Origin of the sequence: Arenibacter sp. S6351L (assembly GCF_023016025.1) — a bacterium.
GTDB classification, from domain to species: domain Bacteria; phylum Bacteroidota; class Bacteroidia; order Flavobacteriales; family Flavobacteriaceae; genus Arenibacter; species Arenibacter algicola_B.
In genome coordinates this window covers 1-230,686 of record NZ_JALKBB010000005.1, presented here as the reverse complement: position 1 = coordinate 230,686, position 230,686 = coordinate 1, and the positions used below count along the sequence as shown (strand labels likewise).

Annotated in this window: 152 protein-coding genes and 1 pseudogene (1 of these 153 cut by a window edge); 44 read left to right on the top strand and 109 right to left on the bottom strand. The window is 40.8% G+C overall.

Features of this window, described 5'->3' with window-relative positions; genetic code table 11:
- The 6 genes from hemW to MWU82_RS06345 all read right to left on the bottom strand — a co-directional run.
- Positions 1 to 652: the 5' portion of a radical SAM family heme chaperone HemW gene (hemW, locus tag MWU82_RS06370; protein ID WP_247095717.1), read on the bottom strand. Its footprint begins 482 nt before the window's first position; the window shows 652 of its 1,134 coding nt (coding positions 1–652); the start codon lies at positions 650 to 652; its stop codon lies off the left edge, out of view.
- Positions 653 to 733: 81 nt separating this feature from the next.
- Positions 734 to 1,099 carry a four helix bundle protein gene (locus tag MWU82_RS06365; protein ID WP_247095715.1) on the bottom strand — a complete coding sequence of 122 codons (366 nt, stop codon included), beginning with the start codon at positions 1,097 to 1,099 and terminating at the stop codon, positions 734 to 736.
- A 184-nt stretch (positions 1,100 to 1,283) separates the two neighbouring features.
- Positions 1,284 to 1,841, bottom strand: a complete 558-nt coding sequence (gene ruvC, locus MWU82_RS06360) for a crossover junction endodeoxyribonuclease RuvC (protein ID WP_247095714.1) — start codon at positions 1,839 to 1,841, stop codon at positions 1,284 to 1,286.
- A 32-nt stretch (positions 1,842 to 1,873) separates the two neighbouring features.
- Entirely contained in the window at positions 1,874 to 2,350 is a 477-nt protein-coding gene (locus MWU82_RS06355; protein WP_215947339.1) for a hypothetical protein, read from the bottom strand.
- Positions 2,351 to 2,508: 158 nt separating this feature from the next.
- Positions 2,509 to 4,506: a TonB family protein gene (locus MWU82_RS06350; protein ID WP_247095712.1), complete on the bottom strand. Its 1,998-nt coding sequence runs from the start codon at positions 4,504 to 4,506 to the stop codon at positions 2,509 to 2,511.
- Complete coding sequence (locus MWU82_RS06345; protein ID WP_031442279.1) at positions 4,503 to 4,865, bottom strand: BlaI/MecI/CopY family transcriptional regulator; 363 nt, start codon at positions 4,863 to 4,865, stop codon at positions 4,503 to 4,505. The genes MWU82_RS06350 and MWU82_RS06345 overlap by 4 nt, the downstream gene beginning before the upstream one ends.
- Before the next feature lie 636 nt (positions 4,866 to 5,501).
- Between MWU82_RS06345 and MWU82_RS06340 the strand changes: the two genes are divergently transcribed.
- Positions 5,502 to 6,017 (top strand): DUF456 domain-containing protein, encoded by a 516-nt coding sequence (locus MWU82_RS06340; protein WP_247095710.1) that lies wholly within the window; start codon positions 5,502 to 5,504, stop codon positions 6,015 to 6,017.
- 9 nt (positions 6,018 to 6,026) lie between these two features.
- Here the strand turns inward: MWU82_RS06340 and MWU82_RS06335 are convergent, their stop codons facing one another.
- Complete coding sequence (locus MWU82_RS06335) at positions 6,027 to 6,578, bottom strand: nitroreductase (protein ID WP_215947334.1); 552 nt, start codon at positions 6,576 to 6,578, stop codon at positions 6,027 to 6,029.
- A gap of 43 nt (positions 6,579 to 6,621) precedes the next feature.
- Positions 6,622 to 7,515 carry a LysR family transcriptional regulator gene (locus MWU82_RS06330; RefSeq protein ID WP_247095708.1) on the bottom strand — a complete coding sequence of 298 codons (894 nt, stop codon included), beginning with the start codon at positions 7,513 to 7,515 and terminating at the stop codon, positions 6,622 to 6,624.
- A gap of 79 nt (positions 7,516 to 7,594) precedes the next feature.
- On the opposite strand from MWU82_RS06330, the gene hutH reads away from it, so the two are divergent.
- The 7 genes from hutH to hutG all read left to right on the top strand — a co-directional run bounded on the left by hutH (position 7,595) and on the right by hutG (position 18,308).
- On the top strand, positions 7,595 to 9,175 hold the full coding sequence (gene hutH, locus MWU82_RS06325; RefSeq protein WP_247095706.1) for a histidine ammonia-lyase: 1,581 nt from the start codon (positions 7,595 to 7,597) through the stop codon (positions 9,173 to 9,175).
- Between the two features lie 52 nt (positions 9,176 to 9,227).
- Positions 9,228 to 10,475: an imidazolonepropionase gene (gene hutI, locus MWU82_RS06320; protein ID WP_247095705.1), complete on the top strand. Its 1,248-nt coding sequence runs from the start codon at positions 9,228 to 9,230 to the stop codon at positions 10,473 to 10,475.
- Between the two features lie 18 nt (positions 10,476 to 10,493).
- Positions 10,494 to 12,503: a urocanate hydratase gene (locus tag MWU82_RS06315; RefSeq protein WP_215947330.1), complete on the top strand. Its 2,010-nt coding sequence runs from the start codon at positions 10,494 to 10,496 to the stop codon at positions 12,501 to 12,503.
- 232 nt (positions 12,504 to 12,735) lie between these two features.
- Positions 12,736 to 13,590 carry a class I SAM-dependent methyltransferase gene (locus MWU82_RS06310; protein ID WP_247095704.1) on the top strand — a complete coding sequence of 285 codons (855 nt, stop codon included), beginning with the start codon at positions 12,736 to 12,738 and terminating at the stop codon, positions 13,588 to 13,590.
- Positions 13,591 to 13,743: 153 nt separating this feature from the next.
- Positions 13,744 to 16,146, top strand: a complete 2,403-nt coding sequence (locus MWU82_RS06305; protein ID WP_247095702.1) for a tetratricopeptide repeat protein — start codon at positions 13,744 to 13,746, stop codon at positions 16,144 to 16,146.
- A gap of 54 nt (positions 16,147 to 16,200) precedes the next feature.
- Positions 16,201 to 17,160, top strand: a complete 960-nt coding sequence (locus MWU82_RS06300; RefSeq protein WP_215947327.1) for a glycosyltransferase family 2 protein — start codon at positions 16,201 to 16,203, stop codon at positions 17,158 to 17,160.
- A 176-nt stretch (positions 17,161 to 17,336) separates the two neighbouring features.
- Positions 17,337 to 18,308 (top strand): formimidoylglutamase, encoded by a 972-nt coding sequence (gene hutG, locus MWU82_RS06295; protein ID WP_247095700.1) that lies wholly within the window; start codon positions 17,337 to 17,339, stop codon positions 18,306 to 18,308.
- 45 nt (positions 18,309 to 18,353) lie between these two features.
- On the opposite strand, the gene MWU82_RS06290 is transcribed toward hutG, so the two are convergent.
- Positions 18,354 to 19,511: a homogentisate 1,2-dioxygenase gene (locus tag MWU82_RS06290; RefSeq protein WP_247095699.1), complete on the bottom strand. Its 1,158-nt coding sequence runs from the start codon at positions 19,509 to 19,511 to the stop codon at positions 18,354 to 18,356.
- A gap of 401 nt (positions 19,512 to 19,912) precedes the next feature.
- Entirely contained in the window at positions 19,913 to 20,617 is a 705-nt protein-coding gene (locus tag MWU82_RS06285; RefSeq protein ID WP_215947324.1) for an NUDIX domain-containing protein, read from the bottom strand.
- 217 nt (positions 20,618 to 20,834) lie between these two features.
- Between MWU82_RS06285 and MWU82_RS06280 the strand changes: the two genes are divergently transcribed.
- Positions 20,835 to 21,062, top strand: a complete 228-nt coding sequence (locus tag MWU82_RS06280) for a hypothetical protein (RefSeq protein ID WP_215947323.1) — start codon at positions 20,835 to 20,837, stop codon at positions 21,060 to 21,062.
- On the opposite strand, the gene MWU82_RS06275 is transcribed toward MWU82_RS06280, so the two are convergent.
- Both MWU82_RS06275 and MWU82_RS06270 read right to left on the bottom strand, forming a co-directional pair.
- Entirely contained in the window at positions 21,055 to 21,957 is a 903-nt protein-coding gene (locus MWU82_RS06275; RefSeq protein ID WP_215947322.1) for a universal stress protein, read from the bottom strand. The two genes, MWU82_RS06280 and MWU82_RS06275, sit on opposite strands and share 8 nt — an antisense overlap.
- A 267-nt stretch (positions 21,958 to 22,224) precedes the next feature.
- Positions 22,225 to 22,860 (bottom strand): Crp/Fnr family transcriptional regulator, encoded by a 636-nt coding sequence (locus tag MWU82_RS06270; protein WP_215947321.1) that lies wholly within the window; start codon positions 22,858 to 22,860, stop codon positions 22,225 to 22,227.
- A gap of 173 nt (positions 22,861 to 23,033) precedes the next feature.
- Here MWU82_RS06270 and MWU82_RS06265 point away from each other — a divergent pair, with 173 nt between their 5' ends.
- Entirely contained in the window at positions 23,034 to 25,430 is a 2,397-nt protein-coding gene (locus tag MWU82_RS06265; RefSeq protein WP_247095698.1) for a heavy metal translocating P-type ATPase metal-binding domain-containing protein, read from the top strand.
- A gap of 111 nt (positions 25,431 to 25,541) precedes the next feature.
- Here the strand turns inward: MWU82_RS06265 and MWU82_RS06260 are convergent, their stop codons facing one another.
- Positions 25,542 to 28,190: a c-type cytochrome gene (locus tag MWU82_RS06260; protein WP_247095696.1), complete on the bottom strand. Its 2,649-nt coding sequence runs from the start codon at positions 28,188 to 28,190 to the stop codon at positions 25,542 to 25,544.
- Between the two features lie 373 nt (positions 28,191 to 28,563).
- Here MWU82_RS06260 and ccoS point away from each other — a divergent pair, with 373 nt between their 5' ends.
- From ccoS to MWU82_RS06220, 8 genes are all read left to right on the top strand, one after another.
- Complete coding sequence (ccoS, locus tag MWU82_RS06255) at positions 28,564 to 28,770, top strand: cbb3-type cytochrome oxidase assembly protein CcoS (protein WP_215947318.1); 207 nt, start codon at positions 28,564 to 28,566, stop codon at positions 28,768 to 28,770.
- A 2-nt stretch (positions 28,771 to 28,772) separates the two neighbouring features.
- On the top strand, positions 28,773 to 30,974 hold the full coding sequence (gene ccoN, locus MWU82_RS06250; protein WP_215947317.1) for a cytochrome-c oxidase, cbb3-type subunit I: 2,202 nt from the start codon (positions 28,773 to 28,775) through the stop codon (positions 30,972 to 30,974).
- Positions 30,975 to 30,977: 3 nt separating this feature from the next.
- Positions 30,978 to 31,175: a cytochrome C oxidase subunit IV gene (locus MWU82_RS06245; RefSeq protein ID WP_072863023.1), complete on the top strand. Its 198-nt coding sequence runs from the start codon at positions 30,978 to 30,980 to the stop codon at positions 31,173 to 31,175.
- A complete protein-coding gene (locus MWU82_RS06240; RefSeq protein WP_215947316.1) occupies positions 31,172 to 32,050 on the top strand; it encodes a cbb3-type cytochrome c oxidase N-terminal domain-containing protein in 879 nt (292 codons plus the stop codon). Before MWU82_RS06245 ends, MWU82_RS06240 begins: the two co-directional genes overlap by 4 nt.
- 66 nt (positions 32,051 to 32,116) lie before the next feature.
- Complete coding sequence (gene ccoG, locus MWU82_RS06235; protein WP_215947315.1) at positions 32,117 to 33,535, top strand: cytochrome c oxidase accessory protein CcoG; 1,419 nt, start codon at positions 32,117 to 32,119, stop codon at positions 33,533 to 33,535.
- A gap of 79 nt (positions 33,536 to 33,614) precedes the next feature.
- Positions 33,615 to 34,073, top strand: coding sequence for a FixH family protein (locus MWU82_RS06230; protein ID WP_247095694.1), 459 nt, complete (start codon positions 33,615 to 33,617; stop codon positions 34,071 to 34,073).
- 36 nt (positions 34,074 to 34,109) lie between these two features.
- A complete protein-coding gene (locus MWU82_RS06225) occupies positions 34,110 to 34,811 on the top strand; it encodes a sulfite exporter TauE/SafE family protein (RefSeq protein WP_215947313.1) in 702 nt (233 codons plus the stop codon).
- Positions 34,812 to 34,951: 140 nt separating this feature from the next.
- Positions 34,952 to 35,821: a PIG-L family deacetylase gene (locus MWU82_RS06220; RefSeq protein WP_247095692.1), complete on the top strand. Its 870-nt coding sequence runs from the start codon at positions 34,952 to 34,954 to the stop codon at positions 35,819 to 35,821.
- Positions 35,822 to 35,849: 28 nt separating this feature from the next.
- Here MWU82_RS06220 and MWU82_RS06215 read toward each other — a convergent pair whose 3' ends face one another.
- From MWU82_RS06215 to hemN, 3 genes are all read right to left on the bottom strand, one after another.
- Positions 35,850 to 36,917 carry an amidohydrolase family protein gene (locus MWU82_RS06215; protein WP_247095691.1) on the bottom strand — a complete coding sequence of 356 codons (1,068 nt, stop codon included), beginning with the start codon at positions 36,915 to 36,917 and terminating at the stop codon, positions 35,850 to 35,852.
- A gap of 153 nt (positions 36,918 to 37,070) precedes the next feature.
- Complete coding sequence (locus tag MWU82_RS06210; protein WP_215947310.1) at positions 37,071 to 37,892, bottom strand: universal stress protein; 822 nt, start codon at positions 37,890 to 37,892, stop codon at positions 37,071 to 37,073.
- A gap of 54 nt (positions 37,893 to 37,946) precedes the next feature.
- Positions 37,947 to 39,308 carry an oxygen-independent coproporphyrinogen III oxidase gene (gene hemN / locus MWU82_RS06205; RefSeq protein WP_247095689.1) on the bottom strand — a complete coding sequence of 454 codons (1,362 nt, stop codon included), beginning with the start codon at positions 39,306 to 39,308 and terminating at the stop codon, positions 37,947 to 37,949.
- 274 nt (positions 39,309 to 39,582) lie between these two features.
- Between hemN and MWU82_RS06200 the strand changes: the two genes are divergently transcribed.
- Both MWU82_RS06200 and MWU82_RS06195 read left to right on the top strand, forming a co-directional pair.
- Positions 39,583 to 40,473 carry a sugar phosphate nucleotidyltransferase gene (locus MWU82_RS06200; protein ID WP_247095687.1) on the top strand — a complete coding sequence of 297 codons (891 nt, stop codon included), beginning with the start codon at positions 39,583 to 39,585 and terminating at the stop codon, positions 40,471 to 40,473.
- 12 nt (positions 40,474 to 40,485) lie between these two features.
- Positions 40,486 to 41,559: an aminoglycoside phosphotransferase family protein gene (locus MWU82_RS06195; RefSeq protein ID WP_247095685.1), complete on the top strand. Its 1,074-nt coding sequence runs from the start codon at positions 40,486 to 40,488 to the stop codon at positions 41,557 to 41,559.
- Between the two features lie 22 nt (positions 41,560 to 41,581).
- Here the strand turns inward: MWU82_RS06195 and MWU82_RS06190 are convergent, their stop codons facing one another.
- The 4 genes from MWU82_RS06190 to MWU82_RS06175 all read right to left on the bottom strand — a co-directional run bounded on the left by MWU82_RS06190 (position 41,582) and on the right by MWU82_RS06175 (position 46,418).
- Positions 41,582 to 42,598: a LacI family DNA-binding transcriptional regulator gene (locus MWU82_RS06190; RefSeq protein WP_215947307.1), complete on the bottom strand. Its 1,017-nt coding sequence runs from the start codon at positions 42,596 to 42,598 to the stop codon at positions 41,582 to 41,584.
- A 124-nt stretch (positions 42,599 to 42,722) separates the two neighbouring features.
- Complete coding sequence (xylA, locus tag MWU82_RS06185; RefSeq protein WP_247095684.1) at positions 42,723 to 44,048, bottom strand: xylose isomerase; 1,326 nt, start codon at positions 44,046 to 44,048, stop codon at positions 42,723 to 42,725.
- A 10-nt stretch (positions 44,049 to 44,058) separates the two neighbouring features.
- Positions 44,059 to 45,537 carry an FGGY family carbohydrate kinase gene (locus MWU82_RS06180; protein ID WP_215947412.1) on the bottom strand — a complete coding sequence of 493 codons (1,479 nt, stop codon included), beginning with the start codon at positions 45,535 to 45,537 and terminating at the stop codon, positions 44,059 to 44,061.
- Positions 45,538 to 45,833: 296 nt separating this feature from the next.
- Entirely contained in the window at positions 45,834 to 46,418 is a 585-nt protein-coding gene (locus tag MWU82_RS06175; RefSeq protein WP_215947305.1) for a bifunctional precorrin-2 dehydrogenase/sirohydrochlorin ferrochelatase, read from the bottom strand.
- A 300-nt stretch (positions 46,419 to 46,718) separates the two neighbouring features.
- On the opposite strand from MWU82_RS06175, the gene MWU82_RS06170 reads away from it, so the two are divergent.
- Positions 46,719 to 49,004, top strand: coding sequence for a GH92 family glycosyl hydrolase (locus tag MWU82_RS06170; RefSeq protein WP_247095682.1), 2,286 nt, complete (start codon positions 46,719 to 46,721; stop codon positions 49,002 to 49,004).
- Positions 49,005 to 49,135: 131 nt separating this feature from the next.
- Here MWU82_RS06170 and MWU82_RS06165 read toward each other — a convergent pair whose 3' ends face one another.
- From MWU82_RS06165 to MWU82_RS06050, 24 genes are all read right to left on the bottom strand, one after another.
- Complete coding sequence (locus tag MWU82_RS06165; RefSeq protein ID WP_247095681.1) at positions 49,136 to 50,338, bottom strand: glutamate-5-semialdehyde dehydrogenase; 1,203 nt, start codon at positions 50,336 to 50,338, stop codon at positions 49,136 to 49,138.
- A gap of 25 nt (positions 50,339 to 50,363) precedes the next feature.
- Positions 50,364 to 51,134: a glutamate 5-kinase gene (gene proB, locus MWU82_RS06160; RefSeq protein ID WP_215947302.1), complete on the bottom strand. Its 771-nt coding sequence runs from the start codon at positions 51,132 to 51,134 to the stop codon at positions 50,364 to 50,366.
- Between the two features lie 3 nt (positions 51,135 to 51,137).
- Complete coding sequence (gene proC, locus MWU82_RS06155; protein WP_215947301.1) at positions 51,138 to 51,944, bottom strand: pyrroline-5-carboxylate reductase; 807 nt, start codon at positions 51,942 to 51,944, stop codon at positions 51,138 to 51,140.
- A 400-nt stretch (positions 51,945 to 52,344) separates the two neighbouring features.
- Positions 52,345 to 52,902 carry a helix-turn-helix domain-containing protein gene (locus MWU82_RS06150; protein WP_111623794.1) on the bottom strand — a complete coding sequence of 186 codons (558 nt, stop codon included), beginning with the start codon at positions 52,900 to 52,902 and terminating at the stop codon, positions 52,345 to 52,347.
- A gap of 263 nt (positions 52,903 to 53,165) precedes the next feature.
- Positions 53,166 to 54,131 (bottom strand): metallophosphoesterase, encoded by a 966-nt coding sequence (locus MWU82_RS06145; protein WP_247095679.1) that lies wholly within the window; start codon positions 54,129 to 54,131, stop codon positions 53,166 to 53,168.
- A 19-nt stretch (positions 54,132 to 54,150) separates the two neighbouring features.
- Positions 54,151 to 55,371 carry an FAD-binding oxidoreductase gene (locus MWU82_RS06140; RefSeq protein WP_247095677.1) on the bottom strand — a complete coding sequence of 407 codons (1,221 nt, stop codon included), beginning with the start codon at positions 55,369 to 55,371 and terminating at the stop codon, positions 54,151 to 54,153.
- Positions 55,372 to 55,483: 112 nt separating this feature from the next.
- Positions 55,484 to 56,746 (bottom strand): MFS transporter, encoded by a 1,263-nt coding sequence (locus MWU82_RS06135; protein ID WP_247095675.1) that lies wholly within the window; start codon positions 56,744 to 56,746, stop codon positions 55,484 to 55,486.
- Positions 56,747 to 56,820: 74 nt separating this feature from the next.
- Positions 56,821 to 57,933, bottom strand: a complete 1,113-nt coding sequence (locus MWU82_RS06130) for a 2-aminoethylphosphonate aminotransferase (protein ID WP_247095674.1) — start codon at positions 57,931 to 57,933, stop codon at positions 56,821 to 56,823.
- 66 nt (positions 57,934 to 57,999) lie between these two features.
- Complete coding sequence (locus MWU82_RS06125) at positions 58,000 to 59,427, bottom strand: aldehyde dehydrogenase family protein (RefSeq protein WP_247095672.1); 1,428 nt, start codon at positions 59,425 to 59,427, stop codon at positions 58,000 to 58,002.
- A 19-nt stretch (positions 59,428 to 59,446) separates the two neighbouring features.
- Positions 59,447 to 60,664 carry a phosphonoacetate hydrolase gene (gene phnA, locus MWU82_RS06120; RefSeq protein WP_247095670.1) on the bottom strand — a complete coding sequence of 406 codons (1,218 nt, stop codon included), beginning with the start codon at positions 60,662 to 60,664 and terminating at the stop codon, positions 59,447 to 59,449.
- An 86-nt stretch (positions 60,665 to 60,750) separates the two neighbouring features.
- Positions 60,751 to 62,397, bottom strand: coding sequence for an alkaline phosphatase family protein (locus tag MWU82_RS06115; protein ID WP_247095668.1), 1,647 nt, complete (start codon positions 62,395 to 62,397; stop codon positions 60,751 to 60,753).
- 124 nt (positions 62,398 to 62,521) lie between these two features.
- A complete protein-coding gene (locus tag MWU82_RS06110) occupies positions 62,522 to 64,249 on the bottom strand; it encodes a LamG domain-containing protein (protein WP_247095666.1) in 1,728 nt (575 codons plus the stop codon).
- A 21-nt stretch (positions 64,250 to 64,270) separates the two neighbouring features.
- A complete protein-coding gene (locus tag MWU82_RS06105; RefSeq protein WP_247095665.1) occupies positions 64,271 to 65,770 on the bottom strand; it encodes a SusD/RagB family nutrient-binding outer membrane lipoprotein in 1,500 nt (499 codons plus the stop codon).
- A gap of 11 nt (positions 65,771 to 65,781) precedes the next feature.
- Complete coding sequence (locus MWU82_RS06100; RefSeq protein WP_247095664.1) at positions 65,782 to 68,991, bottom strand: SusC/RagA family TonB-linked outer membrane protein; 3,210 nt, start codon at positions 68,989 to 68,991, stop codon at positions 65,782 to 65,784.
- 396 nt (positions 68,992 to 69,387) lie between these two features.
- The gene (locus MWU82_RS06095) at positions 69,388 to 70,698 is read right to left on the bottom strand and encodes a TRAP transporter large permease (RefSeq protein WP_215947294.1); all 1,311 of its coding nucleotides are present in this window, start codon (positions 70,696 to 70,698) and stop codon (positions 69,388 to 69,390) included.
- Positions 70,688 to 71,176: a TRAP transporter small permease gene (locus MWU82_RS06090; protein ID WP_215947293.1), complete on the bottom strand. Its 489-nt coding sequence runs from the start codon at positions 71,174 to 71,176 to the stop codon at positions 70,688 to 70,690. Before MWU82_RS06090 ends, MWU82_RS06095 begins: the two co-directional genes overlap by 11 nt.
- On the bottom strand, positions 71,176 to 72,150 hold the full coding sequence (locus tag MWU82_RS06085) for a TRAP transporter substrate-binding protein (RefSeq protein WP_215947292.1): 975 nt from the start codon (positions 72,148 to 72,150) through the stop codon (positions 71,176 to 71,178). Before MWU82_RS06085 ends, MWU82_RS06090 begins: the two co-directional genes overlap by 1 nt.
- 184 nt (positions 72,151 to 72,334) lie before the next feature.
- Positions 72,335 to 73,537, bottom strand: a complete 1,203-nt coding sequence (uxuA, locus tag MWU82_RS06080) for a mannonate dehydratase (protein ID WP_247095662.1) — start codon at positions 73,535 to 73,537, stop codon at positions 72,335 to 72,337.
- A gap of 3 nt (positions 73,538 to 73,540) precedes the next feature.
- Complete coding sequence (locus MWU82_RS06075; protein WP_215947290.1) at positions 73,541 to 74,359, bottom strand: SDR family oxidoreductase; 819 nt, start codon at positions 74,357 to 74,359, stop codon at positions 73,541 to 73,543.
- Between the two features lie 155 nt (positions 74,360 to 74,514).
- Positions 74,515 to 75,891: a putative oxidoreductase C-terminal domain-containing protein gene (locus MWU82_RS06070; protein ID WP_247095660.1), complete on the bottom strand. Its 1,377-nt coding sequence runs from the start codon at positions 75,889 to 75,891 to the stop codon at positions 74,515 to 74,517.
- 102 nt (positions 75,892 to 75,993) lie between these two features.
- Positions 75,994 to 77,370 carry a Gfo/Idh/MocA family oxidoreductase gene (locus tag MWU82_RS06065; protein WP_247095659.1) on the bottom strand — a complete coding sequence of 459 codons (1,377 nt, stop codon included), beginning with the start codon at positions 77,368 to 77,370 and terminating at the stop codon, positions 75,994 to 75,996.
- Positions 77,371 to 77,440: 70 nt separating this feature from the next.
- Positions 77,441 to 78,667 carry a PmoA family protein gene (locus tag MWU82_RS06060; protein ID WP_247095657.1) on the bottom strand — a complete coding sequence of 409 codons (1,227 nt, stop codon included), beginning with the start codon at positions 78,665 to 78,667 and terminating at the stop codon, positions 77,441 to 77,443.
- A 58-nt stretch (positions 78,668 to 78,725) separates the two neighbouring features.
- Entirely contained in the window at positions 78,726 to 80,570 is a 1,845-nt protein-coding gene (locus MWU82_RS06055; RefSeq protein ID WP_215947286.1) for a RagB/SusD family nutrient uptake outer membrane protein, read from the bottom strand.
- 16 nt (positions 80,571 to 80,586) lie between these two features.
- The gene (locus MWU82_RS06050) at positions 80,587 to 83,715 is read right to left on the bottom strand and encodes a SusC/RagA family TonB-linked outer membrane protein (RefSeq protein ID WP_247095656.1); all 3,129 of its coding nucleotides are present in this window, start codon (positions 83,713 to 83,715) and stop codon (positions 80,587 to 80,589) included.
- Positions 83,716 to 83,990: 275 nt separating this feature from the next.
- Between MWU82_RS06050 and MWU82_RS06045 the strand changes: the two genes are divergently transcribed.
- A complete protein-coding gene (locus MWU82_RS06045) occupies positions 83,991 to 85,004 on the top strand; it encodes a LacI family DNA-binding transcriptional regulator (protein ID WP_247095655.1) in 1,014 nt (337 codons plus the stop codon).
- A gap of 12 nt (positions 85,005 to 85,016) precedes the next feature.
- A complete protein-coding gene (locus tag MWU82_RS06040; RefSeq protein ID WP_247095653.1) occupies positions 85,017 to 85,934 on the top strand; it encodes a ThuA domain-containing protein in 918 nt (305 codons plus the stop codon).
- A gap of 113 nt (positions 85,935 to 86,047) precedes the next feature.
- On the opposite strand, the gene uxaC is transcribed toward MWU82_RS06040, so the two are convergent.
- The 5 genes from uxaC to MWU82_RS06015 form a co-directional block, all read right to left on the bottom strand.
- Positions 86,048 to 87,454 carry a glucuronate isomerase gene (uxaC, locus tag MWU82_RS06035; RefSeq protein WP_247095652.1) on the bottom strand — a complete coding sequence of 469 codons (1,407 nt, stop codon included), beginning with the start codon at positions 87,452 to 87,454 and terminating at the stop codon, positions 86,048 to 86,050.
- A gap of 72 nt (positions 87,455 to 87,526) precedes the next feature.
- Positions 87,527 to 89,767, bottom strand: a complete 2,241-nt coding sequence (locus MWU82_RS06030) for a c-type cytochrome (RefSeq protein WP_247095650.1) — start codon at positions 89,765 to 89,767, stop codon at positions 87,527 to 87,529.
- A 244-nt stretch (positions 89,768 to 90,011) separates the two neighbouring features.
- Positions 90,012 to 90,407 (bottom strand): response regulator, encoded by a 396-nt coding sequence (locus MWU82_RS06025; RefSeq protein WP_215947280.1) that lies wholly within the window; start codon positions 90,405 to 90,407, stop codon positions 90,012 to 90,014.
- Between the two features lie 182 nt (positions 90,408 to 90,589).
- On the bottom strand, positions 90,590 to 94,387 hold the full coding sequence (locus MWU82_RS06020; protein ID WP_247095648.1) for a PAS domain S-box protein: 3,798 nt from the start codon (positions 94,385 to 94,387) through the stop codon (positions 90,590 to 90,592).
- 457 nt (positions 94,388 to 94,844) lie between these two features.
- On the bottom strand, positions 94,845 to 97,391 hold the full coding sequence (locus MWU82_RS06015; RefSeq protein WP_215947278.1) for a phosphoenolpyruvate carboxylase: 2,547 nt from the start codon (positions 97,389 to 97,391) through the stop codon (positions 94,845 to 94,847).
- Between the two features lie 522 nt (positions 97,392 to 97,913).
- Here MWU82_RS06015 and MWU82_RS06010 point away from each other — a divergent pair.
- The gene (locus MWU82_RS06010) at positions 97,914 to 100,172 is read left to right on the top strand and encodes a GH92 family glycosyl hydrolase (protein WP_247095646.1); all 2,259 of its coding nucleotides are present in this window, start codon (positions 97,914 to 97,916) and stop codon (positions 100,170 to 100,172) included.
- A gap of 107 nt (positions 100,173 to 100,279) precedes the next feature.
- On the opposite strand, the gene MWU82_RS06005 is transcribed toward MWU82_RS06010, so the two are convergent.
- From MWU82_RS06005 to MWU82_RS05905, 21 genes are all read right to left on the bottom strand, one after another.
- Complete coding sequence (locus MWU82_RS06005) at positions 100,280 to 101,080, bottom strand: type 1 glutamine amidotransferase (protein ID WP_247095644.1); 801 nt, start codon at positions 101,078 to 101,080, stop codon at positions 100,280 to 100,282.
- Positions 101,081 to 101,082: 2 nt separating this feature from the next.
- On the bottom strand, positions 101,083 to 102,255 hold the full coding sequence (locus tag MWU82_RS06000; protein ID WP_215947276.1) for an iron-containing alcohol dehydrogenase: 1,173 nt from the start codon (positions 102,253 to 102,255) through the stop codon (positions 101,083 to 101,085).
- A gap of 40 nt (positions 102,256 to 102,295) precedes the next feature.
- Positions 102,296 to 103,681, bottom strand: a complete 1,386-nt coding sequence (locus MWU82_RS05995) for an aldehyde dehydrogenase family protein (RefSeq protein WP_247095642.1) — start codon at positions 103,679 to 103,681, stop codon at positions 102,296 to 102,298.
- Between the two features lie 4 nt (positions 103,682 to 103,685).
- A complete protein-coding gene (locus MWU82_RS05990; protein WP_247095641.1) occupies positions 103,686 to 105,062 on the bottom strand; it encodes a glutamine synthetase family protein in 1,377 nt (458 codons plus the stop codon).
- 212 nt (positions 105,063 to 105,274) lie between these two features.
- On the bottom strand, positions 105,275 to 106,765 hold the full coding sequence (locus tag MWU82_RS05985; protein ID WP_247095639.1) for an amino acid permease: 1,491 nt from the start codon (positions 106,763 to 106,765) through the stop codon (positions 105,275 to 105,277).
- 177 nt (positions 106,766 to 106,942) lie between these two features.
- Positions 106,943 to 108,523 (bottom strand): SusD/RagB family nutrient-binding outer membrane lipoprotein, encoded by a 1,581-nt coding sequence (locus tag MWU82_RS05980; RefSeq protein WP_247095637.1) that lies wholly within the window; start codon positions 108,521 to 108,523, stop codon positions 106,943 to 106,945.
- 11 nt (positions 108,524 to 108,534) lie between these two features.
- Positions 108,535 to 112,056 (bottom strand): SusC/RagA family TonB-linked outer membrane protein, encoded by a 3,522-nt coding sequence (locus MWU82_RS05975; RefSeq protein WP_247095636.1) that lies wholly within the window; start codon positions 112,054 to 112,056, stop codon positions 108,535 to 108,537.
- 178 nt (positions 112,057 to 112,234) lie between these two features.
- Positions 112,235 to 113,383 (bottom strand): FecR domain-containing protein, encoded by a 1,149-nt coding sequence (locus MWU82_RS05970; RefSeq protein ID WP_247095635.1) that lies wholly within the window; start codon positions 113,381 to 113,383, stop codon positions 112,235 to 112,237.
- Between the two features lie 57 nt (positions 113,384 to 113,440).
- Positions 113,441 to 114,025 carry an RNA polymerase sigma-70 factor gene (locus tag MWU82_RS05965; protein ID WP_247095633.1) on the bottom strand — a complete coding sequence of 195 codons (585 nt, stop codon included), beginning with the start codon at positions 114,023 to 114,025 and terminating at the stop codon, positions 113,441 to 113,443.
- A 286-nt stretch (positions 114,026 to 114,311) separates the two neighbouring features.
- Complete coding sequence (gene iolG / locus MWU82_RS05960; protein WP_215947269.1) at positions 114,312 to 115,322, bottom strand: inositol 2-dehydrogenase; 1,011 nt, start codon at positions 115,320 to 115,322, stop codon at positions 114,312 to 114,314.
- A 43-nt stretch (positions 115,323 to 115,365) separates the two neighbouring features.
- Positions 115,366 to 116,271: a sugar phosphate isomerase/epimerase gene (locus MWU82_RS05955; protein WP_247095632.1), complete on the bottom strand. Its 906-nt coding sequence runs from the start codon at positions 116,269 to 116,271 to the stop codon at positions 115,366 to 115,368.
- Between the two features lie 12 nt (positions 116,272 to 116,283).
- A complete protein-coding gene (locus MWU82_RS05950; protein ID WP_247095631.1) occupies positions 116,284 to 117,759 on the bottom strand; it encodes a CoA-acylating methylmalonate-semialdehyde dehydrogenase in 1,476 nt (491 codons plus the stop codon).
- A 35-nt stretch (positions 117,760 to 117,794) separates the two neighbouring features.
- Positions 117,795 to 119,393, bottom strand: a complete 1,599-nt coding sequence (locus tag MWU82_RS05945) for a solute:sodium symporter family transporter (protein ID WP_247095629.1) — start codon at positions 119,391 to 119,393, stop codon at positions 117,795 to 117,797.
- Positions 119,394 to 119,412: 19 nt separating this feature from the next.
- Positions 119,413 to 121,272, bottom strand: coding sequence for a 3D-(3,5/4)-trihydroxycyclohexane-1,2-dione acylhydrolase (decyclizing) (gene iolD, locus MWU82_RS05940; RefSeq protein WP_247095628.1), 1,860 nt, complete (start codon positions 121,270 to 121,272; stop codon positions 119,413 to 119,415).
- 100 nt (positions 121,273 to 121,372) lie between these two features.
- A complete protein-coding gene (gene iolC, locus MWU82_RS05935) occupies positions 121,373 to 122,386 on the bottom strand; it encodes a 5-dehydro-2-deoxygluconokinase (RefSeq protein ID WP_247095626.1) in 1,014 nt (337 codons plus the stop codon).
- A gap of 6 nt (positions 122,387 to 122,392) precedes the next feature.
- Entirely contained in the window at positions 122,393 to 123,268 is an 876-nt protein-coding gene (gene iolB, locus MWU82_RS05930) for a 5-deoxy-glucuronate isomerase (RefSeq protein ID WP_247095624.1), read from the bottom strand.
- 11 nt (positions 123,269 to 123,279) lie between these two features.
- Positions 123,280 to 124,221: a class II fructose-bisphosphate aldolase gene (locus MWU82_RS05925; protein WP_247095622.1), complete on the bottom strand. Its 942-nt coding sequence runs from the start codon at positions 124,219 to 124,221 to the stop codon at positions 123,280 to 123,282.
- Positions 124,222 to 124,362: 141 nt separating this feature from the next.
- Positions 124,363 to 125,388 (bottom strand): LacI family DNA-binding transcriptional regulator, encoded by a 1,026-nt coding sequence (locus tag MWU82_RS05920; protein ID WP_247095620.1) that lies wholly within the window; start codon positions 125,386 to 125,388, stop codon positions 124,363 to 124,365.
- A 320-nt stretch (positions 125,389 to 125,708) separates the two neighbouring features.
- Entirely contained in the window at positions 125,709 to 127,394 is a 1,686-nt protein-coding gene (locus MWU82_RS05915) for a RagB/SusD family nutrient uptake outer membrane protein (protein WP_111623831.1), read from the bottom strand.
- 18 nt (positions 127,395 to 127,412) lie between these two features.
- Positions 127,413 to 130,361, bottom strand: coding sequence for a TonB-dependent receptor (locus tag MWU82_RS05910; protein ID WP_211322966.1), 2,949 nt, complete (start codon positions 130,359 to 130,361; stop codon positions 127,413 to 127,415).
- A gap of 693 nt (positions 130,362 to 131,054) precedes the next feature.
- Positions 131,055 to 131,555 carry a hypothetical protein gene (locus tag MWU82_RS05905; RefSeq protein WP_247095619.1) on the bottom strand — a complete coding sequence of 167 codons (501 nt, stop codon included), beginning with the start codon at positions 131,553 to 131,555 and terminating at the stop codon, positions 131,055 to 131,057.
- Positions 131,556 to 131,827: 272 nt separating this feature from the next.
- Here MWU82_RS05905 and MWU82_RS05900 point away from each other — a divergent pair, with 272 nt between their 5' ends.
- The 3 genes from MWU82_RS05900 to MWU82_RS05890 are packed head-to-tail and all read left to right on the top strand — an operon-like array spanning position 131,828 to position 134,676.
- Positions 131,828 to 132,952 (top strand): sialidase family protein, encoded by a 1,125-nt coding sequence (locus MWU82_RS05900; RefSeq protein ID WP_247095618.1) that lies wholly within the window; start codon positions 131,828 to 131,830, stop codon positions 132,950 to 132,952.
- A gap of 18 nt (positions 132,953 to 132,970) precedes the next feature.
- Complete coding sequence (locus MWU82_RS05895; protein WP_215947257.1) at positions 132,971 to 133,852, top strand: phytanoyl-CoA dioxygenase family protein; 882 nt, start codon at positions 132,971 to 132,973, stop codon at positions 133,850 to 133,852.
- A 50-nt stretch (positions 133,853 to 133,902) separates the two neighbouring features.
- A complete protein-coding gene (locus MWU82_RS05890; RefSeq protein ID WP_215947256.1) occupies positions 133,903 to 134,676 on the top strand; it encodes a creatininase family protein in 774 nt (257 codons plus the stop codon).
- 65 nt (positions 134,677 to 134,741) lie between these two features.
- On the opposite strand, the gene MWU82_RS05885 is transcribed toward MWU82_RS05890, so the two are convergent.
- Positions 134,742 to 135,650, bottom strand: coding sequence for a lysophospholipid acyltransferase family protein (locus MWU82_RS05885; RefSeq protein ID WP_247095616.1), 909 nt, complete (start codon positions 135,648 to 135,650; stop codon positions 134,742 to 134,744).
- Positions 135,651 to 136,157: 507 nt separating this feature from the next.
- Here MWU82_RS05885 and MWU82_RS05880 point away from each other — a divergent pair.
- The 4 genes from MWU82_RS05880 (at position 136,158) to MWU82_RS05865 (ending at position 145,171) form a co-directional block, all read left to right on the top strand.
- The gene (locus MWU82_RS05880) at positions 136,158 to 136,601 is read left to right on the top strand and encodes a hypothetical protein (protein WP_247095614.1); all 444 of its coding nucleotides are present in this window, start codon (positions 136,158 to 136,160) and stop codon (positions 136,599 to 136,601) included.
- Between the two features lie 482 nt (positions 136,602 to 137,083).
- Positions 137,084 to 138,235: a helix-turn-helix domain-containing protein gene (locus MWU82_RS05875; protein ID WP_247095612.1), complete on the top strand. Its 1,152-nt coding sequence runs from the start codon at positions 137,084 to 137,086 to the stop codon at positions 138,233 to 138,235.
- Positions 138,236 to 138,767: 532 nt separating this feature from the next.
- Positions 138,768 to 144,248 carry a BspA family leucine-rich repeat surface protein gene (locus tag MWU82_RS05870; protein ID WP_247095610.1) on the top strand — a complete coding sequence of 1,827 codons (5,481 nt, stop codon included), beginning with the start codon at positions 138,768 to 138,770 and terminating at the stop codon, positions 144,246 to 144,248.
- 35 nt (positions 144,249 to 144,283) lie between these two features.
- Positions 144,284 to 145,171, top strand: coding sequence for a type IX secretion system membrane protein PorP/SprF (locus tag MWU82_RS05865; RefSeq protein ID WP_247095608.1), 888 nt, complete (start codon positions 144,284 to 144,286; stop codon positions 145,169 to 145,171).
- Positions 145,172 to 145,734: 563 nt separating this feature from the next.
- On the opposite strand, the gene MWU82_RS05860 is transcribed toward MWU82_RS05865, so the two are convergent.
- From MWU82_RS05860 to MWU82_RS05775, 18 genes and pseudogenes are all read right to left on the bottom strand, one after another.
- Complete coding sequence (locus tag MWU82_RS05860; protein WP_247095607.1) at positions 145,735 to 146,904, bottom strand: aldose epimerase family protein; 1,170 nt, start codon at positions 146,902 to 146,904, stop codon at positions 145,735 to 145,737.
- A 103-nt stretch (positions 146,905 to 147,007) separates the two neighbouring features.
- A complete protein-coding gene (locus tag MWU82_RS05855) occupies positions 147,008 to 147,850 on the bottom strand; it encodes a phosphatase PAP2 family protein (protein WP_215947244.1) in 843 nt (280 codons plus the stop codon).
- Positions 147,851 to 147,993: 143 nt separating this feature from the next.
- On the bottom strand, positions 147,994 to 149,463 hold the full coding sequence (locus tag MWU82_RS05850; RefSeq protein ID WP_247095606.1) for a sulfatase: 1,470 nt from the start codon (positions 149,461 to 149,463) through the stop codon (positions 147,994 to 147,996).
- Positions 149,464 to 149,502: 39 nt separating this feature from the next.
- Complete coding sequence (locus tag MWU82_RS05845; RefSeq protein WP_281502403.1) at positions 149,503 to 149,850, bottom strand: PA14 domain-containing protein; 348 nt, start codon at positions 149,848 to 149,850, stop codon at positions 149,503 to 149,505.
- A gap of 159 nt (positions 149,851 to 150,009) precedes the next feature.
- Positions 150,010 to 151,524: pseudogene (locus MWU82_RS05840) on the bottom strand (sulfatase-like hydrolase/transferase); the annotation flags it as partial.
- 123 nt (positions 151,525 to 151,647) lie between these two features.
- Positions 151,648 to 153,564, bottom strand: a complete 1,917-nt coding sequence (locus MWU82_RS05835; RefSeq protein ID WP_247095604.1) for a right-handed parallel beta-helix repeat-containing protein — start codon at positions 153,562 to 153,564, stop codon at positions 151,648 to 151,650.
- 213 nt (positions 153,565 to 153,777) lie between these two features.
- Entirely contained in the window at positions 153,778 to 155,244 is a 1,467-nt protein-coding gene (locus MWU82_RS05830) for a sulfatase (RefSeq protein WP_215947242.1), read from the bottom strand.
- 171 nt (positions 155,245 to 155,415) lie between these two features.
- A complete protein-coding gene (locus MWU82_RS05825; RefSeq protein ID WP_247095602.1) occupies positions 155,416 to 156,942 on the bottom strand; it encodes a sulfatase in 1,527 nt (508 codons plus the stop codon).
- Between the two features lie 48 nt (positions 156,943 to 156,990).
- Positions 156,991 to 158,553, bottom strand: coding sequence for an arylsulfatase (locus tag MWU82_RS05820; RefSeq protein WP_215947240.1), 1,563 nt, complete (start codon positions 158,551 to 158,553; stop codon positions 156,991 to 156,993).
- Between the two features lie 102 nt (positions 158,554 to 158,655).
- On the bottom strand, positions 158,656 to 161,181 hold the full coding sequence (locus MWU82_RS05815) for an alkaline phosphatase D family protein (RefSeq protein ID WP_247095600.1): 2,526 nt from the start codon (positions 161,179 to 161,181) through the stop codon (positions 158,656 to 158,658).
- A gap of 13 nt (positions 161,182 to 161,194) precedes the next feature.
- A complete protein-coding gene (locus tag MWU82_RS05810) occupies positions 161,195 to 162,865 on the bottom strand; it encodes a RagB/SusD family nutrient uptake outer membrane protein (RefSeq protein ID WP_247095598.1) in 1,671 nt (556 codons plus the stop codon).
- Positions 162,866 to 162,869: 4 nt separating this feature from the next.
- On the bottom strand, positions 162,870 to 166,259 hold the full coding sequence (locus MWU82_RS05805) for a TonB-dependent receptor (protein WP_215947237.1): 3,390 nt from the start codon (positions 166,257 to 166,259) through the stop codon (positions 162,870 to 162,872).
- A 143-nt stretch (positions 166,260 to 166,402) separates the two neighbouring features.
- Entirely contained in the window at positions 166,403 to 167,536 is a 1,134-nt protein-coding gene (locus tag MWU82_RS05800) for a FecR domain-containing protein (protein ID WP_247095596.1), read from the bottom strand.
- A gap of 74 nt (positions 167,537 to 167,610) precedes the next feature.
- Positions 167,611 to 168,216, bottom strand: a complete 606-nt coding sequence (locus tag MWU82_RS05795; protein WP_247095595.1) for an RNA polymerase sigma-70 factor — start codon at positions 168,214 to 168,216, stop codon at positions 167,611 to 167,613.
- Between the two features lie 165 nt (positions 168,217 to 168,381).
- The gene (locus tag MWU82_RS05790; protein ID WP_247095594.1) at positions 168,382 to 169,908 is read right to left on the bottom strand and encodes a sulfatase; all 1,527 of its coding nucleotides are present in this window, start codon (positions 169,906 to 169,908) and stop codon (positions 168,382 to 168,384) included.
- Between the two features lie 18 nt (positions 169,909 to 169,926).
- Complete coding sequence (locus tag MWU82_RS05785; protein WP_247095592.1) at positions 169,927 to 171,060, bottom strand: lactonase family protein; 1,134 nt, start codon at positions 171,058 to 171,060, stop codon at positions 169,927 to 169,929.
- 66 nt (positions 171,061 to 171,126) lie between these two features.
- Positions 171,127 to 171,768 carry a bifunctional 4-hydroxy-2-oxoglutarate aldolase/2-dehydro-3-deoxy-phosphogluconate aldolase gene (locus MWU82_RS05780; RefSeq protein WP_247095590.1) on the bottom strand — a complete coding sequence of 214 codons (642 nt, stop codon included), beginning with the start codon at positions 171,766 to 171,768 and terminating at the stop codon, positions 171,127 to 171,129.
- Positions 171,758 to 172,711 (bottom strand): 2-dehydro-3-deoxygalactonokinase, encoded by a 954-nt coding sequence (locus MWU82_RS05775; protein ID WP_247095589.1) that lies wholly within the window; start codon positions 172,709 to 172,711, stop codon positions 171,758 to 171,760. The genes MWU82_RS05780 and MWU82_RS05775 overlap by 11 nt, the downstream gene beginning before the upstream one ends.
- Positions 172,712 to 173,153: 442 nt before the next feature.
- Here MWU82_RS05775 and MWU82_RS05770 point away from each other — a divergent pair, with 442 nt between their 5' ends.
- From MWU82_RS05770 to MWU82_RS05745, 6 genes are read left to right on the top strand one after another with little or no spacing between them, the layout of a single operon-like run.
- Positions 173,154 to 174,476: a TolC family protein gene (locus tag MWU82_RS05770; protein ID WP_247095588.1), complete on the top strand. Its 1,323-nt coding sequence runs from the start codon at positions 173,154 to 173,156 to the stop codon at positions 174,474 to 174,476.
- Positions 174,477 to 174,480: 4 nt separating this feature from the next.
- Positions 174,481 to 175,737 (top strand): efflux RND transporter periplasmic adaptor subunit, encoded by a 1,257-nt coding sequence (locus tag MWU82_RS05765; protein WP_247095586.1) that lies wholly within the window; start codon positions 174,481 to 174,483, stop codon positions 175,735 to 175,737.
- Positions 175,738 to 175,739: 2 nt separating this feature from the next.
- A complete protein-coding gene (locus MWU82_RS05760) occupies positions 175,740 to 176,483 on the top strand; it encodes an ABC transporter ATP-binding protein (RefSeq protein WP_215947228.1) in 744 nt (247 codons plus the stop codon).
- A gap of 2 nt (positions 176,484 to 176,485) precedes the next feature.
- A complete protein-coding gene (locus tag MWU82_RS05755; RefSeq protein ID WP_215947227.1) occupies positions 176,486 to 177,706 on the top strand; it encodes an ABC transporter permease in 1,221 nt (406 codons plus the stop codon).
- A gap of 11 nt (positions 177,707 to 177,717) precedes the next feature.
- Positions 177,718 to 178,755, top strand: coding sequence for a histidine kinase (locus tag MWU82_RS05750; protein WP_247095584.1), 1,038 nt, complete (start codon positions 177,718 to 177,720; stop codon positions 178,753 to 178,755).
- 5 nt (positions 178,756 to 178,760) lie between these two features.
- On the top strand, positions 178,761 to 179,492 hold the full coding sequence (locus MWU82_RS05745) for a LytTR family DNA-binding domain-containing protein (RefSeq protein ID WP_215947225.1): 732 nt from the start codon (positions 178,761 to 178,763) through the stop codon (positions 179,490 to 179,492).
- Between the two features lie 202 nt (positions 179,493 to 179,694).
- Here the strand turns inward: MWU82_RS05745 and MWU82_RS05740 are convergent, their stop codons facing one another.
- Both MWU82_RS05740 and MWU82_RS05735 read right to left on the bottom strand, forming a co-directional pair.
- Positions 179,695 to 180,942, bottom strand: coding sequence for an outer membrane protein transport protein (locus MWU82_RS05740; RefSeq protein WP_247095582.1), 1,248 nt, complete (start codon positions 180,940 to 180,942; stop codon positions 179,695 to 179,697).
- The gene (locus tag MWU82_RS05735) at positions 180,935 to 182,254 is read right to left on the bottom strand and encodes a DUF4270 family protein (RefSeq protein WP_215947223.1); all 1,320 of its coding nucleotides are present in this window, start codon (positions 182,252 to 182,254) and stop codon (positions 180,935 to 180,937) included. Before MWU82_RS05735 ends, MWU82_RS05740 begins: the two co-directional genes overlap by 8 nt.
- 220 nt (positions 182,255 to 182,474) lie before the next feature.
- Between MWU82_RS05735 and MWU82_RS05730 the strand changes: the two genes are divergently transcribed.
- The 4 genes from MWU82_RS05730 (at position 182,475) to MWU82_RS05715 (ending at position 185,687) form a co-directional block, all read left to right on the top strand.
- Positions 182,475 to 183,488, top strand: coding sequence for a kelch repeat-containing protein (locus tag MWU82_RS05730; protein ID WP_247095580.1), 1,014 nt, complete (start codon positions 182,475 to 182,477; stop codon positions 183,486 to 183,488).
- A 78-nt stretch (positions 183,489 to 183,566) separates the two neighbouring features.
- Complete coding sequence (locus MWU82_RS05725; protein WP_111623861.1) at positions 183,567 to 183,911, top strand: DUF4907 domain-containing protein; 345 nt, start codon at positions 183,567 to 183,569, stop codon at positions 183,909 to 183,911.
- A gap of 8 nt (positions 183,912 to 183,919) precedes the next feature.
- Positions 183,920 to 184,981, top strand: a complete 1,062-nt coding sequence (locus tag MWU82_RS05720; protein ID WP_247095579.1) for a sensor histidine kinase — start codon at positions 183,920 to 183,922, stop codon at positions 184,979 to 184,981.
- Positions 184,962 to 185,687, top strand: coding sequence for a response regulator (locus tag MWU82_RS05715; protein ID WP_215947221.1), 726 nt, complete (start codon positions 184,962 to 184,964; stop codon positions 185,685 to 185,687). Before MWU82_RS05720 ends, MWU82_RS05715 begins: the two co-directional genes overlap by 20 nt.
- Positions 185,688 to 185,738: 51 nt before the next feature.
- Here the strand turns inward: MWU82_RS05715 and MWU82_RS05710 are convergent, their stop codons facing one another.
- The 16 genes from MWU82_RS05710 to MWU82_RS05635 form a co-directional block, all read right to left on the bottom strand.
- Positions 185,739 to 188,069 (bottom strand): GH92 family glycosyl hydrolase, encoded by a 2,331-nt coding sequence (locus MWU82_RS05710; RefSeq protein WP_247095577.1) that lies wholly within the window; start codon positions 188,067 to 188,069, stop codon positions 185,739 to 185,741.
- 97 nt (positions 188,070 to 188,166) lie between these two features.
- On the bottom strand, positions 188,167 to 190,023 hold the full coding sequence (locus tag MWU82_RS05705) for a family 20 glycosylhydrolase (RefSeq protein ID WP_247095576.1): 1,857 nt from the start codon (positions 190,021 to 190,023) through the stop codon (positions 188,167 to 188,169).
- Positions 190,024 to 190,027: 4 nt separating this feature from the next.
- Positions 190,028 to 190,810, bottom strand: a complete 783-nt coding sequence (locus MWU82_RS05700; protein ID WP_247095575.1) for an SGNH/GDSL hydrolase family protein — start codon at positions 190,808 to 190,810, stop codon at positions 190,028 to 190,030.
- A gap of 152 nt (positions 190,811 to 190,962) precedes the next feature.
- Positions 190,963 to 192,339 (bottom strand): sulfatase, encoded by a 1,377-nt coding sequence (locus MWU82_RS05695; RefSeq protein ID WP_247095573.1) that lies wholly within the window; start codon positions 192,337 to 192,339, stop codon positions 190,963 to 190,965.
- A gap of 9 nt (positions 192,340 to 192,348) precedes the next feature.
- Entirely contained in the window at positions 192,349 to 194,649 is a 2,301-nt protein-coding gene (locus tag MWU82_RS05690; protein ID WP_247095571.1) for a glycoside hydrolase family 95 protein, read from the bottom strand.
- 55 nt (positions 194,650 to 194,704) lie between these two features.
- Positions 194,705 to 196,288, bottom strand: a complete 1,584-nt coding sequence (locus MWU82_RS05685) for a sulfatase (protein WP_247095569.1) — start codon at positions 196,286 to 196,288, stop codon at positions 194,705 to 194,707.
- Between the two features lie 423 nt (positions 196,289 to 196,711).
- Complete coding sequence (locus MWU82_RS05680; protein ID WP_247095567.1) at positions 196,712 to 197,479, bottom strand: hypothetical protein; 768 nt, start codon at positions 197,477 to 197,479, stop codon at positions 196,712 to 196,714.
- Positions 197,480 to 197,484: 5 nt separating this feature from the next.
- Positions 197,485 to 198,177 carry an SCO family protein gene (locus MWU82_RS05675; RefSeq protein WP_247095565.1) on the bottom strand — a complete coding sequence of 231 codons (693 nt, stop codon included), beginning with the start codon at positions 198,175 to 198,177 and terminating at the stop codon, positions 197,485 to 197,487.
- Complete coding sequence (locus MWU82_RS05670) at positions 198,155 to 198,754, bottom strand: hypothetical protein (protein ID WP_247095563.1); 600 nt, start codon at positions 198,752 to 198,754, stop codon at positions 198,155 to 198,157. The genes MWU82_RS05675 and MWU82_RS05670 overlap by 23 nt, the downstream gene beginning before the upstream one ends.
- Positions 198,755 to 198,765: 11 nt before the next feature.
- Positions 198,766 to 199,530 carry a YHYH protein gene (locus MWU82_RS05665; RefSeq protein ID WP_215947212.1) on the bottom strand — a complete coding sequence of 255 codons (765 nt, stop codon included), beginning with the start codon at positions 199,528 to 199,530 and terminating at the stop codon, positions 198,766 to 198,768.
- A gap of 171 nt (positions 199,531 to 199,701) precedes the next feature.
- On the bottom strand, positions 199,702 to 199,842 hold the full coding sequence (locus MWU82_RS05660; RefSeq protein WP_215947211.1) for a hypothetical protein: 141 nt from the start codon (positions 199,840 to 199,842) through the stop codon (positions 199,702 to 199,704).
- Positions 199,843 to 199,893: 51 nt separating this feature from the next.
- Positions 199,894 to 200,517, bottom strand: coding sequence for a hypothetical protein (locus MWU82_RS05655; protein WP_247095561.1), 624 nt, complete (start codon positions 200,515 to 200,517; stop codon positions 199,894 to 199,896).
- Between the two features lie 5 nt (positions 200,518 to 200,522).
- Entirely contained in the window at positions 200,523 to 201,521 is a 999-nt protein-coding gene (locus MWU82_RS05650; RefSeq protein WP_247095559.1) for a YHYH protein, read from the bottom strand.
- A 58-nt stretch (positions 201,522 to 201,579) separates the two neighbouring features.
- Positions 201,580 to 202,242, bottom strand: a complete 663-nt coding sequence (locus MWU82_RS05645; protein WP_247095557.1) for a DUF6702 family protein — start codon at positions 202,240 to 202,242, stop codon at positions 201,580 to 201,582.
- Positions 202,243 to 202,340: 98 nt separating this feature from the next.
- Positions 202,341 to 203,348: a YHYH protein gene (locus tag MWU82_RS05640; RefSeq protein WP_247095556.1), complete on the bottom strand. Its 1,008-nt coding sequence runs from the start codon at positions 203,346 to 203,348 to the stop codon at positions 202,341 to 202,343.
- Between the two features lie 35 nt (positions 203,349 to 203,383).
- Positions 203,384 to 203,674, bottom strand: a complete 291-nt coding sequence (locus tag MWU82_RS05635) for an EF-hand domain-containing protein (RefSeq protein WP_247095555.1) — start codon at positions 203,672 to 203,674, stop codon at positions 203,384 to 203,386.
- A gap of 191 nt (positions 203,675 to 203,865) precedes the next feature.
- On the opposite strand from MWU82_RS05635, the gene MWU82_RS05630 reads away from it, so the two are divergent.
- Positions 203,866 to 204,897 (top strand): histidine kinase, encoded by a 1,032-nt coding sequence (locus tag MWU82_RS05630; RefSeq protein ID WP_247095553.1) that lies wholly within the window; start codon positions 203,866 to 203,868, stop codon positions 204,895 to 204,897.
- Complete coding sequence (locus tag MWU82_RS05625; protein WP_215947205.1) at positions 204,884 to 205,561, top strand: LytTR family DNA-binding domain-containing protein; 678 nt, start codon at positions 204,884 to 204,886, stop codon at positions 205,559 to 205,561. The genes MWU82_RS05630 and MWU82_RS05625 overlap by 14 nt, the downstream gene beginning before the upstream one ends.
- A gap of 34 nt (positions 205,562 to 205,595) precedes the next feature.
- Here the strand turns inward: MWU82_RS05625 and MWU82_RS05620 are convergent, their stop codons facing one another.
- Entirely contained in the window at positions 205,596 to 207,854 is a 2,259-nt protein-coding gene (locus tag MWU82_RS05620; protein ID WP_247095552.1) for a two-component regulator propeller domain-containing protein, read from the bottom strand.
- Positions 207,855 to 208,083: 229 nt separating this feature from the next.
- On the bottom strand, positions 208,084 to 209,814 hold the full coding sequence (locus MWU82_RS05615; RefSeq protein ID WP_247095550.1) for a PQQ-dependent sugar dehydrogenase: 1,731 nt from the start codon (positions 209,812 to 209,814) through the stop codon (positions 208,084 to 208,086).
- 1,244 nt (positions 209,815 to 211,058) lie between these two features.
- Here MWU82_RS05615 and MWU82_RS05610 point away from each other — a divergent pair.
- The coding region (locus tag MWU82_RS05610; protein WP_247095548.1) for a PKD domain-containing protein at positions 211,059 to 230,686 on the top strand (19,628 nt) is incomplete at its 3' end.

Below are 230,686 nucleotides of genomic sequence, written 5' to 3'. Positions count from 1 at the left end.
GGAAATGTGCTTCTGCCAATTCATCATCCACGGGTGGGATAAGTCCTTTGTCTATAAATGTTTTTAGGGCGGTTTTAGGTTCTACGGTAAGGGCATAGCTGGAAATGTGCGGCACCCCAAAAACCAAGGCCTTTTCTATGTTGGAAATCCATCTTTCATTGGTCATTCCGGGAATGCCATAAATAAGATCGATGGAAATATTATCAAAATACAACTTTGCCATAGCAATACATGCTGCAGCTTCTTGGGCATTATGTGCCCTGTTCATCATTTTCAAATCCTCCTCAAAAAAGGATTGTATACCGATACTCAGCCTATTGATGGGTGATTTGGCCAATTCCTCTATCTTTTCTTTCGACAGATCATCCGGATTGGCCTCCAAGGTTATCTCAGGATCAGCTACTACGGTATAATTACTATAAACTGCCCCGATTATCAGGTCTATTTCGGCCGTATCCAATACCGATGGCGTTCCGCCCCCAAAGTAAATGGTCTGTACCACCTCATCCTTAAATTCTTCCTTTCTAAGAACCAGTTCCTTAATCAGCGCCGATATCATTGCCTCCTTCTTCCCCATATTGGTGGAAAAATGAAAATCGCAATAATGGCACGCCTGCTTGCAAAAAGGAATATGTATGTAAATGCCGCTCATTTTTTCAGTGGTCAGTGGTCAGTGGTCAGTGGTCAGTGGTCAGTGGTCAGTGGTCAGTGGTCAGTGGTCAGTAAAATTAACCTATTTGGAACCAAACTTATCGGGGTTATTGATCATAAAATAAATTAGCATCCCAATTTCCTGACTTTCACTTACCATCTCATCGAATATTTCCTTTTTTATATATTGGCATTCCATGGCATATTCCATCCATACTAGGGTTTCTAAATTCTCAGCATCGCTAGCGGTTAATTTATTGATGAAATATTTAGGATAAAGTCGCTTAGCATAAGATTCGGCAATATTAGCTGAAACACTTCTGGAAGATCTTCTTATTTGATCGGTCAAGGAATACCTTTCTTCTTTTGGAAAGGATTTGGAAATTTCATAAATCCTCATTGCCAAGGCAAAAGATTTTTTATAGGCCAATAAATCTTGAAATCTCATAACTACTGATTATTGTTCAATACATCAAAAATAAGTCTTCGAATTAATTGGCAAATAGGTCTGATCAGAATTTTAACTGTTGGCTCTTACCATACTGTTTACTCATTACTGATTACTGTTCACTATATATCGGCTAAAGGATTACTATCTGTTCCCATACAAAGTATTGGTAATTGGTAATTGATTATTGTTTCTTGATTTTGTCACCGTTCTGTTTCACAAAAGCATCCCAACCACTATAGCTTTTGCCAACTTCTATTCGGCCTTCGTTATAAAAATGGCATACGGCAGCGGCCAGGCCATCCGTACTGTCCAGGTTTTTGGGGAGCGACTTTAAACTCAGTACGCTTTGAAGCATTTTGGCCACCTGTTCCTTACTGGCGTTTCCGTTCCCGGTAATGGCCATTTTAATCTTTTTCGGCAGGTATTCCGTTATGGGGATCTGGCGCGATAAGCCAGCGGCCATGGCAACCCCCTGTGCCCTGCCCAGTTTGAGCATGGATTGAACGTTCTTACCAAAGAAAGGTGCTTCAATAGCTATTTCGTCCGGGTGATAGGTGTCGATGAGTTCTATGGTGCGTTCAAAAATTAGTTTTAGCTTGGTATAGGGGTCATTGTATTTTTGAAGCAGGAGCTCGTTCATTTGAACAAACTCCATTTTCTTATTCACCACCTTAATTAGGCCGAAGCCCATGATTGTAGTTCCAGGATCAATACCCAATATTATCTTTTCGTGTGCCAAGGAAGAAGCTATTTAATTTTTAGTGATTTTATTTATTTAGAATTCACAATAATAGGAATCCTAAATTTGGAGGATACGGGCACACCTCGTTTTAAGGCGGGCGATAAATGGGGCAGTCCTTTTAGACTTTGGGTGATAATACTGCGAAATTCCGGAATCTGATTTTCAATATCCTCATTGCGCTGTACTTCCAAAACGGATATTTCCCCTTTGTAGTCCACCAGAAAATCTACGTAAATATTGGTATTGACATCGGACACGAACTGAAATTCAAAATCCTCCAAAGTCTCCGTATATTGTTCCAAAAGGGTATTCTGAAAACAATCCAATTGTCCCGCTTTATCCATCATTTCATCACAATTGTCAAATAGTGGATAACGATCTACCTCATTAAAATTTATATTGCGCATTTCCTCGTTTACCAATTCTTGGGTTCTTTCTTCCTTGGAAGTAAACCAGTCGCAAGAGGTAAAAAGACAAAAACAAGCCAAAACCGCAACTTTCCTCATGTATGCCAGATTCTGGGCGGAAATTACAATTTTTTGATCAATTTAAGGGGTGTAGCCGTCAATTTCCTGTTGAATAATCTTAACCTATGGGCTACAATTTTCAAGAAATATCCTTACCAACAGCACAGTGGTTACCTTAAAGAAACATATAGTAATGTTTACTTATTGGTAATATGGTATTTCTGTTGATCCGTAAGGACAAGCATAGTAGTGGGCAATCCTTTGTACTGAAAAGTTAAGACCTCTCCTTTTTGGGCTTCAATCTCAATTATCCCATTAAAGTCTGTAACCACAACCTCATTTTTTCCTTGTACGGAAACATTTACCCCTGGCAACCCTTTGGTTCCATCGGTAACCATACATCGAAGATACTCCTTACCACCAACCTTTTTAACATTTGCCATTACGGACATCGTATTCGAAACTGACATTAATTCTGGGGATTGCGACGACTCATTTTCTTCAGGCCCTTGAAGCTTAAAGGTAATCGGAATCGAAAAAGGTACCCGTACTTTTTCACCACGGTGTTCCCCAGGGGTCATTTGCGGCAACAAAGAAATAATTCGGGCCGCCTCATCTTCCAATAATTTGTCCGGACCGCGTAACCTAACATTACCAATGCTTCCATCTTCCTGAATAATGAACAGCACATTTACCCGTCCCTGAATGCCAATTTCCTGGGCTTGTTCGGGATATCTAAAATTCTTTCCAATATGCCTCTGCAACATTTGATTAAAACAGGCTCTCATATCCCCTGCATCCTCGCAACCTGGGTAGACTGGAACTTTGTCTATAATGGCGAAGGCCACATCCACAGTTCCATCATCATTTTCCTTTGTACCAAATTCATCTCGTCGCTGCAGTTTAAATGTGATTGAGGTGGAATACGCTACTCGCACTTTTTTTCCTTTGTGTTCCCCAGGGGCCATTTGTGGTAACAGTGAAATAATTCGCGCTGCCTCTGCTTCCAAAATTTTATCCGGGGAGCGCATGCGAACATTCCCTATACTTCCGTCTTTTTGAATAACGAACATAATATTCACCCTCCCTTGTATACCTTTTTCCTGAGCTTCTTGGGGGTATCTAAAATTCTTAGCAATATGTTTCTGCATTTGTTGTTGAAAACAGGCCCTCATATTTTCCGCGTCTTCACAACCGGGAAAAATTGGAACCTTTTCTACTTGAGAAAAAGGAACATCAACATCGCCTTGATTAGGATTACTAAGTTGAGGCAATTTGATGTTTTTTATTAACTGTGCATCGCCAGTAGCTTGTTCTTCCTCAGAAATTCCATTTTCTTTGGCCTCCATGGAAGTGTACACCAACATTCCCACTACCAACGGCACCAACAATAAATATTTTAGCTGCCAAACTCTTTTTGATTTTGATTTTTGTAACATGACGATTCGTTTTTTGACTAATGATGATTTAAAAAATTGATTGATGAAAGAAATATGTTGGGTCTGAAAGACCTGTGACAACAGCAATTGATACTGCTCCGCCTTATGGGTCTTGGCCACTTTTGCATCGGCGATGAACTCGTGCAATTCGGAAACCCTGTTTTGATAAACGTAGATCAAGGGGTTGAACCAGCCTATTATGCGCATCAGTTCAAAGAACAAAAGGTCCCAACTATGCCTTTGTTCTATATGTACCAGCTCGTGCTGAATAATGCTTTTATGTTCCTTTTCCAACACTTGGTCGCCCAAAAAAATCGACCTAAAAAAGGAAAAGGCAATACTACTGTTTCTTACCACTACCCTAGTAAAATCTCTAAAATAGCGGATTTCACCTTGACGTTTTAGTCGGTTTATCTGGTATAGTTTATAAGCAAAAAGGAAGGCAGCAATTAACATTCCGCCATAAAATATTATTTCGGTTGCAGAAAGATCAAATGAAGGAGAATTTTCAGGAGCAACAATCACCCCTTCGGACATATCCGTTCCCCATAAATACTCGGGATATATAAAATATTCGGAAGACACCTTAGTCTTCAAAGCTTCGACCTTTATCCAGGGCAGTAAAAGGGATAATACAAATGTCCCCATCAGGTATGCCCTGTTCCATTGAAAAAAGGTCTCCCGTTTTAGGAACAGATCGTAAACGATCAAAAACAATAACTGGAAGGCCATACATTCTAGAATATACTGTATCATTCCTTTTCCTTTTTAATGTCCTTGAGTATTGATTCCAATTCTGAAAGGCTCATATCATTCTTTTTCATAAAGAAGGATACCATACTTTTAAACGAGCCCTGGAAATAGCCATCCACCAATTTGTTGATGGACTGGTTGCCGTAATCCGATTTCTTGATCAGCGGAAAATAAAGATAGCCCCTGCCCTCTTGCTCGTGATCTACAAAACCTTTGCTCTCCAAGATGCGTACAATGGTGGAAACTGTATTGTACGCCGGTTTGGGCTCCGGCAATTCATCTATGATTGCGGCCACATTACATTTCTGCAACTGCCATAATACCTGCATTACTTCCTCCTCTGCTTTGGTCAACTGTTTCATCTGTCGATTTTATAATTTTTTCGTGTCCCCAACCACTATTTAACTAACTTTTTAGTTGAAGGCTATAACAAATATAACTAAAAAATTAGTTTAAACTAATTTTTTAGTTAAAAATTGTTGTGAAGCTATTGTATCTTAAAAGCAATTGCGAGCGTCAAGCTCTTACTGGATTTTTTTTAATCTGAATTCTAAGTAGGCACGAGCGTGACGCTCGCGCCAGCGACGAGGTATGGCTACGAAGCATTCTCTTCATTACTCGGAATAGTCTGCGTTTCTCACCCCTTCCGGCTTCTCCTTTGTCGAAGCCACCTTCCCCTGATTAGGGGAAGGAGCATTTTTTAAGCATTTCATTGTGTGACATAAAACCATAAGTATAATCATTGTAAGCTCCTTCCCTTGGACAAAACCTGTCCCGCGTTTTCCGCGGGAGGACAAGGTGGATTCTCGGCTAGCAGCCGAGGAGACGGAAGGGATTGTAAGCCCAAGTCCTTGGAAAAGCACATAATTTCCAATTGACAACTTAGGTTTGGATCGTCACTGAAATTGCCTCATGTCGAAGTGACTAGAACCAGTCCTTTCCCATCCATGTAACAAATCCTTCCTATCTTCGTCAAACTAAGCGTTCAAAAGATTCCTATGGATATTGCATTGTTGATTATCGGGTTCATTTTAATGTTCGTTGGCGTATTGGGAAGTTTTCTACCGGTACTTCCGGGAACGCCTATAAGTTGGGTAGGCCTGCTCCTCCTCTATCTTACCAAAGCCATTCCCGATGACTGGACCTTCCTGGGCATCACATTTACCATCGCCATTGTGGTCTTTGCCCTGGACTACATCATTCCGGTTTGGGGAACCAAAAAATTCGGAGGAAGCAAATGGGGTATGATAGGAACTACCATTGGACTTTTAATAGCCTTAATATTTCCTGTTCTTGGATTTTTTGGAATAATAATCTGGCCTTTTTTGGGGGCTTTGGCCGGGGAACTAATCAACAAAGCCGATCAAAAAACGGCCCTAAAGGCCGCCTTTGGTTCTTTTTTAGGCTTTTTAACCGGTACCTTCCTGAAATTTATGGTCACCATAATCTATTTAGGCCTATTTATATATAAAGCTTGGGAATATAAATCGGACTTATTTCCCTTTTTTAATTAACCGGGATTATTACATCCAGGTAACTTTTTCCTGCCACGGGCCTTTGCTGACCACGGGGATTTCTTCGTCATAATAGCCCATATAGAAAAATCCTAGGCATACCTCTCCTGAGTTCAGCTCAAAAAAGTCGTCCATATATTTAATCAGGCCGGGAGAGCTCCAATAGCTACCTATACCCATCTCGGTACAACAAAGCCACATATTTTGAACTGCCATGGCCGTTGCAGCCACCTCTTCCCATTCGGGCAAACTTTCTAGGGGGTCGCGTTGCATACAAATGGCTATTACAACCGCAGCATTTTTTGGATTTTGTATCAACTTTTCTACCTTGAACTGCTTTGGCTTGGGGTCGGTTTCCATATACTTCAAAGACAGAAACAAACCCAACTTTTCCTTTGTCTCTCCCTGTAGTACTTTAAAACGCCAAGGTTCCGTTTTCTTATGGGTTGGCGCAAAGTTGGCGGCCTCCAACACCTTTTCAATGTTCTCCTTACTTATGGGTTTATCATTATATTGGGCAGGAAAAACAGACCTACGCCTCTTAATTATATCAAAAATCATAATCTCTCAATTTAAATATTACAAGCTAAAGTTTTTAAATCACTTATTCTGATTGCTTCAACAACAAATTAATACAATGTCGCAAGGCAGGGTTCCTGTTATCCTCCTTCCAACACACTGAAAGCACTGCCCTTTGTGGAATATTCTTAAGCTCAATAAATTTCACCTTCATCTGAAACCCGTACTGTAAGGAAGTGGGTATTATGGCTATCCCCAAATTATTCTCCACCAGCTTAAAAATGGTCTGGGCATGTACCGATTTATGGGAAACCTTGGGGGTAAAACCGGCATCCTCACAAATGCTCATAACTGTATCGAAGTACAACGGACTATAATCTTGGGCGAACAAAATAAAATTCTCTGCCGCCAATTGCCCTACATCCGTAAATTCCCTAGTCAATAACGGATATAATTCCGGTAAGACAACAGAAAAAGTGTCGGTATAGACCGGTTGAATATTCAGTCCTTCAGGTACTCTGGCCGTGCGTACAAACCCCATATCCAATTTATCCTTTAAAATGGCATTGACCTGTGCATTATTGGACAATTCCTCCAAATTGGTCTGGATTCCAGGAAATTTATCCTTTAACTTAATTAGGAGATTGGGTATCACTTCTTGCATGGCCGAGCCCAAAAATCCTATCCGAACCTCCCCAAAATTACCATCCCTAATATGCCTCAACTGCTTTTTGGTAACTTCCAAATGGTTCAGGATAAACTCTATTTCACTTTTGAGATATTCCCCCGCAGCCGTAAGGCTTACCTTCTTCTTGGTCCGAACAAAAAGCTTCACCTCCAAAATCTCTTCCATTTGCTTAATCTGTCTACTCAAGCCCGGTTGTGAAATACAAAGCTTTTCCGCCGCTTTTCTATAATGCAATTCTTCGGCCACTGCCAAGAAATAATTGAAATGTCTGAGCTCTAATTGATAACCCATGGTTATTAAGTGTGTATATTAATAGTATTGGTGATTATCAAACATAATCAATAAATTTATATTCATAAAAAATAATCCTATGACTACTTCAAAAAAAATCTTTTTTTTCGGGGAAGATCATTTAACGGCAGGTCTAGCCCTAGGCCTTACTAGGGGAACGATCCAAGGACAAATCTCAGAAAAAGCAAGAAAAAAAATTCGGGCCAGTTATGAAGTCGTGGCACGTATTGTGGAAATGGGCAAACCTGTTTACGGAATCAATACCGGATTTGGCCCCTTGTGTACCACCAAGATTTCCAAATCCGAAACCAAAATATTACAAAACAATATACTTCAAAGCCATAGTGTAGGGGTTGGACAGCCTATCGCAACCGAAATGGCCAAATTAATGCTCGTGCTAAAGGCCCATTCCCTTGCCAAAGGTTTTTCCGGCATTGCAGAAGCCACCCTGGACCGAATAATATGGCACATAGACAATGATGCTATTCCAATAGTACCCTCCCAAGGTTCAGTAGGAGCTTCCGGTGACCTTGCTCCCTTATCCCATTTATTTTTACCGCTAATAGGATTGGGAAGAGTCAGGTATATAAGAAAATTGATCTCCACAGATCAACTTCATAGAATTTATGGCCTTGAACCCTTGGAATTAGGTCCAAAAGAAGGCCTGGCCCTAATTAACGGCACCCAATTTATTGCTGCCCATGCCGTAATGGCCATAGACAAAATGCACGCTTGCCTTACCCATGCCGACATTATTGGGGCCATGATGATTGAAGGATTACAGGGTAGTGTAAAACCATTTTATAATGAGTTGCACAAACTACGGCCCTTTAAAGGCAATGGCCATGTAGCTTCAAGAATCCGTTTCCTATTGGAAGATTCAGAAATTATGCAGGACCACATAGATTGTGAACGGGTACAGGACCCCTATTCCCTAAGATGTATTCCCCAAGTACACGGGGCCTCCAGAAACGCCTGGTTGCATTTGAAGGAATTGTTGGAGATAGAATTGAACTCGGTCACGGACAACCCTATCATTATTAATGAGGAATTAACGATTAGTGGGGGCAATTTTCATGGACAACCATTGGCAATGGCGCTGGACTACGCATGCTTGGCCGCTTCAGAGCTTGGAAACATCTCGGACCGCCGTATTTATTTGGCCCTGGAAGGCAACAGTCCCGGGGTGCCCAAATTGTTGATGAAAGATACCGGAATCAATTCGGGCTATATGATTCTTCAATACACTACTGCGGCTTTGGCCAGTGAAAATAAAGGCTTGTGTTTCCCTGCCAGTGCGGATAGCATCCCTACTTCCCTAGGCCAGGAAGACCATGTAAGCATGGGATCCATCAGCGGCAGAAAGGCCCTTCAGGTATTGGAAAATGTAGAGAAAATATTGGCCATTGAACTCCTCACCGCAGCTCAGGCTTTTGAATTTAGAAAGCCTATGAAATCCGGAGTATTGTTGGATGAAGTCCACAAAACTATTCGCAAAAAAGTGGCCTTTGCGGATAAAGACAGGGTGTTTTCCGATGATATTGAAAAAGGAATCGAAATGATCAAGGACCGCACCATAATACTTTCGGTAGAAAAAACAATGAAACGCCACAATCTAAAAATGGAAAGTCCATTCGAAGAGGAATTTGAAAAATATTAAACTACAGCGAACCCATCAACAACAATCTGCATACTATAGACCTTAGACAAACATGAAAAAATATACCCTTATAGGCCCCTTTAAACAAATCTTGACCATGGCAGGTTTACCGCTAAAAGGAGCCCTATCGGACGAGCAATTGCCAATTTTGGAAAATGGGGGTATTATTATGGTAGATGAAAAAATTCACGCCGTAGGATCTTATCCTGAAATTCAGACGGAAGCAAACCGCCTAAATGCCGAAAACATCCATATTCAAACCAATATGGTGTGCCTACCCGGCTTAATAGATGCCCATACCCATATTTGCTTTGGAGGGAGCAGGGCCAATGACTATGCCCTTCGCAATTCAGGAAAAACCTATCTAGAAATTGCCAAAGCTGGTGGTGGAATATGGGACACCGTAACAGAGACAAGAAAAGCCGCAACTTCCTCCCTAATAGCAGGTGTCAAAACAAGAGCGGACAGACATTTGACCCGTGGAGTGACTACCATAGAAGTGAAAAGCGGCTACGGACTTTCGGTACAGGAGGAACTAAAAATGCTAAGGGCCATTGCATTGGCCAACGAACAATGCCAGTCCGACCTGATTCCTACCTGTTTGGCAGCCCATATGGTTCCAAAAGATTATAATGGCACGGCAGATGACTATCTACTGGAAATAAGCACTTCACTATTTCCGATTTTAAAGAAAGAAAACTTATCCCATAGAATTGATGCCTTTGTGGAAGAAGGGGCCTTTTCCCCAGCTTCAATTGCGGCATATTTTGACATGGCCAAGGCCATGGGGTTCGATATCACCGTGCACGCCGATCAATTTTCTACAGGTGGAAGTGCCGTAGCTGTAAAATATGATGCTATCAGTGCCGATCATCTGGAAGCCAGTACAGAAAAAGAAATTCAGCTTTTGGCTAAAAGCAATGTAGTGGCCACTGCCTTGCCGGGCGCCTCTATGGGATTGGGCTGCAACTATGCCCCTGCCCGCCGATTGTTAGATGCCGGAGCGGCCTTGGCCATCGCCAGTGATTGGAACCCAGGTTCCGCCCCAATGGGTAATTTGTTGGTTCAGGCAGCCGTGCTCGGTTCCTTTGAAAAACTCACCAATACCGAGGTATTGTCCGGGATTACTTTTAGAGCAGCGACGGCTTTGAACCTAAAGGACCGGGGTACATTAAAAACGGGATTATTGGCAGATCTCGTTGCATTTCCAACCAACGATTACAGGGAGATTTTTTACCAGCAAGGAATGATGCCCCCCTCCCTTGTCTGCAAAAAAGGAAAATTGGTAATGGATATATAATCAAAAAAGACGCGAACGATGACGGACGAGAATTTTAAAGACCAAATACTCCAAGGCATACCAAAGGTAATGCCCCAAACAAAAGTCTATCCCAAGAATACCAATAACGCCCCCAAACGTAAGGATATCCTAACCCTTGAGGAGAAGAAATTGGCCATACGCAATGCCTTGCGCTATTTTCCTTCGGATTGGCACGAAATCCTTGGAAAAGAATTTGCCCAAGAATTGAATACCCTGGGCAGAATATATATGTATCGTTTTAAGCCCGATTATCCTCTATTTGCACGGCCAATTGATCAATATCCCGCAAAAACCGTAGAAGCCGCCAGTATTATGCTAATGATCCAAAACAATTTGGATCCCAAGGTAGCACAACATCCCGAAGAACTAATAACCTATGGAGGCAACGGTGCCGTTTTTCAGAATTGGGCCCAATATCTTTTAACCATGCAGTACTTGGCGAATATGACCAACGAACAAACCCTGCACATTTATTCCGGGCATCCCATGGGGCTATTCCCCTCATCCCAAGAAGCCCCTAGAGTGGTTGTAACTAACGGGATGATGATCCCCAACTACTCCAAACAGGATGACTGGGAGAAGTATAATGCCCTTGGAGTTACCCAATACGGACAAATGACGGCCGGATCCTATATGTATATTGGGCCACAAGGAATAGTTCATGGCACTACCATTACCGTCCTGAACGCCTTTAGAAAGGTCTTACAAAAAGGAAAATCGGCCAAAGGAAAAATATTTCTCACCTCCGGTTTAGGGGGAATGAGCGGAGCCCAGCCCAAGGCCGGAAATATTGCCGGCTGCATTACCATATGTGCTGAGGTAAATAAAGATGCTGCACAAAAAAGATACCAGCAAGCTTGGGTAGATGAGCTTTTGGAAGACCTGGATCAATTGGTAAAACGAACCAGACTGGCCATTCAAAAAGAGGAGGTAGTTTCCTTGGCCTACATCGGCAACATTGTTGACGTATGGGAAAGGTTTGACCAGGAAAACATATTCATTCATTTGGGATCCGACCAGACCTCCCTTCACAATCCATGGTCAGGGGGGTATTATCCCGCCGGCCTAACTTTTGAAGAATCCAACCTTCTTATGAGAACCAAACCCGAAGAATTTAAACAAAGGGTTCAAGCTTCATTAAGAAGACAGGTATCGGCCATTAACAAGCATACGGCCAAGGGCACCTATTTTTTTGATTACGGCAATGCTTTTTTATTGGAAGCATCCAGGGCTGGGGCAGATATCATGGCGAGTAATGGTATCAACTTTAGATATCCTTCCTATGTACAGGATATTTTAGGCCCCTTGTGTTTCGATTACGGCTTTGGACCCTTTAGATGGGTGTGTACTTCTGGAGACCCTAAGGATTTACAAAAAACCGATGATCTTGCATTGCAAACTTTGGAAGAAATTAGGACTAATGCACCCTCCGAAATCCAACAGCAAATACAGGACAATATAAAATGGATCCGGGAAGCTTCATCCAATAAATTGGTAGTAGGGTCTCAGGCCCGCATCTTATATGCAGATGCAGAGGGAAGGGCTAAAATTGCCATGGCCTTCAACACTGCTATAAACTCTGGAAAAATCAGTGCACCCATTGTTTTGGGACGGGACCACCATGACGTGGGGGGTACCGATTCGCCCTTTAGGGAAACCAGCAATATTTATGACGGAAGTAGGTTTACCGCAGATATGGCAATCCAAAATGTTATTGGCGATAGTTTTAGGGGCGCTACTTGGGTATCCATCCACAACGGAGGTGGTGTAGGTTGGGGCGAGGTCATCAATGGTGGTTTCGGTTTGGTCCTGGATGGTTCGGACGAGGCCGCGAGGCGCTTAAAAAACATGCTCTTTTATGATGTAAACAATGGGATATCCAGAAGAAGTTGGGCCAGAAACAAGGAAGCGATATTTGCCATAAAACGGGAAATGGCACGTACTCCGGAATTAAAGGTAACCTTGCCCAATTTGGTAGAAGCCGAATTGTTGGAAAGATTGTTTTAATAATCAATTATATTTTGGTCAATTGGCAATGGCACATGTCAATCGTCCATGTCGCACTAGCGTGATATTGGATCTGGTTACAACTATTAAAGTAAAAACCTCACCTAAATTTTATATTTTACTTGGAAACATCTATTTTTATGGACGAAACAGTCCTTATATCGTTTTTCATTAGGGATTGTTTCTCCTTTTGTTGGAGCAAATAATCAGTAAAAAAACCATAATAAAAATAATGATTCCCTGTCCTATTTGTAACAATCCCAAAACCAAATTACAATACCAACTAAAATTTAATGTACATCAATGTTCAAATTGTGGTTTTCAATTTTGTCCTGATGCCACCTTCAATAAAACTTTAGTTTCCGATCTCAACGAAGAAACTAGGGAGAAGGCACTTATCAATTTACGCAAGGAAAATTTTCAGCATATCATCACTTCCATCAAAAAGCATGGTATAACCAAAGTCCATGGCCTGGAAGTAGGTCCCGGATATGGCTGGTTTCTGGAGGTATGTAAAGATTACAATATTAGTTGTGAGGGAATTGAGCCTGAAACCCGATTTAATGCCCGCTACCAAAAGGAAGATCTGCAAGTGAAGAATGGTTTTTTCCCACAAGACCTCTCGGAACAGTTATTGTACGACTTTATTGCCTATAATGATGTTTTGGAGCATTTACCCGATTTAAAGGGAATAATGAAAGCTAATTATAACTTGCTAAATTCCGATGGGCTTTTGATCATTAATTTACCACAGCAAGACGGAATAATTTATTTCATGTCCAAAATAGCCTATAGATTTGGTGTAAAATCCATATTGGACAGAATGTGGCAATTTAATTTTCACAGCCCGCACTTGAGCTATTTTACAAAACGTACCTTGTTGAGGCTGGCCAAGGACAACAATTTTGAACAGGTAGAGTCCTTTCCATTGAAAACCATCAATTTATCAGAAATATCCGATAGAATAGAACAAGATAACCAACAAGGGTATCTAATGAGATTGGTTACTAAAATTGGCGTATTTTTTCTATTCCCATTTTTACAAATATTCCCTGACACCCGATGTTTTGTTTTTAAAAAAGTATAGTAAAGAGGATTATTGGAATTTAATTCTGCCACGGAAATAAAGTAATTATTAATAGGTCCGTGGATAAAATAGGTTGTTATTAAATATGAAAGAGCGGCTTGGAAGTTTGTAATTTTTTGCCGCTAAAACCAAGAAAAAAAATTACCAAACTCGATGATTGCAGTAATACCAAAGTTCACCAAGGCTATATACAGGATTACCGGTTATAACAGCAACAACTACAACTCATTTAAAAATCCGGTTTTTATTTTACTAGGCACCCTATTGTTATTTGTACTGATACTGGCATATTCCAATCATTTCTTAAATGGTTTTCATTTTGACGATAGCCATACCATAGAAGATAACAATGCTATTAAAGAGGTAGATGTAAAAGCATTTTTCAAGGATGCCACCACCTTTAGTTCTCTCCCTAGCAATCAGACCTACCGGCCATACACTACCCTTGAAAACGCCATAGATTTTAAATTGGGAAATGGTTTGGACCCTTTAGCATTCCATATTCATATTTTTATATTCTTCATATTCACCTGTGCCGCGCTCTGTCTTTTTGTAAAAAAACTATTGGACAGGCTGGAATTTTCCAACTACAACCAATTTTGGGGACTACTGGTCGCTGCAGCATTTGGCCTACTATGTGCCAATGCGGAAACGGTAAATTATATTATTCAACGGTCGGAAATTATTGCAGGATTTTATGTCCTATTAGGATTTGTGGCATTTTTAAGTGGTGGAAAATGGCGAAAATGGCATCTTTATCTTATTTTTCCATTTATTGGCTTCTTTTCCAAGGAAATGGCTTTGGTTTTTTCGCCGCTATTATTTCTTTATTTTTTAGTATTTGAGGAAGAAGTAGACCTTTTACACTTCTATAGGGCAACTGAATTTAAAAAATGTATCCGCTCCTTTGTCAAGGTGTTTCCTTCCTTTATACTGACCGTAGCGTTTTTAGTGTTCTATTTTAGCATGTTGCCGGATACCTTTGCCCCAGGCGGACCTGATAGGTACAATTATCTAATTACCCAGCCATTGGTAATGTGCCACTATATTTTGACATATTTTATTCCATATAACCTTTCCGCCGACACTGATTGGAAGGCCTTTGAGTCCATTTTGGATTATAGGCCCATATTAGGGATAGTTGGTATTGCTCTTTTGGCTTATTTGGCATTAAAGGCATCCAATAAAAAGGAAACCAAATTATTTTCCTTTGGCATGTTGTGGTTTTTCATCTCACTACTGCCATCTTCTTCCGTTCTTCCTTTTGCAGAAGTATTAAACGACCACCGAAGTTTTATACCCTATATGGGCCTAACAATAGCCTTTGTTTTTGGCAGCAAATATATCCTTGAAACCTATTTTCCGAAAATATTGAACACACATATTGGTCAATATTCAGTAGCCTTGTTCATCATCTTTTTCTTGACCGCCAATGCCTATGGCATTCACCAGCGAAATAAAGTATGGAAAGACGAGCGTAGTCTTTGGAAAGATGTTACCATAAAAAGTCCTGAAAACGGCCGCGGTCATATGAATTATGGACTTGCCCTTATGGCGGATGCCGATTATGCCAATGCCGAAATATCATTTAATAAAGCCTTGGAATATTCTCCTAATTATTCCAGTATTTATACCAATCTTGGTATTTTAAAAAATGCAATAGGCGATAAGGAAAGTGCAGACAAAAACTTTAAAAAGGCCTTATCACTAAGTGATTCAAACCATAAAACCAAATACTTTTACGGACGGTATTTATTTCAAAATGACCAATTTAAAGAGGCCATAGATTATTTTACTCAGGTAAATAATCTTACTCCCAATTATCTTGAGACCCGGGAATATATCCTAAAATCCTTTCATAAACTTGAGGATTGGGAAAATATGAAAAACTTTAGCAATGAAGTTTTGGCAAAATGGTCAGAAGATAGCACCGCTAAAAAATACTTGGATATTGCCTTGAACAAAAAATCCATTCTTGCCGCCCTTGAAGAAGAGGTAGCCAGTGCTCCAAGCCCAGAAAAATATTTAAATTTAAGTTTGCAATATTTCAATGCAAGCAACTACGAAGATTGTATTAGAGCAGCCGGAAAAGCTTTGGAATTAAAACCTGAATACGCTGATGCCTACAACAATATAGGTATAGGCCATTTTTATTTATTGAATTATGACCAGGCCATAGAGGCCTACCAAAAGGCATTGGAGTTAAAACCCTCCTATCAATTGGCAAAAAACAATTTGGAGAATGCTATGGATAAAAAGAAGAGTACCGCCAATGTTACCGCCAATTTATCAGATAAGGAAGTATCAAATTATTATATAAATCTTAGTCTTGAATATTACAAGAAAAAAAAATATCAGACCTGCATTGCAGCTGCAAGGAAATCCATAGCAATATCACCTAACGCCATTGCCTATAACAACATTTGTTCTGCCTACAACGAACTGAACAAATACCAGAAGGCAATAACCGCATGTAATGAAGCACTAAAATTAGATCCGAACTCTAAGTTGTCAAAGGGAAATTTAAGTTACGCCAAACAACAGGCAGGGAACTAAAAGAATAGAAGGGATAGATATAATAAATAAAGAATCTTAATTAACACGGCAACCATGGAAATGCAGAAATATAGCTCCAAGAGAATCGCAGTTGTAATCCCATATTACAATGCCTCAAATGAAATATTACTCGTTATTTCCAAATTACCGGAATACATACAGTACGTAATAATTGTAGACGACAAAAGTCCAACCCCATTACCCAAGGATGATTTGGAAAAACTTGTACATGCCAAGGCAACCCTATATTTTTTAGAAAACACCATAAACTTAGGGGTCGGTGGTGCTACCAAAAGAGGTTTTGAAGAGGCCATTGCAATTGGTGCAGAAATTATAATCAAGGTCGATGCAGATGACCAGATGGACCTTAGCTACCTTCCCAATTTACTAGACCCTTTAATTGCCAATAAATGCGATGTAGCCAAAGGCAATAGATTTAAGGACCTAAAAGCCTTAAGAGCCATGCCTATTGTTCGTAGAATTGGGAATTTAGGCTTATCGTTCCTTATTAAATCAGCAACAGGTTATTGGCACAACTTTGATCCCACAAACGGATTTTTGGCCATTAAAACCGATGTTTTGAGAAAGTTGGATTTCAGCAAACTTGCCAACCGTTACTATTTTGAAACCTCTCTTTTGTCCCAACTATACTTTGAAAAAGCAGCCATTAAGGATGTCCCTATGCCCGCCATATACGGGGAGGAAAAATCCAACATGAAAATATGGAAAATGCCTTTTGTCTTTGGAGCAAGGCTGACCAGTACTTTCTTAAAACGTATTGTAAAAGAATACTTTTTGTACGATTTTAATATTGGGTCGGTATATCTGCTATTTGGTTTTCCACTTTTTATGTTCGGTCTTATTTTTGGTATTTCGGAATGGATATATTACGCCAACATAAATACATTTGCCCCTACAGGAACCATTATGATCGTTACCCTATCCATTATATTGGGATTCCAACTTATCCTTCAAGCTATCCAATACGACATTATAAATGCGCCAAAAGCGTAGTGAAAAAACGACAGGTATCTTGAAAAATACTTGGCAACACTTGCTCGCATCAAATGGAAAAACACTAATATTGATATAGGAGTTTTCACACTTATCAAATGCTTTATTTTGTTCATTATCGACCTAGAATAAATTCATCGGTTAGTTAGGCCATCAACCTATAAAATTCAATAATAATGCACACCTATTCCAAAACCGACTCATTGCTCTGGACTGGCCGCAAATCTGGTCAAAAATTCTACCTGCATGAAAAAGTAGTTTTCGTAGATCTTAATACTGATAAATTTCCCAGTATCAATACACCGGCTTGGGCCATATTGGGATATGCCTGCGATGAGGGCGTTAAAAGGAACGAAGGGAGAATTGGCGCAGCTTTGGGCCCCGATGCCATCCGTAAGCAGCTCGCTAAACTCCCAAACCATTTAACAGAAAACGTTTTATTGCTGGATACGGGAACCGTAGATTGTAAGGATGGGGATTTAAAAAAAACACAAACCGTTTTGTCGCGTACCGTCGCCCAATTGCTTAAGCAAAACGCTTTCCCCATACTTTTGGGAGGTGGTCATGACATTGCTTATGGCCATTATAACGGAATAAAAAAATATCTTGCCACGGAAGGCAATAATAAATCCATTGGCATTATTAATTTTGACGCCCATTTTGATTTACGAAGTAACCAAACCAATAATAATTCCGGCACCCCCTTTTACCAAATTGCACAAGACTGTAAACTGGATCAGTCAAATTTCCGATACATGTGTTTTGGAATCCGCGAGGATGCCAATAGCAGAATCCTTTATGACATAGCAAAGGACCTAGGCGTCCAATACGTTGAAAAAACAAACTTCAACCTCCTTCATTTCAATGAAATAAAAGATAAAATAACGCAATTTACCAAGGAGGTGGATTATATCTACACCACGATAGATTTGGACGGGTTTTCTTCGGCCTACGCCCCTGGCGTAAGTGCCGCTTCCCCAATGGGTTTCTCCCCGGAAATTGTCCTGGAATGCCTGAAAATTATAATTGCATCAAAAAAATTAATAAGCCTCGATTTAGCTGAAATGAACCCAACATACGATATTGACCATCAAACGGCTAAATTGGCCGCCTCACTTGTTCATTTCGTAATTCACCAAAGCCAATAAAATTGTAAGCCTTTATATCCTATTTTTCATCCCAGCAAGGAAGCCTTATTCCAACCAGGATTGAAAATACTTGCCATCGTCAATATCCAAGGCGGCCTTGGTAAGTTGCAAGGGCCTAAAGGTATCTATCATCACTGCCAACTCCTCGGTTTTGGATTTTCCAATACTGGCTTCATACGTACCCGGATGCGGGCCATGGGGAATCCCTGCTGGATGCAGTGAAATATATCCTTTATCTATATTCTTTCTGCTCATAAAGTCGCCATCCACATAATACAATACTTCGTCTGAATCTATATTGGAATGATTGTAAGGAGCAGGTATGGACTGGGGGTGATAGTCGTACAAGCGCGGAACGAAGGAGCAGACCACGAAGGCCGAAGTCTCAAAAGTCTGATGCACTGGAGGTGGTTGGTGAACACGCCCGGTAATGGGCTCAAAATTATGAATGGAAAAGCCATAGGGATAATTGTAACCATCCCAGCCTACCACGTCAAAAGGGTGGGAAGCATATACCAAATGGTGCAATTGGCCTTGCTTCTTAACTTTGATCACAAAATCGCCCAACTCATCATGGGTCTGTAAATTCTGTGGCAATTTAAAGTCGCGCTCACAAAATGGAGAATGCTCTAAATGCTGTCCAAACCAGTTTCTATATCTTTTTGGGGTGTACATAGGATGATATGATTCGGCTATCAACAACCTATTTTCCTCGCTATCAAAGCTAATCTGGTAGATCATTCCACGGGGAATAATAAGATAATCCCCATACTCGAACTTTATTTCTCCCAACATGGTTTTCAAAACTCCTGTGCCTTTGTGAACAAACAACATTTCATCGGCATCCGCATTTTTATAGAAATAGTCGGTCATTGATTTTTTTGGTGCCGCCAGCGAGACATGAACATCCGAATTAAACAACATAACTGTTCTACTTTCCAAATAATCGTTCATGGGCTTCACTTCGAAACCTTTGAGCAATCTGGACTTTATATTATGGGATACCATGGCTTTAGGAGAAACATCGAAGGACTTTTCTACTTCCTTTACCATTGTAGGTCTATGCAAGTGGTACATGAGCGATGACATACCGTCAAAACCAATGGTTCCAAACAATTGCTCATAATGGAGACTGCCGTCCTTTTTCTTAAAAATAGTATGTCTTTTGGGGGGAATTTTTCCTAATTTATGATACAAGGGCATAGTTATATCCTTATTAATGATTCCTTTTTAAAAATACGATAAAATAAGGAGTATCTGAAATATTAAATTTCAATTAATAATGATGTAATGGTTGGATTTTCGTGGCTATTTAATCCATAAACTGTTCTGCAATAGCCTTGGTAGAAGATTAGAGTGAAAGGATTAAAACTCTTAAAACATTAATTTCAGGGGAATGCAAACAAAAAAAGCCTCCCAAAATGGAAAGCCTTTCATCGGCGCTTGTCAGTCCAAATTTACATCCGGACGGTTCGACAAATACAACCTTGCCTCAATTTGCATTGAGACACAACACAACTTGACAAAGATAGTAAAGGTTTTTAGATTTTCATTATTTGGGCAAGCTTATTTGGACAATCCTTACAGGTCCCATTTTAGATAGGTTAGAGTATAAAATTAAATCCTGATTCCTCCAGCCTTTTGTATTTGTCGTAATCGAACCTATACAAAAAAGCACCTTTTTTTGAGGTAGATTTATCCTTCTCGTTCAACTTAATTAGCAAATCGAAGGATAATAATTTCTTTCTAAAATTACGATCATCCAATTTGGTCTGGTGAATGGCCTCATATAATGATTGAAGCTGTGGAATGGTGAATTTTTCAGGGAGAAGTTCAAATCCAATAGGCCTATGGGCAGTTTTCTGTCTTAATCTATCCAAGGCATCGGCAATCATAACGTTATGATCAAGAACCAATTGGGGAATATCTTCCAAGGCAAACCATTTGGCACCATGCAATTCCACTTGTTCCCTATCATAGTCATTAATTCTGATCAAAGCATATTGGGCAATGGAAATACATCTTGCTCCTGAATCCCTATCCACATCGCTATACACCTTTAGTTCCTCCAAAAAAATATTCTCCAAGCCCGTAAACTCCAAAAGAACACGGCGGGCAGCATCTGGAACACTCTCCTCTGCATCCACAAAACTTCCGATTAATGACCACTCTCCTTTAAAGGGATCAATTCTTCTCCTAAAAACCAAAAGTTTCAATACGCCATCATCAAAACCAAAAACAATACAATCTGTTGCCACGAGTAATTTAGGCTGCGCAATATAAGTTCGATAATTCTCCAATGTCTTCATTTCAACTATAATGCACTAAAATATCAAAAAATAATTTCAAATCCTTAAAAGCCAAAATTTTAAACCCCTAAGCCCAATCATAAAGGCTAAGAATATGTGTTCATGGCCAAATCCATCTTATTAATTTTCATCCAAATACCAAAAATTGTCCCAAACATATTTAGCAGTCATTTAACACTAAACCTCCTTGATTTTGAATAACTTGTAATAAAAAAAGATGAAAAACACTGCTATGTTCTGGGTAGCCGCAACAACCTTGGTCCTAATTTCCCTGACCATAATGACGGCTATGAACTTTCCATTTAATTGGGTTTTTTACATTACTGTATTAGGGCAAATAATGCTCGTATATATGGTCGTTAGAGTGCTTAAAGACAATTATACTACAGACAAGACCTTTAAGGACTTCTATGAAGATTATCCGTTAAGGAGTGAAATTAATTAGAGGCCGATATTTCCTGTCCTCTTTTGCTATTTGGCGGAGTTCCCATACCCAATTCCGGAATTACCAATAAGGGTATTTGGGTATGAAAGGCCAATCGTTTAATTACGGGTTCACGTGTCATTTTTTCCATATAACTATGCTGATAATTTAGCATGGCCAGCAAGTGTATGTCCAATTCGTCTGCAAAAACCTCCAAGGTCTGGGAAACCGAATTCAATTCTGAAACCGTATGCACATAATGCTCTACCTCACCAATATACTTCCTTAACATATTCAGGTTGAATTGCTGGACTTCTGTAAGCGATTTAATCTCGTATTGCACATGTACTATCCTAATAGCTGCCTTAAAGGATTTTGCCATTTCCAATAGGGGCCTCAGTTCAGAAGTCGTGTAGAACCTATTAAAATCTGTTGCAAAAGCTATTTCGGAAGGAGTCTTAAACTTAAAATGTTGGGGAATGGCCAGTACCGGGCAGTTCTTTATAGATTTTATTATTCTAACGGTATTGCTACCCATAAACACTTCCTCCAAACCGGAAGCACCTTTTGTTCCCGTAATCACTAAACCAATTTGATGGGTCTCTATGATATTCTTTATTTCATCTACCAATAGGCTAAAGGAAGAAATGGCAATAAACTTATGCTTGGGATTATGGTACTTTTCCTGGATCTTTTTTAATAGTTGATCCAAGCCTTTTTCGGAATTATTCTTTACCACATCCTCACATGCCTTGCCGCCAGCGCCTGTCGCCATAAATCTGCTGTGGGCAATGGTAGGAGTATATGTATTTAAAATATAAAACTCGCACTCCTCATGCTTATAAAGGGAAATTGCATATTTGGTTGCATTCCAAGCATTGGGAGAAAAATCTGTAGGTAATAATATCTTTTTCAAACTATTTTATATTTTATAAGAACCCTGATAAGGGGTTAAAACCATGGGGTAAAATTATGGGAAGTGAAAAACCTGAACTATGACATTTATCAGCTTTTGAGATTGATATCCTACCGCAAAAAACTTCGACAGTAGCCCATTTAGCAATGGTAATTATAACTGATTATCCACAAAAAAAGGAAGAAACAAAGCGCATAAACATGTGGGATATGGGGAAACGGGCTAGGCCAACTTCAATTTGAAAAAGATGAAACGGAAACACGGGGATCAGCTCCCCTTTGCAACCTCATTGAGGGCCTTTCTGTCCGCTATGGCAACCTTTTTTCCATAAGCTTTTATCAAGCCCAGTTTTTTGAAATCTGAAATAATACGTATGGCAGATTCTGTAGCCGTACCAACTACATTGGCAATATCTTCTCGGGACAATGTCAAGGCCAAATAACCGTTGTTATCCTTTCCAAAATTTTCCTCCAAATATATAAAAGCCTCTGCTATCCTTTGCTTTACGGTTTTTTGCGACATATTTACAATAACATCGTCGGCTTCTTTTAAATCATGTGCTATATGCCTCAATACTTCCACAGCAAAATTGGGATTGCTATTAAGGCTATCCACTATGGCATCCTTGGGAATGAAACAAACCTCCATATCATTTACCGCAATTGCACTCAAGTTGGCCACTTCTTCGGTAATTACCGAACGCTGCCCCAAGACAGCCCCTTTAGTCGCCAGTTTTACTATTTGATCCTTCCCGTTTGGACTTAATTTGGACAACTTGGAAACTCCATCCCTTACACAAAAAACACCATTGAGCTTTTCTCCTTCGCCAAAAATGGTTTCACCTTTTTTTACTAATTTGGTAGTTTTGGTATCTGAAACCCGCTTCAGTTCTTCCTTGCTCATTGCCCGTAAGGAATTGAATTGACGTATTATACAATTTTCACATCTGCCCATAACTAAAAAATTACCTGATACGGCAAATTTAAAGGTTATTAGCAGAGAAAAAACTGACAAATATCATGTTTTCAAATAGCAATCATGAGCATCTTTGCATGCAGGTATTAAGCAAATAATCTATGGATAAGGCAACGTGCTATCATTGTGGTGACGATTGCGGGAACAATCCCATAAATCATAACGACAAAAATTTTTGTTGTGTTGGATGTAAAACCGTTTATGAGATTTTCTCCAACAACGACCTTTCCTACTATTATGACCTACAGTCCGCAGCAGGTGCCTCGCCTAAGGAAGTGGAAGGCAAATATGACTTTCTTGAATCGCAAAACATAGTAGAAAAACTTATAGAGTTCAACGATAACGGCACCCAGATAATAAATCTTTACATTCCCCATATACATTGCAGTTCCTGTATTTGGATATTGGAAAACCTAAACAAACTGAACAAGGGCATAAACAGTTCCCAAGTAGACTTTCCTAAAAAGACAGTGAGGGTCACTTTTAACTCCAAAAAAGTTTCACTTAAAGAACTGGTGGTGCTAATGTCCAGAATTGGTTATGAACCTTATATTTCCTTGGACGATTATGACAAGACCAAAAAGGGAACGGACCGCAGCTTATCCTATAAATTAGGTATTGCCGGCTTTGCCTTCGGAAACGTTATGTTTCTTTCCTTTCCCGAATATTTTGAGGTAGGGGAATTTTGGCTGGAACAATTTAAAGGGATTTTTAGATGGCTAATGTTTGCCTTTTCCTTACCAGTGGTTTTCTATGCAGCCCAAGATTATTTTATTTCGGCATACAAGGGACTAAGATCTAGATTCTTAAATATAGATATCCCAATTGCCCTGGGCATTTTGGTTTTATTCCTTCGGAGCACCGTCGAAATAATTTTCGATTGGGGGTCGGGTTTTTTTGACAGCCTTACGGGATTGGTCTTCTTTTTACTTTTAGGTAAATTCTTTCAACAAAAAACATATTCCTATCTATCTTTTGAACGGGATTACAAATCCTACTTTCCTATTGCCGTTACAAGAATCACAAGTAAAAATACGGAAGAGAACACTCAGGTATATGACATTAAAGCCGGAGATAGGCTCCTTATAAGAAATGAGGAATTAATCCCTGTGGATGCCATCCTGATCAACGGAAATGCCAAGATAGATTACAGTTTTGTGACGGGCGAATCGGAACCAGTGGACAAGAATTCTGGCGACAAAGTGTATGCCGGTGGAAGACAGATAAGTAGTGCCATAGAAATTGAAGCTATAAAATCTGTTTCCCAAAGCTATCTTACACAACTATGGAGCAACGCCGTCTTCCAACAGGACAAATCGGGAAGCTTTCAAACCTTAACGGACAGCATTGGCAAAAGATTTACCATTGCCGTCCTTACCATCGCTTTCGTCTCTGCCATAATTTGGTTAATAATAGACCCCAGTAAAACTATAAATGTCTTTACCGCGGTGCTCATAATTGCCTGTCCTTGTGCCATTGCCCTGGCGGCCCCTTTTACCTTGGGCAATATGTTGCGAATTTTTGGCCGCCACGGATTTTACTTAAGGGACACCCAGACCATAGAACAATTGGCACAGATAGATACCGCTATATTCGACAAAACAGGCACCATTACCACGGCTGAAAAGGGAAATGTCTACTATGAAGGTCTGGAACTGACCAGTGAAGAGGAGTCCTTATTAAAAAACACCCTGCGCTCCTCCAATCACCCATTGAGCAGAAAGCTTTATGATATGTTGGCGGAACAAAACATTGTGCCCCTTGAGGAATACGAGGAATATTTGGGCCAGGGAATCAAAGGCTCGACCGTTACGGACAGTGTTAAAATTGGCTCTGCCGCATTTGTTGGCAACACCAACATAAACAATAAGGACAGCACCTCTGTCCACTTGAGCTCCAACGACGAATACAAGGGCTGTTTTATTTTTCAGAACCAATACCGGGACGGGGTCGAGGAAACCTTTAAAACAATGTCTCGCGACCTGGGATTGGCAATCTTATCAGGGGATAACGCAGGGGAAAGAGCTAACCTTACCAAATTGTTACCTAAGGGAACACCGCTATATTTTAATCAAAAACCGGACCATAAGCTGCAATTTATAAAGTCGCTCCAGGACCAAAACAAAAAGGTAATGATGGTTGGGGACGGACTAAATGATGCCGGAGCTCTGGCACAAAGTAATGTTGGCATAGCCATTTCGGAAAACGTAAATGTTTTTTCTCCTGCCTGTGACGGTATACTGGATGCTAAAAATTTTAAATCCCTTTACAAGTATATTCTGGCCTCAAGAAAAGCTATTAAGATCATAAAACTAAGTTTCGCACTTTCCTTAATGTACAACCTTGTGGGATTGTATTTTGCGGTAACTGGACAATTACAGCCAGTTATTGCGGCCATCCTAATGCCATTAAGTTCCATCAGTATTGTAATATTCACCACCGTTGCAACAAACCTTCTGGGAAGAAAACTAGGCAGGAAACAATCATCCGTAGAATAACTTTTTGAAGTTGATCAAAATATACGATTAAACAAAAGGCAACTGTTTTGCAACAGTTGCCTTTTGTTATTTAAGATCTCAATTAATTTAGATCTAGGAAAGACCCCTCCCCTATTTCTGTTGCTCCAAATACGCTACCAAAGAAGCCATTTCTTCATAACTGAGTGCATTCACCAGACCAGAGGGCATCATAGAGGTCTCCAACTCCTTTCTTTCAGCGATATCGGATTTCTTAAGTTGGGTTGCCGTACCTGCAATATTTCTTATGGTGAGATCGGTGGCCGATTCCTGGGTTACAAACCCTACATAATTATCGCCTCCTTTAGTCTGTATCTGAACCGTTGAAAATCCTTGGGAAATAGAGGCATTCGGCTTCAAGATAGACTCAGCGATCTGCTCCCTGTTCATTATAGAACCTATTTGCCCCATAAAAGGACCCTTCATTACTTCCCCAGAGGATACACTGTGACAGGTAAAACAAGCCTGGGTCTTAAATATCTCCTTTCCTTTTTCCGGATCACCCTTAATCTTTTTCAAAGCGATCATGATATCCTCAATGGAAGCCTCCCCGATCTGTCCTTTCTTATTTTTGATCTTTTCAAGGTCTACCGCTGGCATATCTTCCTTGGGAGCTGTAATTTCCACGGTACCAAAATCATCAATCGCCAATCGGTACTTACTGTTCAATTCTGCGTACAGTTCCTTTTCATCTTCCGAAGACTTTTCCCATTCCCCTTTTAAAAATGAACGTATTACCGGGGTGTAATCCCATTCTACCGTTTTATAGTAAGGGCCATGGGTATCTGGACGGGTGCTCCACCACCAGGAAGTATCATAAGGCGCCTCTTTGTGGTAAATACGCGCCAATGTATTGATTATTTTATTCTTGAAAACGGCATCTTCCGTATTTTCATATGCCTTTATCATTCCATCAACAACCTTAGGGCTATGCATATATCGCATTGCCCAAAGTGCCATTTCCCGCTGATCGGTATTTAAAGCACTGACGCAGGCGTCCACAGCATTTAATTTAACCAATGCCTTAACGGCCAAGTGCGGAACTATAATTTCGGCATTTGGCCTTGCATGAGGTCCTTCGGTGCCCATTTCGGGGGCTTTAAAGGAATTTGGAACCGGAATCTCCAATAAAACATTGGCCACTTCCTTTTTACCCAATCTTCCCAAACCAACAATAGCTGCCGCCTTTACTCTATCTGAGTCGGATTTCAGTGCATTGACAAATGGTTCTGTAGGTACTTTTTCAATGGTACCCAAACGGTCCGATAAGGCCCTCAAGGCAAATTCTTGAACTTGTGGGTCTTCCGATAATGTAACCAGACGGTCAATTCCACCTTCCCTGGCCAATTGGGCAAAAGTGAATATAGCTGCGGCACGTACCTCCAATGACAAAGAACTGTCTTTTGCCAACTTCCATACTTTATCGGCCCCTTTCCCTCTCCTTATCAATTCGTATTGGGCACTTAAGCGAGTCTTGGCATTATCTGCCTTTAATAAATCTACCAAACTACCTGTCCAATAAAAATCCTCTAAATTGGGGAATGGTTCGTAATTATAGTCTTCAGGCAAAACCCTGACCACATATCCTTTATCCGGACTTCCGGAATATCCGGCACCATCCCAAGCCGAAAGGTACATAGCACCTGCTGCATCCACATCCACATCGGTTATTTGCGGCAGTTGGATAAACTCTTCCTCATCCTGTATAAAACTGGCCTTATTTTCAGTAAGCCTATGGAAATAAAGATAGCTTCTACCCCAATCTGCCATCATGGGAACATTATTGTACTTTTCAGGCCAACGGTTGTCGTTCATATAAAGGGACCCTGTTCCGGAGCCACCACCAACATCTACCAAGGCGGGAAGGATCTCTTCCGTAAAATGCTTGAACAGCACAGGGTAACCATATTCCCCTGATTGTATTTGGTGAATAAATCTTATGTTCCAGCCACCACCATCATTGGTATTGCCCCTGGTGTAAATATTCATAAAAGGATCAATGGCCACGTCGTATATATTGCGTAACCCATGGGTATACACTTCCATTTCCGTTCCGTCCGGACGTACGCGCAATACACCACCGCCCAACATGGTCAATTGTGTTCCATCACGATCCGTGGCATTGTGAAAACCGAAGTCGCCCACGGCAATGTATATCCATCCGTCTATACCCATCTGTATACCGTTGGTTGCATGATCTGTTCCTCTATCCGCCAGGTATTTGGAATTGCTCAAATTCTTTATTAAGACCTTTGCTGGGCCATCGGCCACTCCATCCTTGTCCTTATCTTCAAATACCACCAAGTCCATATTAAAGGCCTTCCCTGTCTCGGGCGAAAAAGTAGTATGCAAAACAAATACCTGATCCCCAATGGCCAAGATGCCCCTCGGGTTATCCACCTGCGCAAATTCGGTATAGGAATCCATTATTCCGTCGTGGTTACAATCTACCAAACGTTTTATAAACCCTTTGTTCATCTCTTTCCCAAGGGAACCCATCATATCTACCCCAACAAAAACCTCCCCGGTAGCCGCTACAGCCATACAGGCCGGACTTGGTGTTAGGTCGGGACCTGAAAATCCAGTAATATCCAAATCTTCGGGCCAATTGAGAACCTGGGCCAAAGAATCGGCAGAAGGATAATTTACTACCTCTGTACTTGGTGTGCATGGGGCCTCACTATGCTTACAACTAAAAAATATAAAACTTGAAAATAAAATAAATCCTGCCTTTTTAAACATATTCAATTCCGTTAAAATTTATAATTAACCCCTAGGGAAGAAAAACCAGTTAAGGTTTACCGGATTTTCAACAAAGTAGCGGCAAAACTAAAAATCTTTCCCATAAATCCATGACTAAATTGAATTATTATGGGTAGAAGAACATTATTTTAGATGAATCCCTATTACTAGTGTCCTGCACAATCTTAATTGAAACCTTTATTTTTTTAAAGTTTCGAATGAGTATTTTACATTAATAATTAGGATATTTGAAAGGAGGCTACTTTTAAAACGTTCTTGGGGAGAAGAACTTGTAATATTTTTTCAAAAGCTGATAAATGTCATATTATTCCATTACCCCCATGTTTAGTTTTACGCCCTAATTCAGGTAGGTATGAGTGTTATTTATTTATTGTTGACATTGAGTATTGTTGTAGCCGTCATTTTTTTTGCGGCTTTTATTATTGCTACCAAGAGTGGTCAATATGATGATTCCTATACCCCATCTGTTCGTATGCTCTTTGAAGATGAACTTGTAAAAAGTTCTTCCGAGAAGACCGAAGAAATATCTAACCAAAAAAGTGAAAGTCAAAAATTGTAATTATGGAAGTACAACAGTTTTATTACGATAACAAAATCGTAAAAAAATTCCTTTATGCAACTATGTTTTGGGGAATTGTAGGAATGTCGGTAGGTTTATTACTTGCCTTTATGTTTCTTTTTCCAAATTTAACCGATGGGATATCCTGGTTGAGTTTTGGCCGTTTAAGACCTTTACACACCAACGCGGTTATTTTTGCCTTTGTGGGAAATGCCATTTTTGCCGGCGTTTATTATTCTACCCAGCGTTTGTTAAAGGCGAGAATGTTTAGCGATGCCCTAAGTAATTTTAATTTCTGGGGATGGCAAGCTATCATAGTAGCAGCGGCAATTACCCTACCCTTGGGTTACTCCTCTTCAAAGGAATATGCTGAGCTGGAATGGCCTATAGATTTAGCCATTGCGGTGGTCTGGGTAGCCTTTGGCTGGAACCTTATTGGGACAATGCTAAAGAGAAGACAGCGCCATTTATACGTGGCCATTTGGTTCTACCTGGCCACATTTGTAACAGTTGCAGTACTTCATATCTTTAATAGTCTTGCCCTACCGGTTAGTGCGTTTAAAAGTTACTCGGTATATGCCGGGGTACAGGATGCACTGGTACAGTGGTGGTACGGGCACAACGCAGTTGCATTCTTCCTTACCACACCTTTCTTGGGATTAATGTACTACTTTGTACCCAAAGCAGCCAATAGGCCTGTATATTCCTATCGATTATCGATTGTACACTTTTGGTCCTTGATATTTATCTACATCTGGGCCGGACCTCACCACTTACTATATTCCACTTTACCGGAATGGGCCCAAAATTTAGGGGTAGCCTTTTCTATAATGCTGATCGCACCATCCTGGGGAGGTATGATCAATGGACTTTTGACTTTACGTGGAGCCTGGGACAAGGTAAGGACAGACCCGGTTTTGAAATTTATGGTTGTCGCTATTACCGGTTACGGTATGGCCACTTTTGAAGGTCCAATGCTTTCCCTTAAAAATGTAAATGCCATAGCGCATTTTAGCGATTGGATTATTGCGCACGTACACGTAGGAGCCTTGGCATGGAACGGATTCTTGACTTTCGGGATGATCTACTGGTTGGTTCCTAAAATGTTCAAGACCAGATTGCACTCCCTTCCCATGGCGAATTTCCATTTCTGGATAGGCACATTAGGAATCATACTTTACGCACTTCCCATGTATGTTGCTGGTTTTACCCAGGCTTTAATGTGGAAAGAATTTAACCCAGATGGCACCTTGGCCTATGGTAACTTTTTGGAGACTGTAAATGAAATTATCCCCATGTACTGGATGAGGGCCATTGGTGGCACCATGTACATTATTGGAGCAATTGTCATGATCTACAACGTAGTTGTTACCATTAAGCAGGGTACAAATGTTGAGGATGAACTGGCAGAAGCGGCCGCATTGACCACCGTATCCAAGAAAAGAACCGCTGGAGAAACTTTCCACACTTGGTTGGAGCGCAAGCCCATACAATTGACCATTTTGGCTACCATTGCCATTCTGATCGGGGGAATTATCCAGATTGTACCCACTATTCTGGTAAAATCGAACATACCGACAATTACAAGTGTTAAACCCTATACTCCTCTAGAATTGGAGGGGAGAGATCTTTATATACGGGAGGGCTGTGTTGGCTGTCATTCCCAAATGGTAAGACCTTTCCGAAGTGAGGTAGAGCGCTATGGCGAGTACTCCAAAGCTGGAGAATATGTATATGACCATCCTTTCCTATGGGGAAGTAAGCGTACCGGACCAGATTTATTAAGGGTTGGTGGGAAATATTCGGACAATTGGCACTTGAACCATATGTATGACCCACAAAGTACCTCTTCAGGCTCTATTATGCCCTCCTATTCATGGTTGGTGCGCAATAGGCATGACAGAAGTAACATTAAGACAAAAATGGAGACCATGGTTACCCTAGGAGTTCCTTATTCCGAGGAGGAGATTGCGAACGCCGAACAAGCTATGCTTGAGCAAGCAACCAAAATAGAAAAAAATCTATACTCAGATCCGGATTTCGCCAAAGGGTATGAGGAAGACAAAAAATATGCCGCAGAAAACGGGGAAGAATTCATAGAAATGAAGGATAGGGAAATTGTAGCCATGATAGCCTATCTACAACGTCTGGGAACAGATATAAAAATAAAGGAAACGGACGAAATAATTTCACAAAACAAATAAGTCATGCTAAAATTTGTAAAAGGTTATATGGAAAGCATAGATGGCGTTGCCACCTATCCCATGATATCACTGTTAATCTTCTTTTTGTTTTTTACCATTCTTTTCTGGTGGGTATTTACTGCCTCTAAAGAACATATAAAAGAAGTTAGCCAAATACCATTAGAAACAGAAGAAAACCAACCTAAAGAAGAATCGTTATGAGAAATATGTCACCTTGGTGGATAAGAGTCCCACTAATCTTTTTCCTAATCTTCGGATTGATGGAGTATTTTATTGACTCCGGGGACAAACCCGCATTTATTGAATATCCCATAACCCTCGTGTTTATGTTGGTGGTGTTGTTCATATTGGTGGGAATTGAATTGATTCTTAAATCAGTGGAAAACGTAATGTTCCAAACATTATCACCTGAAGCACAAAAGCGCTATTTAGAAACCAAATCCAAGCAATGGGAGTGGAAATGGGGTAAGGAATTCTGGAAAAAAATGACCGGAAACAAACCTGTTGAGGAAGAAAAGGAAATTATCCTGGACCACAATTATGACGGTATCCGTGAATTGGACAACAATCTTCCACCTTGGTGGGTGTATATGTTCTATGCCACCATAATTTTCGGTGTGGTTTACCTGGCCCGTTTCCACGTATTTAATGATTACACCCAGAACATGGAATATGAACAGGAAGTGGCCGAGGCCCAAATAGCTATTGAAGCCTATAAAAAAACAGCAAAAGGCCTGGTAGATGCCAACACGGTAGAACTATTGACCGAAGCCTCCGATATTAAGGCTGGTGGGGCAATATACAGTGCCAATTGCGTAGCTTGCCACATGCCGGACGGCGGTGGTGGTATTGGACCAAATCTTACCGACGAATATTGGATCTTGGGAGGTGGGGTGAAAAACGTTTTCCATACCATTTCAGAAGGTGGAAGGGATGGAAAGGGAATGATAGCCTGGAAACAAACCCTTAAGCCTGCCGAAATAGCCCAGGTAGCCAGTTTTATTCTCTCGGAAATAAACGGCAAGACACCTGCCAATCCAAAGGCTGCAGAAGGCGAAATCTGGACTGGAGAGTAGACACTTAAAACCTTATTGGGAACATTTTTACGCTTGCCCATAATTACAATAAAGTAGAACAAAGAAATGGCACAGGACCAGGACAATTTTAGAGACTCCATAGGAACAATTAATGAGGAGGGGAAAAGGGCATGGATATTTCCAAAAAAGCCAAGTGGCAAGTTTTATGAATATCGCAAGTATGTAAGTTATGTTCTTTTGGCATTTCTATTTCTTGCTCCCTTCGTAAAAGTGAACGGGAACCAGTTTTTAATGTTCAATGTTCTGGAAAGGCGTTTCAATATTTTTGGGTTTCCTTTTTGGCCACAGGATTTTCATCTTTTTGTAATTTCCATGATCATCGGGGTAATATTCATAGCCCTATTTACCGTTGCCTTTGGGCGCATTTTTTGTGGCTGGATGTGCCCCCAAACGATCTTTATGGAAATGGTATTCAGAAGGATCGAATTTTGGATCGATGGGGACCGAGGTGCCCAAATACGTCTTAGCAAACAGCCTTGGAACGCAGAGAAAATCAGGAAACGTGCCCTAAAACTGATTGTATTTTTCTTCATTTCCTTTTTAATAGCCAATGTATTCCTGGCCTATTTAATAGGTAGTGACCGATTGATAGAATATATCACCGATGGCCCATTACAACATGTAAGTACCCTGGTATCACTTTTAATTTTTACTGCGGTATTCTATTTTGTGTTTGCCTGGTTCAGAGAGCAAGTATGTATCATAGCTTGCCCCTATGGAAGGATGCAAGGCGTACTTCTGGACAATAAGTCTATTGTTGTTGCCTACGACCATAAGCGTGGAGAGGCTGAAAACGGAAGAAAAAAGTTTAGAAAAGGAGAAGACAGGGAAGCTCTTGGACATGGTGACTGTATTGACTGTTTTCAATGCGTAAACGTCTGCCCAACAGGTATAGATATAAGAAACGGAACCCAGTTGGAATGTGTCAACTGTACAGCTTGTATTGATGAATGCGACACCATAATGGAAAAGGTAAACCTTCCCAAGGGACTTATCCGGTATGCCAGCGAAGACAATATTGAGAAAAAGTCCAAGTTCAAGTTTACACCCCGACTAAAAGGTTATACTGCGGTACTTGTAATTCTTACCGGAATCTTGATCGGAATGCTGTTTTTAAGAAATGAGGTGGAAGCAAATATCTTAAGGCTACCAGGTCAACTGTACGAGCATAAGGAAGACAATATCATCAGCAACGTTTATACGTATAAATTGGTAAACAAAACCACCAAGGATATACCCAACGTAAGCTTTAAGCTGATATCGCACAAAGGGACCATCAACCTGGTTAGGCATGAACTTTTTACGGTACCCGCACAAGGATTGGCGGAAGGCACCCTATTTGTAGAAATAAACAATTCGGCTTTGGAAGGTGACAAGAACAAATTGAGTATCGGAGTCTATAGTGGGGATAAATTAATTGAAACGGCTACGGCCAGATTTTTAGGCCCCAGAAGCTATAAGTAAATTAAAGAAGATAGGTGAAACACCTAAAAAACGAATAGATTTTCCAATGTAAAGAAAATCGAAACTAAATAAAAAAGCCATGAAAATTAATTGGGGAACCGGAATTGTACTTGCCTTTATAGGGTTTATAAGTTTTATACTGTTTTTTGTTGTTCGAATGAGCATGGATAATAAAGCCAATCACGATTTGGTAACAGAGAATTACTATGGAGCGGAATTGGGATATCAGGATGAAATTGATGCAGAAAATAATTCGCGTACCAAAGAAGTAGACCTAACATTGGAAACAACCGATAAAGGTATAAAAGTGGTCTTCCCAAACAACTTGAGTATAGAAAATATCAAAGGCACAGTGTCCCTATACAGACCATCTAACAAGCACTTGGATTTTGACTTACCTGTAAGTCTATCCCAAGACTATTTGCTCATACCTGACAATCGTTTGTTGGATGGTCGCTGGGACATTAAAGTATCCTGGGAATACAATGGTGAAGCCTATTTGTTTAAGAAAAAAATAACCTATCGCCAAGATAAATAAAGTGTGTAAACACTACTAAGGTCAATACCTATAACTATGTTGTTATCTGCCGTAATTTTGGGTCTAATGGGAAGCTTCCACTGTGTTGGAATGTGCGGCCCTATTGCCTTTATGTTACCGGTAGATCATAACAAACCGGCCAAAAAATTATTTCAGGTCTTTCTTTACCATATGGGCAGGCTTACCTCCTACAGTCTAATAGGTCTTATTTTTGGATTTTTGGGCAAAGGACTTTATGTCTTTGGCCTACAGCAAAGACTTTCCATTATCATCGGAGTCCTGATGATTGTTGTAATCCTTATTCCTTATAAAACCTTTGGCAAATACAATTTCTCCAAACCCATTTATTCCTTCTTGACCAAAATAAAAAGTCGACTTGGCAAGGAATTACAAAGAAAGAGTCCGGACACCTTTCTCACCATTGGCTTCCTAAACGGATTACTGCCCTGTGGATTGGTTTATATGGCCCTTTTTGGCAGTATTGCCACTGCCAACCCCTGGCTTGGCGCATTGTTCATGACCCTATTTGGACTAGGCACCATACCTTTAATGACCACTGCCGTCTATTTTGGCAGTATGTTAAAAGGCTCGGCAAAAAAATCTGTTCAGCGATTGATCCCGGTTTTTGTAATCCTCGTAGGACTGCTATTTATTTTAAGGGGAATGGGACTTGGTATCCCCTATATTTCTCCCGAACCTGTCATGGAGGTTGTTGACAGCACCTTGGAATGTCATTAATTCTCCTTTCCGCCAGCCTTTTAAACTTGTAGTGTAGCTAAAAATAATGTAAATTTCAGGTACATAGGGTTCTAGCTATAGTAAGCATGCCCAATCAATTTTTGCATAGTGCATATTCACCCAACCACAAACATACTCCAATGAAGAAAATCATACTTCTATGTTATCTCCTTTTAAATTGGACGGTATTATATTCACAGAACGAAAAAATAAACGTCATCGTTTTTGGCGCACATCCCGATGATTGCGATATCGACACCGGGGGTACGGCCATTTTACTGGCCAAGTTGGGCCACAATGTAAAATTTGTTTCCTTGACCAACGGTGATGCCGGTCATTATGCCATGGGCGGAGGGGAACTTGCCAAAATAAGAATTGCAGAGGCCAAGGAAGCTGGTAAAAGGTTTGGGGTGGAATATACGGTATTGGACAACCATGATGGGGAATTGATGCCTACTTTGGAAAATCGACTAAAGGTGATACGTGAAATTAGAAAATGGAATGCCGATGTGGTCATTGCCCCTAGACCCAATGACTATCATCCGGACCATAGGTATACAGGGGTTTTGGTACAGGACGCCGCCTATATGGTAATAGTTCCCAATGTAGCCCCGGAAGTACCACCGCTCCAAAAAAATCCTGTTTTCCTTTACTCGGAAGATAGTTTTCAAAAACCTAGTCCATTCGAACCCGATATCGCCGTAATTATCGATGCTGTTTTTGATCAAAAAGTGTATGCCATGTCGGCACACAAATCACAATTCTTTGAATGGCTTCCCTGGACAGCAGGAAATTTGGACAAAGTGCCCAAGGATGATAAGGGCAGGTTGGAAATGTTGGCCAATTGGCGATCACAACCTCCCAAGGAGGCCCTCCTTAAATGTGCTGAAAAATGGTACGGGACAAAAGCTTCCAGCGCCAAACATATAGAGGGTTTTGAAATATGTGAGTACGGCAAGCAGCCCACTGATGAAGAAATTAGGACTCTTTTCCCCATGCTCCAAAAATAACTGCATTTAAGATAAAAGGCAATATTGCCTAGTCCAGGATTTTCTTGGCATTTTCGCTATATACTTTCTTCAAAACCTCATCGCTAAGACCCAACCCGTTAAACGACCAATGATAGGAAGATATATTCCGGTCATAAAAATGTTCATCCTCGCTTTCCAGAATACGAAAGGTTAATTCGTACATTTCCGGGTCGGTTCCCATATCGGTACCATAGACCAATTTATCCTGATACTTTTCATAAAAACGTTTCGTATAACGTGGAACTGCCGCCGTTTCCGCATATCTGGCAGAAATATCAGCGTACATATTATCATATTTATCCAAAAGTCTCCCCAAAATATCCAGATCATAACTACAATTGGCAAAGTGACAGGCAATAAAAGTGGTTTTTGGATTTTCCCTAACCGCATTTTCCAAGGTAGTAATTAGTTCTGCATGCGTTAATAGCCCTTCCCTTGTTGTATCTATTCTCCATTTGTATGCATTCATCAGCCCATCATTATGGACATCCATTGGTTCGTACATCCACATGGGATCAGCCACATGAATACTCACCGGCATGCCCAATTCACCACATTTTTCCCATAATGGTTTCATCCTCTTATCATCGGCATGCATTCCTTTTGCCGGTGTTGGCTTAGAGTAAAAAAACCCAAAACCCTTATCGCCCAATTCACCAACGCCTTTTGCTCCCATCCTAAAACATCTTTCCAATTCCTTTACCGCGCGCTTGCTCCAGCCTTTTTCTTCATAACCGGTAAAATCGAAGCCGCACCAAAGCTCAAAACGGTCCCCGTATTTGGAATAAAGATTAACGATACTGTCAAAGGACTTCCCTGTCTGATAAGTGAGTATAATAGATTTTGCAATCCCTGCCCGGTCCATTGTCTTCACCCAATCGCTTATTTCCTGTTCCGATTTTGGATAGGGATGCGAATGAAAATCCACCACAGGAAACTTAGCTTTGGAGACCTTGGTATTAGGGGTATTATAAATGGATACTGGCTCGTAATCCTTAAGCAGAATATCTTCTTGTGCTTTTACTGAATTGAAAATAAAAGCAGCACATAGAAAAATGAAGTAGTTAATTTTCATATCGAGTATCATGGGAATTGAACCGTGATGCTAGACCCCATGTATCTCAAATATAACAATTTAAACATTACGTACTACAAGCAGTTTAACCAATCCTCGGCATGGACTATGATGGCCAGGTTGGGTTCCTGGCCTTATTGATTTCCTAGTCCTCTAAATTTTAAAAGTGATAACGGGTATTTTGGAATGATTGGTCACATCTTCCCCTATACTTCCCATTAGGAAATGGGTCAACCCCTTTCTACCATGAGTGGGCAATCCTATTAAATCGGCATTCCTGCTTTCACTAAAAGCCAGTATTCCCCTCTCTACACTATAGTCGTTATAAATCTCGACTTCCAAACTCGCCTTGGCCAAATGCAGGAACCTATTAATTTTCTTAAAAGCATCCTTAGTGCTCAGAAAATTATCTCCTGGAGTATTTATATTTACCAAAATCAATTCAGCAGCCAGCTTATCCGCCAATTTCTTGGCCCTTTGAAAGGCTTCTAGATTTTCTTCCTCAAAATCACAGGCAAATACAAATCTCTTTACCTCAAAACCCTCAATATAGTCTTTGATGACCAAAACGGGAACATTGGAATTTCTGACCATTTTCTCCGCATTGGAACCCACAAAAATTTCTTTGATTCCGTCGGCCCCCTGAGACCCCATAACAATTAGATCTGCCTGATGCTTTTCTGCTACCGCGTTAACTTCGCTATACACTTTATGATGCTTAACTATAGGGGTAATCTTGATTCCCTTTAGATATGGCTTTTCCAAAAATGTTTCAAACCTTTTTTCTGCCAATTTTATTAAGAACACGGCTTGCTCATAGTGCGCCTGCTCATTGGAGGAAACAAGGGCCTCCGACAATTCCAGCATATGCAGGACAAAAATCTCGGATCCGTATTTTGTAGCAATGGAAGCGGCCGTTTTAAGGGCATTTTCAGATTGTTCTGAAAAATCGACAGGTACAATAATTTTTTTCATAGATTTATTTTTACTGATTTTATTATCAAGAGTTTAAAAAATAGTCCAGCACAACTAAATAGTCATCGAAAACAATCTAGTATCCGGTGCCTTGCGATGCAGGAACAAATCGAACGCCATACACACATTGCGTACAAAAGGCCTTCCTTTTTCGGTAACATAAATACCATTGGAAACAATTTCCACCAAACCATCCAAAGCCATTTCCTTTAGTTTGTCCTTGACCTCGTCCAATTCGTCAAACCTTTCATTTTCATTCTCCCAGCTCGTCCTAAATTTACACATTAAATTTAAGATATGCCTGCGAATAACCCTGTCTTCTTCGGTTAAAATATGACCTCTATAAATAGGAATAATGTTACTTTCCACTAGGTGGTGATACTCTTCCAGGCTTTTTACATTTTGCGCAAAGCTATCCCAACTATCACTTATACTGGAAATTCCCAAACCTACCATTACTCTGGTCTTAGAGGCGGTATAGCCCATAAAATTCCTATGTAAGATTCCGTTCTCCATAGCCTTGAAAAGCGAATCTGTCTTTAGTGAAAAATGATCCATTCCTATTTCCGAATAGCCCACTTCAGCCAACAATGTCTTGCCCATCTCATATTGCTCCCGCTTCTCCTCCGCCGTTGGCAAATCCGAATCCTTATACCCTCTTTGTCCATTACCTTTTAACCAAGGAACATGTGCATAACTATAGAAGGCCAATCGATCTGGCATTAATTCCTTGGTCTTTAAAATAGTTTCGGCAACATCTTCCTTCGTTTGGAAGGGCAAACCAAAAATAATATCATGGCCTACGGAAGTATATCCTATTTCCCTGGCCCATTGGGTAACATTTTTTACATTTTCAAAAGGTTGCAGCCTATGAATGGCAAGCTGAACCTTCTTGTTATAATCCTGAACCCCATAACTTACCCGTCTAAACCCTACATCATAAAGAGCCTTTAGATGTTCTTTGGTGGTGTTATTTGGATGTCCTTCAAAACTAAACTCGTAATTCTCTGCACGGGTGGCCGAGGTAAAAATACCGTTGATAAGCCTTGTCAAATTTTCCGGCGAGAAGAAAGTAGGGGTTCCACCCCCCAGATGAAGCTCCTTTATCCTTGGTTTTGTTTCAAATAGATCACAATAAAGTTTCCACTCCTTCAACACATCGCTGATATACGGATTTTCAACTTCATGCCGCTTGGTAATTCTTTTATGACATCCACAAAAAGTACAGAGGCTTTCGCAAAAAGGCAAATGGATATATAGACTTATGCCCTCCTCTTCGTTACTTTCATTAAAATTCTTGATTAAGGTATTTTGCCATTGACGGCCAGAAAAAGATTCCAGATCCCAATAGGGAACCGTAGGGTAGCTGGTATATCTGGGACCGGGGATATTGTATTTTTGAACTAAATTGGTCATAAGCTATTGTTGTTTGCAATAGCCACAAAAGTAGCATGACACGGACTTTAAAAATATGACACTTATCAGGTTTCACTATCATCCATAAACTAAGTCCCACGATTCCAGACCATTTAATTGCCGAAATAATCATTCTTCTCAAGGATTTGAAGCCAGCCTTAATTTAAATAATCGTTAAAAACAGTACAATTAGAAACTAATTTTTTAAATAATCCGTTCTAGAAGCCCCTTTATGATAAAAACTATATTTTTGTAAACTTAAAAATAACCAATTATGACATTACTTTTAATGGCGGCCGGAAGTGGTAGCCGATATGGCAAACTTAAACAATTTGATGATTTGGGTCCTAAAGACGAGTTCCTAATGGAATTTAGTATCTATGACGCCCTGAAAAATGGTTTTGACCATGTAGTTGCCATTACAAAAAAAGAAAATGTAGATTTTTTGAAAGAGCACTTATCCAGCAGATTGCCAAAAAATATTAAACTGGATGTTTTGGCCCAGGAAGTAAACGATCTTCCGGAAGGGGTAACCTTTACAGGTGAAAGAGCAAAACCATGGGGCACGGCACATGCAGTATGGACCGCTAGAAATGTAATTGATAGACCATTCGCCATTATTAATGCGGATGATTATTACGGAAAAAATGCCTTTGAAAGTGCAGCCACTTTCATTAAAAACAATGGGAACAAAGAGACTTTTGGTCTTATTGCCTACATTCTAAAAAACACCTTATCGGAACACGGTTCAGTTTCAAGAGGTGTCTGTAAGTCAGAGAATGGAAAACTAACCTCCATAAACGAACATACTAAAATAGAGGCCCAAGATAATGTGATTATAGATACGGATTCAGGCACCAAATTTACCGGGGAAGAATTGGTCAGCATGAACTTTTGGGTTTGCCAACCGTCTATTTTTCCATTCATCACAGAATACCTTAAAGGTTTTATTGCCAATAAGGATAATATTGCCAAAGGGGAAATTTATCTACCTTTTGCAATAAAAGAAATGATAAACAACAATTTGATAGATGTGGATGTAATTCCTTCAGCCAGTCAATGGTTCGGGGTTACCTACGCCAGCGATAAGGAAATGGCTGTTTCCGAATTACAGCGTATGACAGACAATAATGGGTACACCTCTCCTCTATGGGACAATGTTTAGAATAGCTTATCCATGATTGAAAATAAAAATGTTGAGCTTAACGAGTTGTTGAAAAACTTCTCCATAGATAGGAAAACCTATGAGTTCCAAGGAATAAACCAGGGTTATATCAATGACACTTATTTGGTCCTGGACAATCATTACCCATTGTACATTCTTCAAAGGGTAAACCACAATGTCTTTAAGGATGTACATGGGCTAATGGGCAATATCGCCAACGCATTCCAACATTTACAGGACCAAAATTACACGGCCATTGAACTCTTAAAAACGGAATCGGACAATTCCTATTTTAAGGATGAAAAAACAGGATATTGGAGGTTGATGACCTATCTCAACAACACCACGGCCTATGACAATGCCACGGATACGGACATTGCATTCGAGGCCGGTAGGGTGGTAGGAAAATTTCATCAACTTCTGGCAGAGGCTCCCTTGGACAATTTTGTGGATACCATTCCACAATTCCATAATCTGCCGTTAAGGGAAAATCAATTTGAAGAATCCCTTCTATCCGCGAAAACAGAAAAATTGGAAACTGCCAAAAAGGCCATAGTTTTTGCCAAGGAAACCTTGGAAAAACTGAAAATTTTGGACAATTCCAAGTTGCCATTACGGGTTTGCCACAATGACACCAAATTAAACAATATCCTATTCTCCAAAGAAGACAATAAGGCCCTTTGTCTTATAGATCTGGACACCATTATGAAGGGATATTTTTATTTTGATTTTGGCGATGCCATAAGAACCGTTGCAAATACCGCTGCCGAAGACGAACAGGATCACGACAAGATTACTTTTGAAAGACCTTTGTTCGAAGCCTTCATAAAGGGCTTGGAGAGTAACGGCCCTTTTTTATACAAAGAAGAAATTGACCTTCTGCCTTGGGGAGCTGTATTTATGCCCTTCATCCACGGTTTAAGGGCCCTTACAGACTACCTGAACGACAATATCTATTACAAGGTATCTTACGAAAACCAGAATTTGGACCGCTGTTTAAGCTTGTTCGATTTCACCAATAAAGCCCTTCAAGAAATAGGGCATATGAACCAAGTAGTAAAAAAAGGGCTAACACCTAAGGTTTAATTTTTTTTGGTATCGGTAAAGTTTAAACCCTCTTGGTGGAATCCCTAACGATTAGGCTGGTTTTAATCACCTTGGTGGTGCAATCCATATATTCCTTGCTCTCTATCCTTTCAATAAGGACCTTGGCCGCAGTTTCCCCTATATAAGTACCGTGCTGACTCACTGCAGTAAGTGCCGGACTTACGTAGCGAGATAATTTGCCATTGGTAAACCCTATAACGGAAATGTCTTCTGGTACTCTATATCCCCTAGACTTTATCAATTTCAAAACCTCTACCGCTGTAATTTCATCCAAAGCCATTATACCATCTATAGACTTATAATTTAATAAAAAAGTCACCAGAACTTCCATATCGTCCTCCTTGCCTACCCTTAATATTAATTTATCATCAAAGGGAATATTAGCCTCTTCCAATGCTTTCCTATATCCTTCCACCCGCAGTTTCCCCACGCTGGAATGGTCAATAGCAGTAACCAGGGCAACCGTCCTGCAACCGAGATTTATAAAATATTTGGTGGTTTTATAACCGGCCTCAAAATCATCCACCACTACCTTGTCACATAGGATTTCATCCGAAACCCTATCGAACATAACCAAGGGAATCTGTTCGTCCAGGATATTCTGAAAATGATCCAGTTTGTTCTTAAATTGAGTTTCCTCTGCCATGGACACAATTAATCCATCCACAGTACCCCCGCCTAGAAATTCAAGTGTTGCAACTTCCTTTTCATAGGATTCATCGCTGATACAGCTAAGTAAAATATACCCGCGTTCGTTAGCTACTTTTTCAATCCCTGAAAATACCTGTGTAAAAAAATAATTGAGAATATTGGGCACCACAACCCCTATGGTCTTTGTTTTCCGCTGCAATAAACTAAGGGCCACTTTGTTTGGCCTGTACTTATTATCCTTGGCAAACTGCTGTATTTTAGCCTTTAGTCCATCACTAATTTCATGACTATCGTTGATAGCCTTGGAAACCGTTGATATGGAAACACCAAAATATTGGGCAATCTCCTTTAGGGTTATTTTTTTCATAGAATCATCTTATCCCGAATTTCGGTAAAATAACTCCGTTTAGAATATTTTTAAAAGATTTTTTGAAAAAATCTTTAGATTACCCTAGGTCAATTGCCCAATTTCTTAATACTATTTATGCTTGTTATATGTATTGATTGATGATGTTCTCGAACAGCTCCTGTTTTCCGCTCTGCAACTTCAATTCCCCATTTTCCTGGGCTATTTTGTAAAGGGCTTCCAGATTCAATTTACCATTCTCAAAGTCCTTCCCTTTTCCTGAATCGAAAGAACTATATCTTTCCGCAAGCATCTTCTCATAGGCAGAGGAAGAAATAATTCTATCGGCAGTAAGCAAAGCACGGGCAAAGGTATCTGCTCCTCCTATATGGGCATGGAAAACATCATCCAAATCCGTAGAATTCCTTCTTATTTTGGCATCAAAGTTTACACCACCACCTTGCAGTCCGCCTGCTTTAAGGAATACCAACATTGCCTCGGTAGTTTCTTGAATATTGTTTGGGAACTGATCGGTATCCCATCCATTTTGGTAATCCCCCCTATTGGCATCTATACTACCCAACATTCCGGCTTTGGCCGCCACTGCCAATTCATGTTGAAAAGTATGCTGGGCCAAGGTGGCGTGATTCACCTCTATGTTTATTTTAAAGTCTTTCTCCAACCCGTATTCACGAAGAAATCCTATAGCAGTTGCGGTATCAAAGTCGTATTGATGCTTGGAAGGTTCCATAGGCTTGGGCTCTATAAAAAAGGTACCTTTAAATCCTTGGGCTCTTGCATAATCCCTTGCCATTCCCAAGAATTGGGCCATATGGTCCAATTCGCGGCCCATATCTGTATTTAAAAGAGACATATAACCTTCCCTTCCTCCCCAGAAAACATAATTCTCGCCACCAAGAGCAATAGTAGCATCCAAGGCCAATTTTATCTGGCCCCCTGCCCTTGCCACTACATTAAAATCAGGGTTGGTAGCAGCCCCGTTCATATAACGTGGATTGGAGAAACAATTGGCAGTTCCCCACAATAATTTAATTCCTGAGTCGGCCTTTTTTTCCTTAAGGTAATCAGTAATTATTGACAATCTTTTCTCCGATTCCGCAAAAGTGGCTCCTTCCTGTATAAGATCAAAATCATGGAAACAAAAATAATCAAAGCCCATTTTACTGATAAACTCAAAAGCCGCATCTGCCTTGTCCTTGGCTGCCTGCACGGGGTCCGAAGACTGGTCCCAAGCAAAATTCTGGGTACCGGGACCGAACGGATCTGCTCCCTGCCCGCAGAAGGTATGCCAATATGCTATGGCAAACTTAAAATGCTCGCGCATGGTTTTCCCAGCAACCACTTGGTCTGGATTGTAATATTTGAATGCCATAGGATTATCAGATTCCTTGCCCTCAAATTTAATATCGCCTATTCCCTTAAAATATTCCTTGTTTCCAATTATTGCCATCTCTTATTTATTATTTAATGATTAGTTCCAATTCCTTTTTCCAATTCTCATACGCCTTTTGATAAGCACTTTTATCCTTCAAAGGTTTAAAAGTCTTAACATGGTCGTTATTGGTTATATAAGTTCCAAATTTTTCAAATCCCCCATCTTGAATTCCAGCGGCACGTGCAGCGCCAATTGCCCCTGTGGTATTGTAAATTTCAATTTCCTGTGATACTAGTGTTGCTACGGTATTGGAGAAAATTTCCGACCTGAACAAATTATCATTCCCGGCACGCATTACCTCAATGGATATGCCGTCCGATTTCAAGATTTCCATGCCATAGACAAAGGAAAAGGCTATCCCTTCCAAAGCCGCCCTACAAACATGTGCCTTGGTATGATTATTAAGGTTGATGTTGACCAATCTGGTCCCTACCTCCCTATTATTCAACATCCGCTCCGCTCCGTTACCGAAAGGAATTAAACATACCCCGTCCGAGCCTACTGAAATTTCGGAAGCCAAAGTATTCATTTCCTCATAAGAGTCCACATCCAAATTATTCAACAGCCAACGGTATTGAATTCCAGCTCCATTGATGTTTAATAATTTACCAACTCTAGGAGTTTTTTGGGTATAGTTGACGTGTGCAAAATTGTTCACCCTAGTACTCTCCTTACCAGAAAGATTATCGGTAACAGCGTACACTACCCCTGACGTACCGCCTGTTGCCGCTACCTCTCCGGGATTAAATACATTTAGGGACAAAGCATTGTTAGGCTGATCACCCGCTCTATATAGTATGGGCGTGCCAACTGCCAAGCCACTTTCTTGGGCCCCTTTGGCATCCACTTCGGATTGAAGTCCAAAAGTATCCACAATATCCGGAATAAAGGACTTGGGAATACCATAATGCCCAAGGAGCAGATCTGCCACCGAATCTTCCTTGAAATCCCAAAGAATTCCCTCGGACAATCCTGAAATAGTGGTATTGATAATATTGGAAAAACGAAAGGCAATATAATCTCCCGGAAGCATTAGCTTGTCTGCCGTCTTATAAAGCTCTGGTTCGTTTTCCTTTACCCATTTTAATTTAGAAGCTGTAAAATTTGCCGGCGAATTCAATAAATGGGCCTTACAGATGTCCTCGCCAATGTCGCCATAGGCCTTCCGTCCTATTTCCACCGCACGGCTATCGCACCAAATAATGGATTTCCTTACCGGCTCTCCCTGCTTGTCCACCAATACCAATCCATGCATCTGATAGGCAATACCTACTCCCTTTATTTGATTTTCCTCTACACCGTACTTTTGTTTTATTTTTTTAATGCCGCTACAGACATATCCCCACCATTCCTTGGGATCTTGTTCTGCCCAGCCATTTTTCACGGCGAGCATCTCCATTTCCGTTTCCGGCTCCTGTACTACCCCAATACTTTTTCCAGTAGCCACCTCTACCAAAGCCACCTTAATTGAAGAGCTGCCAATATCCAATCCCAAATAATACATATGTCTCAATATTTTAGAGGATAAATTCTCAATATGAAAATTTATGAAGATCCAATCAAATATATTAAAATCTATATCATCGCCTGCATATTGCCCCATAATGACCCCACAAGCAAGGTTGGGCAAATTATGAAATGTACCGAGAACTTAACATACAACTACCTGTATATTAAGTGGTTATATGTTTTTCGTGAATAATCGTAATTTTTCGAAAACGCTTTCGTAGAATTTGGGATTGCAGAAGGCTTTAATCCTTCTTTAGGATGGCATACAGCATGAAAAGCTATTGATTGGATTTACTTCTCTTTCTTGCTCACCAAACCTTTGGTAAACTCGTTCAAGGTTTCCACCTTTTCCTCGAAGTCACCTTTTATAGTCTTCCGGAATTCGTTTAAATTTTTTACCAGATCATCTATATTCTCTGGAATTACATCTTCAAAAAACTGTCGCAGGCGCTTGGCGGTAGTGGGCGATTTACCATTGGTGGAGATGGCCACCTTTACATTGCCCTTGGTGACAATCCCTCCCATGTAAAAATCACAAAAAGGTGGGTTATCGGCTACGTTAACTAGGATATGCCTTTCCCGGCAATCGTGATATACCTGTTCGTTTACAGCCACCTTATCAGTGGTTGCAATAACCATATGACGCCCTTCCAAGTACGTTTTATTGTACCAATCCTTGGTTATTTTTACTTGATGTTTTTTGGCAAGTTCCAATGTTTGAGGTAAAAATTCCGGTGCCACCATTTCTACTTGGGCGTGTGGGCTAGATTTAAGCATAAAAGTCAGTTTTTCCAGACCAACGTTACCTCCGCCTACTATAAGGATATTTAGCTGGGATACTTTTAAAAAAACAGGGTATAATTCATTCCTTTCCATATTGCCTCTTGTTTTAATCCAATACACATGCACCTACAATAATTGCTTTTTCCAATAAAAAAGCAATCCATTCAAAGATAAGACACAAAATGCTTGACCCTCTTTCATTTTGGATAGATTTTGCGATACACCTAGCTGTTTTTGTTAATTCCATAGAAAATCGTGTGTATATTTTTTATTGCCATGGTCAAAAGCGCTAATTTCGATATTCGCAATTCTAAACTAACTTTAAACGATGCCATTGGTTTTGTTTCTTAAAGAAATGTACCACTGGCAACATCACTGCTCAACAACTCTATTATGACCAATTACATCAACTTGAAAAATCTAACCTTATCCCTTTTGCTACTGCTTACCTGTACCACAAGTGCACAAGAACCAGTAGATTATGTCAACCCATTGGTTGGCACAGATTCCAAACCCAGCATGTCCAACGGAAATACCTACCCGGCCATAGCCATGCCCTGGGGAATGAACTTTTGGACTCCACAAACGGGAAAAATGGGCGATGGTTGGGCATACACCTACGCTGCAGATAAATTAAGGGGCTTTAAACAAACCCACCAACCCTCCCCATGGATGAACGATTATGGTCAATTTGCCATTATGCCACTTACTGGAAAATTACGCTTCACAGAAGACGACAGGGCCAGTTGGTATTCGCATAAATCAGAGATCGTAAAGCCTCATTACTATAGTGTTTATTTGGCCGACCATGATATTACCACCGAAATTACCCCCACGGAAAGAGCTGCCATGTTCAGGTTCACCTTTCCTGAAAATGAAAATTCACATGTGGTACTCGATGCCTTGGACAAAGGCTCCTATGTGAAAATTATTCCAAGCGAGCGAAAAATAATAGGATATACCACCAAGAACAGTGGCGGGGTTCCGGAAAATTTTAAAAACTACTTTGTGATGGTCTTTGATAAGGACTTCGAAACCACCAAGACTTTTAGCGGGAAACAACTATTGGATGGTCTGGAGATTGAAACGGACCACGCAGGTGCCATTGTAAGCTTTAAGACAAGGAGAGGCGAGGTCGTTATTGCCAAAGTAGCTTCCTCTTTTATTGGCTATGATCAGGCTGAATTGAATTTAAAAGAGCTTGGTACCGATGATTTTGACACTATAAAACAGAAGGGAAGGGCAGCTTGGAACAAGGAGCTGGGAAGAATCAAGGTAGAAGGCGGCAGTGTAGATCAATTCAGGGCCTTTTACTCCTGTCTGTATAGATCATTACTTTTCCCAAGAAAATTCTTCGAATATGATGCTAACGGAAAAGTAGTGCATTACAGCCCATACAACGGTGAAGTATTGCCGGGTTATATGTTTACCGACACTGGATTTTGGGATACTTTTAGGGCCCTTTTCCCCTTTCTGAACCTAATGTACCCCGAACTCAACTCCCAGATACAAGAAGGTCTTGCCAATGCCTATAAAGAGGGTGGCTGGTTACCGGAATGGGGAAGTCCCGGCCTAAGAAACGTCATGGTAGGAAACAATTCCGCTTCCGTTGTAGCGGATGCCTACTTAAAAAATGGAATCGACCAAAATTATGACATTGCCACATTGTACGAGGCCCTCATCCATGGCGCCAATAATGCAGGCCCCTTAACAGCAGTAGGACGCGCCGGAGTGGATTATTACAATAAACTTGGCTATGTCCCCTATGACGTGGACATCAATGAAAATGCAGCCAGAACCTTGGAATATGCCTATGACGATTTCACCATTTATCAGTTGGCAAAAGCCTTGAACAAACCTAAAAAAGAAATCAACCTATATAAAAAACGAAGTCTGAACTATAAAAACCTGTTCGACCCAGAGACTAAATTAATGCGTGGCAAGAATAAGAACGGCGAATTTATGGCCCCCTTTAATCCCTTTAAATGGGGAGATGCCTTTACCGAAGGCAATAGCTGGCATTACACCTGGTCCGTTTTTCACGACATCCAAGGCTTGGCAAACCTAATGGGCGGCAATGAAGCCTTTGCCGCCAAGTTGGATGAAGTATTTTCATTACCACCAGTTTTTGACGAGAGTTATTACGGCTTTGTAATCCATGAAATACGGGAAATGCAGGTAGCCAATATGGGGCAATATGCCCATGGCAATCAACCAATTCAACACATGCCCTATTTATATAATTTTGCAGGACAACCTTGGAAGACCCAATATTGGGTAAGGGAAACCATGGATAGGATGTATACCCCGGCACCTGACGGATATTGTGGCGATGAGGACAACGGACAAACCTCTGCCTGGTATGTATTCTCGGCCATGGGGTTCTATCCGGTTTGCCCGGGAACAGATCAATATGTATTGGGGACCCCATTGTTCCAAAAAACAACGCTTGTTTTGGAAAACGGGAAGGAAATTAGCATCAATGCTCCTAAAAATAGTGCATCCAACAAATATGTAAATACACTGACCTTAAATGGAAAGACCTATTCCAAAAACTGGTTGAGCCATAAGGAATTGATGCAAGGGGCCGTTTTGGATTTCGAAATGACGGACACGCCAAACAAGGCCAGGGGAACCAAAAGCGAGGATTTTCCTTTTTCACTTTCCAATGAAAAATAGGCAATATTAGTGAAACTATTATAGAACATGTAACCTTCTACAAATCAAAAGCGGCGGACCTTTATACAAGCAAGAAATTGCTTTAGGACCGCCGCATCAATATATATAACCATTTAGGGGTTATGGAATAATTAGGACATTCTTACTTGCCCGTCCCCATAAACGTAATATTTATTGGTTACCAACTGCTCCAGTCCCAGTGGACCTCTATGGTGCAGTTTATCCGTACTGATGGCCAGTTCCGCACCAACGCCCATTTGTCCGCCATCGGTAAATCTGGTAGAGGCATTGTGATATACTGCAGCACTATCCACCTGATCCATGAATTCCATGGCCAGCTCCTTATTCTTGGTCATGATGGTTGCGGAATGCCCTCCGGAATAGTTGTTGATCTTTTGAACCGCCGATTCCAAATCATCTACCGCTCCAACAACACATTTCATGGCCAGGAATTCTTCATACCATATAGACTCGTCTTCCACAACGCTATTTTCAGATAGCACCTCGGCAACTTTGCTATCCACTACAACTGAAACTCCCTGACCCTTTAATATAGTATTGAGCTCCTTTACCTTATTGGAATAATTCTCAATATTAACATCAACCAGGATTTTATCCAGCGCATTACAGGCCGAGATCTTTTGGGTCTTGGCATTTAGTATTACCTCTAAACTTTGTGCCCAATCCGCGTCCTTGTCCACAAAAAGGAAATTATTTCCCCTTCCACTGACCAATACCGCACATTTGGCATGCTCCTTTACAAACGCAATCAAGCGTTCCCCGCCACGAGGGACAATCAAGTCCAACTTTTCGGTAGGATTCCTCAAAAACTCCTGGGTCTCCTCCCTATTCATATGTAGCAGTTGGATCCATTGGGTATCCAAACCATTTTCCTTTAGCGCCAAGTGCCAACATTTCTCCAATTCAACATTACTGTGTACAGCTTCCTTTCCTCCCTTCAACAAAATTTTATTATTGGCTTTGAAGGCCAAAACAGCGGCTTCTATGGTAACATCAGGCCTGGATTCATAAATAATCATTATGGTCCCAAAAGGCGCTGTCTTGTTTTCAATTTTCAATCCATTTTCCAGGGCCTGTTCCGATTTTATTTTACCCACTGGATCTTCTTGCTGTAGCACCTCTTGGATAGCTGCAATCATTCCGTCCACCTTTTTATCATCTACGATGAGTCTATCGTACATAGACCTGTCCGTTTTATCAAAAAGATCCAAATCTTTCTGATTGGCCGTTATTATTTCTTTCCTTTTGCTATCCAAAATCCTCATCATGGATCGCAACACCTTATTTTTAATATCCGTATTTAATAATTTCATTTGTTTTATTTTTCGTTAGCTTATGTTATACCGTAATCTTGGTACCCACGCTCTTCCCTTCCACAATATCCAGAATAACACGTTTTCTTTTACCATTGGCAATATATGTCGGGATATTCTTGGAGGCGGTCTGCTTCGCTATATTCAACTTAGAGCCCATACCCCCTCTACCTTCTGCTTCACCTTTGTCTATGGTCTTTATATATTTCTCCACGTTCTGATCTACGCTCACATTCTTTATTACCTCGGTATCCTTATCATCTGGATGTCCTGTAAATAAGCCATCCGTATCCGTAAGGATGATCAATTTATCGGCTTTGGTAAGTTCCGCTACCAGACTGGCCAACTCATCGTTGTCCGAGAACATGGAGTTGGTCAAGGAAACAGCGTCATCCTCATTGGCAATTGGCACTACACCTTCTGCCAATAGGCCTTCATAACAATTAATCATATTATCGCGGTGGTTTCCAGGGTTAAAATCCCTTTTGGTTGCCAGCACTTGGGCACACTTCATTCCGTAATCTTGAAATATATTGTAGTAGTGGCGCATCATCCTAGGCTGGCCAATGGCCGAATACACTTGTCGCCTGGTGGCCTTGTCCGTAATCTGGCTCTCCCCCATCACTTCCATGCCGGCAATAACCGATCCCGACGAAACCAAAACCGACATTATATTGCGTTCGTACAATTCTGCTATCTGTTGTACCAAATGATCAAGAACAGGCTTAACGATCCTATTGTCCTTGTTGGTCATTACATTGGTACCCACTTTTATAACTACTCTCTGTTTATACATATCTTATTTTTCCTTTCCCAGCTCTACTGCTCTATTAAAAGCGGAATAGGCTGCTTCCTTTATAAGTTCCTTTACATTGTTATCTTCCATGGAATCCAATGCTGCCCTGGTTGTCCCTCCTTTAGATGCTACTTTATCCATCCACGAATTGGGAGAAAGATCGGATTGATTGAATAGGTCTACCGCTCCTTCAAAAGTGTGGCTTACCAACATCTTGCTGTCATTGGCCGAAAATCCCATTTTTAAGGCAGCTTCCATCATACTCTGCATAAAATAGAAAACATAAGCCGGGCCGCTACCAGAAATACCTGTGGAGGCATCAATGAATTTTTCCGAGCTAACCAAAATTGATTTCCCAGTCGTGTCCAATAAATTTTCTATGGTCAATAATTCTATCCTTGAAACTTCCTTGGAAGCCGTATATGAAGTTACCCCTTTCCCAATCTGAGCAGGTAAATTTGGCATAGCACGGACAATTTTTTGAAGCCCAAGCTGGTCTTGCATCGACTTTATTGTTACTCCGGCCATTATTGAAATAACGATTTGCCCCTCATTGACGAGGTTTTTCATCTTCTTAAATAAATCCTCGCTATGAAACGGCTTAACCGCAATGAAAATTAAATCTGCCTTGGGTACGCAATCCTCCAAATTTTCATGTACTTCAAAATGTAAAATCTTTTTTAAGGACAAGGTCTTTTCCTGGGAACTGTCCAAGATCATTAAATTTCTTTTCTTTAACAATTTTGATTTTGACATGGACTCCGCGTAGGTCAATCCCATGTTCCCCGCCCCAATTACTAATACTTTCATGTATTGTTTTTAAGTTAATACTTTAATTTACAACCCCATTTGCACAATAACCATGCGATACCCCAGTATTCCATATCGAGTTTAACTGTTGATATGATTTTAACATAGACAAAACCTATACATTGCCCTTAGCCTATACTATTGTTGCAATTCGATTTTTAATCTGGATTGGAAAATTTTTGCTTCAAGGCCTTCAAGCGTAGAATAAATTATTGCAAAACCTGACAAAATGGTGTTTGCCCATAAGAATTGGCAAGAATGAACCATGCCAGTCCACCCTTTCAAATAATATCAATTGTAGTAAATTGACCCTGTAATGGGTTAGATGTATGAAACAGTCCTATCCTTGCATAGAAGAACCGGCAAGTAATAACAAATAGGGCTATGGATTTACCCTTCCTTAATGTAAAAAGTAAATTTTCAACATGATAGCCTCCTCATTAAATTCATTGGACACTCCATGGGGTATAGACCCATCAAAATAAAGAAGATCTCCCTTTTCAATAAGCACCTTATCTTTCTTGAGTAAGTAGTTTACCTTGCCTCCCAACACATATATCAATTCATTGGCATTGGTAGAGATAGGCTTCCGATAAGCTCCAGCAGCAACATTAACAATATACACCCTAATACTACTGTCCGAAGAAGGGCTGGACAATAAATGGGTATATTCCAGATTAACGGAATCTTCACGATCTTCCTTGGTCCCTGTTCCGTTTTTGATAACTATATAATCCCCAGTTACATTGGAGGACAGGTCCAACTCGGACAAATCTATACTCAGGGTCTGCATTATTTTTAAAAGTACTGGGAGAGATGGGGTGGTTCTTAAATTCTCAATTTTAGAAATAAGTCCGGCACTAACACCGGTTCTTTTGGCTACTTGCTGCAAGGTCAAATCTCTTTTTTGGCGGGCCAATTTTAATTGCCGCCCAATATTTATAAGAATGTCATCCATTTATCCATTATTGGTCATGTGCTGGCAAAGAACTTGCTGCAAAGACGTTATTACAGCAAAAATAGACATTTATTTTAATAGAAAAATACTAAAAACCACAGCATGATTTAAAGGGGATTTAATACTCGGAACGTCGATTGGATTTTAATCTACTTGAATATACCCTTTTTTCTACAAAATCAACCACCAATCATTTAAAGCGCACAATATCAAGACTATAATGGAAAAATGTGCCTTTTGCAATAATAGGACTTGCTCTTTTGCTATCCTTTTTGTTTAAAATCTACATTTCTATCACTTATGGATGCCGATAGTCTTGGGGCATCGGGGTGGCCTTTTTCCAATGGGGTAGGTTTCACAAATTGACTTTGCCGACCTTCAATTGAAATTTGACCAGAAGGATCCAAGGTTAAAAAGGCAAAAATGGAATCCCTGTACATGGCCCTACTTCCATCAGAACCATAGCCTTCCCCTACGTAAAAGTAGGAAGCACTGTTCATTTGGAAATAGTGCACATTGTTTATATAACTGTGATCGTCCACATGATGGTGGCCACAGAAACAGGCAATAACTTTTCTTACCGCAAACCTACTGGGTGAGGACCAACCATCCCATATTTCGTCAAAGGCCTGATGGGAAATGATTATAGTCTGTTTATCGGTTTTTTCCAAATCCTCCTTTAACCATGCTATTTGTTCCGGGTTGACCAAACTTCTATTTTGCTGTTCAATATAAAAATTGGCATTGCCATAATCCTCATACTTCCCTTCCTTCAGAATGTAATTACCATCCATTATCACAAAATGAAAGTCGCCCTTATCAAAGGAATAATAATTACTCTCCATCCCAAAAAAATCCATGGCTTCCTTCTTGGTAACCTTGTCCATATCATGGTTCCCAAGCACATGATATTTTTCACCCTTGTAGGTGTTCCAAAGATCCATACATTCTTGGGCTTCCTCTGTTGCATAGCAAAAATCACCGCCTTGAATAATAAAATCCAATTTTCGGGAGGATGCCTCTTTTATAAAGACTTGCAAACGCTCAAGCCCGTCTGCACAAAAGCCGTGGTGTACATCGGTTATAAAACCAATATTGACTTTGTTTTTTTTAGTGATTTCATTTTTAGAAGCGAAGGCGTAGGCCCCAACATTACCCATTCCCAAGGCCAAGGTTCCCAATCCTATCTTGGCCATAAACTTGCGACGTCCTTTTTTTTGATTTTGCATGATAATCTTTCTTGTTTGTTTAACCACTTACTTTATTGGACCTGGCGGCGGCACACTTGTTCAGCCATTCTTCCCCGAAGGGGTCTATTTTACCAAATCTGGAAATTTCAAATTCTGAAAAATCGAGGGGATTAGGCTTACCTGCTGCCATTTCAGCAATTCCAAGCCCTACCCCGCCTGCAACAGAAATCCCTGCACCACAACACCCTGAAGCTACCAAAAAACCCTTTATACCCGGAACTGCCCCCAATACCAATTGGGAATCAGGCGTATATCCCGAAAATCCCGCCACGTAATACTTAATCCCCATATCATAGAAGGCAGGAAAAAATCGCGCAAGTCGCTCCCCGTTTTCAAAAAGATCGTCCATTCCTTCATCGGCACTAAATACAAAATCCGTTATGTCCTTTGGCACATCTTTTGGGGAAGCAACCAACGATTTCCCCTCGCGTATCCCAAACAGCAGCCCCCCTCCTTCAGGTCGGGCATAGGCTTGAGCATCCGGCAAAAGGACCATGGGCGAATTTGCGGGAAACAGATCGGAGCGTTCCGTTATCCAATACTGACTTCGCACCGGGGCCATAGGAAGGCCTGCCCCCACCATGCCAGCAAGCAGGGGTGCCCAAACTCCAGCCGCATCCACAACGGTCTCTGCAAGGATGTCCCCTTCTGTAGTCTTTACACCTTTCACCGTACCGGCCTCATGTATTATACCAACTACCTCTACCCCTTGACGAATTTTAGCTCCCCGGTTTCTGGCACATCTTGCAAAAAAAGTCCCCAACATATAGGGGTCACAATAGGCTTCATTAGGGACGAACCCTATTTTCAAAGCCTCTTCCACATCTAACCAAGGAGCTTTTTCCTTGGCTTCTTCCTTATTGATGTAATAGGCTTCCTGATCGTATTCCCTTGCAATATCCATTAACACTTCCAGATCTCTTACCATGGCTTCACTTGCTGCTACATGCATCATGCCCACCACCTTAAAATCCAAAGTTTCCCCTAGTTCCTCCTCCATTTCCTTGGCTACTTTAAAGGTCTCAATGGTCAGCGGAATATAGGAGCGTTTGGACCTTACCATGGTCATAAGGGCCGCCGCCCTACTGGTAGCAGCATTATTCAACTCATTGCGCTCCAAGAGCACTACTTGTTTTTCCGGATTGTTTTTGGTGTAATAATAGGCAATGGCACAGCCGAATATACCTCCTCCAATTATCACTAGATCGGTCTTTCCCATTTAATTGTTTTTCTCTTATTGTATATTATTTGAAGCCAAATCATTTTTATTCTCCTTTGTACTTGGAATAAAACGATATTGGAAATAACAGTTGATATAACCCGTGTTTGGTTTAATCCGAACTTTGAAGATTCCACTTTATGGCGGCCAATCCCCCACCTATGAAAGACATGATAACAAAAAAGTAAAATAGACTATCCCAGCCGTAATACTCATTGATAGCTACCACAATAAAACCGGAGAACATCTGTCCCACAGACCCCATTCCATTGATGATGCCAGCAGCCATTGCAGCACCCTTTGTACCCCCAACATCCATAGAACCAGCCGTACAGATTAGGGAATCCGGTCCGTAAGTGGCTATCCCTATTAGGGCGATACTGATAATGGTCGCTATTTTCCCATAGGGAACCATATACGGATGGGCAAGACAGGCAAGCCCCAACCCTATCATCATAAGGGATACCGTACTAAACCTATTGGATTTAAAGATCTTATCCGAACTATATCCAGCTAGGATCACCCCAAAAAAGCCAATCAGCTCATATACCGATGACATATAACCTGCATCACTGACATCATAGTGCAGCGCTTTTTCCAAATAAACGGGCAACCAAAAAAGAAAGGCATATCTGGTCATCTTTAGGATCATATAACAACTGGAATATATCCAAAGGGAACTATTCCTTAATAGCAATCCCAATATCTTTAGTTTCTCCGCCTTAGCCCCGCCTTCAAAATCATATTTATTTTCGACTATTTTAGGCAACCCAACATCTTCTGGATTGTTTCTAGTAAACAAAAGGTATAAGAAGGCGATAACAAAGAGTATCAGGGAAGGGAAAATAAACCCTCTTTTCCAGCCCAGTTCCGAAAGGAACTCCATATCAAAAGCTGCATAGGTGGCAAAGATGGTAGCCAAAAAGCCACCAGTAACATAACAGGTAGACCACCAGGACATCACTATTCCACGCTCGGTCCTCCTGAACCAAGGGGTCATGTTCTTTATCAGACCACTCCAGCCGGTAGATTGCCCATAGCCATTAACCGCTATCAGAAAAACAATTACCCCTGCAGAAAATGTCATTCCAAGAAATAAGTTTCCTATGGCTGCTAGAAACAACCCAACCGTAACCACCTTCCTAGGCCCAAAAGTATCGGACAAGTACCCATTAACAAATTGCCCAATGGTATATATCAAACTGTAAACGAAAATAATAGAAGCATAATCAGAGTTGTCCAACCCCAAATCTGTCTCCATGGAACTCCATGTAACCGATAAGTTTTTCCTACCAAAATAAAATCCCGCATAGGCGAGCCAGGTGAGAACAAAAATTCTTTTCCTCCAATACTTCTGATCTGCGGTTAAACTCATGGTTGAAATTTACACCTAAATTAAACTTTATTAAGAATCGTAGACATTTAACAAACGATAATCTGTAATGGGGATTAAGCTTTTACAAAACCTATTTGTACAAGGTATTCCTTTAAGACCATTAGAAAATTTTGAATATCGGTATAATCTATCTGCCCTATATTGGATATCCTGAACGTATCATAGTTATTAACCTTTCCCGGATAAATGGTAAAGCCTCTTTCAAAGAAAAAATCGTGCATTTCATCAAAATCATATTTATCGTTCTTAGGCTCAATAATGGAGGTAATTATTTTTGAATGATGTTCCCTATCTATTAAATACTCCAATCCCATCTCCCCTATTCCGCTTAATAATGTTTCCCAAGATTTGGCATACCGTGCATAGCGCTTTTCAATAGTTTCCTCTTTGGTTTCGATAATGGCCTGCTTTAGGGCATAGAAGGTTTGTACCGGAGGAGTAAATCTAGTTTGATGTGTTTTTTCAAAATAGGCATACTGTGCATATAAGTTTAAATACAGGTTCCGCATGGGAATGGATTCTGTTGCCAATAATGCCTTTTTATTACAAATGGCGAATCCTATTCCGGCCATTCCTTGTATGTTCTTGTTGGAGCTGGCTGCCAAATAATCAATATTCATGGCTTTCATGTCTACTGGAATAGCCGCAAAACCGCTCATGGAGTCTACAATAAAACTTATATCATGGTTGGCACATAATTTCCCTACCGCTGTAATATCATTCAAGAGACCCGTAGTGGTTTCATGATGTATCATGGCCAAGTGCGTTAATCCCTTTTCAGCTTTAATAACTTCTTCAAGAGCCTTTAAATTGATCGGAGCTATGGATGAAGATTCAAAAACCACGGTATCCAACTTATATATTTTGGTAATCTGGCACATACGTTTACCATAGGCACCATTATCTATTATAAGAATACGGCCGTTGTCCGGAACTACGGAACTTAATATAGCCTCTACCGTTGCCGTCCCAGAACCCCCGAACAAAACAGTGGCATAGTCGTTAGGATCTCCCACAAATTTGGTAATCTCAGTGGCACAGTATTCCATAAGATCTCCGAATTCCTTTTCCCTAGGACAAATATCGGTAACTGCCTGAGCCAATTTTACGGAGTCCGTAGTTGTTGCAGGACCGGGGTTCAACAACACATTTCTTTTTATTTGCATGTAATATTTTTTTTCGATTAAGATTTATACTTACTCAAATAATGATTGAAAAATTTAAATATATCCCTAGGCAATATCCCAAGGCAAGGAATAGGTCTTAACATAGGTATACCCTTTCATGGTCTCTATTACCCCTTCCTTATACCCCAAGCCGGAATCCTTAACTCCTCCAAAAGGAGTCCATTCCAATCGATAACTTGGTGCTTCGTTTACATTTACCGTGCCCGTATCCAACTCGGTAATTACCCGCTGAATGGATGGCCAGTGATTACTTACTACACCTCCGGACAAACCATATGGAGTATCATTGGCGATATCTATAGCTTCATCCAAAGTTGTGAATCGTATTATTGGAGCAACAGGACCAAAGGTCTCTTTTGCAACCACTTCATGGGCATTTTGCACATGGTCTAATACGGTAGGTGCATAAAGGGCACCATCCCTTTTATGTCCAGCCAAAAGCACTGCACCATTATCTATTGCATTTTGGACACGCGCTTCCATTTCCATGGCAGATTCTTCGGTAATAACAGTTCCCATATCGTTTTCAGCATTATAGGGATCCCCATACTTTAAGGCTTTTACTCGAGTTGCCAATTTGGCGGCATAAGTGTCCGCTATACTCTCATGGACCAAAATCCTTCTAATGGCCGTACAACGCTGGGCCGAATTTTTAAAGGTTCCGGACATGGTTACCTCAACTGCCTCATCTATATCGGCATCTTCGAGAATTAACAAGGCTGAACTTCCACCAAGTTCCAAAACCAATTTTTTATATCCTGCTTTGGAGGCTATTATTTTCCCCACTTTACTTCCTCCAGTAAATGAGACCATAGTAATTTCCGGATGTATGGTCATCATTTCAGCTGTAGCCTGTACATCGGCACCATTAATGACATTTAACATATTGGGTGGCAGACCACAATCCAACGCCAGTTGGGCAAAATAATATGCCGACAGCGGGGTTTTTTCAGAAGGTTTTAAAACCACTGTATTGTTGGTAGCGATTGCGGGAGCTATTTTGTGAACCACTTGGTTCATAGGATGGTTGAACGGCGTAATACAGCTGATCAATCCCAAGGGAACACGAGTAGTGTAGATCCTTCTGGGTTTTCCGTTTTTGGAAACATCACAAGGAAACACCTGGGAATCATCATCCAATGCCTTCATAGCGGAAAATCGCAACACATCGGAAACCCTACTGGCTTCATAGCGGGTATCCTTTAAACAAAGTCCCGTTTCATCGGTAATCATTTTGCTAACCTCATCAACCCGCTCTTCCAGGGCATTTGCAATTTTATTCAATATATCATAGCGCTCATAGCGCGTAAGGGTCATCTTGGTATTTTTGGTATCCGTTAAAACCTTATCCAAAGTTTTTGTATCTATGGATGACACCCTACCCACCTGTTTCTTGGTAAATGGATTATAAATATCGATCCATTCACCGCTTTTCACCTGTTTTCCATTGATTATACTTCCAAATTCGATCATAGCAGTGTTTTTAAATGGTTTAATTAGAAAATCCGTTACTCAAAAAGTGGAACAGATCAAAATTCCTACTGGTACCAGATGCCAATTTATTACTGAATTCAGTGTTCAATTTCTTATTGAATATCATTGGCACCTCTTGACAGTGCTCTCCACCATGTGAGCGCAAACCTTCCTTCACCTTGTCCAGTTCGTGCCAATCCGGAGTTCTTCCAATAGTAGTAGCAGAATCTGCCAATACTACCAAATCTCCTATTCTATCCCCTGGTAATTCAAATTCTTCCACAGCTTCCTTATTGGTCAGCACCTTTTCAATTCCGTCAAGGGACAACAAATATTCCTTGGCCGCCTTTAACTGTGATTTATCCTCCAAATACAGAGTCCCATAGCCACCTAAGGCTCCGTGATGTACTACATAGGGATCTGTGATCGGTAAAATTACCCTTGACTTAATATTTTGGGCATCCAGAAGTTGTTCTATAAACTGAACTTTGGGACTGCCATCCGGATTGGTCTTGGCCTGCATTCCATGATCTGCGGTTACACCAATAATGGCACCCAACTTGTCCAACTCACCCAGCCAAAGGTCAATTTTCGATAAAAAATCGTTCGCATCAGCACTTCCAGGGGCATATTTATGTTGCACGAAATCCGTTGTAGTCAGATACATAACATCAAAATGTTCCCTCTTCAACAACTTGGCTCCGGCCTCAATACAATAAACAGAAATATAAGGGTCATAGATTCCTGGTCTTTCCTTGCCCATTAATCCTTCCTCTACATTTTCAATACCGTTTTCTTCCAAAGTAGCCTGATTGGCAAATTCCGCAGAAAAGCAAATGCCGTCCAGATTATGGGCCAACATCTTCCGCAACTTATCCTTGGCGGTCACTACTGCAACCTTTCTTCCATTTTTGCTCAGTTCAGACAGGATTGTAGGTACTTTTAAATACTTTGGGTCGTTCATCATAACCTCCTGTTGCAGCTCTGTATCCCAATAAAAATTTCCGCAAATTCCGTTTACTTTTGGGGTAACTCCAGTAACAATAGCCATGTTATTTGGGTTGGTAAAAGATGGGATAACACTTTTCACCATTCCCATAGAACCTTCCTTTATAAAACGTTGCAAATTCGGCATCACTTCTTTGGCGCCTTCATAATATGGATAAGAGGTTCCATCCATACATATTCCAATAATGGTCTGCTTTTGCTTTGGGTAACTTCTGTCGTTAATGTTCATGTTTAAGAATAACTTTGCGTTGAATAAATATTTTGCACTAAAGTACAAAAATTTTACATATAGGATAATTTTTGATGTTAAAATTGTTAACTTTTACATGGATTCTGGATAAGCGAAGTTCCTTCCAAACCCCATCTTTCTTCAATGGGAATACACAAATGGGTCAGGGCTGTTTTTACAACGTCAACGGTACGTGGTGTATCCTTATAATCATTTACCGTTTCAATGGAAGCAGCAGTTGCATCTTTCCATTCCCCTCCAGTTAAAGTTCCGTTTGCCGCTGTTGGGCTGGCATCAGTTATTAAGGTTCCTGAACCCTCTGTTAATTTCCAATGTCCTTTTATATTGGCAACCATTGGATGTGTGTCATCCAAAACCTTACATTTCCACGCATCTATGGTTTCGATTTCCAACAAACCGTTAAAAACCCTCACTTCGGAAATGTATCCATTATATTTATAGGCACCATTACCATCTGCCCCAATGGTAAAAGGAAATGCGTTATCTATATTTCCGATGGATGACATCTCTGCACTATTCTTTAAAATACCATCTACATATACTTTTAGAAGCCCGTCCCTATCAAAAGTAGCACTTACGGTATGCCATTCATTATCCGTAATTTGCCCTGCCTCAACATCTACCCTATTGGCTCCATCTCCCACATTTACTTTAAAATTTTTGGTACCTGGTTTAAAAGAAAAAACATATCCGGGCAAAAGACCGCTGTCCCAATTCTTTTTGGCGATAATGCCAACGTCAGCAGGTACTTTCCCACGAATACGGCATTCAATCGAAAAATCTTGGGTAGCACCAAAACTATAAGCGGCATTATTCGGTACAGAAATTATCCCATTGGATTCAAAATAAAGCTCAGTGTCACTATTTAAACAATTGTTTGCCGGAGAAACCTCTACGTCTGAAGTCGTTTTAGCAATTTCCTTCTTAGGGATATTACCTCCACTAACAATCATAAAGATCGTCCGCTCTTCCTCTGTATCCCCGCCATGGCTTGTTCCAATACCTCCATGATCTGTGCTCACTATCACCATCCAATCTTCCTTGTTGTAGTTTGGGCGATTTTTTAAAGCAACGACCAACTCCCCTATGGCCGTGTCAACCGTTTCAATAGCACTAATATAATTTGAATTGTTAGGACTGAAACCTGAACCGTGTCCGGCATGATCTACATCATCAAAATGAACAAACAGTGCCGTTAGGTCCTCAACACCAAGTTCTGCTACTGCCTTATTTTTGACATCTGCACTTGAATCTTCAGTGTTCCTGGTAATATCCACAAAACCATGTGCAATTTGATCGTTAATAGGATGCCACTGGGATAAAGAGACGGTACGACTATCTGGATTCTTCTCCTCTATTCTTTTGAAAAAATGAGGATATTTATCAAAATCAGATCCAGCAAAAGAGTTATCCACCACTTTGTGCTTATCCTGCCAAACCCCAGTCAACATTGACGACCAACCGGGCCCGCTTATTGTTATCCCGGTATTCCTAGCATCCATAGAATAAGTTCCATTAGCCATAAGTGCATCCAAGTTAGGGGTATTAGCCGCTGTTATGGCATCTGGCCTACAGCCATCTATCCCGATAATCAATACTTTTTTATTTTCCGTTCCCCCTTCTATATCATGTTTTAATTCTGACGAATTATTTTGGGAGCAGGACCATACAGACATTGTCATTAAACCAATCAATAATTTTATAATTCCCATTTCACAAGCATTATATATTTTAATAATAAAGTACACAAATTAAAAAGGGAGGAGCATTCAAAGCCCCTCCCTCATTACAAAAACTAACTCAACTCAATTTTATACAACTAGGTTTGTTATTTGATTAATTAAACAATGCTGCAACTTCTTGATCCGAAAGTGCATAATCATATATTACCGTACCTGCAATCTTACCTTCAAAAAACTGACCATAGTTACTTGTTCCGTCTTGGGCCAGGCGTAATGGATTGCCACTTTCTGTATTGCCAACAGCCGCCATACTTGTACTGGTTACTTCTTTACCGTCCTGATACATGGTCATATTGGCGTCTCTATCAAAAGTCACCGTTAGCAGGTGCCAATCACCATCATTAAAGTTACCATTAAAATCAGTATCTGCTTTGGTTGTGCCATCAGAAGTGGCAACACGCCAGTTGCTACCTCGGAATGCTATGGTTAACCCTTTATTGGATGAGCTGCCCCAGTCTTGATCACCAATCATAACTGGATCACTGTCCGAAGACGTTGTATTTACCCAAAATGAGATTGAATAGTCGCTGTCATGCCTAAAATCCAAGTCCGTATCGCTAATTGTTGCGAACTGACTTACACCATCAAAGGTGAAAGCGGACATATCATTCTCACTACTAATGGTAGCACCAGCATTGGCAACCGCTATGTTCTTTACAGTACCATCCTGCCTCTTCAACTGTACGCCCGTTAATGGCGTAGAAACACCTGCAACCTGCTGAGAAGACAAAGCGTAATCATAGATAGTAATTTCTCCAATGTTACCTTTAAAGAACTGGCCATAAGCACCTGTACCATCCTGTCCTACACGAAGTGGGTTTCCACTACCCGTGTTTCCAATACCTGCCATACTTGCGGAAGCCACTGAAGTACCGTCCTGATAAAGAGTCATGCTACCATCCCGATCAAAAGTAGTCACTATGTAATGCCAATCCCCATCATTGAAGCTGCCATCATAATTGGTATCCGCTTTAGTTACACCATCAGACGTAGCAACACGCCAATTGTCTCCACGGAAGGCAATGGTCAATCCGGGATTGGAAGAGCTGCCCCAGTCCTGATCTCCAATCATTACCGGATCACTATCCGTAGAAGTAGTATTTACCCAAAACCCTATAGAATAATCACTGTCATGCCTAAAACTCAATTCAGGAACATCCAAGATCTCTACTTGGTTATCTGTACCATTAAACTCTACTATTGAACCATAAGCAGCATCCTTTATTCGCGAAGTCACCTTTTCATCTATAGCCAAAGGAATGCTTTCTCCAGTACTCTTCCTTAAATAAACAAAAGTATCTATGACAGCATTTGGATCAAAAAACTTCACTTTCTTAATTTCAAAATTCACAGCTCCTATTGAGCCATCCGTATATAATATATCAAATTTAAGGGTAGTTTTATCCCCTATTTCCAATAGATTAAGTTCCTCCAAACTAGATATAAAACTTTTGGATTTAAATTTATCGCCAAAAGTTGGAAAATCTGTTATGGTCTCTAATACAGACAAATCTGTACCTAAAAGCACCTTTATTTCAGTAGGCAACTTAGAGGTTACTATTGCTAAGTCTATGGACTGACCCTCGGCGTATGATTCTTTGACCTTAGGATCATAGGTTAATTGGGCTAATTCCTCTTCCGTATAATCCAATCCCGTGTTCGGATTGGTATGATATACATAAAACTCAAAGTTTTCCAAATATCTTTCATCCGCCCAACCATCGCCGTTATCGTCTGAACACCCTAGGGTTAAGATGAATCCTGAAAACAGCCATAAGAGGACACTAACGCTATTGTTCTTAATTTTATTTATACTTTTCATTGTAGTAAATTTTAACGGTTCTTAATCTTTTAGCAACCAAATAACTTGATCCCTATCATCTACCTCTGCGCCAAATTGTGCTCTGAGTGCTGCTCTATAGTTATTTTTATTATCCAAATCTTCCGAAGTTGGGTATGTCCAACGAACTGGATACTTGGTAATGTTATTATGCTCACTACTAAACAAATAGGTTGGCACACCAGTTCTACGCGTAGTAAAGAACGATTCGTGATCTGTATTTTCGGCAAATGCCAAATACTTTTGTTCCAGAATCCTATTCAATCCTGCTGCACCTGTAATATAAGGTTGCTTAGCCGCTAAATAAGTGGAAATTTCAGAAGCATCTACACTATAGAATTCCATGGAAGCAGTAACTCCGTTATCATAATGCGTCTTGGCATCAATAGAAGCCCAGCCTCTATGTGCCCCCTCGGCTATATGCAATTCCTGTTCCCAATAACTCATAAAGACACCCGGTTGGCCAACATAGTTCCAATATTTTTCGAAATTTGGAAATGAAAAATCTCCATCCAATTTTTTGGCGGAATTTTCAGTTGCCGCTGCGGAGATGTCCGCACCTGCATAGGCATCATAATCAGCCCGAACCTCAGCCTCAATTGGATTGGCCTCCAAGGCATCTTTGGTGGGATCGGCCACTTTCATCAGTCTGGGATCTTCTTTACCCTTAAGCAGGTCAATATAGGTACTAACATATACAACCGCATCCCTATAAACGGCTTGGTCCGGATTATAGGTCTGTCGAAACCCATCCTCGTTACTATAAGTCAATTGTGCATTGTCTTGCAATCCAGTTAATAAGGGATAGTTGTCCGAATTATTCAATATACTGGCAAAACGGCCCTTTACATTAACATCTGCATCATTCTCTTTCTTGCTCAAGGACAACAAAACCCTCAAGGTATAGGCATTGATCAATTTCTGCCATTGTTTTAGGTCTCCATTATAGTAGGGGTCCCCTTCTATGTTTACCCCTGGATTTGCAGTAATAAAAGTCCCCAGCTCTGAATTGGCCTCATCCAACCAATCTAAACATTGTATATATACTGATTTTTGGGAATCGTATTTTGGTTGAGGCTTTTCCGCCCCCAGACCAGCTTCGGATAGGGGTATATCGCCCATTCTCCTGGTCATTTCAATGAACATTCGTGCCTTAAGAAACTTCCCTATTATGGCATACGCCGGAGCCCCTGCCGCCTCGGCCTCTTTGGTCATTTGAATGATATTTCTTAAAGAAGAATAATCAAAGCTTCCATTAAAGCCATTATTGAAATTAGGGGAAAAAACATTATCGGTAGCAATCCATAAATGATACTGCATTTTTTCATAGGTATCGCTAAATGAACCTGTAACCCCAGGGACCAAGGTTGTAAAAATTAAACTTGGTGGTACGGAATTGGGTTCGTTGGGATTTTCTCTTAAATCCTCATAATCCAAACAACTAATTACCGACCCCAAAAGGAATACTATCAGAATTGATTTGAAAATTATATTTTTTATCATGATTAGTTGTATTAAAATGAAACATTTAGGTTAAAACCAATAGACCTCTGGGAAGGCAATTGCAAACCAGTATCTCCTTGTGTAAGGGTATAGGTGTCTAAGTCACCGTAATAATCATCCTTGGTCCAATACCATAGATTTCTACCTACAAAAGAGATGGATGCTGAATCCATGAAGGTCTTATCCAATATTTTGTTGCCAAAATCATAGCTCAACACTACTTCCCTTAATTTAATAAAGGTTTTATCCTTTATAACACTGGGCCAATCCGCCTTATAACGGCTTGCCCAAGATTGGTAATCTACCATATAAGTACTGGGCTCAAAGACCCTTGTATCCGTTAGGACATTCCCGTCAGGATCATAAGTAGCCTCCCCCGACACTATCCTTACTCCTTCAATTTGCATGGTTTTGGCATCACCTCCATTAACATAGGCTATATTTGATAGCTCCCTTTCTGGGTGTATGGCATCCGGATGACCCCCTGCCCTCCATAGATCTCGTTCATAGGCGTCCTGGGTTATACCTCCGAATCTGCCATCAAACAAAAAACTTAAGGATGTATTCTTATAGGAAAATGAATTATTAATACTGGCAATGAAATCGGGTTGTGTATTTCCTGTATTTACCTTAAAATCTGTTCTTTTAGGCAGACCATTTTCATAGATAATAAGTTGACCGTCTGGAGATCTTTCCCATACATAGTAAAAATAATCCCCTATTGGCGTCCCTACCTTGTTCCTGAAGTTATCCCCTGAAGCACCTTCCCATTCGGGAATAGTTCCATCTGGCAAAGGCGGCAATGAGGTGAGGTAGTTTTTTGATTTATCAAAATTTATAATGGCCGACCAATTAAAATCTTTTGTCCTAACCGGAATTGCCCTAATAGAAAAATCCATCCCCCTTCGTTCAGTAGTCCTACCGTTCAACAATACCCCGTCATAGGCAGAGGCATTGGAAAATGGCTGGGTAAAAATCTGTGGGCCGTTCTGATTTTCGTAATATGAAAAATCGATTCCCAAACGACTATTGAAAAATTTCATTTCAAAGCCATATTCAAAGGAGTTTGTAAACGATGGCCTTAAATTTGGATTCTCCAATGTAGCCGGGAAATTGGCTGTTGGCAAGTTCCTATATCTTCCTGTAGAATATGAATTGGTAGCTTCATAGATACCCAAATCCCCTCCAACTTGCGCATATGCCGTTCTTAATTTTAAATAACTTATAAAACTTGGCATTTTAATCATGTCGCTTAGCACAATACTGGAATATACCGAGGGATAGAAAAATGTATCATTTGCTTCGGGCAGTGTAGAGGATTTATCCACTCTTCCCGTCATCCCAAAAAATATTTGATTTCTGTACGAAAAGTCCATTACCGCATATGCACTATAAACACCTTGTTTATATTTGTAACTAGTTGGAGTAACCTGATCAACAGAGTTCTGCAGGGTGAATACCTCAGGAACAATAAGTTGAGTTGTAGATGCATGTTCCTCCTCCTTCTTCAGATAACGCTGATTGGCACCAATTGTAGCCTCTAAACCTATATCTTCATTAAAAAATTTATCATTATAGGTCAGTAAAAAATCTGTGTTATTTTCAAAATAGCGATAAGCATTATATCTAAATCGACCACCTCTATCCGGAATATCATAATTGTAAATATCTTTTGAAATCTCCTCATTGTCTGTTAAGGAATACGTACTTAGCGTGCTTCTTACAAAGGCATTAATTTTGTCGGAAATCTTAAAATTTACTTTGGCATAGGTAAGGATATCATTTTTAGTCCATGGTTTTTTCCAATTATACGCCAATGCATATGGGTTATTGTAACGCCAATTTTCAACGAAGTCCTGTTTTATCCCTTCCTTTCCCGGAACCCAGACGTGTTCCAAATTTCTTACATCGAAATTGGCTCCTCCCCAAATACTCAACAAATAAATTGGTGATGTTGGGCCATATGAGCCCCTGATCCTATTATCGGAATATTGATAGTTGTACTGTAAGGAGGCATCTACCGATATGGCGTCGGAAACATTTAAAGTTCCTGAAAGACGGAGGGTATTAATGTCCAATTTTTGACCCGGAATAGAACCCTTGGCATGTTTGTAAGAGTTGGATATTACATAATTTCCCTTTTCGGAGCCAGATTGTATAGAAACATTGTTGGAAGTCACCAAGCCCGTTTCCACAAAATTTCCTAGGTTGTCTGGACCCCTTGAGATCCATGGGGTCGGAATACGTTCACCTGTAACCGGATCAATGGGCGAATCTGACTGTTTTATAAGTCTACCATCAAACTTTGGGCCCCATATGGAATAGTCATAGTCGTTGACTCCTCCGCCTCCTGCAGCCCCAGTACCAAATTCATATCTCCCAGTATTCCCAGGACCATATTGTGTTTGAGCCTTTGGAATCCTTAAAAACCCAGTCTGAAATGTAGTGGAGCTGTTCACACTAACCCTAGTGCCATCCATACCTTTTCCAGACTTCATTGTAATCTGAAGAGCACCGAATTTACCTAATGAGCCATACAGGGCAGAAGCTGCAGCACCTTTCAAAACGGTAATGTTCTCTATATCGTCCGAACTAATATTCCAAAAATCAGTATCAGGCATCGGCACACCATCTACCACCAATATGGGTTTCTCTCCCCGTAAGAATATGCTTGGGTCGGAGAAGAAATCAGCACCATTACTTATCACGGTAAGCCCTGCCACTTTTCCCGACATGGATTCCAGAACATTTGGTGTAATTGCCTTTTGGAGTGTTACCCCCTTTACCTCTTGAGTGGCATAGCCTATGCGCTTTTTCTCTTTCTTGATGCCTAGGGCAGTTATAACAACCTCTTCCAAAGCATTACCAGCAGCTAATGTGACATTTAGTTCTTTTTCAATTCCTACCTTAATCTCCTTGGTTTCAAAACCCACATAAGAAACCACCAAAATATTATTTGGCGCAACTTCTATTTTAAATTTCCCGTCAAAATCAGCCACTACCCCATTGGTTGTTCCTTTAACCAAGATAGAAGCCCCTGATAAGGGGACGCCATCTTCATCCATGACCGTTCCCGTAATTAGCTGTTGCCAGTTAGTTTCCACATTAATTGGGGCCACCTTTCTGGCGTCCAGGTTATCTTCCGACATATTCGCCGATAAGAGTTGTGCCACTCCAGCAGAAAATATCAGCCCTAATAATTTGGTTTTTCTTTTGTTCATTGTTGGTTTGTTTAGTTAAAATAATTCAAAAATAATTTTTACTTATAGTTTAAATTTTGACCTAAAATATTAAATTATTTCATATAAGTCATTTTTTTTGACAAATAAATGTTAAAATATTTACTTATAATCAAATTTATTGATAACAAATAATTAAGATTTCGTTAAGGGAGACTATAACAACCGTTGGCTAAAAGAGACGTTTACGCCACTTGGCTGAAATAGAGGAATATAAATTCAGAAGCATCCAAGATGTTTCTTAACAATTTGTAAACATGTGGTACAAAAAAAAAGAATTGAACAAATGGGATTAACCAAAAAGACAGGTGCCAAACAAAAAAAATCCCTATCTCATTTAAGAAATAGGGACTTGTAAATTTTATAAGTGTATGATTATTAATCGATCAACCCAAAAGCTCTAGGCAGCCATAAGGAAAGTTCCGGCACATAGGTAAGGATCAACAATACGGTAGTCATTGCTGCCAAAAGGGGCAGTAATGGCTTTATAACTTTTGTTACAGGTACCTTGGCAACACCACTACCTACAAAAAGTAAAGTACCTACTGGAGGGGTACATACCCCTATACACAAATTGAGAACGATTACCATTCCAAATTGTACCGGGTGCATCCCCAATGCCATAACTACAGGCAAAAATATAGGTGTAAAGATAAGTACCGCTGGGGTCATATCCATAAACGTGCCTACCACAAGCAAGGTGATATTTATAAAAAGAAGTACCAATAATGGATTTTTTACAGATTCCAAAAGGAAGCCCGTTAATGACTGCGGAATAGACTCGAACGAGAACAACCAGGACATAGCCATAGATGTTGAAATCAGGAACATTACAATGGCCGTTGTTTTGGCACTGCGGAGTAGTATTGGCCTAAAATCGGCAAACTTAAGCTCCTTATTCACAAATCCGAGTAAAACTGCATAAACTACAGCAATGGCAGCTGCTTCCGTGGCGGTAAAAATTCCTGCCACAATTCCACCAACTACAATAACCAACAAGGTTAAACTTAAAATGGCATTCTTGAAATCGTGGAACAGCTTTTTAAAACTTACCCTTTCTTCCTTTGGCAAACCTTTTTTTCTGGCGTAAAAATATACCATCAGCATTATGGCAAGTCCAACCAAAATCCCTGGAATATAACCCGCAATAAACAATGCCGCTACCGAAGCCGTACCTCCACTGGCCAAGGCAAAAATTATCAATACGTTACTAGGCGGAATTAAAAGACCAGTGGTTGATGAGCTAATATTTACGGCAGCACTAAATTCCCTGGGGTAACCGTCTTTCGCCATCTTTTCCGTAAGTGTACTCCCAATGGCCGATGCTGCAGCAATAGCCGAACCTGAAATTGCCCCGAACAACATGGCGGAAATAATATTAACATATGCCAATCCTCCAGGCAAACTTCCTATTAGCGATTTTGCAAAATCGATCAAACGATTGGCAATACCCCCACGGTTCATAATTTCCCCAGCCAGGATAAAGAAAGGAATGGCCAATAGTGCAAAATTATCGATACCCGTTGTCATTCTCTGACTAACCGTGGTAGTAGCGGGCATATAGGCTATATTGATCAATAAGGTAATCGTTGTAGATATTCCAATGGCATATGCCACAGGCACCCCATAGGCCAACAAGCCCATAAAACTAATAAACAATACTAGGATACTTATGGTTTCAATACTCATTGTTGTTGGCGTTAAAGGTTATTTTAATGTGATATATGGAAAAGAAAATGATCATAAGACCACAAATAGGTACAATAGCGTAAACATAGCCAAGTGGCACCAGTAAAGCAGGGGATAACTGCCCCAACTTTAAGGTGGTGTACACCAAATTACCTCCGCCGATAACCATAATAACCAAGGCAAAAACAGCCATCACTACCTGTATTATCCTATGTCTCCTTTTTTGTTTGTCCGCCGGAAGCTTAGACAATAAAAAATCCATGGAAAGATGTCCTTCCTTTTGTCCATTGATATAAGCGGCACCCAAGACCGTTAACCAGATCAATGAAAATCTGGCAAACTCCTCCGTAAAGGAGCTGGATTGACCCACTACATATCTGGAAACTACCTGCCAAACCACGTCCAGTACCAATAAACTAAATATTAGTACCAACAATCCTTCAATGGCCTTATTCAATATTCTGTACGTCGTATGCATTATTGATTGTTAATTTGGTCGATTATTTTCTTCATTTTTGGATCCTTCTTCAATTCCTCCAAAATAGGCTTGGTCTTTTCTACGAAGGGACTTTTATCAGGATTATAAATCTGCACATTGGCCTTTTCCAAGATCTCCATTCCTTCCTCTACGGTTTCCTGCCAATATATTTTTTGTTTTTTTACGCTGTCGTCCGCCGCATCCTGTAACCAACCCTTTTCTATATCGCTCAAGGTATCCCAAAACTTGGTACCTACCACAACAACATCTGGTACCATACTGTGTTGGTCCAGGGTATAAAATTTACATACTTCGTAGTGATTGGAGGTCACAAATGAAGGAACATTGTTCTCCGCACCATCTACCACCCGTTGTTGCAAGGCGGTATATAGTTCACCATAGGCCATGGGAGTGGCGGAGCCACCTAGGTCGTTTACCATATTAACGGCCATTTGGTCGTTCATTACCCTAATCTTTTTACCCTTTAAATCCTCTGGTGTCTTTATAAAACCGTCCAAGGTATAGAAGCTTCTACTACCAGCATCGTAAAAACATAGGCCACGTAGCAAATATTCACTGCCCCCTTCCAGGAGTTCCTTTCCTATAGGTCCTTCCAATACCCCAAACATATGTTCACTGTCCCTAAACAAATAAGGAACTCCCAATACCCTATATTCCGGTGAAAAACTGGACATGGAGGCCGCACTTACCTTGGTCATGGCCACACTGCCTATCTGCAACAACTCCAAGACCTCCCTTTCTGTACCCAACTGGCCATCGGGAAATATCTTGATCTGCAACTTACCTCCCGATTTTTCATGAAGAGCCTCTTGCATGGCCAATATGCCTTTATGGACCGGATGGGTTATTGGTAGGGAGTGGGCAAAGAATAAGGTTTTATGATCTGTAATATCTGAACAAGAATATAAGCCCAAACATGCCAAAACACCAATCGCAATAACTACTTTTCTCATTAGGGGTTTATAAACTTGCATATACATTTTTTAATTTGGACGTTAACGTTAACGCAATTGTCTTTTATATTTTATTTCCAAAGCCTAAAAATACTCTTTTTTTAAACTTTAGCAACAATTCCTTACAATTCTAGCCAAATAATTGCGTCTTCCTTAATTATCTCCTCTTCATTTTAAATTTTCACTATGTAGCTTCTATAAGCATTTCCCTGATGCCTTTTTCCAACCCATAAAGCTCTGCCATTCCGATGGCTCTCCCAATAAGGGAATATCCAGAGTAGAACTCATCTTTTCTTTCTTTATCATCCAACAAAACATGTCCGTGATCTGGCCTGATAGGAATGGCCACTTCTCCAAATCCGCTTTCATGTCTCCTTAGTTGCTCCTTAACAATCTCCAGCATTATCTTGGGCATAGGCAGGGACCCATCCAAATGGGCAGCCTCATAAAAACTACCGTCTTCTTCCCTAGACACATTTCTTAGATGTAAAAAATGAATTTGAGGTCCAAAATCCCTAATAATCTTTAGAAGGTCATTGGAAGCTACTGCTCCCAAAGAACCTGAACAAAAGGTTAATCCGTTACTTGGGGAAGGAAAACAATCCAGGATATATTTTAAATCCTCATAGGTAGAAGCAATACGGGGAATACCAAAAACAGGAAATGGTGGGTCATCTGGATGCAGGGCCATTTTTACACCCAACTTTTCGGCCTCGGGAATAACCGCTTTTAAAAAATATGCCAGATTTTCCCTAAGGACCGATTTTTCAATCTTACTGACTTCTTCAAGGGTGGACCTAAAATCGGAAAGGGGAATGGCCACCTTGGAACCAGGCATCCCTGCCAAGACAGCATTTTTTAGTAGCTCACGTCCCTTTTGGCCCAACGCATTATAATACTTTTCGGCCTTATTGACCATTTCATCTCCATAGACCTCAGCTGCCCTATCCCTTTGCAAGATGTACAAATCAAATACAGCAATAGCCACAGGGTCGTACAATAAACTTATAGCCCCGGTTGGAAGTACAAAATTTAAATGGGTACGGGTCCAATCTATCAATTGCATAAAGTTATAGCAGACCACCTTAATATTGTTCTCTGCCAAATTCTTAAGGGTCTCAATATAATTATGAATGTAGATGTCCCTTTCGGGCAAACCGTATTTAATAGCCTTATGGATATTAACACTTTCCACTACGGACCATTCCAAGCCATTGGACTCTATTTCCTTTTGGACACCCCTTATAACTTCAGTAGACCAAACCTCTCCAATGGGCACTTGGTGGCATGCCGTGACTACGCCCTCCACACCTAGCTCCTTTATATCCTTTAGGGACACTCCAAAACTGGGCCCGAACCACCTAAGTGTCCTTTTTAAATATTGCATGGACTATACTCCGGAAAATGAACTGAATCCGCCGTCGATATCATAAATGGTACCAGTTACAAATGAAGATGCATCACTTAGCAGATAATGTACCATTCCATTGAGTTCGGAGGCATCCCCAAAACGTCCCATAGGGGTATTGGTAATAATTTTTTCTCCCCTGTCCGTAAAGGATCCATCTTCATTGGTCAACAGTCTTCTATTCTGATTTCCGATGAAAAATCCTGGTGCAATGGCGTTAACCCTTATCTTGTCACTAAACTTGGACGCCAGTTCATTGGCCATCCATTTGGTGAAAATATCCACTCCTGCCTTGGCCATGGAATAGCCCAACACTCGTGAAATAGTCTGTTTGGCCGCCATGGAAGATATATTTACTATGGATCCAAAACCTTGTTTGGCCATAATTTCACTTAACACTATAGTTGGAATTACAGTACCGAACAAATTTATATCCACTACTTTTTGGGTATCTCCCAGCTCAATATCGTAAATCGTCTGATCTGGTTTTAAAGTAGCCCCAGGAATGTTTCCTCCTGCCAAATTTACCAGTCCGTCCAACTTCTTAAACTTGGTGATTATAGAATTCTTCAATTCGGTTAATTGCTTTTCGTCCATCACATCCAAAACGAACAAATGCGCACTGTTGGAAGCAATTGCATTCAATTCCTTACACTTTTCCTCCAGCTTATCCAAAGACCTGCCCAAAAGCAATACCTTGGCTCCATTTTCTACAAGATACTTGGCAATTGACCCTCCTAAAGTTCCAGTTGCTCCGGATAGGGCATAAATTTTATTTTCAATCGAAAAAAGTTCACTCATCAATTCTATTTTTTATAATTCTATTTTAACAAAACCCAAATATAACACAAGGGCACAATAATAAACATAATATCCAATATTTACCCTTGGCCAATTGCGCAAAGATTTGCCTAGTTCAGCCAATACCTTTACGTCTTAATGAAAATTTCAGGGTCTTATTTTTTAGCCATTTTATAACCTTCAATGGTTGTGTAATACTTGGTAATCATATTGGGCACCTCCCAAGTGGGCAATTTACCCTCTTCCAAATACCGTAAATAATTTTGGGTTACTTGGGCAAAATGTGCCTCATGACCAATTTTAAATTCATCGGGAATATTGATTTTCCACATATCCTCTGACACTTTTTCTGCTTTAGTTCCCGCAAATTTCGAGTTTATATGCAGTTCTATTGCCTCGGCTATGATATTATCAAAATTTTCCCCACCCTTGGATTTAATATATAAGGTAGGCTTATAATTTTCTTCCGCCCCCTGTTTAATGATAAGGTCACTTTTAGTTCCCCTCATAATACTATAATGGGTATCCCCTGTTCCTTCGGGCGCTTCATAATTCCATATCACAGAAACCTTGGCATACTTCCCCTTAATTTTATACAACATTTCCCCATTGCAGTACACCTTAAGTTTATCGCCATCCAAATCCTTTTTAAGGTAATCCGGGTAAGTCTCCAAACCGGTAACCCTTTTAAACTCTTCCAACGTCAAGATTGTTGGCCAACGCTTTGCATGAACCATTTCTATGTCCGAGCGGTTAATAATCTCGTCCGGGAAAAGCTCCCATTGCACTAAATCCACCAAATGGGTAGTTACATCTACAATTCCTTCACCCTCTTCATTCACATCAAAGAACCATGCCGGTCTCACCAATGGCTGTCCTGAAACGTACTTGAAAAAATGATGCACACTTTCCTTAATAATGGCCGGTTCCTCAGGGCTTCCTTCCAGCGCTTGGCCAAATACATCGGGCAACATGGAAAACTGCCTTTGCATTCCAGTAGTAACCTCAAAACGCTCGGTCATAATATCGTAGATCATGACCCCCTTTTCCTCTGCTATTTTGAAGGCCTCCTCCAGTTTTTGGAAACCTTCCGGATTTATCACCAACGGCTTATCCGCATAAACGTTCAACCCAGCTTTTACTGCGGCCAAAATATAATCTATCTTTTTGGAGTTCTTACCGGCAACTACCATGACATTGCCAGGTTTTTGGGCAATCATTTTTTCCAAATAATCATCCCCGAAATAACTATTCACCTTCCAATGGGTAGGGTTTTCCGACCTTGAATTGTAGGCTTCAATTTTGTTCAAAAAATCGTTTACCTCCGGCCCTTCGGGAGCAAAAACATAAATGGTGGAATCTACTGCATTATACATTGTTTTTTGAACCAAGGCGGCATGAAAATGCCCTGGATCCAAAGTCATTAAACTTACCTTGTCAGGAGCACTATCAGCAGTTGCTTTCACTTCTTCTTTTTTTTGACCACAGCTAAGAAATAATACCAAAAGAAAGGTCGATACACTATATTTCATTTATTGATTTTTTTTATGAATAATGACAAACCCCTCCTTGGCTCAAGTTATTTTGACCAAAGGAGGGATTATTTTTACATCATTCAATATACAACATGTTTACTAAATTTTCACAAAGTCGGTCCCGTAAGGTTTTCTCTGCTCCCTGTGCAACATGGCGTTGGCTTCGTCATCATTAATAAACATCTCTTTCTCGTTGTCCCACTCCAATTTTCTATCGAATTGCATGGCAATATCACTAATCAGACAAGTTACACAGGCCTTATGCCCTTTTTCAATGGGTGAAATAGGTGCCTTACGTGTTTTAATGCAATCCAACCAGTTCCCGTGCTGATCATCGATCTTCTCCAAATTGATCTCATTCTCACCAATTACCGATTCCAATATTTTAGGATCGGAGGCATTAAGGGCTTTACTGCTCTTTTCCTGATCTACCGGATCCGAAGCAGAAGCCGTATAAGCACCTCGGGATACAAAGATCCAACCATCGGTACCTTCATAACGTATTCCATTGGTATAACCGCCACTGGTATAGACCGTAATTCCGTTGTCATATTCGTGTTTTACAAAGAAATCGCCATGTACATTCCACAGACCCGATTTCGGGAATTCTGCCAAAGCCTCTACAGATTTTGGCCCTGTTAGTTCGGTGTCCATTCCCCATGCCGCTGAATCATAATGGTGTTGTCCCCACCCTGTGATCATTCCTGCACCGTAACTTCTTAGGCGAAGCCACCCCGGCCTACTATAACCCTGTTGCGGGTGCACACCAATTTCGGTATAAGGCACCTCTGGAGTTGACCCCAACCACATATCAAAATTTAAGTTTTTAGGTACCGGCATTGCAGGTGCTTCCGGTCCGGCAGGATCTCCTGGAAGTCCGATCTTAACCGTATGTATTTTACCAATACGACCATTTCTGACCAGCTCGGCAGCCACCCGAAATTGGGGCATGGCTCTTTGCTGTGTTCCAACTTGAAGTATAACGCCCGTTTTTTGAACGGCGGCACGCAACTGTTGACCTTCCCTCACGGTTAGCGATGTAGGTTTTTGCAGGTATATATCCTTTCCAGCCAATGCCGCTTCCATTGCCGGCTGGGAATGCCAGTGGTCAGGGGTACTGATAACCACGGCATCTATGTCCTTATTGAGTAACATTTCACGATAGTCATCGTAGATTTTGGTATTCATGTATTTATCCTTCCCCGTTTTCTCCTTGTAGAACTTATCCACCAAAACCTTAGCATCGGCTGCCCTATTGGAATCTAGATCACATACGGCAACATAACGGGATTGGTCGAACCTGATGGTATCGTGAATATCATGGTCGCGGGCAATACGTCCACAACCAATTTGCCCAATATTAATCTTATTGCTCGGTGCGTTCTTGCCAAATACACTTGCAGGAACTATAGTTGGAAATCCAACTACGGCTGCAGTGGTCAATAGGGAGTTATTAATGAATTTTCTTCTTTGCATCTTTTTTGATTTTAATTTAATTCACAAATTATTTGGTTGAAAACACGGGTATTCCCCCCTGTCCCCATATTTAATTATTAACAATTCTGGGCATCTCCGCAAAACTCTTCCAATAAGATTCCGCTTCCTCAGCCGTAAGTTCGCCATCAAAAACCACCATCCTATATTTTAGACTGTAGTCTGTATTGGGCTCAATTTTCCATTCCTCATGACGTATCGGGCAAAATTCGAAAAACATATCTCCCCTGCCCCCATTTCCATCAATGGGCCATATACGCATTGGCTCTGGGTGGGACCTATTTTCCGGATAACTTAAAAACAAAACACCATTGGTTCCCTTACCATCTGCAGACTCCCCGGTTACCATACACCAGCGGGCGTTGGTACCATCTGCGGTAAGGCGATCGTTGCCTTCCGAAGTAAGCACCGTACAATTATCCTTATGCCACCGTTCCGTAAAACGCATTCCTAAACCTCCTCCATAACGATAGGCTTCAAAAAGAATACCGTTCTTTAAGGGGGAAGAAAAATTAGATGTGTAATCTACCATATACCTATCCGGGCGATCCAAGTCCCACACCTTAACGTCCAAATCTTCGTTCAAGGCTATTCGGTTATCCTCGGAAGCTTTCAAATTAATATGTTCTTGACGGGCATTGAAACCTCCATATACGACTCCAGAATAAGTATCATTAAAATCCTTAAAAAGGACCGTCCCTTGTCGTTCCACCAAATTCCAAAAGTCGACGCGTTCCCCCTCAATCCGGGTATGTGTCCACGGCCCCCATATGCCATAATGATGGTAATGGTCCGGAGGTTGAATTCGGCTAAGGGTATCTCCCGAGGGAGAAAGCAAAGGATGGAGGTATCCGGATTTCCGAAAGATGGAATCCACACCTTCTGGAGGATAGGTCATTCCATATCTATAGGTTAGCAACGGAACGGAACCTTTCAACAATTGAAGGTTTCCATTGCTTTTATCCGTTTTCACTCCTTCCGAGCCCTGGGTTTTAACCACTTCCTTTACTATTTCATAAGAACTGCTATTGTTGGGCGAATGAACAAACCATAGTTTATTTTGACCCTTGTCAAATTGAAAAGGTATCTGTTTGCCATTATTCTTCAAAGCCAAATTACTTTGGTCGCCCACATCTCCCAACCCTAAAGTATCAACTTTTAAAGAAATTGGAGAGGCTTGAGTAATTCCATCCTTCTCGGCTATTTCAAACTTATACGCTTCTTTGTTATTACATGAAAATAACAACATTAAAATATAACCAAGAAATACATACTTCATTTAAATAGGTTTAAAGGATGGAATTTACAAAAAACTAATTAACTCAATTCTTCTAATATTATTCAGGGATAGTGGTCAGTGGTGGAATATTATTTTCCGCTCCGGGATATCCTTCGTTTTGATTTATTATCCCTTGTGTATTGGCATTAATTGCCGAAGCAGGGATTGGCCACAACACATGATAAGGACTCATGGTATATTCATCACCGTGAATAGTTTTCACACCCTTATTGTAAAAGTCGGTAACCTCCATTATTCGGTCATACCAAAAATTATCGGTAGAGAAATTATCCAAACTATAGGTCTTACCATTGTATGCTGCTTTACCCGTCTTAGCAAAAATATAGGCAATGCGTGTGAGTTCAGTTTTCCTACCTTCCTCATAATACAATTCACGTGCACGCTCATCCAAGATATAAGCTATATCCACATCGGTAGCAGTAATTTCATCTGCCTCCGCCCTTCTTCTCACAACATTGATATCATCTGCCGCAGCACCTAAATTTCCTTTCCAGAAGTAAGCCTCGGCCCTTAACAAATATGTTTCCGCAACCCTATATACATACCAATCGCCGTGACCTCCTGCTGGTTTTACATTTAAAGGATCTGGAACAAAAAATTTATAATGTGGAAAGCCATACCAATTCCTTATAGTATCTGAACAAAGTGGAGTTCCATTGGGCAAATAAAGCTCCAAATTCTTTCCATAATAAGAGTTTCCAGAACTTTGTAGACTAGGTGCATTGTACACTAAATCTTCCATATCGTACCAATTACCCAACTTATGCCGTTGGTCATTATTTGCATCTTTCCAAATCTCTTTGGTACTATAATGTGTACCCCTATTTCTACCAATACCCCTACCTATTGCCGTAACTTGATCAATATCTATCCCTGGGGCATCGGACATACCATTCTGGCCATCCGGAGTGTTAATAAAGCGCCACCAAAGTGGAACTGCTTGTCTTTGAATACTGGTGCCACCTGCATAGTCACCGTTGTCCTCATAACCCAACCTATCTATAACAACCAATATTCCCTCAGTGTTACCCGGAATACTTTTGTTTTCCACTCGATGTAAATCCCAAGTTACATCCTTTGCTGCATTACCTGCATCAATGCCAAACCTATCCGTGGTAAGTGCATGTGTACCCCCATTGATTATTTGGGTAGAGGAAGTAATAGCGGCATCGAAATCACCAAGAGCAAGGTTAACTTTTGTCAGTAGATGCAAAACTGCATCTTTATTAATATCACCGTTGTTGGCAACTGCGTTCACCATAGGAACCGCTAGATTGAGGTCCTCCTGCATTTTTTTTAGGATGGTCTCTCTAGCTGTGGTAACAAAATCCAAGCGTGCCGAGGTAATCTCTTCCAATATTAAGGGAACATCCCCAAACTGCTGTGTCAACCTATAATACCTATAAGCTCTATGAAACAAAGCACGACCCAAAATATCATTTTTTTGCGCATCACTTTCAAACTCTGCGTCATCCAATCTTCCAATAACGGTATTGGCATATTTAATTCCTTTATAGAATTCCTCCCAAAACCATCCTATTCGGTTAAAGTTGGCACTATTCAAGTTCGCATCTGGCAAAATCAATAGATTTAAGTCCTGGGCAGGACCTGATTTATCCGTTGTTCCTTCCACTGAAACCTCAGAAAAGATATTCTCTGTAATCATTGGTGCACCATCTCCATAAAACTCTGCTCTTAAATTTCTCATAGCCTGTGACAAAAGGCTATTTAATCCTTCCGGCGTATTTAGGGCATTACTTGGAGTGAAGAACGATTGTGGATCTGCATCCAAGAATTCTTCCTCACAGCCCGTAAAGGCAAAGGCCACAATTAGGGTAAAGCTTAAAAAGGCTTTTCTATAGTTGTATATAATATTTCTCATCGTTATATTTTTTTTATTAAAGACTTAAATCAATTCCAAAGGTGAAAAACCTAGGTGTAGGCAAACTTGGATCAGTACTTCCATTGGAATTTCTTCCGTCTATGTTGGTTGGCTCTGGATCGTAAAAGTCCCAATGAGGTGCATAAACCGCAACATTTCTAGCGTTGGCATATAATCTAAGACTCTGCAAAGACAATTTTTCAAGAAGGGGTTTTGGAAATCTATAAGCAATGGTAATATTACTTAAACGTATAAATGAAGCATCTCTCCAAATGGCAAAATTAGAACTACCATCACTTGAAAACAATCTTGCATAATCGTTAATTGGATTATCCGGTGTCCAAAACGGGGTTTGAATGGAGTTGGTCCTATCTATAAATCCGTTTCTGTTTTTTGCTTCATTAAACACTCTTTTCTGACCCCAATTGGAATAAACCTCAAAGGAAAAATCAAAATTCTTTAGCATCGTGAATCTATTGGACATCGCCCAACTGAAACGCGGTGATCTATGTCCCTGGAAAACATTATCATCCACGGTAAAATCCCCACTGTTATCAACATCATTTATTTTCCAATCACCTGGAAAAACGCCATACTCAGCAGCTTGGGCAGCTTCATTGGTCTGCCAGATACCTATGGCTTCCTGACCCCAAATAACATCAGTGGCCTGTCCTATAAAACGCTGATTTGTAATGTCATCCAATTCATTTCCATTTTCATCAAGATCTCCATATAATTTCCTGATTTTGTTCCTGTTCAAAGAGAAATTAAAACTGGTATTCCATTGGAAATTCTCCCTGTTATAATTTTGGGTGGCCAAGGTAAATTCGAGACCTTTATTTTCTATTTCTCCCAAATTGGTAGTTACATTGTTAAAACCAATAATATTGGGCAACTCCCTGGTAACTATAAGATCATTGGTAATATTTTGGTAAGCCTCAATAGAACCTTCCACCACTCCGTTGGCCAAACTAAAATCCAACCCTAAATTGGTAGCCTTGGTACGCTCCCATCTAAGCTCTGTATTTTCCTGGGTTCCATTGTCGAATGTAGGCACGGTAATAACATTGCCTCCGGCATCCACGTTTAAATATTTGTTTGCACCAAGTCTAGATAATGCAGTAAACCTTCCAATATCCCTATTCCCGTTTTCCCCATAAGACAATCTAAGTTTTAGGAAATTAACAAATTCCGAATTAAAAAAAGATTCATTGGAAATGGTCCAAGCACCTGCTATGGAAGGAAAATATGCTCGCTTATTGTTGGTTCCAAAGGCCGAGTAACCATCCCTACGCATGGTCATCGTTAAAAGGTAGCGGGAATCGTAATTATAGTTCAATCTCGTCATTACTGCATCGCCCGTACTTGTTTCATCCTCACTATCCACTGTTTGCACGGTACCCAATTCCAAGGCACTATAGCCCAAGGCATCACTAGGCTCAAATGTATTGGCTCTGGCACGGGTGAAATAACTTTGATATTTTTCCCCATACACCAAAAACATTAAATTAAAGGAGTGCTTATCTATAGTCTTGTCCCAACGTAAAATGTTATCCAACTGCCATTCGTTAATCTTGGTCACCTGTCTTTCAGCAGAACCTACTACGTTTTGTGGGCTAGCTGCAGATGCATGATTGTAATATTCCCGAAATTCCAAACGATTGGTATACCCTACCTCATAGGAGAAACCCAATGGCAATTTTAATTTGGCATACACCCTAGAATTAAAGGTATGGTCCAAGTCTATACGATCATTAAACTTTTGAGCCAAAAATGCGTTAACTGCACCCGCCCCGTTATCGTCCTGAGGACTTAAGCGTATATTGCCTTCATCATCGAATTCCGAACCCCAAGGAGAAGATCTTTCTATTTGACCACGGTCTGCGGCAATAAAACCTTCATTACGTTTTGCAAATTGGGTATTCATTCCAACAGTCAGCCAATCGGTGATCTTAGCATCCAAATTTAATCGCGATCGCAATGCCTCAAACTTTTCTCCGTTAATTATACCTTCATTGGAGGTTCTACCAATGGACCAATAATAATTTAACCCACCGTTTCTTCCGGAGATACTGGTATTGATATCATTTCGAAAACCTTTCTGCATTATCCTATCGTACCAATTGATACTATTTCCGGCCAAATAATTTTCTATTTCTACATCCTGAAAACCAATTCTGTTCAACCAGGCCCTAGTGGGGTCTCCAGCAGATCCATCATAGGCCAACCATTGATCCAAGGTTACACCAGATGGCAAGTTGTTGGGATCATCATATCTTCCCGGATTATCTATAGTATTCTGTGGATTGATACTTTTGAATACTTCAGTTCTCCAGTTCACATACCCTTGTGCATCATATGGTCGCTCCTTATAGGCATCTGAGGCCATTCCCACACTAGTATTGATATTAATGGTAGGCTTATCACTGGTCCCTCTTTTTGTGGTCACCAAAATAACACCACTTGCCCCCCTTGCTCCATAAACGGCGGCAGAACTGGCATCTTTCATCACATCAAGCTTATCGATATCCGAAGGAGCAATATCGGATAGGTCACCATTATAGATCATTCCATCTACCACTATCAAAGGACTTGAACCCGCACTAAGACTATTGTTACCACGGATTCGGATTTGACTAGTACCTTTAGGGGAGGCAGAAAGCCCAATACTAAGACCAGCCACATTCCCTCTCAACACGTCTGTCACTGAGTTGGTAGATTGGTCGGAAAGTGCGGCTGCATCAACTTGTGAAATAGCCCCTGTTAGATCCTTTTTCTTAACTGCACCATAACCAACTAGAACTACCTCATCCAAGGTAGACGCAGTAGATTGCATAGTAACATTAATTTGATCGTTACCATTAATCGGTATTTGCTGCTCTTCAAAACCAATATAACTAATAGTTAAGGTGGCATTTTGGCTGGCTACCTCAAAACTAAAATTTCCATCAAAATCAGAAACCACCCCATTGGTTGTTCCTTTTTCAATAATGGATGCTCCAGGCAGAGGAACACCGAACTCATCTACTACAGTTCCCGAAACGGTAAAACCATCTTGTCCATAAGCGGACATTGATAATAATGTACAGAGAAACGTTAGAAGTAATAACGTCCTGCACCTAACTTTTTTAATTAAATTTTTCATACATAAATGTTTAAAGTTGGTTAGTTATTGAATATTAGTCATGGCTGCAAACCCAAATCATGATTACATTCCTGACAAATCTAAATAATTGCAACTTATTACGCAACCGATTGCGTTAATATTTTAATGTTTTTAAATCAAAAAAATACTTTTTGTGCAATTAATACCAATATATATACGTAAATATGTATTTATTATGGTTAATTCATGATTTGAATTAAATAATTATATATTATTCGTATTATTGTTGCAGAGTTTGTGCAACAATTAATAATATGGACAAGAGAATAACCATTTACGATCTGGCAAAAACGCTGGGTGTTTCGGCCGGAACCGTAAGCAGGAGTCTAAACGACCATCCATCCATAAGCCAAAAAACCAAGGATCGTGTAATTTCAAAAGCCAATGAACTGGGCTACAAAACCAATAAATTTGCAGTAAACCTCAGCAAACAGAAGTCCAATACCATTGGAGTCATTGTCCCCAAGCTCAATTCTATTTTCATGTCCACCGTTCTTGCGGGGATTGAAAAAATAGCCAATGAGGCCGGCTATAATTTGATTATAAGTCAGTCTTTGGAATCTATGGAAAAAGAAAAGTTAAATGCAAAAACGCTCTACGATAGTGGAGTTGATGCCCTTTTGGTATCCTTGGCCTACGACACTACCGACTTTGATCATTTTGCAAATTACATCAGAAACAAAATACCACTTATCTTTATTGATAGGGTGCACAATTTGCCCAATTGTTCCACCATAATAATAGATAACAAATTGGCCGGATTTGAGGCTACAGAGCATTTGATAACACAGGGCTGCAAAAATCTTCTGTATATTAGCGGCAATCTAAAACGTAACGTTTATTCCGAGCGACTGAAAGGATTTAAAGAAGCTATGGCCAAACACAATTTAAAATTTGACAAGGCCAATTTACTGGAATCCGATCTTGGCCCAAGTAGTGTTAAAGATGTGATTGCGCATATCAAAAATAATGACATACCCATTGATGGACTGTTCGTAGCCAACGACACTTTTGCCGCTCATTGTATTAAAGAATTAAAAAAAGAGAATTATAAAATTCCCGGTGATATTAAAATAATTGGATTTAATAATGACCCTATCTCGGAATTGGTCACCCCTACCCTTAGTACTATAAATTACCCAGGTTACGAATTAGGGGTTTTGGCCGGACAAAGCGTTATAAGCCATTTAAACGGGGGCATAGATTTGCATCCTGCAAATTCCATTACCCTAAGGCATAAATTGATCATAAGAGAATCTACACTTTAATAAATATCTAAAATGAACAAAACAGTTTACTCATTAATTACATTCCTTTTTGTTGGAACAATTTTCGCCCAAAGCATAGAAGAATTACCAATAAATGACCAATGGCTCGCCAAGATAGAATCTTTGGCTCCATCCGCACCGAGGGTAAAGGCGGAAGTAAAGAAAATATTGGTTTTTTCACAGCATACCGGATTCTACCATTGGACCATTCCACATAATGACGAAATGCTGAAAATATTGGCTAGAAAATCGGGAGCATTTGAGATTACCATTGCCCACGACATAGATAGTTTTGATAAAAAAAACCTAAAGCAATACGATGCCATAATTTTAAACAATTCCAATCCGGCCGGACCTAAACGTGACTTGTTCTGGGACCTATTAAAGAAGAACACTACCTTGAATGACAACACCATAGCAAAAATGGCGGCAGAATATGAAAAGAATTTAATGGATTATGTTGCAAAGGGCGGTGGTTTAATGATCATGCACGGTGCTATCACTGTTCAAAACAATTCCAAGGAATTCAGCAAAATGACCGGGGGCAGCTTTGACTACCATCCAAAACAACAAGAAATGCACCTAAAGGAGGTTAATGCTAATCACCCGATGGTACAGGCCTTTAAAGGGAAGGGCTTTACCCACGTGGATGAACCCTATTTTTTCAACAATGCCTATTCGGACTACAACTTTAGACCTTTACTGTATATAGAAGCTGACAAATTGGAAGGTGTACGTAAAGAAGTTACGGACAACACCATCTACGTGTCCTGGATAAAACGACATGGCAAAGGCAGGGTATTCTATAGCTCCCCTTCACATAACGCACAGAGCATGGACAATCCGGAATTGCTTCAGTTCTTTTTGGACGGTATGCAATACGTAGTGGGCGACCTAAAATGCGATGATAGCCCTATAGGAAAACCTTGACCCAAACTCTTATCAATATTATAACATCAATAAAAAATGCGCATCTTAAAAGGATGCGCATTTTTTGTTTCTAGCTAAAAGTAGTAGCATTAAACAATCACTTCTAAAAGGTCTTATTTATTAAAATCGAAAAAGTTTTTGGCGTTGTAATAGGATATATCGGACACAATTTTTCCTAACAACTTTTCATCTGCCGGCAACTCACTATTTACCACATCCTTACCTATTAAGTTACACAAGATCCTTCTAAAATATTCGTGTCTTGGAAAGGATAAAAAGCTCCTAGAATCGGTCAACATTCCCACAAAACAGCTTAAAAGCCCCATATTGGACAACGTGTTCATTTGTTTTTCCATTCCGTCTTTCTGATCTAGAAACCACCATCCCGAACCGAACTGCACCTTTCCTTTAACGCTTCCGTCATTAAAATTACCTACCATGGTAGCTATGACTTCATTATCGGCAGGGTTAAGGTTATAGATTATAGTTTTTGCCAATTGATCCGTTCCATCCAATTCATTTAAGAAACCGCTCAATGCACGTGCCTGTGAAAAATCACCTATGGAATCGAACCCGGTATCAGGGCCCAATTTGGACAATAGCCTTTTGTTATTGTCCCTAATAGCGCCAATATGGAATTGTTGCACCCAGCCTTTTTTATGATAACTCCTTCCCAAAAACAACAACACCTGTGCCTTAAAGTATTGGACCTCCTCCTCAGAAATAGCCTTCCCTTCCATTACTTTTTTAAATATACTCTCGGCAATAAAGGTACCTTCCCTGAAATAATACAATTGTTCCAACCCATGATCGGCCAGCCTACCTCCCTGTGCATGAAAATAGTCGATTCGGTTTTCCAAAGCTGCCAACAAATCGTTGTACGATGTAATACTAATATTGGCGGCCTGACCCAATTTTTCCATGTAAGCAACATAGGCACTCCCCTGCTCTATGGCAAATGTCTTATCCGGGCGAAAGGTTGGAAAAACTTTTGGCGAAATCCCTTTTTGCTTGATGCTCTTATGAAATTGAAGGGAGTCTATAGATTCATCCGTAGTACATAAAGACTCCACTTTTTGTTGTTGCAACAATCCAACGGTATTGTGCGATGTTTGCTGTAGTATTGCCGAACAACGCTCATATATTTCCTCCGCATTATCAGGCCCCAACAATTCCTGCACCCCAAAATAGCGCTGCAGCTCCAAATGAGTCCAGTGGTACAATGGGTTTCTTACCGTATAAGGTACAGTTTCGGCCCATTTAAGAAATTTTTCTTTGTCCGTAGCATTACCGGTTATAAAGTGTTCATCTATCCCAAAAGCACGCATGGCACGCCATTTATAATGATCTCCCGCCAACCAAGCTTGACTTATATTTTCAAAAACCCGGTTCCCATCAATTTCTAGGGGAGGTAAATGATTGTGATAATCAATTATGGGCAATTCCTTTGCATAATTGTGATATAAGGTTTTAGCAAAATCGCTCTGCAAAAGAAAATCATCATTTATAAAAGTCTTCATCTTACTACCGTAATTTAATTTTAATTCTTAATCTACCTGCTTTATCCTAGAATAGGGATAAACTATCCTTAATTATTTTCCGATCTGCTCGTATAATTCCTTTTCGGTATATTCCATACCGTCTTTTGATTTGACTCCCCTAAGTTCCTTTATTTTTTCCGGTTTTAAACCCTTAGGGTTAACAGAAAATGCATTGGTCACATAGGATATTATATCCGAGATGTCCTTATCGGACAGATTCTTATTATACTTAAGGCCTGGCATTTGATGGTTCTCATCATACAATTCCCCTTTAATTTTCAGGGGACCTTTTAGGCCGTGAAGAATAATAAGCCCCAATTGTTCCAAATGTGTAGAAATATACTCAGACCCCACAAGTGGTGGTGCCAATCCGTGGATACCTTCCCCACTGGACGAATGGCAAGAGGCACATATTTGACGGAACAGGATGGCTCCATTGGTCCTGGAATCCGCTCTTGCAATTTTTGTTGAATAAATATAATTAGGTTTGTCGTTTCCTTTACGCTCAACGCTTTCAGTTGTTAGACTGGCAAGGTTCGAATCCTTTAGGTTTACAAGATCTCCAAGTTGGGAGTCAAGAGCCGTAAGGACATCTTCCGATCCACTAACAATGGCTTCCTGATATATTTTATTATCACTGTATTTATTCGACAAATCATAAATAAAAGAGAAAAACACTTCCTGATCGTACTTGGCCCAAATCCCCATTGTTGTTGAAAGGTACAAATCCAGCATGGGCTCATTCCTTTTCAATAGTTCGGCAAAAAGAACTTTTGCTTTGGGAACATTTTTTTCAGAAGCATATTCCTCCAAAAGGACAATAGCATGAGATGCAGCTTCAGGGCCACCATTTTGAGCCAACTCTTGTAGGAAGTCGAAAGAAAGGGCATTAAGGCCTTTTAAGACATAGAGAGCGTGCAATTGGGCCAATGGACTAGTATTGTCCAAAGCCATTTTTTTGAGTTCAGGCAAAACACTTTTGTCCTTATTTTGAATCAAATATTGCTGAACCCTATCACGTATCCAACCGTTGGAGTCCTTCAGCAACACTAACATTTGGGATGCAGATAAAGTCTCCAGGTCAGGAATTTCCCGTGCCGGCTTATCCTTACTCCGAACCCTTAATATCCTTCCATAATCCAATATGGTATCCAATTTTTTCTCGGCCGATATTTTCTTTAAATAAGGGCTCAAAAATGCATAATGCTGAATTACACCCCGGTGCATATCCACAACATACATATTCCCATCCGGCCCAGTGGATAAATTTACTGGCCGGAAACCTTCGTCCGTAGAGGCTAAAAACTCTTTTCCCTGCCAGGCTTGTTTGGCCTCAACACGATCTCCGTAAAAGGATAGGATATTTCTTTTTATCAAATTGGCCTCAGGTACGCAAACAAAGACATTTTGATCATAATCAGCTGGGAACATTCCTCCCCTGTAGACCAATGGTCCGCAGGCCGCCGTAACATTAACCAATAGACTATCCTGGTCTAAAACCCCCTCTTCATATCCCCTATTCACTGAGGCAGCATGAAGCGGATAAACACGTTGATCTTTGGTCAAGGTTTCATCAACACCTTTTCTTGGAACAAAATATTTATTGCGGACCAACCTATTGGGCAGTATATGATCGCCCAATAATTGGGTGGAATTATTATTGTAATAAAGCCTTCCAAAATTATCATGGGAAATACCCCACTGCCCTCTCTGGGTAGTAGGTTCCTTATACCACACCCGATCTTTACGTTGGTATCTGAAATTAGATTTGGCATTGTAGATCCAGTTGTCCAAATTCATCATTAAACCATTTGGCTGATGTTCAGGATTTCCTACGGTTGCATAAAGGGAATCTACCAACACTCTGTTTACTGGTTTATCATTCTCAATTTCAACAAACCAAAGATTAGGTGATTCTGCATAAAGCAACCCACCATAAACAAGGGCCAAAGCCCTTGGCATAACCAAACTATCCAAAAAGGTTTTGGCATGGTCCATAATTCCGTCCTCGTCAAGATCCTCAAGGATTTTAATAGATCCACTAGGCAAATCTTCCCCATCACCTTCTAAATTGACCATAAATCCAGCCATTTCAGCTACCCAAATCCGTCCCTTAGAATCGAAATCTATGGCGACCGGTGCTGTCAAAAGGGGTTCGGACGCCACCATCTCCAGTTCAAAACCCTCTTCCACCCTATAATCCTCAAGGGAAATTTGAGGTTCCTGGTAAGATGGTTTACATGAAATAACGATAAGCGAAAGAGAAAGGAAAAAACAAAATGATAATCTCATTAATATTGGAGGTTTGTATTCTGACATTTTGACAAGGCCACTAAATTAATACAGAGGCATTTAAAATACTAATGGATTAATATATATTTGGCAAAAAACAGACTATCCGAACAATACTTTATGATATTTGGAGAATATTAGGGTTATAACACCTAAGTTCCAAGGCCAAAGTTAACGGCATGCAAAGTGCGCCATGCCTATTAATAGTGCAGCAAAACTATAAAATTGAAAACACAAGGAAACCCTACCCTTCAATTTCTTGGGCCAATTCCTTGATCTTTACATCTGTCAAGGGCTTGGCTATAAAACCATTGACCATGTCATATTTTTTGGCGCGCTCCATATCCCTAGAATCTACAGATGAGCTTAAAATATATATCCTAATCTCCCTTTCCCGGGATATTTTACCAAACTCATCCAAAAACTCCCATCCGTCCATTATGGGCATGTTCAAATCCAAAAAAATAACCTCGGGCAACCCTTCTTCCGATTCAATCAGAGGTGTTATTACATCCAAAGCTTCTTTCCCATTTTGACAAACAAGAAAATCTGAAGCGAAACTATTATTCCTTAAAAGTATTTTAGAACCAAAAATAAAAATAGGATCATCATCAATGATGCATACTGTATTAATCGTCATTCCTGTAAATATTGTTTATTCATGCATTTATAAAATGCATTTCTTGTTATCCTATAGAATTTGTTGGTTACTAATATAATTTATTTTTCCCAAATAGGACCTCTAATGTTTATTAACAAATTGTTTAAAGTATACAAAACAGCTTTATATCCTATTAAAATCACTAACCGCAAGATTATACACTATAAAGCAATTCGAAAATATGCGGTGAATTTGGTACCCTTATTTAACTCACTTTCTACCTCGATCTTACCTCCCATAGCTTCGATCTGATTCTTACTGATAAAGAGTCCGATGCCACGTGCTTCCGGGTGACTGTGAAATGTTTTGTACATGCCGAAAAGCTTGGAGCCATGCCGGTCCAAATCGATCCCAAGGCCATTATCCTCAAAACTTAAAAAAGCATATTCCCCTTTTACTCCACTGGAAATTTTCAACTCCGGCAGTCTTTCTGGAGATCTATATTTTATAGCGTTGGTAATCATATTTAGAATAATACTCTCCAAATAGGCATGTACTGCCATTACATTAATATCGGCTGCAACCTCCAAATAGATTTTAGCACCGTTTTTCTTAACCAATGGATCAACAGTCTTCATGGCTTTCTGAACCCTTTTTAATAGGTTTTGAGAGGTTAAGGTTGAACTCACCTGAGAATTTATCTCCACAATCTCACTAAGCTGATGAATAGTTTCGTTCATATTATCCGAAACGACCTTAATATTACGGCAGTATTCATTTTCAAGTACTTTGGGATCATCTTGCAATGCCAGATCCAAGAGCATGGAAATATTACTGGTATGCGATCTTAAGTTATGGGAAACGATATGTGCAAAATTCGTAAGGCGGTTGTTGTGCTCGGTTAGATTTTCGGTCATTTGTTTTTTATCAGAAATATCTTGGATTTGGGCCACGAAATGCATGAGTTCACCCCTGTCACTCTTTACAGCAGCTACTGCCTCAAAAATCCAAATATAACTTCCGTTCCTATGCCTGCAGCGCTTCTCCATTTTAAATCCACTATTTGTAGCAACGGTCCTTTCAAACATTACTTTAGCGGTTTCCACATCCTCTGGGTGCACAAAATCCGATATTGATTTTTCAAGAATCTCCTCTTCCCCATAACCCAATATCTCACAGATTTTTGGATTGGCCTTTCGCAATCTTCCCTCTAAATCTATGACAACCATTCCTATGGCTGCATGCTCAAAAGTTGTTCTAAACATTTCCTCACTAAAAGCAAGCTCCAATTTTAATCGCTTTTCATGGTCAATATCCTGCATAAGCCCAGATATCCGGATGCATTTCCCATCTTTAAATTCTGGCACTCCGATATTACGTGTCCAAAATATTCCTTTTGACTTACTTAAAATTTCAACTTCAAAATCGAAACTTTTGCCCTCCACTACCGCCAAATGCATAATTTTCGCAATTCGATCCTGGTCCTTTTTAAGGGCGTAATTGGCAATTGAGAATTCCAGATTATGTGGTTTATAGTTATCGGCCTCCAACATTTTTATGAGATTCTCACTCCAGGTCACCTTATTCTCCTGAGGTAAATATACCCATGAACCTATCTTCCCTATTTCATGGGAACGCTCCAAGAGGTTTTTATTTTCTATAAGTAGTAATTCGCTTTTCTTACGATCGGTAATGTCCTCAACCTGGGACAATAGGTGTATATATTCCCCCTTATCGTTTTTAATGGCTGATAAAGAGTGATTAACCCAAATAATATCACCATTCTTATGAATAAACCGCTTTTCTACACTGAAAGAGTCCCTTTTCTGGTCCAATACCTCGAACATTAAGGCCTGGGATTTTGCGTAATCGTCTGGATAAGTAATATTTACCAAGGTTAGTTTGCGCAATTCTGCCTCAGAATAGCCAATAATACGGCTAAGACTGCGGTTGGATTTCTGTAGGTTCCCATTTAAATCGATAAAGGCCATACCGTGCTGGGCATGTTCAAAGGTTTGCCTCATTTCCTCTTCCTTGACGGCTAAATCCTTTGTGGCCCTTGTCTTTTCGTCAATATCCTGAAAAAAACCATATAATCTGGTACATACCCCATCCACCATTTCCGGAATTCCTATCGTTCTGGACCAAAATATCCTTTGGGAAGTAGTAACCACCTTTAGTTCAAGATCAAATCCCTCTCCCTGTTCAACGGCCCTTCTTAAAGCCTCTATTAGGATTTCCCTATGCTCCCCTTCCTGAAAAAAAGGATAAACTTCCTCTAAAGTTGGTTTATAATCTTCTGGAACCCCTACCATACTTTTTATGGTAGGACTCCAATAAACATTATTTGTACCCAAATCAAGCTCCCAAATTCCTATACGCACTGCATCGTTGATGCGCTGCATTACCTGGGCATTATGGGCCAGCAACAATTCATTTTGCTTACGCTCCGTAATATCCTGCACTTGGGAAACATAATGTATTACCTGCCCTTGATCGTTATGAATAGCAGACATAGATATGTTGGCCCAAATAACAGTACCGTCTTTATGTATAAACCTGTGATCTAATTTTATATTTTTATGCTTGCCCTGAAATAATTCTTCTATATACTTTCTGTTCAATTTTAAGTCCTCGGGATGCGCCATGTCAGCAAGGTCTAACTTTTGCATTTCTTCCTCTGTGTAACCGAAAATATTACATAAACTTTTGTTTGCCCTTAATAATTTATTTTCATTATTTACTAAGGCCATACCCATGGCAGAATGATTAAAGGTTTGCCTAAACTGCTCCTCCCGAAATCTAATCTCCAATTGGACTTTTTTAATTTCATCAATATCCTGGATAAGTCCGTACAACTTTGCTCGCTCATTGCCCCTATGTTCGGAGACCCCTATTACCCTCACCCATTTTAAGTGACCGTTTTGCGTTTTTAGTTGTAATTGCTCATCAAACTCCATGGGCTCTGTAAGCGCCTTATCCACAATTAACTTTAAACGATCCCTATGCTCGCCTTCAATATAAAAATCCAATCCTTTTTCCAGTGTTGGACTAAATTCCTCGGATACCCCGTGAATTTGATTGGCAACCTTACTCCAAAAAACAGTTTCTTCCTCTTGATCAACTTCCCAATATCCGATTTTTGCTGCTTCACTTGACCGTTCAAAGAGATTCTTGTACTTCTCCAACAAAATTTCATTGACTTTACGATTACTTATATCGTAATGTATGCCCGAAACGACTTCAGGAAGGCCATCTGCACCGTATTTAGTTACCTCTCCACGACTTAGCACCCAAACCCAATGCCCCATTTTATGTTGCATTCTAAATTCTACCTCGTAAATACCACTTTCTTTAACATGATTTTCCAAGGAAATATCTATCTTCTCTATATCTTCTGGATGAACCATATTTAAAAAGGTACCATAGGTTAATGGTTCCAGCTCGGCCAAGCTATATCCGAACATATCTGCCCATCTTTCATTACATATAACGTTACCTGTGACAAGATTACCTTCCCAGACCCCTATATTGGCGCCCTTAATTACATTTTCGTAATAATCCTTGTTGATCTGTAATTGTTTTTCGCTCTCCATGTACCTATCTATACATAGGGCTGCACCAATAAGACCTTGGCAATCTTGGGATTCGTCAGCAACCAGGCTGCCCCTGAGGTTTAACCAAATATAATGTCCGTCCACATGGCTGAATCTTACATCTATGTTCAGTGGTTTATTCTGGGAATTGGTTATAAGGCCTTGGCAAGCACTTTGGACCCGATCTAAATCCCCTACATGAACCAAGGATAAAAAATCTATTTCAATGGCAGCATTTGAGCCTGAGGTATAACCGAGCAATTGGGAAAATTTACTACTGATAAAGCTCCTTTCAGGATTCGCTAAATTCCAGCACCATAAACCATCCATTAAACTTTCTCCTGCAAAATTGAAAAAATCATCTTCCTTTTTTAATAGATCGTTAAATGTATTTTTTAGTGCAGTAATGTTGTTTTTTGGCATAAAATACTCCTTAAAATAAAACGTGCATTCCCCAACCATTCTATGGGAGATGGAATTGCAATTTATATATTACGTAGAAATCCAATGAATTATTTCAATTCCCACTAAAGCTCATAACGCATAGAATGGTAAGGCGCTTTATTATATACATTAAAATGCTACTTGAAAGGAGAGGGGGGAGTACCTTGTAATCGTAACAGAATTCCCAATCGGTATTGGATCAATGCTATTATTGTGCTTATACCAATATAGTCAAATATAAACAATGAAACCGTTAACTCTAAAACGATTTCAAAATTGATAAATTATATCGATCTACTAATATTACTAAATAAAATCCATTAAATTTTCACCAACGGTCAATAATAAGATGGCCACAAAAAAGGATAGGTTAGTTCCAACAATGTTGGCATATCCTTTTTTATGGCCATTTAGACTTTACTTTGTATTCTTAACATTAAGCAGAATTCCTACTTGCGTTAATGTTACCGTACAAAGACCTAATTACTATTTTCTCATACAATTCTTTATATTCCGATTCCCTACTCAATTGCTGAAGGGCAAATTGTTGGATTACCAATAAAGGCAACACTATGTTTTCCCTTATTTTAACCGATTCACGTGAAACCGACTCTTTCTCCATTAAGATCTTGGATTCAGAAATAAGTAACAGCATTTCTTTGGAAAGCAAATATTCCTCATATAGGATGTTCCAGAATTCACCATATTCCTCATCATCCTTCATATAGCTGGTCAGTTCAAAATAACACTTGGCCAAAGACATCATACTATTGAGCATCAATGCTTTAAACAACGGAACTTCTTTGAATAATTTTTTTATATCCTCCAATTTTCCTTGGTCCTTTAAAATCTTTATAGCCGTTCCAATTCCAAAATAACCCGGGACATTCTGTTTAAGCTGGCTCCATGAACCTACAAAGGAAATGGCCCTCAAATCAGTGAGTTCCAATTTTTTCTTATGGCCTCTTTTACCTGGCCTACTCCCTATATTTGCCTTTTGGTAGTATTTTAAAGTACTCTTGTTTTCCAAATATGCAATAAACTTATCATGATTCTTTAAAGCATCGTATTTCTCGAAACTCAGATCGGACAACTCCTCCAATAATTGTCTTGATTCCTTGGAAATAACATTTTCCTTGCCAAAAAAGTTATTGGAAAGTCCGGCCGTTAATAATTGCTCAGAATTATGAATAAACTGCTCCTTAGTGCCATAAGTACTGGTTATGGTCTGGCCCTGAATGGTTAATTGAATTTCATTATTGGCAATATCCTTGGTCTGTGCAGCATAAAATCTATGTGTTTTTCCTCCTCCTCGGGCCGGAGGTCCGCCACGCCCGTCAAAAAAGATAGCCTTTATATTATTTTGATCGCATACGGCAGACAATTTTTCCTTTGTTTTAAAGATTTCCCAATTTGCTTTCACATATCCACCGTCCTTGGTGCCATCTGAAAATCCGAGCATTATGGTTTGCTTATTATGGCGTTGGGCCAGATGCTTTTTATACTCTGGAAGGTCAAACAATTCGTTCATTGTATTTTCAGAACTTTCCATGCCTCTCATGGTTTCGAACAAAGGAATAATATCGAAGGTAATTTTATCCGAATCCCAACCACACCATCTAAATAGTCCGTAAACAAAAAGTACAGAAAAAACGCTCTCGGAATTACTAATAACATATCGGTTACAACCCTCCTCGCCATTTTTCTCCTGAATTCCCCTTAATTGTAGAATATTTTGAATGGTTTCCTTAACAATATCCTCCTCATAATTCTGGACTTGCAAATCTATATCCTTATGGATTAAAATATCTATTAATTCCTGCCTATCCAATTCCCCTATACTTTCTGAAATTAGTCCGTTGGCCTTTAGAATAGCCTCTACAACCTGGGTATGAACGCTATGGTCCTGCCTAATATCCAAAGTGGCAAAATGTGTCCTGAAGATCTTAACCTTGTCTATAAGATGATCTAAATCCTTTAGGTATAACTTGTGGTATTTATTAATCAATATCGACCTAATTTCAAGAAGGGGTTCTATAATTTCATCGTAGCGCAACACTTTGGTGGCATCGAACATGGTATTGTACAAGCGCCCCCTTAAATTGGAAATTACATCTTGAAGTTCCCTAAAAGTTAATTTTTGCTGTAAGTTTTTTACATCGTGATAATAACATTTCATTAGGGTAATACGTAGCTCGTCGGCCACATCCTTGGTAATACTGGAAGTTACAAAAGGGTTTCCATCCCTATCCCCACCGGGCCAAAACCCAAGTTTCATGATGTTGTGATTATTAAAATCCATATCGCCAATATTATCCTTGATGTAAGCATAAAGGTCCCCAACAGCATCATAATAAACATTTCGTAAAATGTATATTATATTTTTGGCTTCATCCAATGGAGTAGGCTTTTTAGCATTGATCAAGGAGGTTAGTCCCAATTGTTGAAGCACAAGATCAATGTCATTGATCTTGTTTTCCAAAATAAGACTCCTTAAATTACTAATGATATCCAATACAGCAGGGGTATAAAATTGGGTAGGGTGCGCCGTTAAAACGATACGTGCACTAAAGGTGGACAATTTTTCCGAAATCTGGTCCCAACTTTTATTTTTGTCCACTAACTGAAAATAATCCCCAATAGTCAGGGAACTACTGTGTTTCTGAAGCTTTGGGAAAGCCGCATCCTCAACACTGTCATACAACACCACCTGTCTTTCCACGTACTGAATAATCCGGAACATAAAATCTATCCTATCCTTTTCCGAATCTATCTTGGCATAGTTTTGAAAGAAAGCGTCTAAAATTTCCTGTGGATTTTTCCCGGATTTCAACCCCTTTTCGGCCTGATCTAACAATAATGGAATCAGCATCCCAACATTTTCAATATTTTGGTATGGCAAATTAAGAAACAAGCTATTATAAATATTGAACTTGTTCTGGACTGATTTTTTAAATTCGTCTAATCTCTCTGATTGAAGCATACGTCTTTAATTACATTCTACATAAACATCCTCCCTTAATTTGGGAACATGAATTTCAAACATTAAATATCGGCATATTTTTAGATTTGAAGGAGGAATTATGTGCCAAACATCAAAATTTAATAGGGACACCTCATAATCAGTTGACTTGACAACAATAATTTTCACAACGCAGGGTAACAAGGTACATTTACATTGTAATAATAAAAAAGTAATTTTTTCATTTTCATATAGTGTTCTCGTAAAAGAGCTTTGCCTGACCGGCAAGGCTCTTTTTAGTTTGGGCCAAATCAAACTCCAACACCTTAAAATAATCAACATATTAAGATCTTCCTTGTGTGTGCCTTTAACTATCCAATGCGCTCTATTCCCGCACCTATAAAATGGCTAATCATGCAAACCTTTGCATAATTAATATTTCCCTATCTTTCGCATTATCAATATTTTATTGTTTTTTTGATTAGCCCCTTCCGCAATAATTATTTATGATTATCCAAAAGTTTAAGCGTATTTATCTTTTACATGAAAACGAATAAGAAATTCTTGTACTCCCTTCTTCCTCTATTATGGATAACAGTTTTATCCGCCCAAAACAAAATGGAGGTTGACTATGTAAATCCACTGATTGGAACCCCATCAGCCGGCTTTATGGAAGGCAGGGATGGTGGAGGCACCATGCCCTGCGTGGGGACCCCTTTTGCAATGACCAATTTTGTGGCACAGACACGGGAAAATAAGATCAGTGAAATGCCATACTTTTATGAAGACAATACCATTCAGGGATTTTTGGCCACTCACCAACCTACGGTGTGGATGGGCGATTATGGCTACGTGTCCGTTATGCCTCAAGTAGGGAAATTAAAACTACTTCCCAAAGACAGGGCCTTGCCCTTTACCCATAAGGATGAAATATCCAAACCTAATTATTACAGTGTTTCCATGGGTGATAAAAGTCGAAAAATAAAAGGGGAAATAGCAGCTGCCTCCCGCTGTGGCATCTTTCAATTCACCTTTCCCAAGTCCGATGAATCCCATATCATTATCCAAGGTATTAATATTACGGAAAACAAAAAGGCGTTTCACGGGTATATCAAAATAGATGAAAATAAAAGAGAAATTACTGGTTACAATCCTGAGAGGATGTCTTCCCATTTAGGTCCTGAACTCAAAAACTTTAAGGGCTACTTTATAATTCAATTTGATAAACCCTTTGAGCGATTTGGAACTTGGAATTCCTTTAGAACGGAGCCCGATATCATAGAAATGGGCAAGGAGCAGACAGGAGCCAGAATGGGCGGATACATTAGTTTTAAAACGGAAAAAAATGAAAAGATCAAAGTCAAAATTGCCACTTCCTTTATAAGCTTGGATCAAGCCCGTGAAAACTTATCCAAGGAAATACCAGATTGGGATTTTAACAAAGTGGTAGAAAACACCCGGGATATTTGGCAAGAAAATCTTTCCAGGATTAAAGTAAAGGGAACTACGGAAGATCAAAAAAGCATTTTCTATACCGCCTTGTTCCACACCATGTTGTTCCCTAGGGAGTTTTCAGAGTACGGCCGCTATTACAGTCCGTTTGACGATAAGGTCCATGAAGGGGTTTCTTATAACGACTACTCCCTTTGGGATACATTTAGGGCCCTGCACCCCCTACTGCATTTTACACATCCAGAACGGGTTAGCCCTATGATACAATCCTTATTACAGATGTACCAAGAGGGCGGGTGGCTGCCAAAATGGCCCAATCCCACCTATACCAACATCATGACGGGGACCCACGCCGACGCCGTAATTGCGGATGCCTATATAAAAGGCTTTAGGGATTACGACCTAGATCTAGCCTATGAAGCCGTTAGAAAAAATGCCATGCACCCACCTTATAGAGACACCGAAAAGCCATGGGGGGACAGGGATGAAGGTACTTTATACGAGGCAAGGGGCGGACTCACCTACTATCATTCCTTAGGGTATGTGGCAGCCGATAAGACTCGGGAATCAGTTACAAGGACCATTGAATTTGGAATAGATGACTATAGCATTGCCCAAATGGCCAAGGATATGGGTAAAATGGAAGACTATGAGAGATTAATGGGATGGAGCAAAAACTACAAAAACCTTTACAATAAGGAGACCGGCTTCCTAAATGCCCGTCTATTTAATGGGGATTGGGACAAAAACGTACAGGAAGGTTTTACGGAAGGTGGACGATGGACCTATTTATTTGGGGCCATGCACGATATACAAGGAAGCATTGAACTCTTTGGAGGAAAGGATAAGTATGCCGCCAAATTAAATGAAAATTTTGATGGGAAGCACTACCGTCATGATAATGAACCGGGACATCATTATGCCTACCTTTTCAACTATGCAGGGCAACCTTGGAAAACCCAAGAGCTTATCCGTAAGCACACCTCAACCATTAATTATAGAAATCATCCTCTAGGAATCAACGGAAACGATGATTGCGGACAAATGTCAGCTTGGTACGTTTTTGGGGTTATGGGATTTTACCCTGTCACTCCGGGAACGGAAATATTTGCCATTGGGGCTCCGCAATTTCCAGAATTCACCCTTAGTCTACGCAAGAACGGTGAGCCAAAATCCTTTAAGATAAAAGCCAACAACCTCTCCGAAGAGAATATGTACATTCAATCCCTGAAATTGGACGGAAAGATATTGGATGAACCTTTTATCACTTATACTCAAATAATGAATGGTGATGTCCTAGAATTTGAAATGGGGAAAAGCCCCAATACCAGTGCTTTTAAAAACAACTAAAAAAGGAGTGTAGTTAATTTGGAGACTTGGCTATGAGTCCAAAACAAAATAAACGGATGGATTAATAATTAAAATCCATCCGTTTATTAATTTTATAAAAGTTCTTCCTATTGTTTTCCAGCTATTAACTTTAACCAAGCCATTATTTCTTGGGTATGGAGTTGGTAATCGCAAATCTCCGGTGGAATTCCTTTCTGTTCCTTTAATGATAAGGCGAATTCCTTTACTTCCTCCAAAGATTTAAAAGCACCGCTTTTGACCAATTTTTCTGATAAAAACAAGCCTATCAATGCCATGTCCGAAGGATTGAATTCAGGATGATATTGCACCCCAAAAAATGAACCTTTTTTAAAGTCGAATGTCATGGCCTGCACCTTGGAATGGGAATTACTGGCTAAAATAATGGCGTTTTCGGGCACCTTTGCTACTTCATCATAATGAATACACAGTGCTGAATACGTCTTTTGACGGTGGGAAGTTAACGGACTTTTCCTTCCCAGCGGGGTAAGATCAATTGGTTCGGAGATTCCAAACTCCAAGCCGTTCTTGCTAAGTGCCACCTTGCCCCCAGCTACTACAGTAGCTATCTGCATGCCCCAGCAGCTGCCGTAAAACGGTACACCGCTCTTGAAAACCTCAGAGGCAAAATTTAATTGCTGTTGAACATCAGGGATATCATCAAGGACACTAAGGGAGCTGCCTGTCCACAATACCCCATCATATTTTTCCAATTGTGCAGCTGTAGGCAATTCACTTGCCCCATCGGCCGGAAAGGCAAAATCTGTCTGTGCCTTTGGGACCAAGCCCCTCAGCATTTCTTGGAACATTAGATGATATGGCTTTATACCAAAAGCCCCCCTTTGCAGGCGTGTTTGTTCGTTATTTCCTTCTACAATTAACAGTTTCACGCTTACAGTCCATTTATATCTCCAGTTACCGCTACTCTAAAAAGTTGCTCCAAATCCTTTGCGTTAACAGGTTTTGCGTTGGAAGGTGTCGAGGGATCTTTAAAAGCCATTTCCCCTATTTCTTTGGCGTTATCAGTATTAATGTCTATATCTTTCAATGTATGCGGAATATTCAATTCTTTTCTCAGACCGATTATATAATCGATAATAGCATCGGTACCTTCCTTTTCCAATCCAAGGACTTTACTTAAATGCACCATTCTATCCTCAATAGCCGCCTTATTCTGTTTTAAGGCATATGGCAATATTATAGCATTTAACAAACCGTGTTGCTTATTGTAAATGGCTCCCAATTGATGGGCCACGGAATGCACGGAACCCAATCCTTTTTGAAAGGCCGTTGCCCCCATAGAGGCAGCTACCAGCATTTGCCCCCTAGCCTCCAAATTTTTTCCGTCCTTAACGGCTATTGGCAAATACTTGGCAATAATGCGGATGGCTTCAATGGCGATACCATCGGCCATAGGATGATACCCTGGAGCACAATAGGCCTCAATGGCATGCACCATGGCATCTACTCCGGTCCAAGCCGTAATATGTGGTGGCAGGCCCAAAGTAAGTTCGGGATCGGATATCACTATTGCCGGTAACATTTTTGGGTGAAAAATGATTTTCTTGGTATGCAATTTTTCATCCAGAATCACCGATGCCCTACCTACCTCCGACCCTGTGCCGGCAGTAGTGGGGACAGCTATAATGGGAGCAATTCCGGCAGGATCGGCATAACTCCAATTATCGCCCACATCTTCAAAATCCCAAAGAGACCTGGTCTGTCCAGACATAAATGCGATGGTCTTGGCCGCATCAATGGCAGAACCACCTCCAAAGGCTATAACTCCATCATGTTTATGTTTTACATAATGGGCCACTCCGTCAACAACATTCTTCTCGGTAGGATTTCCTTGCACATCACTGTATACCGTAAAATTTAACCCATCCTTTTTTAAGATGTTTATGGTATTTTCAACAATATTCAATTTCACCAAGCCCTCGTCAGTAACAAATAAAGGATTCTTGATCCCCAATTTTTGGCATGCCTGTGAGATTTCATTTATTCTACCATTTCCAAACCAGATGGTGGTAGGATAATTCCAATTTGTATTTGCTAATTGCATTAATTCTTATTTTTTAATTCAATAAATTGATTTATAAATTTTATTTCCCTTTTCTAAAATTGAACGATTTCACCCGGGTAACATGGTCGTATCCAATTTTTGATAATGTAACGCCCTTACCGGAATTTTTAACACCCGTCCAAGCCAAGGCAGGATCCAAATAATCGCAACGGTTCATGAATATGGTACCAGTCTCTATTTTCCTCCCCAAATCAATAGCCCTATCCATATCATTTGCCCACAGGGAAGCGGTAAGTCCATATTGGGAATCATTCATCAATCGCAATGCTTCTTCATCGTTTTTAACCTTCATTATACCTACTACAGGTCCAAAGCTTTCCTCGGTCATTACGTCCATAGTATGATCCACATTGACCAACACATGAGGGGATAAATAAGGGGTATCTTTTTTGGATGATGAGAACAAAGACTCCGCCACCAAGGATTTTGCCCCTTTACCCAAGGCCTGCTCTATTTGTTTTCTTACGTAATTGGCCGCATCGGTCTTTACCATAGGCCCCAAATTGGTCCCGGCATCCAAAGGATTCCCTAACTTGTACTGCTTTGTAAGCGCTACAAATCCATCTACAAACTTGTCGTAAAGGGTTTCATGAACATAAATTCTTTCGATACCGCAACAAGATTGACCGCTATTAAAGAATGCTCCATCTACCAAATTTTCTACACTATTCTCCAAATTGGCATCGGCCATTACATAGGCGGGATCTTTTCCTCCCAATTCCAAACCACAGGGAATAAACTTGTTCTGCAATGAATTTTGAACGGCTACTCCACCCTGCACGGAGCCTGTAAAGTACACCCCGTCTATACGGCTATCCGCAATTAATTGGGCTGTATTTTTATGGTTCAGGTGCAGTATTTGAAAAACGCCTTTTGGCAATCCGGCCTTGGCAGCTGCCTTGGCATAACGTTCCGCCACCAATGGGGTTTGAAACGAATGCTTTAAAATTACCACGTTTCCTGCCATTAAAGCCGGAACAATAGCATTTACAGAGGTCAAGAAAGGATAGTTCCATGGGCTCAACACACTAACAACCCCGATTGGAACACGCTCTACCCATCTTTTATCCGGATTCTCGGCATCTACAACTTTATAGTCGCCCAAAGCCTCTTCCGCCACTCCGATCATATAATGGGCACGATCTCCAAAACCCTTTATTTCTCCAGGGGATTGTCCCAAGGGCCTCCCCATTTGCCAGGTTATTTCGAGGGCTATATCATTTTTATCCTGTACAATGGCATCCACGAAGGCCGTTATATACTTAGCACGCTCGGCAATGGTAAGATTGGACCAAATTGGAAAAGCACTTTCAGCCAAATCTAGGGCCTGTTCAATGTCCTTTGGGCCATGTTCTTCGGCAGTATAATAAATAGTGCCGTCTATAGGTGATATGGTATTTATCATTTTTTTAAATTATTTCGAAATAACGTTTTAATTGCCAGTCGGTTATAGCTCCAAGTTGTTGTTGATCTTCCCATAGTCGGGTATACGCATAATGATCCACAAATATATCACCAAACAGGTCCCGTGCAATTTTTGAATTCTTAAATTTCTCAGCAGCATGTGATAATGTCCTGGGCAACTGAAGTTCCTGGGAGAAGTCTACATCGTAAGCGTTTCCTTCAACTCCTTTTGTAGGTTCAATTTTATTCTCTATGCCCCACAATCCGGAACCAATAGCGGCTGCCAGTGCCAAATGGGGATTAATATCGGCTGCAGACACCCTGTATTCCACTCTTTGTGACTTTTCGGAACCAGGGATGGCCCTAAGGGCACAGGTTCTATTATCTAAACCCCATGAGGCCGCCGTAGGAGCCCAAAAACCCGGTATGAGTCGCGTATAACTGTTACATGTAGAGGCCACCATGGCCAAAAATTCGGGCATTAACTTTTGCTGTCCTCCAATAAACCAGCGCATCACATCGGACATGCCATTTGCCTTATTTTTATCGTAGAAGGCAGATGTACCATCAGTATTTTGCAAAGAAATATGAATATGGCCGGATTGACCGGGATAACTGGAAGACCATTTGGCCATAAAGCAAGCCATCAAATTGTTTTGTTGTGCCCAAACCTTTACGAAATTTTTAAACAATGCTCCATTATCGGCCGCCCTTAACGCTTCGGAATATTCAAGCGCCCCTTCCAGTACCCCTGCACCAGTCTCTGTATGCAGTCCTTCCAAAGGCATTTCCATCTCCTTGGAGAGTTCCATTATTTCATGATAAAAATTGGCATGGGTAGAACTTCGCAATATGGAATATCCAAAATTACCTGGGGTCATCGGCTCCAAATTATGATAGTTCTTATCGCGAACGGATTTAGGGGATTCATTAAAAAGGAAAAACTCGAATTCAAAAGAGGCACTTGCCTTAAGCCCTAAGTTCCCCAATCTTTCCAAGGTTTTGCGCAGTATAGATCTTGGACAAACACTAGCAGCACTACTCTCGGAAAAATCCACCAAAAAAATAATGGACTTGAAGTCTTCCGTTGGCAACATTCGCATACTGGAGGCATCTATTGTAGCATTGGCATCGGTAAAACCGTCTGCCCAGCCAGTAAAGGAATCATTCTTATATAATACATCATTGGAGTCCCAACCAAAGATTACACTACAAAAACCAAATCCCTTGTCCAAAGCGGATAGGAACTTTTTGGAATTTACGTATTTCCCACGGAGTACGCCATCGACATCAACAACGGCCAGCTTTATATTTTCAATTTGATGTTCCTGTATATAACTTTTGACCGATTCTATGGTCATTTTTGGTACTTCCTTTTTCATAGGTTTATTATTATTGTTTTCTATTGGCCCAATGAAAACCTCTTAATGGAACGTAAGGTTTCACTTGACTACTTTCTGGTTGATTATTCTATTCTTATTCCATGATTCAACATTATAGCCCGTTGATACATATTCCTGTTTCCACAACTCCCATCCCTAAATAAAAATCCTCCATAAAATTATTGAATAATGCCCACCTCTAGCTATAAAATTTAGTTTTTTACGTTTGCTTTTTTTGCATCGTGTTCCAAGGCAAACTCTTCTTCTGGAGAGAGTATCAATCGATGCCTACCTTGTAGCCCAAAGTACACCAACCCAATGATCAAATACCCAATGGATATAAATACTGCCGTTCTATATGACTGATCCTGTAACTGAAAATATATGATTACACTGGCCAAGAAAATAGTGGACCAAGCACCTAGTTTTCCAAACGGGCTAACATAGGGTCTTTCAAGATCAGGCTTATTCTTCCTTAGCAACAAAAAGGAACCACATTGTAAAATATAGGAGAGCATGGCACTAAAAACAGCGATGTTCAATAAAGCACCCCCAATAAATACCTCACTTTCATTACCGGCTAAAAATTTGGTAACCATTAAAACCGTAAAACCAATGAGAGAGCCAAGAATCAATGCGGTATAGGGCGTTTTTCTTTTGCTATGGGTCAAGGACAATATTACAGGGAAATATCCGGCCCTGGACAAGGAATAAATCTGTCTGCCAAACGCAAAAATTATGGTATGAAAAGAAGCCAACAGGCCAATGGAGGCTACCAAGGCCAAGAGCTTGGCTATATTATCCCCATACAACACCTTAAATCCGTCCAATAAAGGTTCTCCAGACTGTGAAAGTGCATAGGACCCCAAAGGTATGGAGGCATTTAGCCAAAGGATTAAAAAGGCCGAAATAATCAAGGTGATGATGCCATAAGTCAATCCCTTGGGCATATCTTTTTTGGGATCAACGGATTCTTCAGCTGCCAAGGGCAACTGTTCAATAGCCAAAAACAACCACACAGCAAAGGGCATTGCTTTAAGCGCCCCTTCCCATCCCATTGGGAAAAGGGAACCTCCTCCTCCTTCCAAATGTTCTGCACTTCCGTCGGCGCCCGCCTTTATATCCAAGGCATAAGTCATAAAATCGGCACTTCCAATAGAAGACACCCAAAATATGCCCAAACATCCCAAAGCCAATAAAGTTAAGGCCACTGTAAAACGAAAAGATAACTCTACCCCCACAATATTCAAAAGGGTGAAGACCGTATAAAATCCGAACCACCAAAAAGGCAACATTTCTGGTGCCGTCTCAAAAATACCCTGCATATAATTACTAAGAAAAAAAACGATTACGGCCGGAGTAAGTATAAATTCCAAATTCTCTACCAAACCAGTAAAAAATCCGCCCCAAGGCCCCATGGCCGATCTGGCAAAAGAATAAGCACCACCGGTATGCGGCAAGGCTGGAGACATTTCTGCAACGCTCTGGGTAAGTCCAATGTACATTACGGCTACAATACAGGTAGCAACGAACATACCGCCCCATCCCCCAGATGCCAAACCGAGGTTCCATCCGGAAAAATGTCCCGATATCACGGCTCCTACACCCAAAGCCCATAAGGACCAAACACCTGCATGGCGTTTAAGTTCCCTGGATTCAAAATAGGATTTGTCCATTTTCTTGTACTTAACGCCTTTGCTCATATCTATTCTCTTGGTTTTTGGTTTGATTATACACTTCTAAGTTGGTAACTAATATACCATGAAATAAGAAAAATATCACCTTTTAAACTTGAAGGATTAATATTGTCAATAAAAAGACCATGGGGAGGAATCCCCATGGTCCGTAAGATTCATAATAAGTTTATATTAATTGAACATTTAATTATTACTGGCAACATCCCACCAAAGTAGGGTATTTAAATCGTCTCCCCCCATACGGGTAACGGCCTGCTGATAGTTGGCATTATTTGTTGATTTCACAGCATTTGGATACTGAAACCTCACCGGGACCTTTTTATCATTTACAGCATCAGGACCAGGTATTACTTCCGGCATTCCGGTACGTCTCCAATCGGACCAGGCTTCAAAACCGGTATAAAAGAGGGCTATCCATTTTTGCAAGGCTACTCTTTCCAGCTTTTCAGCGGTTGTTCCTGTATAGGCCACTGCCGTTTGTGCAATATAGGCATCCAGGTCAAAAGCTTGTAGGTCGGCAGCAATCTCGTTCCATCCCCCAGCAATTATCCTATCCAAATAATACGAAAAGGAAGCTCTTATACCATTTTCATAGTAAGTGGCGGCATCGCCTACAGTTATGAAATTTCTTTCCCTAGCCTCGGCCAGGATAAACTGAAGCTCTGAATAATCCATTATGATCGTCTGGGAAGCTGTTGGTGAAGCAAGCTCCACGTTACAGGCCCTGCACGCCAATAAAATCCCTATTCTGGAGATAAAATTGGACCCTACCTCATTGGGGTTTCCGGTGGGGCTGTACCCTAAGGCCGCCTCATCGTCCAAACCGTTGGGCATACCTACGTAATCATCCAAATTGTCGGAATAGATTCCTTTTCCGGAATTGGAAGTAGGCTGTGCAAAAACGATAAGTCTTCTATCATTTAGATCCTTCAATCTGGTCTCCAAGGTAAGGCTCAACCTAACCTCATCAAAACTACCGGATCGGGTATTATATTTGGGTTGTGGATTATCGGAATTCCACTGCAATAATGCTGCATCCCCATTGCTCTCAAATATGGGATAGGTTGTTGGATCTCCCATAATCTCCACCATACCGGCGGTAGCTTTGGATTGATCCACATCACTTATCCTCATTAAGAGACGAAGCCTGAGCGAATTGGCAAACTTCCTCCATTTCAATACATCACCACCGTACAATATATCCCCGGATATATTTTGAGTACCTGTCAATGCGGTGTTGGCGGCTTTTAGGTCGGCCAATAATCCGTCATAAATTTCCTGTTGAGGCGTAAACTCGGGTGTAATATTATCATCGCTGATCCCCTTTACAGCATCCGTGTAGGGGACATCGCCATAAGAATCCGTTAGATAGGAATAGATCCACGATTTAACGATCAGCCCAACGCCATAGTAATTCTGGCGATCCGGATTTTCCCTGGTATCACGAATAATATTCTCAATATCGCGCAGCCCGTCATAGGCATCGTTGTATGGATTGTCGGTCGGGGACCACTGGTATATATCCCCGGAGGTAAACTGCAGTCGAGCTCCATATTGAACTACTGTAAAGCCTTCTTCCCATCCTTGGTTACCCCAGTTATAGGCCATTTGTCTTAAAACCCCGGGCAAAAGCAGTTCCGAGGAAGCCTGCTCGGGAAAGTTGGGGTTTTGATTTATTTCCTCAAAGTCTTCCGTACAACCCATGAAAGCTGCCAAAAGAAACATCACGAAGAAACCCTTTTTTGATATATGTATGTTTTTCATCTTTTATGCAATTAAAAATCGATTTGTAAATTCAGAGTGTATGTTTTGGTACTGGGATAGGACATATTCTCTATACCGGGCTGCAGGGTACCACCAGCAACCGAGACCGTTTCCGGATCAAAATGAGGGTTGTCCGTCCAAAGTGCCAAATTTCTACCTGTCAGGGATAATCTTGCCTTACTTATGGGAAGCTTATCTATAATTTTCTTGGAAAGACTATAGCCCAAAGTTACTTCGCGCAATTTGGTATATGAAGCATCATATTTGGCCGCCTCTACATTATCCCGCTCATAGTAGCGGTTATTGTAGGTCCTAACATCCACGTTTATGGTGTTGGGCGTATATACCCCAGGAGATGTCTCCAATACCCCTTCTGCAACGATTCCAGTTTCCCTTCCTTCCAAAGTTTCCTTTAATTGCCCAGAAGTGGATCCTATCGTTTTGGTCCTGGATACTACTATTCCCCCTTGTCTTATATCGAACATAAATCCAAAATCCAAAGATTTATACTTAAAACTGTTGAGTATTCCCAAGGTATAATCAGGGGCATAATCGCCCTGAAACACCAAATCGTCCGTCCTAATGGGGATACCACTGTTATTTACGATCATTTGGCCATAATACTGACTGTTCTCATCTTCTACGCGTTGGAATCCCCTTCCATAAATAGCACTGATGGAACCGCCTTCCCTAGCTTGGATAAAAACACTGTTCCTTTCTGTAAGCGTATAATCTATACCTCCCAGATCGGTAACCTCACTTCTGTTTCTGGAATAGTTGAACATAGTGTTCCAACTGAAATTTTCCGTCCTCACGGGAACAACGTTCAACATGGCCTCGAACCCATAATTCCTTACTTCACCCGCGTTGATCAACTTACTGGTATATCCACTGGAAATATCCGTGCTTATAGGTATGATCTGGTTCTTGGTACGCCCATCATAATAGGTAGCATCCAAATTCAGCCTACTTTGGAACAAACGGATATCGGCACCAATCTCATAGGATGATGTAATCTCAGGTTTTAAATCGGCATTGGGGATCAAAGAGGATTCCGTTAAAATTGGATTATCCCCAAAAGGTGTTTCATTGGTAAAGAAACTGGACAACTTATAAGGGTCCGTATCATTACCCACCTCGGCATATGCCGCCCTTAATTTTGCAAAGGACACAAATTCCGGCATTTTAAAAATATCGCTAGCTATGGCACTCAAGGTAACCGAAGGGTAGAAATATGAATTATTATCCGTAGGCAGTGTACTGGACCAATCGTTACGTCCTGTTACATCCAAGAAAAGCAAATTGTCATAGGCAAACCTGGCAAAACCATAGAGACTGTTTATCCTCTTCTGTTCGTTGTTGGTATATACCTCGAGCGGTCTTCTGGTGTTATTAAAGGAATACACGCCGGGATTGATCAACTGCGGGGCAACTGTCTGTGTATACTCCTGTTTCTGACGAAATTGGTTGCCACCGGCAGATATATTTACGTTCCATTTTTCGTTGAAGGTCTTATCATAGGACAAAAGGAAATCCGTATTGGATTCTTCAAAAAATACATTGTCCTCCCTATAATAACCTAGAGGGAAACGCTGGGTACTAAACGCTCTTTTCTTGGTCCTTAGATCTCGATAAAAATCCCTCCCGGTCCTTACCATTAAACTCCAATTATCGTTTATGGTGTAATTGGCACTAATATTTCCATATACCCTGTCCTTGTTCTGTGAATTGGTATTCTCATATACGTTGAAGAAAGGGTTGTCGTGATAATTGTAATTATAGTTGAACTGCTGAAGATTTTCCCTGCCGGGCATCCAATAATCCCTCATACTATTGGTATTCAATTGCCTACCGTACCAAATAAAGAGATACATGATACTTTCCGTACCATAGCTTAGGGATGGCCTATTGTCACTATCGGATTTTATATAATTTACATTGGTATTGATCGTTAATTTATCGGTAAGGTTAAGGCCTGTATTCAAATTAAAGCTATTTCGCCTTAGGTCCGTATTGGGTACTATGCCCTCCTGATCCAAATTTTGGTAGGAGAACCTGATATTGCCCAAGTCTCCAGATTTGGAAATGGCAATGCTATTGGTCTTTGTGTATCCCGTATTAAAGAAATCCAAGGTATTGTCCGGCATGGACACCCATGGTGTAGGGGTAATTGGCGAATCGCTCACCAGGTAGTCTCCTCCCCTTGTTCCATCGGCCCTGGGTGAATCAAACTGTGGAATCATTAGCCCAGTGTCCAATCTTGGCCCCCAACTTTCGTCAACACCATCGGCGATACCACTTCCACTTCCATCAACAAATGCAAACTGCTGGTTGTTACCTTGACCGTATTCGTTTTGCCAATCTGGCAATAACAAAACACTTTCCATTGTAATTCCAGAATTGATGCTAACTCCCAATTGGCCTTTTTTGGTATTTCCCTTTTTAGTGGTTATAATAATGGCTCCGTTAGCAGCCCTGGCCCCATAAAGTGCCGCGGCGGCAGGACCTTTTAACACGTTGATGGATTCTATGTTCTCAGGATTTATTTCGGAAGCCCCATTTCCGTAATCCACATCCTGTGTTCCAGAACCGCTGGAACCTACAATTTCATTGCTAATAGGAGTACCATCCACAATAAACAAAGGGGAGTTGCCATTGATGTTCAAGGAAGCATCACCCCTTATAGATACCCTGGCAGAACCTCCCAGGCCCGAGGGGCTGTTGGTAATCTGTAGACCGGCCACTTTTCCTGAAATGCCATTTAAAAGATTGGGTTCCCTAGCCGCGGATACCTGGTCTCCATCAAGCTCCTGGGACGCATATCCCAAGGACTTCTTTTCCCTCTTAATACCCAAGGCGGTTACTACTACTTCACTTAGACCTGTAGCACTCTCTTCCAAGGCAATGGAGACATTGGTTTGCCCATTTAGTGACTTTTCCGTGGTAGTAAACCCTATGTATGAAACGACCAGAACTGCGTTTGGCCCATTTACATCTAAGGAAAAATTACCGTCAAAATCGGACTGGGTACCGTTGGTAGTTCCTTTTTCCAATACGTTCGCCCCAGGCAAAGGACTACCATCGCTGTCCAAAATAGTACCATTTACCTTAAACGGCTGATATAACTCCACCTTTTTTTCTTCCTCCCTAGTTAAAGGGGGAATATTTTTTTCCGGCCTAAGCACTATCTGTTTATCCAATACCTCATAGGTAATGTGCATCTTAGAAAAAATTCTATCAAGAATTGTAGTTACCAATTCTTTATCAGCGCTCACAGAGACAATTTTTTTATAATCTACCTCCTTATCATTATACATGAATTTGAATTCTGTAAGCGACTCAATTTTGTTCAATACACTTTCTACGCTTACATTTTCGAGGTTCAAGGTAACTTTGGTCTTTTGACCATAAGTTTCGTTAGCATGAATTTGAAAAAACGAAACAATCAATAGCAACAATGTAGTTAGCTTCATTTTCAAATCATATTGTAGCTGAAAATGGGATTCCCTCCCCAGCCTAATTAGGTTTTTCATATTTTTGCAGTGTTTTTTAAGTGGTTAATTAATTTAATCACGTTCTATCGGGGAGTGTTGGCGCACTTTCCGATTTTTTTTTTGCTTTTACACCTTATAATTTAAGTGTTCAAAAAATATTGTGATCTGTTCAAATTTTGGAAAGTCTAATTCATTGGCTGTTGTTTTGTTTAGTTAGTTAGTTGATAATTATTTGTCTGTCGTTGATCTTGTATTCCATTTCGTAGGTGACGTTGAAGGTTTTAAACACTTGATCAATGCTTTCAACGTCAAAACTTGCCGTAAACAATTCGTCATTAAGTTCGGGATTATTGTTCACGATATCCACATTATAGTGCCGTTCCAATTTTTTCACAATATTCTTAAAAGGCACATGCCTCAATATGATTTTCCCATTCAACCAATCGGTATGCATAGCAATATCTGCTTCTTCTACTAAAATTTGTTTATTGTTTTTATTCCATTCTGCCTTAAAGCCAGGTTCCAGCAAAAAAGCATTGGAAGAATCAAAAGTGTCCCGTTCATTGTAAACCGAAACTGACCCCTCTATAAGCGTAGTATTGACAAATTGATCTTCCGGATAGGAGGATAAATTAAATTTTGTCCCCAGTACACGTACATTAAGTTCATTAGTATTGACTATAAATGGATTTACCGAGTCCTTAGCTACATTAAAAAAAGCTTCCCCATCCAGAAAAACCTGCCTGTTTTTTGTTTTTAAGAACTGTACTGGATACTTGAGGGATGTTCCTGAATTAAGAGTTACCTCTGTACCATCGGAAAGCAATAAGTCAAATCTTTTGCCATAGGGAACCGTGAGCGTATTGTAGATCAACTCCTTTTTTGAAGTCCCATTGTTTTTATAGATTAATTGTGACCCTTGTTGTGCCCCCAATACAATACCTTCTGTATCTACCACCTTAGTAGCCCCACCTTCAGAAATTACCTCAATATTCCCATTTTCCAATTGTAATATAATGGCATCCCCAGGAATAATTGGTGCCGTACGGGAATCTATAATGACATCCCTAAATATAAAACCTAGCCCTACAAGAATTGCTAAAACAGCAGCAGATTTCAAAATTGTTCCTGGAATGCGACCTCTATTTCTGGAAGTAGGATTATTGGTATTGAAAATGCCATGGTAAGAAGCATCTAAATCTACATCCGTATCACCCAAGGTGGAGGCCACATATTTGGCCTTGATCTCAAAGAATCTTTCTGCATTTTGATCTGAAGAAACAATCCAGTCCTGAACTTCCTTTTCCTCCTTTGAAGTTGCAGTACCCCTTAAGTATTTATATATTTTTTGATCCAGCATCGTCATGTGTTACCATTTATAGACGATTCAAAAAAGATTTACACCTAGTGCTGAATAATAAATTTATTGGGAAATTGAGATAAATTCCCTTAAATGAAACCTCATATGCCTCAGGGCAGTGGCAATATGGTTATCTACCGTTTTGTGTGAAATGCCCATCTGCACAGCTATTTCACCATGCTTCAATCCCTCTAGTCGGCTCTTTTTGAAAATATTTTTACATTTTTCAGGTAATAATTCTATGCTCTGAATTATTTTGCTTTCCAATTCATTTTCAAGTAACAGGGAGGCCGCCTCATCATGAATAAATTTATACTGAATTTGAGATTTTAGGCGATAACTGTTATCTATGTAGTTCCTTTTAACCTTTTCGTGCCTCAGTTGGTCCAGGCACAAATTCTTGGTCATGGTATATAAATAATTATTAATATTGGACACTTCGCCCAGAGATTCTTTATTTTCCCATATTTTAAGAAATACGTTCTGTACTATACTTTCGGCTTCCTGTTGGTAGACTAGATATCCTTTTGCAATTTGTACGAGTTTGGTATAGTAGAGTCTGAACAAGGTCTCCAATGCGCACTTCTCACCCTTTTCCAAAAGGGAAAGAAAAAGCTCATTGTTGATATTAGGCTGACCTTTTTTCAACTTATAAATGGGTTTAAATTCCGGTTCTATGAATTTACCAACCTAGAAAGCATCTTCTTCCTATTAAAATGGCCTAGGGACCCATCTAAACTTTCCTCTTCACCATCCCGATCATTCTAAATTTATAGGTAATGCATCCAATTCGTTTCCCTTGCCCAGCAGCATCCCAATTCTTGATAAATACAAATTCATCCCAATTTAACAAAAAATTACAATTTAACCAAGAATCAATTTTTTTTACTCAGCCTATAAAAATTGATTTTAGATTTTCTTAATTTTTCGGAACCTAATTGCCTATTTCTGCAATTTTTACGGGTCTTTTTTCCTTTAATGATTTTATGGCAGCTAGTCCAATTTGCAGTGACCGTAATCCATCGGTGCCGTCTACCGCCATGGCATCACCATTTTTTAGACTTGCCACATAACTGGCCATTTCGGATTTATAAGCTGCCGCATACCTTTCCAAAAAGAAATGCAGGGGTAGTGCCCCTAGGATTCCCTTGTTGGTATAAAGACGATGTGAATCTTCATAATTATTGTCTGCCTGCGCCATTCCCTTGGATCCGAAAACCTCTATTCTTTGGTCATAGCCATAAGCAGCTTCCCTACTATTGTCTATAACGGCCATGGTACCGTCCGTATAGGTCAAGGTAACCACTGCGGTGTCTATATCCCCGGCCTCGCCAATAGCAGGATCCACAAGAACTGCCCCTTTGGCATAGACCTCCTGAACTTCCTTACCTACTACAAATCTGGCCATATCAAAATCGTGTATGGTCATATCCAAAAAGAGACCTCCGGATTGTTTAATATAGCTTACCGGTGGTGCTCCTGGGTCCCGACTTGTAATTTTCACCAAGTGGGGCTGCCCTACGGCACCCTGCTTTACCAAATCATGAACTTTTCTAAACTCCTTATCGAACCGGCGATTAAAACCCAACATCAATTTAATATTGGCTTCTTTGACCACTTTTAAAACCTCAACAACGCGTTGCATGGATAGATCCAACGGTTTTTCGCAAAAAACATGGATACCCGCTTTGGCCGCCATCTCAACATAATCGGCATGGGTATCGGTTGGGGAACAGATGACCACGGAATCGAAGGGTGCAATAGCCAATAACTGCTCAAAGGTATCCGTGATATGAGGTATCTTCTTTTCCTGCGCATATTTCCGACATTCTTCCATAGGATCCATTACGGCTACCACTTCTACATGGTCCATCTGAAGCAGGTTTTCCAAATGGATCTTCCCTATCCTTCCCAATCCTGCTACGGCGAATTTAACTTTTGTCATCGTTTTATATTTCTTAATGATAGTTTTCTCAATATTCAATTACCTAAAGCCCCAAGGATTTTATATAGTCCCTATTGGCCTGTGCACATATTTTTGGGTTTCCCATGCCTGGTAAAATATCCTGCTCCACCACGATCCAATCATTGTATTTCATTTCTTCCAACAATTTTACAATAGCCTGAAAATCTACCGCACCTTTCCCCAACTCACAAAACACCCCACGTTTAATGGCATCAAAATAATCCCCGTTTACCTCCCGTGAAGCTTTGGCGGCTTCTGGACTATAATCCTTAAAATGGACATGCCATATTCTTTTGCCATACTTTTTCAGGGCCTTTACGGGATCACCTCCTCCAAAGGCATAATGCCCCATATCCAAACACAATCCCAATAAATCCGGATCGGTCAAGGCCATAAGCTTATCTATTTCCTCAGGGGTTTCTACATATCCCGCACAATGGTGGTGGAACACTGTTCTTATGCCATAGGCATCCTTCACTGCCTTCGCTATCTTTTCTGCACCCGCGGCATATACTTTCCACTGTTCTTCCGTGAGTCCCATTGCCGCTGTAATTCTCCCCGCATTTTTGGTACGTTCCGGTATGGAACCATTATCATCTGCCAATACAATAAAGGAATTTTTGTAGCCGGCATTGAACATAAGCTCCGCTACTTTTAAGGCGGAGATCACCCCTGCATCATGGTTGGACTCCTGAGCCAAAGCAACAGGAACAAAGGCTCCCAAAAGATCCAAATGTCTTTTGTCCAATTCCACCTTTAGTAGGCTGGGCGTGGTGGGCATATAGCCCCAGTCGCCCAATTCGGTACCAATATATCCAGTTTCCTTTATTTCATCCAGAACCTGTTCAAAACCTATCTCTTCGGATTTTTCCTCCAGGTCAAATTCCAAGGCGCCCCATGAGCATGGAGCATTTGCGATTTTCATCATTTTATAATCCGATTAAAATTTTCTTGACCAAATATTCGGCCATCTTTCTATAATTACCTTGGTCTGTGTAAAGAATTCTATAGAATGTTTGCCCTGACCGTGCAGGTCGCCAAAAAAGCTATCCTTCCAACCACTAAAGGGGAATTGGGCCATAGGGGCCGCCACCCCTATATTGATTCCAATATTTCCGGCATCGGCCTCATTTCTAAACCTTCTGGCATTGGCGCCGCTACCGGTAAACAAACAGGCCATATTTCCGTAATTCCCACTATTGACAAACTTTAGGGCGTCATCTATATTTTTCATGGATATAAGACTCATCACGGGGCCAAAAATCTCCGTCCTAATAAGTTCCTTGTCCAAGGCTACGTTCTCCAAAATAGTAGGGTTTAGGAAGTTTCCTTTTTCATAGCCCGCAATGGAAGCATTTCGACCGTCCAATAGTACTTTGGCACCTTCATCTATTCCTTTTTGTATCAATCCAGTTATTCTCGCCTTACTTTCAGGAGTAATTACAGGCCCCATATTAACCTCCCTGTCCAAACCGTAACCGGTAGTTCTGGATTTAACGGTTTCATAGAGAGCATCCTTTATCTGTCTTTTTTGGTCATCCACAGTGATAATCGTAGAAGCGGCCAAACATCTTTGGCCCGCACATCCATAAACGGAATCCGCGATTATTCTTGTGGACATTTCAATATCCGCATCGGGCAGGATCACTACCGGGTTTTTGGCCCCACCCTGTGCCTGTACCCTCTTTCCATTGGCCGTGCCCTTGGAATAAATATACCTGGCCACCGGGGTACTACCCACAAAACTGACTGCTTTAATAGTAGGGTGTTCCAAAATGGCATCCACAGAATCCTTGCCTCCGTGCACCAAGCTGACCAACCCTTTGGGTATATCCAGCTGATCTATGAATTCAAAAATCTTCATCATGGTCATGGGCACCTTTTCGGAAGGCTTTACCACAAAGGCATTACCCGTTGCAATGGCATAGGGCAAGAACCAAAAAACAATCATACTGGGAAAGTTGAACGGGGTTATACAAGCTGCCACGCCTATAGGCTGCCTGATCATCATCTCGTCTATTCCCGTAGCAATATCCTCAATAACATCTCCCGCCATTAACATAGGCGTTCCACAGGCTACCTCAATATTTTCGATTGCTCTTTGAATTTCCCCTACGGATTCCCCATAGGTTTTACCAGATTCCTTGGTAATAATTTCGGCAAGTACCTCGGTATTTTCCTCCATTAGGGACTTTAACCGATATAGCACTTGAACCCTTTTAAGCACCGGAACCTTACTCCATTCCTGATATGCTTTGGACGCTGAAGCTACCGCCAAATCAACATCTTTTTGGGTACCCTTTCCATAAGGCACCTTGGCCAAGATTTCCTGGGTAGCAGGGTTTACAATATCTATTGTTTCTTTGGATGTGCTTGGTGTCCAAGCTCCATCGATATAATTTTTTAGAATTTCCATTTTTTAATTATTTAATAATTTTGATCATGGTATTGCTACTGGTTGTTCCAGAGCAAAACATATATTAATACAGTAACGGCGCACAGACCAATGGACATGGGAACAGTGTATTTCCAAGCTTTTAGGTTTACAGCGCCAACATCGGTAATTTCATACAAGTTCTTGTTGGGATAGAAATAGGACACCGAATACATTATAGCTACATTCAGCACGAATTCTATGCCCCATAGATGTACAAAATGGATACCGTGGCTAGTGTAGCCCCAAGTCATAAAAATATAAAAACAGAGCCCAAATATTAGGGCCACTTTAGCCCCGGTTGCCGAGACTTTTTTCATAAAGAACCCTGCCAATAAAATGGAGGCAATAGGAATAAAAAATATTCCGTTAAGTTCTTGCAGCAATTGATACAGTCCGTCCGAGGCATTGGCCACCATGGGAGCTGCGAAGATGGCCGCTACCGCCAATACTGCGGAAGTAACTTTTCCAATCTTTACCAGTTTGGTATCACTGACATTTTTTGCAATGTGCTTCTTATAAATATCCATACTGAACAAGGTGGCCACCGAATTCAATACCGAATTAAAGGTACTCAATACCGCTCCCATGATTACGGCAGCAAAAAAGCCTATCAACCAAACAGGTAAAACCTTTTTGACCAATTGTGGATAAACCGTGTCCTGTTGGTCAAAGTAGGTATCCTGAAAATAATAGTAACAAATTACCCCGGGCAGCACAATTATTAAGGGAATCAAGATCTTAAAAAGACCCGTTATTAAAAGTCCCTTTTGGGCCTCCTTCAAATTTTTCGCCCCCAAGGCCCTTTGGATGATTGTCTGGTTCATTCCCCAGAAATAGAGCTGATTAATGATCAGGCCCGTAAAAAGCACTTCGAAGGGTAATACGGAATCCCTTGCCCCTACCACATTGAATTTCTCCGGGGCATAATCATATACCTTCACCAATCCGTCCCAGATGTTGTTATCTCCTATGGCCATCAACGCCAATATTGGTATCAACAAACCTCCCAATAAAAGTCCAAAGCCATTAATGGTATCGGAATAGGCCACAGCCTTTAAGCCTCCAAAGATGGCATATATAGACCCTATGACCCCAATAATGACCACTGTGATCCATAATCCTTCGGATTTACTGACCCCTAGAGCCTCGGAAACCCCAAACAGGCTTTCAATGCCGATGGCACCAGAATATAGGACTATGGGCAAAAGGGTAACCACAAATGAAAATATTAGGATGGCAGCCACCATGGTCCTTGTCATGCCATCAAACCTACTTTCCAAAAACTGGGGTATGGTGGTCAATCCCATTTTTAAATATTTGGGAACAAAGAAAATGGCCGCAATTACCAGCGCAATAGAGGAAGTAACTTCCCAAGCTATAACAATAAAACCATTAACATAGGAATTACCGTTCATCCCTATAAGGTGTTCCGAGGAAATATTGGTCAGCAACATGGAACCTGCAATGACTATTCCCGTTAGACTTCTACCTCCAAGGAAATAACCGTCGGACGAGGTTAGATTCGTTTTTCTAAGACTGTACCAAGTAAAAAAGGCAACTCCTCCCGTAAAAATCAGGAATGAAGTTAAAATGATGATGAGATCAGAGTTCATAAGGCTGGTTGGTTATGGTCTATAAATAGTATTTCTGGGTCTTTTTGTTTTCCAGAGAGGTTTTCAATGAACTCTTCACAGCATCCTTCTCGGATACTTCGGCTACGGCCACATCCCACCAGGCAAATCCGGGAACCGCTTTTTTACGATCCACCTCAATGTAGATTACCGTGGTCCTGTCTATGATTTTTGCCTTTTTAAGGGCGGCATTTAATTCCTCTGCATTGGAGGCCTTTATAACATGGGCACCCATACTTGCTGCATTGGCCGCATAATCTATGGGCAACAATCCTCCGTCCAATTGATCGGTCTCCTCATTCCTGTAACGGTAGTATGTCCCAAATCCTTCGCTACCTAGAGAACTGGACAAGCTTCCTATACTGGAATAACCATCATTGTTCAAAAGAATAATGGTCATTTTCTGTTTTTCTTGGATCGATGTTACTATCTCTTGGGACATCATTAGGTAACTTCCATCACCAACCATTACATATATCTCGCTATCCGGACGGGCCATTTTAGCACCCAAACCTCCGGCAATCTCATAACCCATGCAGGAATAACCATATTCCAGATGGAAGCCTTTTGGGTTTCGGGTACGCCACAATTTATGAAGGTCTCCAGGTAGGCTACCTGCAGCACAAAGGACTATATCTTCTGGGTTGGAAAATGAATTTACAGCTCCGATCACTTCCCCTTGAAATGCCGGCACTTCATTCTTTTCGGCATAGATATCCGCTACAAATTGATCCCAGCTTTTATTAAAGTTTTCTACTTTTTCACTATAATCCGCGCTTACTTTAAAATTGGACAGCTCCTTATCCAAGGTTTCCAATATGGCCTTGGCATCCCCTACCAAAGGAAGTGCTCCATGTTTAAAGGAATCGAATTCCGTAATATTTATATTGATAAAACGGACATTGGGATCTTGAAATGCGGATTTGGAGATGGTCGTAAAATCGCTATATCTTGTACCTACCCCTATGACCAGGTCGGCCTCCTTGGCTATCTCAATGGCCCCAGGTGTTCCTGTTACCCCAGCCGCTCCAAGGTTCTGCGGTTCGTTATAATCCAACGATCCCTTCCCCGCAAAGGTTTCGGCCACGGGTATCCCCGTTCTATTGACCAATTTTTTTAATATTGCCGTTGCATCGCTATAAATAGCACCACCACCCGCAATGATCATTGGTCTTTTACTTTTTTTGATTTGCTCAATTGCCCTTGCCAATAGCGTTTGATCTGGCATAGTTCTCCCTATATTCCAAACACGCTTCTGAAACATCTCTACTGGAAAATCGAAGGCTTCCGCCTGAACATCTTGTGGAATGCACAAGGTAACCGTTCCTGTTTCGGCCTGAGAGGTGAGTACCCGCATAACCTCTGGCAAGGAGGTGATAAGTTGTTCCGGTCTATTGATCCTATCCCAATATTTGGAAACGGGCTTAAAGCAATCATTGACCGATATATCCTGGGTTACGTTAGATTCCAATTGCTGCAATACCGGGGCAACCTGTCTGGTAGCAAATATATCCCCAGGAATCAAAAGGACCGGTATCCTATTAATGGTGGCCGCTGCAGCACCGGTGAGCATATTGGTAGCTCCCGGACCAATGGACGAAGTACAGACGAAGGTTTGCAACCTATTCTTTACTCGTGCAAATGCCGCTGCCGTATGCACCATTCCCTGTTCATTCCTAGCCACGTAAAATGGGAAGTCGAGATTTTGATGCAATGCCTGTCCTATTCCCGCTACATTTCCATGCCCCAAAATTCCCAAACAACCGGCAAAAAATTTATTCTGAACGCCATCGCGCTCTACATATTGGTTCTTAAGATATTCAATTGTGGCCTGGGCCACCGTAAGTCTTTTTGTTTTCATCTGTTCTTCTTTATTTGTTTTAATAGGTCAGAAGGAATGCCCTGAGAACATATCGGTTGGCTTGATAAAGCCGTTAATGGGCATTTCATCGCTTATAAAATTAAAATCCGCCCTTCTGCTTTATAAAGTCCATGGATTCTTCCAAGGTTGGCATAAAGTTGGCACAACCCTTTTTAGTCACCACTTGCGCACCACTGGCATTACCCATTCGGCATGCCTTTTTCAAATCCCACCCTTGAAGTATTCCGTATAGGAATCCGCTGGCAAAGGCATCACCTGCACCCAGCACATTCAAAACCTCAACGGGAAACCCGGGAACATCTTCCCTGGAACCATCCTTTTGGTATATGCTGGCGCCCTTCTCCCCTCGCTTCACGATCAATGTCTCTATGCCAGAGGATAGCAATTGCTTAATAGATACATCTATATCCCCTTTGATTTCCGGAGCGGAAATCTGTTGTTCCTTAATGGTCACCTGTGAGGAATTGATCAGGGTGGCGGCAAGAATCTCCTCTTCCGTGCCAATGGCCATTTTAACCCTGGGCAAAATAGCTCTAACGGTTAAGCCAAAAGCCCTGTAATCGTGCCATTGGTCCGCTCTAAAATCCAGATCGAGAACTACGTCGACATCATTTCTGTTGGCGATTTCAGTGGCATAAAAAGTAGCACTCCTAGTAGGTTCTACATTTAGAGCAGTACCGTTGATCAACAATATTTTGTAGTCAGGAATATTGGCTTTGTCCACGTCATCGATATCCACCTGACTATCGGCCGCATTATCCCTGTAATACACCAAGGGAAATTTATCCGGAGGTTCTATTCCAAGGACAACCGCACTACTCCTAGTCCCATTTTTTACGGGAATACAATGTGTGTTTACCCCCTCCCCATTCAAGAAATTTAGGATAAACTCACCAACCTTGTCATTGCCTACCGCTGTCAAAAGACTGGCATTTACACCCAATCTTGCACATCCCACAGCTATATTGAGCGGAGATCCTCCCACAAAGGCATCAAACCCTTTAATATCATTAAATGGCGAACCAATATTCTGTGAATAAAGATCAATACTAGATCTTCCAAACGTGATTACATCAAACTTTTTATCGCTCATTTTAAATTATTGTTTATTCATTTCCGCCGTTACCAAGGGCAATCGTTTATCTTTTGATGTCCAGGAATCATAGATCCATTCATGGTCCGGGTCTGTGGTATTGGCCAAGCATTGGTCCGTGCCGGCCAAGAAATTAAGGTAGTAGCAATGAAATCCGTGTTCCGCTACTACGGGATGAAAACCCTTGGGTATCATCACCACATCATTATGTCTAGGTCTTACTATCTCGTCCAGGGATCTATCCTTGGTATAGACCTGCTGTATGGCATATGCCTCCGGTTTTTGAAATTTATAGAAATACGTTTCCTCCTGTATTGGCTCCAAAACCGTACCGTCTGCATCTACTATGCGCTCATCATGTTTATGGGCCGGAAAGGAACTCCAATTGCCTGAAGGGGTATATACCTCACGCACCACTATTTTGCTACAACCAAAACCTGGTGGCACCAGATCATTGAACTGTCGGGTAGCATTGTCACCACCAAAAATAACCACGGGCGTATCCTCTGGAGTTACAAATTTTGCAGGAAAATCTTCATCTACCTTGCACCAACCATATCCAATATCCAAGGTATCACTCATTGCCGTTAAAGTGAATTTGCTATTGCGTGAGAGGTAAAGGGTATGGGCCACCCCGCTAAAAACATCCTTTCTGCCATTTTTTGTTTCCCAGTTTCCCTTATCGCTTTCCACCTTAAAATTGCCGCTTAACAGCACTATGACCATTTCATTATCCTTGGTATCGTGTTGCCAAGTTTCCCCCTTGTTCATTAACCTTGCCTCAAAATTGAGATATTCCCAGTTGGCAGATGCCGGTGTAATTTGATGGTATACCCCTGTTTTGGATTTTGGTTTTATCTGCAAATGTGACTTATGTTCCATAATTTTTAATTTTAAAATTTCATGTCGCTTACTTTCCCAGTGGCGCCCAAGAGATCGAACTTTTCCAGCATAAATTTTTCGTACTCCGCCATATAGGTCTTCCCTGGAATTACGGGGTCGAACAGCTCTGGAGTATCCCTAAAAAACTCTCTATGCACCCTAGTCCACAATAGTCTGGTATCTGTGGCGATATTGATTTTACAAACTCCATAGGCAATGGATTTGACAATCTCTTCCGGCGAAACCCCGGAGGCACCTTCATTCAAATGCCCTCCAGCCTTGTTTATCCGGTCTATTTCCTCTAAATTAACGGCAGAGCCGCCGTGCAGCACTATAGGGAATTTGGGCAATCTTCTTTGAATCTCTTCCAATATTTTAAACTGAATACCGTCTCCACCAGAAAACTTATAAGCTCCATGACTGGTGCCCACTGCCACCGCCAAACTATCACACCCTGTTAATTCTACAAATTCCTGAACTTCTGACGGCTGGGTATATTTTGCGTGTTTTTCGTCCACGGATAGATCATCTTCCACCCCACTCAGTACTCCCAGTTCCGCCTCAACAACAATGTTTTTTTTATGGGCCTCCTCCACCACCGCTCTTGTCCTTTTTACATTCCCATTAAAACTATCATGGGAAGCATCGATCATTATAGAGTCATAATCATTGGATTGTATCGCATTAAAAGCATGTTCCTCGTTCCCATGGTCCATATGAACGGAATAGACCACTTTGGGATATATTTTGGAGGCCGCGGTAATCATGGCCATAAGCATTTCAGGATGGGCGTAATTCCGTGCTGCCGGTGTAATTTGCACCATAAATGGTGCATTGGCCTTTTCCCCGGAGCTAAAAAGTCCGTGAACCTGTTCCATGGTAAAAACATTGACGGCTGCAATGGCATATTTACCATAACAGTGTTCAAATAAACTTTTGGGCGAAATTTGCATGCAAAATTTAGATATAATTATTTATAGCCTTAATATTTTATACAAATAACAATAAATAATTGATGTTTCGAAGAATATCATATTAAAAGTCAATGCAAAGGTTTGCACAATTAAAGAAATATTCGACTAAGGGAGTATCACTTAATTTACTTTGGAAGATGCCCTTATAACGAGTTCTGGTTTAAAGACTTCTTTTCGAAACTCGAGTATGGAATTCTTGTTGTTCAAATGACTTAACAAAATTCTGGCAGAGAGCATTCCCATACTATAAACCGGCTGCCAAACGGTAGACAAAGAGGGCGTAATAAAAGACGAATGAGGCTCATCATCGAACCCTATGACGGAGACCTCATCGGGTATTTTCAAACCCATTTTTTTGGCGATGTGCATGGCCGAAATGGCAATTTTATCATTGTAGGCGAATATGGCGTCCGGCCGATCTTTCAATTCCAATAATTTTTTTGTGGCCTTTACAGCGTCTTTATGGGAAAACCCCGGAACATGTACAATAAAATCACTATTTATGGGAACCTTATTTTTGTCAAGAGCATCCAAATAGCCCTGAAGCCTTTGTTCTGTAGTACTAAGATTTAAAGGACCTCCTAGGTGCGCTATGTTCTTACAACCCGTGCCAATGAGGTACTCCACAGCCTGGAATGCCCCAAAATAATCATTTACCAATACTTTATCGGCTTCCAAACCTGGACAGTCCCTATCAAAAACCACCACGGGAATACCGCTTTTTTGAAGCCTGCGGAAATGATCAAAATTCTTGGTCTCGGATGAGGGCGCCACCAAGACCCCATCTATCTGGATTTTTGATAAGCGCTTTACAATGGTCAGCTCCTCCTCATAGGATTCGTTGGACAGGCAAATCATGATATTGTATTCCGAATCAACAATTACGTCCTGAATCCCGGTAATTATTGCGGAAAAAAAGTGGCCGGTAATTTCTGGCACTATCACCCCAATGGTATTGGATTTTTTTTGCAGCAGGTTCAATGCCAAAAGATTGGGCTGATAATCCAATGCTTCCGCCAGTGCCTTTACAGCGTCCTTGGTTTCTTTTTTTAAAGCCGGATGATCGTTCAAGGCCCTGGACACTGTTGATGGAGCTATGTTCAGCTCGCGCGCGATGTCTTTAATGGTAACACGGCCCTTCTTCATAATAAATTGTTATTTCCAATTCTAACTATCCTTTTCATATGCCCATTTATTACAAATTGTCAACCTTATAAAACCAAAAATTGCTATCTAACCAATTATAGTCCCAAATTAACGAATTGCACATTGTAACCAAATTACAACAAAATTTCTAAATGAACGTCCTAAGTTAAGCCCATGAAAAATAATAAATCAATATAAAATGAAGCATCTCTAAATAGAATATCTTCAGAATTATCTTGATATCCTAAATAACCCTACAAGCAATAAGGGTGGGCAAAAAATTGCCCACCCTTATCACAAGTTAATACTTATTTATCTATCTAATATCCAGCATTTTGAACCAAATATCCATCAAGTATGGATGCACCATCCACTGCACTTTGAGGAATTGGCATAAGACGTTTCTGTGGATCGGAATTTGTTTTTTCGGTATAAGAGTCCTCATACTTTCCAAAACGAATCATATCCGTACGTCTTTGAAATTCCCAATAAAATTCAAAACCACGCTCACGATACAATAAATCAAGATCCATGGCATCCAGTGCCGGTGCAATATGCCTAGCGGTTCTAGATGCTCTAACTAAATTAACATCAGCAAGTGCCGCACCGGCATCGCCCTTTCTTAACATTGCTTCTGCACGCATCAGGTACATATCGGCCAAGCGCAGAACCACAAGATCGGCTTGACCTTTGTTTCTACCGGAATCGGAAGTTTTACTAAATTCATACTTCAACACCCTATAACCATTACTATGTGAACTATTGGTAGTAAAATCGATCTCCAATGAATGAAAAACTGGATCACCCACCTCGGACCTACGGTTTACAACCAAGTCCACTACATAATTGTCACCATCGCATCGCTCAAAGGGATCTCCACCTTGATCGTGTTGCAAACCATACAAAAGGCCTCTATAAATTCCCCTATCCACTTCAAAATCCGCAGCACTCACACAACCCGGTTCATTGATCAGATTATCTTTATGAAATCTGGGATCGGCCTCAGCTGGATCTACATCGCCATAAGCATCTACCCAAGTTTGATAAAAATCTGGAGTAATTGCCGCGGCATCCGTTCCGTTAGCACTAGGAAATTCTGGAAGAGGGTAAAAGTCACCTGACATGGAGAAATAAGCCATACGATTATGACCATCCAAATCTGGACGTTGATCTAAAGCAAAGATTAATTCCGTATTGGTATGGTTTTCATCATCGAATATTTCAAAATATTCTGCAGAAAGTGCATGCTCACCAGAATTAATTACCTGGTTGGTATATTGGATTACCGCATCCATATCTGCAGGACTGAAATTAGGTGTTCCATAAGGATCCCTATAAACTGCAGCATTTAAATAAATCCTTGCCAATAAAGCCTGAACACCTGTCTTTGTCATTCTACCTGGCCCTACTGCCGTAGTAGTTGACAGGTCGGGTTCAGCAGCCTTCAGTTCACTTATTAAATAGTCGACCGCCTCACTACCTCTTAGTATTACCGATTGATCATCAATATTATCCTTTACGAATACTAAACCAAATGCGTCCAATAAAATATGGTTGAACCAAGCCCTCATAGCCTTGGCTTCTGCCAAATAAACCACCGCTTGAGGATTTGTTTCAGTCAATGGCTCCAAGGCATTAATAGCACTTACGGATCTGGCTATATGTTTGGTAACCCCGTTCCAAACGTCTTTCATAATGGCATTTCCCGGAGTCATTGCATGACGGTATAAATCCGAAAATTTTCCTCCATCGCCCCAGTCCGTACCACCTCTATAAGGCAATATGGCCTCATCCGTAGAGATTTCCTGCATGGCAAAATATATGGTGTGCCTATAAATGTCATTATTTGCATTTGCATACACAGGAGCTATAGCTGCTACAGCTTCATCAATACCTTCTGTACTAGGATTCAAAGATTCGTCCAAAACATTCTCTTCAAGATCCGTACAATTCCAATTCAATAACATGCTGACGAACAACAGTGCTAATTTTATCTTGTTTTTCATATCTAATTATATTTTTTATTAAAAGGATACATTCACACCAAAAACAAATGTTCTTGCCTTTGGATAGGCGAACTTATCTATACCAAAGGATTGAATTCCGTTGGTTGAACTATCAGTATTCACCTCAGGGTCATACCCATCGTAATCTGTAATTACAAATAGATTTTGGCCCGTAAAGCTTAACCTAAATTCTTGAAGCCAGTTTGAGGCCCACGACATGGATTTAGTGTCGAACGAATATCCAAAGGTCATATTATTCAATCTTAAATAAGAACCGTCCTTTAAATATCGTGTGGAAACGGCAGCTGAATTAATAATACTTTCTTCTGGATATTCAATCGCAGCAGCCGTAGTATTATTGGATTTGCTCAATAAGGTTTTATAGAAACTTCCCATAGCCGTATGGTCATAAATTTCATTTCCGGATACTCCATTAAAATTCACATTGAAATCGAACCCTTTATACTTGAAATTTGCATAAAAATTATAGGTCATGTCCGGTAAAGCACTTCCAACAATAGTTCGATCCTTTTCGGTTATCTCACCATCCCCATCAGTGTCAGCAAACTCTGAAAGTCCGTCCGGGCCAATTCCAGTAAATGTTTGCATATAAAAAGCGCCAATGGCCTCTCCGCTTACAAATCCATTAATGGTAGCATCCGTAAGGCCTTGGCCAGATGCGGATCCGGTAGTTACAATAGTAAAGGGAGAATCCTCCACTAAATTATCAATAAAAGTGGCATTTCCTCCAAATCCGTAAGACAAACCATCAGGATTACGTTTTGAATAATCAAGTGCAACTTCAAGTCCTTTGTTGGTAATGGTCATGTCGGGAACATTGGTCCAATACGTTGGTGCCGGAACAATAGGGTCTACTGGAACAACCTCCAATAATATATTGTCCGACACTTTATGGAAATAATCTACAGTACCTGTTAAACTACCATCAAATAATCCGAAATCAACACCCACATTGGATTGGGTTGAAACCTCCCATTGAATGTCCGGGTTGGCAAATCGGGTATATTCAGATCCCACTGGATAAGCACCATTTTGATCTATTGGATAACTTACATTACTAGAGTTACTAACTCTAAAGGAGGCTTTTGTAATTTTCCCTGGAATTTCCTGATTTCCAGTTTGCCCCCATCCCGCTCTTAATTTTAAATCGCTAAAGATGGAACCCTCCATAAAATCTTCTTCAATAATTCTCCAAGATCCTGCAAAGGACGAGAACACTCCATATTTGTTGTTTTTACCAAATTTTGAGGAACCATCAGCTCTTACCGTTGCGGTAAATAGATACCTATCCATAAAACTCCAATTGGCCCTGCCAAAATATGACTGTAATTCGTCTTCATAGGTACTTCCAGTAGGTCTATGGTCAGTTATATTGGTATCCCCTCCCAGTCCTGGGTTATTACGAGGGTCTATACCAGTATCTGATGGAAATTCGTCAATGGACCAACTACTATTTCTTGCAAATGTCTTTTGATAGGAGTGACCCCCTAAAATACTTAGATTGTGTTCTCCTACATCAAAAGTATATGTCAAGTAGTTTTCAATAAGGTTATTTTCATATTTTCCAAAGGACTGTCTTAAAAAACCTAAATCATTTCTATCACTATTGGCGATAGTTTGCTGATCCCTATCTGACGATCTATTTTCATAGCCATAATTTAGTTTGTATACCAGACCATCCAAAATTTCGAAAGAAGGTGCTATGTTAATCAATATTCTTCTAGATTCGGAAAAATCCCCATTATACTTATTGGACAATAAAGGATTGTTCCAATTAAGAGGATTGTTAATTTCTCCATCCGCTGTATATGCGTTAAATGTAGGGTTGGTAGAATACCCCAAATTATTATTTCTGGATTGATCGGTAAGCGTCGTATTTAAATTATAATCAATTCTTAATCGATTATCCAATAATTTTTGGGTTACGTTAATCCTAGCACTTGTTCTTTTTAGGTCGGAATTATAAACAATACCTTCCTGATCCTGTAGCCCTAATGAAGCGTAATAATTTAATTTATCGGTACCCCCGGATAAAACCAGATTGTAATTTTGCGTAATTGCGGCCCGGGTCAGTTCTTCTTGCCAATCGGTAGAACCTCCTCCATCTATCAGTTCACTCCCAGGAATTGCTGCCACTTCCCTTCGAAATTCATCAGCACTGAATACATCCAATTTACGTGCCAGTGTAGAAACACCTACATCGGTAGAAAGTGATATTTTTGAAACACCGGCCTTTCCGCTTTTAGTCGTAATAATAACCACTCCATTAGCACCTCTTGAACCATAGATTGCCGTTGCCGATGCATCTTTTAGCACATCAATGGATTCTATGTCGTCTGGATTTATAAAATTCAAAGGACTTTCACTTGAACCCGTACCTGCCAAGCCAAGAGGAAAACCATCCAAAACAAATAATGGCCCTGACCCTGAACGGATAGTCCCTTGTCCACGAATTACTATGCGTTGTCCACTACCAGGCTCACCACTTGAAGAGGTGACATTTACACCCGCAGCCTTACCCTGTATAAGTTGACCTGCATTGTTTACAACTCCTTTATTGAAGTCTTCACTGGTAACCCTTTTAACCGCACCTGTTACGTCCTTAATTTTTTGAGTTCCATAGCCAACTACGACCACCTCGTCCAATAATGAGGAGTCTTCCTGTAACGATATGCTTACATTGCTTTGACCATTTAGCGGTATTTCTGAGGTTGCATACCCTAAAAAAGACACCGCGAGAATTGCGCTTTCATCCGATACTTGAATGGTAAAATTCCCATCAAAATCGGTCGTAGTTCCATTCTTAGTTCCTTTTTCCAGCACTGTTGCACCTGGCAAGGGAACATTCTGTTCATCGGACACCGTACCGGTAATAGTGGTCTGTGCCCATGATGTCATAGATGTGCCTATCACAAAGACAAACATCAAAAATTTCAGTTTCTTCATATTTTTATGGTTTAAATTAGTTTTGTCATAACCAATTTAACACTAATTTAACGATATCGGAATTTTAAGGACTTTAAAAACTATGCAAAGGTTTGCATTGCTTTGGTTGGGCAGAAATTTCTTACGGACATATATCCCTTAATGCCTAGTAAAAAATCACAAGAGTCCATTGTCAAAGACCGTTAATTACGCTGCCGTATAATCAATGTTTGGTTATTCACGGCAAAACTATATAAATGCAAGTACGAAAATGAGGCGTTTTTATGATTTTACCTTGGCTTTACGTTTTAATAACAACGGCCTGGTATTGTTGTACAAACATTTTAAACGAGCAACATATATAGGTATAGGCAAGTCTGAATTTATACTGTAGTAGAAGGCAAACATTTTGAATTTTTACCAGTATTTAGTTCATTCTACAGTATTTACAGTGATGTTTACTAAGGAAACAGATTGGCTGCAATTTATATAAGGTAACTGGTATTCACTTTTCTGTTACGGTAACCCTAACTTAACATTGTAGCACCCTTACTTAGCAATAATGATGAGGTGTAAAGTGGCCCAAGGAAATTTTGCTCGAGCAATAGAGAAATAATTCCATACAGTATATAGGCCAAAAAATGACCTTAAGGCTAACCGCCAAGTTTTCTAAAAGAATATATACTCCTTTTGAGCCTGTTTAAAGATAAGCCATTAAAAATCGAAAGTATAGAGCACTCCAAGGGTAATGGTGGACCAAGTAGCACCATCCAACGCTATACCAGTATAAGAAATATTGACTTCTGTCTGGGCCCCCATTAAATAAGCTATTGTTGGCCTATAGTACAATCCGCCGTCATTGCCGTCGTTTATTCCTATAGCCTGACCAACATCACCACCAATGGAGAATGAATTTGATGTCCAAAATCTAATAGATGCGGTGAGTGGCATAAATTGAATGTTGGGCAAATCCTCGGCAAAAAGGTCCCTATCATATTTTTCCGGAAATCCATTTACGAAACCTACCATAACCCCAAGGTCTATAATTTCACTTAAACCCCATCTATATCCAAGATCCACTCCGGCAACTAGACTAAGCTGATCTTGGAATTCATCCAGGGGCAACCCTCCATGAATTCCTATTTTCATCCCTTTTTGGGCATACAAGCCCGTCCCTAGAAGTGCAAAAACAAAGGTTATAAGTACCGTTTTCATAAATGTTAGTTTTTATTGGTCGGTATAAATCTAGGGTCTTCCTTAGACCAGACCACATTTTTGTTGTAAAAGCGGCAAAAATGGTTGTGGGAAAACTGATTTTTAAAATATTCCATTATTTTCGGTCTCAATGAAGAAATGTTTATCTGCACAAAGAACATGTAAAAACGAATATGCAATAACCTAATTAGTAAATGTGATATTTTAAAAATATCTTTAAATAATGAATTATTAATCTATTTAAAATTGCATAAAAAAAAGTGATGCTACTCTTGAAAAAAACATTCACTATTATTTACCTCCTTATGGTCACCACTTTATTTGGGCAGAACAAAAACTTCCAAATTGCAGACGGAGTATTAAATTACCTGGATTTATTTAACTCCTCCAATAACCCCAATGTCTCTTGCTACCGTATTCCTGCCTTGGCCACCGCTGCCAACGGCGACCTTATTGCGGCCATTGATGAACGGGTACCATCCTGTGGCGATTTAAAATGGAGCAAGGATATCAATATTGTGATTCGAAGAAGTTCCGATAACGGTAAAACCTGGTCGGAAATAGAAAAAATAGTAGATTTCCCACCAGGAAAATCAGCTTCCGACCCCTCTATGATCGTGGACAATATCACCAAGGAAATATTTCTGTTTTACAATTTTATGGATTTGAACAATGAGAAAGACGTATATTACTTACATGTTATAAAGAGTAAGGACAACGGAAAGACCTGGAGCCAGCCGGAAGATATTACCCCTCAAATTACGAAAGAGGAATGGCACAACGATTTTAAGTTTATCACCTCCGGTCGTGGCATACAGACCAGATCTGGTGCCCTTCTCCACTGCATGGTAAATCTAAATAACGGGCTACGTGTTTTTGGCAGTAATGACCATGGTAAAACTTGGTTTTTTAGAGATACCGCACTTTTCCCTGCAGATGAATCCAAAATAGTGGAACTTGCTGATGGCAGCTGGATGGTAAATTCAAGGTCAAACAACACTGGTATTCGCCATATCCACAGGTCCCAGGACGAAGGCAAATCCTGGAAAACAATTGAGGAACCTTTTTTAATCGATCCCGGATGCAACGCCAGTATTATTCGCTTTACTGCCAAGGCAGATGGTTATAACAAAAATAGATTGTTGTTCTCCAATGCCAAAAGTGATAAAGATCGTGTTAACATGACTGTTAGAATAAGTTATGACGAGGGCAAAACCTGGTCCGAGGGTAAAACGATTTATGAGGGTGATTCCGCCTATTCCTCTATGACCATTATGGACAATGGCGATATTGGTCTGTTTTTTGAAAAGGACGACCATACCGAAAATGCCTTTGTAAGCTTTTCATTGAATTGGTTGACCGATGGAAAAGACACATACAAAAAACCGAATAAATAACATTTAAAATCCGTATTTATGTCAGCAATAAAAGATTTAGCAGATAGGCATAGTCCTGTCTCGGATATGTTTCAACAGCCCAAAACAGCTGAGGAATGGGAACAATACAAATTATCCGATGAACAGCTGGCCCACTTTCACGAATTCGGCTATGTTTCCGGCATAAAACTTTTGGAAGAATGGCAGGTAGATTTGTTAAACCGGGAATTGGCAGAAATAATGGATCCAGATCATCCTGCACATGATTTGTTCTATGAATTTCACAGTAACGAATCCCAAGACCCAAACTCAGTTTTATTCCATTCCCTAGGACATTGGCGGATAACCCCCGGGTTTCATGATGTATTGTGGAATCCAGCTTTTACTATGGCCGCACATCAATTATTGGAAAACAAATCAGTTAGGTTTTGGCACGACCAATTATTCTGTAAACCTGCTCTTCACGGTGGTGTAGTAGCTTGGCACCAAGACTACTCCTATTGGACCAGGACAATAGCCATGCAACACCTTACCTGCTGGACGGGATTGGATGATGCCACCACAGAAAATGGCTGCCTTCACTATATCCCCAAAAGCCATAAATGGGGTCTTTTGGATGCGCCTTCATTGGCAGGTGATATGGACGGGCTAATGAAATATCTTAGTCCGGAACAAAAAGAGCAATTTAAGCCCACCCCCATCGAATTAAAAAAAGGCTATGCAACATTTCATCATCCACTTATGGTACACGGCTCCTATGAAAACAAGTCGGAAAGAAGTAGGCGGGCGTTCGTACTTAATGTGTTTGCCGATGGCACGGTTAGCAATACGGACGATGAACTTTTGGCAGGAGTTCCCAGAGTACCCAAAGGCAATAAAATGGAAGGCAAGTTCTTTCCAAAATTATATTCCGGAAAATAAAGCTATAAGTTCAATGTTAAAATACTCATCAAACCTTTAGTAACCTTATTATGAAGTCTGATCCAAGACCCTACGTACTTGCCGAAACCAATTGGAAAAATGTAAAGACAGAGGAATATACTGTGGCCATATTGCCATGGGGTGCTACTGAGGCCCACAACTACCATTTACCCTATGGAACTGATAATATCTTAGCGGAAAATGCTGCCATTGAAGCTGCTAAAAAGGCCTGGTCCAAAGAGGCGAAGGTAATAGTCCTGCCCAATATTCCTTTTGGGGTCAATACTGGACAAATGGATGTTGATCTGTGTATAAACATGAATCCAAGTACTCAAATGGCAGTATTAAAAGATTTGGTTCAGGTCCTGGAAGCCAATAGTATTCACAAATTAGTTATCGTAAACGGACACGGAGGCAATAATTTCAAGCAGATTATTAGAGAACTGAGCATAATATATCCCACTGTCTTTGTTTGCTCCCTAAATTGGTGGCAGGTAAAAGATGGGTCCCAATTTTTTACCGAACCAGGCGATCATGCCGGGGAATTGGAAACAGCCGTAGTAATGCACTTAACCCCAGATTTGGTATTGCCTTTGGACCAAGCTGGAGATGGAAACGCCAAAACTTTCAAAATAAATGGATTAAAAGAGGGTTGGGTTTCCGCTCAACGTAAATGGACTGCGGTAACAAAGGATACTGGTGTAGGAAATCCTAAAATGGCCAGCCCGGAAAATGGAGCAAACTACTTTAGGGCAGTGACAGACGGTATTGCAGATTTTTTTGTAGAGCTGCACCATGCCGATTTAGATGATATGTACGAATAACAATAATTTTTTAATAAAACTTCAATTTGTAATTAGGAGGTCTATCCAAGGGCTGTACACCTTCTTTATTTAGTAACATATTCCAATTTATCTACAACCGGAAAGTCCTCCCTTTTTAACTTCCATCGTCTATGGCTCCACAACCACAACTCGGGTGCACTAACAATGGCCTGTTCCAATTGTTGGGCGTATTTCTCCAAAATTTCAAAATTGTTTCTTATTTGTGGGTGATCCTCTATAATTCGAAATTCCAATTCATAATAACCCCTTTTTAGTTTTTTGAAGAACGGAAAAAGAACTACCTGATCTGTTTTTTTGGCAATTTTATCGGCACCAACAAAAAAGGCAGTCTCCTGATTTAAAAAATTATACCAGTATTTGGAACTCTTTTTGGTTGGACTTTGATCGCCGATCATACAATTTAAGGTAAGTACCTTCCTTTGATGATTATCAATAATGGTCCTAAATCCCTTGTCCGATTCCACACAATTTACACCAAACCTTTCCCGCATATTTTTGAACAACTCCTCAAAATATTTGTTTTTGATAGGTTTGTAAAACGTATTTGAACTATAGGGAAACATCAATGGCAAAAAAACCAACCATTCCCAATTGCCCTGATGACCTGTATACATGAGAATACTTCTATCCTCATTCACATATTGCTGGATCAACTCCGGGTTCTTAATGAGCAAACGTTTTTTTATAGCCTTCTCCCCTATTGTCAACCTTTTAAAGGATTCCAAAACAATATCGCAGAAATGCCTGTAAAAATCTTTGGCTATTTGTTTTATTTCATCATCATTCTTAGAGGGAAAAGAATTCCTTAAGTTATTGAATACAACCTTTTTTCGGTAGCCCACAACGTGATATACCAAAAAATACATAAAATCCGAAACCCTATAAAGAGCCCACATCGGAAGTAAGGAAATAGCGTAAAAGGGGAGAAATTTAAATCTTGAAAGGTATTTCATCCTATATTTGATTTAAGTATTCCAAATAACACCCATTACTTATTACTTGGGATTTCTTATCATTTGTACGTCAAAATTAAAAATACTTACCCAATGCCGTAAAATATGAAACGGTAAGAATTTGTTAATACTGCTCAAAATCTATCTAATTTATTGATTTTCCACTAATTAACCACAGTTCTTGATTAGAAAGAGAATATAAAAGTTAAGGATATTTTATTCTCTTCTTGTGCACCACCAACAAAAATAACAGTCAAAACCTTTCCAAGACACGGGTAATAAGGAAGTCCATTGACAAGTAAGAAAAAAGTTTAGATCAATCCCTAAAAATGACGAATATCATTTAGCTGCGCTTTTCAATTTCCTAACTTTAAGGTTGCAGATATAAAAATTTGCAACTACCGACCATTTTTGCCATTCCCAGCTTTTGGCATCACAAATTAAGCTGGCAAATATTGGGAACATCAAAACCTAAAGAGTCATGTATTTAATCTAAAACACAACATTATGAGCGCTGCAATTAATAAAAAGAGAATGATTGAATGGCTGGACCCCAACGAAATGCACGAGGCTAGTCTAAAATGGATGTCGGAATTAAAATTTATTAGGGATGAACAACTGTTCTTAAATAATTTGGTAAAATCTTACACCTTACAGTTGACGGATACGGCCGTGTTCAACGAAAGTAAGGAAATCATAGGAGCCATCGCCACTGCGGAAAAAGAGGTAATCGTACTGATGAAAAAAGTCCAAGCCCATGAGAACCAATTGGAAATAATGCTGGATCAAATAGATCAGTTGAAAATGGAAAAAGCATATACGGAAACCCATTGGGAATTGAATTCTGAAATGGCGAGGTACTCTGTTCAATACAGGGAACTTAAATCGCGCCTATTTAAATTGGTTTCCAAAGTCATGAAAAAGGACAAAGGAAATAGGTTGCTCAATTAGTAATCCCTATTCAGGTATTCCAACAACCCTAGGGTAAAGCCCCTAAAACTAAAAACTGGTCCATAGACAAAGATCTGGAGACAATTAGTTTTTACTCCCCTTCTTTTAAAAACCAAAAATAACTGGTCATTAAGGGCTGAATTAGTTTTATCCAACATTTCCAATAACATCTTTAGCCGCTTCAATTTAGTTTTAACAGATGCCCAAAAATTGGAAGAAGGCTATTGCCCGTTGGCACAAAATTGATAGAAGTGGCCAACACATAGATTGATTTGGTATGTTTTTTTGGGGTCAAAGCAAATTTAAGGAAGGTTTATAACGGAATTGGAGATAAATACAGGGTTCCATTAGAAACCGAATTATAAAGAATCCATTGGTATTAAATTGTTTTTTATCCTTAATTCTATTCTACTTATTGTCTATTTTTGGTTTAAAGAATTAAATTTGCCCAATACTGTAATACACAAGTAATACCTTACATTTTGCAAAATTTTTTCTTAATCTTAGCTGTTTTCGGGTTGGTATTGGCAATTTCATTTTTTACCAGAAAATCCGTTAATAGAAATTCCGCTTTCTTCTTAGGGGCATTTTATATCATATTCTCTATTTATACATTTCAAACCTACATTATTGAATCCGGACTACTTTTAAAGTTCCGTTGGTTTTATGTTTGGCCCTTGCCCATTTATAATTTAATAGCCGTACCTATATTTTTTTATTTTGTAAGTCTTATCAAAGATGATTTTGTTTGGCGTTGGAGGTATCTAATTTTATTTGCCCCCTTTATCATTGGTTTTATTGATGTGTTGAATGTTTATTCCAAGCCGCAGGAGGTATATGACACCATCATTAATAATGCGAATTTAAAACCAGGGGAAAGACTTGCTGTCCAGTATGGAATTTTTAATATAAACCAACATTATGCCATGCGTTTTTTATGGCAATTTTTGTCACTGCTCAGCTTATTGCCTTTAATGATTAATTTTATTCGAAACTTGTATAAAGAGAAAGATAGAAAATTAATTTTCTGGACGATTTCTTTATTTGTCTTATTTCTAATAATGTCCTTATTGGCGACAATGTTCGCATTTGAAAAATTGTTGAAGGTTAATTTCTTAGGTTCTACCGGACCAATTTTACGAGCCGTCAACTTTGTATTTTATGTAGTGCTATTTGCCATAGGTATAATACCCATTTATTTTCCCTCCATCTTACAAGGCTACCCAAGAACCAAAAAAAATAAATCGGCCATAGACCCATCTTTAAAAAAAGATGAGGATTTTAAATTTGGGTTGGATGTTGACGCCTTAGATGAGAAACTGAAAGAGTTACAAAAAGAAGGCCTGTTTTTAAATAAGGATTTTGATCTTACCCAATGCGCCAAGGCCATGGAAATTCCCCCACACCATTTTTCCTATTTCCTGAACCAGCACCATGGTCATAGCTTTTCAGCCTACAGGAACAAAGTACGCATAGATAACGCCAAAGCATTGATCAATCTCGGCTACCTTGACAGGAATACCATGGAAGCCCTTGCACAGCAATGTGGCTTTGCCAATAGAAGTTCTTTTAGTAAGACTTTTAAAAAAGTTACCACCCTGAACGTAACCGAATTTAGCTCTAATAGTCGATAAAAGCCCTTGCTCATCTTTTTGGTAATAAATGTGTTTGGGATATGCCTGTAGAAGGTTTTTCAAACGTGCTACTGTGGGGGTTTATCAGGTCGGGCGCAGTCGAGACCTCATTGCCCAATTAATAAAATTATCACCAAGACCTTCGGAGTCTAGAGTGTAAAATAACCCCGTTAACCTGTCTATTTTTGACGCTCATTTACATTTTTATGTATCCAAATCCGATTTGGACACATATTTATGGGTGAATATTTAATGCAAGGTTTTATCAAAGTATTGCTTTTTTACAAGTGGTTGTAAAGGCATTTAAATTACTTGTTTACAATGTTTTGAATTGTAAGAAACCTCTTTCTTTTCTTTCCTTTTATAGGTTGATTTTTGGGTCCAAATCGGATGTTGGCACATATTCGCCAAGTCCCATATATATCATTCTCTTTTATGCTCCGTTCTTTACCCATCAGAAAAAGCATCAGCGTTTTCCTACTTAAATTATGGGCGCCATACACCAATAACAAAACAAACAATTAAATCATTTATGAAAAGGAATTTTACACACCCCCTACTTTTCCTTATAGCTTTATTGAGCTTCGGATTTTTACAGGCACAAGATGCATTTATTATCAAATTGGAAACGGAGGAAGATGACATACCAATAGAAATCGGTACCAGTTCCTCTGAATACACTTATGCCTATACGGTAGATTGGGGAGATGGTTCTAGTGATACTAATGTGTACAGCGGTGATGCACATCATGATTATTATGACGCTGGGGAATATACGGTAACTATTTCCGGTACTTTTCCACATATTAAGTTGATATCTAATGATGCATTGGTATCTATGGAACAATGGGGCACCCAACAATGGAAGAGTATGGAAGATACTTTTAGATACTGTAATAATTTGGAATATAATGCCACAGATGCGCCAGATCTTTCTTTGGTTACCAATATATATAGAATGTTCTACGGTGTAACTGCAATTAATGGGGATATAAGTGGTTGGGATGTTTCTAATGTTACTAATATGGGCGGAATGTTCTTTGGTGCAGAAAATTTCAATCAGGATATTGGTTCTTGGGAAGTGGACAATGTTACTAATATGTGGTCTATGTTCAATGGGGCTACGGATTTCAATCAGGATATTGGTTCCTGGGAAGTGGGCAATGTAACCAATATGTCGGCAATGTTTCATGGTGCCACTTCATTTAACAAAGACCTTAATGATTGGGAGGTATCCAATGTTACGGATATGAGCGATATGTTCCACGGGGCTACGGCTTTCAATGGAGATATTAGCAATTGGGACGTTGGCAATGTTACCGCTATGAACCACATGTTCTTCGGGGCTACGGCTTTTAACCAGGATATCGGCAATTGGAATGTGGGCAACGTATCCCCAATATATGTTATGTTTTATAATGCAACAGCTTTTGATCAAAATCTTGGCGGTTGGGACATAAGCAATGTTAATAACATGACCGGTATGTTTTATGGCGCCAAACTTTCCACGGCAAATTACGATGACACCCTAATTGGGTGGAGTACTTTGGATACTGCTGCCGGGGAAACAAAAATACCAGGAAATTTTTCATTTGATGGCGGCACTAGTACGTATTGCGAAGGAGAAACAGCAAGACAAGAATTAATCAACACTTATGGGTGGTCTATTACCGATGGGGGCAAGGATTGTTCTGAAACTGCCTTTGTCACCAAGTGGAAGACCGAAGCCGATTATGATAATATAGAGATTACCACAGGTGATGGCACCTTTGCCTATACCGTAGATTGGGGAGATGGATCCACAGATACTATGGTGTATACGGAAGATGCCGGCCACACCTATGCCACAGCGGATACCTATACGGTAACCATTAGCGGCGATTTTCCGTACCCAAAATTTGGGTCAAGCCCTGTTAATCGGGATAAATTAGTATCTATAGAACAGTGGGGAACCCAACAATGGACTCGTATGTATGAAAGTTTTAGTGGATGTAAAAATTTGGAATATAATGCCACGGATGCGCCAGATCTTTCTTTGGTGACCCAAATGGCTTATATGTTCTCCGAGGCAACTAAATTTAATGGGGATATAAGTGCTTGGGATGTTTCTAATGTTAACAATATGGAGGGAATGTTCTCTGGTGCCACATCATTTAACAAAGACCTTAATGATTGGGATGTTTCCGGTGTTGAAGACATGTTCATAATGTTCTCTGGTGCTACGGCTTTCAATGGGGATATTGGTAATTGGGATGTGGGCAACGTTGCTGTTATGATAGGAATGTTCTATGAAGCCACGTCATTTAACAAAGACCTTAATGATTGGGAGGTTTCCAGTGTTGAAGACATGTCCTTTATGTTCTCTGGTGCTTCGGCTTTCAATGGGGATATTGGCTCCTGGGATGTTGGTGAGGTAAAGCGTATGGGTAGTATGTTTAAAGGAGCAACAGCATTTGATCAAAATCTTGGCGGTTGGGATGTAAGCAATGTAACCGATATGAGCTCTATGTTCCAAGGTGCTACGGCTTTCAATGGGGATGTTGGTTCCTGGGATGTTGGGGAGGTAACGAATATGTTTTCTATGTTTGAAGGAGCAACAGCATTTGATCAAAATCTTGGTAGTTGGGACATAGGTAGTGTTTTATTCATGGACGATATGTTTAAAGGTGCCAAACTATCCACGGCCAATTACGATGACACCCTAATGGGTTGGAACACTTTGGATACCTCCGCCGGGGAAATAAAAATACCAACAAATGTTGAATTCAGCGGCGGCAATAGCACCTATTGCGCTGGAGCAACAGCATGGCAAGAATTAGATGAAGACTATGGGTGGACTATTACCGATGAGGGAGAGGATTGCCCCTTCATCACCACCTGGGAAATAAGTGATACAAATAGATCATTGACCATCCCTACAAATTCAGATTATACCTATAGTTATACGGTAGATTGGGGGGATGGTTCAACTAGTTCTCATACAGACGATGCTACACATACCTATGCCACAGCGGGTACCTATACAGTAAGTATTAGTGGGGTTTTTCCACAAATTAGATTAGTAGATGACACCACCAGTAAGGACAGAATTATATCCATTGATCAATGGGGGTCTCAGCAATGGGCCAGTATGAACGGTAGTTTTATGAACTGTTCAAATTTGGAATATAATGCCACCGATGCGCCAGATCTTTCTATGGTTAACAATATGTATGCTATGTACTCCGGGGCAACTAAATTTAATGGGGATATAAGTGCTTGGGAGGTTTCTAATGTCACCAATATGAACAGTATGTTCTCTGGTGCAGCAAATTTCAATCAGGATATTGGTTCCTGGGAGGTGGGCAATGTTACCGATATGGGTTATATGTTTCATGGGGCATCAGAATTTAATCAGAATATTGGAGGCTGGGATGTAAGTGCTGTAACCAACATGGAATCTATGTTCAATATGGCCACTAAATTTAATGGCAATATTAGTGATTGGAAAGTGGGCAATGTGACCAATATGTCCAAAATGTTACAAGGGACAACCCTTTTTGACCAAGATTTAGGTAGTTGGGATATTAGTAATGTAACGAATATGGAAGAAATGTTCGATGCAGCTGGCTTATCACAGGAAAATTACGACAACACCCTAATAGGCTGGAACACTTTGGATACAAGCGCAGGGGAAACCCAAATACCAACAGGAATCACATTCGAAGGCGGTAATAGTGTGTATTGCGCCGGGGCAACAGCACGGCAAGATTTAATTGAAGACTATGGCTGGGAATTTGAAGATGGTGGAGAGGATTGCCCAGCTCCTTTTATCACCACTTGGAAAACGGATAATGAAGGTTATTCATCTGACAATCGAATAATCATCCCCACGGGTGACGGCACCTTTGCCTATACCGTGGATTGGGGTGATGGTACTACCGATACTAAGGTATATACGGACGATGCCGAACATACCTATTATTATACTGGTAAAGGTACTTATACGGTAAAAATTAGCGGCGCTTTCCCGCACCTTAAATTTGGTGCCTATTCGGATAAAGACAAATTATTATCTGTAGAGCAATGGGGAGATCAAGTATGGGGATCTATGGAAGGTAGTTTTGCATCATGCTCCAATGTGGTCATCAATGCGACTGATGTGCCAGATCTTTCTGAGGTAACGGATATGAGCTACATGTTTAGTAACGCCACTGCTTTTAATCAAGATATCAGTGGTTGGGATGTGAGCAATGTGACCGATATGAGCAATATGTTTTCGTGGGCAACTGCCTTTAACCAGGACATTGGTGGCTGGAATGTAGGGAATGTGACCAATATGCACGCCATGTTTGCCCTAGCAACAGCTTTTGATCAAGACATTAGCGGTTGGGACGTAAGTAAAGTGACCAGTATGCACAGCATGTTTAGCTCTGCAACAGCCTTTGATCAAGATATCAGCCGTTGGGATGTGGGCAATGTAACCGTTATGACCTCTATGTTTAATAGTGCTGAATCTTTTAATCAAGACATTGGGGCTTGGGACGTAAGCAATGTGACTAACATGGGTAATATGTTTTATTATGCTTCAGCTTTTAATGGGGATATATCTGAATGGGATGTAAGCAGTGTTACGGATATGGGCGATATGTTTCATTATGCTTTTGAATTCAATCAAGATATTGGCAGTTGGGATGTAGGTAATGTGACCGATATGGGCCGCATGTTTGCCGAAGCACAAGCTTTTAACCAAGATATATCTGAATGGGACGTAAGCAATGCCACAGATATGGGCAGTATGTTTTACTGGGCAATTGCTTTTAATCAAAATATTAGCGATTGGGATGTAAGTAATGTGACCGATATGACCCAGATGTTTTACTATTCAGATTTGTCGACCGCCAATTACGATAAGATCTTAATTGGTTGGAGTGATTTGACCCTGCAAAATGATGTAACCTTTGGGGGTGAGGCCGATTATTGTGAAGGAGCAACTGCTCGCAAAAGTATTATTGACACCTATGGCTGGAATATAGATGACGGTTCTCTTAATTGTAATGTAGATTCGGATCAAGACGGTGTGCAGGACGATACGGACTTGTGTCCCGATACCCCTACCGGGGAAACCGTGGATGGTAACGGTTGTTCGGATAGTCAAAAGAATACCGATACCGATAATGACGGCACCCCTGATGTGGAAGATGCCTTCCCATTGGATGAAAACGAGGATACCGACTCCGATGGGGATGGTACGGGCGACAATGCCGATACCGATGATGACAACGATGGGATTACGGACGATGCAGACCTCTGTGCCAACACTCCTAGCGGGGAAGCCGTAGATGCAGAAGGCTGCTCGGACAGTCAAAAAGATGCCGATTTTGACGGGGTAAGCGATGCCCAGGACCAATGCCCGGATTCCCCGGAAGACGAGGCCGTGGATGCCAACGGATGTGCCGATAGCCAAAAGGATACGGACGGTGACGGTACTGCAGATGGGGAAGACACCGATGATGACAACGACGGTACCCCGGATACCGAAGACGCTTTCCCATTGGATGAAAACGAAGATACCGATACCGATGGGGATGGTACGGGCAACAATGCCGATACCGATGATGATGGGGACGGAGTTGCCGATACCGAGGATAATTGTTCGGATACCCCGGCCGGGGAAACAGCCGATGCCAACGGATGTTCGGACAGTCAAAAAGAAGAGGAAGAGGAAGACGTAGCGGATGAGGATGCGGCCTCTAGTATAGACGTATCCCAAGCCTTTACTCCCAATGGGGACGGTATAAACGATACCTGGACGATCTACGGATTAGAGAACTACCCCAATAACATTGTTCGTGTATTTAACAGTTGGGGCAAGGAGGTGTTCTCGGCCAAGAACTACCAGAATACGTGGGATGGCCATTACAAAGACCTTGGAGCTAAACTTCCGGATGCAGGCTCCTATTACTTCCAGATCGATTATGAGGGTGATGGCAAAGTAGACCAGGACGGATGGCTATATATCACTTCACATTAACCAAACTATTATTTACAGTAAAAGAAATCAATAAAATGAAGATATTAAATAAAATTATTTTAGGCCTAATTTTTATAGCGGGGGGCAGCTTGTTCGCCCAACAGGAAGGGCTATTGACCAATTATCGTTACCATATGAACGCCTATAATCCAGCCTATGTCTCCCCAGAGGGGAAGACGGCCATTACTTCCAGCTTCCGCCAACAATGGACGGGAGTGGAAGAGGCGCCAAGGACCATAGTGGTCTCCTTTGGCACCCGACTGGGAAAAAAGACCGGCCTTGGGGTATCCGTAATGAACGACAAGACCTTTGTGGAGAGTCAGACCTTTATTGGAATCGACTACTCCTACAAACTCCAGTTGTCCGAAAAAATGGAACTGTACCTAGGGCTAAAGGCGGGCGGTAATTCCTATTCCGTAAATACGGCTGGCCTGGAGACCTATAATATTCAGTCGGATCCCAGCATAACATCGATCTCCGATTTCAACCCCAATATAGGGGCGGGAATCCTCTTTAAACGGGAGGCGCTGTTCCTTTCTTTGGCCATGCCCAGGATACTGAGCACGGACAGAGCGGAGAACAGCAACGGTACGGCCACGGCCACCGTGGCCAAGCCCCACCTTTACGCCACAGTGGGCTATGATCTGCCCCTTGGCAACAACGGCAACCTAATGTTGAAACCTTCGGCCATGCTACGTCAAGTAAGCGGGGCACCGTTGTCGGTTGATTTCAATACCATGCTCTCCTTTAACAACGACTTTGAACTGGGGGCAAGTTACAGGACCGACTCGGCCTTTGCGGGCCTGGTTAACCTGAGTATCCAGAAACGCCTTACCCTAGGATTTGCCTATGAGGTAAGTACCAGAAGTGAACTGGCCAGTGCCAAGAACACCAATGAGCTGTTCCTGAGGTTTGTGTTTTAAGTAACAAAGGCAAATCTTTAGTACCTAGTACCAATTTATTAAAAAAAGGGTGTTTTAAATGCCCCTTTTTTGTATTTCCAAAGAGGCCGATAACAGCACAACAAGACAACACCTCAGCGCTTTTTAATTGCCCATACTATTACCAAGGAATTGTTGCACCAACTATATTTCAGTAGCATTCCAATCAGTTTTAACAAAGTTTTGGAGTGTTTTGCAATTTATTTAAGAAGTTTTGGAGCAACCTTTGTACAGATAAAATATCTAAGTAAAAAAATCGTTGATAGTTGCTCTAATTGTTAGATAATCAGAAATCATTATATGTTATGGAAATAGTAGCCCCAATCGTAAAGCTTATAGACAATAACCCTTTCATTTCTATTGTGTTTTGTCTACTTGTAGCCTTAGCGTTAATTACCTACAAAATAGTTAAAAGAAGGACCTATTAAATAATTATTAAAGGGGAAGAATGCCTTTATGCACTTCCCCTTTCTTGTCTTTATTTTCCAAATTATCATAACCAAATCGAAGAAGGCATTACCAAGTATAAAACCTATAATACTAGATTATTTAATAGAGAATTTAAAGGTGGTTTTTGAGCTATACTTTTCTCCAGGATTTAGAACCACCGATGGAAAATCCAATTGATTTGGTGAATCTGGATAATGCTGGGTCTCCAAACAAAAGCCACTTCTTTTTTTATAGGTTCCCCCCTGCTTGGCAGGAAGGGTGCCATCCAGAAAATTACCAGAATAAAACTGTACCCCTGGTTCAGTGGTGAACACTTCCAAAACCCGGCCACTTCCTGGATCATAGACCGTTCCAATCAATCGATGTCCTTTGTCCTGACCGTTTAAAACCCAGCAGTGATCATAACCGCCGCCCTTCTTCAATTGATCATCGTCCGCCTCGATCCTGCTTCCGATGGGTGTTGGTTCTCTAAAATTGAACGGAGTGTTTTCCACATCAGCAATTTCCCCTGTGGGGATCAAGGTATTGTCTACCGGAAGATATTTATCCGCATTCAAACTTAGGACCTGATCAAGAACAGTTTTGGAAAAATCCCCTGAAAGATTAAAATAACTGTGATTGGTAAGGTTTACTATTGTTTTCTTATCTGTGGTTGCCTCATAGGCCATATCCAAAGAATTGTCCTCCTTAAGCGTGTATGTAACCGTGGTATTCAAGCTCCCGGGATAGCCTTCTTCCATATCCTTGCTCAAATAAACCAATTTTAAGGCTGCATAATTTTCGCCCGTTTCCTCGGATGCCTTCCAGATCACTTTATCAAAACCCTTAATACCTCCATGCAGATGGTTTTCTCCATTATTAACGGCCAAACTATATTCCATTCCGTCCAAAGAAAATTTTCCTTTGGCTATCCTGTTTCCATATCTGCCAATAATTGCACCAAAATACGGGCTACTTTCTAGGTATTGTCCAAGGTTATCGTACCCTAAAACCACATCTTCCGAAACACCCTCTTTGTTTGGAACTTTGGTGGAAGTAATAATTCCACCATAGGTTATTATATCCACCGTCATTCCTGAACTATTTTTAAGGGTATAGCGGTCTACCTTCCCACCATCTGGCGTAGTCCCAAATTCGTTTTTTTCAATACTCACTTTTTCAATCTTTTGGGTCACTTCCTTTTTCTTTTCGTCTTTACACATTACGCTAAAAATCACTATCACTAATAAGGATAGGCCATAAAAAAACTGTTTTATAAACTTCATATTATTTACTTGGCAGATTAAAGTTGGTGTTGAAATAAATGGTAATATACAAAACCCACAAACACTATATTTTCATTAAAAAAAGAACTCACTTTTTAAAAAACTAAAAAGTCCCTCTTAGGCCTATGGTTCCAGGCCCAACTTGAAGTCTCCAGCTAATTTTGTCCTTTGACATAATCCCGGGATACCGCTCCTTATTAAGGTATTTATCTATTGAATCTACCACCACTACACTTACAGCTACACTCAAGGCTACATCTGTTAGCCAATGGGCACCGCTCCAAAGTCTTGTAACGGGAGAAAGAAGCCCCAAAGCGTAAAACCCACCTTTGGCCCATGGATTTTTAAATTGCTTGCCTATTGCATAAAATGTAGTAAATGCCAATATAGTGTGCCCCGAGGGAAAGCTGTGATAGGCAGCTTCATTGCTAAATGGCTTAAAGCTTCCTTTTCCCACATTGGCTATAGGCCTGGCCCGCCCAACAAAAGTTTTACTCACAGATTGAAGTAATCCTACCGTAGTGGCCGAGGAAATTAGGAGCACCCCTGTTTTTCTCCATTTTTCATTCTTCGTAAAAAGCCCAATTAAATACACCCCTCCGTTGATGGAGTAGTTATAAAGTGGTTTTCCCAGGTAATAACCGGCCTCCTTTAATACCCCAGGAACGTCCTCTTCCTGATTCCGAAACCACTCGGAGCTGTCTTCATCAAAGGCATACAGCGCCCCGGTTCCCAAGATAATAGCGCCTGCGGTTATAAAATCGTCCTTTTCCCAATGAAAAGGTCTGGAGTAGGCATGTTTTAACCCTCCAAAGGCACTTGCCCCGTCATACCCCAACATTTCCCAAGTACTGATGGTGTCATGAGCTTGGGTCTGCGCCTCCAACTTTGGAAGGCCCAAAAAAAAGATTAAACTAAAAATTAAAACTTGGAATTTCAAATTCATTAAAACCTTGGCGTTATTCATGTGCAAAATTAACCATTTATGGATTTGGTTCTAAATTTTAATGCAATCTCTTACATAAAAGCTTGTAGATTTTAGGCCCTAAGTTGAAACCTGCGCTTTCCTAAAACCTTGCGCCCGTTCGCCTATTTCACACCCTTATATTCCTTGGAAAGGGTCTGAAAACCTATTTCAACACCATCCACCATTTGCTGGTACAGTTCAGGTCTATCCTTTTTAACCCATTCCAATAAATCTACGGCATTGGCACGTACAGGGTGATAGATATTGCTTACCGGCTTCATTTTTTTATCGTATTGCACGGTCTTTTTTCTAAGATCTTTTAATATTTTGGCATACTCAGGCTTATCCACAAGATTGTTCAATTCCTGTGGGTCCTCCACTAAATTATATAATTCTTCGGGCTGTTTATGCGGTTCAAAGAAAATACTTTCGTGCTCACTTAGTTTGCCTTCCTCCTTTAACCGGCGCATAACATGGACTGCTGGCCGATAAAACTCCAAGTAGGCCTGATGTGCATCGAAGGGAATTTCGGGTCTGTCATTTCTAATGTATTTCCAATTGCCCGAAGTAAGCGCCCTTGACTTTTCCTCCACTTCGTCCCAAAGGTCTCTTGCAGCGTATACATAGTCCCTATCAAATTTCTTATCAAACACGGGCTTTCCGGTCATATAATTTGGAACCTTCACCTGTGCAAAATCCAATACGGTGGCGGTAATATCAGTCGCGCTTACCACATCTTTTCGGATTTGGCCTCCTTCTATCCCCTTGGGATAATACACAATAAAGGGAATATGCAGCCCCGGATCGTGTAGATACCCCTTTCCACGGATATTACAACGGCCATTATCCCCTATAAAAATAACCACGGTGTTATCCGCCATATCCTTTTCCTCCAATTCCTTAAAGATCATGCCCACTTCGTTGTCCAGGTATTCTATCTGATCCAGGTATTTGGCCCAATCCAGTCTAATTATAGGGTCATCAGCCATAAAAGCGGGCAATTCCACCTCCTTGGGGTCTACAGGGTGCTTGGATTCCTCCCTAACTTTGTTCCACCAATCGCCCCTATGGCTTGCCACTAACTGAATCTGGGCAAAAAATGGCTCATCCTTTTTCTCAAACTCATCGTATTTATCAAAAATTCCAAATTGGGTCTTTCCGTCCCAAGGCCCTAAAGCTTCGTGCTTAAAATTGGCATCTATTTTACGCCCTTTACCCATAACCCCGTGATGGCCAAGGATAGTGGTATATCCCGCTTTGCGTAACCAAAAGGTAAAAGGTTTATAATTTTCATTAAGGGGTACATCTCGATTGCTTCGATGGTTGTGGGCATTGATCTTTAACTGGTGTGTACCGGTGAGCATCGCCGACCGACTTGGTGAACAGATGGGATTGGTAACAAAGCAATTATCAAATCGCACACCCTCCTCGGCCATTCTATTTAGGTTGGGCGTTTTCACTCCTTTCATACCATAGCATTCCAGATCCAAACTCATGTCTTCTGCCATAAGCCAAATAATATTGGGACGCTCTTGTGCTACCATGGAAAAGGCAAACAACATTAGAGAGAACAATGCCAATCTATTTTTCATAGGAAATGAGTTTTAGGTTATTTATTGCCTATATTTTTTTTACTTGGTGAAATATGCATTTTCAGGGACTTTGGTTCTCGAAAAAGTTGGACCTTCCCAGCTTAATTCCGGAGTGTTGGGACTCTTAGAATTTCTACCACAGTAAATCTTAATAGGGTGATAACCTGCTTTAAGGGTAATGCTCCCTTCTCTTATTGTGCCAGCTTCATATCCATAATCCGCATCAATAACACTTGCCCCATGAATTTTTAAAAAACCTTTAGTTTCGGACTTCATGGAGAAAGTATATTCTCCATTCACAGGAATATTAATGTATCCCTCAAAAAGTAACAACTCCCCTTTATTCAACTTTATTCCTGCTGGATCAAGGGATGTAACTTTACCCATTGCAGTAGCCGGCAACAAATTTAATTGCGGCAACCAAGGAGCCGAATTTTGGTAGGCTTTCCAACTAAGTCCGTTGATCAGTCCTTCCCCAGAACTTGCAGCAATAGGGGCATTGTCATATGGCCTTTGGGCGGTAGTATCTGGCATACGCACCTGCAGTACTCTTTCTTTAAAAGTTTGCTGTAACTCTCTCATATTGCCATTACCCGCTAAATTATTAGCCTGTTGTGTATCGTTGATAACATTGTATATTTCAAAATCATCATCGGCATTTTTAATATCATATCGGAGTCCGACCAGGTCCCCGATTCGCATCATCTGCATTTCCTTCCTCAGTCTACCGCGATTATTGGGTGCAAATTCGTCATAATTTGGTGTATGGTTACCTTGGGTATATTCCACATAGATAAGACTCTGTTGTTGGTCCCCTTTTCCCGTCAAGGACGGTAGCAAGGAAACTCCGTTAGTATTTACAGGTGCAGGAGTACCCGCTGCAGCAGTAAAGGTCGGCAACCAGTCATAGGATACTGAAGGCGATTCAACCACGTGCCCAGCCTTGATCCGTGCCGGCCATTTGGCAATAGTGGGCAGTCGCTCTCCCCCTTCCAGGACATCCCTTTTAATTCCATCAAACGGACCAAAACTGTTAAAAAAATTGGCCTTATAGGGCTCATTGTCCAGGTATGATTCAATGGAGGGCCCATTGTCAGAACTAAATACCACCAAGGTGTTTTGATCGATATTTAAATCGGATAATAGCTTTAAAATATCACCTACCTGATCATCGATTCTCCGGGTAGTCGTGGCATATCGCTTATAGACATTGGGCCAGGCCACTTCTGGCGTAGTTTCATTGTTGTCATGATCATAGGTAGCGTCGCTATAATCTGGATGTACCCAGGAATCTATGGTTCCCGAAGCCGTGTTGATCATTTGACCAGGCTTCCCTGTCCATTGCAACCCACCATTTAATCCTCCCCCATCGGGATAGGCCTGGGTGGGCAGTTCTAAAACGGCATGTGGAGTATCAAAGGCCAAATACATAAAGAAGGGTTGTTTTCCCCCATTACCTTTTGTTTGTTCTACAATCCATTTTTTGGCCACGGCGGTCCATAGGTCTCCGGTATAACACTTGTCCAGATCCTTACTTACTTCTGTTTTATTTTCATAGACTTCCTTTGCTCCCCTATAAAGACCTTCCTTGGGATAATGCTCGTGTCCATCCCTATGCCGCATATAGCCGTAATAGTAGTCGAACCCACGATCTATGGGATGAGCAGGCCAACTATCTCCATCTTCGGATCATTTATTGGAACCCATTAGACCCCATTTTCCAATGGCGGCAGTAGTATAGCCCAATTTCTGAAGTACGTTGCCCATGGTGTGGTTATCCGCCAAGGCCTTGTCGAACTGATTATTCCTAACATTGGCATGTCCTTGACTTAAACCGGACAATAAGGAAGCCCTAGAAGGGGCACAAACCGGTGCAGCTGAATAGTGATGGGGCATTAATGCGCCCTCAGAAGCCATTTTATCCAGATTGGGCGTCAAGACCCAAGGTTCACTGCGGTCGTTGATCTTCTGTCTTTGATTTTGAAAAAATACCCCCACATCGCCATATCCCAAATCATCGGTAAGGATAAATATAATGTTTGGTTTTTGATCATTGGCCATAGCCCCTGCCTCTTGGGCATAAGCTATTTTCCCGCCTAATCCCATTATCATTAAAACAACAATTGGTAATGAGTAGCGATTTCTTATTTTAAAGTAAAACATTGTCTATAAATTATTTGGTTGTTATTTAAATTTAAGGTTGCGAAGCAATTCGTCTTTCAATAGTATTTGTTTCGCCTTGCCCATATATTTGTTTTTCTTGAACACGATATTTTTTGATGCTTTTACCGTAATGGCGGGATTATCGGGGTACAGTATGGGGAAGCTGCCAGAATTGGTTATCGTATTCCCTTGAAACAACAATCCATCAACATTCGAAATCTCCAAAATAAGATTGTCGAATTGATGAAACTGGTTATTCGTCATTTCAATATTTTTGAATGCTATATTGTGATTTTCATCATCGGTAACAAAACGAATTACCCCCCTATTAAATCCGCTGTGCTGATTGTCCTGAAAAGTATTATTCCTAATAATAAGGTTGGCAGCATTACCAGATTCAAACCAATGACTGCTTTCCACAGGAATAAGAATGGCTTCCATTTCTGTACTAAAATAATTATTTTCAATAACTGTTTTCTTTGGATTGGAAATAAGAAGTCCCCTAGCTCGATTACGGCTAATATTACAATTTTGCACCAATAGTTCTGGATAGCCCTCTACATTTTCAATTAAATCGCCAACCTTTAGCCCCGCTGGCAGATCTTCGTTAAAGCTTATTATCTGGTACCTACCGTTTATATATTCTGTACTTTTTAGGGTAAGATAATCATACGGAAAAAAGGAAGTCGCCAATCTCACCAGTCCAATAGTATCGTTGGCACGTCCTATAGTAAATCCTTGTTGCTGGGCATGTCCCATACGGACACCGATGCTGTTTTTACCTATGACATCCATCACTTCCTGATAGGTGCCATGGACATTAGTGGCATCGTCCAACTGATTGTTAAACGTGCAATTCCTTAGTTCTACCTTGCCCCTACACCCAACAAAATGGGTAGCATCGGCTGTGGTAGAGACCATTCTTCCCTGGGAAGGAGTAACATTAAAGCTGTCCAAAATGAGGTCTGATGAATTCTCTGCAATCAACCCCATTCCTCCTGCATGGTGGACATTCACATTTTTTGCATTAAAGCCTTCTGTTCCTGTAATCCGAAAGGCAGGTGCTAGGCGGTTAAGACTCTGATCGCCCTTGCAGACCAACACCATTCCCACTGGGGGCAATTTCTGTTTGTGATTAAAAATACGGACAGTACCCGGCTTAACTTCCTCTACCCTTAAATTATCCTCTTTTCCACGGACTTTTTCCACCTTGGAACGGGGATCGGTCTTATACTTATATTTTATTTTATCAAGATTGTGCTGAACACTAGAGTTGCGTGTGGCGGATATTGGTGTATAAACTTCGGTATTAAAGGCGATGGCATTCCGGGCGGGATCAAAAAGAATGGACTGTCCCAAGTTATGCTCGTAATACTCCTTGACAAAAATCAACTGACCATTTCTAATCTCATAAGGATACTCCTCTGAAAGCTCCATGTCAAAGGAATTGTTGTTCACATCATTGGCCACTATTAGTCCCTCACTATGAAAAGGCACTGCCCAGTCGACAGTAACATTCGTAATGGTAATATTTTTTGAATCCTCAATTAGAAATGGAATCATTCTCCCGTGAAAGATAAAAGTAGAACCTTGGCCATTAATGGTCAAGCCCTGCATCCCAAATATAGGCATGGCAGTCTTCGCCAACACATCGTCATGATTGGAAATACGGGTAAATTTTTCGAAGGCCTTGTCCGGATAGAAATGATAGGTTCCCTTTTCAAATTTAATTTCGGAGATGGGATATTCCTTTGCCTGACGAATTCTGGCCAAAACAGCTGGGGAAGCGTCCTCGGCTATTTCAGTTGTGAACACTACATTTTCCGAAAGTAGCCCCTCCGATTGTGAAAAACCAGCCCCACACAAAAGGGAAATGACAAGTAGCATCACAATTTTGTAATTTTTTGGACTTCTATTTAATAGTTGAAATTTTCTCATTTCCTTATTTTAAAACCTTTGTTTCTCCTTAATTTCTGTTTCTTTTACAATGCACTATCAGAAATGTTCCCTATGGCTAAACTAACAATCTAATTATTGCCTTTTTGCTCAGGTTAAACAGTCATAAGCCTTTGCCCGTTCTTCTAGTAAAAAGATTAAGACTACATGTGAGAAGCTTATAGTTATTAATTGCGATTTGAACTTATTGTTACTCTATAAATTTACCCCTGTGCCCTGGAGAGAGTTATCATGATCCCAAGTAATTAGCCAGGGATCACGGGTTTTAATTTGAAAGGCTTTCATTTTTTTTATCATTTCATCCATTACTTCCTTATAATTGGGGTCGTTGGCCAGGTTCACTATTTCATCGGGATCTTTTTCCAAATCGAATAATTCAAATTCAGGGCGAAACAGATAATCTTGTACCTTTCTTTTACCGAAATACTCTTTTTTGTTTCTATATACCTCCTGCCATGTAGAAGCCGCCCATAAGTCCGATGCAAAGGGATATTCCGACCGCCATGCTATGTTCCTTATAAGCTTGTAATTTTTGTCCCGCACCACGCGCATGGGGTAATACATGGTGATTTCATGAAAGGTGTGGGAGGCGTATATTTCATCCCAGCCTTCAGGTTCCTTAATATCCAATACCTCTTTAAAAGAACGCCCATGAAACGAGTATCCTTTTGTTTCCACTTGCGCCATGTCCAAAATGGTAGGTGTAAGGTCTACCCAAGAAATCATAGCATCCGAAGTGGTATTCTTCAACTTGGAGAAAGGGTCTTTAATAATACAGGGCAGTTTCATCCCTGGCTCATATAAGGTGGTTTTGGCACCAGGAAATGCCATGCCATTATCAGATATATAAATAACTATAGTGTTGTCTGCCTTGCCCGACTCCTGAAGCATCTGCATCAACTTACCAAAACCCTGATCTATTCTGGAAACACTTTGGTAGTACTGGGCAATTTCTTCCCTACTTTCATTAGTATCCGGCAAAAAATCCGGAACCACAACCTCAGCCGGATCGTAAACAATAGTCTCTACCCCTGGATAGCCTTCCAACTTGTTCCCAAAACTGTTTGGGGCATCCCATTGTTCGGGATCTGTAGAATTTGCCCTATGCGGATCATCTGTACAGAAATACAAAAAAAATGGTTTGTCGGATGTCAAAACATCTTTGCATTCTTCTGCCATGGCCACGGTACTTCTAGGGTCGGCCTTCAACTCTTGTTCAAAATGGTACACGGATTCCGGAGCCACGTGATATTTTCCTATCCTAGCCGTGGTATACCCTTCTTTTTCAAGCAGCACGGGCAGGGATTTTACGATGTCATAGGTGCTAAAATGATGATAGTCGTGTACATGACCATAAGAACCGGTGGCATGGCCATAGAGTCCGGTAAGAATTACCGATCTACTGGCAGCACAGCTGGCAGTGGTACAATAGGCGTTGTTGAAACGTACACCTTCAGAGGCCAATTTATCCAGATTCGGGGTTTTTATTACCTTATTCCCGTATGCCCCGAGGGCATCGGTTCCATGGTCATCAGCAACAAAGAGTATTATATTGGGCCTCTCTACCTGCTTCTGTGAAGCTGCCTGTGTTTCCTTTTTCTCATTACAGCCCGTCAACAATAAACCAAAACAAGCGGATATAATAATTAGCCTAAAATTCATATATTATCGTTTTAAATAGAATAAACAAGAGTCATAATTTCTTCCGCTCGCTATCCGGTTGTAAATCAAAACCACATTGGGCTTATGCAATAGTAGGTTCTGACCTAATTCAGGGAGAACCAGCAGCATTGGTGTGAATAGGGACATAGCAATATCTTTAACTGTGCTAAATTATTCATCCTGCTTCACATAATTCAAAGGAGATATACGCTCCCCTGTTTTATAATCCAACCGCTTTCCGTAGTAGATATAATTATCAAAAATATCGCCATTACCTAAGGTTCGTGGGTCTCCCTGAGCTATAAGCTCTGTTTCCATTTGAGTGCGGAGTTTTTTTATTTGCACAGCATATTCGGGAAGATCGGCCAAATTATTGATACAATGTGGATCTTCTTGAATGTTATACAACTCATGCTCCGGCCTTTTATCAAAATTCATCTCAAAAAAGAAGTATTCCTTATCCCCAGGTTTTAAATCTGTAAGATAAGTTTTGGTTGGGGATCCATCGCAGTTTAAAAACCCGTATTCGGGATTTCCAACAGGCCATCTTTTTGGTTTTATATTATGAACGTAGAGTAACGAATCATTCCGAATGGCACGGACGGGATAGGCCAAATCTGTCCCGTCCTCATTGGACCGACCAACATCATGACGTTCCTTGCCCAATAATACATGATCACGGGAAGGGTCTATTTGTCCAGATTTTGGAGAGAGTAACTGTTTTATAAGACTTCCTCCAGTCATTTGCCGATGTGGTAGAGCCCCCACTACTTCCATAAATGTTGGTGCCAAATCGGAAAAACTCACAAAATCGTTGACGGTACGACCAGGGTAGATTTTACCCTTCCAATAAAAGATCAATGGAATGTGAAAGCCTTCCTCGTATATTTGTCCTTTTACCCTAGGGAATGGCATCCCATGATCTGAGGTAACCACTATCATGGTATTTTCCAACAAACCTTTTTCCCTCAATATTTGTATGGCCCTACCCACTTGGGTATCGTACCATTCCACCTCATTGGCATAATCCAATAGGTCTCCACGAACTATGTCGTTATCCGGATAAAAGGGGGGCACAACTGCTTCTTTCAATTCGCGCCCTGCCTTTTTCCAAGAATCCAGTTCATAGGCCCTATGGGGCTCCTTGGCTCCCAACCAAAAACAGAAGGGTTTTTCCTCTCCCTTTTCGTTCAAAAATGCACCAAAATTGGCGGCATAATCTATATTACTTATATTCTCATACGGGGGTGTTATTTTTATACTGTTGTATTCCGGTCCGGCCGGATTATCGGCAGTATCATACACCCCGGGACCCCATCCTTTACCAGAAAAACCTACATTATACCCCTCATTTGCCAATAATTGCGGATAGGTCTTAAACTCGGAAGGAAAACGGCCATTGTGATCCGCCGCCTCCTTGAGTTGCCAACTGTATTTTCCTGTAAGAATACAGGCCCGTGCCGGGGAACATTTTGGATTGCCGTTATACGCATTATTAAAAACAACCCCTTCTTTGGCCAGGCTGTCTATAGAAGGCGTATGGATAAAAGTATCCCCATAGGCTCCAAAACTCTTCATGGATGCATCGTCTGCAATGCAAAACAGGATATTGGGCCTTTCCTTACTTTTTTGAGCGTTCGCTACCAGAGTCAGGAAAAAGCATCCGATCAACAAGGTATGTAAGGCAGATTTTTTCATATATCAAGATTCAATTCTTTCTTCTTGGCTATGGGTAATTAACACACCTTATTTGAGTTCCAAGTCTTGGATTCCGTCATTTGAATTGCCTCTGATTTTTTCAAAGTCCGCAATTAATTCCTGAAGTTTTTCAGGATTGGATTTAGCCAGATTTTCCTTTTGACTTGGATCGTTTTCCAGATTATATAATTGATATTCTTCAGCATTACCCAACTCAATGTTCACCATTTTGTTTATCGCTGGTCCTTTATATGGAGGAATCATAGCCCAATTACCTTTTCTAAAGGCTGTTCTGGAGGTTGCTTCCAATACCAACTCTTCCCTTCCGTCCTTGGATTTACCCATAAATGCATCCAAAAGATTCTCGCTATCCTCACCTGTCTTATCACTTCCAACCAAAGCGGCCATTGAAGTAAGCAAGTCTAACTGACATACCAAGGCATCAGATTTACCTGGGGCTATTGTACCTTTCCAATAGGTAATAAATGGAACCCTGGTACCAGCATCGAACAAACTATATTTACCTCCTCTTAAAATTCCTGCTGGGGTATGATTGCCCAATTTTTCTTCGGAGTCGTCATAATAACCATCGTTGACTACTGGGCCATTATCACTTGAGAAAACGATTAGTGTATTCTCTAGGATTCCTTCATCTTCCAGGGTTTTCATAAACTCCCCTATCATCCAATCGGCCTCCAAAATAACATCCCCTCTTGGACCCATTCCAGATTTTCCGGCAAAACGCGGGTGCGGGGTACGGGGTACATGTGGCTGTTGCAAGGCATAGTACAAAAAGAAAGGTTTGTTTTTATGCTCTTTTACATACTGTTGGGCTTTAGCCAGAAAATGGTCCGCCATATCAACATCGCTCCATTTAGCAGACTCCCCACCCTTCATAAAGCCAATTCTTGGAACTCCATTCACTATACTGTTGTTATGACCGTGATGCCATTTCATAGTAGTCAGTTCAGGATTGTCCAATCCCGTGGGTTCCCCTTCAAAATTTTTCTCGTAGCTAACTTCAATGGGGTCATTTGGATCCAAACCGTCTACGTGACCGTCGGCAATATACACCGTTGGCACCCTATCCTGGGTTGCAGCAAGAATATAGGAATAATCAAAACCAACTTCATTGGGGCCAGGTGACACCCTTTCATTCCAATTCACATTTCCGCTACCAAGTCCCAAATGCCATTTACCCACAATACCGGTGGCATAACCTTCCCCCTGCAACATTTTGGGCACTGTTATTTGTGCCGTATCAATTATCAAAGGAGCTGTTCCTGGCAATATTTTGGCATCTTTATTACGCCAGGGATACCTACCTGTTAATATGGCATACCTACTTGGCGTACAAGTAGCTGAGGAGGCATAACCATTGGTAAATTGTACACCGCCCGTTGCCAATGCATCCATATTAGGGGTACTGATTTCCGTTGCCCCATAGGCACTCATATCGCCATACCCAAGATCATCCATATAAATAAATACAATATTGGGCTTTTTAGCAGTTTCATCAGTAGCGACTACTTTCTCTTCCTTGGATTTACATCCCACCAAAAGCAACACAATTATGGCGGTATGGAACAAATTCCTTTTAATAATCTTCATTTTTCTATTTAGTTAATTTTAATGATTTTGGATTTATAAGCTAGTAAGGTACAACCCATATATTTTTGATTCGCACCTTTACTTATATTTTATTCAATTGCCCTAGACCTTCATAACCTCCTTTGGGTCCGTACTTATTGCAACCGATTTAATGACTTTTTCATTTTGCCCTTCCCCTATGATCAAGGTATATTTGGCCAAAGAGTATACTTTTGGCACAAATTCCTTTCCTTTAACCCTCAACGATTTTACCATTTCATTGGTCTCTTCATTAATAATCCTAACAACTTGGTTAGATTCCTTAAGCTGTAATCTAGGCAGGTAGCCCAAGGCCCTTCTGCCATCGTTGTCATCTTGGTCAATGGTCAATGGCCATCCCGGGTAGGTATTGTCTTCGGAATCCACATCAAGGTCTGCCAAAAATCGAATTGCTTCCATTTTTATAGTCCTAGCCGAGGTATCAAAAGTAATTATCCCAAAACCAGATGCCTTTTTCTGTGCTTTCAAATATCTGTTTTTCTCTAGGTCAAAATCATCTGTCGGATTCCCAACGGCATAGATATAATTAGTGTTCCCAAATCCATCTCGATAGCTACCCGTATTGGGCAACCCATGTGCTGGTCTATCCGTAAAAGGTACATTGACCGAATCTGGCTGTCCCCATCTTGGGTAACCCGTTGAAATGGCCGGGGTACAGAAAGTCCAGCCCCCATCCCGTACTTCATCAACACTATATTGTACCATAAAAGGCAGGTGCTGATCTCCGTTGATATGAAAAACAGAAGCTTTTCTAATGGTCCGTATTACCTCATCCCGTTTCGATTTTGGCCAACCTCCCGAGTCCAAATCACCAAATAAGAATTGCTTTTTGGGACCATGATGGGTACCTACATTGGAAAATAAAGTCTGACTTAACAGCACCTTCATATTCGCTCCCTGCCAATCTTCGATCCAGCCATTCAAAAACTCCATTTGTCGATTTCCAATGAAATCCAGGTCATTTGAATCAAGTTCTTCCGGTTTGGCCGGGGCAGTAAGATGATCTATCCTACCTTCCCCACTCCTAAGCATCTCTGGACCGGATTTAAATAATCTATCACTCACAATAGCGAAACTAACCTTCCCGTAAACCATTTGGGTAAACCAATTGGTAATCCCTGATGGTAAAGGTGATGGGTCATATGGATCTGGAAGGTGACCACATTGGGTGCGAAAAACCACATTGACCATATTGGGTGTCTGCACAAGTCCGCCATGGGCATCCCTTACCTTTTCCCAAGCTTCAAATGAAATGCCTTCACCTCCTTCTCCCCAAAGATTGCCTTGATAAACATCGTGGTCATCGGGCGTGCAAATTGTAGGCCGGTCGCGCATAATATTTCCAAAAGCCCAACCAAACATATACCATTTTCCCAAATAGTTTAGAATTGCGCTGTCCTCTGGCTGTCTTTTTATAGGATATCCTCCATTGCCCTCGTACAATTGATCCCCCGAAAAATAAAGCATATCCGGGTTGGATTTTTCAAGATTCTCCACCAAGGGACGATATGGATATCCTGCCCATTCCTGACAGGTTAAACCTCCAAATCGCAGTGGCCGGTCATTTGGCTCTTGTCTTATAGCGCCTTTATAATAATGCTTTTCCTTGTCTATGGAATAGACCAAACGATAAGGTGTATCTTGGGCTGAATCCCAATTTTCTATTGAAAAAATAGTACTGTAGGATACAGGATCAATTTCGCCTTTTTCTTCCTTGACCCATTTACCCTTCTTAAAAAATTGAAGCTCCACCTTTTGTGAATCTCTGTTGCTTACAGGAGGTAGTTGCGCCGTTAATTTAAGCTTCCCTTTTGAAAGCGTGTACATGGCCCATAGGATAGGTCCAAAACTGTTATCGGGGACATATTCAACCTTTGTGCCATCAAGGGCAATTGACCGAGACCAGAAGGTACTCCCCTCCTTTTCGTTCATGTTCTGTTCCAAAGCCACCAGGCCTTCGATCTCTCCGGCGTGGCGATATGCCAATTCCGCTTTACGATCATCCTTGTCCACAGCGATCAAGGTACATTCGTAATCTCCATTTTTTGGTGACACCCCCAATTCCAGAGTAAAATCGCTAAAATCAAAATTTTCCGGAAGCTCAGCTTCTTTGTCGGCCACAAACAATTTGCCTTCCAAGGAAATACCTGTAGATAATCCTTCACCAAAATAACAGGCCGCTTTTACACTCTTTGGATCGGTAGCATCCTTTATTCCGGTAGAAAAACCGACACTCCCTTTGTCATTATTATTTTTTAAAATCCCAATTCTACTTTTAATGCGAAAATCTCCCATGTCCTTTTTAAGCACATAAGTCAATAGATGAAGACGGGCATTTCGCATAGTCCCTTTAAACTCCAGCCTTTTATTTCCAATTTCCCAATCTTCCATGGGAATACTCCAAAAATCCTTTCCAATCCAAACTCTCTCATTTAAATTTTCAAAATTAAAGGCAATGGATTTTCCAGAACTACTTTTTAGCTCATTATCCAACACACCACTTTGGGCGAATATATTGGAGAAAGGGTTGGCAATTATTGGAATTGCCAACCCTACTTTTTGAATAAAATTTCTTCTCTTTATAACCATTTTAGCAATAGTATTAATTACCTAACTTAGGATTTACATTGATTTCCGATTCTGGAATCGGCCATACATCGTCTACACCTTCCCGGAAATTCTTGGTGGTAACATACCACCTAGACTGTGGATCTATTTTTTTTGATGTGGTTGGATATAAGGTGGAGTTTGGGAATGGTGCACCCCAGAAATCTCCCACTAACACTTCATCTCCAATTCCCCATCTAAAGATATCCCACAAACGTTGCCCTTCCAAAGCCAACTCAATTCTTCGCTCGTTTCTTAATAGTGGTCTAAGAGCATCCGCATTGGTTTCCGTAATAGCCGGCAACCCTACGGACTCCCTACCCCTAACGGCATTGATAGTTTCATCCAACAATTGTTGGGTAATGGCATTACCCGCTTCGAGTTCGGCCTCCAAATAGCTCAACAATACTTCGGCATACCTGATAATAGGAATATTGCCACCATAATCGGTCCTTAGGTTACCGCTGAACGACTCGTCAAAGAATTTTCTTAAACCATATCCTGTCCTGGTAGCCTGCTTGGAATAGGTCAATTGATCTACCGAACCAGTTGAATCCGGATTACAATCATAGGTCCTGCCAGCAAACGTAGCACCATCCCAAATAAAATTGTACCTAAATCTTGGATCCCTGTTTGCACCCATGTCGTTATAGTCAAATCTAGGGTCATCATAGGACAAAGGGGTACCATCATTAAAACCATAGGCATCGGCAAGACTACCCAAAGGGTTTACGATATGCCAGCCCGAAGCAACTGCCGGATAGGCGTGCTGGGGTAATGAATTACCTGCCTGACCACCAAAATATTGGGAACTAAAAATGTTTTCACTGCTATTTTCATTGGAAGGAATAAAAAGTGAGCTATAATCTGGATCAATAATATTATCGCCCATATCTATAATCTGTTTGTATGCTACAGAAGCTTCAGGAAATCTCTTCTCCCCGAGATACAATCTCCCTAAAAAAGCCAATGCTGCCTGTTTACTGGCCCTACCAGCTTCCCCTGCTTTTAAATCGCCGAATGCCGGAAGTGCTGCTGCAGCAGCCTTAAGCTCATTCTCAACAAATGTCACCAATTCCGTTTTAGAGGCCTTATCCACGTTATTAGCCTCATCAGGTGTTAAAGTAGCCGTAACTAAAGGAGCGCTACCCCAAAACTGTGATAGATAAAAATACTGTGTAGCCCTTAGAAACTGTACTTCGGCCTTCATTCTATCAATCTTGGCCTGTTCCATATCTACTTTTTCAATATTTTCCAGGAAATCATTGCAAATGGCGATACGCTTATAAGACCCTTGCCAATATCCGTTAACAACGTTGTTATTTGGTAGCAAAGTACCATTTGTCAATCGGTTCTGGGTGGAATTATCACCTCTTCGATCATAGGCGTTGTCCGTAGCAAATTCCATAAACACAATGCCACAATAGGTCCACCAATCCGAAGGCACAACCTGTGTACTATATTCCACGGCCCCTCTGTAGGCTCCTGTCAGCGCAATGTTGGCATTGGACTCCGAAGTCCAGAAATTATCGGCCGCAAAGGCGTTACTGGGAAATTGTTCCAATTCCTTATCGCAGGAAATTACTGTTCCCAAGGAGACAATTCCTAGAAGAAGTAATCCCAGAACCCTTGATTTAGATGAATGTTTGTTATATATTTTGATCATGATCTTAAAATTTTAGGTTTATACCAAAAGTGTAGGTAGTTAATATGGGATAATATGCTCCGCCCCCTGTTATTTCTGGGTCCCATCCCTTTCTATAGGAATTAAAGGAATGCAAATTCTCTGCGCCCAAATAACATCTTAAATTATCTATCCCTAGAATTTCATTGACCGCATCAGGAAAATTATATCCCATCTGAATATTCTTAATACGCAAATACCCAGAATTGATGACCCAAAAGTCCGATGTTTCCGTATTGGCCGATCCGCTATTGGTCAAAACTTCCAGTCTAGGATAATCTGGATAACGGACTGGGCTGTCGGGATCGAACCTACCGTCCATTTGCCAAGTTTGAATATTCCCTAGATTAAAGAAAGCATAACCGGCATAACCGTCCAATTGGCCTTTTACCCCTGCCGTTCCTTGTAATAAAACGGATAGGTCGAAATTTTTATAGTTAAAGCCTAGATTAGCTCCAAAAGTATATTTAGGGATACGGCTTCCCAAATAGGTCCGGTCATAAGTAGGATCTACCTTACCATCCGGAACCCCGTCCGGTCCACTGATATCCTTATATCTAAAATCACCTGCCTGTGCGGTAGGATTTACCGCTGACATATCTGGCCAGCTATCTACCTCACCATCATTTAAAAACACACCATCGGCTTTATAGCCGTAGTACATTTGCATGGGATAGCCTATAAACAAGTCGGAACCATTTCCTACAAACCCATTGGGCTGCTCTACATTACCAAGTCCCAAGGTAACAACCTCATTATTGATGATCGAAAAATTAGCGTTGATGGAATATCCAAAATCTCCAGCTTTTCCACGATGGCCCAAGTCAAATTCCCATCCCGTATTTTTAACTTCTCCGGTATTGGTCTCACTTATACCAACTCCTAAGACCGAGGATACACTTGCAGAAGGCTTAAATAGTACATCTGTTGTGTTTCTATTGAAATAGGTAGCATTAAAAGTTAGCTGTCCGTCAAAAAAACCGGATTCGATTCCTATGTCAATAGTTTCAGTGGATTCCCATTTAATATTGGCATCCTTGTAATTGGCATATGCTGCCCCAGTTGCAAGTCCACCTCCCAAGGAATAATCCCTTCCTGAGGCCAAAACCGTTTGATAAGGATAATTACCTATATTTTGGTTTCCTAATATACCCCATGAAGCCTTTGCTTTTAAATTGGACATCCAAGATACCCCTTGCATAAAGTCTTCTTGGGAAATACGCCATCCCACAGCCGCAGAGGGAAAAAATGCATATTTATTATTCTCCGGAAAACGCGATGATCCGTCATACCGCATAGTAGCCTCAAAAAGATATTTTTGGTCTATACTGTATTTAAGACGGGAGAAAAAGGATTGCAAGGCCCATTCCGCGTCATAGCCCCCAGATTGCTGATTTTCGGCACTTCCAAGATCCATTACAGTATAGTCATTACTCGCAAAATCCTGACGGTAACCATTGAAAAGGGATAGCTCTTCATTTTCAAAGGAATATCCAGCCAATAAGCTAAAATCGTGCGACCCAAATTCCTTGGAATACTCCCCGGTAAACTGCATGGTCTTAAAAATAGTTTTGTTGCTCTGTTGATTTAAATACGATTGTCCTAAAAACACATCCTCATTAAGTCTTTGTGATCCCAGATAGGAGCGCTCCTCATAAAGCGTAAAATTATAACCTCCAATAGCGGAAAAGACCAAATCATCATTAGGCTTCCAGTCCAATTTTACATTTACCCCGACCCTAGTTGTAGGATTGGTCAAATAGGACTTGGAATCCAACCAAGCAACTGGAGTTCCTCCACTTTCCGGTCCTATTCCGTAATTGCCCTGGGAATCCCGGCCCAAGAAAGTTGCCGGATAACGCACTGCATTTTGAACAAGTTGATCTAAAAATCCACCTCCTTTATTTGCCGTGGCCTGTGGCTCTTTTCGTTCTTCCAAAGCTCCAAAAAATCTAGAGTTCAATTCAAATTTTTCGCCCAACTTATTATTGAGATTCATACGAAAGTTATAGCGGTTAAAGCTATTCTTAGGTACTATCCCCTGTTGATCCAAAATACCTGCAGATACATAGTACTTGTTGTTTTCATCACCACCATTTACGGTAAGGGTGTGGGAGGTCTGAATTCCATTTCTAGAAAACAGATCTTCCAAGAACCTTGTATTGGGATAATTATCAGGATCGTTTTGCGCCCTGTATCTGTCAATGTCATCAGCAGTAAAACTAGTACTCCCTGAAGCTATATTGTACATTTCCGCATACTCCCAAGAGTTGGCAAATTCAGGAAGTTCAGTGGCTTCATTAACACCAATATAGCTATTGTAGCTAACTGAAAATTTCTTGTTACTGCCGCTTTTAGTAGTAATTAAAATTACCCCATTGGCAGATCTGGCACCATAGATAGCTGCCGAAGAAGCGTCTTTAAGTACCGAGATGGAAGCAATGTCGTCTGGATTAATATCATTCATGGTACCTGCTATGCCATCTATCAAAACAAGGGCATTGGCATCAGCTCCAAATGAACCAACTCCCCTAACGCGGATCTCCCCTCCACTTTGTCCGGGTCTTCCCGATCTTTGTATTACCGTAACTCCCGGCATCTGCCCCGTTATTGCTTGGGACGCCTGTGTTACAGGCCTATTTTCAATGTCCTTGGAAGATACTTGTGATATGGAGCCAATTACGTTGATCTTCTTCTGGGTTCCATAACCTACTACGACAACCTCATCCAATCCTGCCGCACTTTCTTGAAGGGTAATACTAAGGCTGGTTTGCCCATCTAAAGGTACTTCAATAGTGGAAAATCCAATATAGGAAACTACCAACGTGGCGTTGGCATCTGCTACCTCAATAGAAAAATTACCGTCAAAATCGGCTGTTACCCCATTCGTGGTTCCTTTTTCCACAATATTTGCCCCTGGCAATGGCGTCCCGGTATCGTCCACAACAGTACCTGAAATGGTAGGTTGCTGCAATCCCATTTCCTGCGTGCTACTTTGGTCAACATTATCTTCTTTAACCCCAGGTTTTAAGGCTATTTGTTTGTCCAAAACCTTATAAACAATATTGGTTCCCTTAAACACTTTCTCCAATATCTTGGCAATAGTTTCCCTTTTCACTTTTATGGAAACCATTCTTTCCAAATCCACTTCTTTGGTGTCCACAAAGAACTTAAATTCCGTCTGGGATTCAATTTCATTGAGAACGTCAAACACCTTAACATTGTTAAGATTCAAGTCTATTTTTGTGCTTTGGGAATAGGTACTTGCATTAACTTGAAAAAGTGCAACTAATAAAAATAGGGTTGTTAATTTCATTTTCAAATCGAATCGCCATGGACAACCATTACGATTCCGTGGTTTGTTAAATTTTTTCATAATTTAGTAATACGTTTGGTGGTTAATAAAAATTTTAATCACTTTAATCTGCCAGAAAATGTCGCAAGCATTTTCTGGTTTTTTTATAAAGTAGATTGTGTCCTAGACTCTAAAAATTCACTTCATATTTAATTGTTTTAAGATTAATTAATTACTATTTCATTTTGATCAATGATGTACTCAATAGAATAAATTTCATTTAAAGTTCGCAACACCTGGTCTATACTTTCAACATCGAAAACCGCATTATAGGTCTTCTCCTCCAGAATTTCATTATTGTTTTTAATAGAGACATTGTAGTGCCTTTCCAGTTTCTTTCTGATGATTTTAAATGGGGTATTTCTGAAGATCATTCTTCCTTCCACCCAGCTGGTATACATTTTTGTATCCACCTCTGTTATGGATGTTTCTTTTGATTTTTGATTCCATTCCCCTTTATATCCAGGTTCCAATAAAACCGTATTTGCCGAATTAAAATCGTTGTCCTTCCCGTGCAGTGCCACAGACCCCTCAATAAGGACGGTGCTGACATTTTCCTCCTCAGGATAGGAGGAAACATTGAATTTTGTTCCCAAAACCCTAACATTTAAATCATTTACATTTACTACAAAAGGATGGTCTGCATCTTTGGTGACATCAAAAAAGGCTTCCCCATGAAGAAATACTTCCCTTTTTGAACCTTCTATAAATTTTACTGGATATTTTATGGAACTACCTGCATTTAAATGTACTACTGTGCCATCGGACAAAATCAACTTAAAGGTTTTTCCATAGGGTATGGTCAATTCGTTGTAAATAGGTGCTGCAGAAACAACCTCATTGGCAACATCCTTATAGGATAAAACACTTCCCTGCTGCTTTCCAACCACCTTTCCGTTCTTGTCAAGTATGGCACTTTGCTCTTTCTCGGTTATTATCTGAATATTTCCATTGCCCAATTCCAAGGTAATGGCGTTCTTATCAATGACCGGCAGATCAGAACTCAATTTATGTTGGGTAAAGAAATACCCTATGCCCACAACAAGTACCAAGATAGCGGCATAATTTATGAATCCTGAAAACCTAGGTTTCGACTTATTGTTGTCCAGTTTTGATTCCAGTTCCTGCCAAGCCATTTCGCAATCTTCATCGCTCTTTGCTTTAAAGGCCCAGGTTTTTTTGAATTGTATAAAAGCCTTTTTATTCGCGGGGGAATCGTCTATCCATTGAAAGATCAATGCGACTTCCTCTTCCGTGGCATTTCCTGAAAGATACTTAGAAATTAAATCGTAATCCATTAACTGGAATTTTGCGTTCCAATTAAGTACACCTTAGAAGTACTTTACCCTACATTGATTTTTAATTTTTTTTATCAAAAATGCAAAAAAGCACAAAAAAAAGTAATGATTACGTAGTTTGCAATTCTCAATTTAAGGAATTTCGTAGCCCGTGTTATGTTGGCTTCAACAGCTTTGATGGTAATTCCCAATTCTTGAGCAATCTCTTTATTCTTCTTATTTTCAAATCGCTTTTTCAAAAATACCTGCTTGCATTTGTCCGGTAATTCCTCAATTGACTTTTCAATAAGATTTTCCAATTCCGAAAAGGTTACGGAATCAAAATTCAAGGAGTTCAAAATTTCAGTATGCAAGTGGCTCTCCCTTTCCTGCAATTGTCTGGATTTGTACTTCCGTACAACCTTATGGTGCCTTATTAGGTTTAAACAATCTGTTTTAACAGACCGGTATAAAAAGGATGGGATTCCATTAATTTTTTGCACTTTTTCCCGGTTCTCCCATAGCTTGATAAAAGCGTCTTGTGCAACGCTTCTTGCTTTGTCCTTATCCCCTATAAACTGAGTTCCAAACCCAACAATACTATTGTAATATTCTTTAAAATAATATTCGAAAGCACGGCGATCTCCTTCCCTAAATTGTAGGAAGCGAAAATCTGTCAAACTTAAATGCTCTTTCTCCATTATGAATTAAGAATTACATAAACTTAAACATGTTTAATTACCAATATATCAGCTAAATATACAAAATTTTATTAAATGTAAAATTTACATGTAAAATTTATTCTAATCGCAAGGTTTATGGATTAGGAGTTGCTGACATATTTAATTGCCAATTTTAGCATTAATTCATCCATTTTTATTGGGCTGAGCTGTTTCCAAAATAATTTTTTCCATTTCCTTTTTCGAGGGACGCGGGCGCTGTCTAAATGAATTTGATTTGCCTGTTTCCCTATCAAATTCATCCGGAGTCCTAAAAGCTGGCAAACTATCTTGTGTAAGTCGTCTAATTTTTTTCATTTCTGAACGCATGGCCTCCAAATTTTCCTGATAATCAGCGTTTCCTACCAAATTATTGAGTTCGTATGGATCTTTGACCATATCATACAACTCTTCGTTTGGGCGTGGAATAATAAAGCAGGCCAATTGTGCTTCAGTGAGCTCTCCCTTTTCCTTCATTTTGAGCATATCGGTAAATGTGCCGCTGACAAAGGCATCCGCCGAAGGTGTATTTGGAAGGTCCGGATAAAAATTACGTATGTATTTTAACTTTTTTGTCCTTATGGCCCTAGTGTAATCCTCATAGTCGTGCCAATGATCTTCGGCATAGACCATATCCCTTATTTTTGCTTCCGGATTGGTCAACAAATCGGAAAAATCCTGTCCTTCAAAGGAGGGAAGGCTTTCCAACCCAGCCAACTTTAGAAATGTAGGGGCAATATCCACAGCACTTACCAGGTTATTACAGACCGACTTAGGTTTTACTTTTTGGGGCCATTTTACTATCCATGGCGTTTTTATACCACCGTCGTACAGGGTTGTCTTGTCTCTTGGAAAAGGTCTCCCATTATCGCTAATAAAAAGAATCATGGTATTTTCGGAAATCCCTTGACTACCCAACTCCTCCACTACCTTACCGACATAGTCATCCAACCTTAAAATTTCATTATAATAGTACACAAAGTCTTTTCGCACATTTTCTGTATCCGGCATATATGGAGGTACAATCACATCTTCAATGGTCTGTGGATGCTCCACAATATTATCAGTATAGGGTCGGTGCGGATCAACAGCGGCCAGCCAAAGAAAAAAAGGTTTGTCTTTTGGCCGTGCCTGCAGCACGGGAACCCAATTTTCACAACCACTGCCGTCACCTTTTTGTTTGGCCTTAGTACCATCAGGTGCCAATTGAAAGCCAGAGGTACCTACATCATAGACCTCATCGAATCGATCCTTAATGGCATCCCCCATATGCCACTTGCCGGCCTGGGCTGTCCAGTAGCCAGAGGCTTTGAGCTTTTCCACGAAAGTTATCTTATCCGGTGTCAGGGGCCAATGTAATTGTTCTGCATTAGTATTATGGGGATAGAGTCCGGTAATAATACTTGTCCTACTAGGACTACATGAACTGGCCGTAAGATAGGCCTGATCAAAACGCATTCCCTCCTCAGCAAGTTTATCAATATTTGGGGTACGTATATTTGGATGGCCATAGGCCCCGCTATCGTCCCAGGCCATATCGTCAGCAATGATCAATACAATATTTGGGCGCTCCCCTTCTTCATTTTTAGTTTCTTTATTTGAGGAGCAGGATAATGTAAATATTGATAATAGAAGGATTAAAAAGTTGGTCGATTTTGGTTTGTGGTTGGTCATAATAGATAGATTGTTTATCTAGAACTTTAAACATACAGGTTGTGAAATAGATATTTCATTTCCTGTAAATTCAAGGAGACCTGTCTTATCATCAACTTTAAAAACTGTGATATTATCTGATTTCTGGTTGGCCACCAATAAAAATTTTCCATCGGGTGATAGGGTAAAATTTCGAGGCCAATCCCCTTGCACAGGTTCTATGGCCAGAGGTTTTAAATCTCCGCTATCAGATATCGAATAAATAGCTATACTATTATGCCCCCTATTGGAAGCATACAGGAATTTCCCATTGTTGCTAATATGTATATCGGCACAGGCATTTGGTCCTTGGTAATCCTCTGGGAGCGTACTCTTTTTATCGATTTTTGTAAAAACTCCGGTCTCTTCATCCACTGTGGCCGACACAACAGTACTGGACAGTTCATTGATAATAAACACCTTGTTATCCGTTGGGTGGAAAATAAGATGTCTGGGGCCATCTCCGGGATCCATTTGCAGCCCTACTTCCGCCTTACCCAATTTCCTTTCCGAATTTATTGGATACGTTAAAATCTGATCTATCCCTAGATCTACGGCATATAAAAATTTTCCGTTTTGGGAAAATTGTACACAGTGTGCATGGGCCGAATTTTGGTTGGGATGCGGACCACTTCCTGTATGTTGTATCTCTTGTGGTTCATCTAACATAACCCCCTTTTTGTCAATGGGATATAGTACGATACCTCCCGAACTATAATTTGCTGCAGCAAGAAGATTTTCATCGGAATTTACCCCAACATAACAGGCTCCATCCCCTATACTGGGAAGGTTGGCCACTCTGGTCAGGGCTGTTTTATCTTGGTTCCATTGGAATGCCGATACACTCCCCGGTTTTGTTCCGTTCGAAGAATAGACCCTCTCCCCATCTTTTGAAAGGTATAAATAGCCTGGCTTATTCTCTTTGGCTACATGCCGACTATTGGTAAGCTCCCCCGTTTCTGTATTAAAGTCGAGCTGATAAATGCCTTGATCATCCCCTTCGGCAAAAGTACCGACCAAGAGTTTTAGTCCCTCGTTTTGAATTTGTTGTTGTTGTTGTTGTCCGCTCGCCAAATTGGCTTTTTTGGGATGATCTTTACACCCGATCACTAGCCCCAATAGAATAATAATCATTAAATAATTTGAAGGTCGTTTCATGATAAAAATGGAATTGATTTTGTTAAATATATTTATTTGAATTTAAAAGCCCTTTACTTCCGCTTTTACTTTGGAAAAATGATCCGAAAGTCCTTCAAAATCTCTCTCCTCAATCAACTTTTTGTCGAAGAGTGAACTGCCCATACCTACGCCCACAACACCAGCCTCAAAAAAGGATTTGATATTTTCCAAAGAAACTCCCCCAGTAGGTAAAAGCTTAATTTCGTTAAGTGGGGCCGAGATGTCCTTTATAAATTGAACTCCAAGTTGAGAGGCCGGGAATATCTTTACCGCAGATGCCCCTAAGCTCCACGCTCTGTAAATTTCAGTTGGAGAATAACCCCCCGGAAAAATCGGTATCCCTTGGGCTACAGCACTCCTAATTACCGCTTCATCTATGATCGGAGTTACAATAAACTGGGCACCTGCCTCTTCGGCCCTGTCGTAGTCTTCCATATTACAGACCGTACCCGCACCCACATTGAGGTCATTGAATTCGCCCCTTAGTTTGGAAATTATTTCGGCGGCCCCGGCGGTATTCATGGTTATTTCAATGGTGTGCAGCCCCGCCTTGAGATATGCCTTGGCAATATCCCGCATAACATCCATGGATACTCCTCTTACAATACCCACAATGGGCGCCCTATTGTAAAGTTCCCAGGAAAATGATTCTTTATTTGACATGTGCTTCTAAAATTTTTCGCTGACCAACCAGTAGGGCCGTTTCTATAATTTGCGGCTCAAAACAAACGATTCGGGCCTCGGGTATAAATGATTTCAAAGCCAATTGGTACAATTCGTTCTGTATTCCGGTAACTGCAAGGTAAACGGTTTCGCTCTTTTTTTTCAAATGGCCTAACTCCGCTCCTATTAACAATCCCGATAAATAATAATAGTTTTCCTTAGCGGAGGTTTTATGTATCAAACTATTTGCCCTAATGGAAAAAAGCGAAGCCATCAGTTGGCTGTGAACTCCTTTTTGTACCCCTTTCAGAAAAATATCCTTATTTAAAGGGCTCCATGGCGATTCCTCCAGGGAAGCCGACAAAATAGTGTGCTTCCCTATTACCTCAAATAATTCACCTGTCATGTAGGTGGTAAAATCTATAAATCTCCCAGCATCAAAATGGATATGTTTACTATGGGTACCGGGCAACAACAGAACCCCCTTGTCTTTCTTGGGCAGGTAATCCGAAAGTCCAATAGCCTGGATCTCCTCCCCTCGCATTACATCGCTATTTGTTCTTGCCCCGGAAACTAAAAGCAGGTCCAATTTATTACTGATTGAAAGCCTTTTGCTTATTAGGTCTTCACCACCAAAGGCAATGGGAAATTGACAGTACTCCAATTCCTGCATCCCTATGGAAGAGGACAGCATTCCGGAAGCCACCAAATGGCAGTTTTCCACTCCCTCTAAATCCAACTTTTCCAACTGCGCCAACAAATAATCGGCAAAAAAGGATTCTTGCGACCGTTCACTTTGCGCTGTAAATAGTTGGTAACACTTTTTAATTCCCAGATCCGTCCTGATTTCGGAAAGCACCTTCAATGAATGGGAATCCACCAAACGGAGCCTAAAATTGGACGTGCCCCAATCACAACTGATAAATTTTTCGGGTAGCCCCATATTTGTTATAGTGCTTTAATTGCTTTTTATTTAATCGGATTATCGTAAAGGGAATTTGTGGTACAACCCTCTTCAACATCACCGATTTTTATTCCCCTATGGGGCCTGTATATATCAAAATGAAACCAGGGATTGTTCTATAAATTCCACTATTCCCGAAAAATACGTTAATTATTTTCATCTTTAAAATATATCTCTGACGCAAAACAAGCATCGACACAAATTCCCAGCTTTTTTTTGAGGTCCGTAATACTCCATTTTAGATTTCTTCCACCATTGATCACCCACAAAGAATTTGACAGGAGAATCCCTTTGCCCAAAAAATTCATCGATAAAATATGGCGATTGGTATAGGGAATCCGCGTTTCAATCTATTTCATTTAATCTTAGGTGCCCTAAGTGGGAGATTTGATATGAATTTTCATTTGAAAGGTTAAAATCCATGAAAAAATATATCCTACTAACAATCCTTTTTGTAGTTCAGTTTGCACAAGGTCAAACACCGATTGATTCTGTCCAGAAAATTTGGACTTTGGAAGCGTGTATTAACTACGCTCTAGAGAACAACATAAGTGTAAAACAAGCCGAATTATCCAAGAACATTACGGAAGCCAGCTATCTGGCAACAAAGTCTTTAAGATTGCCCAATTTAAATGGCAATGCCTCCCAGAATTTCACGAACGGAAATTCCATAGACCCCATTACAAGCGATTTCGTTTCCCAACAGATCAATTCCACCAGCCTGGGATTGAACTCCCAGCTAACCCTTTTCCAAGGGAACCAGATCAACAATCAAATAAAACAGGGAAAGCTGCTTATTGATCAATATGCACTTTATGAAGAAGAGGCCAAGAACAATATAACTCTGAGCATTACAGAAAGTTATATTCAATTGCTATATGCAAAAGAGAATATACTGATCGCCGAAAATAACCTTGCGGTATCGCAAAAGGAAGAAGAGAGGGCCAAGGCCAGGTTGGATGCCGGTTCCATCGCCATAAAGGAATATACCGATGCCCAGTCGCAAACCGCCACAAACCGGTACCTTCTTATAAATACAAAAAACGATTATGCGCTGCAGCTTTTATCGTTAAAACAACAATTGGAATTGCCCCCCAACACTAATTTTGAGATTGCGGATGCAGATGAAATTATCCTGGACCTTGTCCCGGACCTAAATGAAGTCTATTCCGAAGCCTTGGAAAATCTTCCGGAAATAAATGCAGGCAAGATTAATGTTTCCCTTTCCGAAAAAGACTTGGACATTGCCAAAGGAGGCTACCTGCCCACTTTATCCTTAACGGGGAGCTTAGGTTCTGGCTACACCTCCACCCAGGATTATAATTTTACCGATCAATTGGACCTGAATTTCAACCAAAGATTGGGGTTATCCCTAAACGTCCCCATTTTTAACAGAAACAAGACCAAATCTGAGGTACAAACGGCCAAAATAAATATTGATATGGCCAAATTGGAACTGGCGCAGGAAGAAAAAGACCTATACAAAAAAATAGAAACAGCCTGGCAAAATGCCATTACCTCCCAAAGTGAAATGGAAGCGGCAGATATCGCCAGAAATGCGGCAAAAGAATCCTTCAGGCTGGCACAGAAACAATATGAATTGGGAGCTCTGAGTACTACGGACCTCATCTTAAGCCAGAACACCTATACCAATACGGAACAAAATTATATCCAGGCCAAATACCTTAGCCTGCTATACAACCAATTACTTCAATTTTATCAGGGAAATGACATTAAAATCTAATCTAATGAAAAATAAAAAAAGAATCATATTAGGCAGCCTTGCATCAGTAATACTAGCTATTGCAGCATACAGCTTTATAAAAGACGATAACAGTGCTGTAATAGAAGCCAAGACCATTGCGGCCAAAAAAGGGGACGTTACCACATTGGTTACGGCAACAGGTACCGTAGAACCTATTACCCAAGTGGAAGTAGGTACACAAGTCTCTGGTGTAGTGGAAAAAATATATGTGGATTACAACAGTGTGGTCACCGAAGGACAACTCATCGCAGAATTGGATAAAACAAACCTACGGGCTGCACTTACCCAGGCACAGGCAGCCTATGATAACGCAGTGAGCCAAAGGAACTATATGCAGACCATCTACGACCGACAAAAGACACCTTATGACAATCAGGTGATCAGTAAATCGGATTTTGATGACTCCCAATATAATTTTGAAACGGCAAAAGGCACGGTGACCCAACGCTTATCCGACCTTGAAAGGGCCAGAACCAATCTAAGCTATGCCGATATTTATTCACCCATAGATGGTGTTGTACTTTCCAGGGCTATAGACGAAGGACAAACGGTAGCGGCAAGCTTTAGTACCCCAACCCTATTTACCATTGCCCAAGATTTAAAGGAAATGCAGGTAGAGGCAGATGTTGATGAGGCGGATATAGGTGGAGTAAAAGATGGACAAAGGGTAACCTTTACCGTAGATGCCTATTTAGGGCAAACTTTTGAAGGAACCGTAACCCAAATACGTTTGGATCCAACAGTAACTTCAAACGTAGTTACCTACACGGTAGTCATAAAAGCGGATAATCCGGATCTAAAATTAAAACCTGGACTTACTGCCACCATTTCCATATATACTTTAGAGTTGAAGGACGTCTTGACTGCCGAAGCCAAAGCCATCAATTTTAAACCTACGCCCCCAGTGATGATGGCCTATAATGAGCAACAAAATATAACCGTTGAACCAGCAAAAGGACAGCCAAGACCAGAAGGTGAAAATAAAGGACAAGCTAGGTCCGAGGATGAAAATAGCAGTAGGGTTTGGGTACTTGGAGAAAACGGGGCCATTTCACCAAAAAAGGTCACTTTGGGAGCCAGTGACGGGGTAAACGTACAGATATTAAGTGGCATTGATGATGGTGATCAGCTGGTATATAGTTTAAAATCTGACAGCAACCAAGAACTTTCAGGGCCCGAAGGCGCTGGCGAAAGTCCGTTTATGCCAAAACCCCCGGGAGCCAACAAAAAAAATAAGTAGCCATGAGTAAAGAGATTATCAAAATTGAAGATCTGAAGCGCGAGTTTACCATGGGCAACGAAACCGTCCACGCATTGAAGGGCATTTCGTTTTCCATCAAAGAAGGTGAATTTGTTACCATAATGGGATCTAGTGGTTCTGGCAAAAGTACCTTATTGAATATTTTGGGCTGCTTGGACCAACCCACTTCGGGAACCTATGAGATAGATGGCCTAAAAGTAAAAGATCTGGACAAAAACGCCCTGGCGACCATTAGAAATGAAAAAATTGGATTCATTTTCCAATCCTATAATCTGCTAGCCAGGACCTCGGCATTGGAGAACGTAGAACTTCCTCTTTTGTACAACAGTAAGGTATCCACGGAAGAACGGAGGGAACGCGCCATAAAAGCTTTGAAAAAAGTTGGCTTGGCAGATCGTATGCAACATACCCCATCGCAGCTTTCCGGGGGACAACAACAGCGGGTAGCCATTGCCAGGTCTTTGGTGAACAACCCCGTGATGATTCTGGCTGATGAAGCTACAGGTAATCTGGACACCCGGACCTCTTATGAAATTATGTCCCTATTTCAGGAATTGAACAAGCAAGGCATTACCATCACCTTTGTAACACACGAACCGGATATTGCCTCTTTTAGCAATAGAACCATAATCCTAAAGGATGGGAATATTATCAAGGACAATTTAAATGCAAAGATCCAATCAGCAGCAACTGAATTGGCTTCATTACCCATAGAAGACCATTAATTATGAGACTATTAAATTTATTTAAAATTGCATTTAAGGCTATCATTCTTAACAAAATGAGAACCCTGCTTACCATGCTAGGCATTATCATAGGAGTGGCGTCCGTAATCGCAATGCTCGCTATTGGAGAAGGTTCCAAGGACAGTATTCGCAGTACCATTTCCAGTATGGGATCTAATATGATAACCATTAGACCAGGTGCAGATATGCGAGGAGGGGTAAGACAGGAACGTAGCGTCATGGAATCTTTAACTCTTAACGACTATAAGGCTATTAAGCAACAGGCAGATCTACTAACTTATATAACTCCAGTGGTAAATGGGGGCGGACAAGTTATTAATGGTTCCAACAACTGGCCTTCTACTATTTATGGTGTAAATCCCGACTATCTAAATATTAAGATGATCGATCTACAAAGCGGCAGTATGTTTACCGATGCAGAAGTACAATCGGCCTCCAAAGTAGTTTTGATAGGCCAGACCGTTGTAGATAATGTATTCCCGGATGGGGAGGACCCAGTTGGTAAAATGATCCGCTTTAACAGTATTCCGTTTAAAGTAATCGGGGTATTGGAAGAAAAAGGGGAAAACACCTTTGGCCAAGATCAAGATGATGTGGTTATTGCCCCGTATACCACGGTTCAAAAGCGTATTTTGGCCATTGATCATTTAAATCAGGTCATTGCCTCTGCCATTAGTGAGGAGGATGCGCCGGATGCCGTAACCCAAGTATCAGAAATTTTACGGTCACAACATAAATTGACAGATAATCAAGATGATGATTTTAACGTGCGTTCTATGGAAGAATTAATTTCCACATTTAGTGCAACCAGTGAAATGCTTACTATTCTTTTGGTTGCGGTTGCAGGAATTTCTTTGTTGATCGGAGGTATTGGCATCATGAATATCATGTATGTATCCGTAAAAGAACGAACCAAAGAAATAGGTCTGCGAATGGCAGTGGGCGGCAAAGGTTCCGATATATTGATGCAATTTTTAATCGAAGCCATTTTAATAAGCATCACAGGGGGACTTTTAGGGGTAATCTTAGGCCTTGGTTCGACCGTATTTATTGAAAAATTCTTACATTGGCCCACCAACGTTGCATTATACTCCATCATAATTTCCTTTGCCGTTTGCGCCGTTACTGGAATATTTTTTGGATGGTATCCGGCAAGAAAGGCTGCAGCTCTAGACCCGATTACTGCATTGCGATATGAATAAGAACAAAGTAGATGATACTGAATAAAAAAAAGAATTTAATCCCTTTACTCCACCTTTTAACGTGGGCGATATTAATTGGTCTGCCCTATTTGCTTTCTGTGGGACAAGATCAGGAACAAATCTTTAATCGGACCTTGATACACTCATGGATTCCGCTGTGTTTTTATGCAATTATTTTTTACTTCAATTATCTTTATCTTATAGATAGATTTCTTTTTAAGAATGAAATTTTGCCGTTCATATTGATCAATTCTGGTTTAATTGCCTTTTTTGTTTTTACCAACCATGAACTTAAGGGCTTTTTAATGGACCAGCTAATCCCTAATCGTAGCAACGATAAAGGGCCCCCGAAAAATTTATTTTTTTATGTGGACATGATCGCATCTATGGTGCCCATTGTATTTTCCGTAGCCCTAAAAACCACAGAACGCTGGTACAAATCCGAGAACGAACGCAAAGAGGCACAGACTATAAAGTTGCAGGCAGAGATACAGCACTTAAAATATCAATTGCAGCCACATTTCTTCTTTAACTCCCTCAACAATATTTATGCCTTGGTAGATAGTTCCCCTGCAACTGCAAAAAAAACTATCCACAGTTTGGGCAAACTAATGCGGTATCTTCTCTACGATACAGATACCGAGAAAGTAGCCCTGCAAAAGGAAATTGATTTTATGACGCAGTATATAGAACTTATGAAACTTAGATTTTCCGATAAGATTACTATATCGTATTCCTTTCCCACAGTTCCACAAAACATAAAAGTAGTACCATTATTATTTATTACCTTGGTAGAGAACGCCTTTAAACATGGTATACCTGCCAGTAGTGAGGCCTCATTGTCCTTTAAGATGGATATAACGGATACCTTTCTTGTCTTTACCGCAAAGAACCAGAATCTCCCCAAAAGCGATTCGGATAAAAGCGGTTCTGGCATTGGCTTGGAAAACCTAAGAAAAAGACTGCAATTGTTATATCCGGATAGCCATAGCTTTGTTTATCAAGTTAAGGACGAAATCTTTACCGCTGTGTTAACGCTTGAAATCTAATTGAAATGAACTCGAATAAGATAAGCTGTATTGTTGTAGACGATGAGCCCATGGCATTGCAACTCATAGAGGGGTACGTTCAAAAAACTCCGTTCCTGGAGCTCAAAACTAAATGCGACAGTGCTATAGAGGCTTTGAGATTCTTGGAAAACGAGGAAGTTGATCTTCTTTTTTTGGATATACAAATGCCAGATCTTACAGGGATTGGGTTATCCAAACTAATCCCGAAAAGAACCCGTGTCATCTTTACTACAGCCTTTAGTGAGTATGCCCTTGAAGGTTATAAGGTTGAAGCTTTGGACTATTTGTTAAAGCCCTTCGACTACGAGGAGTTTTTGATCGCTGCTACCAAGGCCAAAGATTGGTTTGCCCTGGTGAAGGGAAGCGGCAAAGAAGCTACTTCTGCCGACAAAAAGTTCCTGTACGTTAAATCTGAATACAAGCAACTAAAGATCAACCTGGAAGAGGTGCTATATTTTGAGGGCTTGAAAGACTATATCAAAATTTGGCTTAAAGGTCAGCCTAAGGCCATCTTAACCTTAATGAATCTCAAAAGCTTAGAAGCAGAACTTCCAAAGGATAAATTTATGCGTGTACATCGCTCTTTCATTGTTTCCTTACAAGCCATAGATGTTATAGAACGCAGTCAGATCATAATTGGAAACCAACGTATTACGGTTTCGGAAAATTATAAACCTGAATTTTTGGATTACATTGCCAAAAATAGTTTGGATTGATTTTTTTTACTTTGAAATCTTTATGCATGCAATTCCCCTTCCAAGTTTCTCAAAGAATAACATTTAGGTTCGGGGTTGGCCGTAGGCCCCTTGATGAAACCAAACTTAGGACCACAGTATAAAACAGAAACCCCGCCAAAAAGCGGGGTTCGTTCTTCCATTGCATTTCAATGTCTTGAATAAATTTCATAATGACCTGGTATTAATTGGTCTTACGTTTTTTAAACCACAGGTCCTCCAAACTTAAATTCAAGGTTAGTACATGGTAATTTTCCTTGACGAGTATATTTTCTATTAATCCTGTGGATCCATAGGAATAAGATAAATTTAGCATGGAATTATTCCCCCGGCCAATAGGCAAACCAATACCGGCGGTAAAATTATAGCCTTCTATTTTTTCGTCGTTAATGGACAAATACCCAGTGTCATAGTTGAACCCGGTTCTATATCGAATACGCTGGTTAAATTTATAACTGGACGCATTTCTTACAAATTCCAAACCAACCGCATAGATATCCTGATCAACGTATGTTCCTATATTCTCGGTCTGTTCGGTATCACTCCAGTAATTCTTTTTATAATCGGCATTTAGGGTAAAGGATTTTAGAAAGTTGGTACTTAGCCCGACGCCCAGTTCCAAGGGCATATTGAAATCGGAAACAGTATCACTTTCATCCTCTTCCACATCTATTTCAACCCCGTTCAGACTTTTAATTACAGAGCGCCTTACACTACCCTTTAGGCTTGTTGGAAGTTGCACCGTACTTCCAATGGTGATTTTATTTGTGAGGTCATATTGCAGTCCAAGACCAACTCGGGCACCGCTGTAATTGGTATCCTCTGTGGAGATAAGGGCACTACTGTAAACCTGAAAGGATTCCTCCTCTTCAATTTTTCCAAATAATATGGAAAAACTGGCTCCAAATCTCAAATTATCAGTAATTCCATACCCAAGGTTGAGCTTAAGATCGCTCATTCCCCCAAGTCCACTTACATTACTTTCAAAGGATTCTTCAGATCCTTCAATATTGGTTTTTACTCCTATCAGGGTATAACCAACATCGGTATATGGAACAAGTGCAATACCTGCTCCCAGTCTTTCGGCTATGCGGAAGGCAAGGGCCAAATTGGAAAAGTTGAACGTGGTTTTGGATTCCTTGTTTATCCTGTTGCTATAATCGTTGTATTTCCCCCTTATACCTACATCATAAAAAAATGAATTTTGGGGTGTCAAGGCAAAATTGGCAGGATTTAAATTGTTAATTTCCGTATCCGATTTCAATGCTATCCCAGAATACCCCATCCCATTGGTCCGCCCAATACTGGTCTGATTTATTACACCAAGGCCATATAGGGAATAAGGGGAACTTGTGAGTCCCTCGGATTGGCCCAAAACAGGAATTGCGGATAAAAGTGTTAGAAATAGGGCTAAAAAAGGTAATTTATTCATCTTCATCATATATTGCATAGGTAAGTTCCAATTTTACACCTTGGTCAGAGCCCTCTTTTCCCATTAAAATGAAACGGTCTACAGTGCTGTTGTAATTCTCTGGCAAAAGAATAATTGCATAGTCGGCATCCCTTTCTGTGGACAATATTCCTTCTATATAGGTAGTCAGGGGTATTTCATAATAAATGTCGTTAAATTCTTGACCATCAAGGTTTAACGTGGCTTGTACCGCTGCATTATCCGTTCCCACCAATTGCTCCGTTAAATCGTTGTTTTGATCTACTATATAAACCGATAAATTATCCCTTAAAGCCAGTTCATCACTATAAGATCCGGCAACTGGTTTAATTTTAAGAACAGCATTCAACAAGGTACCCTGTCCCTGAATATCGAACAGCGTTTTTAGATTCGTAAATTCTATTTTGGTGGTGTATCCAATACCGGATTGCACAAAACTTTGGTTATCCGATTCGGAACTATTGAGAACAACTTCCTTATCTGTTAGTGTCTTTAAATATTCGTTGGTTTCAACCACAGACATCTGGTTAAAGAATGGAATTGGACTACTGGTCGTGTTTATGGTAAAATCTGCAGTAAATTGTGTCCTACTTTCCCCTCCGGGAATGCTATAATACATTCTCATTACACTGGTAGAAAAATCAAAACCTACAATAGACCCATCGTCGTCTTCGCCCGGTTGAAATGTAATCCCATGAAAGTAATTCTTAAATTCCTCTGTGCTTGTAATATCTTTTTGTTGTAACTGATCGAAAAGACCAAGCCCTAAAGTGTCGCTCAATTTTATATATAACGAATCTGTTCCCAAGGGTCTTGGGGTATAGGTTATTGACCCTAAATTGTCCTCTAAAAACCCTACCTCGCTGGTATTGTAGAAATTGCTCCCATCTGCCGGATATAATATTTCACTTAACTCCTTAATATGGATGGTGTTGCTTTTAAGGGTGTCATTATAGTAGTAATTGTCATATTTAAGAAAGAAGCCGATGCTGTCATATTCCGCGTCGGAATCGATAAAATAGCTATTGGGCAACAATTCCGCATAACTCGAACTTTTTACGGCCCCAAAAACGGGGTCCATATATTTCCCTATCAGCATGCGGGTGGCTTGTGAAGTTACAAGACTATCAAACTTCATGGTGTAGGTCTCCACGTTCATGGTATCTATTTGCACCACCCGTATATTACTGTTGGTAAATGTCCCGCCAGCCACAAAATCGGAATCATTAATAGTATCCTCACTACATGAAACCAATAATATCGGCAATGCTATAAGTCCAAGGAGTTTTCTCATTCGTTCATTATTTGATGCCAAAAGTAAATGCGTTTCCCTAGCTCGGAAACCTCAATAGACCAATCCACTAACTTATAAGACCAATTAGGGGATTTCAACTATTAAATAGGGTCTACGATTGGTAGATAAAATAGCCGTTTTCATATGTTAAATAGGTGACTTTATCTATTTAAGTTTCAAACACCATGTTCGCCATCTAGTTTTGAAAAAAAATTAACTAATGAAATACATTTATAACATGAAGGGAAGGGTAAACCACATTAAAATGTTAACGATGGCCAGCGTAACACTTTGCTTAATGGCTAGTTGCTCTAATGACGATGAAGATGAGGATTTGGGAAACTGGATAGACCAATCTGTATTTGATGGGAGTCCACGTAGTGGCAGCGCATATTTCACCATTGGAAATATAGGATACAGTGGTGTAGGTTATGATGGGGATGATTATCTAACCTCCTTTTGGTCCTATGATATGGATGGTGATTATTGGTCCCAAAAAGCAGACTTCCCGGGATCAGCAAGGAATGCCGCTGTAGGTTTTACTATCAATGACAAGGGATATATAGGTTCTGGTTATGACGGCCTGGATGAATTGGCGGATTTTTATTCCTATGATCCAACCACCAATGCATGGACCGAAATTGCAACGTTCCCATCTACCCCAAGGAGAAGTGCCGTGGCCTTTGGAATAAATGGCTATGGTTATTTCGGTACCGGCTTTGACGGTGACAACGACAGGAAGGATTTTTGGAAATACGATCCCACTACCGATAGCTGGCACGAGTTGGTTGGCTTTGGCGGTGACAAAAGAAGGGCCGCGATTACCTTTACCATAGGGGATTATGTATATATGGGAACCGGTGTATCCAATGGTATTTATTTGGATGACTTTTGGGCTTTTGATTCGGCTACAGAAAGTTGGACCCAGAAATTGGATCTAGACGAAGAAGATGATTACTCCATTGTTCGAAGCAATGCCGTAGGCTTTACCTTAAACGATTATGGATATATAGCCACTGGAACTTATGGGGGCACCTTACAATCTATTTGGGAATATGACCCTAGTACCGATACTTGGGAATCCAAAACAGATTTTGAGAGAACATCCAGACAGGATGCGGTGGTATTCTCCAATAACGCAAAGGCATTTATAGGCCTAGGCCGCACAGGAAGTCTGTATTTGGATGATTTGGAGCAATTTTTCCCTTATGACGAGTACGACGACGAAGATTAGTGATTTTGATTATGTTTACTTATTGATTAGCAAAAAGAGCTATGCTGTTTGGCATAGCTCTTTTAAAATTATAAATAAATGAAAAGAATTCTAGTAGCATATGTTTTTATAGCGGTAGCAACGGGTTTTTTGTTTTTGAGGTTCACAGATTACTCCTTTAGCACCACAAAAAGTAAAATCCCGCTGCAATCCGAAATATTCCCGGTAGGTGATGGCTACGGATATCAAATAGACCTAGAGGACAGAGTCCTTATAAAACAGGAGTATATTCCTATTTTAGAAGGAAAAAGACCGTTTTCAACCACCGAGGATGCAGAACGTACCGCCAATAAGGTTATCAGTAAATTATTAAAAAAAGAAAGCCCTATATTAACAATTTCCGAACTGAAGGAATTACAGATTCCAGAATTTAACCTTTACTAAAGAAGTGCATGGTACTTGATAAGAAAAATATTCCGCAATGGCTTGTTCACGCACTATTATGGCTCATGCTATACGGCTTACTGTCTTATCCTTTTTTGACTGGTTCCAGGTCCTTACCCTATAGTCTATTGGCAAAATTACTCTTGGCCATGGCACTTTTCTACCTCAATTATTATTACCTGGTACCAAAATTATTGCTCAAAGACCGTATGTGGTCCTATATTGTACTTTCGGTTTTACTGCTTTTGGCAGTAGGCTTTTATACAAATATTGCTTTCCCTCCATCTCCTCCCGATGAGCTTCCCCGTAGGGCCGTACGTATGCGACAACACGGCGATGGTGGTCCAGGGGCATTCCGCTTTTTTTTAATGACCACCGTAATCTTTGCCGTGCCCTATATTTTCAGCACCATGCTAAAGGTCTATACGGAATGGCAGAAAAACGAGGACCTGAGAAAATTGGTAGAAAAGGAAAAAATACAATCGGAACTTCAATTTTTAAAGACCCAATTGAACCCCCATTTTCTTTTTAATTCCTTAAATACCATCTATTCGCTTTCGGTAAAACAATCCCCGGATACCTCAGAAGCAGTTATTAATCTGTCCGAACTTATGAGGTATATGCTTTACGAGGCGGATAAAAGATTAGTGCCATTGGGCAAAGAACTGGAATACATAAAAAGTTATGTGGCTTTGCAGCGACTCCGACTATCCAATAGCGAGGATGTTACTCTAAAAATATCGGGAGAGGAAAGAGGAAAATTTGTACCGCCACTTTTGTTTATCTCCTTTATTGAAAACGCGTTTAAATATGGCACCGATTATAATGGAAAAACCTTTGTTAAAATAAACCTTTTGGTAAACCAGGAGTCAATACATCTACAGGTAGTCAACATTATAGGATCTTTTAAGGCAAAAACAAAAAGTAGTGGAGTGGGTCTTGAAAACGTAAAAAATAGATTGAACTATTTATATCCACATTCCCATGTATTGCTGATTAATGACGACGGAAAGAACTATGAGGTAAATTTAACTTTAAATTTAAAAAACTATGAATTGCATAATCATTGATGATGAGCCCCTGGCTATAGATGTTTTGGCAGACTATTGCAAAAAAATAGACTTTACCGAAGTAGTTGGCACATTTACCAATCCTTTGGATGCCATTACGGTTATTAAGGAAAAAAAAGTTGATGTTATATTTTGTGACATTGAAATGCCCCAAATAAGTGGTCTAGAATTTATAAACGCTCTGGAAAACAGGCCTTTATTTGTTTTTACCACAGCCTATACCCAATATGCCGTGGAAGGTTTTGAGCTTAACGCAGTTGACTACTTGGTGAAGCCGATCCCTTACCACAGATTTATAAAGGCCATCTCACGGACCAAAGAAATTTTGGCGCAAAAGGTAAAACCAACGGAGGGCAATATTTTTCCTTCCTTTGGAGGAAACAACGATAACCAAAAATTTATTTTCGTAAAATCCGAACACGAGAATGTCAAAATAAACTTGGATGATATAGAATATATTCAAGGTCTCAAGGATTATTTAAAGATTCATATTGCTGGTACCAACAAGACTATCTTAACCCTTTTAAGCTTTAAGGATCTTATGGAAAAACTACCCAATTACCAGTTTATAAGAGTACATAAATCTTTCGTAGTCAACGTCAACGTGATCAAGACCATACAAAGGAACCGGATTGTAATTAACGACACCCGTATTCCTATAGGAGAAAGTCATAAGACACAATTCTTTGCATTTTTGGGATTGTAATAAGCCTATATTAGCAACAAAAGAAATAACTAGTTTATACATTTTATGTTTCTAGTTGATTGAATGAATTACCGGCTCAGTCCCCATTTGCATTTCCAAGACCCCACCTTCGGTTATTTCCTGATGGGTAATCCAAAACCTGTTCAAGGGCCTGCCATTTAAGGTCATGGCTTGTATATAAATATTTTCGCTGGAGTTGTTGTTCGCTAGAATTCTGAATTTCTTGCCCGAATAATAATCGGGATCCAATTGTATTTCAATTTCATTGAAAACTGGGCTGGTAATTTGGTATTTATTATCCCCAGGACTAATAGGGTGAATTCCTATAGAGGCCAATACGTACCAAGCCGACATTTGTCCCACATCCTCATTACCGCATAGACCATAGGCATCCGTCCCATAGGCATCGTTACATATCTTCCTGGTCCATTTTTGGGTCAGGTGGGGTACGCCGGCAGTATTGAGCATAAAGGGCACATGGTGCACCGGTTCATTGGGATGGTTGTAATAATCATTCCATAAAAAATCCTCAGGCGTATTCTCAAAGAAGGATATCAGCTCATCCCTATAGGCAACTTCCCCTCCCATCAAGGTCCTTAAGCCCTCTATGTCATGGGGAACAAACCAACCTTGTTGAAAAGGATTGCTCTCTATACAGCCCTGTCCATGTACCGTTTTGCCCTTCCATTCCAACCAGTTGCCTATACTATCCTTTGCCCGGAACCAATTTACTTCATCATTCCAGATGTTGCGGTAATTTTTACTTTTTGCAAGGTATTCCTGGGCTATTTCCCCTTTGCCCAATGAGTTGGCCATGGTACCCAAGGCCCAATCAGAATAGGCATATTCCAAGGTTTTGGAGATATTGCCATGGGTATATCCCAACTCTCCATTTCCCGTATTATCAACCGTATTTTTTGAATAGGCAAAGGCCTTTTCAATATCATAGTTGCGAATTCCTTTTTCATAGGCATCCACAATGACCGAGACCGCAGGGTTCCCCAACATACACCCCGAATAGGAATTGAGCATTTCCCAACGTGGCAAATAATCCCTACCGCTTAACTCGGCCATTTGTAGCAAGGAATTAATTTCGTCGTTCACTAGCTTAGGGTTGATAATTGTCTGCAGAGGAAATTGCGACCTAAAAACATCCCAGCCACTAAATATTGTCCTATAGGTAAAATTGGAGGTTTGGTGAATTTTCTTATCGGCACCAATATAATTCCCATTCACATCCGAAAACGTCCTGGGATCTATCATGGTATGGTATAGCGCGGTATAAAAAATAGTCTTTTCATCCTCAGTCCCTCCGGAAACCACAACATTCTTAATAGCCTTGTTCCAACTATTTCTAGCCTCCTCATGTGTCCTATCAAAATCCCAATGAGCTATATCGTGTTCCAAGTTTTCCTTGGCACCGGCTGCACTTACAAAAGAAATACCGCTTTTTACCAAAACTTGCTCCCCTTCCTTGGTGTTGAAGTTGGTATAAAACCCTAAATGCTTTCCCTGCAACTCCTCTTTGGATGGGAATATTTCAGCATTCTTCACCGCCAATTGGTAATCATCCTGTCTGATGAATTTCATTTTTCTGGGAACATCCGGAATTTTGGCACTCCAAATTCCATAATCCTTAAGTGGCTTACTAAACTGACAATAAAAGTACACCACATAATCGGCATTTCCATCTCCTCCACCCCAGCCACCACCTTCTGGTGGACATTTCATCCACCCCTCAATGGTATTTTCGTTTACTACTTTTATATACTGTTCCGTTGAAGTCCCCCCCACCCTGCGCGACAAATCGATCTGAATTCTGGAACTATCGTTTTCAGGAAAGGTAAACCGAACAATTCCTGCTCTAGGTGCCGCTGTCAGTTCTGCCTTAACCTTATAGTCATCCAGGGTTACCGCATAATACCCTGCCTTGGTCACCTCCGTATCATGTGAATAACGGGAACGATATCCTCCTTCAGGATTTTCAGGAACCCCTCTATTGGTCTGGAGTTTTCCCGTTGTTGGGGTAACCAAAAAATTACCTAGGTCACCAAACCAACCCACCCCGCTCATATGGGTAAAACTAAATCCCTCCATAGTCTTGTGCTCATAGGAATAGCCAGATCCATTATCGCCTCCCGTAAACGTATCAGGGCTAAGCTGAACCAATCCAAAAGGCGTAGCGGCCCCAGGGAATGTCTTGCCAAATCCATGGGCATCCTTGGTCTTTTCGCCATAAGTAATCGCGCCGATAATGGGATCTATATAGTCTACCGGATCGGGTCCCGATACTTGGTTTTCCTTGGAGGACGAACATGAAAACAGCGACAACACCAACAGGGTAGAACATAAGTTACGTAGTGCAATTCTTCTTTTTAACATTATTATTTTATTAGTAAGTCAATACCTCCCCTTATTTTTAAAATAGCTTCTTAAGCTTTTGCCATTTACAAAATCAATTGGTGATAATTTGAAAATTTTATTTTAATCTGATTTCTGTTACGCTCCCCAATAGTCTTCCTTCCTTATTAAAGAGCCCAGCTTTAACAAGGGTTTTGGGAGGCGCAATAAAATTGCCCTCGTACTTAACGGAAGCCGTTGTGGGGTCTTCCCCATCGGTGGTATAAAATATATCATACCCAACAGTTTCTGTATTTAAATACACATAAGCCTCACTTTTTAATTCATCTAGGGCATATGAAGCATAGACCGTGTACATACTTTTGGCATAATTCACCTGTTCCCGGTCCAGTCTTTTAAAGTGGGAATCTTCCAGGGCAGTTTGAAATCGCTTCCAATCCTTAACTTTGGGATCGCTCCATGACACCTCTGCACTGGCCAATGCCCGTGGGTACAGCATATATTCACAATGTTCCTGAGTGGGCGTAAATTCTCCCCACAAACAGGCTTCATTACCAAGAACCCTATTTACCTCCTCGGGTGTCAATTCTTCCGGAATGGGCTCATGAGCATATACTTTGGACAAGGGCAATACCACCTTTGGCCCTTCGGGCTCCATAAAAGTAGGCCCCTGAACCTGACTGATATACATATATTTATAAGATGTCATTATGGTAGGATAGGCATTTTTCGGTGCTGTGATCTGCGGGGTATAAGTACCTCTTCTCCATGCCATAATGGTCGCTCCCGGAGCGCCCTGCCCACTTAAAATCTCATCCCAACCAATCATGGTCTTATTTTGGGCCTTTACGATCTTATGCACCTTTTGTATAAAATAACTCTGTAGCTCCTCTTCGTCCTTTAAGTTGTTTTCTGTTTTTACCCCTTGGCAATACGGACATTTTTTCCAATTGGTTTTATTGCACTCGTCACCACCAATATGTAGGTATTTTGATGGGAACAGCGCCGCAACCTCCTCTATTACCCCTTCCAAAAATTCGTAAGTAGTGTCCTTACCTGCGCAGACGGCATTATCGGGCGCCTTGCCCCCTACGGCAACTTCAAAATTGGCATCGGATTCATCATAGCAAAACAAGTGGGGATAAGATGCTACCAAGGCCTTGCTGTGGCCAGGGACGTCTATTTCCGGGATAATCTCTACATTGCGCACTTTTGCGTAAGCAATGACTTCCTTAATGTCTTCTTGGGTATAAAAACCCCCAACCGTTTTTGGTTCTTCGGCCGTTGCTTCCTCACGTTGCCACCAGCTTACGCCAGTTCTATCGGCACGCCAAGCTCCTTTTTCAGTAAGGTTTGGGTACTTTTTTATTTCGATACGCCAACCTTGGTCATCGGTCAGATGCCAATGGAACTTGTTCACCTTATAGGAGGAAAGAACATCTATATGCTTTAAGATAAATTCTTTAGGTTGAAAATGTCTGGAAACATCCAACATAATGCCACGCCAACCAAATCTAGGGTTGTCTTTGACCGTCATACCCAGCACTTTGACCGTTCCGGAATTTTCCAACGGGAAGGTTTGGCGCAAGGTCTGAAATCCATTAAAAAGTCCTCCGTAATCTTTGGCGGTCACCACAATGGATGCTGGTTGCACCTCTAGCAAATAGCCCTCATCCCTTACCGACAACCTTTTATCCAACCTAAATAATATATGCTTTTCCCCCACCTCAGGATTTCGGTAAGAATAGGTAAGGTTAAGCCCTAGATCCTTATGGAATTTTTCCGCTAAATATGGAATAAGAACCCCTTGAAACTTTTTGGGCACCACCACTTTGGTATTCTTGTCCAAAACAAATGCATCATCTGTAAAGGAAACCGACTCAGGTTGTGGTACAAAATGATAGTTTTGGGCTACTACTTGAAGGTTGAACCCAAACATTGAAAAAAACAGTATGTATGTGAAATATTTAGACATTTAACTATTGGTTTAGTTGTTCAAGGATTACTTCGGCTACTTTCTTTCCTTGTTCCGTTGTTCCAAGTTTATTATAATGTACGTTACCTGGTTTTACCATCCATTTTTCATGACTGGGCAGGGTATACCCATATAAATCATTTATGATAACAGAAGGATAGTCCTTTAATACCTCCAAAGCGGCTTCATTATATTTTTTGGCATCACCGGCGTAACGCCCGTTGGCATTTTCGGGAACGGGGGTCGTAGTGGCAAATATTAATTTTGCATTTGGAAATTGGTCATTCAGGTATTCACATATGGCCTTCATGTTTTCTTGGTAGGTCGCCACAGTGGAAACGATCTTTCCATTTTCTTTATCCATTCCTTTACTGCTCATGTACTTTATATCATGAAGTCCAACGTTGAAATGAATCACGTCCCATTCAAAATTCCAACCCCCCTTTAAATGCGGTTTAAACATAGTTTGCTCAAGTTTCTCCATTTTGGGAATAAAGTCGTGGCTAGAAATACCATTGCTGAAAATTCTAAACACCGAGGCTTTCCCGGCCAGTTCTTCCCTAACCGTGGTGGTATAACCAATGGAAATCGAATCCCCGTAGAGCAAGACATTTGGCACACCTTTTTTTGGATGTACATAGGAAAATACGGGTCCGTCCTGTGCCCTTAACCCGGACCAGGCAGTTTCGGCCATATTTTTATTGGTTCCGCAGGAAACTACATGCGGGAGCAATGCTAAGCCAACGCTGGCCGCACCAGCTTTTTTTAAAAAATCCAGTCGTTTCATCTCACGATTGTTATTTAACTATGAAGTTTTAGTTCCGTTTTTTTCTGAATGTTTAGTTCCTAATGCATTGGGTCAATGAAGCTCCCTAAGAAAGCTTCAGATCAATATGAACCATCCCAACCAGTACCTAACCACTTTCCTTAAATGTTCCTTTACTGGTACCTATTATTGTCCGCTTTTAATTCGGTGTCAAAATCATCCAGCATCTTGATCAGCTTTTGTACTATTTTAGGATGGGTTTCGGCTAAGTTGTCACTTTCGGATATATCCTCGGCCAGATTGAAAAGTTCTATTTCCCCTTCTTTCCTCCTTAGTTTCCAATCTCCCTTTCGAACAGCTTCCGCTGTTTCGCCCGAGTAATAATAGAACCCCTCTTTCTTATGTGGCGAAGCCTTTTTCTTTCCCGCCAATAACGGCCAAATATTTTTTCCGTCCACTTTTTCCTCTGGCATATCGCTATCCGTCAAATGGGCGATAGTGGGCAATAAATCTATGGTGGAGGCTATTTCGGAACAAACGGTCCCAGCAGGTATGGCTCCTTTCCATTGGGCGATCATGGGAACCCGCATTCCGCCTTCATAGGTCTCAAATTTAAACCCTCTTAAGGGTAGGGCAGATCCCCCATGACCATTCTTGAGATTCCATGGACCATTGTCCGATGTAAAAATCACCAGGGTATTTTCATCCAAATCCAAGGCTTCCAAAGTCTTTAAAATTTGGCCCATGCTCCAATCTATCTCTTCAATGACATCGCCGTATAAACCTCGTGCGCTTTTCCCTTTAAATTCTGCGGAAGCATGTAATGGAATATGGGGCATTGAATGCGCTAGATATAAGAAGAACGGTTCTTCTTTATTCTCCTCAATAAACTCCAAAGCTTTTTTTGTGTAGCGCTGTGTTAATGTCGATTGATCTACGGGGTATTCAATAATTTCATTTTGTTCTGTTAATGGTACGACGCCTCCTCTCCATTTTTCCTGTCTCAAACTATCGACGGTCATGCCCTCTCTGTACAAAACGTTTTCCGATACTTTAGCCTTTGGATACACGGACATATCGTTGCTATATGGAATACCATAATACATATCGAAGCCTTGAGCAGTTGGCATATATTGATCCTTATCCCCTAAATGCCATTTCCCAATACAAGCTGTAGCGTAGTTTTGGGTTTTAAGCATATCGGCTATAGTCAATTCCTCATTTGGTAATCCACCTGGTAAGTTTGGCCATAGCACTTTAGGAACCCCAACCCGAGTTGGGTAAGCCCCCGTTAACAGTGCCGCTCTTGATGGGGAACACACGGGTGAAGCCGAATAAAAATCGGTAAACTTCATACCGTTTCCAGCCATCTGATCAAGGTTTGGGGTTTTAATCAGGGGCGAACCAAAAACGCCTACGTCCTGATAACCTTGATCGTCCGTAAAGACAATAATAATGTTTGGTTGGGAATTTTTATATTGGGCAACCAATACTGTTTTACAGCTTAAGACTGCCGTAATACCAATGGCTATTAATTTTATTCTATACATTATATTGTTCTATTTTTTGTTCAACAAACCGTCAAAATGATAGGTTCTTCCTGCTTCAGTTTCAAATTCAATAGTGTTATCCTTGTATTTTAAAACACATGGCATGCCACTTTTTGAAAGTACCGAAATGCCTATCAATCGGCCTTCTTCCCAAGAAAAAGACAATTCAAACCCTCCTCTGGCCACAATACCCGAAACACGTCCTTCTGGAAGGGCTGTCGGTAAGGCCGGCAATAATTCAATTTTATCTAAATGGCTTTGCAAAATCATTTCTAAAATACCGGAGGCACCTCCAAAATTTCCATCAATTTGAAATGGTGGATGTGCATCAAACAGATTGGGGTACGAACCTCCACCTTCTTTTCCATCCGCACCTTCGGCAGGACTTAGAAGTTTATGCAATAGCTTGTAAGCATGGTCGCCATCTCTAAATCGAGACCAAAAATTAATTTTCCAGGCCAAACTCCAGCCGGTGCCATTGTCACCTCTATATTCCAAGGACTGCTTTGCCGCCTCCATTAAATCTGGCGTGTCCTCATAATTAATTTCATTCCCCGGGTGCACCGCCCAAAGATGTGAAACATGACGGTGATGATTTTCCGGGTCATCCTTATCTTCCAACCATTCCTGTAATTGTCCATGCTTTCCTATTTGGTTTGGAGCAATTTTAGCAATCATAGGCTCCAGGGTTGAAGCAAATTCCTGATCTGTATTTAAAATTTCTGAAGCTTCAATAGTACTTCTAAACAGTGCCCTGATCAACTGATGGTCCATGGTTGGGCCCGCCACCAAACCACCAATTTCCGGGGAGTTGGATGGTGAACTAATTAAATAACCCGTGTTGGGGTCTTCGTATAAAAACTGACTGTAAAACAAGGCGGCACTTCGCATTAACGGGTACTTCTCTTGTAAAAAGTCTTTATCTTGGGTGAAGAGATAATGCTCCCAAATGTGGGTACTTAACCAAGCCGCTCCACCCAACCAAATACCGTGGTGCGATGCGTTTACCGGAGCTGCACCACGCCAAATATCAATATTGTGGTGTGTAATCCAACCCTCGGCATTGTAGTGTGCTTTGGCCACTTTGGCTCCAGTAATAGAAAGGTCTTCAATTAAATCGAATAATGGTTCATGGCATTCACTTAAATTGTACATTTCCACCGGCCAGTAATTCATTTCCAAATTAATGTTCGTGGTATAACTACTAAACCATGGGGGTGTTAATTTATCATTCCAAATACCTTGAAGTGTTGCTGGCTTTGTTCCTGGGCGACTACTGGCAAGGGTTAGATATCTCGCATATGCTACATACAAGGCTACCAGTTGCGGATCGTTTGGATCGCTGCTAAAATCGGAAATGCGTTGATCGGTCGGATTTTTGGATTTTCCGTTATCCCCAAAACTAATTTCAAATCGGTTGTATAAGGATTGGTAATCTGAAATATGCTTTTCTTTTACCGCTTTGAAATTTGTACTAGCAACTTTAGTCAATATTTCAGGCACCATTTTTTCAGGCTCCCCTGAAACGTCTTCAAAATCAATATAATTTGTAGCAGCGGTTAAATAGATCGTGGCTTTTGAGGCCTTGGAGATTTGAAGTTTCCCTCCCACCGTTTTTATGGTACCGTTTGTTTCAACCCTTAGGGTAGCTACCCCTCTTAAAGCGCCATCTTTAACCTTAACTTCCAGGGTTTGAGTAGAACCATTGGTCTTCACCGCTTTATCTTCATGAATAGCATCTAACCACAAATCAAAATTAAGGGCTTTGGATTTACTGGAAGTTAGGTTTACCGCAATAATCTGATCCGGAAAACTGGACAATACCTCACGCTTATATTCTACACCTTCAACGGTATAGGATACCGAACCAATGGCATTATTTAAATTGAGTTCGCGCTTATAATTGGTGTAGTTATCATGGTTTTTGAAATCGATATAAATATCACCAAACGGTTGATAATGCACTTGCTGTAAGGGTTCGCTCATAAACTCTTGCTGTGCCAATTTTTGGGCCTCCATTTGTTTACCTTCTGTAAGCAACAGCCGTATTTCATTTAAATAATCTCCAGCATCTTTGTTGGAATAATCGTGGGGTTGTCCACGCCAAAGCGTTTCTTCATTAAATTGAATATGCTCTTGTGAAACACCTCCATAGATCATAGCCCCAAGACTACCGTTGCCCACTGGTAACGCTTCTGTCCATTCTGTAGCAGGTTGTATATAGGACAATTTTAATTTTTCCTGGGCCTTTGTCCCTTCAATTAGTAAGAACAGGACAAAAAATAAGGTAAGTATATTTCTTCTTTGCATCCGTTTAACTTCTGATCATTATTGCTCAATTCTTATTTAGTGCACCCTTGTATTCCTAACTTTCCCAATGGTCAGCGATAATTTGATGTATTTCCGGATTATCCGAATCGGTATCCCCCAAGGCTTCCCTTTGCCTTAATATCTCCTCTTTCATTTCTTTGATGATATCCTTGTATTTAGGATTATCATAGGCGTTTCGAAGTTCCTTGGGATCCTGTTCCAAATCAAAGAATTCCCAATATTTATCTGGTTGTTCTTCTTTGGTATACTCATTTACTTTGAGTCCGTTTCCATAATAAAATGCGAGCTTGTAACGCTCTCCCCTAATTCCAAAATGGCCAGGGCGATCTTTGGAATGGTCCCAATACCTATAGTAGCCATGCTTGCGCCAATCTGCAGGGGTATTTCCTTTTAAGTTCTCCCGAAAACTATGGCCTTGCATGGTTTCCGGATACTCTATACCGGCATAATCCGCAAACAGGGCCGAGAAATCGGCATTTTCAATGATATCGGCATTACGGGTCCCAGCGGGAATCTCTTTTGGGTATCTTATGACAAATGGCATATGAATGGATTCCTCATAGATCAAACGCTTGTCGAACCAACCGTGTTCCCCTAAGAAATAACCCTGATCAGCCGTGTAAATAACTATGGTGTTTTCTGCCAGTCCAGATTTTTCCAAATAATCCAACAACCTGCCTATATTGTCATCAATGGCAGCTCCGCAGCGCATGAAATCCTTTACAAATTTCTGATAGGTTTTCATTCTTGCCTCATCTGCGCTAAGACCTTCAACCGAAAAAGGCAATTCCGGATAGGCCATATAATCTTTTCTCAATTCCGGATCGGCAGTGGCAGCCAAATAGCGCTTTTGAAGGTTATCTATGGATTGTCCTTTAAATACCCGGCCTGTAGTTTCCGCTCCTTGATCATAAAAAGAATCGGGAACAGGAATTTCCTCATCGCGATATAGATGACTAAAGCGTTCAGGGTAATCATAGGGTTCGTGAGTAGCCTTAAAATGGCACATGGCCATAAAGGGTTTGGATTTGTCCCTGTTTTCTATCCACTCCATGGTTTTATCGGCAATGATATCGGTACTGAAACCTTCCACTACTTTACCTCCACCGTAGTAGTCTTCCCAATTGTCCGCTGTTTTCAATCTTGGGTTCCAATAATCCCCCTGCCCTGGCAATACGGCATAATAATCAAATCCTGCAGGCTCTTGTTTTAAATGCCATTTCCCTATAACGGATGTGGCATAACCACCCTTTTGCAGCTCTTTTGCTATATTGTTATGTTTGGGAGACAAGCCCGCACCTAAGGTAGTAACTCCATTAATGTGACTGTACTGACCGGTGAGGATCGTTGCCCTACTGGGAGTACAAATGGAATTGGAAACTAAACAATTCTCCAAAACGCAACCCTCTGCAGCCAACCGTTTAATATTCGGATTATGCACATAATCCTTGAGTATGCCCCCATAAATCCCCCAAGCCTGAGCGGTATGGTCATCGGACATTATAAAAAGAATATTGGGTCTTTCCGACTGGACCACTGTTTTTTCTTCAGTCTTATTCTTACAACTGGAGATTGTTAATAATAGTGCAGAACCAAGAACAGCTACAAAGAATTTCATTTTCATCATGTTTTAGTTATTTTAAAACTTAATATCTGTAAAATTAACTTTTAAAAATAAAAGATAGCTTCTAGCATTGATTATTGGCATAATTATGCTGTTTTTGAAGGCTATTTCCTAGAGGGCTTATGCCTTCTGGACTTCATTTTATGATCAAGGGTAATGGTTGAAACGCTAAAACAACCGGAATTGGATTGAAATAACTTCCTGATTTTTTTTAGATTTAGTATCAAATGAATAGAAAAAGGGAGGAACTACCTCCCTTTTAAATCTAACTAAACTAATAAGAGGAATATCTCCCCTCATCTTAATGGGAACCTACAAAATCGCCAACAAAATCTTTGCTTTCCGAAATAACTTAAACTGGTCTCTTTAAACACAGGTCGATTTAAGTACTAAGTCGTACGTGTCCACAATGAAATTCTATTGTAAATATTCTTCAGGATACCCCAGCTCTCGGCGTAATTTTATGCCCATAACCTGGGTCCGATTCCTTAATTTTTTGGCCTGGGTCAAAAGATTTTCAGTTTGTATCAATCTATCTACCAACGCGTTCTGATATTCTTTTGTATTCAATAACCTGTAATAATTGGAAACTTGTCCAAAGTCCCGGAGGTTATTAAATTTTGGGTTTTCCTGTGGAAGTATATCTACTAAGGCAAGATGTTTTTCCAATACCGGCTGCAAATGATTTACCACTATATCATTGATCTTTGAGTCTGTAATCTTAAATTCAGCAATTTCAGTGGGATAATTGGCTATAAGGGTTTTTAACGAATCGCTTTCAATAATTTCAAATTTAGAAGTATTGATAACAGAATTTAAGGCACCGTCCAACAAGACCATTGGAGCATAATTAATGTGCACTATAGTATCCTTGGCCCCTGGCGTAATTTGTTCGGGAGCCAGGCCAATGTAGCTCATGGTAGCTTCCAATCTGTTAATATTGCCAGAGTACTTAACAATGCCCTCATTAAGAACTTTCAAATTTGTATTCAATTCTTCATACAGGCTATGATAGATTTTCATCTCCACTATCCGATTTTTCCTGATTTCATTTAGATCGTTGATTTTCCACGCGATCAGGATACCTATAACAATTAGGAATATTTCTCCAAAGGCATATAACAGATAGTTTTTGAATTTGCCGGAAATAATGAAACCCCGTCGAATTTTCGCAAATAAACGCATAGCAACTACTCCAGTTTTAAGGCTTTGATATCTGTAATTAGTTGGGCTATGGATGCCCTGTTCAACCCATTATAAATACCCCTAATATGTTTGTTTTTATCTACCAACAGGAAGTTTTCCGTGTGCAAAAAGTCGTTTATATCCTTTGGCACCCCCAAATCGTTCTCTACAAAATATTGATTTCTTCCCAGATCGTAAATTTCCGTTTTGTCCCCTGTAACCAAATGCCATTTATTATCCATTACTCCGTTTTTTTCGGCATAATTCTTAAGTATGGGGACAGAATCTATAGAGGGTGTTACCGAATGTGACAACAATAATACTTCTGGATCGTCCTTAAATGCCTCCTGCACTTTTACCATATTACCCGTCATTTTTAAACAAATACCAGGACAAGTGGTAAAAAAGAAATCCGCAACATATATCTTATCATCAAATGTATTTTGGGATACCGTATCCCCCAATTGATTTACCAAACTGAAATCCGGAATTTTATGGAAACTCTTTTCCTCTTCACTATTTGGGGTTAACCAATATGGCGTAAAGGATTCATCGCTGTAGTAGGGAAGATATTCCACCCTACTGGTCTCCACTACTTCAACAGTCTCCTTTTTTACTTGATTCTTGCAACTAGTAAAAAATGCCAACCAACAAACCAACACCAACCCCTTATTCTTAATCCCTAACAACAACTTCATCTTCCAATTTATAACATGAATTAGCCCTTAGCATTCCAAAAATGCGTCCGTTTTTGGCTTCATAATTAACATATAATTTCCCATTGGGCAGCCAGGCCTTTTGCAATCCTTCTTCCTTCCCTTCTGCCATTTGCCTAACTTTGGACAATTGTCCGGTGGCATACCATTGTTTTTCTTCACCCTGCTTAAGGCCATTAACGTAATGGGATTCTTCTGCCAACACCCCATTTTCCCACCAGCTTTTATACACTCCTACCAATTTGTTTTGATGATAGGTAGATTCTACCCTAAGCACTCCATTTTCGGACCATCTTCTTGCAATACCTTCCCTTTTACCATTTAGAAACCCTAGTCTTTCCGCCAAGGTATCATTGGCATGAAATTTCACCGAATACCCATTGTAAGGCTGGTTTTTATAATACCATTTCCCTTCAATTTGGTTAAGGTCCAAATCCTGTTTGGATACCTCAACATTGGAGATTACAATAGCCTTCCCCTCCTCGCTTTTTATATCAGTGGCGTCTTTACAGTTTATAAGGGATAAGGCAGTCACAATTAATAAAAGTAATGGTCGCATAGTCCTTTTTTTTAGTATCCCTGATATGGACCGGCAAAGGCCAAATAAGATCCCGTTGTTGAATACAATTCATTGATGATGTGATAGTGGTACTCCTCTTCGCCATCTGTATATTGGGTAGCCGTAGTATGTCCGCCCGAAGCATCCAAATCTGTTGGGTAGGTCCCGGTGGAAGTACATTTTCTACCGTAGAGAAAAACCCCATCTAAGAGTATCCCTACTAGATTCTCATCATCATCGGTGAAGGCTTTGGGCTCCAAGTGGTAGTGATAAACACCAGGACCAATATGGGCACCTGTCCAGTCCAAACTTGCCGCTGCCTGGTTTAATGGGCCGCCTCCTTCTTGATCGTTAAAAATGGAGGCCCCGCTTACGGCAATGCCTATAGTATTCAATTGAGTGGATACTGTACTTCCCGTTAAATTAGGGGTTGCATCCACCACAATGGTAGTAGCATTGTTGTTACTGGACATGATGCTTGGCGTTCTATCCACATCAGGTTCCTCCTTATATAGGGAATTTCCTTCTCCCCAATAAACCGTTTCATGGTTGGGCAAACCAGTAGTTTCTATTACTACATTGGACCCATCCAAATAAATAGTGGTGGCATCGGAATTAAAGGCTGAAAATGCAGCGTGCAATTCGGTTACAACAGTTTCTTCAGTATCCTCATCGGAAGCACTATCTGCACTACAGGCAATTAGGGTAGTTAAAAGCAAGGTCACACCCATTGCTATTGTCATGATACTTTTATTCACTTTTACTTCTTTTTTCATGTCTTTTAATTTAGGGGGGGTTCGTTATTACTTCTGTTTATTCTGTATTTTTGTTATGACAAATCTCGTAAATCAGGCAGCATCAAAATCTGCAAATCCATGAACTGCCCACTATTTTAAGTCAATAATGGGCATTGATCGGTAAACCAATTTAAGCCTAATGGGTTTAGGCTATTTTACGGGTTTGATCATTTTATAAATAACCAATACTGCCAGTACTATTACAACACATGAAACAATAAAGGCCCACCAGAGATTGGGTTCATTACCCGCAATCTTGAACTGGTCCCATATGTTTTTCCATAATCTCATAGTCTTGATGTTTTTTAGGATTGAATATCTAATACATTCCATTAATGATTGCTATTCCAACTTCTTTTGATTCAGCTTAGGTGACAACAGCAGCTTTCTACCCACTATAAAAAATGGAACAATGGCGATGAACCACAAGTAATTGGTATTGATTCTCCTATTTTGGACAACCATTTTATTGTACTTAAATACCACTGAGGCCCTGTATTCGTTGTCTTCCTTTAGAATAAGCTTGTCCGTAATGTCATTTAATGACCATGAGAAAATAGTTTGATGATGGTCATTTTCCCTAAAGGCATTTATGGCAACATCAAGATTATTGAACTCCTTGGGCAATTCGGAGCTTATAAATTTTAGATCCGTTTGATGGTTTCCCAGCTTCAACCCTCCATTCTCCAAGTAGATTGGATCGCCATTTACAGTCAAATGGAAATTCTCCTTTATATAATCCACCGCCAATTGCTTGTAGTCCACCTCCGTCAATAGACTGAAATCGGTTCCTGAATAGTATTTTAGCAAGGCCTCTTGCAGGCCAGCCTGACTAAGGCTAACATTCAATATCCCCAACTCGCCTTTTACCTCGAAATAATACATGGCCGACAATGGGTTATGGGCAAGTGCCATTTTGGAAGACAGCACCATGAGTATGCAAAAAATCAGTGTCTTTTTTATCATCCTTTTTATTGGTAACTAAAGTTATTACTTGCCGCTACACCTTTAAGGCATTTTGGAACATTGGGAGCATCCGTATTACTGGCAACATAATGATATACACCATCCGGGTATTCCGTGGTACTGGAAGTTCTGCCCCCACAATCATCCAAATCCGATGGTTCAACCTCATAGGCATAGATGGGAAAACCATCCTTGGCAAAACCAATTAACTGGGTTCCGGAAACTTGGTCTATGAAGGTACAGGATACATCGGTTATGTTATAAGCGTCCAGCACTTGGTTCATGGTCTCTGCCACAAAATGCCAATGATAGTAACCAGCCGGGTCATTATGACCTCCGCAAGGATCCAAGGAAGGAATATTTCCTGCTTTTTCCCTTCCTGGATTGGCAACAGAAGGTGGGGCACCATTGATGGGAACTCCATCGAGTGAAACACCAACCAAGTCTATAGTACCAATAACATCATTTGTGGATCCCAATTTTGGGGTTGCCGGAATCAGGAAGGTAAGCTGAAGATCATTATCGGGAGCCGCTTCCAAACAATATGCCAAATCAGGGTCGGCAGGACCAGAAGCAAAATCATCTATATTGATGTTGCCCTCATCGTCAATAATATCATAGCCATCCGCTTCCATCGCATTGAACAAGGTGGCCTTCAACACCTGAAAACCAGGATCTGTGGCACCATCATAAATCCCCAAGCCCCCTATATCATCTATGGTCTCTGGGCAATATGGTCCATCTTCCACTGGATTGCTGGAAAATACCAATTTATAGCAGTCGCCCGTAGATCCGTCCTCCAAGGTACAATCCACCTTGGTATAGGAAATCAGGGAAGTGGAATTAAAAAAGGATTCTTGAATTACAGCATCGGCTACCTCTTCGTCTTCAATTTCATCATATTCCGTACTATCATCACCGCAAGCGAGAAACGCAATAAATAATACGATAATTCCAAGGGATTGCCTTAGCATATTGCTCTTTGATATTACTTTTCTTTTCATCTGCTTCTGTTTAATTATTATCTCCTTAAATCTCCATTAGTGCACCCAATAATTTAAATCAACGAACTACGGTAAGAGGCACTTTTTTAGACTTATCGGGCTTGTTAAATACATAACCTACCCCCAACACAGTAAGCCCCACAACCAAAATCGCTGCTACACCCAATAAAATGACCCCTATACCGGTCGAAAAAAAACTAGCCTCATTTTTGCCTACTTCCACAAATTCATTTCCAGCTACCGCCAACGAGAGGGTGTGATCGTTGGCATTGTTCAAAACAAAATGTTCTTTGCTAAATCCTTCCTTTAAAAGTATTAGGGCACTCTGATTTTGGTGGATGTCCTTAAAGGCGGTATTTGTAACCAACACCGAATTTATATCCGTGGGAATATCCAAGACTTCGAAAACTACCATGGTTTCATGACCAAGTTTTACGGCTCCGTTCCCGAAAGAAATATCCTCTCCCCCATTGAAACTGATATGAAGGTTGTTTTTAATATGCTCCAACACCATTTGTTGAAACTCCTCTGGAGATTGATAAGGTGTTTCAGCAAAATGGGTCCTTACTTCCTGTTGAAAAGCGGTTAAGGATGCACTTATCTGCAATACCCAACTATTATTCCCCTTTTCCACCAGCATTGTGGTAGAAACATTGGGATTGTGGGCAAAACTTGCCATTGAAAACCCCAAAGCAACTAGCAGTAACATGTATTTTTTCATCTGTTTATATTTTTATGTTTAAAAGGTTAGATGGAACAGGCCATACTATTTTTCGAATGGCCTTCCTATCTAATTAAGACTCTTTCCAACCATTACTTTCAATTGACGTAAGCTCCCTTTAAACCATTTATAAAATTATTATTGCCGGCAGCGTCTACATGGTAATGATACCCTCTAGTTTCATCCGTATGCCCCCTTAATTCATCCAAGTCGGAAGGGCTATCGCCATTGGCATCTTCCAAAGCATATATTCCGAATCCGTCCAAGGCGTATCCGATCAAAGCTGCATGCCCATCGTCCTGCGCTATTTGTGTCCCGAATCCTGTAGCTGCATGGTAGTGGTATCCCTGATGTACATTAATATGTCCGCCAGCATCATCAAAAGGGGCAAGGGTGTATGCCCCAAGTATATTATCTACAGGTGCAGGAGCAGAAAATTCAATACCGTTCAAAGCTACTCCACGAGTCGAAGGTGCCGAATTGCCCGCTCCCGGAGGCCCTCCTCCTGCGGTAGTAAATAAAGTTGGACTAGCCTGTATTACCGGCGTTACTGGTATTACCCAAGTTTGACTTAAATCGGTAATATAGGAAGGGAGGCATTCTACACAGAAGTTCTCATACTCGGCGCCCACATTTGGGTTGGCGGCATTCTCACAATCTTCTTCCGTATCCGTTACATAAATATCTCCGTTGCTATCATATAATAACCAATTGGTATCGTCGTAAAATGTCGCCAAATTTTCAACAAAGGCACCATCCACATCATAAACTTCCCCGCCTTCCAGCCATATGCCCCCTGCCTCCGCATCGTCGTCGATATTGTCCGGGCACCAAGGCCCCATTTCGTGATCTCCGGCCAAACTGGAGGTAACAATTTGGTAGCAATCCGTTTCGGTGCCATCTGACAATGTACAGGGTACAGTAGTAATCGTGACCGATCCATCTGCCGTATAAAAGTAAGATGGATCAACATTTACCACAGCAGATTCATCCACTGTTTCGCTATCATCCGTGCCGTCCGCAGTATCCTCACTATCATTGCTACAGCTTAGGTAGGACATGAAGAGCACGGCACCTACTATTAAATATGAAAATTTATTCGTCATAATTTCAATTTTATAATTACACTTAAGTTCATTCCCTATTCACGTTTACGTCCTTTAGGTTTAGGCGCTTTCTCCAACTCCTCTTTAGTGATGTAGCCATCCTCATCCGTATCTATCTTGGCGAAATCATCCTTGATAGGGCCTTTCAATTCCTCTTCGGATAATTTTCCGTCTTCATCCTTGTCCATTTCCTTAAAAATTTGATCTACGGAAGGCCGCTCTTTTTGTCCTTGCCCACCCTGAGGTTGTTGTGCACTAAGATTAGCGCTAAAAAATAAGGTTACCATTGCTGTTAACATTGCCGATTTTACTATCATTTTTTTCATTGTTATTGTTTTTTAAATTCATTCTTTGGACTACAAAGATGGCCCATGGTTGAATGCCAAATGGCTTCTTTCTGTGAACCATCGCAGGTTTTAAGCGAATAAAGTGTTTACACCAGTGAACAATAAATAAAGAAGGGCCCGGAGGGCCTATTTTTGCATTGTGATGAAAATTAATTCCTTTAATTTGTACCATGGACAGAACAAAACGATTTCTTTTTCACACGGTATTATGGCTAGCCGTATGGCTCATGGCCTGGTTGCTTATGACAGATGATGTAGTCTTTGCCAAAAAGAACGCACCCTCTTTTCTTTTGCAAATTGTGGTCATTGCCGTTCTGATCTATTACACGGCACCCGCACTTTTGTTCAAAAAAAGGTATGTACCATTTATATTGATTTCCTTGGCCTTGATCGTTTTCTGCGCCGCAATTATTTCTGAACCTTTTGTGGGACTGATTTCAGGTCAACCACCTCGCCAGGCAGGTCCACCGCCCGCAATGCGCCCTAGGGTTCCACCCCAATTTTTGATCCATTTTTTGGTATTGTCCATTGCCTATGTACTAGCCACTTTTATGGAGACATTTTTGTTTGCCCAAAAGAAGGAAGAAGAAAATATTAGGAACAGGAATGAAAATTTGCAAACTGAATTAAAACTACTGAAATCGCAGATCAACCCACATTTTTTGTTCAATTCCCTGAACAATATTTATGCGCTTTCGGTTACCAATTCGGACAAGACCCAACAAGGTATCAGTACCCTTTCCAATATGTTACGTTATGTTCTGTACGAATGTGAACAAGCGTTTGTACCTTTAGGAAAAGAGGTCGACTATATAAAGGACTATTTGGCCATGTACGTCTTAAAAAGTAGCAAAACCTATCCCATACAAACTGAATTTCAAATAAAAAACGATGCTGTGCAGGTAGCACCCATGCTATTCATTCCCTTTGTTGAAAATGCCCTAAAACACGGTAATTTGGAAAAGATAACAGATGCTTTTTTAAAAATAAGTATCTTCTCCGACGATAAAAACATCAATTTTGAAATTGAAAACAGCATCCCCAAGGAATCGATGCAAAAAGACAAAATTGGAGGAATAGGCCTGGAAAACGTAAAGAAAAGATTGGAAATACTATACCCAAAAAAGCATACCTTAAAGATCCAAAAAGAATTAACTACTTTTAAAGTTCAACTACACATAGATCTGAATGGGAACCATTAAATGTTTAATTGTAGACGACGAAGAGTTGGCCCGAAGCCTCCTCAAAACCTATATTGCAAAAGTGAATTTTTTGGAATTGGTGGCCGACTTCGAAAATCCCTTGGATGCCATAAAAGTGCTTAAGGAACAAAAAATAGATCTGTTACTACTGGACATCCAAATGCCCGAAATTAAAGGTACAGAGTTTGCAAAAATGATTCCGCCATCAACTCAGGTCATCTTTACAACGGCATACTCGGAATACGCCTTGGAAGGTTTTGAACTAAATGCCATAGATTATCTCTTAAAGCCAATTACTTTTGAACGCTTTTTAAAGGCTGTCAACAAAATAAAAATAGACACTGACCAGGAAGCCGCAGAGGATTCAATAATCGTTAAATCGGGCTATGACCTACATAAAATTAAGTTCGATTCCATTCTATATATTGAGAGCGATAGCGAATATGTTATTTATCACACCCCACAGGGAAAGATTATGAGCAACCAGAGCCTTAGCGCTCTGGAGAAAAAGCTCCCAGCACAAAGTTTCATGAGGGTCCATAGATCATACATCGTTAACAAAGCAAAAGTTAACGCTTTAAAGGGCCGGGATCTGCTGATTGAAAAAGCGGTCATTCCTGTAAGTGCCAGTTATTATGAGCTGGTAAAAAAGAATCTTTTTTAAGGATTATATCAAATGCTTTGGATTATTTTAAGTTTTACTTTTCCGCCGATATCAAGTTTAAATATCGTCCCATCCAGTACGGTAGCAGCCAATAAACAGGTTCTTTTTCCTGAGACGGGTCGCCGCTGACCGCAACATAAGGGTTTTGATCCCATCTCATGGTTCGGTATTCACTTGGTGGGCGCAAGGCTGTCTGAAGCTCTTCAAGAATAGGCTGCCGAACTACCTTAAGGTCTTCCCTTTGTGCATTGTCAACATACCAATCTAACAAGTCCAAGGGAGCGTCCTTCAGGAAACCTATAGAGCTATCCAACTCATCGCCCCCCCCTGTTAGAAGATTGTAAGTAAAATTGATCATGGGGCTCTTTGCTTTTTTATGCTTCTTGAACCATTGCTCCAAATGGTCTTGATACTCCCTCTTCAAAGCTGGATCTTCCTCATAGTTTATTAAAATTGGATACATGTATAGGGACAAAAAGATGTCAAAATAAGTCTCCCAGGAAGGGTTGGTGTTGTGCAAGGTTTTAGCGTTTTCCAAATACCCTTCTTCCTTTATCAATTTCAAATATTCCTTTTGATACTTTTCTTTTTTGGTAATGTGATGGGCAAACTTTAAGAAAGCTAGCAACTCCAAAGAGTTCAATGCCCTTTCCGGAGCCCAATCGGGATTGTGGTTCAGAATATTCGGGGACCAAACGCCCCACTTGGTATGGGTTCCATCCACATCTACCAGGTTAAAATCGTTCTCCATCAAATGGTCCATAATTTTGCTGAAATGATCGGCTACCCGCTTTTTTTCCTTATCATCCGCCACTAGGTTATAGTAACAATAATAACCGAATAGGTGCCCAGAAATCTCATCGCTACTGGTATCTCCCTTCCACTTCCATTTGCCATCCTTGGAAACATGCCAACGCTTTTCTACCGGCTTTTGTCTGGGATTCTCAATAATTTCCTCGGCCAATTCGCGCTCGGTGTAAGTGCGGTTCATATCATGGGATTGTTCCCAGGAAGCTGGAATTATGGTCCTTGCAAAAAAACCATCTTCACCCGTTACTTCCCTTAAAAAATGTAAGAAATCGAATGCCTTTCCAGCTCTTTCCCTGGCTTCCGGATTTTTGGTTGTTGCATACCTAAAGGATTCCATGGCCAGATAATTGGAGGTAAACTCCCCATCATTATCGTCGTCCTCCGGCTGTATGGTCGTGGTATCGCCAGGCACCGCTAATTTGGAACGGGCTATTATCCATGGTTCCCGGACATGGCGCCTTATCAATTTATCATAAAAATAGTCCGCCTTACCTTCAAGTGTCATTTGCCTGTTCTTTATGGCACTTACTCCATTAGCAGTGGCAACCCAAGCATTTCCCTGTTGGTCGAATGCAATATCTCTCACCTCGTTAGATACCAACCAACGCCTGCCCAATCTAACGGAATATTCTTTTTCTCCCGGGACAAATCTGGTTATCCCGTATTGCGTTCCCACCCACATCCTGCCGTCTGGACCCTTTGCCACAGCAGTTACATTGGCATTGACAATCCCATCTTCAGACGTTTTTTCTCCAATTTTTGCAGTTTTGTTTCTAATGGAAACTCCCCCCAAGCCCCCTATCCATATATTTCCCTCTTGGTCAAAATCCATTCCCCGAACATAAGCACTGATCAAATCGTCGTTTCCCTGATATGCCGTAGTTTTTTCATCCGTACAGTGGTAAAGGCCCACGTCTGTACCTATCCACAGTCCGCCGTTATTGTCGGACAACACGGTGCGAATACTTCTCGCTGTTTTATAATCCCTTTTTACCCATTTTTTATCTTGGTACAACCATATTCCATATGGCCCCATGGCATAAACGCCCTCCTTTGCCGATAGCAGTTTGGCAATGGGCGGCTTAGGACCTTCCATTTTTTGGATGTCGCCGGACCTACTCCTATAAACTCCGTTCCAGGTGGCCAACCAAACATTTTGATCTTTATCAATTTCTACGTCATAGGCCGGGCCTTGGTTATCTCCGCTAATTACTATCTTCCATTCCTTGGAACCGACTTCTTTTTGGTAGATACCATTTTTGGTGGCAATCCAGATGCCTCCCTCCAAATCTGGTTGAATGGCCCTAACATTGTTGGAGTCTTCACTATTTTCGGCAATAATAAATGCCTCATGATATTCCTGAGCAAAAGGCTTATCTATATAAGCTGTAATAGGATTTGCATTTGGTTTGGATCTTAGGTCCGTGCTTTGGCCTATTGACAAAATTGGAATAAGAAAAAGAAAGAAAATGGCTTTGTTCATTTTATAAGACTGATCGGTTTGGCACTAAAGTTAATCCAAGCTAGGGATATATACCAGAACCAATTATAAACCTTTAATAACTAATAGCTTTTATGATCTTGAATACGCCATATAACAAAAATTGAATATAATAAAAAATTCAGGAAAAACAGGATTGAGGCAGAATTTACGGCACCAAAATTTCAAACTAAAAATCATCTCACAGGCGAGGGTTAAATTGCCAAGGCATCTAAATACCACTCTTTAATGCCTCCTTTTTCTTCCTTGCGTAGTATCTGCCCTCTTTTACATAGTAGGATCCAACGGGAGGGGAATTATCGCCAAATTCCTTCCTAATATAGGTGAGGATCTGGGCTATTTCTTCATCTTCCAAATAGTCTACTGGTGGCATAACGCCGTCAAAGGCCTTGCCATTTACTTCAATAGGCCCACTTAATCCACTCAATACAACATCTATAAGCCTTTTTTGGTCCCCTTTGACCCATTCGGAACCAGCGATAGGCGGAAACCTACTGCCATCTCCCATACCATTGGCCATATGACAAGATCCACAGTATTTGTTATACAATATTGCTCCCGCTTCTGCCCTGAGCGGGGTAAGATCATCCTTAATCTCATCCGGAGTTTTGATATGCGGTAAGTTTTTGAGCTTTTCCATTTGTGCAAGTTGGTCCTTACCAAAATTCTTCTTGTCCCCTTTGTACATTACGCGCCAAATTTTACCATGTTCACTTTCGCTTATATACAATGACCCATCCGGCCCCATGGCAATACCCACAGGCCTGTATCCTGCATCGTCTGTATCAACAATTTTATCGACCTGTGTAAAACCATCGGCAAAAACTTCCCACTCACCAGCTTGCCCATTTTTAAAAGGGACAAAACCAATAAAATAGCCAGCTTGGGGAAAAGGCGCTCTGATGGTTGAACCATGAAAGGCTATAAAAGCGCCATTTTTATAATGCTCAGGGAATTGGTCTCCCTGATAGAAATGTAGGTCATTGGGTGCCCAATGACCTGGGAAACCAATTATGGGCTGCTCGTATTTTGCCCCATCGCCTTCCTTTTTGCCATCCCCTCCATATTCGGGATTAAGTAATTTTTTGCCCTGCATATGATCGTAATAGTAGTAAGGCCAACCAGCATTGGTCCCCTCTTTGACCCTAAGAAATTCTTCTGATGGCAACATAGCACTTTGCCATGGGGAATAGTATTCGGGCCAGTTACGGTTCAGGTTGTCACGTCCATGTTGTAGGACATACAAGGTATTGTCGTAAGGATTCCAATCCATCCCCACAACACTCCTAATTCCGGTAGCATAGCGGTATCCATCCTTTTGTGTCTGCCCCGGCTTATTGGCGTCAAATTGCCATATCCCAGCATGCCATTCCAACTCTGGACATGGATCCTGACCCAATGCCCCGGGCATTCTATTCTGTTCTTTTGATTGGCAAACATCACCAGGAGAGCCAAAGGGGACATACATATGGCCGTTATCATCAAAAGTTAGTGGTTTGGCAATGTGGGAATAACCAAAAGGGGAATTTTGATAATCATCCGTAAGCATAACCTCCGGCTCGCTTTCAGGTACCAACTTGCCCCTTGTCAGCTTTTGCCTATATACCGTACTTGCTGTGCTATAGTATAAATAATCCTTATTGATCCGCATCCCTGTAGCATAATATCCACGCTGATCAAATACCCCAAACCGCTCTATTTCGTCCGCTTTTCCGTCATTATCAGTATCACGCAGACCAATATTCTCACCGTCCTCATGGGCAAATCGCATTTTTATATAAACATCACCATTGTCATTTATAGCAAGATGCCTAGCAGGTCCTATACTGTCCACCACCACTACCGCCTCAAAACCTTCAGGCAGTACTAATCCCCCATTATCGGGATCTCCAGGTGGTAGGTTTTTCGTGCATTGCATCATAATGCCCGAAAACAGTAACATAAATAGAACCTTTTTTAAGCGGAGGAGAACTGCCATTTCTTTATATTTCCTATTCGGTACCCAGAAAGTTAAATCTATTGTAAAGTGTAATTAAAATTCCATGGGTTATTTTACGATTTACATGTCCCTTTTTGTTGCTATTAGAAGTTACATGTAATCTTTTATCCTAATAACATAAATAGTTGATTCCCATACTGATCTACACCTCCTAAGCTAATGAAATTTGTTCAAATAATTAAGTGACTTCAAATTATTTTTAGTGGATGATTCCAATACCGTATTAGCACAAAACCTAAAACCCTTATTGGTCTGGCCAACTGATTGGAGAATTTTGTATTCTTTGATAACCAGGTAGGCCCGAAGCAAAACTTGTTGGGAATGCACTCTTATTCCGCATCTAACCCCATTAAAAGCAATTGATTCTAACGGGCTAATTGATGTATTATAGAATATGATAAAACAAAATTCCAAACCTCCGGGAACAGAATTCAATCCCTTGCGGAAAACCGCAAGGGACTTTCTTTATATCAATATATGTTTGCCCAATGAAATATGATAAAGGGCTGCCTAATTGTCTAGATTGCAATGTACCATTGATGTACAATTAACCACATATTAAACGCATATTGGCCAGCTTGCTGAAAAGGTATTCGGGGGAACTATCCAATTTGGCAGGCAAGGCCTTTATACTCGACCATTGAGTCAACTCATGTGCGCTAGATAGGATCGACCATTTAAATTAACTGACATAAATCTCTCTTTCCCATTTTGGAAAGCGTAAAATTTATCGATATCTAAATGAAATCACATAAAATTGTAACAATAATTTCAACTCTATGTTTGGATTGGAAGTTCTCTATATTTCTTAAATTCTAATATTAATGATTACTAATTATTATAAAATATGTATTATTTTCCTACTCTTATTTATCGATTAAGCTGACATAAATATAATTTCAAAAGACCTTTCCTTTATTAAACAAAAAAAATATAAATAGACTGCGATAAGTTTATCCCAATTAGTGTACAACTCAACGAATTTTACCAAGAATTGGGTGATTAGCAAGACTCTATAGGCAAGATGTTAAAATGATTTTTATATACTTGTCAAAAATATTAATAGCGCTTTTGGTCCTCAGGATTAAAAGTTCCCCCCGCAAAAAAATATTTATATCGCATACCCCACATGCGAATATGAATTAGCCTCGAGAATGCTTTGGTTTTAAATAACCAAACCATTTTGAATGATTAGAAATTACTTTAGCAGAAAATTATACAAACTGCTTTCCATGGACTTTGCTCCATGTTTTTCCGTACGCTTTTTTAGTTCCGAATTAAGACTCCGATCCCAGGATAGTCTTCATTTCGCCTATATATATTCCAACACCATATTCAATCAATTTCTTTTACGCCGTATTATGAGAAAAATTACCCTACTCCCTATTCTTTTTCTTTTTTCCTTACTCGCATTTAGTCAAACTCCTTGCCCCGATCTAAGCACATTGGATTGTAACGAGGTGGGAGTTACTCTGCCAGTAAATTTAAATTTTAATGGAAACCAAGGAGGTATTTTGTCTACCGGTTTCACAATGGTCGATCCACCTTCCACTGTATTAACTGGAGACGAGGCCATTAATGATGACGATGTTCCCGGTCTGGTAGCCCAGAATCTTTCCCTTTCCAGTGGGGTTCTAAACGTTACTGCCACCAACGGAATAAATTACAGTCAACTTTCCGGATCTCCAAACAGCACCTTTACAAATTCCCAGATCAATGCCCTTGGGGTAGGGTTTCAAGCCGCTTCCAACGTCATCGATATTTCAGCAGTCATTGATCAGCCAAATTTTACAGGTAGTCTTAATGGTACAGCTACTAACGGTTCACAACAGGCAGGAATATGGTTTGGATTAAATGAAAATAATTTTGCCAAGTTGGTCGTGGTAAAAGCAAATGCTACCCAGCAAAAGATTCAGTTTGCACTGGAACAGACCGACCCCAATAATGCTGCGAATTTGATTATAACGGAATTAAATACGGGCAACTTTAATACAAGCGGAGTATCACAAATAAGTTTTCGTATTTCCATTGACCCCTCCGATAATTCGGTAAGGGGATTTTACAGTTTGGACGGTGGTAGCGAAATTCAAGTGGCGCAGTCGGGAACCGATGTTTTAACAGCTCCAGATTCATTTCTCAATGGAATTGATCACGATAACAATATAGGCACAAATAATCTAACATTTGCCGGAATAATGACCTCTACCAGAAGGGCTACGGGAGGCTCTATGGATATTTCATACAATTCATTTTCTGTGACGGAAGACATCACTCCTTTCATAGCGCATATTAACTTTCAAAACAATCCAAGTTTTACAACACCACCTGCCGGTTACCTCGCAGATTATGGTAAAGCATTTGGGAATTCTAGTGTTACCATAGGCACGGAAAACTATGAATATGGCTGGAAACTGGCTTCCGATGGGACTACGCCGGCAGACATATCCAACGAAGCTGCCAACAATGGTGGTTCCGGGGCAACTGGAGGTGCAGGCAGAAATAGAATAACCACAACTTATTCTGGAGCTTCGGACCAAGAAAAATTAGAAGGAACCTTAATGCACTTTCAAGGTGATAATATCATGTCCAATACAGGTGGCAACCAATCCTGGGCAGGACAACCTAGAGGCAATGAAGTAATTTGGGAACTTGAAATTCCCAATGGCACCTATGCAGTTACCATCGGTCTAGGTGATAAAGATGTAAATAATATTGACAGTAGACATAGTGCCACCATTGAGGGTTATACCATTATTCCCGCTTTTGTCCCCAATCCAGGTCAAACAGTGGTTGAAACCATGATTGTTGAAGTGACCGATGGATTTATGACAATGAACGGTGTTGGGGGCTTTAACTCCAAGATTACACATATTGATGTAGTTGAAAGTACGGGGACTCCTGTAAATGGTGTTCTTACTTTCTCACCAAACTCCATTAGCGAAGCTTTAGAAGCTGGTACTTCAAGCACTTTTTCCAGTACGCTTTCCGGTGCTGGAGCAACCAATATTAGCTTAACAATCAATGACAATATAAATGCCGTTGATAAGAATATCACAGGATCCAATGATTGGCTGACTATTCCCACGACCAATACTGTAGGCCTTTTTGATTTCGCAATAGACGCTACCAACTTGGCAGTAGGCGATACCAGAAATAACAAAATAATTGCCACAGCCAAGGGTTTTATCCCCGCAGAATTAGATGCTGATTTAACGGCAACGGCTGTTACCGTTTCAGAAATTACGGCACCTTTCCGCATGAACGTTTTTGGACAAGACTATACGAAAGATTCGGATCTATATATCGCGGAGACTCCGGGTTATTTAGTGGAGACACAGCCTACCGAAACATCCAATACGCCCTATACCATCGCAGGCGGTCATACCGAGCTCTACCATCCTAGGAGGTTCGGCACGGAATTTAGTTATAATTTTCCCATTGCCAATGGCAACTACATTATAGCTATTCATAGTTTAGAGAATTACTTTGATACCGCTGGCGCAAGGGTTTTTGATGTTTCTATAGAAGGGAACACCGTTGTAGACGACTTAGATCTTTTTGCTACCTACGGCCAAGGGACTTTGGCTCTATTGAGTTTTGAAGTAGAAGTGCTGGATGGTGAACTGAATATAGATTTTTTAGCATCTACCAATAAAGCTATAGTACAGGCTATTGAAATATTGCCAGCGGTACAAAGTAACGAGAACGACATATTGACTTTCGCCTTGGCGGAACAAACCGGTGACGCCACTATTGAAGCAGGCAACCATACTGTGACCATCGAAGTAAACAACGGCACTGATATTACCGACCTTGTCCCAACCATAACTATTTCAGATAATGCAACCATAAATCCTGATACGGGTGTGTCCAATGATTTCACGAACCCAGCTGATTACACTGTAACGGCCCAGGATGGCACATCCCAACTATGGGCAGTGACAGTGACCGAGGCTGCGCCTCTCAACGCAGCACCTCAAATAACAACAGCGAATACCATAGAGGTTGCAGAAAATCAGACAGCGGCTATTGATGTGGATGCCACTGACGATAACGATTCAGAAGGCTCAGGCCTGACTTTTTCCTTTAGCGGCGGTAATGATGATGGACAATTTGATGTTGATGCGAGTACAGGAGTAGTTACTTTCGTAATAGCACCCGATTTTGAGGTGCCAGCAGACTCCAATACGGATAATGTATACGATATACAGGTAACTGTTACGGATTCAGGAAGTCTTTCAATTACCCAAGATATTGCAATTACCGTGGTGGATGAACTTGAAACTCCGACCAACGCTTTTTCCTATATCGAAAATTTCACATACACTCCAGGCAATCTCAAAGTCGTTTCTGGTGGGGCCTGGAATCCTGAGGTCAATAATACCAGCGGTGTTGAGCTGCCCGATGCCCCTGTCGTAGCAGAAGGCCTTACAAGTGGTACTACCCACTCCGTGAATATAGAAAATCTGAACACTACGATAGATTATTTAACCCTTGTAAATAATCCTGCCGACCTTATTGCCAATGTTCCTTTCTATTTTGGAACCTATTTTAAGTTCTCCGAAATAGGAACTGGAAATTTAAATAGGGTCCGTGTCGCTATACGAGTAGACGACGATGCACCGGGCGACCAATGGATCCGACAGATTATAGGTAGATACGACGGAAATATAAAAGCTAGATTAGGTTTAGGTGGTGCAAATTCCAACGCCGGCGAGCAAGTGCTTAATGAAGACCAATTATTACAATTTGTTGTAAGAGGTGTATGGGATGGCATAGGGACCATAACATACCAATATACTTTGTCTCCTACCCTAACGGAAGGTGACAATTCATGGCTTACGGCAACAACAGATCACTCCACTTCCGGAACGCCGAAATTGGGACGTATCTTTATCGGTTCCACTTCACCCAACAATACAGGGAAAATTGGTCCTATTCGCTTGAGCACTGATTATTCAGAGGTAGTCACCGAATTAATGAACAATGTGCCAAATGCAAGTTTCACTACTTCTATTTCGGATTTAACCGTTGATTTGGATGCTACTGCCTCTCAGGACGATGGTTCTATTGCTGCCTATGATTGGGATTTTGGAAATGGTGACACCGCAAATGGTGCAACCCTGTCCTATGAATATCCCACTGCGGGCACATACACAATATCTTTAACGGTAACGGATGACCAGGGTCTTACGAGTTCCGCTGCAATTCAAGAGGTGACGGTGGAAGCGCCATTGGTTGTTACTTCCTTTCCCTATAGAGTGAATTTTCAGGATGCCGCTACAACTCCACCCACGGGGTATGTTAAAGATTATGGATTACCCTATGGCGCCAATGAAGGCGGTCTTACCTATGGTTGGATCAAACTATCCGATGGCCAGCCAATAGACCTGACAACACCGAGCAATGGCGTTGGCCGTAATCGTGGTTCATATCCTGGATTGGATTTATCACAGCAGACCCTGGTCCATTTTCAAGGTAACGACATTGGAAGTTGGACAGGTAACAGAGCCAATGAAGGTGTTTGGGAAATTGAAGTACCCAACGGTTGGTACGAAGTTGCCATTAGTGTTGGAGATCCAAATCAAGATGGCAACCTAAATGAGACCCCAGACCATTTTATAAGCGTGGAGGGAACAACTGCCATTGATATATATGATGTAGATTCCGATTTGCCAAATGGTGACCTTGGACGTTTTACTAGTGGAACCGTTGTGGTGCAAGTATTGGATGGCAAGTTGACTATTGATGCAGATAATCCTTTGGCCAATAATACTAAAATCAATTCTGCAGTTATCTCGCAAACAACAGATCCAAGATCAATCGAGACAGATATTCTAACCTTTGTATTAACTGAAGATACTGCAACAGCAACCATTGACACTGATAACCATACAGTGACTCTTGAAGTTCCTAACGGTACAGGTCTAACCTTAACGCCTACGATAACCTTGTCCGACGGTGCTACCATATCACCACTACCTGGTATCTCACAGGATTTCAGCACTCCAATAAATTATACGGTTACCGCAGAGGATGAAACCACTACCCAAGTTTGGGAAGTAACTATCACCGAAGCTTCCCCTGCCAACGGAACGCCCGTTGTAGATAATCAGACTTTTTCGGTAGCAGAGGATGCCACTTTAAATACTGTTGTGGGAACGGTTATTGCAACAGACGATGGCACCCTAGTTTACAGCATAAGCGCTGGTAATGAAAGTGCAGTATTTGGAATTAACGAGACAACCGGAGAAATCACGGTTTTGACCTCACTTGATTTTGAGACTACCAATCAGTATTTGTTGACAGTAGAAGTCTCTGACGGGGAGCTAACTGATGACGCTATTGTAACAATAGACATTTCGGATGTAATTGAAATAGAACCTTGTAATCCACTGAGTACCCTACCTTGTGATCAAATTGTAACAACATTGCCCTTGAACCTGGCATTTGACGGTTCTGAAGGAGGATTGATAGACAACAATGGAAATGGTACCGGCTTTACTATGGCAGATCCTCATTCAGGAAATAGACTTACTGAAGATTTACCTATCAGCACCTCGGATATAAATGGTTATGAGCCTTCAAAGCTAAATATTGTCAATTCCAATCTAGTGCTAACCTCCTCTAAAGGGATTGCCTATGTAGATAACAATGCCCAAGTGAATACCTTGGGAGTTGGATTGCAGAATATTAATACACCATTGACTATAGAGACCAAATTATTAGGTATCGCTACAGGGGGTGGTTCGGCACAGGCAGGAATCTGGTTTGGTATCGACGATGAAAATTTCGTAAAACTGAATGTGAACGGTGACAATATTGAAATGCGTCGTGAAATTGGAGGAGTTTCCCTAAACGGAGGTACTTCACCAGATCAAATTGCATTGTCCAATGCAGGAGTATCCGGTAATGATGTTACATTAAGATTGGTAATTGACCCTATAGCATCAACCCTGACCGCCTATTATGCCATTGACAATGGCGCATTTGTTCAGCTCACCAAGACCAACTATAATAATCTTGTCCTTCCCCAAGCATACTTGGACGGCAAACAGTTAAGTATAGAAAATGGTTCTGCAAGCTTTGCCGGAGTTTATACTACCTATAGGAATGGTGCAAGCTTTGACACCGCATTTGATTATTTCTCAGTTTCAGAAGAGAACAATCCGCCGGTAATCGTTGACCAGAATTTTGCAGTAGCTGAGGATGCAGCGCTCAATAGCGTAGTCGGTACCGTTGTAGCAACGGACGATGGCTCCCTTACATATTCCATTACAGCAGGTAATGATGGTGGAGAGTTCGCCATTGATGGTAACAGCGGAGAGATTACACTATTAACGGCACTTGACTATGACACAACACCACAATATGTCTTGACCGTTGAAGTAAGCGATGGCACCAATACTAATTCTGCAATTATTACCATTGATGTCACCGATACAGTGGAAGTGCTTCCCTGTAGTCCACTTAGTACTTTGCCCTGTGACCAAATTGAAACCACGCTACCGTTGTCACTTGACTTTACAACGGACAATGGCAATCTATCACAATCTGGTATGACCATGGTCTTGGAACCTAGTGAGAGATTATCGGAAGATGTGGCAATTGCAGATCCCAATGTATTGGGTTATGCACCAAGCCTCATTTCTCAGAGTAATTCAGGCTTGGCCCTAACGAGTACCAAAGGTATCTTTTATAGCCAGTTGGCTTCCCAAGGAACGCCAAGTAGTGCAAATACCAATTCTCAAATGAACGCCTTAGGGGTAGGTATAACCACCCCCACTACTACTTTTAGTATTTCATCAACTTTGGAAAATCCGGATTTTTCAGGCAGTACGGGGAATGGCGCCCAACAGGCTGGTATTTGGTTCGGCCTAGACGAGGACCATTATATTAAATTGGCCCTTATAAAAACAGGCACTTCTACTACCAAAAAAGTACAGTTACAGGTAGAGAATATGGACCAAAATACCACACAAACGGCATTTTTGGAACTAGATACCCCTAATATAGCCTCCAACACTGGAGAGATTACCTTGAGAATGGAATTGGATCCTGTGAACAATACGGTGAAAGGATACTATACGCTTGAGGGCGGTAACGAAATCTTGGTTTCCGAAGAGGGAGTAGATTTCTTTCCTGTTCCGGCCAACTACTTTGCAGGTACTTCATACGATACAGCTAATCCTTCGGAAACTTTAAATTTCGCCGGAATATTTACAACACATCGCAATGCTGCAGTTGATCAGTCAATAACAGTTCTATTTAAAGCATTTGAAATTGATGCGGAGCAACCTGCACTTGCATTGACTTTTGATACGCCAGTACTTAATTTCTCCGGTGCAGTTGGTGAAAACGTTGCCCCACAGACAGTTACAGTTACGGCAAATTCAGGCAACCCAACTATTACGCTCTCAGATGACCCCGATGCTGGTGGATGGTTGGTTTTACCCACCGACCCACAGTTGGGAACTTTAGAATTGGGTATCCTTCCCAATCTTCCAGTAGGGAACTACAGCACCACACTATTTGCTGTTGACCAACCGGATATGGGCTATTCCAACGCCGAAATGACGATTAATCTGGAAATAACGGAGCCCATAAATAACTTTGCCGTTAATGTTAATTTTTCGGATGCGGCCTCCGCAGCCCCTTCGGGTTACGAGAAAGATGCCGGTGATGCCTACGCAGATAGGGGCAACGGTTATAGTTACGGATGGTTGGATGCCAATACCTCTGCCCCGGCAGATCTTACCAAAAATGGTAGAAACAGAGAAATTACTGGAGTAAGTGATCTTAACAACACCTTGATACATCTGCAATATGGCAATGTATCAACAAATGCTGCCAATGGATATTTACCAGATGCCAAATGGGAAATTGAAGTACCAAATGGTAGTTATTTGGTAACCGTATTCGTAGGTGACCCTACTGTAGATAATCCTGCTGCAAATATTCCCGCACACCGGATAAATGCCGAAGGTGTAAATTTGGTAGATAATTATATCCCAACAGGAGCCATAGGCAGCAGTACTCGTTTTACTTCCGGAAGTGCAACAGTCAATGTTACCGACGGCAGATTGACCATTGACCCCCTAAACGGAGGGCACAATACCAAAATAAATAGTATTCAGATTGTCTCGACAACAACGGCTATACAAACACCACGAGTGGCCGGTGTAACCCCATCCGACGGAGCCATAAATGTTTCCGTAACACCAACAATTTCAGCTAACGAGCTCTTCCTTCCAAATTTTGACAATGAAGGAAATGCTGGTGTGGACAATACAACGATTACCACCACTACCGTTAAATTGTTCAAACAAGGAAACACAACTCCTATTGGAGCCAGTGTTAATGGTACAGGGGGCGGAGATGCCATCAACTTAGCGCCAAACCAACCTTTGGAAGCCAATACCACCTATGTCCTTGTAATCGATGGCGTTTTGGATCTAGTAGGGGAACCTTTTGAATTCTTCACATCCTCCTTTACAACAGGCAGTGGAAATACCGGCCCGGTTACGGACCTTGACAACGTGGCCTTTACAAATGCAGGAGCGGTAGCCAATAATGGTGGTGCTAATGGTGCTGGATATTCCACATTGACCATAGGCCCTGACGGAAAACTATATGGTCTGGTAATAAACGGTGACATTCACCGATGGAGTATCAATACAGATGGCACCTTGGCCAACAAAGAAATTTTAAATACCTGGAAGAGTGCCGCACAAGGTAATTATAGTAGTCGTACAACCGTTGGTCTTACGTTTGACCCCGCTGCAACAGCCAATAATTTAATTGCCTATATAACCCACGATTCCGGTGGTTTGAACAATGCCCCTGCCTGGGATGGAAATCTTTCCCGTTTAACAGGAGCCAATCTTGAAGTTCACGATCTTATCCTGACCAATTTACCAAGATCTAAAAAGGACCACTTAACAAACAGCATGGACTTCAAAGATGGAGAACCTAGGGTTATCTATTTTAATCAAGGAAGCAATAGTGCCGCAGGAGCACCGGACAATGCCTGGGGAAATAGAAAGGAACGTCTTCTTTCCGGTGCCGCATTACGTCTGGACCTAGACAAACTTCCCGAAAGTCAATGGCCTTTAAATGTAAAAACTACTATGGACCCTGTGGCGATTAACAATGTTAATGTTAATTCCCCTACCCTGACTTCTACAGTTGCAACCTATACTGAAGATGGTCAAACTTTTGCAGATGATGGAACTTATAATCCATTTTATGTTAATGCGCCATTAACGTTATTTGCAACTGGTATTCGAAATGCCTACGATTTGGTATGGCATAGCAATGGCCAATTATACATCCCTACCAATGGTACAGCAGGGGGAAGTAATGCACCTGCATCGATCAATGGAACAAGAAGACCGGATGGTACTTTTTATGACCATAGCAATCCTCTTTATCCTGTAATTCCTTCTTCCAATGGCAACAATGTTCAAAGGGATTGGTTGTTCAGAGTGGACCCTAATTCTAGCTTAGGCTTTTACGGACACCCCAACCCTTTATTGGGACAATTTGTGCTAAACAGAGGTGATGCCGATGTAAATAATAGTGCATATAACGGTGTAGAAGCAGACATCAACTATCGTGGAGCTGCATTTGATTTCGAATTTAACAAATCACCCAACGGTGTCATTGAATATAGGAGTAATGCCGAAAATGGCAACCTGCAGGGTGCCCTATTGGTTGTGAGATATAGTGGCAGCAGCGACATCATAGCATTGGTGCCAGATGGTCCAAACGGTGATATTTTAACCTATAAGGCAGGTATACCAGGATTTACCGGATTTACAGATCCTTTAGATCTAGTAGAGGATGTTTCAAATGGAAACATCTATGTATCTGACTATGCCCGAAATGAAATCGTATTATTGAAACCGAGCAACCAGGCCGCACCAACACCACTTATCGTTTTAAATACCGATGAAGTTATCGGTGATGCCATAGCCAACTCGGGTACGTTTACGCAAGAGGTGCTATTCTCCAATTTAGGGAATGCTTCCTTGACCAATATACAAGCTGAATTGACAGGTGCCAATGCTGGTGAATTTACTGTTGTTGGCATGCCTTCCAGTATAAATTCACAGAACTCAGCTTCTTTTGATGTATTGTTTACACCCACCTCCAATGGGCCTAAGTTTGCACAGTTAACCATTACAGGTACTAATGCTGAACCTGTAGTTATATCCCTAAATGGTTTGGGAAAAACTGGAACCGGTGGCAATAACGAACCTTCGTTACAATGGATATTGGATACGCATTTGGGAGCAGGAACGGTAAACGTTGGTGACACCAATACGGCAACAAACCTTATAGACCTGCCAAATGGATCAACTTATAATGATTTATTGGGGGATGAAGTGGCCCTACAGCAATTCGAGCGTGCCATTGATGCTCCGGTAACCTTGGAATTATTGAGCGTTTATGGCCCTACTACCAGCAATCCGGTTGTTGCCTTTGGATGGTACAATAGCGGAAATGCCGCTTCTACGAACGAACTGTTTACGGTTACAAATTCGCCTACAAGTAATGGACAGACCTTAAATGCTCCTATTACAGGCGTTGCCGAATTCGATCCGGGCGTAGAAAGTTTTGGCTTCTACAGTAGATGGCCTGCCTTCAACAATCGACAATTGTTCAGTGAAGATGCCTTAAATACCTTCACCGGAGCTATTCCACATCATGTACGGGTGTACGAACTTCCCGGCGAGAGCAACGCATACATTATAGCCACAGAAGAACATATCTCAGGATTCGACTATCAGGATATCGTGGTTATAGCAAGAAATATTCGTCCAGTTGGCGGTACACCTGTTGTGGCATGTTCCCCTATAAGTACCTTGGACTGTAACGAGCTGGAAGCAGCACTTCCATTCTCCTTGGATTTTGATGGCGCCGAAGGTGGCTTGGCCAATACCGGCTTTACTATGGTAGATAATCCTTCTGCAAGACTGGCAGAAGATGGGGCAGTGTTTAATGCCAACGTACCTGGATTTGAGCCTGGGCAAATAAATTTCTCAAATGGTAATTTATTGCTAACGGCCAATAAGGGAATTGCCTTCTCCTCCAATTCATCAAGTACGGAGGTAAATTCACAAATCAATACTCTTGGAGTGGGAATAGATGCTGACGATTATGGCAATTTCAGTATCACAACCACAATAATAAATCCTTATACCGATAGCACCAATAACTCGGAGCAGGCAGGTATTTGGTTCGGTCTGAATGAAGATAATTTTGTTAAACTGATTGCCAATGGCGCTTCACAAATAGAATTGCGATCAGAGGTAAATGCAGTTTCCAATAATGTAGATCAAGTGATAGACGTAGTGCCCAATTTAAATGCGAGCACCGTGCAACTTCGATTATATGTAGACATTGACAATAATGAACTTGCGGCCTTCTATTCCTTGAACGGAGGTGCTGAGCTAGAGTTAGGGTCATTGCCCTTGCCCAATGTATATGTCAATGGCAACACTGCTTATGACAACTTAAGTTTTGCTGGTGTTTTTGCTACCAAAAGACGTGAAGCTGCAGCAACGGAAGTTGTATATACGATATCCGATTTTGCCATTACTCCTGATAATATTCCAGTCGCCTTTGAACCGATCAATATTAACTTCTCCCTACCGGAAGATGTTCCTCCAACAGGTTATTTGGTGGATTCTGGACTGGGCTTTGGAGATCGAGGCAACACCTACAGTTACGGATGGTTGACAACGAATGGACTTACTCCTTTGGATTTATCACAAAATGTAAGAAACAGAAATGTTACCAATGTTGATATTTTAAGAAATACGCTATTGCACATGCAATATGGCAATGTAGGAGGATCAACCGGAGTTTTAACCGAAGGTATATGGGAAATTGAGGTACCAAACGGAAATTACAATGTAACCGTAGGGGTTGGAGATCCTAATATAGATGGTCAGGAAGGTACTGAACCTTTCCATTCCATTAATATTGAAGGAATAAATGCTATTGATCGCTATTCTCCAACAGGCGCGGTAGGCGCATCTACCAGATTTACTTCTGGTTCCGCTACGGTAACCGTAACAGACGGCCGATTGACCATAGATGCATCTGGTGGTTTCAATACCAAGATCAACTCTTTGACCATAACCCAAGATGGTACAATAACACAACCGTTCTTCGCCAATGTTACGCCAGCGAACAACAGTAACAATGTGGCCATAACGGACTTTCAGATCAATGTTGAGGTGGTAACCCCTGTGGGCTACGAGCTTGATAAAGCCACTTTGGCCGGAAACATAAATCTTTACGAAGTAACAAACGCCGGAGAGGTATTGGTTCCTTCAAATTCAAATGACACAGGAGGTGGGGATGCAATAACGCTAACACCTTTAAGCAGCCTTAAAACCTTCACCACATATACTTTCCGACTTACGAGTAACATTGAGGCAAATGTAGTCGGCGATATCAATGATCGTTTGCCATTTATGCCGTTTGAATCCCAATTCACAACAGGTGATGAAGATGTGGTTGTAAACTTGGATTTAACAGGTGTAGAATTCTTTAAAGTAGAAGGAGGCCCCCTATTGGGCGAAGGCACCACTAATCAACGTTTCTCCAGTCTTGTAATAGGACCCGATGGTAAACTATATGCAAGTACCATTGGCAACTTTAATTCGGATGGTAAGATCTATAGATGGGATATGGCAACGGATGGTACCTTGGAGAATTTGGAAATACTATCTCCGCAACTACAAGGCGCAGCACATCCAGTATCCGGTCCTAGAAATAATAACGACAGATTGATTATTGGCCTAGTCTTTGACCCAGCCTCTACTGCCGACAATTTAATTGCTTACGTTACGCATAGTGCAGCGTCTATTACAGATGGTCCGGAATGGGATGGCATCTTGTCCAAACTTACCGGACCAACACTTTCCAACGTGGAGGATTTGATCATTCACTTACCAAGATCTGGTAAAGATCATTTAACAAACAGTATTGTCTTCGACCCACAAGGAAATTTATATATAAACCAAGGAAGTAATTCCGCAGGTGGTGAACCGGATCCCAACTGGGTGAACCGACCAGAAAGATTGCTATCGGCAGCGGTCTTAAAAGTTGATTTCAATAAAATGCCGTCAACACTTCCTTTAAGCGCTTTTACTACTGACAATATTGGAATAATCAATAGTGCGTCATCTGCGAGCCTAACCATGAGCGACGGATCTTACAATCCTTATGCCACCAACTCACCTTTGACCATCTATGCCACGGGTATACGTAACGCCTATGACTTGGTTTGGCATTCAAATGGTTGGTTATACATTCCTACAAACGGAACGGCAGGTAACAATAACAACTCGCCAAACTCGCCGTCTACGGCCAACTATGACTTGGCAAGGCGTATTGATGGGCTGACTACTATTCCGTTTGCTCCGGCATTGAACGGTGGAGAAACACAGAAAGACTGGCTGTTTAAAACGCAAGGAGGTTCATACCACGGTCATCCTAATCCATATAGGGGAGAATTCGTATTAAATCACGGTGGCGCTCCTTATAGTGGATTGCCAGGACAAGAAGAGACATCATATACCGATGTTGCCAAATATCCAGATAATCTAGGGCCCGATCCTAACTACAGGGAGCCTGCATACGACTTTGGAAAAAATAAGTCTCCAAATGGGGCCATTGAATATCAAAGTAATGCCTTTGGCGGAAAACTAAAAGGCCTGTTAATGGTAGTTCGTTTTAGCGGTCAAGATGATTTGTTGGTAATGCAGCCTAAACCAAATGGGGATATAGCCAATACAAATGGAGATGTAACCGGGCTTGGTGGTTTTGATGATCCTTTGGACGTAGTGGAAGATCCTCGAACAGGTAACATGTATATCTCGGAATACGATAGGGATAACAATGGAACACCAAAATTGACCCTATTGAGGGCAACAGTTCCTGCCGTCTTAGGACCTGAAATTGCGGCTACACCGGACGAATTGATTTTCGAGATGACCGTTAATAACGAAGGCAGTAACACAGATACCAAGGTGGTTACTATTACTAATGACGGTAATGCAGTATTAAATATTTCCAGTGCGAGTATCACTGGTGCATATGCTGATCAGTTCGAGAATGTTGTTCCTTCAGGGGCTATATCATTGAATCCAGGCGAAAATCAGGATTACACGGTAACCTTTGCCCCAGATTTGAATGGTTCCAATTTAGGATATCAACAAGCAAGTTTGACCATTGTAAGCAATGATGCTGTAAACCCAACTTTTGAGGTAGGTCTTCATGGCTTGAAAAAAGCAGGATTTGAAGGCGGACAGGAGCCTGCACTACAAGATGTAGTGGATGCTTTGGGTATTGGTATCAATGTAGGTTGGACATCTCTATCAAGCTCTACCAATCCAGATCCGGTAGGTGACGAAGTAGAGGTAGAATTATGGGTAAAGGCAGGCGATGGCCCTGTAAACGTAACACCGGTAGGTCGTTACTCTCCCCAAGAGGAATTACCGTTCGGTTGGTATACCAATAATGGCGGCGTTACCCACCATGAAGTCGGAATTTTGGCTAGCGGACTTGCCAATGCACAGACCTTGTTCCCGCCAGTTGGATCCGGAGATTCGTCTTTTGACCCAGAAGGTGCCGTTTTTGGTTTCTACGTAGAATCTGAAACTTTCGGAAGGTTTAACTATACAGAAGATGCCATTAACACTGGGATAGCCCACAGAACAAGAATATACCCGATGACAGATCGGGAAGGCAACCCTATTGAAAACAGCTATCTAATTACTTTTGAAGACGCTACTAATGGTGATTATCAAGATTACATGTTTATTATAGACAATGTATTTCCTTTCGAGGATGGCACCTTGGTATTGAATTTTGATGAGCAGAACATAGATTTTGTCGCTTCCAGAAATCAAGAAGATGTGCCGGCACAACAGTTAACACTTTTTGGAAATGGTGGGGTTACAGCCGGACAAATCAATTTGACAGCTTCCGAAGATTGGGTTGTGCTTCCAACTGATTTCGAACTTAATTCTCCGTTCGATTTAGGAATTGATGCAACAGGACTGGCATTAGGAACATATGAAGCAACAATAACCGCTACAGCACCAAACTATCTGGATGCCGTTATAAATGTTAGTTTAAGAATTACAAATGAGTTGGTCTATACCTATCAATTTAATTTCCAAGATCCTGATGATATTGAGACTTCACCAGTAGGTTATATAGACGACATTGGAATGCCATATGGTACCCAAAGCACATCTTTGGGCGATATGACCTTTGGATGGGTGGATCCAGGCACTTTTATTCCTGCCGATGCTAGTGTTAATGCCAGAAATAGAAATAATGGCAGCAATGACAATGCTTTATTAAAAACATTTACCATAATAGGACATAGTTCATCGGTCACTTACCCGCAGCTTGATTGGGTAGTAAATGTTCCCAATGGCACCTATTCCGTAAATATCAGTGTTGGTGATCCCGATTTTACCGACAGTAATCACGTGTTGGATGTGAACGGAGTGACCATTGTTGATTATAACCAAGAGAATGATGCCCCTGACGATTATAGCAATTTTGAAGAAACCAAATTGGTAGATGTCATAGACGGTACCCTAAGATTATCCTTAGGTACCGGAGGTGTGAATGCTAAACCAAATTATATCCGACTGGCACCATTTGATAGTTCCTTGATTCCTCCAACTATTGTGGCCAATTTTGATGGAAACAATAGTGCAACAAATACCTATAGAGGTAGTGTTCAGGTGAGTTTAGAGGCTATAGACGAAAGTAATAGCGGTGGAATTGCCAGATTGGAATATGTGTTGGATGGCAATGCTACGGCGATTTACACAGATCCGTTGGATATAACCACAGAAGGTACCCACACTTTGATAGTGAGCGCTGAAGACAACAACGGAAATACTTCCGAAAAAACCTTCAACTTCACCATTGAGACCCCAACAGGTGCCCTCTTGGCCATTGAAAACATGACCAAGGTTCCAGGTACGGACAGAGGGTTCCCTGCAGATGATTATTACACCTTCCATAGATTAGGTTCACTAGGACAGGCTTTGGTTCATGATGCAAATGTGATGCGATTGAACAATACCGGTACTGGGGACTTGGTTGTTACCGCAATCAATCTTTCGGATAGCAATGATTATACCTTCGAATTATTGGATGCTACAGGTACTTCAACTAGTTTACCCATAAATATAGCAGCTGGAAGTTATGCAGATTTGGATATAACTTTTATAGGTACAACGGGCACCGGCTCAAATGGTATTTTCGTTGAAAGTATTGAAATAGTTTCAAACGCCGATAATGCATTGGAAAATAAGGCAACCCTACATGGGGCATATTCCCCACAACCAGAAGGTGGTGATGAAATTAATGCCCAAGAAGTGTTTGATGCCTTCGGTTTCCAAACCAGTATGTTGAGTATCGTAAATGATGAGGGCACTATTGTTCCTCCAAATACGAAGACCACTAATCCAAGCTCCAATTATCCCGTTGCAGCTAATATTGATGCAGGTTATGAGGGAGATATGATTCTGTCCAGCAATTTTGTTCAGGCAGATCCTTCCAAACCGGTAATAGGAATACAATTGTCCGCATTACATGGTGGACCAAGTTCCAACGGCGCCCAGTTTGTTGCTGTTGGCGGAACCAATACCGTGGGTGGAATTAACTTCTCCCATAATGCCAGTTATTATCAGACTTTATTGCCTAAAAACAATGGAGGAGTCATCAATTATGACACTGCCAATAACATATCTGGCGCCTTTAGGATAGCTGTTTCCGGATACTTGACTTCCGGCGGCAATAATATAAATGGCAATAGACCTGATCTTTTAGGAGCAAGGGTTTACAAGGTTATCGACCATAATGGCAATGTAATTCCGAACGAATATATTGTATTGCAAGATTTCGTTCAGGGAGGATGTGGAGCAGGTTCAGCCAATTGTGATTGGAACGACAACACCTTCTACTTTATCAATATTAGACCGGATGGAGTACCCAGCGCACAACCTATAGAAGACCTTTTGGTGAATGTGGACGAATTGTTCAATGTGGATGTCAACCAGTATTTTGACAATGGATATCCTGGAAACACATTGGATTTTACTGCCACTTCAAATGGAAGTGCTTTGCCATCCTGGATGAGCTATAATTCAATTACTGGTGTATTGCAAGGTACAGCACCATTAGGTACCACTGGAAGCTTCTCAATTTTGTTGGAAGCAGAAGATGCCAACGGACTTACAGCATCCACTACCCTGGTAGTGAATATAAACGAACCTCCAGTTGCAGTAGATGACGAAGCGGTTACTGAAAAGAATTTGGCGATAAACCTAGATCAGTTACTCAGCAATGATTCCGAACCAAATGGAGAGGATATACTAATAGTCTCTGTGGATACTCCTCAAAACGGAACAGCGGAATTAAACTCCGAAGGTACCGAGGTACTGTATACGCCAAATAACGATTATTTTGGTCCGGATAGTTTTACATATACTATTGAGGACGAATCAGGGCTTACCGCAACAGCAAATGTTCTGATTACCGTGAATGAAGAGAACCAAGCACCTTTGGCTATAATATCCACAAACATTAATGAAGGGCCAGCTGCCTTAGTTGTAGCCTTCGATGGAAGTGGATCTACGGATGACAAAAATGACATTGTAGGATACCTATGGGACTTTGGAGATGGATCGGCCAATTCAAATGATATGATTGCCGAACATACCTATACCTCTGCAGGGGTCTACACGGCAAGTCTAAGTGTTACGGATTCAGAAGGTCTGTTCAATACGGCTACGGTAACCATTACGGTATCAACACCACCTAACACCAATCCTGTAGCAGTGGCTACCGCTACCCGTGGTTCATCTGCATTACAGTTTAACTTCAATGGTGCCGGTTCCAATGATGCCGAAGGTGATCTTACCTATGCATGGGACTTTGGGGATGGTACTCCGCTAGCAACAGGAGTATCTCCAACACATACCTATGCGGTATCCGGAATCTATACTGTAAGACTAACAGTAACCGATGAAGGAGCTTTGACAGATAGTACTACCATAACAGTGGACACACAAGAACCGGTTATTGGGGACTTTGCACTGCGGATCAACGCAGGTGGCCCAGAGGTTAGTTATGATGGGGACGTCTACACTGCGGACCAGTACTTTACAGGTGGAAAAACATATACTAATACCAGTGCTACGGTACCCGCATTGTACCAGACTGAACGTAGTGCCTCACCGCCCACTTTCGGTTATGAAATACCGCTTGCCAACGGCGAGTACAGGGTGACACTTCATTTTGCAGAGATATTTTTCGGAGCAAATGGAGGTGGTACCTTAGGCACGGCCCAACGAATTTTCGATGTGGTCATGGAAGGAAACACCATATTGGATGATTTTGACATCAATGCGGCAGTAGGTCCACAGACCGTTACAACCCGAACCTTTGATGTTGTAGTTGAAGACGGTATTTTGAATCTAGGTTTCGATGCAACTGCACCCGATGGTGTAAACCAACCGAAACTATCAGCTATTGAAATATTTGGTCTAGCCGAACCTAACATTGCCCCAACAGCAGTGGCAACTGCATCTCCTTTGACCGGTACGGCACCATTGGAAGTAAATTTCGACGGAAGCGGCTCAAGTGATGACAAGGGCATAGATAGCTACTTGTGGAACTTTGACAATGATCAAGCTACATCATCAACTGAAACAGCAACTTATACCTTTGATACTGCTGGGGTTTACAGTGTTACTCTTACTGTTACCGATGCAGAAGGCGAAAGTGATACCGAGACAATTGAGATTAATGTTACGGAACCAATTAATACAGATCCAATAGCGGTTGCTTCGGCAGATGTATTAAACGGGATTGCTCCGATGGAAGTGAATTTTGATGGTAGCGGTTCGTCCGATACCGAGGGCAATTTGTCCTACTTGTGGGATTTTGGAGACGGAACACCTATATCCAACGTTGTTTCACCAACTCACACCTTTGCAACAAATGGTGTCTATACCGTTACACTCACTGTAACCGATGAAGGACAATTGACCGATTCGGCCACCCTTACCATTACGGTAGATAACCCAATAACCGGAGATTTTGTCCTAAGGATCAACGCCGGTGGGCCAGAGCTTAGTCATGATGGCAATGTCTTCTCTGCTGACCAGAACTTTGTTGGTGGAAAAACATATACTAATACCAGTGCTACGGTGCCGGCCTTGTACCAAACGGAACGCAGTGCCTCACCACCGACCTTTGGTTATGAAATACCGCTTGCCAATGGAGAGTACAGGGTAACGCTTCATTTTGCAGAGATATATTTCGGAGCAAATGGAGGCGGTACCTTAGGAACGGCCCAACGAATTTTCGATGTGGTCATGGAAGGCAGCACCATATTGGACGATTTTGATATCAATGCGGCCGTAGGTCCACAGACCATTACAACCCGAACCTTTGATGTTGTAGTTGAAGACGGTATTTTGAATCTAGGTTTCGATGCAACAGCACCCGATGGTGTAAACCAACCGAAACTATCAGCTATTGAAATATTTGGTCTAGCCGAACCTAACATTGCCCCTACGGCAGTGGCCACAGCTACTCCTTTGATCGGTACGACACCATTGGAAGTGAACTTTAACGGCAGTGGATCTAGCGACCCAGAAAACCCAAATGGACTTGTCTATGCTTGGGATTTCGGAAACGGCGATACCTCGTCTGCTACCAACCCGGTTTACACCTATACTACCGTAGGCAGCTTTAC

What these genes read in the sequence shown, in the direction of transcription:
- MWU82_RS06365 (WP_247095715.1), bottom strand. Translation starts at nt 1,099, where the DNA reads ATGAGATTTCAAGATTTATTGGCCTATAAAAAATCTTTTGCCTTGGCA.
- MWU82_RS06355 (WP_215947339.1), bottom strand. Translation starts at nt 2,350, where the DNA reads ATGAGGAAAGTTGCGGTTTTGGCTTGTTTTTGTCTTTTTACCTCTTGC.
- MWU82_RS06350 (WP_247095712.1), bottom strand. Translation starts at nt 4,506, where the DNA reads ATGATACAGTATATTCTAGAATGTATGGCCTTCCAGTTATTGTTTTTG.
- MWU82_RS06345 (WP_031442279.1), bottom strand. Translation starts at nt 4,865, where the DNA reads ATGAAACAGTTGACCAAAGCAGAGGAGGAAGTAATGCAGGTATTATGG.
- MWU82_RS06340 (WP_247095710.1), top strand. Translation starts at nt 5,502, where the DNA reads ATGGATATTGCATTGTTGATTATCGGGTTCATTTTAATGTTCGTTGGC.
- MWU82_RS06335 (WP_215947334.1), bottom strand. Translation starts at nt 6,578, where the DNA reads ATGATTTTTGATATAATTAAGAGGCGTAGGTCTGTTTTTCCTGCCCAA.
- MWU82_RS06330 (WP_247095708.1), bottom strand. Translation starts at nt 7,515, where the DNA reads ATGGGTTATCAATTAGAGCTCAGACATTTCAATTATTTCTTGGCAGTG.
- hutH (WP_247095706.1), top strand. Translation starts at nt 7,595, where the DNA reads ATGACTACTTCAAAAAAAATCTTTTTTTTCGGGGAAGATCATTTAACG.
- hutI (WP_247095705.1), top strand. Translation starts at nt 9,228, where the DNA reads ATGAAAAAATATACCCTTATAGGCCCCTTTAAACAAATCTTGACCATG.
- MWU82_RS06315 (WP_215947330.1), top strand. Translation starts at nt 10,494, where the DNA reads ATGACGGACGAGAATTTTAAAGACCAAATACTCCAAGGCATACCAAAG.
- MWU82_RS06310 (WP_247095704.1), top strand. Translation starts at nt 12,736, where the DNA reads ATGATTCCCTGTCCTATTTGTAACAATCCCAAAACCAAATTACAATAC.
- MWU82_RS06305 (WP_247095702.1), top strand. Translation starts at nt 13,744, where the DNA reads ATGATTGCAGTAATACCAAAGTTCACCAAGGCTATATACAGGATTACC.
- MWU82_RS06300 (WP_215947327.1), top strand. Translation starts at nt 16,201, where the DNA reads ATGGAAATGCAGAAATATAGCTCCAAGAGAATCGCAGTTGTAATCCCA.
- hutG (WP_247095700.1), top strand. Translation starts at nt 17,337, where the DNA reads ATGCACACCTATTCCAAAACCGACTCATTGCTCTGGACTGGCCGCAAA.
- MWU82_RS06290 (WP_247095699.1), bottom strand. Translation starts at nt 19,511, where the DNA reads ATGCCCTTGTATCATAAATTAGGAAAAATTCCCCCCAAAAGACATACT.
- MWU82_RS06285 (WP_215947324.1), bottom strand. Translation starts at nt 20,617, where the DNA reads ATGAAGACATTGGAGAATTATCGAACTTATATTGCGCAGCCTAAATTA.
- MWU82_RS06280 (WP_215947323.1), top strand. Translation starts at nt 20,835, where the DNA reads ATGAAAAACACTGCTATGTTCTGGGTAGCCGCAACAACCTTGGTCCTA.
- MWU82_RS06270 (WP_215947321.1), bottom strand. Translation starts at nt 22,860, where the DNA reads ATGAGCAAGGAAGAACTGAAGCGGGTTTCAGATACCAAAACTACCAAA.
- MWU82_RS06265 (WP_247095698.1), top strand. Translation starts at nt 23,034, where the DNA reads ATGGATAAGGCAACGTGCTATCATTGTGGTGACGATTGCGGGAACAAT.
- MWU82_RS06260 (WP_247095696.1), bottom strand. Translation starts at nt 28,190, where the DNA reads ATGTTTAAAAAGGCAGGATTTATTTTATTTTCAAGTTTTATATTTTTT.
- ccoS (WP_215947318.1), top strand. Translation starts at nt 28,564, where the DNA reads ATGAGTGTTATTTATTTATTGTTGACATTGAGTATTGTTGTAGCCGTC.
- ccoN (WP_215947317.1), top strand. Translation starts at nt 28,773, where the DNA reads ATGGAAGTACAACAGTTTTATTACGATAACAAAATCGTAAAAAAATTC.
- MWU82_RS06245 (WP_072863023.1), top strand. Translation starts at nt 30,978, where the DNA reads ATGCTAAAATTTGTAAAAGGTTATATGGAAAGCATAGATGGCGTTGCC.
- MWU82_RS06240 (WP_215947316.1), top strand. Translation starts at nt 31,172, where the DNA reads ATGAGAAATATGTCACCTTGGTGGATAAGAGTCCCACTAATCTTTTTC.
- ccoG (WP_215947315.1), top strand. Translation starts at nt 32,117, where the DNA reads ATGGCACAGGACCAGGACAATTTTAGAGACTCCATAGGAACAATTAAT.
- MWU82_RS06230 (WP_247095694.1), top strand. Translation starts at nt 33,615, where the DNA reads ATGAAAATTAATTGGGGAACCGGAATTGTACTTGCCTTTATAGGGTTT.
- MWU82_RS06225 (WP_215947313.1), top strand. Translation starts at nt 34,110, where the DNA reads ATGTTGTTATCTGCCGTAATTTTGGGTCTAATGGGAAGCTTCCACTGT.
- MWU82_RS06220 (WP_247095692.1), top strand. Translation starts at nt 34,952, where the DNA reads ATGAAGAAAATCATACTTCTATGTTATCTCCTTTTAAATTGGACGGTA.
- MWU82_RS06215 (WP_247095691.1), bottom strand. Translation starts at nt 36,917, where the DNA reads ATGAAAATTAACTACTTCATTTTTCTATGTGCTGCTTTTATTTTCAAT.
- MWU82_RS06210 (WP_215947310.1), bottom strand. Translation starts at nt 37,892, where the DNA reads ATGAAAAAAATTATTGTACCTGTCGATTTTTCAGAACAATCTGAAAAT.
- hemN (WP_247095689.1), bottom strand. Translation starts at nt 39,308, where the DNA reads ATGACCAATTTAGTTCAAAAATACAATATCCCCGGTCCCAGATATACC.
- MWU82_RS06200 (WP_247095687.1), top strand. Translation starts at nt 39,583, where the DNA reads ATGACATTACTTTTAATGGCGGCCGGAAGTGGTAGCCGATATGGCAAA.
- MWU82_RS06195 (WP_247095685.1), top strand. Translation starts at nt 40,486, where the DNA reads ATGATTGAAAATAAAAATGTTGAGCTTAACGAGTTGTTGAAAAACTTC.
- MWU82_RS06190 (WP_215947307.1), bottom strand. Translation starts at nt 42,598, where the DNA reads ATGAAAAAAATAACCCTAAAGGAGATTGCCCAATATTTTGGTGTTTCC.
- xylA (WP_247095684.1), bottom strand. Translation starts at nt 44,048, where the DNA reads ATGGCAATAATTGGAAACAAGGAATATTTTAAGGGAATAGGCGATATT.
- MWU82_RS06180 (WP_215947412.1), bottom strand. Translation starts at nt 45,537, where the DNA reads ATGTATTATTTGGGATTGGATATTGGCAGCTCTTCAATTAAGGTGGCT.
- MWU82_RS06175 (WP_215947305.1), bottom strand. Translation starts at nt 46,418, where the DNA reads ATGGAAAGGAATGAATTATACCCTGTTTTTTTAAAAGTATCCCAGCTA.
- MWU82_RS06170 (WP_247095682.1), top strand. Translation starts at nt 46,719, where the DNA reads ATGACCAATTACATCAACTTGAAAAATCTAACCTTATCCCTTTTGCTA.
- MWU82_RS06165 (WP_247095681.1), bottom strand. Translation starts at nt 50,338, where the DNA reads ATGAAATTATTAAATACGGATATTAAAAATAAGGTGTTGCGATCCATG.
- proB (WP_215947302.1), bottom strand. Translation starts at nt 51,134, where the DNA reads ATGTATAAACAGAGAGTAGTTATAAAAGTGGGTACCAATGTAATGACC.
- proC (WP_215947301.1), bottom strand. Translation starts at nt 51,944, where the DNA reads ATGAAAGTATTAGTAATTGGGGCGGGGAACATGGGATTGACCTACGCG.
- MWU82_RS06150 (WP_111623794.1), bottom strand. Translation starts at nt 52,902, where the DNA reads ATGGATGACATTCTTATAAATATTGGGCGGCAATTAAAATTGGCCCGC.
- MWU82_RS06145 (WP_247095679.1), bottom strand. Translation starts at nt 54,131, where the DNA reads ATGCAAAATCAAAAAAAAGGACGTCGCAAGTTTATGGCCAAGATAGGA.
- MWU82_RS06140 (WP_247095677.1), bottom strand. Translation starts at nt 55,371, where the DNA reads ATGGGAAAGACCGATCTAGTGATAATTGGAGGAGGTATATTCGGCTGT.
- MWU82_RS06135 (WP_247095675.1), bottom strand. Translation starts at nt 56,746, where the DNA reads ATGAGTTTAACCGCAGATCAGAAGTATTGGAGGAAAAGAATTTTTGTT.
- MWU82_RS06130 (WP_247095674.1), bottom strand. Translation starts at nt 57,933, where the DNA reads ATGCAAATAAAAAGAAATGTGTTGTTGAACCCCGGTCCTGCAACAACT.
- MWU82_RS06125 (WP_247095672.1), bottom strand. Translation starts at nt 59,427, where the DNA reads ATGATCGAATTTGGAAGTATAATCAATGGAAAACAGGTGAAAAGCGGT.
- phnA (WP_247095670.1), bottom strand. Translation starts at nt 60,664, where the DNA reads ATGAACATTAACGACAGAAGTTACCCAAAGCAAAAGCAGACCATTATT.
- MWU82_RS06115 (WP_247095668.1), bottom strand. Translation starts at nt 62,397, where the DNA reads ATGGGAATTATAAAATTATTGATTGGTTTAATGACAATGTCTGTATGG.
- MWU82_RS06110 (WP_247095666.1), bottom strand. Translation starts at nt 64,249, where the DNA reads ATGAAAAGTATAAATAAAATTAAGAACAATAGCGTTAGTGTCCTCTTA.
- MWU82_RS06105 (WP_247095665.1), bottom strand. Translation starts at nt 65,770, where the DNA reads ATGATAAAAAATATAATTTTCAAATCAATTCTGATAGTATTCCTTTTG.
- MWU82_RS06100 (WP_247095664.1), bottom strand. Translation starts at nt 68,991, where the DNA reads ATGAACAAAAGAAAAACCAAATTATTAGGGCTGATATTTTCTGCTGGA.
- MWU82_RS06095 (WP_215947294.1), bottom strand. Translation starts at nt 70,698, where the DNA reads ATGAGTATTGAAACCATAAGTATCCTAGTATTGTTTATTAGTTTTATG.
- MWU82_RS06090 (WP_215947293.1), bottom strand. Translation starts at nt 71,176, where the DNA reads ATGCATACGACGTACAGAATATTGAATAAGGCCATTGAAGGATTGTTG.
- MWU82_RS06085 (WP_215947292.1), bottom strand. Translation starts at nt 72,150, where the DNA reads ATGAGAAAAGTAGTTATTGCGATTGGTGTTTTGGCATGTTTGGGCTTA.
- uxuA (WP_247095662.1), bottom strand. Translation starts at nt 73,537, where the DNA reads ATGCAATATTTAAAAAGGACACTTAGGTGGTTCGGGCCCAGTTTTGGA.
- MWU82_RS06075 (WP_215947290.1), bottom strand. Translation starts at nt 74,359, where the DNA reads ATGAGTGAACTTTTTTCGATTGAAAATAAAATTTATGCCCTATCCGGA.
- MWU82_RS06070 (WP_247095660.1), bottom strand. Translation starts at nt 75,891, where the DNA reads ATGAAATATAGTGTATCGACCTTTCTTTTGGTATTATTTCTTAGCTGT.
- MWU82_RS06065 (WP_247095659.1), bottom strand. Translation starts at nt 77,370, where the DNA reads ATGCAAAGAAGAAAATTCATTAATAACTCCCTATTGACCACTGCAGCC.
- MWU82_RS06060 (WP_247095657.1), bottom strand. Translation starts at nt 78,667, where the DNA reads ATGAAGTATGTATTTCTTGGTTATATTTTAATGTTGTTATTTTCATGT.
- MWU82_RS06055 (WP_215947286.1), bottom strand. Translation starts at nt 80,570, where the DNA reads ATGAGAAATATTATATACAACTATAGAAAAGCCTTTTTAAGCTTTACC.
- MWU82_RS06050 (WP_247095656.1), bottom strand. Translation starts at nt 83,715, where the DNA reads ATGAAAAATTTAATTAAAAAAGTTAGGTGCAGGACGTTATTACTTCTA.
- MWU82_RS06045 (WP_247095655.1), top strand. Translation starts at nt 83,991, where the DNA reads ATGGACAAGAGAATAACCATTTACGATCTGGCAAAAACGCTGGGTGTT.
- MWU82_RS06040 (WP_247095653.1), top strand. Translation starts at nt 85,017, where the DNA reads ATGAACAAAACAGTTTACTCATTAATTACATTCCTTTTTGTTGGAACA.
- uxaC (WP_247095652.1), bottom strand. Translation starts at nt 87,454, where the DNA reads ATGAAGACTTTTATAAATGATGATTTTCTTTTGCAGAGCGATTTTGCT.
- MWU82_RS06030 (WP_247095650.1), bottom strand. Translation starts at nt 89,767, where the DNA reads ATGAGATTATCATTTTGTTTTTTCCTTTCTCTTTCGCTTATCGTTATT.
- MWU82_RS06025 (WP_215947280.1), bottom strand. Translation starts at nt 90,407, where the DNA reads ATGACGATTAATACAGTATGCATCATTGATGATGATCCTATTTTTATT.
- MWU82_RS06020 (WP_247095648.1), bottom strand. Translation starts at nt 94,387, where the DNA reads ATGCCAAAAAACAACATTACTGCACTAAAAAATACATTTAACGATCTA.
- MWU82_RS06015 (WP_215947278.1), bottom strand. Translation starts at nt 97,391, where the DNA reads ATGCTTCAATCAGAGAGATTAGACGAATTTAAAAAATCAGTCCAGAAC.
- MWU82_RS06010 (WP_247095646.1), top strand. Translation starts at nt 97,914, where the DNA reads ATGAAAACGAATAAGAAATTCTTGTACTCCCTTCTTCCTCTATTATGG.
- MWU82_RS06000 (WP_215947276.1), bottom strand. Translation starts at nt 102,255, where the DNA reads ATGCAATTAGCAAATACAAATTGGAATTATCCTACCACCATCTGGTTT.
- MWU82_RS05995 (WP_247095642.1), bottom strand. Translation starts at nt 103,681, where the DNA reads ATGATAAATACCATATCACCTATAGACGGCACTATTTATTATACTGCC.
- MWU82_RS05990 (WP_247095641.1), bottom strand. Translation starts at nt 105,062, where the DNA reads ATGAAAAAGGAAGTACCAAAAATGACCATAGAATCGGTCAAAAGTTAT.
- MWU82_RS05985 (WP_247095639.1), bottom strand. Translation starts at nt 106,765, where the DNA reads ATGAGCAAAGGCGTTAAGTACAAGAAAATGGACAAATCCTATTTTGAA.
- MWU82_RS05980 (WP_247095637.1), bottom strand. Translation starts at nt 108,523, where the DNA reads ATGAAAAACATACATATATCAAAAAAGGGTTTCTTCGTGATGTTTCTT.
- MWU82_RS05975 (WP_247095636.1), bottom strand. Translation starts at nt 112,056, where the DNA reads ATGAAAAACCTAATTAGGCTGGGGAGGGAATCCCATTTTCAGCTACAA.
- MWU82_RS05970 (WP_247095635.1), bottom strand. Translation starts at nt 113,383, where the DNA reads ATGACGATGCTGGATCAAAAAATATATAAATACTTAAGGGGTACTGCA.
- iolG (WP_215947269.1), bottom strand. Translation starts at nt 115,322, where the DNA reads ATGACAAAAGTTAAATTCGCCGTAGCAGGATTGGGAAGGATAGGGAAG.
- MWU82_RS05955 (WP_247095632.1), bottom strand. Translation starts at nt 116,271, where the DNA reads ATGATGAAAATCGCAAATGCTCCATGCTCATGGGGCGCCTTGGAATTT.
- MWU82_RS05950 (WP_247095631.1), bottom strand. Translation starts at nt 117,759, where the DNA reads ATGGAAATTCTAAAAAATTATATCGATGGAGCTTGGACACCAAGCACA.
- MWU82_RS05945 (WP_247095629.1), bottom strand. Translation starts at nt 119,393, where the DNA reads ATGAACTCTGATCTCATCATCATTTTAACTTCATTCCTGATTTTTACG.
- iolD (WP_247095628.1), bottom strand. Translation starts at nt 121,272, where the DNA reads ATGAAAACAAAAAGACTTACGGTGGCCCAGGCCACAATTGAATATCTT.
- iolC (WP_247095626.1), bottom strand. Translation starts at nt 122,386, where the DNA reads ATGAGCGATAAAAAGTTTGATGTAATCACGTTTGGAAGATCTAGTATT.
- iolB (WP_247095624.1), bottom strand. Translation starts at nt 123,268, where the DNA reads ATGGAACATAAGTCACATTTGCAGATAAAACCAAAATCCAAAACAGGG.
- MWU82_RS05925 (WP_247095622.1), bottom strand. Translation starts at nt 124,221, where the DNA reads ATGCAAATTTCGCCCAAAAGTTTATTTGAACACTGTTATGGTAAATAT.
- MWU82_RS05920 (WP_247095620.1), bottom strand. Translation starts at nt 125,388, where the DNA reads ATGAAGAAGGGCCGTGTTACCATTAAAGACATCGCGCGCGAGCTGAAC.
- MWU82_RS05915 (WP_111623831.1), bottom strand. Translation starts at nt 127,394, where the DNA reads ATGAAAAACAAGATAAAATTAGCACTGTTGTTCGTCAGCATGTTATTG.
- MWU82_RS05910 (WP_211322966.1), bottom strand. Translation starts at nt 130,361, where the DNA reads ATGAAGAAACTGAAATTTTTGATGTTTGTCTTTGTGATAGGCACATCT.
- MWU82_RS05905 (WP_247095619.1), bottom strand. Translation starts at nt 131,555, where the DNA reads ATGAAAACGGTACTTATAACCTTTGTTTTTGCACTTCTAGGGACGGGC.
- MWU82_RS05895 (WP_215947257.1), top strand. Translation starts at nt 132,971, where the DNA reads ATGTCAGCAATAAAAGATTTAGCAGATAGGCATAGTCCTGTCTCGGAT.
- MWU82_RS05890 (WP_215947256.1), top strand. Translation starts at nt 133,903, where the DNA reads ATGAAGTCTGATCCAAGACCCTACGTACTTGCCGAAACCAATTGGAAA.
- MWU82_RS05885 (WP_247095616.1), bottom strand. Translation starts at nt 135,650, where the DNA reads ATGAAATACCTTTCAAGATTTAAATTTCTCCCCTTTTACGCTATTTCC.
- MWU82_RS05880 (WP_247095614.1), top strand. Translation starts at nt 136,158, where the DNA reads ATGAGCGCTGCAATTAATAAAAAGAGAATGATTGAATGGCTGGACCCC.
- MWU82_RS05870 (WP_247095610.1), top strand. Translation starts at nt 138,768, where the DNA reads ATGAAAAGGAATTTTACACACCCCCTACTTTTCCTTATAGCTTTATTG.
- MWU82_RS05865 (WP_247095608.1), top strand. Translation starts at nt 144,284, where the DNA reads ATGAAGATATTAAATAAAATTATTTTAGGCCTAATTTTTATAGCGGGG.
- MWU82_RS05860 (WP_247095607.1), bottom strand. Translation starts at nt 146,904, where the DNA reads ATGAAGTTTATAAAACAGTTTTTTTATGGCCTATCCTTATTAGTGATA.
- MWU82_RS05855 (WP_215947244.1), bottom strand. Translation starts at nt 147,850, where the DNA reads ATGAATTTGAAATTCCAAGTTTTAATTTTTAGTTTAATCTTTTTTTTG.
- MWU82_RS05850 (WP_247095606.1), bottom strand. Translation starts at nt 149,463, where the DNA reads ATGAAAAATAGATTGGCATTGTTCTCTCTAATGTTGTTTGCCTTTTCC.
- MWU82_RS05845 (WP_281502403.1), bottom strand. Translation starts at nt 149,850, where the DNA reads ATGGGTAAAGTTACATCCCTTGATCCAGCAGGAATAAAGTTGAATAAA.
- MWU82_RS05835 (WP_247095604.1), bottom strand. Translation starts at nt 153,564, where the DNA reads ATGAGAAAATTTCAACTATTAAATAGAAGTCCAAAAAATTACAAAATT.
- MWU82_RS05830 (WP_215947242.1), bottom strand. Translation starts at nt 155,244, where the DNA reads ATGAATTTTAGGCTAATTATTATATCCGCTTGTTTTGGTTTATTGTTG.
- MWU82_RS05825 (WP_247095602.1), bottom strand. Translation starts at nt 156,942, where the DNA reads ATGAAAAAATCTGCCTTACATACCTTGTTGATCGGATGCTTTTTCCTG.
- MWU82_RS05820 (WP_215947240.1), bottom strand. Translation starts at nt 158,553, where the DNA reads ATGAAGATTATTAAAAGGAATTTGTTCCATACCGCCATAATTGTGTTG.
- MWU82_RS05815 (WP_247095600.1), bottom strand. Translation starts at nt 161,181, where the DNA reads ATGGTTATAAAGAGAAGAAATTTTATTCAAAAAGTAGGGTTGGCAATT.
- MWU82_RS05810 (WP_247095598.1), bottom strand. Translation starts at nt 162,865, where the DNA reads ATGATCAAAATATATAACAAACATTCATCTAAATCAAGGGTTCTGGGA.
- MWU82_RS05805 (WP_215947237.1), bottom strand. Translation starts at nt 166,259, where the DNA reads ATGAAAAAATTTAACAAACCACGGAATCGTAATGGTTGTCCATGGCGA.
- MWU82_RS05800 (WP_247095596.1), bottom strand. Translation starts at nt 167,536, where the DNA reads ATGGATTACGATTTAATTTCTAAGTATCTTTCAGGAAATGCCACGGAA.
- MWU82_RS05795 (WP_247095595.1), bottom strand. Translation starts at nt 168,216, where the DNA reads ATGGAGAAAGAGCATTTAAGTTTGACAGATTTTCGCTTCCTACAATTT.
- MWU82_RS05790 (WP_247095594.1), bottom strand. Translation starts at nt 169,908, where the DNA reads ATGACCAACCACAAACCAAAATCGACCAACTTTTTAATCCTTCTATTA.
- MWU82_RS05785 (WP_247095592.1), bottom strand. Translation starts at nt 171,060, where the DNA reads ATGATTATTATTCTATTGGGGCTAGTGATCGGGTGTAAAGATCATCCC.
- MWU82_RS05780 (WP_247095590.1), bottom strand. Translation starts at nt 171,768, where the DNA reads ATGTCAAATAAAGAATCATTTTCCTGGGAACTTTACAATAGGGCGCCC.
- MWU82_RS05775 (WP_247095589.1), bottom strand. Translation starts at nt 172,711, where the DNA reads ATGGGGCTACCCGAAAAATTTATCAGTTGTGATTGGGGCACGTCCAAT.
- MWU82_RS05770 (WP_247095588.1), top strand. Translation starts at nt 173,154, where the DNA reads ATGAAAAAATATATCCTACTAACAATCCTTTTTGTAGTTCAGTTTGCA.
- MWU82_RS05765 (WP_247095586.1), top strand. Translation starts at nt 174,481, where the DNA reads ATGAAAAATAAAAAAAGAATCATATTAGGCAGCCTTGCATCAGTAATA.
- MWU82_RS05760 (WP_215947228.1), top strand. Translation starts at nt 175,740, where the DNA reads ATGAGTAAAGAGATTATCAAAATTGAAGATCTGAAGCGCGAGTTTACC.
- MWU82_RS05755 (WP_215947227.1), top strand. Translation starts at nt 176,486, where the DNA reads ATGAGACTATTAAATTTATTTAAAATTGCATTTAAGGCTATCATTCTT.
- MWU82_RS05750 (WP_247095584.1), top strand. Translation starts at nt 177,718, where the DNA reads ATGATACTGAATAAAAAAAAGAATTTAATCCCTTTACTCCACCTTTTA.
- MWU82_RS05745 (WP_215947225.1), top strand. Translation starts at nt 178,761, where the DNA reads ATGAACTCGAATAAGATAAGCTGTATTGTTGTAGACGATGAGCCCATG.
- MWU82_RS05740 (WP_247095582.1), bottom strand. Translation starts at nt 180,942, where the DNA reads ATGAATAAATTACCTTTTTTAGCCCTATTTCTAACACTTTTATCCGCA.
- MWU82_RS05735 (WP_215947223.1), bottom strand. Translation starts at nt 182,254, where the DNA reads ATGAGAAAACTCCTTGGACTTATAGCATTGCCGATATTATTGGTTTCA.
- MWU82_RS05730 (WP_247095580.1), top strand. Translation starts at nt 182,475, where the DNA reads ATGAAATACATTTATAACATGAAGGGAAGGGTAAACCACATTAAAATG.
- MWU82_RS05725 (WP_111623861.1), top strand. Translation starts at nt 183,567, where the DNA reads ATGAAAAGAATTCTAGTAGCATATGTTTTTATAGCGGTAGCAACGGGT.
- MWU82_RS05720 (WP_247095579.1), top strand. Translation starts at nt 183,920, where the DNA reads ATGGTACTTGATAAGAAAAATATTCCGCAATGGCTTGTTCACGCACTA.
- MWU82_RS05715 (WP_215947221.1), top strand. Translation starts at nt 184,962, where the DNA reads ATGAATTGCATAATCATTGATGATGAGCCCCTGGCTATAGATGTTTTG.
- MWU82_RS05710 (WP_247095577.1), bottom strand. Translation starts at nt 188,069, where the DNA reads ATGTTAAAAAGAAGAATTGCACTACGTAACTTATGTTCTACCCTGTTG.
- MWU82_RS05705 (WP_247095576.1), bottom strand. Translation starts at nt 190,023, where the DNA reads ATGTCTAAATATTTCACATACATACTGTTTTTTTCAATGTTTGGGTTC.
- MWU82_RS05700 (WP_247095575.1), bottom strand. Translation starts at nt 190,810, where the DNA reads ATGAAACGACTGGATTTTTTAAAAAAAGCTGGTGCGGCCAGCGTTGGC.
- MWU82_RS05695 (WP_247095573.1), bottom strand. Translation starts at nt 192,339, where the DNA reads ATGTATAGAATAAAATTAATAGCCATTGGTATTACGGCAGTCTTAAGC.
- MWU82_RS05690 (WP_247095571.1), bottom strand. Translation starts at nt 194,649, where the DNA reads ATGCAAAGAAGAAATATACTTACCTTATTTTTTGTCCTGTTCTTACTA.
- MWU82_RS05685 (WP_247095569.1), bottom strand. Translation starts at nt 196,288, where the DNA reads ATGAAATTCTTTGTAGCTGTTCTTGGTTCTGCACTATTATTAACAATC.
- MWU82_RS05680 (WP_247095567.1), bottom strand. Translation starts at nt 197,479, where the DNA reads ATGCGTTTATTTGCGAAAATTCGACGGGGTTTCATTATTTCCGGCAAA.
- MWU82_RS05675 (WP_247095565.1), bottom strand. Translation starts at nt 198,177, where the DNA reads ATGAAGTTGTTGTTAGGGATTAAGAATAAGGGGTTGGTGTTGGTTTGT.
- MWU82_RS05670 (WP_247095563.1), bottom strand. Translation starts at nt 198,754, where the DNA reads ATGCGACCATTACTTTTATTAATTGTGACTGCCTTATCCCTTATAAAC.
- MWU82_RS05665 (WP_215947212.1), bottom strand. Translation starts at nt 199,530, where the DNA reads ATGAAAAAAGAAGTAAAAGTGAATAAAAGTATCATGACAATAGCAATG.
- MWU82_RS05660 (WP_215947211.1), bottom strand. Translation starts at nt 199,842, where the DNA reads ATGAGATTATGGAAAAACATATGGGACCAGTTCAAGATTGCGGGTAAT.
- MWU82_RS05655 (WP_247095561.1), bottom strand. Translation starts at nt 200,517, where the DNA reads ATGATAAAAAAGACACTGATTTTTTGCATACTCATGGTGCTGTCTTCC.
- MWU82_RS05650 (WP_247095559.1), bottom strand. Translation starts at nt 201,521, where the DNA reads ATGAAAAGAAAAGTAATATCAAAGAGCAATATGCTAAGGCAATCCCTT.
- MWU82_RS05645 (WP_247095557.1), bottom strand. Translation starts at nt 202,242, where the DNA reads ATGAAAAAATACATGTTACTGCTAGTTGCTTTGGGGTTTTCAATGGCA.
- MWU82_RS05640 (WP_247095556.1), bottom strand. Translation starts at nt 203,348, where the DNA reads ATGACGAATAAATTTTCATATTTAATAGTAGGTGCCGTGCTCTTCATG.
- MWU82_RS05635 (WP_247095555.1), bottom strand. Translation starts at nt 203,674, where the DNA reads ATGAAAAAAATGATAGTAAAATCGGCAATGTTAACAGCAATGGTAACC.
- MWU82_RS05630 (WP_247095553.1), top strand. Translation starts at nt 203,866, where the DNA reads ATGGACAGAACAAAACGATTTCTTTTTCACACGGTATTATGGCTAGCC.
- MWU82_RS05625 (WP_215947205.1), top strand. Translation starts at nt 204,884, where the DNA reads ATGGGAACCATTAAATGTTTAATTGTAGACGACGAAGAGTTGGCCCGA.
- MWU82_RS05620 (WP_247095552.1), bottom strand. Translation starts at nt 207,854, where the DNA reads ATGAACAAAGCCATTTTCTTTCTTTTTCTTATTCCAATTTTGTCAATA.
- MWU82_RS05615 (WP_247095550.1), bottom strand. Translation starts at nt 209,814, where the DNA reads ATGTTACTGTTTTCGGGCATTATGATGCAATGCACGAAAAACCTACCA.